This window comes from Amycolatopsis sp. WAC 04182, assembly GCF_003947465.1.
Taxonomy (GTDB): domain Bacteria; phylum Actinomycetota; class Actinomycetes; order Mycobacteriales; family Pseudonocardiaceae; genus Amycolatopsis.
In genome coordinates, this window is sequence record NZ_QHJJ01000002.1 from 283,341 (window position 1) to 511,987 (window position 228,647).

217 protein-coding genes and 1 pseudogene (2 of these 218 cut by a window edge) are annotated in these 228,647 nt (G+C 69.8%); 81 read left to right on the top strand and 137 right to left on the bottom strand.

The window, feature by feature from the left end:
- Positions 1-153, bottom strand: partial view of an ABC transporter ATP-binding protein gene (locus DMH01_RS08490; protein WP_125674887.1) — the 5' portion only. 1,713 nt of this gene lie to the left of the window's left edge; the window shows 153 of its 1,866 coding nt (coding positions 1-153); its start codon is at positions 151-153; the stop codon falls past the left edge of the window.
- Between the two features lie 146 nt (positions 154-299).
- On the opposite strand from DMH01_RS08490, the gene DMH01_RS08495 reads away from it, so the two are divergent.
- Positions 300-1,601: a glycosyltransferase family 87 protein gene (locus DMH01_RS08495; protein WP_125674889.1), complete on the top strand. Its 1,302-nt coding sequence runs from the start codon at positions 300-302 to the stop codon at positions 1,599-1,601.
- Here the strand turns inward: DMH01_RS08495 and DMH01_RS08500 are convergent, their stop codons facing one another.
- From DMH01_RS08500 to DMH01_RS08520, 5 genes are all read right to left on the bottom strand, one after another.
- Positions 1,602-1,811, bottom strand: coding sequence for a helix-turn-helix domain-containing protein (locus tag DMH01_RS08500; protein WP_003071237.1), 210 nt, complete (start codon positions 1,809-1,811; stop codon positions 1,602-1,604).
- Between the two features lie 178 nt (positions 1,812-1,989).
- On the bottom strand, positions 1,990-3,618 hold the full coding sequence (locus DMH01_RS08505) for an ABC-F family ATP-binding cassette domain-containing protein (RefSeq protein WP_034311834.1): 1,629 nt from the start codon (positions 3,616-3,618) through the stop codon (positions 1,990-1,992).
- 142 nt (positions 3,619-3,760) lie between these two features.
- Positions 3,761-4,429 carry an acVLRF1 family peptidyl-tRNA hydrolase gene (locus DMH01_RS08510; RefSeq protein WP_199745409.1) on the bottom strand — a complete coding sequence of 223 codons (669 nt, stop codon included), beginning with the start codon at positions 4,427-4,429 and terminating at the stop codon, positions 3,761-3,763.
- A 295-nt stretch (positions 4,430-4,724) separates the two neighbouring features.
- Positions 4,725-7,595, bottom strand: coding sequence for a S8 family serine peptidase (locus DMH01_RS08515; protein WP_125676619.1), 2,871 nt, complete (start codon positions 7,593-7,595; stop codon positions 4,725-4,727).
- A 213-nt stretch (positions 7,596-7,808) separates the two neighbouring features.
- Entirely contained in the window at positions 7,809-9,371 is a 1,563-nt protein-coding gene (locus tag DMH01_RS08520) for a deoxyguanosinetriphosphate triphosphohydrolase family protein (RefSeq protein WP_125674890.1), read from the bottom strand.
- A 43-nt stretch (positions 9,372-9,414) separates the two neighbouring features.
- On the opposite strand from DMH01_RS08520, the gene DMH01_RS08525 reads away from it, so the two are divergent.
- Together DMH01_RS08525 and DMH01_RS08530 are read left to right on the top strand one after the other, a co-directional pair.
- The gene (locus tag DMH01_RS08525; protein WP_125674892.1) at positions 9,415-10,542 is read left to right on the top strand and encodes a lycopene cyclase family protein; all 1,128 of its coding nucleotides are present in this window, start codon (positions 9,415-9,417) and stop codon (positions 10,540-10,542) included.
- Positions 10,543-10,614: 72 nt separating this feature from the next.
- Positions 10,615-12,300 carry a GGDEF domain-containing protein gene (locus tag DMH01_RS08530; RefSeq protein ID WP_125674893.1) on the top strand — a complete coding sequence of 562 codons (1,686 nt, stop codon included), beginning with the start codon at positions 10,615-10,617 and terminating at the stop codon, positions 12,298-12,300.
- Between the two features lie 34 nt (positions 12,301-12,334).
- On the opposite strand, the gene DMH01_RS08535 is transcribed toward DMH01_RS08530, so the two are convergent.
- The 3 genes from DMH01_RS08535 to DMH01_RS08545 are packed head-to-tail and all read right to left on the bottom strand — an operon-like array spanning position 12,335 to position 15,454.
- Entirely contained in the window at positions 12,335-13,495 is a 1,161-nt protein-coding gene (locus tag DMH01_RS08535; protein WP_125674895.1) for a sulfotransferase, read from the bottom strand.
- A 10-nt stretch (positions 13,496-13,505) separates the two neighbouring features.
- The gene (locus DMH01_RS08540) at positions 13,506-14,288 is read right to left on the bottom strand and encodes an SDR family oxidoreductase (RefSeq protein WP_125674897.1); all 783 of its coding nucleotides are present in this window, start codon (positions 14,286-14,288) and stop codon (positions 13,506-13,508) included.
- Positions 14,285-15,454, bottom strand: a complete 1,170-nt coding sequence (locus DMH01_RS08545; RefSeq protein WP_199745411.1) for a DUF1214 domain-containing protein — start codon at positions 15,452-15,454, stop codon at positions 14,285-14,287. The genes DMH01_RS08540 and DMH01_RS08545 overlap by 4 nt, the downstream gene beginning before the upstream one ends.
- Before the next feature lie 87 nt (positions 15,455-15,541).
- On the opposite strand from DMH01_RS08545, the gene DMH01_RS08550 reads away from it, so the two are divergent.
- The gene (locus DMH01_RS08550; RefSeq protein WP_125674901.1) at positions 15,542-16,420 is read left to right on the top strand and encodes an IclR family transcriptional regulator; all 879 of its coding nucleotides are present in this window, start codon (positions 15,542-15,544) and stop codon (positions 16,418-16,420) included.
- Positions 16,421-16,480: 60 nt separating this feature from the next.
- On the opposite strand, the gene DMH01_RS08555 is transcribed toward DMH01_RS08550, so the two are convergent.
- A complete protein-coding gene (locus tag DMH01_RS08555) occupies positions 16,481-16,948 on the bottom strand; it encodes a nuclear transport factor 2 family protein (RefSeq protein ID WP_125674903.1) in 468 nt (155 codons plus the stop codon).
- A gap of 77 nt (positions 16,949-17,025) precedes the next feature.
- Here DMH01_RS08555 and cysD point away from each other — a divergent pair, with 77 nt between their 5' ends.
- Together cysD and cysC are read left to right on the top strand one after the other, a co-directional pair.
- Positions 17,026-17,934 (top strand): sulfate adenylyltransferase subunit CysD, encoded by a 909-nt coding sequence (gene cysD / locus DMH01_RS08560; RefSeq protein WP_125674905.1) that lies wholly within the window; start codon positions 17,026-17,028, stop codon positions 17,932-17,934.
- Positions 17,934-19,760: an adenylyl-sulfate kinase gene (gene cysC, locus DMH01_RS08565; protein WP_125674907.1), complete on the top strand. Its 1,827-nt coding sequence runs from the start codon at positions 17,934-17,936 to the stop codon at positions 19,758-19,760. The genes cysD and cysC overlap by 1 nt, the downstream gene beginning before the upstream one ends.
- A 73-nt stretch (positions 19,761-19,833) precedes the next feature.
- On the opposite strand, the gene DMH01_RS08570 is transcribed toward cysC, so the two are convergent.
- Genes DMH01_RS08570 through DMH01_RS08585 form a run of 4 tightly spaced genes read right to left on the bottom strand, consistent with a single transcriptional unit; the run spans position 19,834 to position 23,348 of the window.
- Positions 19,834-20,871 (bottom strand): serine hydrolase, encoded by a 1,038-nt coding sequence (locus tag DMH01_RS08570; RefSeq protein ID WP_125674909.1) that lies wholly within the window; start codon positions 20,869-20,871, stop codon positions 19,834-19,836.
- A gap of 18 nt (positions 20,872-20,889) precedes the next feature.
- On the bottom strand, positions 20,890-21,543 hold the full coding sequence (locus DMH01_RS08575; protein WP_125676621.1) for a response regulator transcription factor: 654 nt from the start codon (positions 21,541-21,543) through the stop codon (positions 20,890-20,892).
- Positions 21,540-22,769: a sensor histidine kinase gene (locus DMH01_RS08580; RefSeq protein WP_125674911.1), complete on the bottom strand. Its 1,230-nt coding sequence runs from the start codon at positions 22,767-22,769 to the stop codon at positions 21,540-21,542. The genes DMH01_RS08575 and DMH01_RS08580 overlap by 4 nt, the downstream gene beginning before the upstream one ends.
- A gap of 9 nt (positions 22,770-22,778) precedes the next feature.
- On the bottom strand, positions 22,779-23,348 hold the full coding sequence (locus DMH01_RS08585; RefSeq protein ID WP_125674913.1) for a TetR/AcrR family transcriptional regulator: 570 nt from the start codon (positions 23,346-23,348) through the stop codon (positions 22,779-22,781).
- A 90-nt stretch (positions 23,349-23,438) separates the two neighbouring features.
- Between DMH01_RS08585 and DMH01_RS08590 the strand changes: the two genes are divergently transcribed.
- Both DMH01_RS08590 and DMH01_RS08595 read left to right on the top strand, forming a co-directional pair.
- Positions 23,439-24,656 (top strand): MFS transporter, encoded by a 1,218-nt coding sequence (locus DMH01_RS08590; protein ID WP_125674915.1) that lies wholly within the window; start codon positions 23,439-23,441, stop codon positions 24,654-24,656.
- A 13-nt stretch (positions 24,657-24,669) separates the two neighbouring features.
- Positions 24,670-26,634 carry an AarF/ABC1/UbiB kinase family protein gene (locus DMH01_RS08595; protein ID WP_125674917.1) on the top strand — a complete coding sequence of 655 codons (1,965 nt, stop codon included), beginning with the start codon at positions 24,670-24,672 and terminating at the stop codon, positions 26,632-26,634.
- Here the strand turns inward: DMH01_RS08595 and lepB are convergent.
- From lepB to DMH01_RS08640, 9 genes are all read right to left on the bottom strand, one after another.
- Positions 26,558-27,358, bottom strand: coding sequence for a signal peptidase I (lepB, locus tag DMH01_RS08600; protein ID WP_125674919.1), 801 nt, complete (start codon positions 27,356-27,358; stop codon positions 26,558-26,560). The two genes, DMH01_RS08595 and lepB, sit on opposite strands and share 77 nt — an antisense overlap.
- A 22-nt stretch (positions 27,359-27,380) precedes the next feature.
- On the bottom strand, positions 27,381-27,710 hold the full coding sequence (locus DMH01_RS08605; protein ID WP_125674921.1) for a YnfA family protein: 330 nt from the start codon (positions 27,708-27,710) through the stop codon (positions 27,381-27,383).
- A 281-nt stretch (positions 27,711-27,991) separates the two neighbouring features.
- Positions 27,992-28,399 (bottom strand): metal-sulfur cluster assembly factor, encoded by a 408-nt coding sequence (locus tag DMH01_RS08610; RefSeq protein ID WP_034311811.1) that lies wholly within the window; start codon positions 28,397-28,399, stop codon positions 27,992-27,994.
- Positions 28,396-28,845, bottom strand: coding sequence for a Fe-S cluster assembly sulfur transfer protein SufU (gene sufU, locus DMH01_RS08615; protein ID WP_034311809.1), 450 nt, complete (start codon positions 28,843-28,845; stop codon positions 28,396-28,398). The genes DMH01_RS08610 and sufU overlap by 4 nt, the downstream gene beginning before the upstream one ends.
- Positions 28,845-30,131, bottom strand: coding sequence for a cysteine desulfurase (locus DMH01_RS08620; RefSeq protein WP_125674923.1), 1,287 nt, complete (start codon positions 30,129-30,131; stop codon positions 28,845-28,847). Before DMH01_RS08620 ends, sufU begins: the two co-directional genes overlap by 1 nt.
- A gap of 39 nt (positions 30,132-30,170) precedes the next feature.
- A complete protein-coding gene (sufC, locus tag DMH01_RS08625; protein ID WP_034311806.1) occupies positions 30,171-30,941 on the bottom strand; it encodes a Fe-S cluster assembly ATPase SufC in 771 nt (256 codons plus the stop codon).
- Positions 30,942-30,977: 36 nt separating this feature from the next.
- The gene (gene sufD / locus DMH01_RS08630) at positions 30,978-32,150 is read right to left on the bottom strand and encodes a Fe-S cluster assembly protein SufD (protein WP_125674925.1); all 1,173 of its coding nucleotides are present in this window, start codon (positions 32,148-32,150) and stop codon (positions 30,978-30,980) included.
- 2 nt (positions 32,151-32,152) lie between these two features.
- Positions 32,153-33,601 carry a Fe-S cluster assembly protein SufB gene (gene sufB / locus DMH01_RS08635; RefSeq protein ID WP_034311804.1) on the bottom strand — a complete coding sequence of 483 codons (1,449 nt, stop codon included), beginning with the start codon at positions 33,599-33,601 and terminating at the stop codon, positions 32,153-32,155.
- Complete coding sequence (locus tag DMH01_RS08640; RefSeq protein WP_370323356.1) at positions 33,598-34,398, bottom strand: helix-turn-helix transcriptional regulator; 801 nt, start codon at positions 34,396-34,398, stop codon at positions 33,598-33,600. Before DMH01_RS08640 ends, sufB begins: the two co-directional genes overlap by 4 nt.
- A gap of 405 nt (positions 34,399-34,803) precedes the next feature.
- Between DMH01_RS08640 and mptB the strand changes: the two genes are divergently transcribed.
- The 5 genes from mptB to DMH01_RS08665 all read left to right on the top strand — a co-directional run bounded on the left by mptB (position 34,804) and on the right by DMH01_RS08665 (position 40,230).
- Positions 34,804-36,390: a polyprenol phosphomannose-dependent alpha 1,6 mannosyltransferase MptB gene (mptB, locus tag DMH01_RS08645; protein WP_125676623.1), complete on the top strand. Its 1,587-nt coding sequence runs from the start codon at positions 34,804-34,806 to the stop codon at positions 36,388-36,390.
- A 19-nt stretch (positions 36,391-36,409) separates the two neighbouring features.
- Positions 36,410-37,336 carry an ABC transporter ATP-binding protein gene (locus tag DMH01_RS08650; RefSeq protein ID WP_125674926.1) on the top strand — a complete coding sequence of 309 codons (927 nt, stop codon included), beginning with the start codon at positions 36,410-36,412 and terminating at the stop codon, positions 37,334-37,336.
- The gene (locus DMH01_RS08655) at positions 37,333-38,133 is read left to right on the top strand and encodes an ABC transporter permease (protein ID WP_125674928.1); all 801 of its coding nucleotides are present in this window, start codon (positions 37,333-37,335) and stop codon (positions 38,131-38,133) included. The genes DMH01_RS08650 and DMH01_RS08655 overlap by 4 nt, the downstream gene beginning before the upstream one ends.
- 64 nt (positions 38,134-38,197) lie before the next feature.
- Positions 38,198-39,166, top strand: coding sequence for a heme A synthase (locus DMH01_RS08660; RefSeq protein ID WP_125674930.1), 969 nt, complete (start codon positions 38,198-38,200; stop codon positions 39,164-39,166).
- Positions 39,167-39,282: 116 nt separating this feature from the next.
- Complete coding sequence (locus tag DMH01_RS08665; RefSeq protein WP_125674932.1) at positions 39,283-40,230, top strand: acyl-CoA desaturase; 948 nt, start codon at positions 39,283-39,285, stop codon at positions 40,228-40,230.
- A gap of 51 nt (positions 40,231-40,281) precedes the next feature.
- Here the strand turns inward: DMH01_RS08665 and DMH01_RS08670 are convergent, their stop codons facing one another.
- Together DMH01_RS08670 and DMH01_RS08675 are read right to left on the bottom strand one after the other, a co-directional pair.
- A complete protein-coding gene (locus DMH01_RS08670) occupies positions 40,282-41,148 on the bottom strand; it encodes a RimK family alpha-L-glutamate ligase (RefSeq protein WP_125674934.1) in 867 nt (288 codons plus the stop codon).
- Positions 41,145-41,453 carry a hypothetical protein gene (locus DMH01_RS08675; protein ID WP_125674936.1) on the bottom strand — a complete coding sequence of 103 codons (309 nt, stop codon included), beginning with the start codon at positions 41,451-41,453 and terminating at the stop codon, positions 41,145-41,147. The genes DMH01_RS08670 and DMH01_RS08675 overlap by 4 nt, the downstream gene beginning before the upstream one ends.
- Before the next feature lie 95 nt (positions 41,454-41,548).
- On the opposite strand from DMH01_RS08675, the gene DMH01_RS08680 reads away from it, so the two are divergent.
- Positions 41,549-42,520 (top strand): quinone oxidoreductase, encoded by a 972-nt coding sequence (locus DMH01_RS08680; protein WP_125674938.1) that lies wholly within the window; start codon positions 41,549-41,551, stop codon positions 42,518-42,520.
- On the top strand, positions 42,517-43,044 hold the full coding sequence (locus DMH01_RS08685) for a GNAT family N-acetyltransferase (RefSeq protein ID WP_125674940.1): 528 nt from the start codon (positions 42,517-42,519) through the stop codon (positions 43,042-43,044). The genes DMH01_RS08680 and DMH01_RS08685 overlap by 4 nt, the downstream gene beginning before the upstream one ends.
- A 62-nt stretch (positions 43,045-43,106) precedes the next feature.
- Here DMH01_RS08685 and DMH01_RS08690 read toward each other — a convergent pair whose 3' ends face one another.
- The 5 genes from DMH01_RS08690 to DMH01_RS08710 all read right to left on the bottom strand — a co-directional run bounded on the left by DMH01_RS08690 (position 43,107) and on the right by DMH01_RS08710 (position 49,436).
- Positions 43,107-43,352 carry a cold shock domain-containing protein gene (locus DMH01_RS08690; protein WP_125674942.1) on the bottom strand — a complete coding sequence of 82 codons (246 nt, stop codon included), beginning with the start codon at positions 43,350-43,352 and terminating at the stop codon, positions 43,107-43,109.
- Complete coding sequence (locus tag DMH01_RS08695; protein ID WP_125674944.1) at positions 43,352-43,921, bottom strand: FKBP-type peptidyl-prolyl cis-trans isomerase; 570 nt, start codon at positions 43,919-43,921, stop codon at positions 43,352-43,354. Before DMH01_RS08695 ends, DMH01_RS08690 begins: the two co-directional genes overlap by 1 nt.
- Before the next feature lie 783 nt (positions 43,922-44,704).
- Entirely contained in the window at positions 44,705-46,960 is a 2,256-nt protein-coding gene (locus DMH01_RS08700) for a UvrD-helicase domain-containing protein (protein ID WP_125676625.1), read from the bottom strand.
- A gap of 70 nt (positions 46,961-47,030) precedes the next feature.
- Positions 47,031-48,212 carry an MFS transporter gene (locus DMH01_RS08705; protein WP_233621454.1) on the bottom strand — a complete coding sequence of 394 codons (1,182 nt, stop codon included), beginning with the start codon at positions 48,210-48,212 and terminating at the stop codon, positions 47,031-47,033.
- A gap of 243 nt (positions 48,213-48,455) precedes the next feature.
- On the bottom strand, positions 48,456-49,436 hold the full coding sequence (locus DMH01_RS08710) for a heme o synthase (protein WP_037344026.1): 981 nt from the start codon (positions 49,434-49,436) through the stop codon (positions 48,456-48,458).
- Positions 49,437-49,736: 300 nt separating this feature from the next.
- Between DMH01_RS08710 and tkt the strand changes: the two genes are divergently transcribed.
- The 7 genes from tkt to DMH01_RS08745 all read left to right on the top strand — a co-directional run bounded on the left by tkt (position 49,737) and on the right by DMH01_RS08745 (position 59,660).
- Complete coding sequence (tkt, locus tag DMH01_RS08715) at positions 49,737-51,839, top strand: transketolase (protein WP_125674946.1); 2,103 nt, start codon at positions 49,737-49,739, stop codon at positions 51,837-51,839.
- A 10-nt stretch (positions 51,840-51,849) separates the two neighbouring features.
- Positions 51,850-52,962, top strand: coding sequence for a transaldolase (gene tal / locus DMH01_RS08720; RefSeq protein ID WP_125674948.1), 1,113 nt, complete (start codon positions 51,850-51,852; stop codon positions 52,960-52,962).
- A gap of 8 nt (positions 52,963-52,970) precedes the next feature.
- Positions 52,971-54,590: a glucose-6-phosphate isomerase gene (locus DMH01_RS08725; protein WP_125674950.1), complete on the top strand. Its 1,620-nt coding sequence runs from the start codon at positions 52,971-52,973 to the stop codon at positions 54,588-54,590.
- On the top strand, positions 54,587-56,116 hold the full coding sequence (gene zwf, locus DMH01_RS08730; RefSeq protein ID WP_125674953.1) for a glucose-6-phosphate dehydrogenase: 1,530 nt from the start codon (positions 54,587-54,589) through the stop codon (positions 56,114-56,116). The genes DMH01_RS08725 and zwf overlap by 4 nt, the downstream gene beginning before the upstream one ends.
- Positions 56,113-57,114, top strand: coding sequence for a glucose-6-phosphate dehydrogenase assembly protein OpcA (gene opcA, locus DMH01_RS08735; RefSeq protein ID WP_125674955.1), 1,002 nt, complete (start codon positions 56,113-56,115; stop codon positions 57,112-57,114). Before zwf ends, opcA begins: the two co-directional genes overlap by 4 nt.
- Positions 57,111-57,866 (top strand): 6-phosphogluconolactonase, encoded by a 756-nt coding sequence (gene pgl / locus DMH01_RS08740; RefSeq protein ID WP_125674957.1) that lies wholly within the window; start codon positions 57,111-57,113, stop codon positions 57,864-57,866. The genes opcA and pgl overlap by 4 nt, the downstream gene beginning before the upstream one ends.
- Positions 57,867-58,457: 591 nt before the next feature.
- Positions 58,458-59,660: a sensor histidine kinase gene (locus DMH01_RS08745; RefSeq protein ID WP_199745413.1), complete on the top strand. Its 1,203-nt coding sequence runs from the start codon at positions 58,458-58,460 to the stop codon at positions 59,658-59,660.
- 13 nt (positions 59,661-59,673) lie between these two features.
- On the opposite strand, the gene DMH01_RS08750 is transcribed toward DMH01_RS08745, so the two are convergent.
- From DMH01_RS08750 to DMH01_RS08780, 7 genes are all read right to left on the bottom strand, one after another.
- Positions 59,674-60,015 carry an RNA polymerase-binding protein RbpA gene (locus DMH01_RS08750; protein ID WP_034311760.1) on the bottom strand — a complete coding sequence of 114 codons (342 nt, stop codon included), beginning with the start codon at positions 60,013-60,015 and terminating at the stop codon, positions 59,674-59,676.
- 65 nt (positions 60,016-60,080) lie between these two features.
- Positions 60,081-60,311, bottom strand: coding sequence for a preprotein translocase subunit SecG (gene secG, locus DMH01_RS08755; RefSeq protein ID WP_016333144.1), 231 nt, complete (start codon positions 60,309-60,311; stop codon positions 60,081-60,083).
- A 139-nt stretch (positions 60,312-60,450) separates the two neighbouring features.
- A complete protein-coding gene (gene tpiA / locus DMH01_RS08760; RefSeq protein WP_034311753.1) occupies positions 60,451-61,236 on the bottom strand; it encodes a triose-phosphate isomerase in 786 nt (261 codons plus the stop codon).
- A complete protein-coding gene (pgk, locus tag DMH01_RS08765) occupies positions 61,236-62,477 on the bottom strand; it encodes a phosphoglycerate kinase (protein ID WP_305016642.1) in 1,242 nt (413 codons plus the stop codon). The genes tpiA and pgk overlap by 1 nt, the downstream gene beginning before the upstream one ends.
- A gap of 9 nt (positions 62,478-62,486) precedes the next feature.
- The gene (gene gap, locus DMH01_RS08770) at positions 62,487-63,491 is read right to left on the bottom strand and encodes a type I glyceraldehyde-3-phosphate dehydrogenase (protein ID WP_125674961.1); all 1,005 of its coding nucleotides are present in this window, start codon (positions 63,489-63,491) and stop codon (positions 62,487-62,489) included.
- 178 nt (positions 63,492-63,669) lie between these two features.
- Positions 63,670-64,857: a winged helix DNA-binding domain-containing protein gene (locus tag DMH01_RS08775; protein ID WP_125674963.1), complete on the bottom strand. Its 1,188-nt coding sequence runs from the start codon at positions 64,855-64,857 to the stop codon at positions 63,670-63,672.
- Between the two features lie 50 nt (positions 64,858-64,907).
- Positions 64,908-66,191, bottom strand: a complete 1,284-nt coding sequence (locus DMH01_RS08780) for an acyltransferase (protein ID WP_233621455.1) — start codon at positions 66,189-66,191, stop codon at positions 64,908-64,910.
- Between the two features lie 382 nt (positions 66,192-66,573).
- Between DMH01_RS08780 and DMH01_RS08785 the strand changes: the two genes are divergently transcribed.
- Together DMH01_RS08785 and DMH01_RS08790 are read left to right on the top strand one after the other, a co-directional pair.
- Complete coding sequence (locus tag DMH01_RS08785; protein WP_125674965.1) at positions 66,574-67,179, top strand: YiiX/YebB-like N1pC/P60 family cysteine hydrolase; 606 nt, start codon at positions 66,574-66,576, stop codon at positions 67,177-67,179.
- Positions 67,180-67,251: 72 nt separating this feature from the next.
- Positions 67,252-68,469, top strand: a complete 1,218-nt coding sequence (locus DMH01_RS08790) for a hypothetical protein (protein WP_125674967.1) — start codon at positions 67,252-67,254, stop codon at positions 68,467-68,469.
- Between the two features lie 239 nt (positions 68,470-68,708).
- Here the strand turns inward: DMH01_RS08790 and DMH01_RS08795 are convergent, their stop codons facing one another.
- Positions 68,709-69,131, bottom strand: coding sequence for a nitroreductase family deazaflavin-dependent oxidoreductase (locus tag DMH01_RS08795; RefSeq protein ID WP_125674969.1), 423 nt, complete (start codon positions 69,129-69,131; stop codon positions 68,709-68,711).
- Positions 69,132-69,218: 87 nt separating this feature from the next.
- On the opposite strand from DMH01_RS08795, the gene DMH01_RS08800 reads away from it, so the two are divergent.
- On the top strand, positions 69,219-70,157 hold the full coding sequence (locus DMH01_RS08800) for an AraC family transcriptional regulator (RefSeq protein WP_125674971.1): 939 nt from the start codon (positions 69,219-69,221) through the stop codon (positions 70,155-70,157).
- On the opposite strand, the gene DMH01_RS08805 is transcribed toward DMH01_RS08800, so the two are convergent.
- The 5 genes from DMH01_RS08805 to DMH01_RS08825 all read right to left on the bottom strand — a co-directional run bounded on the left by DMH01_RS08805 (position 70,141) and on the right by DMH01_RS08825 (position 77,752).
- Positions 70,141-70,554, bottom strand: coding sequence for a type II toxin-antitoxin system VapC family toxin (locus DMH01_RS08805; RefSeq protein WP_125674973.1), 414 nt, complete (start codon positions 70,552-70,554; stop codon positions 70,141-70,143). The genes DMH01_RS08800 and DMH01_RS08805 overlap by 17 nt on opposite strands.
- Positions 70,544-70,810 (bottom strand): type II toxin-antitoxin system Phd/YefM family antitoxin, encoded by a 267-nt coding sequence (locus tag DMH01_RS08810; RefSeq protein ID WP_037320919.1) that lies wholly within the window; start codon positions 70,808-70,810, stop codon positions 70,544-70,546. Before DMH01_RS08810 ends, DMH01_RS08805 begins: the two co-directional genes overlap by 11 nt.
- Positions 70,811-70,855: 45 nt before the next feature.
- Complete coding sequence (locus DMH01_RS08815) at positions 70,856-75,331, bottom strand: hypothetical protein (protein ID WP_125674975.1); 4,476 nt, start codon at positions 75,329-75,331, stop codon at positions 70,856-70,858.
- A gap of 178 nt (positions 75,332-75,509) precedes the next feature.
- Positions 75,510-76,250, bottom strand: coding sequence for a hypothetical protein (locus DMH01_RS08820; RefSeq protein WP_046199931.1), 741 nt, complete (start codon positions 76,248-76,250; stop codon positions 75,510-75,512).
- Positions 76,251-76,297: 47 nt separating this feature from the next.
- Positions 76,298-77,752, bottom strand: coding sequence for a hypothetical protein (locus DMH01_RS08825; protein ID WP_125676633.1), 1,455 nt, complete (start codon positions 77,750-77,752; stop codon positions 76,298-76,300).
- A gap of 109 nt (positions 77,753-77,861) precedes the next feature.
- On the opposite strand from DMH01_RS08825, the gene DMH01_RS08830 reads away from it, so the two are divergent.
- The gene (locus tag DMH01_RS08830; protein ID WP_125674977.1) at positions 77,862-78,299 is read left to right on the top strand and encodes a PPOX class F420-dependent oxidoreductase; all 438 of its coding nucleotides are present in this window, start codon (positions 77,862-77,864) and stop codon (positions 78,297-78,299) included.
- A 526-nt stretch (positions 78,300-78,825) separates the two neighbouring features.
- Positions 78,826-81,339 (top strand): PQQ-dependent sugar dehydrogenase, encoded by a 2,514-nt coding sequence (locus DMH01_RS08840; RefSeq protein ID WP_199745475.1) that lies wholly within the window; start codon positions 78,826-78,828, stop codon positions 81,337-81,339.
- 106 nt (positions 81,340-81,445) lie between these two features.
- Here the strand turns inward: DMH01_RS08840 and DMH01_RS08845 are convergent, their stop codons facing one another.
- Positions 81,446-82,057: a TetR/AcrR family transcriptional regulator gene (locus tag DMH01_RS08845; RefSeq protein ID WP_233621456.1), complete on the bottom strand. Its 612-nt coding sequence runs from the start codon at positions 82,055-82,057 to the stop codon at positions 81,446-81,448.
- An 83-nt stretch (positions 82,058-82,140) separates the two neighbouring features.
- Between DMH01_RS08845 and DMH01_RS08850 the strand changes: the two genes are divergently transcribed.
- Positions 82,141-83,019, top strand: coding sequence for a sterol desaturase family protein (locus tag DMH01_RS08850; protein ID WP_125674981.1), 879 nt, complete (start codon positions 82,141-82,143; stop codon positions 83,017-83,019).
- On the opposite strand, the gene DMH01_RS08855 is transcribed toward DMH01_RS08850, so the two are convergent.
- Both DMH01_RS08855 and DMH01_RS08860 read right to left on the bottom strand, forming a co-directional pair.
- Positions 82,993-83,997: a glucosyl-3-phosphoglycerate synthase gene (locus DMH01_RS08855; RefSeq protein WP_125674983.1), complete on the bottom strand. Its 1,005-nt coding sequence runs from the start codon at positions 83,995-83,997 to the stop codon at positions 82,993-82,995. The genes DMH01_RS08850 and DMH01_RS08855 overlap by 27 nt on opposite strands.
- An 85-nt stretch (positions 83,998-84,082) precedes the next feature.
- Complete coding sequence (locus tag DMH01_RS08860; RefSeq protein WP_125674985.1) at positions 84,083-85,006, bottom strand: hypothetical protein; 924 nt, start codon at positions 85,004-85,006, stop codon at positions 84,083-84,085.
- A gap of 59 nt (positions 85,007-85,065) precedes the next feature.
- On the opposite strand from DMH01_RS08860, the gene DMH01_RS08865 reads away from it, so the two are divergent.
- The 4 genes from DMH01_RS08865 to DMH01_RS08880 all read left to right on the top strand — a co-directional run bounded on the left by DMH01_RS08865 (position 85,066) and on the right by DMH01_RS08880 (position 90,894).
- Complete coding sequence (locus tag DMH01_RS08865; RefSeq protein WP_233621457.1) at positions 85,066-87,828, top strand: FHA domain-containing protein; 2,763 nt, start codon at positions 85,066-85,068, stop codon at positions 87,826-87,828.
- Positions 87,829-88,022: 194 nt separating this feature from the next.
- On the top strand, positions 88,023-89,237 hold the full coding sequence (locus DMH01_RS08870) for a glycosyltransferase family 4 protein (protein WP_199745414.1): 1,215 nt from the start codon (positions 88,023-88,025) through the stop codon (positions 89,235-89,237).
- Positions 89,231-89,938, top strand: coding sequence for a class I SAM-dependent methyltransferase (locus DMH01_RS08875; protein WP_125674988.1), 708 nt, complete (start codon positions 89,231-89,233; stop codon positions 89,936-89,938). Before DMH01_RS08870 ends, DMH01_RS08875 begins: the two co-directional genes overlap by 7 nt.
- On the top strand, positions 89,935-90,894 hold the full coding sequence (locus DMH01_RS08880) for a prenyltransferase/squalene oxidase repeat-containing protein (RefSeq protein ID WP_125674990.1): 960 nt from the start codon (positions 89,935-89,937) through the stop codon (positions 90,892-90,894). Before DMH01_RS08875 ends, DMH01_RS08880 begins: the two co-directional genes overlap by 4 nt.
- 201 nt (positions 90,895-91,095) lie before the next feature.
- Here DMH01_RS08880 and whiA read toward each other — a convergent pair whose 3' ends face one another.
- From whiA to uvrC, 4 genes are read right to left on the bottom strand one after another with little or no spacing between them, the layout of a single operon-like run.
- Positions 91,096-92,085 carry a DNA-binding protein WhiA gene (whiA, locus tag DMH01_RS08885; RefSeq protein ID WP_061980674.1) on the bottom strand — a complete coding sequence of 330 codons (990 nt, stop codon included), beginning with the start codon at positions 92,083-92,085 and terminating at the stop codon, positions 91,096-91,098.
- Positions 92,076-93,077 (bottom strand): uridine diphosphate-N-acetylglucosamine-binding protein YvcK, encoded by a 1,002-nt coding sequence (gene yvcK, locus DMH01_RS08890; protein ID WP_125674992.1) that lies wholly within the window; start codon positions 93,075-93,077, stop codon positions 92,076-92,078. Before yvcK ends, whiA begins: the two co-directional genes overlap by 10 nt.
- On the bottom strand, positions 93,064-93,921 hold the full coding sequence (gene rapZ, locus DMH01_RS08895) for an RNase adapter RapZ (protein ID WP_034311885.1): 858 nt from the start codon (positions 93,919-93,921) through the stop codon (positions 93,064-93,066). Before rapZ ends, yvcK begins: the two co-directional genes overlap by 14 nt.
- Positions 93,922-93,971: 50 nt before the next feature.
- Positions 93,972-95,930, bottom strand: a complete 1,959-nt coding sequence (gene uvrC / locus DMH01_RS08900) for an excinuclease ABC subunit UvrC (protein WP_125674993.1) — start codon at positions 95,928-95,930, stop codon at positions 93,972-93,974.
- A gap of 249 nt (positions 95,931-96,179) precedes the next feature.
- On the opposite strand from uvrC, the gene DMH01_RS08905 reads away from it, so the two are divergent.
- Positions 96,180-96,917 carry a trypsin-like serine protease gene (locus tag DMH01_RS08905; RefSeq protein ID WP_125674995.1) on the top strand — a complete coding sequence of 246 codons (738 nt, stop codon included), beginning with the start codon at positions 96,180-96,182 and terminating at the stop codon, positions 96,915-96,917.
- 94 nt (positions 96,918-97,011) lie between these two features.
- Complete coding sequence (locus DMH01_RS08910) at positions 97,012-97,791, top strand: exodeoxyribonuclease III (RefSeq protein WP_125674997.1); 780 nt, start codon at positions 97,012-97,014, stop codon at positions 97,789-97,791.
- Between the two features lie 252 nt (positions 97,792-98,043).
- On the opposite strand, the gene DMH01_RS08915 is transcribed toward DMH01_RS08910, so the two are convergent.
- From DMH01_RS08915 to rpe, 5 genes are all read right to left on the bottom strand, one after another.
- Complete coding sequence (locus DMH01_RS08915; RefSeq protein WP_125674999.1) at positions 98,044-98,487, bottom strand: PH domain-containing protein; 444 nt, start codon at positions 98,485-98,487, stop codon at positions 98,044-98,046.
- Between the two features lie 17 nt (positions 98,488-98,504).
- A complete protein-coding gene (gene ribH, locus DMH01_RS08920; RefSeq protein ID WP_037343973.1) occupies positions 98,505-99,011 on the bottom strand; it encodes a 6,7-dimethyl-8-ribityllumazine synthase in 507 nt (168 codons plus the stop codon).
- On the bottom strand, positions 99,008-100,282 hold the full coding sequence (locus tag DMH01_RS08925; RefSeq protein ID WP_199745476.1) for a bifunctional 3,4-dihydroxy-2-butanone-4-phosphate synthase/GTP cyclohydrolase II: 1,275 nt from the start codon (positions 100,280-100,282) through the stop codon (positions 99,008-99,010). The genes ribH and DMH01_RS08925 overlap by 4 nt, the downstream gene beginning before the upstream one ends.
- Before the next feature lie 53 nt (positions 100,283-100,335).
- Positions 100,336-100,959 (bottom strand): riboflavin synthase, encoded by a 624-nt coding sequence (locus tag DMH01_RS08930; RefSeq protein ID WP_125675003.1) that lies wholly within the window; start codon positions 100,957-100,959, stop codon positions 100,336-100,338.
- Positions 100,960-101,071: 112 nt separating this feature from the next.
- Positions 101,072-101,740, bottom strand: a complete 669-nt coding sequence (rpe, locus tag DMH01_RS08935; protein ID WP_034311703.1) for a ribulose-phosphate 3-epimerase — start codon at positions 101,738-101,740, stop codon at positions 101,072-101,074.
- Positions 101,741-101,885: 145 nt separating this feature from the next.
- On the opposite strand from rpe, the gene DMH01_RS08940 reads away from it, so the two are divergent.
- The 3 genes from DMH01_RS08940 (at position 101,886) to DMH01_RS08950 (ending at position 105,080) form a co-directional block, all read left to right on the top strand.
- Positions 101,886-103,121: a sensor histidine kinase gene (locus DMH01_RS08940; protein WP_125675005.1), complete on the top strand. Its 1,236-nt coding sequence runs from the start codon at positions 101,886-101,888 to the stop codon at positions 103,119-103,121.
- Entirely contained in the window at positions 103,118-103,777 is a 660-nt protein-coding gene (locus tag DMH01_RS08945) for a response regulator transcription factor (RefSeq protein ID WP_125675007.1), read from the top strand. The genes DMH01_RS08940 and DMH01_RS08945 overlap by 4 nt, the downstream gene beginning before the upstream one ends.
- A 178-nt stretch (positions 103,778-103,955) precedes the next feature.
- Positions 103,956-105,080 carry a serine hydrolase gene (locus tag DMH01_RS08950; protein ID WP_125675010.1) on the top strand — a complete coding sequence of 375 codons (1,125 nt, stop codon included), beginning with the start codon at positions 103,956-103,958 and terminating at the stop codon, positions 105,078-105,080.
- On the opposite strand, the gene DMH01_RS08955 is transcribed toward DMH01_RS08950, so the two are convergent.
- The 4 genes from DMH01_RS08955 to ggt form a co-directional block, all read right to left on the bottom strand.
- The gene (locus DMH01_RS08955) at positions 105,077-105,583 is read right to left on the bottom strand and encodes a flavoprotein (RefSeq protein WP_125675012.1); all 507 of its coding nucleotides are present in this window, start codon (positions 105,581-105,583) and stop codon (positions 105,077-105,079) included. The two genes, DMH01_RS08950 and DMH01_RS08955, sit on opposite strands and share 4 nt — an antisense overlap.
- The gene (locus tag DMH01_RS08960) at positions 105,580-107,016 is read right to left on the bottom strand and encodes an RsmB/NOP family class I SAM-dependent RNA methyltransferase (RefSeq protein WP_125675014.1); all 1,437 of its coding nucleotides are present in this window, start codon (positions 107,014-107,016) and stop codon (positions 105,580-105,582) included. The genes DMH01_RS08955 and DMH01_RS08960 overlap by 4 nt, the downstream gene beginning before the upstream one ends.
- Entirely contained in the window at positions 107,013-107,939 is a 927-nt protein-coding gene (gene fmt / locus DMH01_RS08965) for a methionyl-tRNA formyltransferase (RefSeq protein WP_125675016.1), read from the bottom strand. The genes DMH01_RS08960 and fmt overlap by 4 nt, the downstream gene beginning before the upstream one ends.
- A gap of 181 nt (positions 107,940-108,120) precedes the next feature.
- Positions 108,121-109,932 carry a gamma-glutamyltransferase gene (gene ggt, locus DMH01_RS08970; protein WP_125675018.1) on the bottom strand — a complete coding sequence of 604 codons (1,812 nt, stop codon included), beginning with the start codon at positions 109,930-109,932 and terminating at the stop codon, positions 108,121-108,123.
- Positions 109,933-110,029: 97 nt separating this feature from the next.
- On the opposite strand from ggt, the gene DMH01_RS08975 reads away from it, so the two are divergent.
- The gene (locus tag DMH01_RS08975; RefSeq protein WP_233621458.1) at positions 110,030-111,409 is read left to right on the top strand and encodes a hypothetical protein; all 1,380 of its coding nucleotides are present in this window, start codon (positions 110,030-110,032) and stop codon (positions 111,407-111,409) included.
- Between the two features lie 73 nt (positions 111,410-111,482).
- Here the strand turns inward: DMH01_RS08975 and DMH01_RS08980 are convergent, their stop codons facing one another.
- From DMH01_RS08980 to pyrR, 13 genes are all read right to left on the bottom strand, one after another.
- Positions 111,483-113,573 carry a primosomal protein N' gene (locus tag DMH01_RS08980; RefSeq protein WP_125675022.1) on the bottom strand — a complete coding sequence of 697 codons (2,091 nt, stop codon included), beginning with the start codon at positions 113,571-113,573 and terminating at the stop codon, positions 111,483-111,485.
- Between the two features lie 199 nt (positions 113,574-113,772).
- Positions 113,773-114,975, bottom strand: coding sequence for a methionine adenosyltransferase (metK, locus tag DMH01_RS08985; protein ID WP_199745477.1), 1,203 nt, complete (start codon positions 114,973-114,975; stop codon positions 113,773-113,775).
- A gap of 96 nt (positions 114,976-115,071) precedes the next feature.
- Positions 115,072-116,292 carry a bifunctional phosphopantothenoylcysteine decarboxylase/phosphopantothenate--cysteine ligase CoaBC gene (gene coaBC / locus DMH01_RS08990; protein WP_199745415.1) on the bottom strand — a complete coding sequence of 407 codons (1,221 nt, stop codon included), beginning with the start codon at positions 116,290-116,292 and terminating at the stop codon, positions 115,072-115,074.
- On the bottom strand, positions 116,285-116,554 hold the full coding sequence (rpoZ, locus tag DMH01_RS08995; RefSeq protein WP_005152353.1) for a DNA-directed RNA polymerase subunit omega: 270 nt from the start codon (positions 116,552-116,554) through the stop codon (positions 116,285-116,287). Before rpoZ ends, coaBC begins: the two co-directional genes overlap by 8 nt.
- On the bottom strand, positions 116,551-117,207 hold the full coding sequence (gmk, locus tag DMH01_RS09000) for a guanylate kinase (RefSeq protein ID WP_125675024.1): 657 nt from the start codon (positions 117,205-117,207) through the stop codon (positions 116,551-116,553). Before gmk ends, rpoZ begins: the two co-directional genes overlap by 4 nt.
- Complete coding sequence (gene mihF, locus DMH01_RS09005; RefSeq protein ID WP_003096398.1) at positions 117,204-117,521, bottom strand: integration host factor, actinobacterial type; 318 nt, start codon at positions 117,519-117,521, stop codon at positions 117,204-117,206. The genes gmk and mihF overlap by 4 nt, the downstream gene beginning before the upstream one ends.
- A 107-nt stretch (positions 117,522-117,628) precedes the next feature.
- Positions 117,629-118,468: an orotidine-5'-phosphate decarboxylase gene (gene pyrF / locus DMH01_RS09010; RefSeq protein WP_125675026.1), complete on the bottom strand. Its 840-nt coding sequence runs from the start codon at positions 118,466-118,468 to the stop codon at positions 117,629-117,631.
- Entirely contained in the window at positions 118,465-121,779 is a 3,315-nt protein-coding gene (gene carB / locus DMH01_RS09015; RefSeq protein ID WP_125675028.1) for a carbamoyl-phosphate synthase large subunit, read from the bottom strand. Before carB ends, pyrF begins: the two co-directional genes overlap by 4 nt.
- Positions 121,779-122,912: a glutamine-hydrolyzing carbamoyl-phosphate synthase small subunit gene (carA, locus tag DMH01_RS09020; RefSeq protein ID WP_125675030.1), complete on the bottom strand. Its 1,134-nt coding sequence runs from the start codon at positions 122,910-122,912 to the stop codon at positions 121,779-121,781. The genes carB and carA overlap by 1 nt, the downstream gene beginning before the upstream one ends.
- Positions 122,912-123,421, bottom strand: coding sequence for a transporter (locus tag DMH01_RS09025; protein ID WP_125675032.1), 510 nt, complete (start codon positions 123,419-123,421; stop codon positions 122,912-122,914). The genes carA and DMH01_RS09025 overlap by 1 nt, the downstream gene beginning before the upstream one ends.
- Positions 123,418-124,710: a dihydroorotase gene (locus DMH01_RS09030; protein ID WP_125675035.1), complete on the bottom strand. Its 1,293-nt coding sequence runs from the start codon at positions 124,708-124,710 to the stop codon at positions 123,418-123,420. Before DMH01_RS09030 ends, DMH01_RS09025 begins: the two co-directional genes overlap by 4 nt.
- Positions 124,707-125,639 carry an aspartate carbamoyltransferase catalytic subunit gene (locus DMH01_RS09035; RefSeq protein WP_125675037.1) on the bottom strand — a complete coding sequence of 311 codons (933 nt, stop codon included), beginning with the start codon at positions 125,637-125,639 and terminating at the stop codon, positions 124,707-124,709. The genes DMH01_RS09030 and DMH01_RS09035 overlap by 4 nt, the downstream gene beginning before the upstream one ends.
- Positions 125,636-126,232 carry a bifunctional pyr operon transcriptional regulator/uracil phosphoribosyltransferase PyrR gene (gene pyrR / locus DMH01_RS09040; RefSeq protein ID WP_034311664.1) on the bottom strand — a complete coding sequence of 199 codons (597 nt, stop codon included), beginning with the start codon at positions 126,230-126,232 and terminating at the stop codon, positions 125,636-125,638. Before pyrR ends, DMH01_RS09035 begins: the two co-directional genes overlap by 4 nt.
- 261 nt (positions 126,233-126,493) lie before the next feature.
- Between pyrR and DMH01_RS09045 the strand changes: the two genes are divergently transcribed.
- Positions 126,494-126,982, top strand: a complete 489-nt coding sequence (locus DMH01_RS09045) for a transcriptional regulator (protein WP_003096372.1) — start codon at positions 126,494-126,496, stop codon at positions 126,980-126,982.
- 107 nt (positions 126,983-127,089) lie between these two features.
- Here the strand turns inward: DMH01_RS09045 and nusB are convergent, their stop codons facing one another.
- The 3 genes from nusB to DMH01_RS09060 are packed head-to-tail and all read right to left on the bottom strand — an operon-like array spanning position 127,090 to position 129,247.
- Positions 127,090-127,554, bottom strand: a complete 465-nt coding sequence (gene nusB, locus DMH01_RS09050) for a transcription antitermination factor NusB (RefSeq protein ID WP_125675039.1) — start codon at positions 127,552-127,554, stop codon at positions 127,090-127,092.
- Positions 127,554-128,117 carry an elongation factor P gene (gene efp / locus DMH01_RS09055; protein ID WP_005152384.1) on the bottom strand — a complete coding sequence of 188 codons (564 nt, stop codon included), beginning with the start codon at positions 128,115-128,117 and terminating at the stop codon, positions 127,554-127,556. Before efp ends, nusB begins: the two co-directional genes overlap by 1 nt.
- A 38-nt stretch (positions 128,118-128,155) precedes the next feature.
- Positions 128,156-129,247: a Xaa-Pro peptidase family protein gene (locus tag DMH01_RS09060; protein WP_125675041.1), complete on the bottom strand. Its 1,092-nt coding sequence runs from the start codon at positions 129,245-129,247 to the stop codon at positions 128,156-128,158.
- A gap of 349 nt (positions 129,248-129,596) precedes the next feature.
- Between DMH01_RS09060 and DMH01_RS09065 the strand changes: the two genes are divergently transcribed.
- Positions 129,597-130,034, top strand: coding sequence for a B-4DMT family transporter (locus DMH01_RS09065; RefSeq protein ID WP_199745416.1), 438 nt, complete (start codon positions 129,597-129,599; stop codon positions 130,032-130,034).
- On the opposite strand, the gene DMH01_RS09070 is transcribed toward DMH01_RS09065, so the two are convergent.
- The 11 genes from DMH01_RS09070 to DMH01_RS09120 all read right to left on the bottom strand — a co-directional run bounded on the left by DMH01_RS09070 (position 129,989) and on the right by DMH01_RS09120 (position 138,532).
- Positions 129,989-131,512 carry a beta-xylosidase gene (locus tag DMH01_RS09070; RefSeq protein ID WP_125675043.1) on the bottom strand — a complete coding sequence of 508 codons (1,524 nt, stop codon included), beginning with the start codon at positions 131,510-131,512 and terminating at the stop codon, positions 129,989-129,991. The genes DMH01_RS09065 and DMH01_RS09070 overlap by 46 nt on opposite strands.
- Positions 131,513-131,533: 21 nt before the next feature.
- Positions 131,534-132,460 (bottom strand): GNAT family N-acetyltransferase, encoded by a 927-nt coding sequence (locus DMH01_RS09075; RefSeq protein WP_125675045.1) that lies wholly within the window; start codon positions 132,458-132,460, stop codon positions 131,534-131,536.
- On the bottom strand, positions 132,457-132,888 hold the full coding sequence (gene aroQ / locus DMH01_RS09080) for a type II 3-dehydroquinate dehydratase (protein WP_125675047.1): 432 nt from the start codon (positions 132,886-132,888) through the stop codon (positions 132,457-132,459). The genes DMH01_RS09075 and aroQ overlap by 4 nt, the downstream gene beginning before the upstream one ends.
- Positions 132,885-133,994: a 3-dehydroquinate synthase gene (gene aroB, locus DMH01_RS09085; protein ID WP_125675049.1), complete on the bottom strand. Its 1,110-nt coding sequence runs from the start codon at positions 133,992-133,994 to the stop codon at positions 132,885-132,887. The genes aroQ and aroB overlap by 4 nt, the downstream gene beginning before the upstream one ends.
- Positions 133,995-134,002: 8 nt before the next feature.
- Positions 134,003-134,419, bottom strand: coding sequence for a hypothetical protein (locus tag DMH01_RS09090; protein WP_125675051.1), 417 nt, complete (start codon positions 134,417-134,419; stop codon positions 134,003-134,005).
- Entirely contained in the window at positions 134,416-134,940 is a 525-nt protein-coding gene (locus tag DMH01_RS09095) for a shikimate kinase (protein ID WP_125675053.1), read from the bottom strand. The genes DMH01_RS09090 and DMH01_RS09095 overlap by 4 nt, the downstream gene beginning before the upstream one ends.
- Entirely contained in the window at positions 134,937-136,124 is a 1,188-nt protein-coding gene (gene aroC / locus DMH01_RS09100; RefSeq protein ID WP_125675055.1) for a chorismate synthase, read from the bottom strand. Before aroC ends, DMH01_RS09095 begins: the two co-directional genes overlap by 4 nt.
- Positions 136,125-136,171: 47 nt before the next feature.
- Positions 136,172-136,783 (bottom strand): A24 family peptidase, encoded by a 612-nt coding sequence (locus DMH01_RS09105; RefSeq protein WP_125675057.1) that lies wholly within the window; start codon positions 136,781-136,783, stop codon positions 136,172-136,174.
- Positions 136,784-137,028: 245 nt separating this feature from the next.
- Entirely contained in the window at positions 137,029-137,658 is a 630-nt protein-coding gene (locus tag DMH01_RS09110; protein ID WP_125675059.1) for an anti-sigma factor, read from the bottom strand.
- Positions 137,655-138,167, bottom strand: a complete 513-nt coding sequence (locus DMH01_RS09115) for a sigma-70 family RNA polymerase sigma factor (RefSeq protein WP_125675061.1) — start codon at positions 138,165-138,167, stop codon at positions 137,655-137,657. Before DMH01_RS09115 ends, DMH01_RS09110 begins: the two co-directional genes overlap by 4 nt.
- Entirely contained in the window at positions 138,164-138,532 is a 369-nt protein-coding gene (locus DMH01_RS09120) for a hypothetical protein (RefSeq protein WP_125675063.1), read from the bottom strand. Before DMH01_RS09120 ends, DMH01_RS09115 begins: the two co-directional genes overlap by 4 nt.
- Positions 138,533-138,663: 131 nt before the next feature.
- Between DMH01_RS09120 and DMH01_RS09125 the strand changes: the two genes are divergently transcribed.
- Positions 138,664-139,107, top strand: coding sequence for a Rieske (2Fe-2S) protein (locus tag DMH01_RS09125; RefSeq protein ID WP_125675065.1), 444 nt, complete (start codon positions 138,664-138,666; stop codon positions 139,105-139,107).
- A gap of 64 nt (positions 139,108-139,171) precedes the next feature.
- Here the strand turns inward: DMH01_RS09125 and DMH01_RS09130 are convergent, their stop codons facing one another.
- Both DMH01_RS09130 and DMH01_RS09135 read right to left on the bottom strand, forming a co-directional pair.
- Positions 139,172-139,627 (bottom strand): PTS glucose transporter subunit IIA, encoded by a 456-nt coding sequence (locus tag DMH01_RS09130; RefSeq protein WP_016333082.1) that lies wholly within the window; start codon positions 139,625-139,627, stop codon positions 139,172-139,174.
- A pseudogene (locus DMH01_RS09135) lies at positions 139,624-139,869 on the bottom strand (glucose PTS transporter subunit EIIB); the annotation flags it as partial. The pseudogene DMH01_RS09135 and the gene DMH01_RS09130, both read right to left, overlap by 4 nt.
- Before the next feature lie 225 nt (positions 139,870-140,094).
- On the opposite strand from DMH01_RS09135, the gene DMH01_RS09140 reads away from it, so the two are divergent.
- The 4 genes from DMH01_RS09140 to DMH01_RS09155 all read left to right on the top strand — a co-directional run bounded on the left by DMH01_RS09140 (position 140,095) and on the right by DMH01_RS09155 (position 143,401).
- Positions 140,095-140,883 (top strand): GntR family transcriptional regulator, encoded by a 789-nt coding sequence (locus DMH01_RS09140; protein WP_034318372.1) that lies wholly within the window; start codon positions 140,095-140,097, stop codon positions 140,881-140,883.
- Complete coding sequence (locus DMH01_RS09145; RefSeq protein WP_125675067.1) at positions 140,880-142,136, top strand: PTS transporter subunit EIIC; 1,257 nt, start codon at positions 140,880-140,882, stop codon at positions 142,134-142,136. Before DMH01_RS09140 ends, DMH01_RS09145 begins: the two co-directional genes overlap by 4 nt.
- A 40-nt stretch (positions 142,137-142,176) precedes the next feature.
- Positions 142,177-142,443: an HPr family phosphocarrier protein gene (locus DMH01_RS09150; RefSeq protein ID WP_034318300.1), complete on the top strand. Its 267-nt coding sequence runs from the start codon at positions 142,177-142,179 to the stop codon at positions 142,441-142,443.
- Positions 142,444-142,585: 142 nt separating this feature from the next.
- Positions 142,586-143,401 (top strand): serine hydrolase, encoded by an 816-nt coding sequence (locus DMH01_RS09155; protein WP_125675069.1) that lies wholly within the window; start codon positions 142,586-142,588, stop codon positions 143,399-143,401.
- 22 nt (positions 143,402-143,423) lie between these two features.
- Here the strand turns inward: DMH01_RS09155 and DMH01_RS09160 are convergent, their stop codons facing one another.
- Entirely contained in the window at positions 143,424-144,365 is a 942-nt protein-coding gene (locus DMH01_RS09160; protein ID WP_125675071.1) for a D-2-hydroxyacid dehydrogenase family protein, read from the bottom strand.
- Between the two features lie 65 nt (positions 144,366-144,430).
- On the opposite strand from DMH01_RS09160, the gene DMH01_RS09165 reads away from it, so the two are divergent.
- The gene (locus DMH01_RS09165; RefSeq protein WP_125675073.1) at positions 144,431-145,060 is read left to right on the top strand and encodes a maleylpyruvate isomerase family mycothiol-dependent enzyme; all 630 of its coding nucleotides are present in this window, start codon (positions 144,431-144,433) and stop codon (positions 145,058-145,060) included.
- Between the two features lie 3 nt (positions 145,061-145,063).
- On the opposite strand, the gene DMH01_RS09170 is transcribed toward DMH01_RS09165, so the two are convergent.
- Positions 145,064-146,263 (bottom strand): endonuclease/exonuclease/phosphatase family protein, encoded by a 1,200-nt coding sequence (locus DMH01_RS09170; protein WP_125675075.1) that lies wholly within the window; start codon positions 146,261-146,263, stop codon positions 145,064-145,066.
- Between the two features lie 138 nt (positions 146,264-146,401).
- Between DMH01_RS09170 and DMH01_RS09175 the strand changes: the two genes are divergently transcribed.
- A complete protein-coding gene (locus DMH01_RS09175; protein ID WP_125675077.1) occupies positions 146,402-146,824 on the top strand; it encodes a hypothetical protein in 423 nt (140 codons plus the stop codon).
- A 17-nt stretch (positions 146,825-146,841) separates the two neighbouring features.
- Positions 146,842-147,534, top strand: coding sequence for a TetR/AcrR family transcriptional regulator (locus DMH01_RS09180; protein WP_125675079.1), 693 nt, complete (start codon positions 146,842-146,844; stop codon positions 147,532-147,534).
- 161 nt (positions 147,535-147,695) lie between these two features.
- Here DMH01_RS09180 and DMH01_RS09185 read toward each other — a convergent pair whose 3' ends face one another.
- From DMH01_RS09185 to DMH01_RS42685, 8 genes are all read right to left on the bottom strand, one after another.
- Positions 147,696-148,943, bottom strand: coding sequence for a GrpB family protein (locus DMH01_RS09185; RefSeq protein WP_125675081.1), 1,248 nt, complete (start codon positions 148,941-148,943; stop codon positions 147,696-147,698).
- A 267-nt stretch (positions 148,944-149,210) separates the two neighbouring features.
- A complete protein-coding gene (locus DMH01_RS09190; protein WP_233621502.1) occupies positions 149,211-150,053 on the bottom strand; it encodes a shikimate dehydrogenase in 843 nt (280 codons plus the stop codon).
- A 13-nt stretch (positions 150,054-150,066) separates the two neighbouring features.
- A complete protein-coding gene (gene mltG, locus DMH01_RS09195; RefSeq protein WP_125675085.1) occupies positions 150,067-151,515 on the bottom strand; it encodes an endolytic transglycosylase MltG in 1,449 nt (482 codons plus the stop codon).
- 344 nt (positions 151,516-151,859) lie between these two features.
- The gene (ruvX, locus tag DMH01_RS09200) at positions 151,860-152,363 is read right to left on the bottom strand and encodes a Holliday junction resolvase RuvX (protein WP_034318271.1); all 504 of its coding nucleotides are present in this window, start codon (positions 152,361-152,363) and stop codon (positions 151,860-151,862) included.
- On the bottom strand, positions 152,356-155,019 hold the full coding sequence (alaS, locus tag DMH01_RS09205) for an alanine--tRNA ligase (RefSeq protein ID WP_125675087.1): 2,664 nt from the start codon (positions 155,017-155,019) through the stop codon (positions 152,356-152,358). Before alaS ends, ruvX begins: the two co-directional genes overlap by 8 nt.
- A 100-nt stretch (positions 155,020-155,119) precedes the next feature.
- On the bottom strand, positions 155,120-155,428 hold the full coding sequence (locus DMH01_RS09210; RefSeq protein WP_016333063.1) for a hypothetical protein: 309 nt from the start codon (positions 155,426-155,428) through the stop codon (positions 155,120-155,122).
- Positions 155,425-155,823: a DUF948 domain-containing protein gene (locus DMH01_RS09215; RefSeq protein ID WP_007031187.1), complete on the bottom strand. Its 399-nt coding sequence runs from the start codon at positions 155,821-155,823 to the stop codon at positions 155,425-155,427. The genes DMH01_RS09210 and DMH01_RS09215 overlap by 4 nt, the downstream gene beginning before the upstream one ends.
- A gap of 129 nt (positions 155,824-155,952) precedes the next feature.
- Positions 155,953-156,459 carry a hypothetical protein gene (locus DMH01_RS42685; RefSeq protein ID WP_158633200.1) on the bottom strand — a complete coding sequence of 169 codons (507 nt, stop codon included), beginning with the start codon at positions 156,457-156,459 and terminating at the stop codon, positions 155,953-155,955.
- 94 nt (positions 156,460-156,553) lie between these two features.
- Here DMH01_RS42685 and DMH01_RS09225 point away from each other — a divergent pair, with 94 nt between their 5' ends.
- Entirely contained in the window at positions 156,554-158,632 is a 2,079-nt protein-coding gene (locus DMH01_RS09225) for a phosphocholine-specific phospholipase C (RefSeq protein WP_125675089.1), read from the top strand.
- Positions 158,633-158,700: 68 nt separating this feature from the next.
- On the opposite strand, the gene DMH01_RS09230 is transcribed toward DMH01_RS09225, so the two are convergent.
- Complete coding sequence (locus DMH01_RS09230) at positions 158,701-159,291, bottom strand: hypothetical protein (protein ID WP_125675091.1); 591 nt, start codon at positions 159,289-159,291, stop codon at positions 158,701-158,703.
- A 154-nt stretch (positions 159,292-159,445) separates the two neighbouring features.
- Between DMH01_RS09230 and DMH01_RS09235 the strand changes: the two genes are divergently transcribed.
- A complete protein-coding gene (locus DMH01_RS09235) occupies positions 159,446-160,117 on the top strand; it encodes a VOC family protein (protein ID WP_125675093.1) in 672 nt (223 codons plus the stop codon).
- Positions 160,118-160,295: 178 nt separating this feature from the next.
- Positions 160,296-162,656, top strand: a complete 2,361-nt coding sequence (locus DMH01_RS09240; protein WP_125675095.1) for a glycosyl hydrolase family 18 protein — start codon at positions 160,296-160,298, stop codon at positions 162,654-162,656.
- 223 nt (positions 162,657-162,879) lie between these two features.
- Here the strand turns inward: DMH01_RS09240 and DMH01_RS09245 are convergent, their stop codons facing one another.
- The 11 genes from DMH01_RS09245 to DMH01_RS09295 all read right to left on the bottom strand — a co-directional run bounded on the left by DMH01_RS09245 (position 162,880) and on the right by DMH01_RS09295 (position 173,689).
- Positions 162,880-163,458, bottom strand: coding sequence for an acireductone dioxygenase (locus DMH01_RS09245; RefSeq protein WP_125675097.1), 579 nt, complete (start codon positions 163,456-163,458; stop codon positions 162,880-162,882).
- A complete protein-coding gene (mtnB, locus tag DMH01_RS09250; protein WP_125675099.1) occupies positions 163,455-164,087 on the bottom strand; it encodes a methylthioribulose 1-phosphate dehydratase in 633 nt (210 codons plus the stop codon). The genes DMH01_RS09245 and mtnB overlap by 4 nt, the downstream gene beginning before the upstream one ends.
- On the bottom strand, positions 164,084-164,800 hold the full coding sequence (gene mtnC, locus DMH01_RS09255) for an acireductone synthase (RefSeq protein WP_125675102.1): 717 nt from the start codon (positions 164,798-164,800) through the stop codon (positions 164,084-164,086). Before mtnC ends, mtnB begins: the two co-directional genes overlap by 4 nt.
- A complete protein-coding gene (locus DMH01_RS09260) occupies positions 164,797-165,807 on the bottom strand; it encodes a s-methyl-5-thioribose-1-phosphate isomerase (protein WP_125675104.1) in 1,011 nt (336 codons plus the stop codon). Before DMH01_RS09260 ends, mtnC begins: the two co-directional genes overlap by 4 nt.
- Positions 165,807-166,937 carry an acyl-CoA dehydrogenase family protein gene (locus DMH01_RS09265; RefSeq protein ID WP_125675106.1) on the bottom strand — a complete coding sequence of 377 codons (1,131 nt, stop codon included), beginning with the start codon at positions 166,935-166,937 and terminating at the stop codon, positions 165,807-165,809. Before DMH01_RS09265 ends, DMH01_RS09260 begins: the two co-directional genes overlap by 1 nt.
- Positions 166,934-167,662 (bottom strand): nucleoside phosphorylase, encoded by a 729-nt coding sequence (locus DMH01_RS09270; RefSeq protein ID WP_125675108.1) that lies wholly within the window; start codon positions 167,660-167,662, stop codon positions 166,934-166,936. Before DMH01_RS09270 ends, DMH01_RS09265 begins: the two co-directional genes overlap by 4 nt.
- Positions 167,659-168,516: an ABC transporter permease gene (locus DMH01_RS09275; RefSeq protein WP_125675110.1), complete on the bottom strand. Its 858-nt coding sequence runs from the start codon at positions 168,514-168,516 to the stop codon at positions 167,659-167,661. Before DMH01_RS09275 ends, DMH01_RS09270 begins: the two co-directional genes overlap by 4 nt.
- Positions 168,513-169,517: an ABC transporter permease gene (locus DMH01_RS09280; RefSeq protein ID WP_125675112.1), complete on the bottom strand. Its 1,005-nt coding sequence runs from the start codon at positions 169,515-169,517 to the stop codon at positions 168,513-168,515. Before DMH01_RS09280 ends, DMH01_RS09275 begins: the two co-directional genes overlap by 4 nt.
- Complete coding sequence (locus tag DMH01_RS09285) at positions 169,514-171,031, bottom strand: ABC transporter ATP-binding protein (protein WP_233621459.1); 1,518 nt, start codon at positions 171,029-171,031, stop codon at positions 169,514-169,516. Before DMH01_RS09285 ends, DMH01_RS09280 begins: the two co-directional genes overlap by 4 nt.
- The gene (locus tag DMH01_RS09290) at positions 171,012-172,049 is read right to left on the bottom strand and encodes a BMP family ABC transporter substrate-binding protein (RefSeq protein WP_233621460.1); all 1,038 of its coding nucleotides are present in this window, start codon (positions 172,047-172,049) and stop codon (positions 171,012-171,014) included. Before DMH01_RS09290 ends, DMH01_RS09285 begins: the two co-directional genes overlap by 20 nt.
- 68 nt (positions 172,050-172,117) lie before the next feature.
- A complete protein-coding gene (locus DMH01_RS09295; protein WP_125675114.1) occupies positions 172,118-173,689 on the bottom strand; it encodes a metallophosphoesterase family protein in 1,572 nt (523 codons plus the stop codon).
- Positions 173,690-173,958: 269 nt separating this feature from the next.
- On the opposite strand from DMH01_RS09295, the gene DMH01_RS09300 reads away from it, so the two are divergent.
- Complete coding sequence (locus tag DMH01_RS09300; protein ID WP_125675116.1) at positions 173,959-175,212, top strand: HNH endonuclease signature motif containing protein; 1,254 nt, start codon at positions 173,959-173,961, stop codon at positions 175,210-175,212.
- A gap of 424 nt (positions 175,213-175,636) precedes the next feature.
- Here the strand turns inward: DMH01_RS09300 and DMH01_RS09305 are convergent, their stop codons facing one another.
- The 10 genes from DMH01_RS09305 to DMH01_RS43525 form a co-directional block, all read right to left on the bottom strand.
- A complete protein-coding gene (locus DMH01_RS09305) occupies positions 175,637-177,004 on the bottom strand; it encodes a replication-associated recombination protein A (RefSeq protein WP_125675118.1) in 1,368 nt (455 codons plus the stop codon).
- Between the two features lie 43 nt (positions 177,005-177,047).
- Entirely contained in the window at positions 177,048-177,896 is an 849-nt protein-coding gene (locus DMH01_RS09310; protein ID WP_125675120.1) for an SGNH/GDSL hydrolase family protein, read from the bottom strand.
- A 75-nt stretch (positions 177,897-177,971) separates the two neighbouring features.
- Positions 177,972-179,159 carry a phosphotransferase gene (locus DMH01_RS09315; protein WP_125675122.1) on the bottom strand — a complete coding sequence of 396 codons (1,188 nt, stop codon included), beginning with the start codon at positions 179,157-179,159 and terminating at the stop codon, positions 177,972-177,974.
- Positions 179,160-179,238: 79 nt separating this feature from the next.
- A complete protein-coding gene (locus tag DMH01_RS09320) occupies positions 179,239-180,180 on the bottom strand; it encodes a DUF389 domain-containing protein (RefSeq protein ID WP_125675124.1) in 942 nt (313 codons plus the stop codon).
- Positions 180,180-181,952 carry an aspartate--tRNA ligase gene (gene aspS / locus DMH01_RS09325; RefSeq protein ID WP_125675126.1) on the bottom strand — a complete coding sequence of 591 codons (1,773 nt, stop codon included), beginning with the start codon at positions 181,950-181,952 and terminating at the stop codon, positions 180,180-180,182. Before aspS ends, DMH01_RS09320 begins: the two co-directional genes overlap by 1 nt.
- 117 nt (positions 181,953-182,069) lie before the next feature.
- Positions 182,070-182,645, bottom strand: a complete 576-nt coding sequence (gene merB / locus DMH01_RS09330; RefSeq protein WP_125675128.1) for an organomercurial lyase — start codon at positions 182,643-182,645, stop codon at positions 182,070-182,072.
- A 125-nt stretch (positions 182,646-182,770) separates the two neighbouring features.
- On the bottom strand, positions 182,771-184,678 hold the full coding sequence (locus DMH01_RS09335) for an intein-containing Rv2578c family radical SAM protein (protein WP_125675130.1): 1,908 nt from the start codon (positions 184,676-184,678) through the stop codon (positions 182,771-182,773).
- 67 nt (positions 184,679-184,745) lie between these two features.
- Complete coding sequence (locus DMH01_RS09340) at positions 184,746-185,693, bottom strand: sucrase ferredoxin (protein ID WP_125675132.1); 948 nt, start codon at positions 185,691-185,693, stop codon at positions 184,746-184,748.
- 85 nt (positions 185,694-185,778) lie between these two features.
- Positions 185,779-186,960 (bottom strand): cupin domain-containing protein, encoded by a 1,182-nt coding sequence (locus tag DMH01_RS09345; RefSeq protein ID WP_125675134.1) that lies wholly within the window; start codon positions 186,958-186,960, stop codon positions 185,779-185,781.
- A complete protein-coding gene (locus DMH01_RS43525; protein ID WP_255431246.1) occupies positions 186,961-187,092 on the bottom strand; it encodes a hypothetical protein in 132 nt (43 codons plus the stop codon).
- A 172-nt stretch (positions 187,093-187,264) separates the two neighbouring features.
- Between DMH01_RS43525 and crcB (DMH01_RS09350) the strand changes: the two genes are divergently transcribed.
- Both crcB (DMH01_RS09350) and crcB (DMH01_RS09355) read left to right on the top strand, forming a co-directional pair.
- Positions 187,265-187,675 carry a fluoride efflux transporter CrcB gene (gene crcB / locus DMH01_RS09350; protein ID WP_125675136.1) on the top strand — a complete coding sequence of 137 codons (411 nt, stop codon included), beginning with the start codon at positions 187,265-187,267 and terminating at the stop codon, positions 187,673-187,675.
- Positions 187,672-188,046: a fluoride efflux transporter CrcB gene (crcB, locus tag DMH01_RS09355; protein WP_125675138.1), complete on the top strand. Its 375-nt coding sequence runs from the start codon at positions 187,672-187,674 to the stop codon at positions 188,044-188,046. The genes crcB (DMH01_RS09350) and crcB (DMH01_RS09355) overlap by 4 nt, the downstream gene beginning before the upstream one ends.
- A gap of 1 nt (position 188,047) precedes the next feature.
- Here the strand turns inward: crcB (DMH01_RS09355) and DMH01_RS09360 are convergent, their stop codons facing one another.
- Positions 188,048-188,473, bottom strand: a complete 426-nt coding sequence (locus tag DMH01_RS09360) for a MarR family winged helix-turn-helix transcriptional regulator (RefSeq protein WP_125675140.1) — start codon at positions 188,471-188,473, stop codon at positions 188,048-188,050.
- A gap of 86 nt (positions 188,474-188,559) precedes the next feature.
- Here DMH01_RS09360 and DMH01_RS09365 point away from each other — a divergent pair, with 86 nt between their 5' ends.
- A complete protein-coding gene (locus tag DMH01_RS09365) occupies positions 188,560-189,636 on the top strand; it encodes an NAD(P)/FAD-dependent oxidoreductase (protein ID WP_125675142.1) in 1,077 nt (358 codons plus the stop codon).
- Positions 189,637-189,687: 51 nt separating this feature from the next.
- On the opposite strand, the gene DMH01_RS09370 is transcribed toward DMH01_RS09365, so the two are convergent.
- Genes DMH01_RS09370 through DMH01_RS09380 form a run of 3 tightly spaced genes read right to left on the bottom strand, consistent with a single transcriptional unit; the run spans position 189,688 to position 193,624 of the window.
- Positions 189,688-190,638: an LLM class F420-dependent oxidoreductase gene (locus DMH01_RS09370; RefSeq protein WP_125675144.1), complete on the bottom strand. Its 951-nt coding sequence runs from the start codon at positions 190,636-190,638 to the stop codon at positions 189,688-189,690.
- On the bottom strand, positions 190,635-192,749 hold the full coding sequence (locus DMH01_RS09375) for a prolyl oligopeptidase family serine peptidase (RefSeq protein ID WP_125675147.1): 2,115 nt from the start codon (positions 192,747-192,749) through the stop codon (positions 190,635-190,637). Before DMH01_RS09375 ends, DMH01_RS09370 begins: the two co-directional genes overlap by 4 nt.
- 20 nt (positions 192,750-192,769) lie before the next feature.
- The gene (locus DMH01_RS09380) at positions 192,770-193,624 is read right to left on the bottom strand and encodes a PPK2 family polyphosphate kinase (protein ID WP_125675149.1); all 855 of its coding nucleotides are present in this window, start codon (positions 193,622-193,624) and stop codon (positions 192,770-192,772) included.
- A gap of 156 nt (positions 193,625-193,780) precedes the next feature.
- Here DMH01_RS09380 and rocD point away from each other — a divergent pair, with 156 nt between their 5' ends.
- Positions 193,781-194,983 carry an ornithine--oxo-acid transaminase gene (gene rocD / locus DMH01_RS09385; protein ID WP_125675150.1) on the top strand — a complete coding sequence of 401 codons (1,203 nt, stop codon included), beginning with the start codon at positions 193,781-193,783 and terminating at the stop codon, positions 194,981-194,983.
- Between the two features lie 31 nt (positions 194,984-195,014).
- On the top strand, positions 195,015-196,376 hold the full coding sequence (locus DMH01_RS09390; RefSeq protein ID WP_125675151.1) for a DUF2252 domain-containing protein: 1,362 nt from the start codon (positions 195,015-195,017) through the stop codon (positions 196,374-196,376).
- Positions 196,377-196,409: 33 nt separating this feature from the next.
- Here DMH01_RS09390 and DMH01_RS09395 read toward each other — a convergent pair whose 3' ends face one another.
- Positions 196,410-197,285 (bottom strand): FAD-dependent oxidoreductase, encoded by an 876-nt coding sequence (locus tag DMH01_RS09395; protein WP_125675152.1) that lies wholly within the window; start codon positions 197,283-197,285, stop codon positions 196,410-196,412.
- 70 nt (positions 197,286-197,355) lie between these two features.
- On the opposite strand from DMH01_RS09395, the gene DMH01_RS09400 reads away from it, so the two are divergent.
- Positions 197,356-197,964, top strand: a complete 609-nt coding sequence (locus tag DMH01_RS09400; RefSeq protein ID WP_125675153.1) for a phosphatase PAP2 family protein — start codon at positions 197,356-197,358, stop codon at positions 197,962-197,964.
- Here DMH01_RS09400 and zapE read toward each other — a convergent pair.
- Positions 197,918-198,952 carry a cell division protein ZapE gene (zapE, locus tag DMH01_RS09405; RefSeq protein WP_125675154.1) on the bottom strand — a complete coding sequence of 345 codons (1,035 nt, stop codon included), beginning with the start codon at positions 198,950-198,952 and terminating at the stop codon, positions 197,918-197,920. The two genes, DMH01_RS09400 and zapE, sit on opposite strands and share 47 nt — an antisense overlap.
- Positions 198,953-199,050: 98 nt before the next feature.
- Here zapE and DMH01_RS09410 point away from each other — a divergent pair, with 98 nt between their 5' ends.
- The 10 genes from DMH01_RS09410 (at position 199,051) to DMH01_RS09455 (ending at position 205,868) form a co-directional block, all read left to right on the top strand.
- Positions 199,051-199,797 carry a pyrimidine reductase family protein gene (locus DMH01_RS09410; protein WP_125675155.1) on the top strand — a complete coding sequence of 249 codons (747 nt, stop codon included), beginning with the start codon at positions 199,051-199,053 and terminating at the stop codon, positions 199,795-199,797.
- On the top strand, positions 199,794-200,351 hold the full coding sequence (locus tag DMH01_RS09415; protein WP_125675156.1) for an RNA polymerase sigma factor: 558 nt from the start codon (positions 199,794-199,796) through the stop codon (positions 200,349-200,351). Before DMH01_RS09410 ends, DMH01_RS09415 begins: the two co-directional genes overlap by 4 nt.
- Positions 200,351-200,776: a hypothetical protein gene (locus DMH01_RS09420; protein WP_034318149.1), complete on the top strand. Its 426-nt coding sequence runs from the start codon at positions 200,351-200,353 to the stop codon at positions 200,774-200,776. The genes DMH01_RS09415 and DMH01_RS09420 overlap by 1 nt, the downstream gene beginning before the upstream one ends.
- 242 nt (positions 200,777-201,018) lie before the next feature.
- Positions 201,019-201,468 (top strand): Asp23/Gls24 family envelope stress response protein, encoded by a 450-nt coding sequence (locus DMH01_RS09425; protein WP_125675157.1) that lies wholly within the window; start codon positions 201,019-201,021, stop codon positions 201,466-201,468.
- On the top strand, positions 201,468-201,644 hold the full coding sequence (locus tag DMH01_RS09430; RefSeq protein WP_005157087.1) for a hypothetical protein: 177 nt from the start codon (positions 201,468-201,470) through the stop codon (positions 201,642-201,644). Before DMH01_RS09425 ends, DMH01_RS09430 begins: the two co-directional genes overlap by 1 nt.
- Positions 201,641-201,997 carry an Asp23/Gls24 family envelope stress response protein gene (locus DMH01_RS09435; RefSeq protein WP_125675158.1) on the top strand — a complete coding sequence of 119 codons (357 nt, stop codon included), beginning with the start codon at positions 201,641-201,643 and terminating at the stop codon, positions 201,995-201,997. The genes DMH01_RS09430 and DMH01_RS09435 overlap by 4 nt, the downstream gene beginning before the upstream one ends.
- Before the next feature lie 14 nt (positions 201,998-202,011).
- Positions 202,012-202,548: a DUF6286 domain-containing protein gene (locus DMH01_RS09440; protein ID WP_125675159.1), complete on the top strand. Its 537-nt coding sequence runs from the start codon at positions 202,012-202,014 to the stop codon at positions 202,546-202,548.
- Positions 202,545-203,132, top strand: a complete 588-nt coding sequence (amaP, locus tag DMH01_RS09445; RefSeq protein ID WP_125675161.1) for an alkaline shock response membrane anchor protein AmaP — start codon at positions 202,545-202,547, stop codon at positions 203,130-203,132. Before DMH01_RS09440 ends, amaP begins: the two co-directional genes overlap by 4 nt.
- A 28-nt stretch (positions 203,133-203,160) precedes the next feature.
- Positions 203,161-204,240, top strand: coding sequence for an ATP-dependent DNA ligase (locus DMH01_RS09450; RefSeq protein ID WP_125675163.1), 1,080 nt, complete (start codon positions 203,161-203,163; stop codon positions 204,238-204,240).
- A 71-nt stretch (positions 204,241-204,311) separates the two neighbouring features.
- Entirely contained in the window at positions 204,312-205,868 is a 1,557-nt protein-coding gene (locus DMH01_RS09455) for an alpha/beta hydrolase (RefSeq protein ID WP_199745417.1), read from the top strand.
- Positions 205,869-206,107: 239 nt separating this feature from the next.
- Here the strand turns inward: DMH01_RS09455 and DMH01_RS09460 are convergent, their stop codons facing one another.
- Positions 206,108-206,350, bottom strand: a complete 243-nt coding sequence (locus DMH01_RS09460; RefSeq protein WP_044850450.1) for a DUF2630 family protein — start codon at positions 206,348-206,350, stop codon at positions 206,108-206,110.
- A 90-nt stretch (positions 206,351-206,440) separates the two neighbouring features.
- Between DMH01_RS09460 and DMH01_RS09465 the strand changes: the two genes are divergently transcribed.
- Complete coding sequence (locus tag DMH01_RS09465) at positions 206,441-206,800, top strand: co-chaperone YbbN (protein WP_034318139.1); 360 nt, start codon at positions 206,441-206,443, stop codon at positions 206,798-206,800.
- Between the two features lie 87 nt (positions 206,801-206,887).
- On the opposite strand, the gene DMH01_RS09470 is transcribed toward DMH01_RS09465, so the two are convergent.
- Together DMH01_RS09470 and pruA are read right to left on the bottom strand one after the other, a co-directional pair.
- Positions 206,888-207,817 carry a proline dehydrogenase family protein gene (locus DMH01_RS09470; RefSeq protein WP_125675167.1) on the bottom strand — a complete coding sequence of 310 codons (930 nt, stop codon included), beginning with the start codon at positions 207,815-207,817 and terminating at the stop codon, positions 206,888-206,890.
- A gap of 18 nt (positions 207,818-207,835) precedes the next feature.
- Positions 207,836-209,473 (bottom strand): L-glutamate gamma-semialdehyde dehydrogenase, encoded by a 1,638-nt coding sequence (pruA, locus tag DMH01_RS09475; RefSeq protein ID WP_125675169.1) that lies wholly within the window; start codon positions 209,471-209,473, stop codon positions 207,836-207,838.
- A gap of 128 nt (positions 209,474-209,601) precedes the next feature.
- On the opposite strand from pruA, the gene DMH01_RS09480 reads away from it, so the two are divergent.
- Positions 209,602-211,194, top strand: a complete 1,593-nt coding sequence (locus DMH01_RS09480; RefSeq protein ID WP_199745478.1) for a helix-turn-helix domain-containing protein — start codon at positions 209,602-209,604, stop codon at positions 211,192-211,194.
- 40 nt (positions 211,195-211,234) lie between these two features.
- Here the strand turns inward: DMH01_RS09480 and DMH01_RS09485 are convergent, their stop codons facing one another.
- The 4 genes from DMH01_RS09485 to DMH01_RS09500 form a co-directional block, all read right to left on the bottom strand.
- Positions 211,235-212,275 (bottom strand): LLM class flavin-dependent oxidoreductase, encoded by a 1,041-nt coding sequence (locus DMH01_RS09485; protein ID WP_125675171.1) that lies wholly within the window; start codon positions 212,273-212,275, stop codon positions 211,235-211,237.
- A 7-nt stretch (positions 212,276-212,282) separates the two neighbouring features.
- Positions 212,283-212,675: a DUF6221 family protein gene (locus DMH01_RS09490; RefSeq protein ID WP_125675173.1), complete on the bottom strand. Its 393-nt coding sequence runs from the start codon at positions 212,673-212,675 to the stop codon at positions 212,283-212,285.
- 360 nt (positions 212,676-213,035) lie between these two features.
- Positions 213,036-214,055: a DNA polymerase domain-containing protein gene (locus DMH01_RS09495; protein ID WP_125675175.1), complete on the bottom strand. Its 1,020-nt coding sequence runs from the start codon at positions 214,053-214,055 to the stop codon at positions 213,036-213,038.
- Between the two features lie 19 nt (positions 214,056-214,074).
- Positions 214,075-214,632, bottom strand: coding sequence for a GNAT family N-acetyltransferase (locus DMH01_RS09500; protein ID WP_125675176.1), 558 nt, complete (start codon positions 214,630-214,632; stop codon positions 214,075-214,077).
- Between the two features lie 24 nt (positions 214,633-214,656).
- Between DMH01_RS09500 and DMH01_RS09505 the strand changes: the two genes are divergently transcribed.
- The 9 genes from DMH01_RS09505 to DMH01_RS09545 all read left to right on the top strand — a co-directional run bounded on the left by DMH01_RS09505 (position 214,657) and on the right by DMH01_RS09545 (position 221,754).
- On the top strand, positions 214,657-215,343 hold the full coding sequence (locus tag DMH01_RS09505; protein ID WP_125675178.1) for a TVP38/TMEM64 family protein: 687 nt from the start codon (positions 214,657-214,659) through the stop codon (positions 215,341-215,343).
- A 180-nt stretch (positions 215,344-215,523) separates the two neighbouring features.
- Complete coding sequence (locus tag DMH01_RS09510; RefSeq protein ID WP_233621503.1) at positions 215,524-217,128, top strand: serine/threonine-protein kinase; 1,605 nt, start codon at positions 215,524-215,526, stop codon at positions 217,126-217,128.
- Positions 217,129-217,201: 73 nt separating this feature from the next.
- On the top strand, positions 217,202-217,507 hold the full coding sequence (locus tag DMH01_RS09515) for a hypothetical protein (RefSeq protein WP_125675182.1): 306 nt from the start codon (positions 217,202-217,204) through the stop codon (positions 217,505-217,507).
- Between the two features lie 19 nt (positions 217,508-217,526).
- The gene (gene msrB / locus DMH01_RS09520; protein ID WP_034318341.1) at positions 217,527-217,949 is read left to right on the top strand and encodes a peptide-methionine (R)-S-oxide reductase MsrB; all 423 of its coding nucleotides are present in this window, start codon (positions 217,527-217,529) and stop codon (positions 217,947-217,949) included.
- 70 nt (positions 217,950-218,019) lie between these two features.
- Complete coding sequence (locus DMH01_RS09525; RefSeq protein WP_125675184.1) at positions 218,020-218,862, top strand: TIGR04222 domain-containing membrane protein; 843 nt, start codon at positions 218,020-218,022, stop codon at positions 218,860-218,862.
- Positions 218,855-219,553 (top strand): TIGR04222 domain-containing membrane protein, encoded by a 699-nt coding sequence (locus tag DMH01_RS09530; protein WP_158633201.1) that lies wholly within the window; start codon positions 218,855-218,857, stop codon positions 219,551-219,553. Before DMH01_RS09525 ends, DMH01_RS09530 begins: the two co-directional genes overlap by 8 nt.
- A 113-nt stretch (positions 219,554-219,666) precedes the next feature.
- Positions 219,667-220,602 carry a TIGR04222 domain-containing membrane protein gene (locus DMH01_RS09535; RefSeq protein WP_125675188.1) on the top strand — a complete coding sequence of 312 codons (936 nt, stop codon included), beginning with the start codon at positions 219,667-219,669 and terminating at the stop codon, positions 220,600-220,602.
- Positions 220,592-221,407: a DUF692 domain-containing protein gene (locus DMH01_RS09540; RefSeq protein ID WP_199745418.1), complete on the top strand. Its 816-nt coding sequence runs from the start codon at positions 220,592-220,594 to the stop codon at positions 221,405-221,407. Before DMH01_RS09535 ends, DMH01_RS09540 begins: the two co-directional genes overlap by 11 nt.
- Positions 221,404-221,754: a hypothetical protein gene (locus DMH01_RS09545; RefSeq protein WP_125675192.1), complete on the top strand. Its 351-nt coding sequence runs from the start codon at positions 221,404-221,406 to the stop codon at positions 221,752-221,754. Before DMH01_RS09540 ends, DMH01_RS09545 begins: the two co-directional genes overlap by 4 nt.
- A 19-nt stretch (positions 221,755-221,773) precedes the next feature.
- On the opposite strand, the gene DMH01_RS09550 is transcribed toward DMH01_RS09545, so the two are convergent.
- From DMH01_RS09550 to hemE, 4 genes are read right to left on the bottom strand one after another with little or no spacing between them, the layout of a single operon-like run.
- Positions 221,774-223,120, bottom strand: a complete 1,347-nt coding sequence (locus tag DMH01_RS09550; protein WP_125675194.1) for a CoA transferase — start codon at positions 223,118-223,120, stop codon at positions 221,774-221,776.
- An 11-nt stretch (positions 223,121-223,131) separates the two neighbouring features.
- The gene (gene hemQ / locus DMH01_RS09555) at positions 223,132-223,824 is read right to left on the bottom strand and encodes a hydrogen peroxide-dependent heme synthase (protein ID WP_016332997.1); all 693 of its coding nucleotides are present in this window, start codon (positions 223,822-223,824) and stop codon (positions 223,132-223,134) included.
- A 25-nt stretch (positions 223,825-223,849) separates the two neighbouring features.
- The gene (gene hemG, locus DMH01_RS09560) at positions 223,850-225,229 is read right to left on the bottom strand and encodes a protoporphyrinogen oxidase (protein ID WP_125675196.1); all 1,380 of its coding nucleotides are present in this window, start codon (positions 225,227-225,229) and stop codon (positions 223,850-223,852) included.
- Entirely contained in the window at positions 225,229-226,296 is a 1,068-nt protein-coding gene (hemE, locus tag DMH01_RS09565) for a uroporphyrinogen decarboxylase (protein WP_125675198.1), read from the bottom strand. The genes hemG and hemE overlap by 1 nt, the downstream gene beginning before the upstream one ends.
- Positions 226,297-226,384: 88 nt before the next feature.
- Here hemE and DMH01_RS09570 point away from each other — a divergent pair, with 88 nt between their 5' ends.
- Together DMH01_RS09570 and DMH01_RS09575 are read left to right on the top strand one after the other, a co-directional pair.
- Entirely contained in the window at positions 226,385-226,948 is a 564-nt protein-coding gene (locus DMH01_RS09570; protein ID WP_034318088.1) for a DUF3000 domain-containing protein, read from the top strand.
- A 1,023-nt stretch (positions 226,949-227,971) separates the two neighbouring features.
- Positions 227,972-228,647: the 5' portion of a response regulator transcription factor gene (locus tag DMH01_RS09575; RefSeq protein WP_034318331.1), read on the top strand. The gene runs 41 nt beyond the window's last position; 676 of the gene's 717 nt are visible here — the first part of the coding sequence; it begins with the start codon at positions 227,972-227,974; its stop codon lies off the right edge, out of view.

Here is a 228,647-nt window from a genome sequence, read left to right on the forward strand (position 1 = left end):
CGCGGAGATGACGGTGAGCGCCAGGAATATCAGCAGCCTCCGCCAATGCGGCCTGGCGAACCGCGCGACGCGGCGGAGTGTCCCCTTGTGCAGTCCCTTCGGAACGTCGGCCGACTTCATCGCCGAGTTCATCAGCGACCAGGTGTTGTCCATGAGAACCCTCTCTTTGCCCCCAGAACCTCGATATTAGTCGAGGGTTTTCCCGGATATACGCATGACCAACACCGGAACACACCGGATGCTTCCCGGTTACCGCGTCCTCTTTCCGGCGGACACGGCCACATCGGTAGCCTGAGCCGGTGACCATGGACCCCGACCGGCGACGACTGACCACAGACCTGGTCTTCTACACGGGCTGCCTGGTCTTCGCCGTCGTGAACACGGCCGTCGCGGAGTTCTACGGCTATCGCGTGTGGGCGAACTTCGCTGTAGCGGGTTACGGCCTCGCCGTGGTCCACACCGGCTGGCTGGCGATCGCCGCCCGGCGCGGCAAGCCACTGTCGGGGGCGCTCGGTTCGCGGTGGCTCGGCATCGGCGCCATCGGCCTGTTCGCGATGATCCTTCCGTTGGGAATGCTCGTCATTCGCCGTCTGACCGGAGTGGACTGGCTCGTCACGCCGAACTCGTGGGCCGCCCAGCCCGAGGTCTGGGTGATCGAGCGGTCGGCGAAACTCCTTCTGGAGAACGGAACCCCGTACGTCGACGTAACCACGCTCGGTCGCGCGGTGGAAGTAAACGATTACACGCCATACGGTCCGGTGATGACGGTGTTCGGCCTGCCGCGCGCCCTGTTCGGTGGCGGGCCGGTCGCGAACGCCCTCACCGACGCGCGCTGGATGTTCGCGCTGGCGGCCGTCGCGTGCGTCCTGCTGACGCTGCGGCTGCTGAAGTGGCCGAAGATCCCGGTCAGCGCGGCGCAGCTCGCGCTCGCCTGCCCGCTGACGGCGCTGACCTGGGCGGTCGCCGGCCCGGATCTGGCCATCGCCGGCCTGCTCGTGCTGTCCTTCGCACTGGCCACGACCGGCCGCGCGGTCCTGTCGGGTCTGGTGCTGGCGTTGGTGGTCAGCGCGAAACTCATTGTCGCGCCCGCGATAGTGGTGCTCGGTGTCCTGTTGATCACACGACGTGGCCCTCGCGCACTGGGCGGATTCGCCGCGGCACTCGTGGTGACGACCCTCGTCCTGCACGTCCCCGTCTACCTGGTCGACCCCAAGGCGTTCGTCGAGCACGTCTTCCGCTTCCCGCTGGGAATCGGCGTGATCAAGTCACCGGCGGCGAGCCCGTTGCCCGGCCACCTCATCGCCTCGCTCGGCCCGGTGGGCACGGCGGTTTCCTTCGCCCTGCTCGGGATCGCGGCCGTCGCGATCCTCGTCTGGCTGCTTCGCCGCCCTCCCGCCACCGGCTCGGACGCGCTCCTGCGCATGGCCGTCGGGCTCGTCGCGCTGATCATGCTCACTCCGGCGACGAGGTACGGCTACCTGGTGTATCCGCTGGTCCTGCTCGGTGCCAGGCTGGCCTTCCTGGCCGCGGAAACCCGTGAAACAGCGGTCCCCGGAAAGGGAACTGCGCCCCCCGCGCAGCAGTCCGCTACTTCCTCGTGACTACTTCTTCTTGACCCTGGTGGCACCGCCACGGCCGCGCAGCTGGACGCCGGACTCCGAGAGGACCCGGTGCACGAACCCGTACGAGCGACCCGTGGACTCCGCGAGAGCGCGGATGCTCGAGCCCTTCTCGTACTTCTTCTTCAGGTCAGCGGCCAGCTTGTCACGCGTGTTGCCGGTGATCCGCGCGCCTTTCTTGAGATCAGCCACGTCGATCGCCTTCCCGCCGAGAGTGTTCTGGGCCACATAACGGCCCCTGTCGCCGCAATGATCGAACACTGAGCGCCGGAATGCCAGACGACGAGCGCAAAACTGCTGAAACCGCGATCACATTGGGCCATTTCAGTGGCCGGATGGCATCGATCAAGCACCCGAACGGACGCAGACCTCACGCAAGCTGGACAAGTTCCAGATAATCCGCCGACCAATGGTCCTCGGTTCCGTCCGGCAGGAGGATCACGCGTTCCGGCTCCAGCGCCTCGACCGCGCCCGGGTCGTGCGTCACCAGGACGACGGCTCCGGCGAAGCTGCGCAAGGCGTCCAGGACCTGGGCGCGGCTGGCCGGGTCCAGGTTGTTCGTCGGCTCGTCGAGCAGCAAAACGTTGGCAGCGCTGGACACCAGGCCGGCGAGCGCGAGGCGTGTCTTCTCGCCTCCGGAGAGTGTGCCTGCGGGCTGATCGAGCTGCTCGCCGGTGAACAGGAACGAACCGAGAAGGTTCCGCAACTCCTGCGCTCCGGTGTCCGGCGCGAGGTGACGGATATTTTCCCACACGGACGCGTCGTGGTCGAGAGTTTCATGTTCCTGTGCGTAATAGCCCAGACGCAATCCGTGACCCGGAATGGTCTCGCCGGTATCCGGAGTTTCCATTCCGCCGAGCAGCCGGAGCAATGTCGTCTTTCCGGCACCGTTCAATCCGAGCACGACGACCTTCGACCCGCGGTCGATGGCGAGGTCCACTCCGGTGAAGATCTCGAGCGAACCGTAGGACTTCGAGAGTCCCTCCGCGGTGAGCGGTGTCCGGCCGCACGGGGCGGGCTCGGGGAACTTGATCCGGGCGACCTTGTCGGCCTGCCGGGTCTCGTCGAGCGCGGAGAGCATCTGCTCGGCGCGGCGGGCCATGTTCTTGGCGGCCACGGCCTTCGTCGCCTTGGCACCCAGTTTCGCGGCCTGTTGCTGCAGCGCGGACGCCTTCTTCTCGGCGTTCGCGCGCTCGCGGCGGCGCCGCTTCTCGTCGGTGGCGCGCGCGTCGAGGTAGCGCTGCCAGCCCATGTTGTAGAGGTCGAGCTCGCCGCGGGTCGCGTCGAGGAACCACACCTTGTTGACGACGTCCGCGAGCAGTTCGACGTCGTGGCTGATGACCACGAGACCGCCGTCGTGCTGCTTCAGGAAACCGCGAAGCCAGTTGATGGAGTCGGCGTCGAGGTGGTTGGTGGGCTCGTCGAGCAGCAGGATCGTCTCGGATTTGCCGCCCGCGCCCGCCTCGGCGGCGGCGAACAGGATCCGGGCCAGCTCGACACGGCGGCGCTGACCACCCGAAAGCGTCTGCAGTGTCTGTTCGAGCACCCTGTCGGCCAGGCCGAGGTTGGAACAGATCCGCGCGGCCTCGCTCTCGGCGGCGTAACCCCCGAGGGAGGCGAAGCGCTCTTCGAGGCGGCTGTAGCGGTTGACCGCCTTGTCGCGTTCCTTCTCGTCGGCCAGCTCCGACATCGCGGTCTGCGCTTTTTCCATGTTGCGCAGCAAGGTGTCGAGGCCGCGCGCGGAGAGCACACGGTCCTTCGCGGTGACGGACAGATCGCCCTCGCGCGGGTCCTGCGGCAGGTAGCCGAGCTCGCCGCTGCGGCGGACCTCGCCCGCGTACGGCTCGCCCTCCCCCGCCAGCACCTTGAGCGAGGTGGTCTTGCCGGCGCCGTTGCGGCCGACCAGGCCGATGCGGTCGCCCTGCTGGATGCGGACGTTGGTGTCGTCGAGCAGAATGCGCGAACCTGCGCGCAGCTGCAGGCCAGAGGCCGTGATCACGGGAACTCCCGGTAAAAGGGTGGATGAGCGGACAGCTTCGACTCGTCTGCCGTCGGGCAGACGAGGAGCTCACTCCAAGAGGATGTCCACGCGATCAGTGTACGGGCCGGTGTCGAACGGTTTTATCCGACCGTGCCCGACGTCACGGCCCGGACAGGGTGATTTCGACCGCGACCGCCCGCTCCGCCGCGTCTTCGAGCACCGTGCGGCGCGGTTCGGCGATGTCGAGAACGCGGGATTCGGCACGCTGGAACAACGGCGCGAGACGCTTGTCCTCACGCACGGAGTCCAGGGCGCGGCGGTCACCGCCGAGCACGACAGCGTCCACTTCGGACAGTTGCGGGACGAGCACTTCGAACGCGTCGTCCGCGGCGGAACGAAGCGCTGAGCGCGCTTGCCCTTCCCTGCGCCGCGCGAACCGTTGCTGAGACCAGCCGCCCGCCGCGGACCGGCCCTGGACGAGATGGCGGTCCGTCCTGGACTGGACGACCACTCCCCCGCGCGCGATCCCGACGCTGTGCCCGCCGCGGCGCACCAGCAGGAGCGCGACCCTCCGCGAGATCAGCGCGTGCTCGACGAGCGGGCCGACGGCGAGACCCGGCACGGTCCCTCCGGTGTTCAGCGGTCCGAAAGGGACGGTCGCGACGGCGACGACGCCGTTGTCCGCGACGACCGTGACGGTGTCCGGCTTCAGTTCTGTCGAGCGCACGCCTTCGTTGCGGACGGCGAAGCGGGCGTACCAGCCTTCGAGGCGTTCCGGCGCGACCTCGACCGCCCGTCCCCCGCCCGCCACCTGCCGCTCCCTCGCCATGGGTCCAACGTACGGGGCCCGGCGCGGATCAGCAGGGGTTTGGTCGTTGCCGTTTCGCGGCCACGCTCCCGATCGACGGTGTCGCGAAAGCCACTTTCGGGACACCAGACGTCGCGAAAGTGGCTTTCGCGACACCACCCGACCTACCGGACAGCCAGAAGGCCCTGCCCGTGCGGCTGTCGCCGTTCGCGGCCACGGCAGACGTGCGTGCGTTGCGAAACAGCCAGCACGCGTGAAGGCCCCCTTTCCTCGGCTCAGCCGAGGGAAGGGGGCCTTCACGCGCAAACCGAAAGGACTAGACCGGCTTCACCGGCCCGCGCCCCACCGACTTCCCGACACCCGCGGGCCGCTCCGCCACACCGGGCTGAACGAAACCGTTGATGTGCAAGGAAATCGCCCGGATCGACCCGGTGTCGCCACCGGCGACGTCGACCGCGGTGAACTTCCAGGTGCCGTCGGCTGAACCGCCGGCCAGACCGCCGAGCGCCTGCGCCGGCTTGTAGGTGCCGGTGAACGGCGCGTTCGCCGCGCTCACCGAGCTGAACGCGGTGGCCGCGTTGTCGGCGAAGACGACCTGGCACAGGTTGTTGCCCGAGCCGCCGCTGCGCTGGAACACGGTCGCCTTCGCACCCGAGGGCGACGTCAGCGTGCCGACCAGGTCACCGGCGTACGAGTGGTTGATGCCCACCGTCGTCGAAGTCTGGTCCGCGCTGCAGGTCGCCCCGTCCACCGAGAACGTCAGCTTCGACGCGCGCCCGACCCCGCTCACCGTGATCGGCACGGTCACACCGGTCGGGTCGCTGTCCGGGATCGCCACGGCGTCACCGGCGTAGGCGAAGTTCTGCGCCACCGGCGACGGGGTGCCGACCGGCAGGGAGAACGTGGACGTCGTCGGCGAGTACGAACCCGCGAAGGTCACGCGCGCGTTCAGCACCACCGGCACGCCGAGCTCCTGCGTGGCGGGAACGGTGATGGTGAAGTCGTTCACGCCGGTCTGCCCGGGGCTGATCGTGCCGTACGACTTCGACCGCGGCGCCACCGTCACGCCGGGGGTCGGGCTGGAGAGCACGACGCTGGTGGACATCGCGGTGCCGTCGCCGCGGTTGGTCACCGGCAAGGTCACCTTGGCGGTGTCGCCCGGGTCGAGCGCGGAACCGCCGTCGTTCGGGGTGACCGTCGGCTGGCCCGCCGACGCGAGCGGCTGCGGGCTGGCGCCGGTGTAGGCGAGCACCTTGTCGGCGAGGATGACGCCTGCGCCGCTGGAGTTGTCGCGGCCTGGCGCCAGGATGTCGACTGCGGTGTTGATCAACGCCTCGCGCACCTCGGCCGGGGGCAGCCCCGGGTTGCCCGAGAGCACCAGTCCCGCGATCGCGGCGGCGTGCGGCGCGGCGGCCGACGTGCCGTAGAACGTGGTGAAGCCGGTGACGCTGGTCGAGACGCCGTCGGCCGCGGTGATGTCCGGCTTGGCGCGGACCTCACCACCGGTCGCGGAGACGTTGCCCGGCGTGATCGGCGTGCCGTCGGCCTGGAAGAACACCCGTCGCGGACCGTCCGAAGTGAACCGTTCGACCTTCGTGCTCGCGCCGAACGCACCAGGGAACGGGCCGGCCGGGTTGGCCGGGTCGCCCGGCTCGAGGGCTCGGGGGAACGCCGTGGCCGCCGGTGCCGCCGCGACGCTGAACGCGTCTCGCGCGGCCGAGTGACCGACGGTCACGCCGGGGCTGGTGTAGGCCTTGAGGCCGTCGGCCGAGTCGGAGAACCGGCCGCGCAGCGCGGACAGCGACAGGTAGCGCCCTTCACCGGAGAACTTGACGATGGCCAGACGCAGTCCGGCGACGCCCGTGGTGTCCACCCGCTCGTAGGCGTCCTGCGTGCCGCTCTGGACGTCCTGGCTGAAGTCGACGACGTTGCCCGCCGCGTTCAGCAGGTACAGGTCGTAGTCGTTGTTCGAGCGACCCAGCGGGTCGGACCAGAACAACGTGACCGGCACCCGGCCCGACGCGTTCGAGAGCGGCTGGAAGATCTGGTTGCCCGCGGCACCGGCGAAGTTGTGCGCGGTACCGGCGTATTTGCCGACGCTCTTGCCGGAGTCGACGAAGTCGCCTTCCCAGTGGCCCGAAGTGCCGTCGGTGACGTTGCCTTCGTTACCGGCCGAGGAGAAGTACAGCGCGCCGTCGGCGGTCACGTCGTTCACGGCCTGGGCGATGATCCAGTCCTGGAACGGCGATTCCTTGAAGTACAGGACGTCGTCGACGATGACGTCGCACCCCGCGTCGAACCGCAGTTTGCGGATGTTGTCGGCGAAACTGGCGTCGGAGTTGAACGCGCTGGCGAAACCGAGCGCCGCGTTCGGCGCGAGATCGTGGATGATCTCGAGCATCGCGGTGCCCTCGTCGCCGTCGCCTTCCTGGCCGGGGATCACGTCGACGCCCGCCGGGAGTTCGCCGCGCGCCTGCGAGGTCGCGAGCGAGTCGATCCCGTCGGAGAGCGCGCAGATCTTGGTGCCCACACCGGTGACGCCGAACTGCTGACGCGCGGTGTCGGCGTTGTGCGCGCGGTCGCCCTCGCTGTTGACCGGTCCGGCCGCGATACCGGCCTGTCCCTTGGCGTCGACGGCCTTCTTCAGCTCGTCCGCGATCCGGGCGGCCTTCTCTTCCTTGCTCTCCCGCTTGCCCGCGGTGGCGGGTTCGGCGAGCTGCCGGGCGGTGAACGCCTCGTTGGCGGTCTCGACCTTCTTGACGTCGGCGCGGGCCGCGATCGCCGGGACCGCGTTCAGCGGAACCTCGGCGCGCACGCTGCCGTACCGTTCGGACACCGCGCGAATCCCCGCACCGGATTCACGCAGTCCCTTGAGGAGTTCTTCCGAGACCTGGCCCCGGATGTCCACGAGTACGGTGCCGGCCGCGGAGACATTCGCCCCAGACCCCAGTGCGGGAACCGCGGAGGCCGACATCCGCTGCGCGCGGAGTTTCTGTTCGACGAGCAGTCGGCTGTCCACTTTGGACTCGCCGGCGTTCTGGCTCTTCTTGATCGACTGCAACGCCTCGATCTGCCGGACGGTGTTCGCCGAGAACGCGTCCGGGGACGATCCGCTCATCCCCGCCGCGACGGGCGGGCTCACCAGGCCGAGCGCGGTGACGAGGGCTGCGGTGCCCGCGGTCAGGATCGTTCTTCTTCTCCTACTAGAACGGGTTGGACGCACGTGCGCCTCCGATTCCTAGGCGCGTGCCCCGACTCACGCTGACCGACGCCGGCGATCACCGGCTCGATCAAGCTAAGTACCGAGCGTGCACCGGCGGCAGGAGCCGTTCGGGTGACGTCGGATGGAGATTTTCCGGATTCGGCCGCAGACCGTGGGCCGTTCAGGGTAATCGCGTCGTCACAGGACGAACGAGTCCGACCAGGGCTGCGAAGCGCGGCCCGACAAGCCGTCCAAAAGGGTCACCGCCTGCTTGTCCGTCAACGATGCCACGAAGTCGACGACCGCCCGCCCGCGCGCCAGACCGCGCACGGCGTCGGCACCGGTGACCGGCTCCCCGGTCGCTCCGATGAGCAGTTCCGGCGACGTCCGCGCGAGCGCGGAGAACTCGGACTGCGCCAGTTCCACCAAGTCGTGCAGCCGTCGCGGGAGCCGGTAGAACTCGTCGCGGTCGAGCAGCCACGCGTCGAGCGCGTCGACCAGCGTGGTCACCAGGCTCGCCTGTCCGCGTTGGTGCAGCGCGAGTTCCGGGCGCAGCAGCACGAACCGGCGGTGCACGAATTTCAGCACCTGGACCTCGTGCCATTGGGCGGGACGCAGCGTGAGATGCCCTGTCCGGGTCGAAGGCGAGGCCACCACCTGAACGCCGTCGACGAGCCGCGCGGTCCACTTCGAGGAGAAGGCGGCGGTGGCCTGTTCGGCCTCGATGGAACCGTCGAAGCCGGTGGCGAGCAGGCCGTCGACGAGTTCGGCGCGGACACGGGCGACGGCACTGGTGAAGGCGTCGTCGTCGACGATCCAGCCGTCCTTGGCGTGCATCCGGCGGCGCAGCCGTTCCAGCGAACGGCCCGGCAGCCGCCGTTCCGCGGTCAAGGTCGCCTCGTCCAGTCCGGCCAGTTCCAGCGCGTGGTCGACCCAGCCGGAGAACTCGGCGGCGACCGGCGCGTGCTGCAGGACACCGATCCGGTGGAAGTCCTGAAGGTCGTGGATGGCGTAGGCGATGTCGTCGGCGGTGTCCATCACGGACGCTTCGACGGTCTGCTGCCAGGGTTCGATCCGGCCGTCGAACGGGGCACGCGCCTGGGCGAAGTCGTCGAGTTCGGTGCTGTAGGCGGAGAACTTGCTCGCGCCGGTGCCGGGGGCGTCGGCGGGTTCGGCCGCCCCGCGCGGCTGGACGGGCATCGACGTCGGATGCGGGTCGGGCACGTGCAACCGCGCCCACGGGTACTTCAGCACCGCGGCGCGCACCGCCGTCGTGAGGTCGAGCCCGGAGGCGGACGGGCCGCGCACGTCGGTGGTCGTGATGATCCGGAACGACTGCGCGTTGCCTTCGAAACCGTCGGCGAGGCCGAAGCGGTGGCGGGCGATCCGGTCCAGGGTCTGCTCGCCGAGGTGCCCGAACGGCGGATGTCCCAGATCGTGCGCGAGCGAGGCGGCCTCGGCGACGTCCGGATCGCAGCCGCCCAGTTTCGCAGCGAGTTCGGCGGAATCGCTGCTCGCGTTGATCCGCTCGGCGATGGCGCGCGCGACCTGCGCGACCTTGAGGCTGTGCGTGAGCCGGTTGTGCAGCAGCCCGGCGCCCCCGGCGCTGACGACCTGGGTCACGCCGCCGAGCCGGGCGAAGAACGGCGAAGCGGCGATCCGGTCCCGGTCGATCCGGAACGGGCTCGTGGCGAGGTCGCTGAACCCGGCGTTCGCGCTCTCCGGATCGCGCCGCCACGCCCTCGGGTCCGTCTGTTCCATGCGTCACACGGTATCTGTCGGGGCTTTGAGAGACACTGCCCAGGTGGCGGACGTGGTGATCGCGGGCGGCGGCCCGGCCGGACGAGCGCTCGCGCGTGCCTGCGCGCGGCGCGGCCTGGAAACGACCCTCGTCGACCCGGCGCCTGGCCGACGCTGGCGGGCGACCTACGGGTCCTTCGCCGACGAACTGCCCTCGCTTCCGGAGAGCGCCGTCGCGTGCACGCCTTCGACCACGCTCGCCTTCGGGACCAGGCCGCACGTCCTGGATCGGCGCTACCTGGTGCTGGACAACGCAGGTCTGCGCACGTGGCTCGACGGTGGTTACGACGTCGTCGCCGGGACGGTGTCCGGTGTGGACCACGGCGGACAGGGTTCGTCAGTGCGCCTCGAAGACGGACGAATCCTCGCGACCGGCCTGTACGTCGACGCGTCCGGTGTCCGCTTGCGAGGCGACCGGTACGAACAGACCGCGTTCGGCGCCGTCCTCCCAGCCGAAGACGCGCTGCGACTGGTGGACGATCCGGACACCGCCGTGTTCATGGACTGGAGGGAGACCGAGTCCGGGTTCCTGTACGTCCTGCCGCTCGGCGACGGCACCGTCCTGGTCGAGGAGACCTCGCTGGCACGCAGGCCCGGCCTGCCGCTCGACGTCCTGGCGGCGCGGTTGCGAGCCCGGCTGAAGGCCGTCGGGCTGACGTCGCGCGGGCGCGAAGAACGCGTCCGGATCGTGCTCGACGCGCCGATCCCGCAACGCGGCCGGACCGTGCCGTTCGGGACCGCCGCCGCCCTGGTGCATCCGGCGACCGGGTACAGCGTCGCGACGGCGATCCGGCTCGCGGATCCGGTGGCCGACGCCGTCGTCCGGGCCTGGGATCGAGGTCCCGCCGCGGCGGCGTCGGCGGCGCACCGGGCGCTGTGGCCGTCCCCGGCACGCGCCGTGCACGGGTTGCGGCGGCACGGGCTGCGGGCGCTGTGCGGAATGCCTGCCGAAGTGGTCCCGGTGTTCTTCGATCTGTTCTTCACGCTGCCCACCGGGCTCCAGCGGGCATTCACCAGCGGTCGCGAAGATGTTTCGGGTAACACCGAAGCGATGTCGGCACTTTTCCGGATGTCACCATGGACAGTAAGAAAACACCTGATCGGGTGGCGTGCGTTACGCCGTTCTAGGTAACCCAGGTGCCTTCGCGATGAACATCAGTTGACACGTATTTCGTTTCCCGCCGCCAGCGGAGAACATGCGCTTGTGACGTTGCAGATCGCTGTCCGCTTCGCTTACCAGCCGTTGTACAGCCTGCACACCGGTGGCGTCGTCGCGTTCGAAGCACTGGCACGGCCAGGCCGCGGCACCGCCCACGAACTGCTCGCCGACGCCCGGCGCAGCGGCAGGCTGGCCGAGGTCGACGTCGGCCTGGCCGCCGAGGCCGTCCGGCAGCTGCGTGAACCGCAGGCCGCCCTCCCCCTGCACCTGAACCTGTCCGCCCGGACCGTGGCGGCACCGCCCGCCCACTTCGACCCGCTGACCGAGGCGCTCAGCCTGGCGGGCCGCCGGACCAGGGACGTCGTGCTGGAGATCGGGCCGCCGTTCACGCAGATCCCCGCCGACCTGCTGCTCACCGGGATGCGACGGCTCACCGACCTCGGGTTCCGGCTCGCGCTCGACGGCCTCGGCCGCGGCGACCTCCCGCTCACGCTGCTCGCTTCGGCGCCCGTCGACCTGGTGAAACTGGACCGCAGCGTGCTGCGCGGCCTGCCACACGACCCGGCCGCCGTCGCGGTCGTCGAGGCGGTGCTCCACTTCGCGTCGCGCACCGACAACCGCCTGGTCGCGACCGGGCTCGAGACCACCGAGCAGTTGGAATCCGCTCGGCGGCTCGGGGTGCGGATCGCGCAGGGCAACCTGCTCGCCCCGCCGGACGGCGACCACGCGCCGTTACCCGCGCCGGACGCGCCGGGGCCGTTCATCCCCGGCACCGCCCGCGCGCGCCGCGTCGGCGACTTCCTCCGGCCCGCGACCACGCTGCCGGAAGACGCGACCTGCGACGACGTGCGCGAGGTGCTGGCCGCCGCCGACGGACCGAGCGGCATCGTCGGCATCGACGACCGGCACCGTCCACAGTGGTCGATCGACCGGACCCGGTTCCTGGTCGCGGTCACCGGGTTGTACGGCCACGCCCTGCACGCCAAACGGCCGGCGTCGCGGCTCGCGGACCGGCCGCACACGATCCACGCCGACGCGAGCGCGCTCGAATTCCTCGAACTGGTCACCGACGCGGACTGGGGCCGGACCGGGGACGACGTCGTGGTGGTCGACGATCGTGGCCGGTGCGTCGGCGTGGTGCTGGTGAACGAGGTCGTCCGCGGGGTCGCCGAGGCGAAGGTCGAAGAGGCGGTCTCGCTGAGCCCGTTGACCCGCCTGCCCGGCAGCGACGCCGTCGCCAGGGACGTCGACCGCCGGATCAACGCGCGGGAGCCGTTCGTCGCGGCCTGGCTGGACGTCGACTCGTTCAAGACGGTCAACGACACCGCCGGGTTCGCCGCGGGCGACGACCTGATCCGCACGCTCGGCCGGACCCTCACCGACCTGGAGGCGCGGCTGCGCCGGATGCGCGTCAGCCATGTCGGCGGGGACGACTTCCTGATCGCCTGCGACGTCGACGAGATCGGCACGGTCGCCGCCGCGCTGCTGGACACGGCGTGGTCGGCCGACGGGCTGCCGGTGACGGTTTCGCTGGCGACCCTGGTGTGCGGGCACGGAGCGATCGGGTCCTACAAGGACGCTTCCCGGCTCCTGGCACCGCTGAAGAAACGCGCCAAGGAGGTCCCCGGCTCGAGCTGGGTGCTCGGGCGGCCGGGCTCGGACCGCGTCGAGGTCCTGCGAGGGATCACGACGCGCGGCCTGCCTTCCCAGCGCGCGGCCGCCGGCTTCTGACCCCCGTCGCGTTTAGTCCTCTGAATGCGGGAGTTCAGAGGGCGTAGGCGGCGCGGTAGGCCGAGAAGCGTTCGTCGACCTCGCCGGCGGTGAGCCCGAAGTCAGCGAGGTCGTACCGGTGCACGGGTTTCCTTTCCCCGGAACGGCTTTCGGTGTGCACGACGGTCATCGCGTCCCGGGCTGCGTCGCTCAACGGCAGCCCGAAATGCCGGTAGACGCCTTCGACCGTACCGATCGGGTCGGCGACGAAATCCTCGTACCGGACATCGCAGAACTGCGCCGGATCGTGCCGTTTCCTTGCCTCCAGAGACTTTTCCGCACCGCGCGCCCAGAGGTCCAGCTGGCTGCGGCCGATCACGTCGCCGCGGAAGACGTCGGACCAGCCCTCCGAAGCCTGCTCGTTCAAGCTGCACACCGACGCGACGATCGTGCTCGGCGCGCGATGGGTCTGGACGATCAGCGCGTCGGGGTACACCTCCAGCAGCGCGTCGAGCGCGAAGAGATGGCTCGGGTTCTTGAGCACCCACCGGCGCCCGGCGTCCGGCAGGCCGATGAGCTGCAGGTTGCGCCGGTGTCTGCGATAGGCGTCGGTCCAGCTTTGCCCGTCCAGCCACCGCGAGTACGACGGCACGTGCGCGAGGCATTCGTAGGACACCGATTTCAGCGACTGCCGCAGGAGCTGCCAGCATTCCTCGACCTGGTCGGCGGACATGTGGTGCAGGCCCATGAATTCGGGATGTTCGACGTGGTGTTTCTCGTAACCCGCCTGTATTCCTTGGAAGACCGGGTTCTCCGCCCAGGTCTCGCGGGGCGGACGTGGTTGCGGCACTTCGGTCAGCCAGACTTCCAGGCCCTGGTGCGCCGGATCTTCGGTGAGCAGCCGGTGCAGTGCCGTGGTCCCGGTGCGAGGCAGGCCGGTGACGAAGATCGGGCGCTCGACGGGAACGTCGGCGTACTCCGGATTCTGCTTCCACGAGGCCTCGCTCAACGACCTCGCCACCAGTGCGCCGCGCAGGAACGCGCGATGGATCTTGTTGCCGTACGGGGTCAGGCCCGCCTCGCCGGCGTACGAATCCAGCAGCACGCGGAGGCCGTCGAGATGGTCGTCACCGCCGAAGTCGTCCAGCCCGGTGAGTTTTGCCGCCGACGCGTGCAGATCCTCCACGGTGCCAACGTTTTCCCGCCCTGGCAGCATGTTCTTCCCTTCAGTGGTGGTATTCGCCGGCGTTGACGTCGAGACACTGACCGGTGACGCACCGGGCGAGCGACGAGGCCAGGAACACGACGGTGTCGGCGATCTCGTCCGGTTCCGGCAGGCGGCGCAGGTCGATCGTCTCCGCCGTTTCGGCGTACACCTGCTCCGGCGGCACCCCGCGTTCCTTGGCCAGATAAGCGAAATACCACTTCAGCGAGTCCGCCCAGATGTAGCCCGGCGCCACGGAATTGACCCGGATCCCCCGCGGCCCGAGTTCCGAGGCAAGGCTCTGCGCGAGCGCGAGCAGGCTCGCTTTCGCCATCTTGTACGCGCCGAACGTCCGCCGGGAATGCCGCAGCACGGCCGAATTGATCATCACCACCGAACCGCCGCTCTCGGCGAGCGAAGGAGTGAACAGGCGAGTGAGCCGAAGCGCGGCGAGCACGTTGGTTTCGAAGCCCGCTCGCACGTCGGCGAGGTCGACGTCGGCGAGATCCATGATCGGCGGGATCGCGAAAGCGTTGTTCACCAAGGCGTCCACCCGGCCGAACGCCTTCACCGCGGCCTCGGTGAGGTTCGCCGCCGAAGCGTCGTCGGTGATGTCGGTGGGCACGGCGACCGCGCGGCGGCCGAGCGCGTCGACCTCCTTGGCGACCTCGGCGAGCCGGGATTCGGTACGGGCCGCGAGGACGACGTCGGCACCCGCCGCGGCACAGCGCACGGCGATCGACCTGCCGAGCCCCGGGCCGACCCCGGAGACCACGATCACCTTGTCCCGCAACAGATCCGTCATCCCAGCATCCTCGCCGCGACGGCCTTCTGGCGGGCCGAGATCCGGTCCGCCCATTCCCGCGGGGTCACGCGCGCCTCGTCGTGGAACGGCAACCGGTCGGCGAGTTCACCGAACTTCACCACCTCGACCTCGGGACCGTCGGTCTTGTCCAGCGCGCGGGACAGGCGCTGCCAGCGGATCTGGACGTACCCGCGGTCGTGCCCGGTGCGTTCGAGCCAGTTCGCCAGACCGGGATCGCGTTCGCTGATCACGAAGCGGATCTTGCCGTCCGGATCGACGCGCGCCTGGTCGGCGGTGAGGCTCGTCTGATGGTTGATGTAGTCCAGCGAGAGATACCAGACGCTGCCGAGCTGGATGCCCTGGTACGGCGCGTCCGACCGCGGCACCGTCACGATCATGACCTCTTCGTCGCCGAGTTCATAGTGCCCGGCCGAGGAGTACTGGGTGGTCAGGCCGCCCGGCGTGGGCCGCGGCTCGGTCATCGTGTTCACCGGCAGGTTCAGATAGAACCATTTCGGGAAGGCGAGGAAGGTGCGGAGCCTGCTCAGTAGGATCTTGCCGGTCACGCCGTAGCGTTTGGCCAGCCCGTCGCGGGTGAGCGGCGCGGGCGCGCCACCCGCGGTGTCGGCGCACTGGATCTGGATGGTGCCGCGCCGTTCGGTGGCCCAGTCGCTGTAGACCTCGCGCACCACGAGCATCGACGAACCCGGGCCGAGGACGAAATAGTTCGGTCCCGGGTCGGGTGTCGCCGGTCCGAAGCGGAGTTCGAACGAGCCGTCCTCGGCGATCTCGATCTCGCGGTCGTCGAACGCGGCGAGACTGTCCGGTACCTCGACGGGCGAATAGTCGCCGTTGAGGACCTGGAAACTGACGTCGGCCGTGCTCCCCCGCGTCCCGGTGACGACGTATTCGCGGTCCTCGCGGATGTTCGCGTTGAAGTACAGCGTGTCCGGGTTGTCCAGGCCCATCTTCGTGTACGGCCCGGTGGACTGGGTGAAGAACGGATAGTCCCGTTCGTAGGCCCACGCCATCTGCAGGGACGCGCGGATACTGCCGGCGAGGTAGTCGTACCCCTCCACCAGGTCCTGTTCGGTCCGGATGTGCGGCGCCTCCGCGATGACCTTCTCGGCTTCGACGATCGCGTCCGCGAACGGTTGAGTGAGCACCGGCGACTCCTCATACTGGTACAAATACGTACCGACTTGGTACGTTCTTCGCGCCATCAGACTAGAACGCGTTCTAAGGATGGGTCAATGACCCGACGCTCACCGCCCACCGAGCGAGTCGTGCGGCTGCTCGACTTCTTCGCCGCGCATCCAGGCCGTCGCTTCGGCCTGTCGGAGCTCGCCCGCGAGCTGGACCTGGCCAAACCGACCTGTCTCGGCATCGTCACGGAGCTGACGGCGGGCGGTTACCTGGTCCGGGACCCGCAGCCGGTCACGTACCGGCTCGGACCGGCGGTGGTCGCCGCCGGCCGCGTCGCGAGCGAAGGATTCGGCGCGAGCGAGGTCGCGCGCCGGCATCTGGAGGAGCTGAGCAGGCGATACGGCGCGACATGCACCGCGTCGGCCGTGGTCGGCGACCGGATCCTGATGTTGCAGAGCGCCGGTCCCGGCCGGATCAAACTGGGCGAGACCTATCCGTTCGCGCCACCGGTCGGCCTGATGTACGTGCTGTGGGATTCCGACGCGGCGTTCGACGCATGGCTCACCAAACCCCCGACCGTGCCGGTGCGGCTGGACGAAGCGCATCTGCGTCGCGTCGTCGCCGAATGCCGGGAGCACGGCTACCTGGTGGAGAGCCTCACTTCTGCGGGGCGGCGGCTCTACGCGCTGATGGCGGGCGTCGGCGCGGAGGAACTTCCGCCGGAAGTGCGCGGGCTGGTGGGGGAACTCGTCTCAAGTCTCGGCGAGCGCGTCTACCTCGGTGCCGATCTGGAGCCGCGCCGCAAGCACGCGGTGAGCCTGCTCGCCGCGCCGACTTTCGACGCTTCGGGGCGGCAGGAGCTGGTGCTCACCCTTTCGGTCGGCGAACCGATCACCGGTGCCGAGATCGCGCGGCGGGGCGCGGCACTGGTCGCGACCGCCGACGCCGTCACCACCGAATCCGGCGGCCGCCACCCCCGCGTTTAGTCCTCTGAATGCGGTAGCTGCACGCGCAAGGACCGCATTCAGAGGACTAAACGCAGGAGTTCAGGAAGACCAGCGGTTCGCGGTCAGCTTGAGGCTCGGCACGTCGTCCATCGACATCATCGTCTCGTACAGCCGGTCGTACTGGGTCGACGCGGTCAGCCACACGCCGTCCACCCGCCGATACGTGTCCTCGTAGTACGCCGCGCCCTCGATGAGCACCCGGTGTTCGGGCACGATCACCTTGTCCCGCATCAGCCACGTGCCCGTCGCGGTGTCGCCGTCGACGTCGATCTCCGGCTGCCCGGCGAAGTGCACCGTCGTGATGCCGGGGCCGACCGCGTTCCGGAAGAACTCGACGATCGCTTCACGGCCTTCGAAGGTCAGCGGCTTGCCGTACGAAGGCGTGCCGTAGCGCGCGTGCGCGTCGACGGTCAGGGTCTCGGCCATCTCGTCCCACAGCTTGAGGTCGAGGCAGCGGAGGTAGCGGGCTTTGAGGCGACGGATCTCTTCGAGCGCGACCAGGTCCATGCCGACAGCGTCCCCCAGCCCTTGACCAAGCACAAGAACTTGTTCTACTTTTCTGATCTCGAACCACGGAGGTCACGATGGCGTCCCCGGCATACGAGCTCACCCATCTCGAAGCACTGGAAGCCGAAGCCGTGCACATCTTCCGCGAGGTAGCGGCGACCTTCGAACGACCGGCCCTGCTCTTCTCCGGCGGCAAGGACTCGATGGTCATGCTCCACGTGGCGGCCAAGGCGTTCTGGCCGTCGCCGCCACCGTTCCCGGTGATGCACGTCGACACCGGGCACAACTTCGACGAGGTCATCGAGTTCCGTGACCGCACCGTCGACAGGTACGGGCTCAGGCTCGTCGTCGCCAGCGTCCAGGACGACATCGACGCGGGCCGGGTCGTCGAAGACCCGAAGGCCGGCCGCAACCGTCTCCAGACCGCGGCCTTGCTGCGGGGAATCCGCGAGCATTCCTTCGACGCGGTCTTCGGCGGAGCGCGGCGCGACGAAGAAAAAGCCCGCGCGAAGGAGCGCGTGTTCAGCTTCCGCGACGAGTTCGGCCAATGGGACCCGCGCAATCAGCGGCCGGAGCTCTGGGACCTCTACAACGGCAGGCACCGCAAGGGCGAGCACATCCGCGTCTTCCCGCTGTCGAACTGGACCGAACTCGACATCTGGCAGTACATCGAAGCCGAAAACGTCGACCTGCCGTCGATCTACTACTCGCACCGGCGCCCGGTCGTCCAGCGGGACGGCATGCTGCTCGCACACACCCGCTTCCTCACCCTGAACGAAGGTGAAAGTCCTTACCAGGCAACGGTTCGCTTTCGGACCGTCGGCGACGCGACCTGCACCGGCTGCGTCGAGTCGACGGCGACTTCGCCGAGTGAAGTGGTCGCCGAGGTCGCGGTCAGCAGGCTCACCGAACGCGGCGCGACCCGCGCCGACGACCGGATCTCCGAGGCGGGCATGGAAGACCGGAAGAAGGAAGGCTACTTCTGATGAGCGCTTCGCTGGTCCGCCTCGCGACCGCGGGCAGTGTCGACGACGGGAAGTCGACCCTGATCGGCCGTCTGCTGTTCGATGCGAAGACGGTGTTCACCGACCAGCTCGAAGCCATCGAACGCGTCAGCCGCGACCGCGGCGAGGCGTACCCGAATCTCGCGCTGCTGACCGACGGTCTCCGCGCGGAACGCGAACAAGGCATCACCATCGACGTCGCCCATAGGTATTTCGCCACCCCCAAACGGAAGTTCATCATCGCCGACACGCCGGGGCACGTCCAGTACACCCGGAACATGGTCACGGGCGCGTCCACCGCGGATCTCGCGCTGATCCTGATCGACGCCCGCAAAGGCGTGCTCGAACAGTCGCGGCGGCACGCGTTCCTGGCCAGCCTCCTGGGAATCCCGCATCTGGTGCTGTGCGTCAACAAGATGGACCTGGTCGGCTGGTCTCAGGAACGCTTCGAGGAGATCCGTGAGGAGTTCCGCCGCTTCGCCATGAAACTCCAGGTGCACGATCTCACCTTCGTGCCGATGTCGGCGCTGCACGGCGACAACGTCGTGCACCGGGGCGCCAGTATGCCTTGGTATGAAGGGACTTCCCTGCTGCATCACCTCGAACAAGTGCATGTCGCGTCGGATCGCAACCTCATCGATGCGCGATTCCCCGTGCAGTACGTGATCCGGGAGCACAGCCGCGACTTCCGGGGCTACGCGGGCACCATCGCGGGCGGGGTGTTCAAACCCGGCGACGAGGTCGTCGTGCTGCCCTCCGGCTTCACCACGACGGTGCGCGCGATCTGGGGACCCGGCGGCACCACGATCACCGAAGCCTTCGCCTCGCAGGCCGTCACGATCGAGCTCACCGACGACCTAGACCTCGGTCGCGGCGACTTGATCTGCCGCCCCGGCAACCGTCCTCACACCAGCAGGGACGTTGACGCGATGGTGTGCTGGTTCTCCGAACAAGGAGCTTTGAAAGCAGGGAACAATTACGTCGTGCGGCACACCACCAGGGAGACCAAGGCCGAGATCCGCGACCTGGACTACCGGCTGGACGTCACCACCCTGCACCGCGACGAGACCGCGGAGTCGTTGTCACTCAACGAAATCGGCCGGATCCGGCTGCGCGCACGACAGCCGCTGCTGTTCGATTCCTACCGCCGCAACCGCTCCACCGGCGGCTTTCTCCTCGTCGACGAGCATTCCGGGGCGACGGTCGCGGCGGGCATGATCACCGGTCCGAGCGTGACCGCGTCGAACGTCGTCTGGCACACCGCCGCGGTCAGCCGGGCGGAACGGGCGACCCGCGGCCTCACCGTCTGGCTCACCGGGCTTTCCGCGTCCGGGAAGTCGAGTGTGGCCGTGGAACTGGAGCGGCGGCTGGTGGCGTCCGGCAGGCCCGCGTACCTGCTGGACGGCGACAACCTCCGGCACGGGCTGAACGGGAATCTCGGCTTCAGCCCCGCCGATCGCGCCGAGAACGTCCGCCGCGTCGCCGAGGTCGCGAAGCTGTTCGCCGACGCCGGTGTGGTCTCGGTGGTCTCCCTGATCAGCCCGTACCGGGCCGACCGCGAACTCGCCCGCGCCGCGCACGAGGCGGCCGGGCTGCCGTTCCTCGAAGTCTTCGTCGACACGCCGCTCGAAGTCTGCGAAGACCGCGATCCCAAGGGGATGTACGCGAAGGCACGGGCGGGTGAGATCAGCGGGTTCACCGGGGTCGACGCGCCCTACGAGCAGCCGGAGAGCCCGGATCTGGTGCTGCGCCCCGAAAACGGGGATCCCGCCGCGATGGCCGCACTGATCGTCGCCGCCCTGGAATAGCTGAAGGGCGCTTCCCCCGCATCACATGCAGGGAAAGCGCCCTTCGCCGCGTCCTATGCGGGGAAAGCGTCCTTCAGCCGCCGTTGGTCGCCCGATACGGAGCGGCCGCGTACGTGCGCGCGGTGGCGGCAGTCAGCTTCTCGACCGAGCGGAACATCGTCTTCCCGAGCTTCGCCCGCGCCTTCAGCGCCGGATGCGTCGCTGCGTAGTCATCCTTGTTCACCGCGGGATCGCCCGCGAACTCACCGGAGGCGAACAGCGAATAGGTCAGGATCGGCTTGCCGTCCGCGCTGAACATCACCCCGGCCTCGTTGCGGCCGTCGTTGAACCAGCCCGCCTTCGTGGCGACGCGCAGCCGCTCGGCCGAGGTCAGCCCGAGCCGCACGCCGTCGGTGAACGCGCTCAGCGAGCGCAGGATGTTCAGCAGGTACTCGGTGGACTTCGCCGAGAGCAGTGTCCCGCCGACCAGTTTCCGCAGCAGCGTATGCGTTTCGGCCGGAGTCGTCTTGCCGAGGAAGAAGCGGTTCGGGTTCGCCACCGGAACGACCTGGGTGTGCACGAATCCCTTGCCGCGCAGGATCTCGTTGAGCTCCGCGGCCGGGCAGACCAGCCCGCACAGGCGGACGGCGGTGTTGTCGGACAGCGTCAGCAGCGCCGCCATCGCGTGCCCGAGCGTCACCGAACTCGGGTACGCGCCGTCGAGGGCGAAGATACCGTCGGTGTCCTTGATGACGATGTCGGCCGTGACGTCGACGCGCTGGTCCAAAGTGAGCAGCCCGCGGTCGATCTTGTCGAGCACCGCGGTGGCGACGGCGATCTTGTTGACGCTGTACGCCTCGACGACCTCGTCGGCCCGCTCGGAGACGGCGGGCACCAGGTTCCCGGCGGAATCCGCGACGCTGACGTAGGACGACCAGGTGCCGCCCGCCTTCGCGGTTTCCCGGGCGTACACCTGGGAAATCCGGCGTGCGGCGGTCGAGGCGTCGGCGGCGGGAGTGTCTGATTCGGACTCTTCGGCGGCCTGAGCGACCTGCGCCGTCCCGAGCACAGCGCCCGCGGCGGCGACCGTGCCCAGCCCCAGCAGGCGACGGCGATTGACGTTGGTGTCCACTCCGGAACCCTACCGCGTTCAGCCCGCCGGTGTGACGAATCCGGTGTCGTAGGCCTTGATCACCGCTTGCGTCCGGTCCCGCGCGCCGAGTTTCGCGAGCACGTTCCCGACGTGCGTCTTGACCGTCTGCACGCCGAGGTACAGCTCGCCCGCGATCTCCACATTGGACAGTCCACCCGCCATCAGCCGCAGCACCTCGCTCTCGCGTTCGGTGAGCCCGGCGCCGGCGAGGCCGTCCTGCGGACCCCGGTTCGCCTGCTGCGCGGCCAGCCGCCGGATCGCGGCCGGGAACAGCAGCGACTCCCCCGCCGCCACCGTCCGGATCGCCGCGACGATCTCCTCGGGCCGCGCCCGCTTCAGCAGGAAGCCGCTCGCGCCGGCGAGCAGGGCGTCGTAGACGTAGTCGTCGTTTTCGAAGGTGGTCACCACGATCACCTTCGGCGGGTTGTCCATAGTGGACATCAGATGCGTGGTCGCGCGGATGCCGTCGACCGAGGGCATCCGGACGTCCATCAGCACGACGTCGGGCCGGAACCGTGAGACCAGTCCCGGCACTTCGGCGCCGTCGGACGCTTCGCCCACGACCTCCAGGTCGGGCTCGGAGGCGACGATCGCCCGCAGCCCCGCCCGGATGAGCTGTTCGTCGTCGACCAGCAGCACCCCGATGCTCATCGCCGTTTCCCCCATGGCACCGCCACCTCGACCTTCCAGAATCCGTCCGCACGGCCCGCGGTGATCGTGCCTCCGAGCACTTCCACCCGTTCCGTCATTCCCCGCAGCCCCCGGCCGCCCCCGTCGCGCGACGGCGACGCGGCGCCGAGCGGGTTGGACACCCGCAGGCGCAACAGCTCCGTTCCGGCGTCGACGAGGACCGTCACCGGAACCTTACCGGCGTGCCGCAGCGCGTTCGTCAGGCATTCCTGCAAGATCCGGTACGCCTCACGGGAGACGACCGGCGGCACCGAGGACGGTTCACCCCGCACCTCCGCCGCCACCTCGGCGCCCGCCAGCCGGGTCGCTTCGACCAGCGCGGGCAGCTCCGCCAGGCCCGATTGCGGCGTCCGCGACGACGCCTCGTCACGCAGCAGTCCGAGCACGTGATCCAGGTCGTCCAGTGCGGCGCGCGCGGAGTCCTCGATGGCGGTGAGCGCCTGCTCGGTGAAATCGGGATCCGACCTCAGCGTCCGGCGCGCGGCCCCGGCCTGGATGGTCACGACGCTCAGCGCGTGCCCGACTGAGTCGTGCAGTTCGCGCGCGAGCCGGTTGCGTTCGGCGAGTTGCTCGGTGCGCTTCTCCAGCTGGGCGATCCGCTCCGCGGCCGAGACCCCCAGCAGGCTCTTGGCGCAGCGGGTCAGCACCGCGCCCGCTCCCCATACGACGTAGGCCAGCGCGACGACGCCGAGCAGGAATGCCAGCGGGATCCACGCGCTCGCCCAGCCCTTCGGCACCTCGATCGGGTCCTCGGTGGACAGTGCGATCCGGCCGGTGAAGGGAGCCGCGATCGTGAACCCGAACGCGACCGGGACGGCCAGGCTCACCAGGCTGACGACGCAGCCGGTGCTCACGTGCAGCAGGAACATCGCGGTCGACCGCAGCCGGACGGGCCAGCTCGACGCGGGCCCGAACGTCACGCCGGGCACGGGATCGTCCAGGAGTTCCCGCACGGCCGCGCCCTCCAGCACCCGGACGGCGGGAATGAACGACGACGCGACCATCACCAGGACGACGGTGATCAGCGCGATGGCGATGCCGCGATCCACCGTCACGACGAGGGGAAGCAACGACGGCACCACGATGGCGGCGAAGAGGATGTACGGCACGCTCAGCGCGCCGCCGAGGATGAAGTACACCCACCGGCGGTAGGTCGCCCGGTCGACGAGCGGGCCGAAAAATCGCATGCGCTCTTTCTAGCGGGTGCCGGCCGTACGCGGATCCCGCATCAGTATCTCCGCGATCTCCCTCGCGAGGGTGACCCGATGCGCGTCCCCGTCGATCCCGGTATGCGCGACAGCGCCCTCGACGAGGAGGAAGAGCTGCTCCGCGAGCCTTTCCGGATCGTCCGCGCCCGGGGCGTCCTCACGGAGGAGTTCGGCGAATTTCGCCCGTACCGCCGCCTTGTGCCGCCGGATCACGTCGAGTCCGGGATGCCCCGCGGGCAGCTCGGCCGCCGCGTTGAGGAACGCGCACCCCCGGTCACTCCCGAGCCGGGGGTGGTCGATGTAGGCGTCGAAGACCACGAGCGCCCGAGGCCGATCGGCTTCGGCCAGCCGCTCTTCGAGATACGCCCACCAGACGTCGTGCCGACGTCGTAAGTACGCGACGGTGAGCTCCGTCTTCGACCCGAAGCACGCATACAGGGTCTTCTTCGTGACGCCCGCGGCTTCGGCCACGGCCGCCACGCCCACCGCGTTGAGGCCCTCTCGGTAGAAGAGCTCACTCGCGGCGGTCAGGACGCGCTCGCCGGCTGGGGTCAGCATGGGTCCGAGTATACCGATCGGTTGACCTGCGCGCGAAATGCGGGAACACTCCTGAGGTATACCGATCGGTATACACATTGAGGAGTGCTGATGGTTTCTTCGTACAAACGCGAGCTGACCCTCACCGCGGCCGGGTTGGCGCTGATCGCGGTCTCGTACGGACTCGCGAGGTACGCGTACGGCCTCTTCGCACCGACCCTCCGGACGGAGTTCGACCTCGACGGCGGCGCTCTCGGCGCCATAGCGGCGGGAAGCTACGTCGCGTACTGCCTCGCCGTCGTCGTCTCGACCGCCGTCACGACCCGCTGGGGAGCGCGGGCGGGCGCGCTCGCCGCCGGAACGACGGCCACGGCGGGAACCGCGCTGATCGCGGCCGCGCCGAACGCCGCCGTGCTCGCGCTCGGCGTCGTCCTCGCCGGCGCCAGCACAGGCCTGGCCTCCCCTTCACTCGCCGACGCGGTCTCACGCGTCGTCCGGGCGACCCGCCGTGACCGCGCCCAGTCCGTGGTGAACGCCGGGACCGGACTCGGTGTGCTGATCTCCGGCCCGGTCGCCCTGCTCGCCGTCGGTGACTGGCGAATGGCCTGGTGGGCCTTCGCCGCGGCCTCGGCGCTGGTGACCTTGTGGATCGCCCGGGTCGTGCCGCCGGTCAAGGAAGACCGCGCGCGTGGGCTGCCGGTGCCGCTGTTCCCGCCCGCCACCGGACGGCTGTTGCCCGCCGCCGCGACGCTCGGCCTGGCCAGCGCGGCGATCTGGACCTTCGGCAGGGACATCGCCGTGAGCGTCGGCGGCCTCGACGAGACCGCTTCGACGGTGGTGTGGATCGTCCTCGGCGCGGTCGGCCTGGCGGGCGCGTTCACCGCCGAACTGACCTCGCGGGCCGGACTGCGCCGGGCCTGGTCGGCGGGGATGATCCTGTTCGCCGTCGCCACGGCGCTCTTCGCGCTCGCCACCCGGTCCCTCCCGGCGCTCGTCATCGCGGCCGCGCTCTTCGGGGCCGTCTACATCGGACTGACCGGTGTGCTGATCCTCTGGGGCACCAGGGCTTACCCGACGGCACCCGCGTTCGGTGTCGGCGTGGCCTTCCTGGCGCTGGCACTCGGCCAGGCCGCCGGGGCACCGCTCATCGGTCTCCTCGGCGATCTCCTCGACCTCCGTGCCGGCTTCCTCGCCGCGGCGGCGATCGCCGTTCTCGGCGTCCTGTTCGCGCCCCGCGAGGCGACCACGACGTACAACTTCGGGGTCCGCTCCCTCTCAAGGGTGAGTACCGTCCCGCCGGAGCGGGAATCCCGCGCGGACTGCGCGTGATGAGCTCTTCGGCATGAACCTGCTGCTCGGCCTGCTCACCCTGCCCGTCTACGCGCTGATGCTGTGGCCGCTCGTGGTCGCCGCCCGGCGCGTGCTGGGTGTGCGGATCGGCGTGATCCGCGCGTTCTGCGCCGCCGGTTTCGGCTGGCTGGTCGCCGGCGGCATCCTCAGCGCGTTCCCCACGCCGATGTACACCGGCGGGGCCTTCGCCGGACTGGTCATCCCGGTGGCGGGCGGCGCGTTCCTCGCGACGCTGATCTTCCTGTTCGTCGCGGAGTTCGTCCTTCCGTCGGGTTCGGGGCTCGGCCTGATCGGCAGGATCCGGTCGATGCGCCGCCGCGCGGCCCGGACGCGGCGCTACTCGCAGATCACCCGGATCGCGATCAAACACGGTCTCGGCCGGTACCTCACCGGCCGCCGCGAACCCGGACTCGCCCAGGTCCGGCACGCCAAACTGGCGCGATCGCTGCGCCGCGCGCTGGAGGAGGGCGGCGTGACGTTCGTGAAACTCGGCCAGTTGCTCTCGACGCGGTCCGATCTGCTCCCTCCGGTGTTCGTCGACGAGCTCAGCAAACTCCAGGATCAGGTCGCCTTCGCCGACGCCGACGAGGTCGCGACGGTGCTGCGGGAGGAACTGGGCGGAAACCCGGACGAGATCTTCGCCGAATTCGACCCGGAACCGATCGCGGCCGCGTCGATCGCGCAGGTCTACCGGGCGAAGCTGCGCGATGGGCAGGAAGTGGTCGTCAAGGTGCAGCGGCCCGGCGTGCAGGCGCTGGTCGACCGGGACCTCGACATCGTCCGCCGGGTGGCGGCCGCGCTGGACCTGCGCGCGGGCTGGGCGCGTTCGCTCGGCGTCGTCGACCTCGCCGAGGGATTCGCCGACGCGCTGGTCGAAGAGCTCGATTTCCGCACCGAAGCCAGGAACATCGAAGCGGTCGCCGCGGCCTACCCCGGCACCGAGGTCGCCCTGCCGACCGTCCACAAAGAACTGTCCACGGAACGGGTACTGGTGATGCGGCGCCTCGAAGGCAAACCGCTCGCCGCCGCCAGGGAGCAGGTTCCGGTCGCGGAGCGGGCAAAGCTCGCGCGGTCGATGCTGCGGTGCGTGCTCGGCCAGGTGATGGGCAGCGGTGTCTTCCACGCCGATCCGCATCCCGGCAACGTCCTGCTGCTCACCGACGGCAGGCTCGGCCTGCTCGACTTCGGCTCCGTCGGGCGGCTCGACTCGGGCCTGCGCGGCGGGCTGCAGAACCTCATCCTCGCCCTCGACCGCGGCGACCCGGCCGCGTTGCGCGACGGTCTGCTGGAGATCGTCGACCAGCCGGACGAGATCGACGAGCGACGCCTGGAGCGGGCACTGGGATCCTTGGTGGCCAAGCATTTCAACCACGGGCAGGCGCCGGATCTGGACATGTTCACCGATCTGTTCCGGGTGATCGCCGACTTCCGGCTCAGCGTGCCCCCGCCGATCGCCGCCGTGTTCCGCGCGCTGGCCACCCTGGAGGGAACGCTGGCCGCGCTGGCGCCGGGATTCAACATCGTCGTCGAATCCCGCGCCTACGCCGCCGAGCAGGTCGGTGCCGGATTGCGACCGGAGTCCCTGCGGTCCACGGCCACCAACGAACTGATGGCGCTCCTGCCGGTGCTGCGGCGGCTGCCGCGCCGCGTCGACCGGATCGGCAACGCGCTGGAACAGGGCAGGCTTTCGGTCAACGTCCGGCTGTTCTCCGACGAACGCGACCGCGACGTGGTCACCGGACTGGTGCACGAGATCCTGCTGGCGTTCGTCGGCGTGGCCACCGGGCTGATGGCCGTGCTGCTGCTGGGCAGCGCGACCGGCCCGGAGGTCCTGGACGGGGTCACGCTGCACCAGATGTTCGGCTACAACCTGCTGGTGGTCAGTGCGCTGGTGGGATTGCGGCTGCTCTTCGTCGTTTTCCGGCGGAGCGGACAACGATCACGATCGCCCCGATGACACCGAGGACGACGAGTCCGGTGCCGGCGAACGCGAGGTTCCGCGAGCTACGGAATCCGGTGTCGGACACGGGATCCCCGGGAAGGCCGGCCTCGACGAAAGCGGTGGTCTGCAGGAAGGGCTCGGCGTTGAGCGTGCCCCCGATGCCGACGACGACCCCGTTCACCTTCGACAGCGGCACGGCGCCGTCGCCCGGCATGCCGACGTAGAGCCGCGAGTCGCGGGAGTTGTTCCGCTGATCCCCCACGACGAAGACCGCTTCCGGCGGCACCTGGACGCTGAACGGCTGGTACTCCTTGCGGCCGTACCCGTTGTCGTCGTCGGCGTACGGCTCCTTGACCGGCTTCCCGTTGACGGTGATCAGGTTGTCGTTCGTGCAGCAGACGACCTGATCACCCCCGACGCCGATCACCCGCTTGATGATCTGACCGTCGCCGGGGCTCGCGTCCGGGAACGCGGAAAGCTCCACGAGCACGACCGCGCCGCGAGGGATCTCGGCGAGCGGGGTCCAGCGGTAGAGCACGACCAACCCAGGCTGGACCGTGGGCAACATCCCGCCGCTGGGAACACTCGCCATGCGATAGTTCATCAGGGTCACGAACCCGTACCCCCCGGTGCCCACGCCGACGACCGCCAGCAGGAGCATCACGAACAGGAGCGGCGAGAATCTTCGCTTCGGCCCGGGTCTGTCGGCGGGCGGAGCGGGGAAATCCGTTTCGGTCACAGCGCAGACTAGCGCCGTTCGCTCAACCTCGAGGCGCGTACATGATGACCCCGACCCCTGCGAGACAGATCAAAGCACCGATGACGTCGTAGCGGTCCGGCCGGTAGCCGTCGGCGACCATCCCCCACGCCAGCGAACCCGCGACGAACACTCCTCCGTACGCGGCGAGGATGCGGCCGAAGTTCGCATCGGGCTGGAGTGTCGCGACGAAGCCGTAGAGACCGAGTGCCACGACGCCCGCGCAGATCCAGAGGTAGCCGCGGTGCTCCCGGACGCCCTGCCAGATCAGCCAGGCGCCGCCGATTTCCAGCAACGCGGCGAGCGCGAACAGCGCGATGGACCGGACGATCATGCCGGGAGCTTATTGCGACGCGCGCGGGCCGGGCATTGGGTCCAGGTGCCGACGCTTCGCGTGCTTGACCGGACGACACGCGTGATCCGACGGACGACACGCGCCCGGGCGGGGTTCTGCCGTGGGTCGTCCATCCAGACACGCGAAACCGCCACTCGCGCCTGCGACGCGGTATAGGCCGTTATACGCTCGGCGCCGCCAACCCACCCCAGAAGCGCGTGAAGGCCCCCTTCCCTCGGCTGAGCCGAGGGAAGGGGGCCTTCACGCGCAAAAAGCGAGAATCAGACGGTGAAGCCGAGCGCCCGCAGTTGTTCGCGGCCGTCGTCGGTGATCTTCTCCGGACCCCACGGCGGCATCCAGACCCAGTTGATCCGGAAGTCCTTGACCAGTCCGGTTCCCCCGCCGACGAGCGCGGCACCGGTCTGGTCCTCGATGACGTCGGTCAGCGGGCAGGCCGCCGAGGTCAGGGTCATGTCGATGGTGGCGGTGTTGTCCGCCTCGACCCGGATGTCGTAGACCAGCCCGAGGTCGACGACGTTGATGCCGAGTTCGGGGTCGACGACGTCGCGCATCGCCTCTTCGACGTCCTCGACCTTCGCCACGTCGGCGGCGTCCGGGGCGGCGGCGGTCTCGGCGTCGAGGTCGGCGGCCGTGCGCCCCTCGCGGGTTTCGGTCTGCTGTTCGGTCATGCCGTCTCAACTCCGTTGGTCGTGCGGGCGACGGCGTCCTTGAACGCCATCCACCCGAGCAGGGCGCATTTCACGCGGGCCGGGTACTTGGCCACGCCGGCGAAGGCGATGCCGTCCTCCAGCACTTCCTCGTCCGGTTCGATCTGCCCTTTGCCCTGCATCAGCTCGACGAAGGCGTCCATGGTGGTGAACGCCTCCTCCACGGTGTGCCCGACGACGAGATCCGTCAAGACCGAAGTGGAAGCCTGGCTGATCGAACAGCCCTGTCCCTCGTAGGAGACGTCGGCGACCTTCCCGTCGTCGACCTTCACCCGCAGCGTCACCTCGTCGCCGCAGGTCGGGTTGACCTGGAACGACTCGGCGTCGAACGGCTCGCGCAGGCCGCGGCCGTGCGGGTTCTTGTAGTGGTCCAGGATGATCTCCTGGTACATGCTCTCGAGGTTCATCACGCCACCCCGAAGAACTTCTGCGCCTCACGCACACCGTTCACCAGTGCGTCCACTTCGGACAGTGTGTTGTAGACGTAGAACGACGCGCGCACGGTCGCGGGCACCGAGCAGGCCCGGTGCAGCGGCCACGCGCAGTGGTGCCCGACGCGGACGGCGACGCCGAGGCTGTCCAGCACCTGACCCGAGTCGTGCGGGTGGACGCCGTCGATGACGAACGACACCAGTCCGCCGCGGTCGGTCATGTCGGTGGGGCCGATGATCCGCACGCCCGGGATCTCGCCGAGCCCGGTGAGCGCCGCCTCGGTGAGGAGGTGCTCGTGCGCTGCGACGCGGTCCATGCCGATCGCCGACAGGTAGTCGGCGGCCGCGCCGAGACCGACGGCCTGCGACGTCATCGGGGTGCCCGCCTCGAACCGTTGCGGCGGCGCGGCGAACGTGGTCTGCTCCATGCGGACCAGCTCGATCATCGAACCACCGGTCAGGAACGGCGGCATCGCTTCGAGCAGCTCGCGGCGTCCATAAAGGACACCGATGCCGTACGGGCCGACCATCTTGTGCCCGGCGAAAGCGGCGAAGTCGACGTCCAGCGCGTGCAGGTCCACCGGGAAGTGCGGCACCGACTGGCAGGCGTCCAGCACGACCAGCGCGCCGACCTTGCGGGCCTTCTTCACCAGGAACTCGACCGGGTTGATCGTGCCGAGCACGTTGGACTGGTGCGTGAACGCCAGCACCTTGGTCCGCTCGGTGATCAGCTCGTCCACATTGGACAGATCGAGGCGGCCGTCCGCGGTGACGGAGAACCACTTCAGCGTCGCGCCGGTGCGCTGGCAGAGCTGCTGCCACGGCACCAGGTTCGCGTGGTGCTCCATCTCGGTGATGACGATCTCGTCGCCGGGACCGATCTTGAACCGCTCGGCCCCGGGACCGGCCGTGGCGGCGTTGCTCATCGCGTAGGCGACGAGGTTGATGCCCTCGGTGGCGTTCTTGGTGAACACCAGCTCGTGCGGGGAGGCGCCGACGAACTCCGCGATCCGCACGCGGGCGGACTCGTAGGCGTCGGTCGCCTCCTCGGCGAGCTGGTGCGCGCCGCGGTGCACCGCGGCGTTCGAGGTCTCCAGGAACCGGCGCTCGGCTTCGAGCACCTGCGCCGGTTTCTGGGACGTCGCACCGGAATCCAGATACACCAAGGGTTTCCCGTCCCGCACCGTGCGGGTCAGGATCGGGAAGTCGGCCCTGATGGCCGCTACGTCCAGCGGTACAGAGTTAGCCGTGGTGGTGGTCATCGGGCCAACTCCTCTCGGTGTAGTCGTGAGGTTCAGTGATCAGACGGCGGCGGTCTCGGCGGAGCCGGTGTACTTGACGTACCCGTTCTCCTCCAGCTCGTCCGCGAGTTCACGGCCGCCGGACTCGACGATCTTGCCGCCGGCGAAGACGTGCACGAAGTCGGGCGTGATGTGCCGCAGGATCCGCGTGTAGTGCGTGATCAGCATGACGCCGGCGTCGTTGCCGGCCTTGAACTCGTTGACGCCCTCGGACACGACGCGCAGCGCGTCGACGTCGAGGCCGGAGTCGGTCTCGTCGAGGATGGCGATCTTCGGCTTGAGCAGCGCCAGCTGCAGGATCTCGTGGCGCTTCTTCTCGCCGCCGGAGAAGCCCTCGTTCACCGAACGCTCGGCGAACTCGGACGAGATCTCCAGCTTGCCCATCTCCTCCTTGACCTCCTTGACCCAGTGGCGCAGCTTGGGGGCCTCGCCACGGACCGCGGTGGCCGCGGTGCGGAGGAAGTTGGACATGGACACGCCCGGAACCTCGACCGGGTACTGCATGGCGAGGAACAGGCCCGCGCGGGCACGCTCGTCGACGCTCATCTCGAGCACGTCCTCACCGTCGAGCAGGACCTGCCCGGAGGTGACTTCGTACTTGGGGTGACCGGCGATGGCGTAGGACAGCGTGGACTTGCCCGAACCGTTGGGGCCCATGATCGCGTGGGTCTCGCCCGACTTGATGGTCAGGTTGACGCCCTTGAGGATCTCCTTGGGGCCCTCCTCGGTCGTGACCGAGGCGTGCAGATCCTTGATTTCCAGCGTAGGCATTTCTTTCCTAAAAGTCTCTTGTGGACGGACGCGCGCTCAGGCGCCGACAGCTTCGAGCTCGGCTTCGATCGCGGCCTCGAGACGCTCGCGCACCTCGGGAACGCCGATCTTGACCAGGATCTCGTGGAAGAACCCGCGGACGACCAGGCGGCGCGCGGCGTCTTCGCCGATACCGCGCGACTGGAGGTAGAACAACTGCTCGTCGTCGAACCTTCCCGTCGCGCTCGCGTGGCCCGCGCCTTCGATCTCGCCGGTCTCGATCTCCAGGTTCGGGATCGAGTCCGCCCGCGCGCCCGGCGTCAGCACCAGGTTGCGGTTGAGCTCGTAGGTGTCGGTGGCCTCGGCGGCCGCCCGGATCAGCACGTCGCCGACCCACACGGTGTGCGCGCCATCGCCCTGCAGCGCGCCCTTGTACATCACCCGCGACTTGCAGTTCGGCACCGCGTGGTCGACGAAGAGACGGTGCTCCTGGTGCTGCGCCTCGTCCGCGAAGTACAGGCCGAGCATCTCGACGTCGCCGCCCTTGTCGGCGAACGTCGCCGTCGGCGAGACGCGGACGAGGTCACCACCCAGGGTGATGACCATGTGCTTGAGCGTGGCGTCGCGGCCGAGCTTGAGGTGCTGCTCGGAGACGTGCACCGCGTCGTCGGCCCAGTCCTGGACGCTGACCACGGTCACGTTCGCCGAATCGCCGATGACGAACTCGACGTTGTCGGCGTAGGTGCCGGAGCCGACGTGGTCGAGGACGATGACGGCCTCGGAGAACTGCTCGGCGCGCACCTGCATGTGCCCGTAGGCGACCTTGCCCTCGCCGGGGCCGGTGATCTTCACCGTCGACGGCTTCGACGTCTTCGTCTCCTTGGGCACCGTGATGACGGTGGCTTCGGTGAACGAGGAGTACGCCTGCGCGGCGATCCGGTCGCTCGGGACACCCGCGGCGCCGAGGCGCTCGTCGTCCCGGCCGACCGTCTCGATCTTCAGTTCGGGTGCGGCGTCGGCGTCCACGGTGGCCGAACCCGAAGCGGCGGCGGACCCGTCGTGCAGGCCGCGCAGCCGCTTCATCGGAGTGAAACGCCAGTTCTCCTCACGACCGCCGGGGACCTCGAAGGCCTCGACGTCGTAGGAGGTGAAGCGCTCCGCGCGGGACGTGGCCGGGATGACCACGCCCTCGCGCATCGCTTCGGAAACGTTGTTCTCGGTAACCGACATGACTAGCCGACGGACCCTTCCATCTGAAGCTCGATCAGGCGGTTCAGCTCGAGCGCGTACTCCATCGGCAGCTCACGCGCGATGGGCTCGACGAACCCGCGCACGATCATCGCCATGGCCTCGGCCTCGTCGAGACCGCGCGACATGAGGTAGAACATCTGGTCTTCGCTGACCTTCGAGACGGTCGCCTCGTGGCCCATGGAGACCTCGTCGTTGCGGATGTCGACGTACGGGTACGTGTCCGACCGCGAGATCGTGTCGACGAGCAGCGCGTCACAGACGACGCTGGACCGCGAGTGGTGCGCCCGCTTCGCGACCTTGACCAGACCGCGGTACGAGGTGCGGCCACCTCCGCGCGCCACCGACTTCGACACGATGGTCGAGGAGGTGTGCGGCGCCAGGTGCTCCATCTTCGCGCCGGCGTCCTGGTGCTGGCCCTCGCCAGCGAACGCGACCGAGAGGACCTCGCCCTTGGCGTGCTCGCCCATGAGGAACACGGACGGGTACTTCATCGTGACCTTGGAACCGATGTTGCCGTCGATCCACTCCATGGTCGCGCCCTCTTCGCACTTGGCGCGCTTGGTGACCAGGTTGTAGACGTTGTTCGACCAGTTCTGGATGGTCGTGTAGCGGCAGCGGGCGCCCTTCTTCACGATGATCTCCACGACCGCCGAGTGCAGCGAGTCGGACTGGTAGATCGGCGCGGTGCAACCCTCGACGTAGTGCACGTAGGCGTCTTCGTCGACGATGATCAGGGTCCGCTCGAACTGACCCATGTTCTCGGTGTTGATGCGGAAGTACGCCTGCAGCGGGATGTCCACCTTGACGCCCTTGGGCACGTAGATGAACGAACCGCCGGACCACACCGCGGTGTTCAGCGCGGAGAACTTGTTGTCCCCGGCCGGGATCACGGAGCCGAAGTACTCCTTGAAGATCTCCGGGTGCTCCTTGAGCGCGGTGTCGGTGTCCAGGAACAGGACGCCTTGGGCCTCCAGGTCCTCGCGGATCTGGTGGTAGACGACCTCGGACTCGTACTGCGCGGCGACACCGGCGACGAGGCGCTGCTTCTCCGCCTCGGGGATGCCGAGCCGGTCGTACGTGTTCTTGATGTCCTCGGGCAGGTCTTCCCAGGAAGTGGCCTGCTTCTCCGTGGACCGCACGAAGTACTTGATGTTGTCGAAGTCGATCCCGGAGAGGTCCGCACCCCAGTTGGGCATCGGCTTCAAGTCGAAGAGCTTGAGCGCCTTGAGTCGCGCTTCGCGCATCCACTCCGGCTCGGACTTCTTCGAGGAGATGTCGGTGACGACGTCCTCGTTCAGTCCGCGACGGGCCGTTGAGCCCGCCTCGTCGGAGTCCGCCCAGCCGAACGCGTACTTGCCAAGGGACTCGATGGTCTCTTCCTGGCTCATGGGCGCGGTGGTGGGAGTGCGCTGCTCGGCAGCGGCAGTCATGCGGGTTTCCCTCCATTCGGGATCCGTGCTGTGCGCCCTGGAGAGGGCGCCGTGCTTCCCGGCCCGGGTGTGGCCGGGTGACCCGCCGAGACGGCGGGTACGTGTGTGGTGCACGCGTTGTCACCGCGTGCGATGGTCGCCAGCCGCTGCACGTGAGTACCCAGAAGTTCCGCGAAAGCCTCTGTCTCGGCTTCACACAACTGAGGGAACTCGGCGGCGACGTGGGCGACCGGGCAATGGTGCTGGCAGAGCTGTTCGCCGACACCGACCTGACGGGTCGACGCAGCGTAACCCTCCCTGGTCAGCGCCGCAGCGAGGGCCTCGGCGCGCGAGGCGGGGTCCGTGTGCTTGGTGATCGCGTCCTGATGCGGGCCGACGAGCGAGGCGACGCGAGCCTCCGCGAAGGCCTTCACGGCGTCTTCCCCGGCGTGCTCGGCGAGGAAGCGGATGGCCGAGGACGCGAGGTCGTCGTAGGCGTGCCCGAACCGGGCGCGGCCCGCTTCGGTGAGCAGGAAGTTCTTGGCCGGACGGCCGCGTCCGCGGGGCCCGCGGCGGGGCGCGTCCCGGGTTTCGGCCTCGCCGTCGGCGAGCAGGGCGTCGAGATGACGGCGGACGGCGGCGGCGCTGATCCCCAGCTGCTCGGCCACCACGACGGCGGTCATCGGACCCTGTTCCAGCAGCAAGCGGGCCACTTCATGCCTGGTCCGCCCCTCGGGGCCAACCTGCGCGGGGACAGGCTGGACCTCGGCGCGGGGCATGTCGCCACCGGCCTCGTCCTGCGTCCCCGTCTTTTTCACAACACAAGTGTGACGTATTTCCGGGGAGACGGCAAAGAGGGGTGCCTCACGGAGTGGCGTGGGTCACTTCGCGGCGGCTCGGCTCCCGCCGATGGACATCACTCGTGATCGCCGCTCAATCACGCGAGTTCGCCCTCCAATCACGCGAGATCGCCGCTCAATCACGCGTGTCCTGCCTAACAGCACGAGGACCGGCGCTTTCGCGTGGACGCGTTCCCCGCATGCGACGAGACGAAAGCGTCCTTCACCGCGTCGCATGCGGTGATGGTCCCCTTCAGCCCTCGGTAACCACGTACCCGCTCGGCCTGTTCCCGGCATCGCTACCCTTCCCGAGTGGCAGAGGGCGATCACCCGGCACAGCGGGACACGGACGGGGCGGAGCCGGAAGACCGGGCGGCGGGGTCGGTGGCGACGCTCGTCCCCGGGCGCCCGCACGACCCGGAACCCCTGGACGACAAGGAACTGCGCGGCCTGAACGTGGTCCGCCGGTTCGGGGCGGTCGGTTCGCTGTTCCTCGCCCTCGGCTCGCTCGGCGCGGGCGCCGCACCGGTGATCAACCCGGTGCAGGAGATCCCGGTCCTGCGGCTGTTCACCCGGATCCCCATGGTCTCGCTCGCGATGGGCCTGGCCGGCATGGCGATCATCGTGCTCAGCTGGCTGCTGCTCGGCCGGTTCGCGCAGCCCGCGCGCCGCCGCCTCGCCACTCAGGGCCAGCTCGCCCGCACCATCGCGCTCTGGTGCGCGCCGCTGCTGTTCATCCCCCCACTGTTCTCCCGCGACGTCTACAGCTACCTCGCGCAGAGCGAGATCGTCGCCCGCGGGATGGACCCGTACTCCCTCGGCCCGGCCGAAGCGCTCGGCGTCTCCGACCCGCTGACCTCGGGTGTCTCCAACATGTGGCGCGAGACCCCGGCGCCGTACGGCCCGCTGTTGCTGCGCCTCGGCGGCTGGCTCGCCCCGCTGAGCAGCGGCAACATCGTCACCGGGGTCCTGCTGCAGCGCGGGCTCGCGCTGATCGGCGTCATCCTGATCATCTGGGCGCTGCCCCGGCTGGCCCGGCGGTTCGGCGTGCAGCCCGCCACCGCGCTGTGGCTCGGCGCGGCGAACCCGCTGCTGATCTTCCACTTCGTCGCGGGCGCCCACAACGACGCGCTCGCGATCGGGCTCATGGTGGCCGGGCTGGAGGTCGGTCTCCAGCGGATGCCGGTGCGGTTCAAGGACGACGCCGTCCCCCCGCTGGCCAAGGGGGAACTGCTCTACATCGGGCTCGGGGTGGCGATCATCACCCTCGGCGTCGCGGTGAAGATCAACGCGGTCCTGGCACTGCCGTTCTTCACGGTGATGGTGGCCAGACGCTGGCACGGCCGGATCAAGGACCTGGTCACCGCCGCGGTGCCGATGGCGCTGCTGTTCGGCGTGGTGCTGGTGGCGGTCTGTTACGGCACCGGCCTCGGGTTCGGCTGGGTCGGCGCGCTCGGGACACCGGGACTGGTCCGCTCGTGGATCTCGCCGACGTCGGAACTCGCCGCGCTCGGCGGCGTCCTCGGCATCGCGCTCGGCCTCGGCAACCACACCAACGCGATGGTGCCGATCCTCGGCACGCTGGGCTACGTCGTCGCGGGCGCGGTGACGGTCAAGTTCCTCTGGGACAGCTTCAAATGGCGCTACCGGCCGATCATCGGCCTCGGTGTCTCGCTGGGCGCGGTGATGGTGCTGCACGTCGCGCTCCAGCCCTGGTACCTGCTGTGGGCGATCATCCCGCTCGCCGCGGCGGCGGGGACCTCGCGGTTCCGCATCGCCGCGACGATCGTCACCGCCGTCCTGCCGTTCCTCCTGCCGACGACCGGAAGCACCTTCGAGGGCCGCGGTTTCGTCCTGCCGTTCGCGTGGGCCGCCGCCGGGGTCGTCACGCTACTGGGGCTGTTCATCGTCCACCGCCTCTCACCACTGCTGCTGTCCAGACCGTCCCCGGAGCATTCGGTCCCGGCGTGAGGCCGTATCGTGACCTGTCGTGAACGCCCCCGCCGTCGAGATCACCGGGCTGGTGAAACGCTACGGATCCACCACCGCCGTCGATGGACTCGATCTGCGGATGGACCGTGGCGCACTGCTCGCTCTGCTCGGCCCGAACGGGGCCGGCAAGACCACCACCGTCGAGATCTGCGAAGGCTTCCTGCGGCCTGACGACGGCGAAGTCCGTGTGCTGGGCCTGGACCCGGCACGCGACGGCGCCGCGCTGCGGCCCCGGATCGGCGTGATGCCCCAGGGCGGCGGCGCGTATCCCGGCGTCCGCGCCGACGAGATGCTCGGGCTGGTCGCCGCGTGCGCGGCGAACCCGCTCGACCCGGCTTGGCTGCTGGACGTCCTCGGTCTCGCGGGTGCGAAGAAGACACCGTTCAAACGCCTTTCCGGCGGGCAGCAGCAGCGGCTCTCGCTCGCCTGCGCGCTCGTCGGACGGCCGGAACTGCTCTTCCTCGACGAGCCGACGGCGGGCATGGACCCGCAGGCCCGCCGCCTGGTCTGGGACCTGCTCGCGGCACTGCGCGCCGACGGGGTCAGCGTGCTGCTCACCACGCATCTGATGGAGGAGGCCGAAACGCTGGCCGACACCGTGGTGATCGTGGACCACGGCAAGGTCGTCGTGGAAGGTTCCCCGCAGTCCCTGACCGTCGAGGCCGGTGAGAGCGCGCAGCTGCGATTCAAGGCGCGGACGCGGCTCGACACCGCGCTGCTGACCGCGGCGCTGCCCGAGGGGCACCTCGTCCACGAGTCGGCGCCGGGCACGTATCTCGTCGAAGGCGCGATCGACCCGCAGGTGGTGTCGACGGTGACGGCGTGGTGCGCGCAGCAGGGTGTCATGCCCGAGGAACTGCAGGTCGGCAGGCGCACGCTGGAAGAGGTCTTCCTGGAGCTGACCGGACGGGAACTGCGCGCATGACCACCACGCCCACGCCCCGGTTCGCCCCCGGCACGTTCACTCCGGCCCCCGGCCGCGGTTCGCTCGGCAAGATGCTGCGCACGCACGCGAAGGTCGAAGCGAGCCTGACGCTGCGCCACGGCGAGCAGATCCTGCTGACCCTGCTGATCCCGCTCGCGCTGCTGATCGGCCTGTCGCTGCTGGACATCCTGCCGTCGTCCCAACTCGGCGATTCGTCCAAAGTGGACTGGATCACGCCGAGGATCCTGGCGCTGGCGGTGATGTCCTCGGCGTTCACCGGGCAGGCCATCGCACTGGGCTTCGACCGCCGTTACGGCGTCCTCAAACGACTTTCCGCCACCGCGCTCCCCCGTTGGCTGCTCATCGCGGGCCGGGTGGCCGCCGCGCTGGTCGTGGTCGCGCTGCAGGCGGTGATCCTCGGTGGCGTCGCCGCGCTGCTGGGCTGGTCTCCGTCGCTTGGCGGACTTCTCGGCGCGATCCCGTTCCTGATCGTCGGCACGCTCGCGTTCGGCGCGCTGGGCCTGTTGCTCGGCGGGGCGCTGCGCGCGGAGGCCGTGCTGGCGCTGGCGAACATCGTCTGGTTCGTGCTGCTGCTCGCGGGCGGCATCCTGCTGGCGCCGTCGACCATGCCGTCCGGCGTCGCGTGGATCGTCGAACTGCTGCCCTCGGGCGCGCTCGCCGAAGGCCTGCGGTCGGTCCTGCTGGACGGCTCGTTCGGCTGGGGCCCGTTCGCGGTGCTCGTCGGCTGGGGCGTCGTCGCGGGCGCGCTGGCGAGCAAGACCACGAAGCTGACCTGAGGCGGCCGACACACCGCGTGTGGCCGGTGGAAGGCTCTCAGGAAGGGCGTTCTAGCATCGGACGGTGCCGTTCCAGAGCCTTGTAGCGCGTCTGCCGTATCCCTCGTTCGCGGTCCAGCGAGGGGTCGCGATAGCGGCGGTGATCGCCCAGGCCGGAATCGGCGTCACCGGCTCAGTCGTCCGGGTGACGGGTTCGGGCCTCGGCTGCCCGACCTGGCCGCAGTGCGTCGAAGGCAGCATCGTGCCCGTCGCGCATCCCGAGTTCGACGCGCTCACCCAGTGGATCGAATTCAGCAACCGGATGCTGACCGGCGTCGTCATCCTGGTCGCCGCGCTGTGCGTGATCACCGCTTGGCGCGTACAGATCGAGCACCCCAGCCGCCGCCGTCTGGTGAAGCTGGCCTGGACGATGCCCGCCGGCGTGATGCTGCAGGCCGTCGTCGGCGGGATCACCGTGCTCGCGAAGCTCGAATGGTGGACCGTCGCGCTCCACTTCCTGGCCTCCACTCCCCTGGTCTGGCTCGCGGTGCTGCTGCTGCGCGCGTTCAAGGAGGGCGACGAGCCCGCCCGCTGGCTGATCCCGGACGCGGGCCGCAAGACGCTGATCGCGCTCGCCGTGTCCATGTGGGCCGTCCTCGTGGCGGGAACCACCGTGACCGGGGCGGGCCCGCACGGCGGCGACCCCGGCACCCACCGGCTCCAGGCCCCGATCGAGACGCTCACCCAGATCCACGGCGGGCTGCTGGTGGTCTACCTGATCGTGCTGGCCGTCTTCGGGCTCCAGCTGATGCGGGGCGAGACGCCGAAGCAGGTGTGGAAGCGGTACACCATCGTGTGGGTCGTCGCGGTCCTCCAGGGCGTCGTGGGCTCGGTGCAGTACGGCCTCGGGGTGCCGGAGGCGCTGGTCTCGTTCCACGTCCTCGGTTCCGCGCTGGTGATCATCTCGACGGCGGCACTGTGGTGCGGCTCACGTGATCGCGGTCCGGTGCCGGTTTCCCACGCCGCTGACCGGGAACTCGCCACTTCGAACTGACCCCCTGGCAAACCGGACGTAACCCCCGGGCGGCGTGCTCGCCAGACGCTGCCCTTACGCTGCGTTTCGGTGCCCCGCACGGGGGTTCACCACCGAGTCGAGGCACGAGGTGTCGTATGACCGCCAGCACCGAGCCGGACGCACCGGCCAGTCCGTCCAAACCCCTCATCTCCCACCGCCGAGGCTCCGGGGAGATGCTGATCCTCAAGACCTTCCTGCTGGTCCCGTTCGTCGCGCTGCTCGCCGCCGTGCCGATCGTGTGGGGCTGGGGCATGACCTGGGTCGATCTGGCGCTGGCGGCCGTGTTCTACACCGTCGGGACGCTCGGGGTGACCGTCGGATACCACCGCTACTTCACCCACGGCGCCTTCAAGGCCGGGCGCCCGCTGCGCGTGGCGCTCGCGATCGCCGGCAGCTTCGCGGTGCAGGGTTCGGTCATCTTCTGGGTGGCCAGCCACCGCCGCCACCACGCCTTCGCCGACCGCGAAGGCGACCCGCACTCCCCCTGGCTGTTCGGGACGTCGCCGTCGGCGCTGCTGCGCGGCTTCTGGCACGCGCACATGGGCTGGATGTTCAGCCGCGAGGTGACCAACTACGACCGGTTCGCGCCGGACCTGGTGGCCGACAAAGACCTTCGCGTGGTGAACCGCTACTTCTGGCTGTGGATCACGCTGAGCCTCCTGCTGCCCGCCGTGCTCGGCGGGCTGCTCAGCTGGTCGTGGTGGGGTGTGGTGACCGGGTTCTTCTGGGCCGGGCTGGTCCGGATCGCGTTCCTGCACCACGTCACCTGGTCGGTGAACTCGATCTGTCACCTGGTCGGCGAACGCCCGTTCGCCAGCCGTGACAAGGCGGCGAACTTCTGGCCGCTGGCGATCCTGTCCATGGGCGAGTCGTGGCACAACTCCCACCACGCCGACCCGACCTGCGCGCGGCACGGTGTCCTGCGCGGACAGGTCGACGTGTCGGCGCGGGTGATCTGGCTGTTCGAGAAGTTCGGCTGGGCCCGCGACGTGCGGTGGCCGAAACCGGAGCGCTTGGCCGCCAAGCTCGCCAAACCCGCCTGACCCGCTCGTGAGTGGTAAAGACGGTTAGAACCGTCTTTACCACTCACGAGGTCAGGCGAGTTGCTGGCGGACGGCGGAGGCGAACCGCCAGGCCGCGGCGTCGTCGGTCTGCCGGAACCCGAGCGAAGGCTCGACGAGCTCCAGTTCCAGCACCAGTGGCCGGCCGTCCGGCCCGGCGACGAGGTCGACGCGGGCGTAGAGCAGTTCCGCGCGCAGGATGCCGAGCAGCGCCGCCGTCGCGTCCAGAGCGTCTTCGGCGAGCGCACGGAAGCTCGCGGCCGGCTGCACGGGCGCGAGCTTTTCCGTGACGTACAGACCGGACTCGTCGAGTTCCCGGCCCAGCATCGCGGCCTTCGAGAACGCGTGTGAGTACACACCGCCGAAGTACACCAGCGCGATCTCGCCCGCACTGTCCACACTGGACTGATACGGCTGGAGCACCACGGTGTTGCCGTCGGCTTGCAGCTTGGAGAGATGCGCGGCGGCCGCGTCGCCCTCCGTGAACCGGCCCGCTCCGCGCGAACCGGCGCCGATGGCGGGCTTCAGCACGAACTCGCCCTTGGGCCAGCGCGGGGCCTTCTCGTCCGGCGCGATCAGCGTCGTCGGCACGACCGCGACCCCGGCGTCGCCGAGTTCGGCCAGGTAGGACTTGTCGGTGTTCCACCGCGCGACTTCGGCCGAATTGGCCAGCGTCGGCACGGTCTCGGTCCAGGACAGGAACTCGTCGCGGCGCTCGGCGTAGTCCCAGGTGGCGCGCAGCACGACGATGTCCGCCGCGGCGAAGTCGACGGTCGTGTCGTCCCAGGCGGCCCAGCGGGTCTTGAAGCCCAGGTCGGCCAGCGCCTCGGGTACGGCGTGCTCGTCGCCGTCGCCTTCCGGCAGCGCGGAGCAGGCGACGAAGATCGCGGAGCCGCTCACTTCCCCGCCATCCGGCGGCGGTGCTCGGCGCCGATCTTGGTGGCCTTCACGGTCTCGCTGTCCCATTCGGCGGGCTCGAGGTCTTCGACGGCCTCGACCAGCGCCTCGCCCGCCTCCACGGAGGTGACGACGACGTCGCCGAGCGCACCGTCGGCGCCCACGAGCACGACGCGCGCGCCGATCCGGCCGATGTTCTCCACCACCGCGCGCGACGGCTTCCCGTGCCGCTTCACGAAGTCGCGGGCGGCCGCGACCTGGCGCGACGTGGGGGCGGCGGTCTCGGTCTTCTCTTCGGTCTCAGCCACGCGCCGAGCTTAACCGCGAAAGGCCCGGGACGCGGAATAACCGTGGCGTCGGCCATAGTTGTGCCGGTCGGAACGACCTTGAACGAGGAGGATGTATGCCCGCGGCAGTGCAGATCCGGCGAACCGGTGGTCCCGAAGTCCTTGAGCTGGCGCAAGTCGAGGTCGGCGAACCCGGTTCCGGCGAACTGCTCGTGGACGTCGCGGCGGCGGGCGTCAACTACATCGACACCTATCACCGCGAAGGCATCTACCCGGTCGACACGCCGTTCGTCCTGGGCATGGAGGGCGCAGGCACGGTGGCCGCGGTCGGCGCGGACGTGACCGGTTTCGCCGTCGGCGACCGGGTCGCCTGGCAGGGGTCGCTGGGCAGCTACGCCCAGCGCCGTCTGGTTCCCGCCACGATCGCGGTGAAGATCCCGGACGGCGTGTCCGAGGAGACCGCCGCCGCCACGATGCTCCAGGGCATCACCGCGCACGCGCTGATCGCCTCGACCTACGAGGTCAAGGCCGGTGACGACGTGCTGATCCACGCCGCGGCGGGTGGGATGGGCCTGCTGCTGGTCCAGCTGGCCAAGGCCCGCGGCGCCCGGGTGATCGGCACCGTCTCCACCGACGAGAAGGCCGAACTCGCCAAGCAGGCCGGCGCGGACGACGTCATCCGCTACGACCAGGCCGACTTCGCCAAGGCCACCCGCGACCTCACCGGCGGCAAGGGCGTCGAGGTCGTCTACGACGGCGTCGGCAAGTCCACTGTGGACGGCAGCCTCGCGAGCCTGAAGATCCGCGGCCTGCTCGCCCTCTACGGCGCGGCCAGCGGCCCGGTCCCGCCGATCGACCCGCAGCTGCTCAACCGCAGCGGCTCGGTGTACCTCACCCGCCCGACCTCCGCGCACTACGTGCTCACCCGCGAAGAACTGGAGTGGCGCGTGAGCGAGCTGTTCGCCGCCGTCCAGGACGGCTCGCTGAACATCCGCATCGGCGGCCGCTACCCGCTGGCCGACGCCCGTCAGGCGCACGAAGACCTCCAGGGCCGCCGCACCACCGGCAAGCTCCTGCTGATCCCGTGACGACGCTCTGGCCGGAGGAGGTCCGGCTCACCGGCGAGGGGCTTGTCCTGCGGGAGTGGGTCGAGGACGACATCGCGTTCATGCCGGGGCTGTTCGACAATCCCGCCGTCGCGCGGTTCACGCCGCTGCCTTCGCCGTTCGACGAAGTGGCGGCGAAGGCCCACTACGCGAAGTCCGTCGCCCGCCGCGAGGAAGGCAACGGACTACGGCTCGCCATCACGGCCGACGGCGGCGAGCCGCTCGGCGAGGTGGTGCTGTTCCTGAAGGACGATGCGGCCGAACTCGGGTACGCCGTCGGTCCCGCCCACCGCGGGCAGGACCTGGCTGCGCGGGCGTTGCGGGTCCTCACCGCCCACGCGCTGGACCTCGGGCTCGGACCGCTCCAGCTGAAGATCGACGCCGAGAACGCGGCCAGTCAGGCCGTCGCGCGCCGGGTCGGCTACGCCCTGACCGACGCGGCGCCCGAGGCGAAGGTCGAGAAGGGACTGAAGATCACGCTGCACACCTGGGAGCACGCCGGCTGACTTCAAGTCCGTGAAGGCCTCCTTGAGGGACTCTGGGTCCCTCAAGGAGGCCTTCACGGACTTCAGCGGGCCAACCGCACCCAGAGCCCCCGCAGCCGGAACTCGTCCTGTTCCGCATGCTCGACGGTCAGCTCCACCTCGTCGCCCACGTGGAGCTGCCGGAATTCGCCAGGGCCGAAACCCTCCAGCATCGAATAGTGGACCCAGATCGGATCGGCGAAGTAGGCCGACTCGACCACTCCCCAGCCGTCGTCCACCAGCCAGGAACGAACCCGGCCCCGGTGGACGCGGCCGTCGGAAGTCCCCATCAACCCTTGTCGGTCGGGACGCTCACCGCGTCGGTCACGAACACCAGGGTCTCGTTCGGCGCGATGCCACGATCACCCTGGCCGTAGCCGAGGTCCGGCGGGATGATCAGCAGACGCCGCGCGCCCTGCTTGATCCCTTGCAAGCCCTGATCCCAGCCCTGGATGACCTTGCCCGCGCCGAGTGGCAACTCGAACGGTTCACCGCGGTCGAAGGAACTGTCTAGCTTCTGCTTGTTGGACCAGGTGACCAGCGAGTAGTTCATCTTCAACCGCTGACCCGACTTGGCGCCCTCGCCGGTGCCGGGCTCCAGGTCCTTGGTGATGAGCTTCTTCGGCGGGTCGCAGTCGTCCGGGATGGTGATGGTCGGCGCCTCGCCGAACTTCCCGGTGGTCTTCACATCCTCGGCCGTGCATTCCTTGCCCTTCGGGGCGGCCGGGGCCGACGACGACGCCGACGCGGGGGCCGCGCCGGAGGTCTGGGCCGAACCTGCGGTGTTCTGTTTCTCGCCACAGGCCGCCAGGGCGAGCACGCCCGCGCCGATGACCACGATCTTGCCGAATGTGCGCATGCGGCCGACCTTAGCCAAGACCCTCCAGCACGGGAACAAGGTCACCGGTCTGCACTACGCCCATCCGCCGGGTCGCCCTGGTCAGGGCCACATAACGATCGCTCAGGCCACGTGGGGCCCGAACGGAGAGTGACCAGCACGCCCGAATCGGAGTCCGGCCTGATGGCGGGCATTGGGTTTGGCTTGTGCTTTACCGCGACGGATTTCACTTCCCACGGTAAAGCACAAGCCCGATTTCACCTCATACAGAAATGTTCACCGGCATCAACCAAGGGTTTCAATTACAGACATCAGTTACACAAATTGACCTGAATCATCAGGGCATGTAGACAACATCGACAATCTTGACAAGGTACGGAATCGGGCACCATGCGCCAGATTGAGTCCCGTCGGCGCGAACAGTCGGGCCGTAAACCGTTGATCCTCCATGACAGGACAACTTCACCCGCTGATAGCCAGATCCCTGACAAACAGAGAAACCACCAGCATCGTTGTCATACTTGCCCACCTGACACGGCGCCAGCAGCGAGTCCGCCGTGGCAACGGTCGGTGAAACAGTAGCGAAACCGGCAGCGATCAACGCTGCTCCAACTGCAGCAAAAACCTTATTTCGCATAGCCAACCTTCCCCAAATTTAACATCGGCACTCAGGCGAGTTGCATCCCATCGCGCTCAGATGTGAAAGTCCCCAGGTCAACCGCTGATACGTAGAACATGATTCACTACGCAAAGGCTCGTAAGTAATCCACCAAAAGGTGGTGATCTAGATCACCACAAACTTGCTTAGTCCATTAGGCCCAGCGCGGGAACAAGGTCACCGGTCTGCACTACGCCCATCCGCCGGGTCGCCCTGGTCAGGGCCACATAAAGATCGTTGAGCCCGCGCGGTGACTCGGTGACGACCTCGTCCGGGGACACCAGCAGCACCGAATCGAACTCCAGGCCCTTCGCCCGCTCGACCGGCATCACCGACACCCGGTCCCCCGCTTCGCCGAGCGTCTCCGAGAGCGAAGCGACCAGGGGCGACGGACACAGCACGGCGACGGTCCCACCGTCCACAGCGGACAGTTCGGCGTCGACGAGGCCGGGAAGTTCCGCGGTGAGATCCGCCGGGTCCACGGACCGCAGCCAAGGTTCGAAACCCGTCTCCCGCACCGAAACCGGCGCCTCCAGTTCCGGGTTGACCTCGGCGAGCACCCGGGACGCGACGGCCATGATCTCCGCCGGGGTCCGATAGTTCACGGTCAGTTCTTCGAGCCGCCAGCGATCGGCGACATACGGCGAAAGCGCCTCGCCCCACGTCCGCGCGCCACCGGCCGCCCCGGTCTGGGCGACGTCGCCGACGAGCGTCATCGACCGGTTCGGCGACCGGCGCATCAGCAGCCGCCAGTCCATCGCGGTCAGTTCCTGTGCCTCGTCGACGATCACGTGCCCGAAGGTCCACGTCCGGTCCTGGGCGGCCCGCTGCGCCGCGGTCATCTCGCTGCGGCGCTGCTGACGCTCGGCGAAGAGCTCCGCGTCGAGGACGTCGCCCACCCGCAGCAGTTCCTCGTCGACGATCTCCTCGTCCTGTTCGAGGATGTCGAGCACGCCTTCCGCGTAGGCGCGGTCTTCCCGCTCGCGACGAGCGGCCTCGGCGCGGGCTTCGGTGTCGTCCTCGCCGAGCAGCTCGGCGAGTTCGTCGAGCAGCGGGACGTCCGACGGGCTCCACTTCGCGTCCGTCGGGCTGTAGAGATGCTCACGATCGGTGTCCGACAGGGCCTTTCCGGCCGCGCTGCGCAACCGTTCGCGGTCGGCGAACAGCTCGTCGAGCACGATCTCGGGGGTGAGTTTCGGCCACAGCCCGTCGATCGCGGCGGCCACGTTCCGGTCCGCGGCGACCTCCGCCCGGATGTCCTGGACGTCCCGCGCGTCGAGCAGGTCCTCCCCCAGTTTGCGGGCGGCCTGCCGGGTCAGCGCGTCGAGGAGGTCCGAGACGAAGATCCGCCGGGCGAGGTTGTGCGGACGGCGCGACCGGCGGGCCCGCGTCCGCGCCTCGGTGCAGGTCTTGCGGTCGAGCATGAGGATCTCGCGCTCGAATTCGATCTCCAGCACCGGTTCCGGCACGCGCTGCCGGTCTCGGACCGCGTTGGCGAGCACGTCGGCCATCACCGGACGGCCCTTGATCTCGGCGGCCTCGCGGGTGACCGGCCCGTCGGCGTCCAGCCCCGGGTACAGCTGCCCGATCGTGGCCAGCAGCACCCCGGTCTCGCCCAGCGACGGCAGGACCTGCCCGATGTAGCGGAGGAACGTGCTGTTCGGCCCGACCACCAGCACGCCGCGCGTGGTGAGCTGCTGGCGATGCGTGTAGAGGAGGTATGCCGCGCGGTGCAGCGCGACGGCGGTCTTGCCGGTTCCCGGGCCGCCTTGGACCACGAGCACGCCGTTCGGCGACGCGCGGATGATGCGGTCCTGTTCGGCCTGGATGGTGGCGACGATGTCGCTCATCTCGCCGGTGCGACGGCGTTCGAGCGCGGCCAGCAGCGCCGCCTCGCCCGCGAGGCCGAGGTCTTGGCCCTGGTCGGCGGCCGACAGGTCGAGGATCTCGTCGTCGACGCCGACGACCTTCCGGCTCAGCGACCGGATGTGGCGGCGCCGCCGCACACCTTCGGGTGAAGCGGCGGTGGCGAGGTAGAAGGGCCGCGCGACCGGCGCGCGCCAGTCGACGAGCAGCGGACGGTAGTCGTCGTCCTCGTCGAACAGCCCGAGCCGCCCGATGTAGGTGGTCTCCTCGCCGTGCTCCGGCAGGAAGTCGAGGCGGCCGAAGCACAGGCCCTGCTCGACGGAGCTCAGCTGGGCCAGCCTGTCGGTGTACAGCGTCGTGGCGACGTCGCGTTCGGTGCGCGCCTGCGGGGTGCCGCCGGTCTGGCGCAGCGTCTCGTCGAGCCTGCGCTGCGCGTCGACGCGTTCGGCGTCGAGCTTGCGGTAGAGGGTGGTGACGTACTGCTGCTCGAGCGCGACGTCCTGCTCGAGCGCGTCGGGTTCCCGGTCCGGGGACACGGACAAAAGCAGCCTGCTTTCGAGAGGTGGGACAGGGGCCGAACGAGTTACAACGGCGCCCGCCATCATCTCATTCCCGCACTCTCACCCGGACCAGGAGGAAGGCGGCGAGGGACAGGACGGTGGCCACACTCGCCCACACGACGTTCTCGTGGAGCAGCGCGGCGAAAGTGGCCGCGACACCCGCGATGGACTGCGCGACGAACCCGCACAGCGCGACGGCGTACGCGCCGTGCCCGGGCACCTCGCTCACCGCGACGGCCATACTGCTCGGGAAGAGCGCGGCCTGGCCGAACGTGGTCCCGCAGTAGAGCGCGACGAACGTCACGAACGCGGCCGTGAGCGGGATCGCGGGCACGAGCCACAAGACGATCGTCAGCAGGCCGGCGCCGGTCATGACCAGCGCGCCCGCGCGCATCAGCCACGGCGATCCCTTGCGCCCGGCCAGCCGGTTCACCAGCAGCGCACCGGCGAAGTAGGCCAGTCCGAAGAGGAGGCCGAGGCCGCCGTACTGGTCGACGCTCAGCCCGAAGTGCTGCTGGAAGACGAACGGCGAGACCTCTTGGAGGAGCACGATCGTCGCGAAGCCGAGTCCGGCCGCGATCGTCGGCCGCAGGAACGCCGGAACGGCGAGGATCCGGAGGTAGATCCGGAGCATCCCGGTCTTCTCCACGCGGCCTTTGGCGAGCGGGATCGTCAGCGTGCCGAGGACACAGAGCACACCGGCCGCCGTCAGCACCGCGAAACCGCCCTGCCACCCGCCGATCAGCCCGCCGGCGAACTGCCCGCCGCCGAGCGCCGTGACGAACGCGATGGACAGCACCGAAAGCCGTCGGGCGAGCGCGTCGCCGTCGCCGAGGTCCCGCACGGCGATCCGGGCGACGATGGCCGCGCCTCCGGCACCGATCCCTTGCAGGGAACGGAGAACGAGGAGCCACGTGGGCGAGGTGTTGACGATGAGGACCGCACTGGCGACGACGAACAGGCCCAGCGACGCCAGCATCGCGGCCCGGCGCCCGAGACGGTCGGCCGCCCGGCCCCACAGCACCACCGGCGCCGCCGCGCCGATGACGAACAGCGACACCGAGAGCGCCGCGACACTGCGCGACACCCCGAAATCGCGCTCGACCATCGGGAGGGAGGGGAGATAGATCGTCGTCGCCATCTGCGCGGTGAAGACGATCAGGCAGGCGACCGCCATGGTCGCGCGCCCGGCTCGGACGGTGGCCGGGCGCTCGGTCGTACTCGTCACTCCGCCGGACGGTACGGACGGGTAGCTCGGACCGGCAACGCGCGCCACCCCTTGGGAACGGCCAGGGGGCCGAACGTCCTGAAGGACGACTTCAGAACGCTCATCGTCTCTAAGGAGTCCTTCAGGACAAGCGGCCGCACGTCCTCGGGTGATCTTGAGGCCGGGGCCCGCAAACCCCACCACGCGTGAAGGCCCCCTTCCCGCGGCTGAGCCGAGGGAAGGGGGCCTTCACGCGCTACATGATCAGAAAGGCAGCCCGATGGCCGGCAGCCCGATCGCCGAGTCGACGGCCAGCGCGACGAACACGATCATCAGGTACGTGTTCGACCGGTGGAACAGCGACATCGGCTTGGTCTCCTCGCCGCGCCGCACCGCCGCGTTCAGGCTGTGGGCGTAGAAGAGGAACCAGCCGCCCGCCAGGATCGCGAACGTCGTGTAGATCCAGCTCGTCACCGGGACCAGCAGCAGCGTCCACGCGACCATCACCCACGAGTAGATGACGATCTGCCGCGCCACGTGCTGCGGGGTGGCGACCACCGGCAGCATCGGCACGCCGGCGCGCTCGTAGTCGTCGCGGTACTTCATGCCCAGCGCCCAGGTGTGCGGCGGGGTCCAGAAGAAGATGACGCCGAACATCACGAACGCGGGCCACTCGACGGTGCCGGTGACGGCGGCCCAGCCGATGACGACCGGCATGCAGCCCGCCGCACCGCCCCAGACGACGTTCTGTGACGTTCGCCGCTTCAACACCAGCGTGTAGACGAAGATGTAGAAGAGGATCGTCACGATCGCGAGGATCGCCGAGAGCAGGTTCACCGTGAAATAGAGCACGACGAACGACAGGACGCCGAGCACGAGACCGAAGATCAGCGCGCCGCGCCGGGGCACCGATTCCTTCACCAGCGGGCGCCGCTTGGTGCGGTTCATCACCTTGTCGATATCCGCGTCGATGACGCAGTTCAAGGCGTTGGCGCTGCCCGCGGCCATGGTGCCGCCCACGAGCGTCGCGAGCACCAGCCACGGCGACGGGATTTCCCGGCCTGCCAGGAACATCGCGGGAATCGTGGTGACCAGGAGGAGCTCGATCACCCTGGGCTTCGCGAGGGCGGCGTACGCGCCGACGACCTGGCGGATTGTTCGCCGGCCACCGTGCGGTCGTTCACCGGTCGGATGTACGGCGCTGGTGCTGTCACTGCGTCCGTGCGCAGCGTTCACCAACGACATTTCACTCCCTGCGTCAGTTTTCGGGGCGGGGCCCACCAGGCTTCCGGGTGATGTGGCGGCCCCGGATCCGGAGTGTTCTGAACCCTTCCCCGATGTTAGACGTGCTGTTTCCAGAGGGTGATCGCGGGTCCTCGACCGGCCGAACCATTAGGCTGGCCGCGGTAGCTCGCGGCGTACCTCTGCGAACGGCCCGGACCAGGAATATCGTCCCTTCCGGATCGATTGAGATTAGTAGCGGTACACGTGGGTTACCCACGAGGGAAGAGAAGCCACAACCTGATGACGGGGAGTTCGAGTTCAGTGTCCGAAACCGCCTCTACCAGCGAGAAGAACCCACTCCTCCGGCGCAACGTGCCCGCCGACTGGACCGACCTCGACACGCGGGCCGTCGACACCGTTCGGGTGCTCGCCGCGGACGCGGTCGAGAACTGCGGCAGCGGTCACCCCGGCACCGCGATGAGCCTGGCGCCGCTCGCGTACACGCTCTTCCAGCGGACGCTGCGTCATGACCCGGCGGACCCCGAGTGGCCCGCTCGCGACCGCTTCGTCCTCTCCGCCGGTCACTCGAGCCTCACCCTCTACATCCAGCTGTACCTCGCCGGGTTCGGCCTGGAGCTGGAAGACCTGAAGCAGCTGCGCAAATGGGACTCGAAGACCCCGGGTCACCCGGAGTACCGGCACACCAAGGGCGTCGAGACCACCACCGGCCCGCTCGGACAGGGCCTGGCCAACGCGGTCGGCATGGCGATGGCGGCCCGCCGCGAGCGCGGCCTGCTGGACCCGGACGCCCCGCAGGGCGAGAGCATCTTCGACCACTACGTCTACGTCGTCGCTTCCGACGGTGACATCGAAGAGGGCGTCACCGCCGAGGCCTCCTCGATCGCCGGCCGCCAGGAGCTGGGCAACCTGATCGTCTTCTGGGACGACAACGAGATCTCGATCGAGGACGACACCAAGATCGCGCTGTCCGAGGACGTCGTGAAGCGCTACGAGGCCTACGGGTGGCACACCCAGGTCGTCGAGGGTGGCGAAGACGTCGTCGCGATCGAAGAGGCCATCAAGGCCGCGAAGGCCGAGACCGAGCGCCCGTCGTTCATCGCGCTGAAGACCGTCATCGGGTACCCGGCGCCGAAGAAGATGGGCACCGGCAAGGCCCACGGCGCGGCGCTCGGCGCCGAAGAGGTCGCCGCGGTCAAGGAAATCCTGGGCTTCGACCCGGAGCAGAGCTTCCAGGTCGACGACGAGGTCATCGCGCACACCCGCCAGGCCGTCGACCGCGGCAAGACCGCCCGCGCCGAATGGCAGGAGAAGTTCGAGGCGTGGGGCGCCGCGAACCCGGAGCGCAAGAAGATCGCGGACCGGATGTCGACCCGCACGCTGCCCGAGGGCTTCGCGGACAACCTGCCGAAGTGGGAGCCGGACGCCAAGGGCATCGCGACCCGCAAGGCCTCCGGTGAGGTGCTCAACGCGCTCGCCGAGCCGCTTCCCGAGCTGTGGGGCGGTTCCGCGGACCTCGCGGAGAGCAACAACACCACCATGAAGGGGGCCGACTCGTTCGGCCCGGAGAAGGCTTCCACCGAGATGTGGAAGACCAGCCCGTACGGCCGGACGCTGCACTTCGGCATCCGCGAGCACGCGATGGGCTCGATCCTCAACGGCATCGCGCTGCACGGCGGCACCCGCCCCTACGGCGCGACGTTCCTGATCTTCTCCGACTACATGCGCCCGCCCGTGCGGCTGGCCGCGCTGATGAAGGCGCCGGTCACCTACGTGTGGACGCACGACTCGATCGGCCTGGGCGAGGACGGCCCCACCCACCAGCCGATCGAGCAGCTCTCCGCCCTGCGCGCCATCCCGGGCCTCAACGTCGTCCGCCCGGCGGACGCCAACGAGACCGCGTACGCGTGGAAGGCCGTCCTGGAGGACGTCCACCACCCGTCGGGTCTCGCGCTGACCCGGCAGAACGTGCCGGTGCTGGAGGGCACCAGCGCCGAAGGCGTCAAGCGGGGCGGTTACGTCCTCGCCGAGGCGTCCAACGGCAACCCCGAGGTCGTGCTGATCGCGACCGGCTCCGAGGTCCAGCTGGCCGTCGAGGCCCGCAAGACCCTCGAGGCCGACGGCATCCCGGCGAGCGTCGTCTCGATGCCGTGTGTCGAGTGGTTCGACGCGCAGGATCAGTCCTACAAGGACGCCGTGATCCCGCCGTCGGTCAAGGCACGCGTCTCCGTCGAAGCCGGTATCGCCCAGTCGTGGCACCGCTTCACCGGTGACGCCGGGGTGAACGTTTCGATCGAGCACTTCGGTGCGTCGGCCGACGCCGCCACACTGTTCCGTGAGTTCGGTTTCACCGCGGAGGCAGTCGTCGAGGCCGCCCGTCGCTCGATCGCCAACACCAAGAACTGAAGGGGAAAGCATGAGCAACGACAAGCTCGCTCAGCTGTCCGAGGCAGGCGTCTCGATCTGGCTCGACGACCTGTCCCGTGAGCGCCTGAACACCGGCAACCTCGCCGACCTGATCCGCGACAAGCACGTCGTGGGCGTGACCACCAACCCGACGATCTTCGCCAACGCGATGTCGAAGGGCGAGGCGTACGACGAGCAGACCAAGGAGCTCGCCGCCCGCGGCGCCGACGTCGAGGCCACCATCCGCGAGCTGACCACCACCGACGTGCGCAACGCCGCGGACCTGTTCCGCGACGTCTACACCGCCACGAACGGGGTCGACGGCCGGGTGTCCATCGAGGTGGACCCGCGCCTGGCCAAGGACTCCGACAAGACGGTGGCCGAGGCGCAGGACCTGTGGAAGACCGTGGACCGGCCGAACGTGCTGATCAAGATCCCGGCCACCGAAGAAGGTCTCCCGGCGATCACCAAGACCCTGGCCGAGGGCATCAGCGTCAACGTCACGCTGATCTTCTCGGTCGAGCGGTACCGGGCGGTCATCGAGGCCTACTTCGCCGGGCTGGAGCAGGCCAAGGCCAACGGCCACGACCTCAAGGGCATCCACTCGGTCGCGTCGTTCTTCGTGTCCCGTGTGGACACCGAGATCGACAAGCGCCTCGACGCGATCGGCACCGACGCGGCCACCGCGCTGCGCGGTGAGGCCGCCATCGCCAACGCGCGTCTCGCGTACGCGGCGTTCGAGGAACTGTTCGCTTCGGACCGTTGGAAGGCGCTCGCCGAGGCCGGCGCGAACGCGCAGCGTCCGCTGTGGGCCTCCACCGGCGTGAAGGACCCGCAGTACTCCGACACCCGCTACGTGGACCAGCTCGTCGTCAAGGACACGGTCAACACGATGCCGGAGAAGACCCTCGAAGCCGCGGGCGACCACGCCGAGATCACCGGTGACACGGTGACCGGCAAGGGCCCCGACGCGCAGGTCGTCTTCGACAAGCTGCGGGTGGTCGGCATCGACATCGACGACGTGTTCAAGGTCCTCGAGGACGAGGGCGTCGAGAAGTTCGAGAAGTCCTGGGTGGAGCTTCTCGAGACCGTCACCGGGCAGCTGGAAAAGGCAAAGGACTGATCTGGACCATGGCAGGGGAAACGACCGGCGTCGAAATCGTCGACGCCGCCCTGGCCGGCGAAGCCGCTCCGTTCGCGGAGCGGCTCGTCGCCGACCAGGTCGCATCGAAACTGGCGTCCCAGGACGCCACACTGTGGGGTCCCGAAGCCGAGTCCGAAGCGTCGATCCGTCTCTCGTGGACGACGCTGCACAAGTCCTCGCGGCCGTTGATCGGCGAGATCGAGGCACTGCGGACCGACCTGCGTTCCGAGGGCGTCGACCGCGTCGTCCTCGCGGGCATGGGTGGTTCGTCGCTGGCCCCCGAGGTCATCACCGCGACCGACGGAGTCGCGCTGACCGTTCTCGACACCACCGACCCGGGCCAGGTCGCCGACGCGCTGGCCGGTGACCTGGAGCGCACGGTCATCGTCGTGTCGTCGAAGTCCGGCGGCACCGTCGAGACCGACAGCCACCGGCGGATCTTCGCGAAGGCCTTCGCCGACGCGGGCATCGACGCGGCCCGGCGGATCGTGGTCGTCACCGACCCCGGCTCGCCGTTCGCGGAACTGTCCGAAAAGGAGGGTTACCGCAAGGTCTTCCTCGCCGACCCGAACGTCGGCGGCCGCTATTCGGCGCTGACCGCGTTCGGGCTCGTCCCGGCCGGGCTCGCCGGCGCGGATGTCGCCCGCCTGCTCGACCAGGCCGCTTCGGTGGCCGACGAGCTGGCCGCCGACTCCGTGGACAACCCCGCGGTCAAGCTCGCGTCGGCGTGGGTCGCGGCGCACGAAAAGGGCGCCGAGAAGGTCGTCATCGGTGACACGGGTTCCGGTATCAAGGGTTTCGCCGACTGGGCGGAGCAGCTGATCGCCGAATCCACCGGCAAGCAGGGCACCGGTCTCCTGCCGGTCGCCGTCGAGGGCCCGAGCGCTCCCGGATTCGCCGACGCCAAGGCCGACGCCACCCCGGTGGCGGTCGGACCGGCGGAAGGCGCGGCGAAGATCTCCGTGACCGGCTCGCTCGGCGCGCAGTTCCTGCTGTGGGAGTTCGCGACCGCGCTCGCCGGGCGGCTGCTCGGGATCAACCCGTTCGACCAGCCCGACGTCGAGGCCGCGAAGAAGGCCGCTCGTTCCCTGCTGGACAACCCGGACGCGCTCAAGGGCGGCGAGAAGCCGTCCACTGTGGACGGCGCGGTCGAGGTGTTCGGCTCGGAAGGCGTTGCCACCGACGGAAAGCTCGCGGACATCCTGCGGGCTTTCTTCGATTCCGCACCGGAAACCGGCTACATCGCGGTGCAGGCGTACCTCGACCGGCTCGACGACGCGTCGACCGCGGTCCTGCGCGGCGAGATCGCCAAGCGGACCGGCCGCCAGACCACCTTCGGGTGGGGGCCGCGGTTCCTGCACTCGACCGGGCAGTACCACAAGGGCGGGCACCAGAACGGTGTCTTCCTGCAGATCACCGGCGCCGTCGAGGACGATCTCGACGTTCCGGACCGGCCGTACACGCTCGGCGTCCTGCAGCACGCCCAGGCGCTGGGTGACGGCCAGGTGCTCGCGGAGCACGGCCGTCCGGTGCTGCGCCTGCACCTCACCGACCGGGCCGCCGGCCTGGCCGGACTGGTCCGCGCGGTACAGGAGGCCGGCGAGTGACACGAGCCTGGAACAACCCGCTGCGCGATCCGCGCGACAAGCGGCTGCCGCGGATCGCCGGGCCGTCCAGCCTGGTGATCTTCGGCGTCACCGGTGACCTCGCCCGCAAGAAGCTGATGCCGGCGATCTACGACCTCGCCCACCGCGGGCTGCTGCCCGCCGGGTTCTCGCTCGTCGGGTTCGCCCGCCGGGACTGGGAGCACCAGGACTTCGGCGAGCTCGTGCACGACTCGGTCAAGGAGCACGCGCGGACGCCGTTCAAGGAGTCGGTGTGGAACCGGCTCGCCGAAGGGATCCGGTTCGTCCAGGGCACCTTCGACGACGACGACGCCTTCGACCGGCTCGCGCAGACGGTCAAGGACCTCGACGCCGAACGGGGCACCGGTGGCAACACCGCGTTCTACCTGTCGATCCCGCCGAGCGCGTTCCCGGTGGTGACCAAGCAGCTCGCCCGCTCCGGCCTCGCCGAGGCGAGTGAGGACACCTGGCGCCGGGTCGTCATCGAGAAGCCCTTCGGCCGCGACCTCAAGAGCGCCAAGGAGCTCAACGGGATCGTGAACGACGTCTTCCCCGAGGAGTCGGTGTTCCGCATCGACCACTACCTCGGCAAGGAGACGGTGCAGAACCTGCTGGCGCTGCGGTTCGCGAACCAGCTGTTCGAGCCGATCTGGAACGCCAACTACGTCGACCACGTGCAGATCACCATGGCCGAGGACATCGGTCTCGGCGGCCGCGCGGGGTACTACGACGGCATCGGCGCCGCACGCGACGTCATCCAGAACCACTTGTTGCAGCTCCTCGCGCTGACCGCGATGGAGGAGCCGGTCTCGTTCGCTCCGCGCGCTCTCCGCGCGGAGAAGGTCAAGGTGCTCTCCGCGACCAAGCCGCTGGCGCCGTTCGACGAGACCACCGCGCGCGGACAGTACGCGGGCGGCTGGCAGGGCGGCATGAAGGTGCCGGGCCTGCTGCAGGAAGGCGGTTTCGCGAAGGACTCGACGACCGAGACCTACGCCGCGGTGACGCTGGAGGTGCAGAACCGCCGCTGGGCGGGGGTTCCGTTCTACCTGCGCACCGGCAAGCGGCTGGGCCGCCGGGTCACCGAGATCGCCGTGGTGTTCAAGCGGGCGCCGCATCTGCCGTTCGACTCGACCTCGACCGAGGAACTGGGCCAGAACGCGCTGGTGATCCGGGTGCAGCCCGACGAGGGCATCACGCTGCGGTTCGGGTCGAAGGTGCCGGGGACCACGATGGAGGTCCGCGACGTCACCATGGACTTCGGCTACGGGCACGCGTTCACCGAGTCGTCCCCGGAGGCCTACGAACGGCTCATCCTGGACGTGCTGCTCGGCGAACCGTCGCTGTTCCCGGTGAACGAAGAGGTCGAACTGTCCTGGGAGATCCTGGACCCGATCCTCGACCACTGGGCCAAGAAGGGCGCGCCCGAGGCGTACCCGCCCGGTTCGTGGGGACCGCCGTCCGCGGACGAAATGCTGGAGCGTACCGGCCGGAACTGGAGGCGTCCGTGATCATCGACCTGCCGTCGACCACGACGTCGCAGCTGAACAAGAAACTCGTCGAGATCCGCGAACAGGGCGGGCAGGTGGCGCTCGGCCGGGTGCTGACGCTGGTCATAGTGGCCGACGACGACGACAAACTCGAAGAGGCGATCGAGGCCGCCAACGAGGCCAGCCGGGAACACCCCTCGCGGGTGATCGTGGTGGCCAAGGGCGCGCGGACCGCGGCGCCGCGGATCGACGGCCAGATCCGGGTCGGCGGCGACGCCGGCGCGAGCGAGGTCATCGTCCTGCGGCTCTACGGCCCGCTGGCCTCGCAGGGACAGAGCGCGGTCGTGCCGCTGCTGCTGCCGGACGCGCCGATCGTCACCTGGTGGCCGGGCACCGGTCCGAAGGCTCCGGCCAAGGACCCGCTCGGTGAGCTGGCACAGCGCCGGATCACCGACTCGGCGGCGGAAAAGGCGCCCATAAGGGCACTCACCACGCGGGCGAAGTCCTATGTGGAGGGTGACACCGACCTGGCGTGGACCCGGCTGACCAGCTGGCGCGCACAGCTGGTGTCCGCTTTGGACCTTCCGCCGCATGAGAAGGTCACCGGCGCGACCGTGACCGGTGAGGCCGACTCGCCGTCGACCGAACTGCTCGCCGGCTGGCTGGCCGAGTACCTCAAGGTGCCGGTGAAGCGGGTCAAGAGCAGCGGCGCCGCGGGCATCATCTCGGTGACGCTGGACCGGCGTTCCGGCCCGGTGGAACTGCACCGGCCGGATGGCCGGGTCGGCACGCTGACCCAGCCGGGCCAGCCGACGCGCCGCATCGCCCTGCAGCGGCGGAACAACAAGGACTGCCTGATCGAGGAGCTGCGGCGGCTCGACCCGGACGAGGTCTACGAGGCTTCGCTGAACGGGCTGGGCAAGATTTCGTCGGGCACCGCGGCCAAGGCCGCTCCGGCGAAGAAGACGGCTCCGGCGGCGAAGAAGGCGCCCGTCAAGACCGCGAAGAGCACCTCATGAGCAAGACCGAGGTCGTCGTCTACGAGAACCCGGACCTCCTGGCCGCCGCCGCGGCGGCCAGGCTGGTCACCCGGATCGTCGACGTCCAAGCCGCCAAGGGCTCCGCTTCGGTGGTGCTCACCGGCGGCGGCACCGGGATCGCGATCCTGCGCGAACTGCGCGACTCCAGTGCGCGTGACGCCATCGACTGGTCACGTCTGGACCTCTACTGGGGCGACGAGCGCTTCGTCCCGGCGGACTCGGACGACCGCAACGAGAAGCAGGCCCGCGAGGCGCTGCTCGACCATGTCCCGCTCGACCCGAAGCGGGTGCACGCCATGGCACCCTCGGACGGCGAGTTCGGCGACGACGTCGACGCCGCGGCAGCGGCCTACGCGGAGGTCCTGGCGGCCAACGACGCGGCGTTCGACATCATGCTGCTGGGCCTCGGCGGGGAGGGGCACACCGCCTCGATCTTCCCCGACAGCCCCGCGGTGCACGAGAAGGAGCGCTCGGTCGTCGCGGTACGGGACTGCCCGAAGCCGCCGCCGACCCGGATCTCGCTGACCCTGCCCGCGATCCGTCGCGCGCAGGACATCTGGCTGGTCACGGGCGGCGACGCCAAGGCCGACGCCGTCGCGCAGGCGCTGGCCGGTGCCGGCGAGGTCGAGATCCCGGTGGCGGGAGCCCGCGGCTCGCGTCGCACGCTCTGGCTGCTGGACCGGGGTTCCGCCTCGAAACTCACGAAGGTCTACCAGCCGCCTACGGGCTGACCCTTTCGCGCGTGAAGGCCCCCTTCCCTCGGCTGAGCCGAGGGAAGGGGGCCTTCACGCGCTTCGGGTGGCTCCGGGAGAGGTGCCCCAAGGCGTGACTCGCGTGATCAGAGACGTAACTCGCGTGATTGGACGCGCAACACGCGAGTTACGCCTTCGATCACGACCCACCCGGTGGCTGCGGTGGTGACACCCTCATGGCGGAAGTCCGTGAAGGCCTCCTTCCCTACGCTGAAGGTAGTGAAGGAGGCCTTCACGGACTTCGCGCGGCTGGGTCACCGCGCGGCCACGAAACGTGACATGGATCAACTTCCGGGGGCTTCGGCATCAGAGAGGACTTGTTCGCGCGTCGAAACGATCAACGGACCACCGAGCCCGGGTGGTCCGGTGTGGATTCGACCGACCGAACGTTCATGCACTTGTCCGCAGAGCGGACAGTGACCGGACAGTCGCTAGCCCGACTGGGGGAAACTTACCGCCCTTGTACATCCACCCGTTAGCATCCGCACATTTGTTCGTTCCTGCGCGTCCCGATCGGGCGAAGAACACGTCTCACCATCCAAGTCCACAAGACGAGTGAGGTCGCCAGCGATGAGCACAGAGGGTCTCTCGATGCCAGGTATCTCGGTGGGCGGCTCCGGAGCGGACGCCGCCGACCGGATGCGCCGTGCCGCCGGGGTCATTTCGTTCGCCAAGATCAAACGCCCGGCGCTGGTCGCGCTGGGCATCGACACACTCGCGATCTTCCTGGCCGCGCTCGACGTGTGGCTGGTGATCCCCGAGAAGGCTCAGCCGTATTCGATCTACCTGTCCGGGGCCGCTTGCCTCGGCCTCGCCTTCCGGCGCAAGCTGCCGTTCCTCGCGGTGATCGTCACCGTCCCCGGGTTCCTGGCGGGCTGGTCACAGCTGGCCGCGATGATCGCGCTCGGCTTCCTCGCCACCCGCAAACAGATGCACTGGCAGACGTGGACCGGGTTCGCCCTGGTCTTCACCTGCCGGTTCGTCCAGTGGCCGCTGGCCGACTTCGTCGAGCTCAGCTGGCGGGAACACGTCCTGGACGGGATCTACGGCGTCATCGTCGCCGGGATGCCGGTGGCCATCGGCCTGCTCATCGGAGCGCGGACCGAGATCTCGCAGAAGCTCACCGAACTCGCCGCCAGCCGCGACCGCGAGCGCCGCTTCCACGCCGACGCCGTCCGCGCGGAGGAACGTGCCCGCCTCGCGAGGGAGATGCACGACGTCGTCTCGCACCAGATCACCCTGATCGCGATGCAGGCCGGCGCGCTGCAGGCGCAGACCACCGACGCCCGGTCGCTCGAAACCGCGCAGGTCATCCGGAAGCTGAGCACCAAGACGCTCGAGGAACTGCGCTCACTCGTGAGCGTGCTCCGCTCGGGCTCCGAAGACGACGGGCCACGGCCGGGGATCAACGAACTCGACCGGCTGATCCGCGGCTCGGACGTCCCGGTGCATCTGACCGTCGAGCGGATCCCCGACCTCCTGCCCAGCCAGGTTTCGGCGGCGGCCTACCGGACCGTGCAGGAATGCCTGACCAACGTGCACAAACACGCGCCCGGCGCCACCGCGACCATCCGGATCCAGGGCGAGCACGGTTCGCTCAAGGTCGAAATACGCAACGAGCGCGCCCGGACCCCCGGTGCGGCCCTGCCCTCGGGAGGACACGGGCTGACCGGGCTGGCCGAACGCGCTCGACTGCTGGGTGGGAGCTTCGAGACCGCCGACACCGAGGACGGCGGGTTCCGGGTGCGTGCCCGGTACCCGCTCGACCGCTAGGCCTCGGGGAGTCTCAGATCTCCCGGCGCTGGCGCAACCGCTCCAGCGCCTCGGCGAGGATGGCCTCGCCGTCGGCGTCGGAACGCCGTTCCTTCACGTACGCGAGGTGAGTCTTGTAAGGCTCGGTCCGCGGCGCGGCAGGAGGGTTCTTCTCGTCCTGCCCACCGGGGAGCCCGCAGCGCGGGCAGTCCCACTCGTCGGGAATCTCGGCGTCCATCGAGAACGAAGGCTGTGCCTCGTGCCCGTTGGCGCACCAGTAGGAAATACGGCGCCGCGGCGCCGACTCACCCCGTTCCGATTCGCCCGAAGGACCGGCACCCACACGGGTGCCCCGAATCGCGTTACCGCCAACCATGAATCCTCACACCTATAGGGATCGGCGGCGCGCCCCCCATAGGCACGCCGAAACACCTGGATCGATCAGACCTTGAGCAGGAGCCCGAGGCCGATGATGCTGATCAGCCACACCGCGCCCAGCAGCAGCGTGATCCGGTCGAGGTTCTTCTCGGCCACGCTCGAGCCGGAGAGGCTCGACTGCATACCGCCACCGAACAGCGAAGACAGACCGCCACCACGGCCGCGGTGCAGCAACACGGCGACCACCAGCAGCACGCTGGAGGCGATCAACAGGATTTGCAGGAACAGCTTCATGTCATCCTCTGCGCTCTTGGAGAATGCAGGAAAACGGTGTGCACAGGCGGCTCATGGCCACCAGGACACACCGTACTCCTGGACTCGTCCACTGCTGTGTGACGGACCGGATACCCAGGTTACCCGGTAGGTGCCCCGATCAGGGCAGGGGCCCGCCCGCGGCGAGTGCGCAGAGTTTGGTGAATTCGTCACCATCCAGGCTGGCACCACCGACGAGTGCTCCATCGATGTTCTCGCAGGCGACGAGGTCACTGATGTTGTTGGCCTTGGCCGAGCCCCCGTAGAGCACGCGGACCGAGGACGCGACCTCGGCACCGTACTTCTCCGCGAGGGTGGCGCGGATGGCTCCGCACACCTCTTCGGCGTCCTGCGGGGTCGCGACCTTGCCGGTCCCGATCGCCCAGACGGGCTCGTAGGCGACGACGACGTCCTTGACCTGCTCGGCCTTGAGCCCCTTGAGGCCCTCGACCAGCTGGGTCGTGGTGTGGGCGATGTGCTCGCCCGCCTCGCGGACCTCGAGCTTCTCCCCCACGCACAGGATCGGCGTGATGCCGTGCTTGAGCGCCGCCTTGACCTTCTTGTTCACCAGCTCGTCGGACTCGCCGTGGTACTCACGCCGCTCCGAGTGCCCGACGGTGACGAAGCTGCATCCCAGCTTCGCCAGCATCGGACCCGACACGTCACCGGTGTAGGCACCGGAGTCGTGCGGCGACAGGTCCTGGGCGCCGTAGGTGAGCGACAGCTTGTCGCCGTCGGTCAGCGTCTGGACGCTGCGGATGTCGGTGAACGGCGGCAAGACCGCGACGTCGACCTTCGCATAGTACTTCTCCGGCAGGGCGAAGGCGATCTTCTGAACCAGCGCGATGGCTTCGAGGTGGTTCTGGTTCATCTTCCAGTTGCCGGCGATGAGCGGTTTGCGCGCCACTAGTCGTTCTCTCCCAGCACAGCGACTCCGGGCAGTTCCTTGCCCTCCAGGTACTCCAGCGACGCGCCGCCGCCGGTCGAGATGTGCGAGAAACCGTCCTCCGGCAGGCCGAGCTGCCGCACGGCCGCGGCGGAGTCTCCCCCACCGACCACGGTGAAGGCGTCGCTCTCGACCAGCGCTTCGGCCACGGCACGGGTGCCGCCGGCGAAGGACTCGAACTCGAACACGCCCATCGGGCCGTTCCAGAACACGGTCGCCGCGTCGGCCAGCTTGCCCGCGAACAGCTCCCGCGACTTCGGGCCGATGTCGAGCCCCATGCGGTCGGCCGGGATGGCCTTCGCGTCGACGACGTCGAACTCCGCGTCGGCGGCGAAGCCCGTCGCGGCGAGGACGTCCACCGGCAGGATCAGCTCGACACCGCGCTTCTCCGCCTCGGCGAGGAAGCCGCGGACCTGCTCCAGCTGGTCCTCCTGCAGCAGCGAGTTCCCGACCTCGTGGCCCTGGGCCTTGAGGAAGGTGTACGCCATGCCGCCGCCGATGAGCAGCCTGTCGACCTTGGTCAGCAGGTTCGCGATGACACCCAGCTTGTCCGACACCTTCGCGCCGCCGAGGACGACGACGTAGGGGCGCGCGAGGTCCTCGGTCAGCTTCTTGAGGACGTCGACCTCGGCCAGCACCAGACCGCCTGCATACGCAGGAAGCGCCCGCGCGATCTCGTAGACCGAGGCCTGCTTGCGGTGCACGACACCGAAACCGTCGGACACGAACGCGCCGCCCGGGACGAGCGCGGCCAGCTCGGCGGCCAGCTCCTGCCGCTCGGCCTCGACCTTGCTGGTCTCGCGCGCGTCGAAACGCACGTTCTCCAGCAGGGCCACCTGGCCGTCGGTCAGACCGGCGACGGTGGCCTTGGCGGACTCGCCGACCAGGTCACCGGCCAGCGGGACGTCGACGCCGAGCAACTCGGTGAGCTTCGCGGCGACGGGCGCGAGCGAGAACTCCGGGTCCGGCTCGCCCTTGGGACGGCCGAGGTGCGCCGTGACGACCACCTTCGCGCCCGCCTCGGCGAGGCGCTTGAGGGTCGGCAGGGCCGCGCGGACGCGGCCGTCGTCGGTGATCTTGTCCGCGACGGTCGCTTGCGGGCCGTCGCCATCAGAGCTGCCGAGCGGGACGTTCAGGTCTGCCCGTACGAGTACGAACCGGCCTGAGACGTCCTCGCCCAGCAGGTCTTCGAGGTTCTTCAGCGCCATGGCTCAGGAGAGCTTGTTGCCGACGAGCTTGACGAGGTCGGCGAGGCGGTTCGAGTAGCCCCACTCGTTGTCGTACCAGCCGACAACCTTGACCTGGTTGCCGATGACCTTGGTCAGCGGCGCGTCGTAGATACAGGACGCCGGGTCGGTGACGATGTCGGCCGAAACGATCGGGTCGTCGCTGTAGCGCAGGATGCCGGCGAGGGGGCCCTCGGCGGCGGCCTTGTACGCGGCGTTGATCTCGTCGAGGGTCGCGCTCTTGGTCAGCGTGACGGTGAGGTCGGTGGCCGAACCGGTCGGGACCGGGACACGGACCGCGTAGCCGTCGAGCTTGCCGTTGAGCTCCGGCAGGACCAGGCCGATGGCCTTGGCGGCACCGGTCGAGGTCGGGACCATGGACAGCGCGGCGGCGCGGGCGCGGCGCAGGTCCTTGTGCGGCGCGTCCTGCAGGTTCTGGTCCTGCGTGTACGCGTGGATCGTGGTCATCAGGCCCTGCTCGACACCGAAGGCGTCGTTCAGCACCTTGGCCAGCGGGCCGAGGCAGTTGGTGGTGCAGGACGCGTTCGAGATGATGTTCTGCGAACCGTCGTACTTGTCGTCGTTGACGCCCAGCACCACGGTCAGGTCCTCGCCCTTGGCGGGCGCGGAGATGATGACCTTCTTGGCGCCACCGGCGAGGTGCGCCTTGGCGGCGTCACCGGTGGTGAAGAAACCGGTCGACTCGACGACGACGTCCACGCCAAGGTCGCCCCAGGGCAGGTTGGCCGGGTCGCGCTCGGCGAGGGCCTTGATCGTCTTGCCGTCGACGACGATGCCCTCGTCGCTGACGCTGACCTCGCCCGGGAAACGGCCGAGGATGGAGTCGTACTTGAGCAGGTGGGCCATGGTGGCGACGTCGCCGAGGTCGTTGAACGCGACAACCTCGATGTCGTGACCGGCGGCCTGCACGGCCCGGAAGAAGTTGCGGCCGATGCGGCCGAAGCCGTTGACACCTACGCGAACCGTCACTGCTGCCACTCCCTTGAGACTCGTCCGGGATCGCCCCGGTAAGACGTCCTTTACTCGGGCGCAACCCTAGCGTGCGTGCTCGGGCGACCCTCTTTGCCCTGACGAGACTTCCACCACTCGGTGGGTCAGGTCAAGAATCGATTAAGACCATCGCTACCAGGCCGTCTTGCCGAAACTCTCAGCTTCCCTGTGCTAGCCGTCGCTCCAGCGGTGTCCGCATTCGTGGCGTGACTCGCACCTCTCCGAACCACTCGGCCAGGTGGTTCGCCTCCGCCTCGACGGCCCGTTCGACGTCCGCTCCGACGTCCTCCAGGAAGTGGTGGACGACCTCGCCGTCCGGGCGCTGCGCCCAGCCGCCGACGATGCGGCCGTCGGCCCAGACGGTGGGCCCGATGTTCCCGGTGCCGTCGAACAACGGTGCCTTGTGCGGGCCGAGATACCAGTCGCGCTCGATCCAGCCCATCGACGTCGGATCGAGGGACGGGAGCAGCGCGACCCACGGGGCGGGCTCGTCGACCGGCTCCAGATCGTCGGCGAGGACCACGCCGGGAACGCCGTCGAGATCGACCTCGGCCGGCTGAATCGCCGCGAGGGCCTTCTTCGTCTGGCCCGCCGTCCAGCCCGTCCACCAACGGAGGTCCGCGATCGGGGCGGGACCGTAGGCGTAGAGCCACCGCCGGGCGAGCTCTGCCCTGGCGGCGTCGGCGTCCCATTCGGCGAGGCCCTGTGGCAGCCAGCCCGCCATCGGGGCCCAGTAGTACTGGCTGCTGATCCAGCTGCCGCGCGGGCGGCCGCGCACGATGCGGCCGTCGACCGCGAGCTGGAACAGGACACGGCTGGTGACGTTGGCGATCGCCTCGTACGGCTTGCCCTTGGCCATCAACAGCTGCTGCTTGAGGCGCGGCTCGTCCTCGGACAGCTGCTGTGCCGTGGCGGAACCGCGGGCCTTCAGCGCGCGCTCGGTCGCGTCCTCGACCTCGGCGAGCCAGCGCTCCGGCTCCGGCACGTTCTCCGGATGTCCCTGCGCGCCGAGGTGCTGTTCGAGCAGGCGGCGCTGCTTCTTGGCGATGTCGGCGGAACACGCGGCCTGCACGAGCGCCGCGTTCTCGTGACCGAGGACGAAGACCGTGCGGCGCATGCCGAGCATCCGGATCAGCGTGCGCTCCTCGTAGAGCGCGCTTTCCAGCTCCGCGACGCCGTCGCCTTTGACGCGCGCCCACGCGGACAGGTGCACCGACGCCGGATCCGTGGCGTGCAGCGCGACGACCGCGTCCGCGGCGGCGTGCACCGACTCGGCGGGCGTGACGAGGCGATGACGCGTCGCGAGGCGGGCACGGCGCTGCCGGATATCGATCTTGGGGATCACGGATCGTTCCTACCACCGGGCCCCGACAAAAACGGATCGGTCCGGGCTCGTCAGTTCCGGTGTTCCCGGCCGTGGGCCAAGGGCGGCACCGGTGCCCCGGGCCGCGGCCCGAAGCGAGCGACCTGAGGCGCCGGTCGGCGAGGCGGCGGAGGGACGGCCGGAATCACCTGGGTGATCTCGGTGTCCGGGTTCGACGCGGGTCTTCCGGTGCCGGACCGGGGTTCGTCCGGCACCCGGAGGTAGATCCGCAGCTTCTGGGTCGGCCGTTCGATCAGCCGCCAGGAGACCACCCCGCAGACGTATGCGGTGGGCACCGCGAGCACGATCAGCAGGTACGAATCGCGGACCCCGGCGAGGGTGTACAGCTGCTGCACCGGCATTCCCCACACGTACATCCCGTAACTGGGATAGACCCACTGGTCGTAGCCGTCCAGCCGGCGCGGCCAGTGGTACGCCCAGGTGATCGCGCCGTAGCCCGCGGCGATGGGCAGGATGAAACGCGTCGCGGGTTCGATGGGCGGGGTGAAGTTCGCGACGAGGTAGAGCGCCACCAGTGCGTACGCGACGGCCGGGCGCAACGGGATCAGGTCCCGGTAGGCGTGCATCAGCATGCCGGCGACGAACGCCACCAGGAACGCCACCATCGACCCCAGCGGCACGCTGAACAACGAGCCCGCGTCGCCGTGGAAGCCCACCGAGGCCCCGATGAACCCGTCCGCCACCATGAACGCCAGCAGCAGCGGGAACAGGACGATCCGTCCGCGCGCGAGCCCGCCCACCAGTCCGACGACGAGCACGATCAGATATCCGGTGGTCTCCATCGGGAGTGTCCAGATCGAACCGTTCGCGGAGTACGGGTACGGGTTCTCGGTGAACACCCCCGGCAGCAGATGCTGCAACGGGTACAGCATCGCGTTGTTCACCACGTAACCCCAGGTGCCGGGATTCCCCCAGTACTCGTGCGGGCTGAGCACCGTCACCAGCGGCCCGATCACGAACGCCGTCACCATGACCACGAACAGCAGCGGCGGCCAGATCCGCAGCACCCGCTTGAGCAGGTAACGCCACCACGAGGAGTCACGCCGCCAGCTGTCCGCGATCTGGTAGCCGCTCATGGCGAAGAAGGCCATGAGCGCGAAGTACCCCAGCGAGATGTTCCAGCTCGGCGGCAGGCTGGTGATCCGGGTCGGTTCGATGATCGGGAAACAGTGCTCGAAGACGACCAGGATCGCCCCGAACATCCGCAGCCACGCGAACCCGGTGTCCGGTTTCGCGTACGTCTTCGCGCCCGGGCTGCTCATGGACCACCGGGGCGGTCCATCCGAACCCGCCATGCGCGGGAGATTACCGGGGCCTTGCCGGGGGCGTACGGGATACCGATACTTCTCGTGGAAAAGTACCGACGCCAGCCCACCGCTGAACACCGAGAGCACAGAGGGAGCGACCCATGGTGACCGAGTCCGATCGTTCACGCCGGGAACGCCGCCTGGGACTCGTGGTGATCGCCGTGCTGGTGCTCGTCCTGGAGGCCGCGGTGGTCGGCTACCTCGTCACGTCGAACTGAGCGACGGCCGGACTGTCAGGCGTTCACCGGACTCCCACGGCTCCCCGAAGCCGTTAGTTTCAACTCTGTCAACAGATCGCGGCCCGCACTTTCGCGCATACGCGCAATTCGGTCGGGTACCGCTGTCCTCTGGTTGAAAGAGTGGGGAAATCATGGGCAAATTCGGGAGAATCATCACGTCGTCCGCCGCGACCGCGGTAATGGCGGGAACGGCGATGTTCGGCCTGCTCGCCGCGCCCGCCCAGGCCGCGGAAACGGCCGCGTCGAGCGAGATCGGCATCGCTTCCTCCGACGACGGCGCTTGCAAGACGAAGAAGACGGTCGGAAACGCGCGGAACAAGGGAGACGTCTTCCACTCCTACGCGAAGACCTCCGTGTTCAAGCACAACCACGTCGGCATCTACTACACGACGAAGACGATCGTGGAGGCACCCGGAAAGGGCAGCAAGAGCAAGTCCGTCACGGCGTCCACGCTGAAAAAATGCGGCCCCATCTACAAGATGTCGGTCAACGCCAAGCAGTCGAGCCGTGACAAGGCGGCCAACCACGCCTACAACAAGTTCCGCGGGCTGGCCTACGACGCCGACTTCGCGAACAACAAGTACAACAACAACGGGAAGCTGAACTGCTCCGAGCTGGTGTGGAAGGCCTACAAGGATTCCGTGGACATCGACCTGGACAAGAACGGCGGGCTGGGCGTCTACCCCGACAACATCAAGGATGACGGCAGCACCGTGGTCTACCAGACCATCAAGTAACGACATTCGATGACCGGTGCGGCCTGCCCGAGGGCAGGTCGCACCGCCCACCGTCTGAGAGGATCCGGTCCGGTGCGCCTCCCCCGACTCGTCGCGCTCGCCGCCTGCGCACTCCTGGCCGTGACGGCCTGTACTTCGCCGGACGGCGGAGCAGCTGACCCCAATACGGTGAAGCTCGGCGAAACCGTCGTCGCTTTCTACCTCAACCCGGACACCTCCGCCGACAACCCGCCGGAAAAGCGGCAGCCCGCCTATCTGGTCCTGGTGCGGGCCGACGGAAGCAACCAGCTGATCGAGACCGGCGGCATGGCCGAGTCGCATATCGCGTGGTCGGAGACCGGGCTGTTCTTCAGCGACGACACCCGCGACTACATTCTCGGCAACGACGGGCTGGTCAGCTTCGAGAACAAGAAGGCGGGGCATCAGCAGTCGGCTTTCGCATTACCCGGCGGCAAGGGTTTCGTCTCGGTCTACAACGAAGGCTTCTCCGAATCCGGCTACACCAATCAGGTGGCCGTCACCACTTCGACCGGTTCCCAGCTTTACCGGGTCGAAGGAAACTACTTCATGAACGCGCTGTGCGGCGGCGTCCTCAATGGAATCGCCACCGACCCCGGAACTCATTTCGCCGATTCGGCCAAGATTCCCGGCATGCGCTCGAAGGTCGATCCCAGTGCGCAGCCGGAACTGCTTTCCCAGCTGTATCCGGCGACCGCAGGCAAGGAAAAGGCCCTCGCGTGGCGGGGAGTCTTCGACGCGGGAGATCACAACCGGCACGTGCCCTGTCACGACGGTGTCATCACATTCCTTTCCGATTACACCGACGCCGACGGAAAGCCCCGGATGACCATCGTTTCGTGGAACACCGGCAACGGTCAGTACACCGAACAGCCCCTGCTCGACGGCGGGGGACGCCCCATCACCGAGAAACTGGTCGACCCCGAGACGTTCTCGCAGAAGACATACGACGCCAGGGCGGTGCGGGAGGGCCGCCTCGAATGGCTCGCCGCCGACGGCCGGATCATGAGTACCGAAATCGCCTCCGGGGTCACCACGCCGCGGTTCGACACCGGGTTCACCTCGGACAGCGATTCGTCCAGCCAGGCGATCTTCACGGACCGGTCGATAACCCTGACGCAGGAGACGTTCGACGGCGAGACCCCCGTCAAGATCAAGCGGTTCGATCGGGTGACCGGGAAGCTGATCACCGAGATCACCGTGCCCGGACTGGCGGAACGGTTCGGCATCCGGTTCAACTTGCGCGGGATGGCCGTTCCCCCGTCGTCATGACCTTTCTTGTCTCGGCCTGGCCAGATGGCTCCCCGGGCCCGGTCCGTGAAGGCCTCGGCAATCGCCACCTGTGTCCCATCTGCACCAGCAGTCACAGCGGCTGCGCGTGAAGGACCCCTTCCCTCGGCTCAGCCGAGGAAACTCGACCTTCACACCTTGCCAAGTACATGAAGGCCCCCTTCCTTGCGCCTATGTACAGGAAGGGGGCCTTCATGTACCTAGAACCACTCCCGAAGGGGCTAGACCCGCTCCAGCTCGAAGACCGGGATGACGCGGCTGGTCTTGCTCTGGTACTCGGCGAACTGCGGCATGACCGCGGACTGCCTGGCGTAGACCTCGTCGCGTTCGGCGCCGGCGAGCAACCGCGCACGGATGGGGAAGGTCTCGGTGCCGAGTTCGACCTTCGTGTCCGGGTTGGCCACCAGGTTGTGGAACCACGCCGGGTTGTCGTCCGAGCCGCCCTTGCTCGCGAAAATGAAGATCCGGTCGCCCTCGAGAAGCGGGACGAGTGGCGCGATCCGCTGAGCGCCGGACTTCGCGCCGGTGTGGTGGACGAGGACGAGCGGGTAGCCCTCGAACATGCCGCCCGCCTTGCCGCCGGTCTCGCGGAACTCGGCGATCACGGTGCGGTTGATCTGGTCGAAGTCGAACGTGTCGGTCATGTCCTCGATCGTATGCGGCACCCAATGACCGTTTCGATGCCTGAAAACGCCACGAAGATATCCATCTGTCGCACTATCCTCGACTCCATGGACTTGTTGGCCGAAGCGCTCGCCGTAGGCGGCGTCCGCGGCGCCACCGGAGCGCGCATCGAGGCGTCCGGACCGTGGGGCATCCTCTGGCACGGCATCGCCCGCGCCGCCTTCTACGCCGTCACCTGCGGCTCCGCCTGGCTGGAACTCGCCGGGCATCCGCCGCGGCAGCTCATGCCCGGCGACGTCGTCCTGCTGCCGAACGGCCCCGAGCACACTCTGCGCAGCGCTCCGGACGTCGCGATCATTCCCAACCTGTGCACGGCGGCGGAGAAGGCGCGGGCCTGCGGCGGCGTGTTGCGCCTCGGGTCCGGCGAGGTGGACACCCATGTCCTCGGTGCGTCCTACGACTACGACCCGGCGGTGTCCACCCAGGTGCTGGCCACGCTGCCGGAGCTGGTGCACATCCGCGCGAACCATGTCGGCGGCGGGCTGGACGACACCGTCCGGCTGTTGTCGCGGGAACTGGCCTCACCGCAGATCGCCACCGAATTCGTCCTGAACCGGCTCGTCGACATCCTGCTGGTCCAATTGCTCCGCGCGTGGCGCACCGAGAAACCGGCCGAGGCCCGGGGAACCTGGCTCGGCGTCCTCGGTGATCCGCTGATCAGCGTGGCGCTGGCGAAAATCCACGAGGACCCGGCGAAACCGTGGACCACCGACCTGCTCGCGGCGGAACTGGCGACCTCGCGCAGCACGCTGACCCGGCGCTTCCGCGAAACCACCGGCCGGACGCCCGGCGAGTACCTGACCCAGTGGCGGATGGACCTGGCCGCCGTCCGGCTGCGCGACACCGACGACACGGTGGACACCATCGCCCACTCGGTCGGCTACACGTCGGTGTACGCGTTCAGCCGGGCCTTCCGCCGCGCTCGCCGTCAGGCTCCCGGGCAGTACCGGGCCGCGGCTCGGGAAGGCCTCAAGCCGGCCGGGTGACCGGAACGACGTCGAGAAGTTCCTTCAGGCCTTCGAAATCCTGCGGATTGGTGGTGTACAACGGCATCCGGTGCGCGATGGCGACACTGGCGATCATCAGGTCGGCCACCCGGCGCCGGGGCGTCCTGCCCATCGCGAGCACGGACGCCGACACCCGGCCGAAGATGCGGGCCGCCTCGGTGCCGAACGGCAGTGGATCGAATTCCGATTCCACCCGTTGCAGCAGATCCGTGCGCCGGGCGCGTTCGGCCGGGTCGGCGGCGTAATGCGGACCCGCCGAAAGCTCGGCCAGCGTGATCGTGCTGATCGACATCAGATCCGGCAGCTGGGCGTGATCGATCGACCGCCGGAGAATGAGGATGTTCGTGTCGAGCAGGCCGTGGACCTCAGCGGCCATAGGGATCCTCCGCCTCCCCTTCGAAAGCGTCGTCGAGGTCCGCGCGGAACCTGTCCGGGTCGATGAGCGGAGCGTTCGCCGAGCCGGTGGCGAACTGGTCACGGGAAACAGCGTGCCGTCGGCACAGCGGAACCAGCTGGGCGATCGGCGAACCGCTACGGGTCACAGTGAAGGTCTCACCGTGCTCGACCGCGTCCATGATCTCGCCGGACCGGTTCCGGAGATCACGCTGAGAGATCTCGTGCTGAACGCTCATGGACGCACTTTAACACGGCGTGCCCCTTGGTGCCACCGCGTGCCACTACGCGGTCTCCTCCTCCGGTTCCGGCTCGTCCGCCGGTCGCGTGAACAGCCGCGTCGCCGAGAGCCGCGCGACGCCGTCGGGCTCGCCGAGTTCGTCGGTCGCGTTCCGGATCGTCGCGTCGACGGACAGGTACTTGCGCCCCGCCCGCAGGTCCGCGTCGTTGCGCAACCGCACGATCAGCGGGAACTCGCTCAGCGCGCCGGCGTCGAAAAGGCCGGTGGTGTAGATCAGCTGGACGCCCAGCGCCTCCGCGACCGCGCGCTGCAGTTCCAGCAGGTAGCCCGCCGACGCGCGGCCGATCGGGTTGTCGAGGAACAGCACGCCGGAATGCCGGTTGCGGGCCTTGCCGCGGTTGTTCGCCCGCAGCGCCGCCAGGGTGCAGTACAGGATGATCGCCGCGGTCAGCTGCTGTCCGCCGGAGAAGACGTCCCTGATCTCGGAGACGCGCTGCCGTTCGGTCCGCAGCACGGAGTCCGGCTTCAGCATGTCGACCCGGAAACCCTTGGGAGCGGCGGCCTGCACGCCGCGCAGCACGAGCGAAAGCCCGTCCCGCTTGACATCCCGGCCGTCGGAGGTCTTCCCCACCGCGGCCTCGTCGACGACCTCGCCCAGTTTCTCGGCGAGCACGTTCTCTTCGAGTTCGGTGAAGCGGATCCGCAGGAATTCCTGGCCCGACCAGTCGCCGAGACCGTCCGGCAGCCGTGAAACCCGTTGTGCCGCACGGAGAGTGCGCAGCGCGCCGTCGACCATGCCCTGCAGGCGGGTGATGATGCCGCCGCGGTGCCGGTCGATCTGCGCGAGATCGTCGGTGAGCGTGCGCAGCCGGGGCCGCAGCGCCTCCGCCCATTCGGCGGCGTGGGCGGGCAGCTGATCGCGGCGGACCGAGATCACCTGCTGCCGCACCGGCGTGCTGAGCTTCTCGAACCGCTTGTCCGTGGCGTACTGCGCCAGCTGGTCGGCCGCCGCGCGCACCCGGCGGTCTCCCGCGTCGGCGGCGTCCTGCGCCTCGGTGAGCGAGGTGTTGAGCCGGGAGTGCTTGGCGCGCGCGGATTCGACATCGCCGTCGAACGCCGCCTGCTCGTCCTCTTTGGACAAGAGGTGCGCCATGGATTCGGCCAGCAGGCCGAAGCCGGACGCCGATGCCTTCGCGGACTCCAGCGTCGCTTCGGCCGCGGCCCGGCGCTCCTGCAGTTCTTCCCATTTCCGCGCGGCGGCGGACACTTCCAGGCTGGCGTCGTCGATGAGCGCCAGGCCGTGCTCGATGTCCTTCGGCCGCGCGTCGGACGTGATCGCGGCCAGCGCCGACGGCTGCTCCGGAAGCTGGCTCAGCTCCGCCTTGCGAGTCGCGACGAGCCCGACGATCTCGGTGCGTTCCTCCTCCAGCACCGCGACCGCGCGGTTCGCCCGCGCCTGCGCCGCCGCCCGTGCCGAAGCGTCGGAGCCGTCCGGTGTCTCCAGCAACGCCGAGGCACGCTCGCGGACGGCGTCGTCCAGCGCCTCCACGGCCGCCCGAGCGGACGCCTCGACACTCTCGGCCTGGTCGAGTTCGGCACGGAGGTCGCTGCCGACCTCCACCTTCGCGTATGCCTCGGAAGCCGACGCGAAAGTCCGCCGCAACGCGTCCACCGGTTCGGTGGGCACGGGGTCGTTTTCGGTGACGTCACTCGATCCCGGCACCTCGGCCAGTTCCGCTTTCGCGGTCGTCGCCGTGCGCCGGTGCCCGTCGGCGGTGCGTTGCTCCTCGCTCGCCTGCTCGCGCAGCCGGGAAGCCTTCGCCGCGGCCTCGGACGCCGTCGCCTCCGCCCGCTCGGCGGTCTCGGTCGCGCGTTCGACGTCGTCCGTCCACTCGGGAATCTTCGCGGCGCGCGCGGCGAGTGTTTCGAGCCCGCGAGCCCGCTCCCCCGCCTCGGCCGAAGCCGCGCGCAATTCGGGGACCCGTTCCCGGAGCCCGGCCGCCTTCTCGCCGAGGCGCTGGAACTCCTTTTCCGCCTGCTCCAACGCGGTCTGCGCGGTTTCGTGCGCGGTGCGCGCGTTCTGGAGCTGCTCTGCCAGTGTCGCGATGCTGCCGGGCGGGTAGTCCTCGCGCCAGGTCTTGAGCTTCCACGACAGGGCGCTGTCGTCGGCCAGCGACGTCGCCAGCGCTTCCAGCCGGCGCTGACGTTCCGCGTGCCGGAGCGCGATGGCCTCGCGCTCGGCGTCGGCGGCTTCCTCGTCGTACATCGCCGGATTCGGCGGCACGAGGAAGGCGATCCCGGCCTCGTCCGGCAGGCGGTCGGTCGTGGTGGCCTCGGTCGTGGCGACCGGGATGATCGTGGTGGGCAGCAGACGCCGCTCCGCCAGGACCTTCTCGGCCAGCCGGACCTGCTCCGGTTCGTTGAGCAGGATCCCCGAGACCAGCTGGGGCGCGCGGGCCAGTACGGCCGCCCGCCGTTTCTTGTCCAAAGTGGACAGGTAGCGCCAGCCGGACCACGCGTTCATCCCGGCGGCTTCCAGCGCGTCCAAGGCGGCCTGGACCTCTTCGGTGGCGGGCAGGAGGCCGCCCGAGCCGAGCGCGTTCAGCGCGCGCTCGTCGACGGATTCCTCCATCCGCAGCGCGGTCTGTTCCTTCTCCGCGGCCGAACCCGCCTCGCGGAGCCGTTCCAGCAGCACCGGGAGATCCGTCTCCAGCGTGACGTCGTCCGCGCCGAGGAGTTCGCTCAGCCGGGGCTCGACGGCGAGCGCGTCGGTGCGCCGGTTGGCCCGGTCGAGTTCGTCGGCCGCGCGTTCCAGACGGTCCTTTGTGGACCCCGCGAGGCGGTGCGCGTCGTTGACGGTGGCCTGCGCGGACCGCAGATCCTCGGCGACGCGTTCGAGTTCCTGTTCGCGCCGCACGAGTTCCGCGGCGGTCTCCTCGGCTTCCGTCCTGGCCGCGCGCGCCGCTTCGGCGACGTCGGCACCGGCCTTGAGCGCGCCGGACCGGACGGTTTCCGCGATCTCCTCACGGATTTCGGCGATCCGCGCGCCCAGCCCGCGGGCCTCCGCCCGGCGCGAGGCCGCGAGGTTCGCCGACTCGTCGCGTTCCGCCTGAGCCTTCTCCGCCTCGGCACGCAGGGCGCCGACATGGGCTTCGGCCTTCGCCGCCTGCTCGGTGGCGTTCTTGGCCAGCGCCAGCAGTCCCCGCGCGAGCGCGCCCGCGGCGGCGTTGCGCGCCTGCAGCGCGGGCTGCGCCTTCTGCTCGCGATTCCCCACCAGTTCCCGGAAATCGCGGGCCTTGCGGGAGGCGTTGAGGTGGTTGAGCACGGTGGCGCATTCACGCCAGGCCTCGGCGGCGGTCTTGGCCTCGGCCAGTTCGCCGTCGATCCGCTTCTTGCTCTCCTGCGCTTCCTCGAGCCGCAGTTTCCCGACCAGGCGGCGGAGTTCGGTGACCCCGGCGGCGAGACGGCGGTGGTCACCCTCGGCCAGCTTCTCCGCGGACTTCACCTCGTCGACGTGCTGTTCGAGTCCGCTCAGCCGCTCGTTCTCCAGTTTGTCGCGCGCGGCGACCTGACCGGCCAGCGTCCGCATCTCGGCGCGGGCGGCGTCGGCGAGCTTCCGTGAAGCGGCGGCGACGCCTTCCTCCTCCGCCAGCGGCGTGAGCAGATCGAGCGCCCCCGCGACGAAATCGCGCTCCGACAACAGATCCCCGCGCTGGGCGAGGTTGTGCGCGTAGGTCGCGACGACCTCGGCGAGATCCTTCGGCTCCTCCTCCGAAAGCACCGCGCGCAACAGGAACTCGACGAACGCCTCGTCGGTGCTGAACGCGAAGGCGTCCGCCGCCTCGCCCTCACCGGCGTTCATCGCGCGCTGGTACCGGAAGAGCTCGGTGTCGAGGCCGAGGCCGTCGAGCCTGGACGTCCACTCGTGGTGACGCCGCGTCCAGAACAGCTCCAGTTCCGGCTCGCCGCCGTGCACCTTGTCGAGCTGGTCGTGGAAGCCGGACATCGTCAGCAGCCTGCCGTCCGACGTCAGCGGCAGCGAGTCCAGATCGAGCGAGGGCGTCGGCCGGAAGCAGTACCAGGAATCGACGAGGTTCTCCGAATCCGCCGACACCACGTGCCCGCGCCATTCCGACACCTTGCCGGTGATCACCCGGTGGCCGGTCTCGACCTGCAGCCATTCCAGCACGACGTGCGAGACGTCCTTGGCGGCGACGAACTTCTCCAGCACCTTGGTGTTCGTCGTGCCGACGACCTGGCGGCGGCCGGGCAGCATGACCGAGAAGATCAGCTTGATCAGGACGGACTTGCCGCCGCCGTTCTCCAGGAACAGCACGCTCGCCGGCGACGGGCGCCGCGGCGGCCCCTCCCCCGCGAGGTGGATCCCGGCGCTGAACAGCGCGTCCTGCTTGGGCGCGGTGATGGCCGCGCCGACGCCGCTGAAGTCCAGCACGACATCCTGGTACCGCGCGCCCGCCGGACCCACCGAGTGCAGGCGAACCCGCGAAAGCTCGTACATCTCTTCCCTCCCCTAACCGAGAACCCGCGTCCGCGATCGCGTCGCCAGGGCCCTGGTTCCCGTTGCCGCCCACGCTCCGCTTCCCGGTGCCCTGCCGCCGCGATAGCGGGGCCTCCGGCCCGGGCGGGTTCGCATCGGCTGATTTCCGCTCATCACCACTGCTCCGCTCGCCGGCCCGCTAGAGCGTGTCCGACGCGGCCGCGCGCAACGTCCCGCCGCCGTTCGCGACCGAGACCACGTTCAGTTCCAGCAGATCGTCGAAGGCCGCGTCGGCGGCGAGTTCGCGCACCTGCACCTGATAGCGCGGCGTCGTCCGGTAGGTCCCGCCCTGTTCTCCGCTGACCTGGACGAGAAAGCCCTGATCGGCGAGGAAACGCAGGGCGCGCGCGACCATGCCGCGCGTGGTGTCCGACGCCAGCCTGCCGTCCTTGGTCGCCGCCGCGGCCGGACGCCGGGCGTAGGCGCGCCAGGCCTGTTCGAGTTCGGGCGCGTCGGCCAGCGGGTCGTTGTTCGCCTCCGCCTCCGCCGCGCGCTCGTCGAGGATCCGGCAGGCCTCCCGCACCATCGCGTCCACCTGCTCGACGCTGACGCGGCCGATGTAGGTGTCGTTGGCGAGATCGTCCGGGCGCGGGTAGCCGAGCGCGGCGGTCGCGAGGTGGACGAGCCCATGGAGGACCTTCTCGGTCTCACGGCGCTCGCGGATCTTGCTCTGCCGAGCGTAGCTGTCCATCTTGATCTCGAAGACGGACTCGTCGGTCGCCGCCAGCACTGCGCCGGCCTGGAGGTTGACCTCCAGCACCATCAGCCCGAGCCCGGCCGCGACCGCGTGCGTGAGCTGTTTGAACGCCCTGTCCTCGCCGTAGCGCCGGACGAGGTCGCCGTACACGACGTCCCGCGACGGCAGTTGCTTCGGGCGCATCCCGAAGGAAACCAGCCTGGCCGCGGATTCGACGTCCCCGGTTGTCGTCACGCGACCTCCTCCTCTTCTTGATCTTCACGATCGACCCTGGCCGACGAAAGCAGCAGATCCGCTCCGCCGAACTCGGGGTCGTCGAGCAGCGTGCCGTCGTCGACGGCCAGCAGCACCTGGCGCTCCCCCAGCCTCAGCGCTGCGCCGACCTCGGGACTGTAGGCGTGCACCGCCCGCAGGGCGACCAGGGCGGGCAGCCCGGGATCGATCCGGCGGGCTTCTTCGAGCAGCCCGGACAGCCGCCGCGGCACCTCCGGCAGGTCGAGCAGGTCGTCGGCGAGGCGCCACTGCTCGTCGCCGAACCTGTCGGTGACCTCGGCGGGCATGAGTTCGGGTTCGGGGATCTCGCCGACGAGCTGATCGCGTTCGGGGGCGGGCCGCAGCAGCAGCGACACCAGTGACGACAGCGACGGCACGGTCGGTGGGGAGATCCCGGCGCCGGCGTGGAAGAACGATTCGGCGGGCGCGACGGCTTCGGCGATCGGCAGGCCCAGCGTCGGCATCAGGAGCTGGCCGAACAGGTCGATCGTGGCGCGCTGCGGCGGCCCGGAGAACTGCTGACGGTCCTGTTCGGCGCGGAACACCGCGCCCGCGTCGGCCAGCCGCGACTGGAGCCGGGTGTGGCGGCGGATGCAGTCACCGACGATGTCGACGAGTTCGGCCGCGCGGCGTTTGCGGTCGAGGTCCTCGGTCTCGTCCCTCGACGCGGTGATGTTCTTGAGGATCGCGTTCTCGGCGCGGAAGCGGGACTCGATATGGGACAGCGCCTGATCCAGCAGGTCCGGGACCTCGCGCTCCCAGTCGACCGCGCGCACGTCGCGCCGGGTGGCGTCGAGCTTGGCGCGCAGGGTCTCGCCGTACTGGACCGTCCGGTAGCGGGCCTGTTCCGCCGCGAGCTTGGCGTCGGCGAGGCGGCCGCGGTTGATCAGGTTCTCCAGTTTGACCTCGGCCGCGATCTGGGCCGACTCGACGTCGGTGTCCAGCGCGCCGACGAGCACGTTGATCGCCTCGTCGGTGGCGCGCAGGTAGACCTCGCCGTCGGGCGCGGCCAGCTCGACGAGCAGTTTGAAGTCGAACTGGCGGCGCTGGTAGCCGCCGCCGGGACCGATGGAGCCGTAGACGCGGCGGAACCCGCGATCGGTGGTGCCGACGTTGATCAGGTTGTCGAGCACCCACCGGGCGACCTTGGCGTGCTCGTCGGGCGTCCGGCCGGGCGCCTGGAGCGCCACGAACGGCAGCAGCCGCGCGATCACCTGTTCGTGGTCGGCGCCGGTGTCGAAGTCCATCGAGACGGTGACCTGGTCGATCGTATGCAGGGCGATCTCGGCCATCTGGTAGATCGTGGCGTCCGCCCAGTCCAGCTTCGCCTTGCGCGCGTCGAGGTCGTGCAAGGGCGCGGTGCAGGCCAGCGCCTTGAGGCGGCGGGTCAGCCCCTCGTCGGCCAGCCCCATCCCGGTCAGCTCGTCGTCTCGCACAGCAGGCCAGGCTAGTCGCCGCCCCTCGCACCCCGCACGGGTGACCGGGGTGCCCGGCGCCGCGGGCGGCGGTAGCGTCTGGTTCATGCGTGAAATGAGCCGGGACGAATGGTGGAAGTTCGCCAGCGAGGGCACACGGACGGGCATGCTCGGCCTGGTCCGCGCCAGCGGGGCGCCGATCGTGACGCCGGTGTGGTTCCTGCTGAACGAGGGGCCGGACGGTGACGAGCTGATCTTCACCACCGGCACGGACACCCTCAAGGGGAAGGCGCTGCGACGCGACCCGCGGCTTTCGCTGGCCGTCGACGACCAGAAGCCGCCGTACTCGTATGTGCAGTTCACCGCCGAAGCCGTGCTGCACAACGACCTCGACGAGATGCTCGAATGGGCGACCAGGCTCGGCGGGCGGTACATGGGCGAGGACAAGGCCGAGGCCTATGGGAAGCGGAACGCCGTCCCGGAGGAGTCGTTGGTGCGGGCGCGGATCACGAAGGTGATCGCGCGGGCGGACATCGCCGGCTGACTCTTTTGTCTCCGCGTGAAGGCCCCCTTCCCTCGGCTGAGCCGAGGGAAGGGGGCCTTCACGCGCGTCGGGCGGGGTTGCTGCTCTGGCTGGGTGGTGTCGCAGGAGGGTGTCGCAGGCTTGAGGGTGTCGCGAAAGCCACTTTCGCAACCTTCAGCGTTGCGAAAGCCACTTTCGCAACCCGCCGGCCCTGAGGCCAGGTGTCCCACTGGCCGCGACACCTCTTTCATCCGCGTTTAGTCCTCTGGATGCGGTCCTTGCACACGCAAGGACCGCATCCAGAGGACTAAACGCGGTTTTCGGGGGTGACCCTCCGTGTTGATGTTGGTCAAGTATTGACACGAAGCACCCTCTGGTGTGTGATCTGACTCATAGATAGGAAAGTTTCCTAACTAAACTCCACGTCCCCCGCCGGGCTCGCCCGGTCCGCCGTTGCACCTCCCGACCCCGAACTTCACGCATGGAGGCTCCAGTGGCACCCCGACCACCGTGGCGCGCGTTGCTCACGTGTGCCGCCGCGACGGCGATGACCTTCGCTGTCCTGCCGGCTCTGCCCGCCGGCGCGGCACCGACCGATCACGAATCCGAAGCCGCGACGATCTCCCAAGGCGCCGTCGAAAAGAACCACGCCGGCTATTCCGGCACCGGGTTCGTGAACTTCGACAACGTCGCCGGCAGCTATGTCGAGTACACGGTGAACGCCGCGCAGGCCGGAACCCAGACACTGACCTTCCGCTACGCCAACGGAACCACGATCGACCGGCCGGTCTCCTTGACCGTCAACGGCACCGCCGCCGGGACACTGTCCTTCCCCGGCACCGGGGCGTGGACCACCTGGAAGACCGTCACGAAGGACGTCACGCTGGCCGCCGGGGCCAACAAGATCCGCACCACCGCGACGACCGCGAACGGCGGGCCCAACGCGGACAAGCTCACCGCGAGCGGGGTGGTCGACGCCGAAGCGCCGACCCCGCCGAAGAACCTGGCCGCCAAGGACATCAAAGCCCGCAGCGCCACCTTCACCTGGGAGGCCGCGACCGACAACGTCGGCGTGGTCCGCTACGACGTCATGCGCGGCGGCAACGTGCTCAAGACCGTCGACGGGAACACGCTCACCACGACCGTCGACGACCTGCAGCCGAACACGGCCTACGACATCTCGGTCGGCGCCTTCGACGCGGCCGGAAACCCCTCGCAGCAAAGCAATGTCGTCCAGTTCACGACGCCGTCCAGCGGGGACACCACACCGCCGACGGTGCCGGGGAACCTCCGCTCGACGTCGGTGACCGCGAATAGCGTCTCCTTGGCGTGGAACGCTTCCACGGACAACAGCGGCACCATCGCCGGTTACGACGTGTACCAGGGCACCACGAAGGTCGCGACGACGCCTTCGCTCGAAGCGACGGTGACCGGCCTGACGGCGAACACGTCGTACACGTTCACGGTGAAGGCGCGCGACCTCGACGGCAACGCGTCGGCCGCGAGCACCGCGCTGACCGCGAAGACGAGCGGCGCGGCGGGCGGCGGGATTCCCGAGTACGACAAGGAAATCACGAAGGCGGACCTCGCCTGGTCGGTCGACTTCCTGCCGGACGGCACGGCGCTGGCGACCGAACGGGACCGGTTCGAGATCCTGCGGATCACGCCGTCGGGTGAGAAGACCACGGTCGGCAAGGTGCCCGGCGCGGTCGGCACCAACGGCGAGGGCGGCCTTCTCGGCATCGCGATCTCGCCGAACTACGCCACCGATCACGCGATCTACCTGTACCACACGGCGTCCGGCGACAACCGGATCGTGAAGATGACCTACGACAACGGAAAGCTGTCGTCGGCCTCGACCCCGGTGCTCACCGGGATCGCCAAGAACCGTTACCACAACGGCGGAAGGCTGCGTTTCGGCCCGGACGGCAAGCTCTACGCCACCGCCGGCGACGGGCAGAACAAGGACACCGCGCAGAACAAGGGATCGCTCAACGGGAAGATCCTGCGGGTCAACCCCGACGGATCGGCTCCGAGCGACAACCCGTTCTTCTCCACCGGCGGCAACGCCCGCTACGTGTGGAGCTTCGGGCACCGCAACCCGCAGGGCCTCGCGTGGGACTCCCGCGGCCAGCTGTGGGCATCGGAGTTCGGTGACGGCAAGCTGGACGAGCTGAACCTGATCCAGAAGGGCGGCAACTTCGGCTGGCCCCAGTGCGAGGGCACCAGCGGAACCTGCGGTGGCACGGTCGCGCCGAAGAAGACCTGGCCGACCAGTTCCGGCGGGCCGAGCGGGATCGAGATCGTCAACGACTGGATCTACGTCGCCGCGGTCACCAGCGAACAGCTCTTCGCCACCCAGATCAACGCGGCGGGCAACGGCGTCGGCTCGGTGCAGTCGCTGTTCTCCGGCCGCTGGGGCAGGCTCCGCTCGGTCACCAAGACACCGGACGGCGGCCTGTGGGTCACCTCGACCAACGCGGACAAGAACGGCGGCACCCCGAGCGGGATCGACAACGTCGTGGTCCGGCTGAAGTTCCCGGGTGCCGCGCAGCCGGGAGCGTTCAAGCTGACCAGTTCCGCGTTCGCGGACAACGCTTCGATCCCGGACAAGTTCACCTGCGCCGGTGACGGCACCGCGGGCCAGGACACCTCCCCGCCGCTGGCGTGGGGCGCCGGGACCACCGGCGCCAAGGGCTACGCGATCGTCTTCGCCGACGTGGCCAACAACGGCAACAAACTGCACTGGGCGATCTGGGACATCCCGGCGTCCTCGGGGTCCACAGTGTCACTGCCCGAAGGCCTGGGAGCGGGTTACACCGTCCCGAACCAGAACGGCGCCAAGCAGAAGGCCATGGGCAGCGGGGCGAACTCGCAGAAGTACTTCGGCCCCTGCCCGGGCGGCTCCAGCCATCCCTACACCTTCACGCTCTACGCGCTGAAGTCGGCGACGGTGCCGGGCTTGTCCTCGTCCTCGACGATGGCGCAGATCGAGACGGCGATCAAGAACGCCTCGACGGCCAACGTCACGCTGCGCGGCAAATCCAGCGCCGCGTCCTGAGTCACGGCCGGGGTGTCCGGAGCGGCGCCGGGCACCCCGACCGTATCCAGTGTGAGCTGGAGGAAAGCCACCCCGTCCGGGATCTCCCGGCGGGGTGGTTTTTCGTTCACCAGCCGAACAGGTTCCGCATGATCCGCCCGCACCGCTCGGTCATCGCCGCGGCGTCCTGATCCGGCTGGTCGATCCACCAGCTGATCAGCGAATCGACCACGCCGGTCCACACCTGGGCGATCGCCTCGATGTCGCGATCGTCGTCCAGGCCCCGCGAGCGCATCAGCTGGGCGGCGCCCACCAGCGCGAACCCGTCGAGCCGGTAGCGGTAGTCGATCGCGACGCCGGCGATCTCGCCCGTCGAAGGCACCGTCGGGTCACGGAGCAGTTTCCAGGCGTACCGGTCGTTGTCGAACGTCTCGAAAATGGCCGAGAGCACCGCGAGCGGCATCCGTTCGGGCGGCTCGGCCTCCGCCGCCATCGTCTCGGCGACGCCTTCGGTCAGCCTGTCCCCCGCCCGGTGCAGGCAGGCGAGGTACAGCCCGTCCTTCGAGCCGAAGTACTGGTACAGCAAGGGTTTCGTGACACCGACCCGGCGCGCGATCTCCACCATCGACGCCCCGGCGTATCCGTTCTTGCCGAACTCCTCCGTCCCGGCGCGCACGATCTGGGTCTCCCGCTCTTCGCGGGGCACCCCCTTCGTGCCGACGGCCCTTGCTTCTGTCACGGCGGTTATCTTACCCTGAGGTAAGTGACCCTAGGGTAAGTTACCTGACGGTCAGATAGCGGGGCGGACGAGGGAGAGGTGCGGTGGCGGATTTTCTTGCCCATCTGAGTGACCCGGTGCTGCTGGCGACACCGGTGTTCCTGCTGTTCGTCGCGATCGAGATCCTCGCGCTGCACGTGCTGGGCCACGACGACAACGTCATCGGTTACAGCGTCAAGGACACCCGCACGAGCATGTCCATGGGCGCGGTGGCGGTGGTGATCAACGGCGTCTTCCGCATCGCCATGCTGTTCGTGTTCGCCGCGCTCTACGAACTGGCGCCGGTGAAGTTCAGCCCGCACGACTGGTGGACCTGGGTCCTGATGCTGCTGGGCCAGGAGATCGTCTTCTACGCCTACCACCGGGCGAGCCACCGCGTCCGGCTCATGTGGGCGGGCCACCAGGTGCACCATTCGAGCGAGCACTACAACTTCTCGACGGCGTTGCGGCAGAAGTGGACCCCGTACTTCCAGCTCCCGTTCTGGTCGATCCTCGCCCTCGCGGGCATTCCGCCGTGGATGATCCTCACCGGACTGTCGATCGACCTCGTGTACCAGTTCTTCGTGCACACCGAGAAGATCCGGAAGCTGCCGCGCTGGTTCGAGTACGTGTTCAACACGCCTTCACACCATCGTGTGCACCACGGCAGCGACCAGGAGTACCTGGACGCGAACTACGGCGGCATCCTGATCATCTGGGACCGGATGTTCGGCAGTTTCGTGCCGGAGGGCAAGCGCCCGACCTACGGGCTGACCAAGAACGTCGAGTCCTACAACCTGCTCAAGGTCGGTTTCCACGAATACGGCTCGATCCTGCGCGACGTCCGCGCGGCGAGGTCGTGGCGGGACAAGCTCGGCTACGTGTTCGGCCCGCCGGGCTGGCAGCCCAGGGAGGCGCTAAGCGCTCCTGCGCAAGGCAGGTGAGTTCTCCGGGCGGATCTCCGGCGGGAGGCTCTCCAGCGGCGGCCGCTGCGTGAGGGCCACGTCGGTGAGCACGAGTTCCCGCTCGACGGACTCCCCCGCGCCGCGCCGGAACTGGGCGAGCGACGTCGACGGCGGCGCCGCGGAGATCAGCCGGCCGCCGCGTTCCAGCCGGTCCATCAGGGTCAGCATGATCTGCGCGGACATCCGGCCGAGCGCCTGCGTGCTCTGGTGGCGGTGGGTCCGGTGGCCGAGGTCGACCTGCGCGAGCGCGTCGAGGCCGTGCGCTTCGAGCAGGTCGATGAGGTGGCCGACCTCGACGCCGTAGTGCGTGACGAACGGGATGCCCTCGAGCACTTCGCGCCGTCCCGCGTACTCGCCGGCGAGTGGCTGGACGAAACCGGCCAGTTCCGGCCAGTACATGTTGAGCAGCGGACGGGCGACGAGTTCGGTGACGCGGCCGCCGCCGTCGGGTTCGACGCCCGCCGCCCCGGCGAGCGGACGGTGGTAGAAGCCTTTGACGTAGGCGATTCCCGGGTCGGTCAGCAGCGGCCCCAGCAGACCGGTCACGTAGCCGGCGGTGAAGTCGCGGAGGTCGCCGTCAACGAAGACGACCAGATCGCCGGAGGTCTCGGCGACACCCTTCCAGAGCGCTTCTCCCTTGCCCGCCAGGCTTTCCAGCTCCGGGAACACCGCGTCCTGCGCGACGACGTCCGCTCCGGCCGCACGGGCGACCTCGGCGGTGGCGTCGGTGGAATGGCTGTCCACCACCAGGATCTCGTCCACCAGGGGGAAGCGTTCGACGAGTTCGCGCCGGATGGTGCCGACGATCGCGCCCACCGTCTCCTCCTCGTCGCGGGCGGGGATCACCACCGAAACCCGGGTCCCGCGTTTGGCGGCGACCAGCTCCGCCGCCCACCAGTCACCCGCCCGGCTGCTGCGCCGCGCGAGCCACCTGCCGACCTCCGCCGATACCCGCATGGCTGCCCCTTCCCTCGAAGATCACCTCTCCGGCGATCTTCGGGTGAGGCTGTTTCCATCGGTCGTCACCGCGGAAACCGCAGCGTTACGCCTGCCCGCCGCAGGTTAACGCCTGGGAGAGGACCTCCCCGGTCCGTCGCTTGGCGAGGTAGAACGCGGCCTCGTGTGGTTTCGCCCCGTTGTCGACGGTGTAGCCGCTGTCCAGGACACCGTCGGCGCCGGGGAACATCCCGCTGAGATCCGGCCGGGCGGCGACGAGATCGTCGCGGTCGGCCAGGTTCACCCAGCGCGCGACGCCGGGTGGGACGCACGGCGGCTGCGGACGGGTCCGTTCGTAGACCACCGTCCGCAGGCCCAGCGGCGAGCCGAGGGTGAGCAGCAGCGGCAGCGGACGGCCGTGCCGATGAGCGGCTTCGTAGGCGACGACGGAACCGAGCGAATGCCCGACGATCACCTCGGTCTCCGGCCCGATGTGCTCGGCGACGCGCTCCTGCACGCGTTCCCGGATCGTCTCGTCGGTGAGGTACAGCGTCACCTGTTTGAGTGCCTTGACCACCACGCGTTCGGCGAACGCGACCCCGAGCCGCGCGAACGGCTTCAGCCGCACCAGCGCGTTCAGCACCGGCCGGGCGGCCGCGCGCACCCCTTGGGTCTCCCCTGCCTGGCCGCCGAGCTGGGCCAGTTCGGCCCTCGCCCGGTTTCGGTCAGTCTCGCGGGACGCCGACGAAGCAGCGTTGCGGAGCCATTCCGCGGCCAGGGTCTCGGCGAGCGCCCACTCGTCCGCGGTCAGTTCGTCCGCGCCGCCTTGCTGGCCGTCCTTGCGGAAAAGGTCTCCGTAGAAGGCCATCCTCGCGTCACCGGGCCGGGCGTCGCGCCATACGGCGTCGGCCAGCGCGGCGTCACCGGCGAGCCGGACCCCGCCCGCGAGACTCGGCAGCCATTCGGCCTCGAGGGTGTCCGCGGACTTCTGTTCCTGGGCGATGCCGTGCACCAGAACGATCCGAGCCATGGCGCACAGTATCGCGGCCGCCCTTGCCGGTGACCGTCCGATGAGACAAAGTGATCTCCGTGGGAGAGCGGAGGTCGTTGGTGGTCGCGTCGCAATGCGACTCACTGAACCTTCTGTCCTTCCTCCCCGATGCGGGGCATCAGGTGTCGACGGCCCTGCTCGACCCCGAGATCGGTGGCTGTGTGCCCGCGCTCGAAGACGGCCGCGGCCTGCTCGTCGACCCGACCATGGTCGAGCTGGACGACGCGCTCGTGGAGGCCTTCGAGCGCGCGTCGGAAGACGAGGCGACGCTCTTCCTCTCGCTCGTCGGCCACGGCGAATACGCCGACGACGACTTCTACTTCCTCACCAAGGACACCGGCCTGCCGGTGGACAGCCGCAGGTCGTTCCTGTTCGCCCAGCGCATCAAAGAGCTGCTCGGCCGCTACTCGATGCTGGACGGCCTGGTGATCCTGCTCGACACCTGCCACGCCGGTATCGGGGCGAGGCAGGCGGGTCAACGCTGGCTGAGGATCGTCGGCGAAGCGGGCAAACGTTTCGACCTGCTCACCGCCTCGGACGACCGCGTCGCCGCCAACGGGTGTTTCAGCCGGTCGCTGGTCTCGGTGCTGCGGTCGGGGCACGCGGAGTTCGGCGAACGCGTCCGGTGCGCGGATCTCAAACGGGTGATCACCGGCCTGTGCCCGATGCAGACCGCCATCCACCTCGGTTTCGACGGCACCCGTGAGGTGGCCGAGGCCGATCAAGGGCTGTGGCTCGCGCTGCACTCCTCCCCCTCATGGCGGCGTTCCCCGCTGGCGGGCAACCCTGCCGCGCCCCGGATCGAACGGCTGACCGCGAACTACCAGCAGGATCCGAAACTCGGCGAGACCGTCGGGCGCCTGCTCACCGGCGCCCGGCTGGTCGCGATCACCGGTGAGGCCGGCGCCGGGAAGTCGACCATGCTCGCCGCGCTCGCCCGGCCGTCGGTGGCCGGTTCCTATGTGCCGCCCGACTTCCTGCACGGCGTCCTGTTCGCGAGCCGGGGCGACACGGCGGAGCGGCTCGCGCGGGAACTCGCCCGCCAGTTGCGGCGCACCGTGCCCGGTTTCGCCGAAGCCGAGCAGTCTCACCATGCCGGGCTCGACGACGCCGCCCGCAGTGGTGCCAGCGCTTTCGATCTTGCTCTGCTCGGTCCCCTGCGGACGCTCGCTCCACAGTGGACCGGAACACCGGTGCGGATCGCGATCGACGGGCTCGACGACCTGGACCCCGACGTCCGGGAACGCCTGTACGGCCTCGTCCGGAGCCTGTCGGTGGACCCGGGTTTGGCGCTGGTGACGACAGTCGTGGCGACGCGGGATCCGGCGCGCCTTCCGCCCGCGGCGGAGGTTTCGCTGGTGCTGGCCGGCGGTTTCGAGCCGCCAGACGGCTGGCCGGCCGTGGATCCGCAGCCGGTGACGCGGGAACCCGACGACGCCGAAGAGTGGGGTCGCCGGCAAGCCGGTTCGGCCACCTCACCGAGGATCACCCCGGCCACGCTCATCATCGACGTCCCGGGTCAGCCGCCCGCGCACCACGACCTGTCCTTCGGGCTCACGACGCTCGGCCGCAGCAGGAACGCCGCGGTCCGCCTCGGGGACTCGCGGGTGTCCCGGCTCCACTGCAAGATCCGCTGGGACGGGACGACCGCGTGGCTGACCGACCTCGACTCCGCCAACGGCACCTTCGTAAACGGGCAGCGAGTTCCGGACGCCGAGCTGGCGCATGGCGACGTGCTCCGGCTCGGCGATTCGACGGTCACCTTCATCAGCGTCGCGCAGGCGGACGACGAAGAAGCCGATGTCGAGCAGAGCACCGGCGCGGTGGTTTCGCCGCGCCCGGGTCACGCGGTCCTGCTGGACCTGCTCGGCTTGGCCGCGAGCCGCGGGCCCATCCCGATCTCGATCCTCACCGCGGCGAGCGCGGCGGCGGGTGGCCCGGATCGGCGGGTGCGCGTCCGCGACTTCCTGGCCGGGCTCGGTGACTCGGTCAGCCGGACGCGGGCGGGTCTCGCCGACGAAACCGTCCTGTGGACCGAAGAGCCGCCCGTCCTCTTCCCCGATGCGGCGATCCGGCTGCACGCCTGGCTGGCGGCGGCGACCTCGGAGGTGGCACTCGTGACCGGAGACGACGAGCCGACGCTGGAACAGGGCTACGCGGCCGCCAACGAGGCCGAGCACTTCTGGCTCGCCGGACTCCGCGAAGACGCCCTCGCCGCGTTGGAGCGCAGGGCGTCGCACATTCCCGTCGAGAACCGGGAACGCTGGGCGGCCTGGGCGAACCGCGCCGGACGGGAGCTCGGCGAGACCGACCGGATCACGCTGCGCTGCAAGGCCCGGCACGCGACGTGGACCGGCAAGGCGGGTGACGCGGCCGCGGCGCTCGCCCGGTTCGAAGAACTGCTGCCGATCGCCACGACCACCCTGTCGGACGGCGACGAAGACGTCTTGAGCATCCGCAACAACATCGGACATCTGCTCGGCGAGCTCGGCCGCTTCGAGGAATCCCGGGCGGAGTTCGAGGCCCTCGTCCGGGACGCCACCCACGCTCTCGGAGCCGACCATCGCGAGACCCTGCACGCACGGCATTTCCTCGCGGTGGCGACCGGCAAGACCGGGAACGGGGAGGAATCCCTCCGCCTCTCCAGGGAACTGCTGCCGCAGGCGAAACAGGCGCTGGGCGAAGACGAGATCGTCGGCCACGTCCGGCACAACATCGCGTTCTGGAGCGCCGAAATCGAGCACCCCCCCCCGTCGTTTCGGAGTATCGACGGCTCCTCGGCGATGCGAGGGGACGGCTGAATGACCGGCATCCCGACGTCCTCGACCTCCGTTTCGGGCTCGCGCTCGCCCTCGCCAAGGCGGGCCAGGTCACCGAGGCGCTCTCGACCTGGACCCTGCTGCTGGACGATTCCGTCGAAGTCCGCGGCGAACGGCACGGCGAAACCCGGAAGATCCGCGAGCAGCTCGGCTACTGGGGTACGCGGGAGTGAGCGGTGAGCGCACTGCGGATCGCGCTCCTGACCTACCGCGGGAACCCGCGCAGCGGCGGTCAGGGCGTGTACGTCCGGCATCTGAGCCGCGAACTCGCCGCGCTGGGGCATCACGTAGAGGTGCTGTCCGGGCCTCCGTACCCGGAGGTGGATGACGGCGTGCGGTTGACGAAGATCCCGGGGCTCGACCTGTTCGCGGAGCCGAATCCCTTCCGGACACCTCGGCCGGGTGAACTGCGCGATCTGCCGTCCTGGGTGGAGTTCCTCGGCATGCGGCGCGGCGGTTTCCCCGAACCTCTCGCGTTCTCCCTGCGTGCCGCCCGCGCTCTCGCGAAACGCCGGGGCGAATTCGACATCGTCCACGACAACCAGGGGCTCGGCTACGGCATGCTCCATTGTGGACTGCCGACCATCGCCACGATCCACCATCCGATCGCCGTCGACCGGGCGTTGAAGCTCGCCACCGTCGCCGGGCGCGAAGCGGCACGGGTCAAGCGGTGGTACGGGTTTGTCGACATGCAGCACCGGGTCGCACGGCGGCTGCCCACCCTGACGGTGTCGCGGGCGTCCCGCGCGGCCATCGGGCGGGAAATGAGTGTGCCGGAGGACCGGATCCACGTCGTCCCGCTCGCCGCCGACACGAAGTTCTTCCGCCCGCGACCCGAGATCCCCCGGATCCCCGGACGCGTCGTGGCCATCGCCAGCGCGGACGAACCGTTGAAGGGGCTCGATCACCTCCTGTCGGCGTGGGAACGGATCGAGGGCGAATTGGTGATCGTCGGCAAACCGAAACCGGACGGCCCGGCGGCGCGGGCGCTCGCCCGGCTCGGCCCAGGCGCCGGTGTCCGGTTCGTCGGCGGGCTGACCGACGACGAACTCGCGCGCTTGCTCTGTTCCGCCGAAATCGCTTGTATACCTTCCTTGTTCGAGGGGTTCTCGCTGCCGGCCGCCGAGGCGATGGCCTGCGGGACTTCGGTCGTCGCGACGACCGGCGGCGCGCTTCCCGAGGTCGTCGGTGACGCCGGGATCCTCGTGCCGCCGGGTGACGTACCGGCGCTCGCCGAGGCGCTCACCAAGGTCCTCGGCGACGAACACCTGCGCGCCGACCTCGCGGCCCGTGGCCTGGAGACGGCGGGGACGCTGAGCTGGCGGCGCACCGCCGAGGAGACCGCGGCGTACTACCGGCGTGTCCTCGGCCGGGAGCGTGCGGGATGCTGACCGTCGACTTCGACCGGTTCCCCGTCGGCCCCGGGGACCGGGTGCTGGACCTCGGCTGCGGCGACGGCCGTCACGCCTACGAAGCGTACAAACGCGGCGCGGACGTGGTCGCCGCCGACCTCGACGACATCGCGCTCAAACACGTGCGGGACATGTTCGCCAATCTGGCGGAGGCGGGCGAGGCTCCCGCCACGGCTTCGGCGCTGGCCGTCCGCGCGGACGCCCTCCGGCTTCCGTTCCCGGACGGTGCGTTCACGCGGGTGATCGTGGCCGAGACGCTGGAGCACATCCACGCCGACCGGACGGTGCTCGCGGAGGCGAGCCGTGTGCTGGCGCCCGGCGGCAGGCTGGTGGCGACCGTGCCGCGCTGGTGGCCGGAGCGGATCTGCTGGCTGCTCTCGGACGCGTACCACGAGGTCGAAGGCGGGCACATCCGGATCTACCGCCGCCGCGAACTGCTCGGCAAGCTCAGGGAAGCCGGACTGCGGACGGAAGGTGGCCATCACGCGCACGCCCTGCACTCGCCGTACTGGTGGCTGAAGTGCGCCGTCGGTCCCGACGAGGAGCACCGGCTCTGCGCGCTGTACGACCGGTTCCTGGTCTGGGACATCATGCGGAGCCCCCGGCCGGTGCGGTTCGCCGAGTGGGCGCTGAACCCGGTGCTCGGCAAGAGCCTCGTCGTCTACGCGCGCAAACCGTGAAGGCCACCGCCGCCACGATCGCGGCCGTGCAGCGGCCGGACGGCGGGATCCCTTGGGAGACCGGCGGTTACCTCGACCCGTGGAACCATCTCGAAGCCGCCATGGGCTTGGACGTCGCCGGGTTCGGGGCCGAGGCCGAAGCCGCGTACGACTGGCTGGTCCGGAACCAGCGTCCTGACGGGTCCTGGGCGGCCCGGTACCAGGACGACGGAATCGACTTGTCCACTATGGACACGAACTTCACCGCCTACGTCGCGGTCGGGACGCGGCACCATTTCCTGCGGACCGGCGACCACGCCTGGCTGGAGCGGATGTGGCCCGTCGTGGACAGGGCCGTCGACGCCGTCCTGCGGCGGCAGCAACCGTCTGGTGCCATCCCCTGGCGCGACGACCCCGAAGTGCGGCTGGTCGCGGGATGCAGCAGCATCCACCACGCGCTGACGCAGGCGCTGGCGCTCGCGTCCACGATGGGGCTGGACCGTCCACAATGGCGGGACGCGGCGAACCGGCTGCGCGCGGCCCTGGTCGGCGAGCCGCGGCTGTTCGCGGCGAAACCGCACGCGATGGACTGGTACTACCCGGTTCTGGGCTCCGTGGTGACCGGCGACGACGCCTCGGCGCGGCTGGCGGCGGGCTGGGACCGGTTCGTCGCTCCCGGGCTGGGTGTGCGGTGTGTGCACCACGAGCCGTGGGTCACCGGCGGGGAGACCGCCGAACTGGCACTGACTCTCGCCGCCCGCGGAGACCGGGCCCGTGCGGGCGAACTCCTCGCGTGCGTGGCCCGGCTCCGGCTCGACGACGGCTCGTACTGGACCGGCTATCAGTACGCGGACGAGGAATTCTGGCCGGACGAGCGCACCACGTGGACCTCGGGCGCCGTCCTCCTGGCGACCGCCGCCCTCGATGGCGACCCGGCCACGTGTGCGGTCTTCGGGGAGCAATCTCATGAGTGGTGAGTACGGCCAGAGCCCTAGGTACCTCTGTGGATTCCGGCTGAGTTGATCTCGGGTCCGTGAAGGCCCCCTTCCCTCGGCTCAGCCGAAGAAACTCGACCTTCACGCTTCCCCCAGTACATGAAGGCCCCCTTCCTTGCGCCTGGCGCAAGGAAGGGGGCCTTCATGTACATCGGGCGGGCAAGGTCACCGGTACCGAACTGGTCAGGCCTCGTCTTCTTCGAGCATGTCCGGGGTGACGGCGGATTCGGTGTCCGGAATGCCTTGTTCCTTCGCCTTCTTGTCGGCCATCGCCAGCAGGCGGCGGATCCGGCCGGCGACGGCGTCCTTGGTCATCTGCGGATCGGACAGCTGGCCCAGCTCTTCGAGCGAGGCCTGCCGGTTCGACAGGCGCAGCTTGCCCGCGGCGAGCAGGTGGTCCGGGGCGGATTCGCCGAGGATGTCCAGCGCGCGCTCCACCCTGGCCGCCGCCGCGACGGCCGCGCGGGCCGAGCGCCGCAAGTTCGCGTCGTCGAAGTTCGCGAGCCGGTTCGCGGTGGCACGCACCTCGCGACGCATCCGCCGCTCTTCCCAGGCGAGCACGCTCGTGTGCGCGCCGAGACGGGTCAGCAGCGCGCCGATCGCGTCACCGTCACGCACGACGACCCGGTCCGCGCCGCGAACCTCGCGCGACTTGGCCTGGATGCCCATCCGCCGGGCGGCGCCCACGAGCGCCAGCGCGGCCTCGGGGCCGGGGCAGGTCACTTCGAGCGACGACGAGCGCCCGGGTTCGGTGAGTGAACCGTGCGCCAGGAACGCGCCGCGCCAGGCTGCTTCCGCGTCGGCGACGCCGCCGGACACGACGGCGGCGGGCAGCCCGCGCACCGGACGGCCGCGCTGGTCGATCAGGCCGGTCTGCCGGGCGAGCCCCTCGCCGTCCTTGACCACCCGGACGACGTACCGCGTGCCCTTGCGCAACCCGCTGGAGGAGATGACGTGGACGTCGGACTGGTGTCCGTACAGTTCGTGGATCTCCTTGCGCAGCCGCCTCGCCACCGAACCGGTGTCGAGTTCGGCCTCCACCACGACGCGGCCGGCCACGATGTGCAGCCCGCCCGCGAATCGCAGCATCGACGCGACCTCCGCGCGGCGCGGGCCGATCTTGGTGATCTCCAGCCGGCTCAGCTCGTCCTTCACGGCGGCGGTCATCGCCATCGCTGCCCCTCCATACCTTCAGCTCCTCCCCCGGTGAGACCGAGAGCGTCTCGCATACAGCCCGCGAGCGCATCAGGATCATGCCGCCCCGTCACGACCGGGTCAGCCACCGCCCCCAGCAACGCCCGCGCGCCCAGTCTCCCGGCCGCGTCCCGCAACCGGGCTGGTGAGGGCACCGAGTCCCGGTCCGCGATGACCGCGTCCACCCGCAATTCCGGGGCGTGTTCGAACAGTACGTCCAAATGCTTCTCCGGGGAGAACCCCGCGGTCTCCCCCGGTTGGGGGATCAGGTTGAGGATCACGACCTTCGTGGCGTCCGTTCGGAGCAACGCGTCGTGCAGATCCGGCACCAGCAGATGGGGCAGCACACTGGTGAACCACGACCCCGGACCGAGGAACACGACGTCCGCGCCGAGCACGGCCTCGATGGCCTCGGGACACCCACGCGGCGGCCGGTCCGCCTGCCCTGTCGGGTGCAGGCTGATCCGGTGCACCTGGCCCGGCGTCGTCGCCACCGCCACCTGACCGCGGATCCGCCGGAGCGCCTCGGGATTCTCGGCGTCCAGCCCCGAAACCTCGCCCTGGATTTCCAGCGGTTCGGGTGACATCGGCAGGACGCGGCCGGAAATGCCCATGAGCCTGCTCGCCTCGTCGAGCGCGGCGACCGGATCCCCGAGGACCTCGAACAGCCCGGCCAGCAACAGGTTCCCGACCGCGTGCCCCGCAAGCGCCCCGTCGCCGCCGAAGCGGTGCTGGAACACCTCCGCCCACAAGGTCCCGCCGTCTTCGGCGGCGAACGCGGCGAAGGCCTGCCGCAGGTCGCCCGGCGGCAGCAGCCCGAGTTCCCGGCGCAGCCTGCCGGACGAGCCCCCGTCGTCCGCGACGGTGACCACGGCGGTGACCTGCGAGGTCACCCGGCGCAACGCGGTGAGGGTGGCGTGCAGGCCGTGCCCGCCCCCCAGTGCGACCGCGCGCGGTTCACTCGCGGCCAAGGTCGCGGTGCACCACCTTCACGGCCATACCGTCCTCATTGGACAGACGCTGGGCGAGTTCCTCGGAAATGGCGACACTGCGGTGCTTCCCGCCCGTGCAGCCGACGGCCAGCGTCAGGTACCGCTTGCCCTCGCGCTTGTAGCCCGCGCCGATCAGGCGCAGCAGCTGGTGGTAGCGGTCGAGGAACTCGTCCGCGCCTTCCTGGCTGAGCACGTAGTTGCGGACCTCGCCTTCGAGACCGGTGTGGTCGCGCAGTTCCGGGATCCAGAACGGGTTCGGCAGGAACCGGACGTCCATCACCAGGTCGGCGTCCATCGGCAGGCCGTACTTGTAGCCGAACGACAGCACGGTGACCCTGGTCTGCGTGCTCGCCTCGGAACCGAAGGCGTCCTCGATCTTGGCGCGCAGGTCGTGCACCGAAAGCGACGACGTGTCGAGCACGAGGTCGGCCTCTTCCCGCAGCGGCTCCAGGAGCGTGCGCTCGGCGGTGATGCCGTCGGCGAGCCTGCCGTCACCCTGCATCGGGTGCCCGCGGCGGACGGCCTCGAACCGGCGCACCAGCACCGCGTCGGTGGCCTCCAGGAACAGGACGCGCGGCTTGTACCCGCGGGCGTCGAGGTCCTTGATGACCGACGCCAGGTCGTCGGTGAACGCGCGCGAGCGCACGTCCATCACCACGGCGACCTTGGTGATCGCGCCCCGCGCCTGCGCGCCGAGCTCGACCATGGTGGCGATCAGCTCGGGCGGCAGGTTGTCCACCACGAACCAGCCCAGATCCTCCAGGCATTTCGCGGCGGTGCTGCGGCCGGCGCCGGACAGACCGGAAACGACCGCGACCTCCATCCCCGAACCGCGGCCTTCTTCTTGCGCACTCACGATGGTCCCTTCACCGGTCACGTACTGGACTCCCCCGCCGTCTGCGGCTGCTCCCCTGCGAGTGCCGCGACGACCGCTTCGGCGGTGCGCCTGCCGAAGCCGGGCACCGCCTCGATCTCCTCTATCCGCGCTTCGCGGAGTTTCTTCACCGAGCCGAAATGCTTGATCAGCGCGGTACGGCGAGCCTGCCCCAGCCCGGGCACACCGTCCAATGCGGACACCTGCATCCGCTTGGACCGCTTCTCCCGGTGATACCGGATGGCGAAGCGGTGCGCCTCGTCCCGCAAGCGCTGCAACAGATACAGCGCGTCGGAGGTGCGCGGCAGGATCACCGGATCGGGATCGCCCGGGAGCCACACCTCTTCCAGCCGCTTCGCCAGGCCGACCACGGCGACGTCGGTGACACCCAGTTCGGAGAGGACGTCCGCGGCGGCGGTGGCCTGCGGGCCCGCGCCGTCGACGACGAGCAGGTTCGGCGCGTAGGCGAACTTGCGCGGCTTGCCGGTCTCCGGGTCGATGCCCGGACGGTCCGGATCGACCTCGGAACCTTCGGCGTTCTCTTTGAGGTAACGGTAAAACCGGCGGCGGACGACCTCGGCGATCGAGGCGACGTCGCCTTCCTCCGCGGCCTCGCGCAACGCGAAACGCCGGTACTCGGACTTGCGCGGGATCCCGTCCTCGAACACCACGAGCGACGCCACCACGTCACTGCCCTGGATATGGCTGATGTCGACGCATTCGATGCGCAGCGGCGCGGTTTCCAGCGCCAGGTAGTCCTGCAGTTCCGCCAGCGCGGCCGAGCGCGCGGTGAGGTCGCCCGCGCGGCGCAACTTGTGCTGGGTGAACGCCTCACCGGCGTTGCGTGTCACGGTTTCCGCGAGCGCGCGTTTGTCGCCGCGCTGCGGCACCCGCAGGCTCACCCTCGACCCGCGCAGCCCGGAAAGCCATTCGCCGAGCGCTTCCGCGTCGGCGGGGAGTTCGGGGACGAGGACCTCGCGCGGCACCGGCGACCCGAGGTCGGGATCGTCCGCGCGTTCGGCCTCCTCACCGTAGAACTGGGTGAGGAAATGGTCGACGAGGTCCTTGACGTCCATCTCTTCGGCCTTGTCGATCACCCAGCCGCGCTGGCCGCGGACCCGGCCGCCGCGCACGTGGAAGACCTGGACGGCGGCTTCGAGCTCGTCGTGGGCGAAGGCGACGACGTCCGCGTCGGTGCCGTCGCCGAGCACGACGGCCTGCTTCTCCATCGCGCGCCGCAACGCGCCGAGGTCGTCGCGCAGCCGGGCCGCGCGCTCGAACTCCAGCTCTTCGGACGCGGCCGCCATTTCCTGTTCCAGGCGGCGGATCAGGGCGTCGGTGCGGCCGGCGAGGAAGTCACAGAAGTCCTCGACGATCGCGCGGTGTTCGTCGGCGGAGACCTTGCCCACGCACGGCGCGGAGCATTTGCCGATGTAGCCGAGGAGGCAGGGCCTGCCGATCTGGCCGTGCCGTTTGAAGACGCCCGCCGAGCAGGTGCGCGCCGGGAACACACGGAGCAACAGGTCGAGCGTTTCGCGGATGGCCCAGGCATGCGCGTACGGACCGAAATACCGCACGCCCTTCTTGCGCGCGCCACGATAGACATGGAGGCGCGGGAACTCCTCGTTCATCGTGACGGCGAGGACCGGATAGCTCTTGTCGTCGCGGTAACGGACGTTGAACCGCGGGTCGAACTCCTTGATCCAGTTGTACTCCAGCTGGAGCGCCTCGACCTCGGTGCTCACCACGGTCCACTCGACGCTCGCCGCCGTCGTCACCATCTGGCGGGTGCGCGGGTGCAGGCCCGTGAGATCGGCGAAGTACGAGTTCAGCCTGCTGCGGAGGCTTTTCGCCTTGCCGACATAGATGACCCGCTTCGTGGCGTCACGAAATTTGTACACGCCAGGGGCGTCCGGGATGCTCCCCGGCGAGGGACGGTAGGTGGTCGGGTCAGCCACGCCACCAAGCCTATGGGGCACCACCGACAGTCTTACGAGGCCCCGTCCTTAGCCGCCGTGCGGTCAACCCTTCGAGTGGCCGTTCCCACGATCCGGTCCGGATTTCCCCACGCATACCGACCTAAGTCGGGTCTTCGGCCGGAACCGACGTTCGTTGGTTCCTAGCGAGTGAACCGGTTGATTACTTTCCGTCCCAGTTCCACTTCACTCGGTTCTTCGTCAGATGACGCTCGAAAGGACTCCTGCACCGTGAGCCGTCTTCGCACGCTGGGCGCCGCCACCCTCGCCGCCGCAGCCCTCACCATGACCGCCGGCGCGGTCGCCTCCGCGGGCACCCCCACCGGTGTCCAGCCCAACATCGTGGGCGGCGGCACCGCCCCCACCGTGAGCTGGGGCGCCCAGATCTACGTCAACACCCCGGGCCGCCAGTGGGACGGGTTCAACTGCTCCGGCAGCGTCATCGCCCAGCGCTGGGTCCTGACCGCCAAGCACTGCCTCGACTCCGACGGCAGCGGCATGCGGGTCCGCGTCGGCAGCAACGCGCTGCAGGGTGGCCGTGAGATCGCCGTCGACCGCAAGGTGTCCTCGCCGTCCGGCGCCGACATCTCGCTGCTGCACCTGGCCTCGGACGCCGGCGTCACGCCGATCAGCCTGGCCAGCTCGAACCCGTCGGTCGGCAGCACCAACCAGCTCTACGGCTGGGGCCGCGAGACCCCGACCGGCCCGCCCGCCTCGGCGCTGAAGGTGGCCAACGTCCGCGTCACCGGCACCTCGCGCGACGCCTACGGCGGCCCGGCCATCCAGAGCGTCGGCATCGACGGTTCGGCGTGGAAGGGCGACTCGGGCGGCCCCCAGGTCTCCAACGGCGTCCAGGTCGGTGTCGCTTCGACCGTGCAGAACCAGAGCGGCTCGAACATCCGCGGCACCAACAACTACGGCAGCGTCGCTTCGGCCCGCTCCTGGATCCGCTCGACCACCGGGGTCTGACCTCCACCCCGGTGAAAGGGCCCTCCGAGACGCGACCCGTCTCGGAGGGCCCTTTCGCGTCGGCCTGTCGGTGGGATGTGGGACGCTCGCGGGCATGCGGATCGCGACCTGGAACGTGAACTCGATCGGGCCCCGGCTGCCGAGGGTGCTGGACTGGCTCGGCTCGGTGCGGCCGGACGTGCTGTGCCTGCAGGAACTCAAATGCGGCACCGATGCCTTCCCCTTCGACGCCGTGAAGGAACTGGGCTACGAGACGGCCGCGTACGGCATCGGGCGCTGGAACGGCGTCGCGATCGTGTCCCGCGTCGGTTTGGAAGACGTGACACGGGGCCTGACCGGCGAGCCCACCTTCGAGGACAAGGCCGACGCGCGGGCCATCGGCGCCACTTGCGGCGGGCTGCGGCTGTGGTCGGTGTACGTGCCGAACGGGCGTGACCTGGAGAACCCGCACTACGGCTACAAACTCGCCTGGCTTTCGGCGCTGGAGGCGACCGTGCGGGAGGAGCAGGCGCGCGGGCTGCCGTTCGCGGTGCTCGGCGACTTCAACATCGCGCCGACCGACGCGGACGTGTGGGACATCGGCGTGTTCGCCGAGTCGACACACGTGACCGAGCCGGAGCGGAAGGCGCTCGCCGCGCTGCGCGACCTCGGGCTGTCGGACGTGTTCCCGCGGCCGCTGAAGTACGACCACCCGTTCACGTACTGGGACTACCGGGCGGGGAACTTCCCGAACAACAAGGGAATGCGGATCGACCTCGTGTACGCCGACGCCGCCGTGGCCGGCGCGGTGACGGATTCCTATGTGGACCGTGAGGCGCGGAAGGGGAAGGGCCCCTCGGACCACGCACCGATCGTGGTGGATCTTTCGCTTTGAGCGCGCGGTCGGGTCGGAGTGGGACGCGTCAGCCTTTGCCTCAGCAGTCCGTGAAGGCCTCCTTGGGGGACTCTGGGTCTCTCAAGGAGGCCTTCACGGAATCGAGGGTCGCCACATGCGTCCCACCTGCACCACCGGTCACAGCGGCCGCGGGTGAAGGCACCCTCCCCAGTACATGAAGGCCCCCTTCCTTGCGTCTAGCGCAAGGAAGGGGGCCTTCATGTACTTCAGTCGGCGGGTGGCGAGGTGACGTCAGCCTTCCCAGGCCGCCTTGTGCAGCCGCCGCAGCGCCCGCACCGCGGCCACCGCGCGTTCCCGGTCCACCGCCTGCACGGCCATGACCGAGTAGTACTCGTCGTCCGGCAGCTCCAGCCGCGCCCACGAGGCCCCGTCCGGGAAGCTCACCGAGAGCACCTCGCTCCACGCGAACTTCTTGGTCATCAGCACGTTCCGGACCTCGATGCCGTCGGCGTCGGCCTTCACGCGCGCGGTCGCGAACAGCATCGTGCCCGCGGCGAGCAGGACACCGATGCCGATCATCGCCGCCTGGTCGGACGGCTGGAAGATCACGCCGGTGTCCGAGCCGCGCAGCAGGACCGCGACGACCACGAACGTCGCCAGCATGATCACCGCCAGCACCGAGCACATCACCAGGGCACGGCGGGGCCGCACCACCACGACCTCGGACTCCGTCATCACATCCGCCTCGACGCTCACACGAAGCCCCGCTCGGTCCACGGCTGGCGCAGGTTCCGCAGCGCGTGCGCGGCGTCCAGCGCGGCGACCGTCGCTTCGTAGCCTTTGTCCTCGACGGAGCCGGGCAGCCCCGACCGGTCGAGGGCCTGCTGTTCGGTGTCGCAGGTGAGGACGCCGTTGCCGACCGGGGTGCTCTCGTCGAGCGCGACCCTGGTCAGGCCCGCGGTGACCGCGTCGCAGACGTACTCGAAATGCGGCGTCCCGCCCCGGATGACCACGCCCAGCGCGACGACCGCGTCGTGCGTGCGGGCCAGCGCCTGCGCGGCGACGGGCAGCTCGACGGCGCCCGCGACGCGCACGACCGTCGGCTCCTCCTCCAGGTCGGCCGCCTTGGCCGCCTCGAGGGCGCGGTCCAGCAGTGCGCTCGTGATCTTCGTGTGCCAGCGGGTGGCCACGATCCCGAGCCGGATGTTCTTACAGTCGGACAGGTCGAGTTCGACGTCCGGACGGCCCTCGCCGCTCACCGCGTGCCACCTCCGTTGCCCTGGTCGACCTCGGCGCCGACCTGGTCGAAATGCTCCAGCTGGGACAGGTCGTGCCCCATCCGGTCCCGTTTGGTCTTGAGGTAGCGCAGGTTCTCCGGGTTCGGCGAGATCGGCAGCGACACCCGCCCGCTTACCCGCAGGCCGTAGCCCTCCAGCCCGACCCGCTTGGCCGGGTTGTTCGTCAGCAGCCGCATCGAGCGGACGCCGAGGTCGCACAGGATCTGCGCGCCGGTGCCGTAGTCCCGCGCGTCGGCGGGGACGCCGAGCTGCAGGTTCGCGTCGACGGTGTCCGCGCCGGCGTCCTGCAGCTGGTAGGCCTGCAGTTTGTGCAGCAGCCCGATGCCGCGGCCCTCGTGGCCGCGGATGTAGAGCACGACACCGCGCCCTTCCTTGGCGACCGCTTCCAGTGCGGCCTCCAGCTGCGGGCCGCAGTCGCAGCGCAGCGAGCCGAAGACGTCGCCGGTCAGGCACTCGGAGTGCACGCGGACCAGGATGTCCTCGCCGTCGCCGATCTCGCCGTAGACGAACGCGATGTGCTCGATCCCGTCGAGCAGGCTGTCGTAGCCGACCGCCCGGAACGTGCCCGCGGCCAGCGGGATACGCGCCTCGGCGACCCGCTCGACCTGCTTCTCGGTGCGCCGCCGGTACGCGATCAGGTCGGCGATGGTGATCATCTTGAGGTCGTGGTCCGCGGCGAAGACCTCGAGTTCGTCGCGGCGGGCCATGTCGCCCTCGTCCTTCTGCGAAACGATCTCGCAGAGCACACCGGACGGCGAGAGCCCGGCCAGCCGGGCCAGGTCCACGGCGGCTTCGGTGTGCCCCGGGCGCCGCAGGACGCCGCCCTGCTTGGCGCGCAGCGGGACCACGTGGCCGGGCCGCCGGAAGTCCGACGCCTTGGACCCCGGGTCGGCGAGCAGCCGGACGGTGTGCGACCGGTCGGCCGCGGAGATACCGGTGGTGATGCCCTCGGCGGCGTCGACCGTGACGCTGTACGCGGTGCCGCGCTGGTCCTGGTTCGTGTGGTACATCGGCGGCAGGTCGAGCCGGTCCGCCTCGGCCTCGGTCAGCGCCACGCAGACGTAACCCGAGGTGTAGCGCACCATGAAGGCCATCAGTTCCGGCGTGGCCTTCTCCGCCGCGAAGATCAGGTCACCCTCGTTCTCGCGGTCCTCGTCGTCCACCACGACGACCGGACGGCCCGCCTTGATGTCGGCGATGGCCGCCTCGATGGCATCGGCGTTCACGGCCACCCCGCCTCCACAGGGGGTCAGATCCGCCGACCCCGGAATCGCACTCGTCTCGCTCACGCCCGCTCCTCCGTACCGCCATTGTCCCCCTGCGCGCGCAGGTGCGGCATGGCCAGCTTCTCGACGTATTTGGCGACCACGTCGACCTCGAGGTTCACCAGGTCACCCGGGGTGTTCCGGCCGAGCGTGGTGAGTTCGAGGGTGGTCGGGATCAGGGCGACGGAGAACTCCTCGTCGGTCACCGAAGCGACCGTGAGGGAGACGCCGTCGACCGCGATCGACCCCTTCTCGACGACATACCGGGATAGCTTCTTCGGCAGCGCGAACGTGGTGAGTCCCTGCTCGTCGCGTTTGAGGAAGACGCCGGTGCCGTCGACATGGCCCTGCATGATGTGCCCGCCGAGCCTGCCGCCCGCCGGCGTCGCGCGTTCGAGGTTGACCACGTCACCGACGTGTACCTTCGCGAGGCTGGAGCGCTGCAGGGTCTCGTGCACGACATCGACGGTAAACTCACCGCCGGTCACCGCGACCACGGTGAGGCACACGCCACTCACCGCGATGGAGTCACCGTGCCCGGCGTCGCTGGTCACCAGCGGCCCTCGCACGGTCAGTCTCGCGGCGTTCGGGACCTGCTCGACCGCGGTGACCTCGCCGAGTTCCTCGACAATGCCGGTGAACACTCCTGCTGCCCTCCTCCTGGCTCGCACCGTCGCTGGAAACGGTGCTGCCCTCATCCAACACCCATCGGGACCGATTCCTTCTCCTGACCCGACGGCGGATCAAGAGGCGGGATCAGCCGCGGGCGCGGGCCGCCTGCTCGCGCAGCGCCGCGACCGCCTTACCAGGGTCTTCGGCGCCGTAGACGGCGGAACCGGCGACGAAGCAGTCCACCCCGGCCTCGGCGGCCTGCTCGATGGTGTCGGCGTTGATCCCGCCGTCGATCTCGACGACGAGCTTGAGATGGCCGGTGTCGACCAGGCGCCGCGCGGTGCGCACCTTGTCGAGGACGCCTTCGATGAACGACTGACCGCCGAAACCGGGCTCGACCGACATCACCAGCAGCGTGTCGTAGTGCTTGAGGGTTTCGAGGTGGTCCTCGATCGGCGTGTTCGGCTTGATCGACAGCCCGGCCTTGGCCCCGGCGGCGCGCAGGTTCTTCGCCAGCGCGATCGGGTCGTGCGCGGCCTCGACGTGCACGGTGACGTTGTAGGCGCCGGCCTCGGCGTACCCGATGGCCCACTTGTCGGGGTTCTCGATCATCAGGTGGCAGTCGATCGGCACGTCGGTGGCCTTGAGCAGCGACTGCACGACGGGCAGGCCCAGGGTCAGGTTCGGCACGAAATGCGCGTCCATGACGTCGACGTGGACCCAGTCCGCTCGGGTTTCCCCCTCCCCCGCGACGGCGCGGATCTCGTCGCCGAGCCTGGCGAAGTCCGCGGAGAGGATGCTGGGTGCGATCAAAGGTCGGTGAGCCACGCGCCCGAGTGTAAGAGGGCGCCGCTAACGCCCGCTAACCGGCTGTGACCGGCGACCCGGTCTGGAGTATGACGCGAAATGGCACCGCAGTGGGAGGTGCGCGCACGCGCCGCCGAATAGCGTTCCGGTCATGGTCAACCCACTCAAGCCCCTGGTCCGGATCGGCAGTTACCGCAGCCTGCCGTTCGGTTTCCTCGGCATGGCGATCACCGCGATCCCGTTCCCGATCGCGCTCATCCCCGCCGTCCTCATCCCGGGCGACGTGCGGGCGAAGGCGGTCTACGGCGTGCTCGCCATGGGTGTGCTGGTCGCGCTGGCCGGCTTGCCGGGGCCGATGCGGCGGGTCGGGATCTGGTTCTCCGGCCAGATGCTGGGCACCCGGATCGCCCAGCCGTTGCCGAACACGAAGATCGCCTGGGCGGAGCGCTGGCGTTCGGCGGCCTGGCTGCTCGTGCACACCGCGCTCGGCTGGGTGCTGTTCGGCCTCGGCTGCTTCCTGTTCCTGGGGTTCGTGCTGACCCTCGTGTGGGCGGGAGGTGGCGGCAGTCCCATCGCGATCTTCGGTCAAGAGGTGACGATCGAACCCGGTATCGCCGGAGCGTGGACGCTGCCGATCGGGTTCTTCACGCTCGTGGTGATCGCGTATGTCCTCGCCGGCTTCACCAAACTGTTCCAGTACAGCGCGGTCGCACTGCTGGGCCCGTCGGCCGCCGAACGCGTCGCCGCCGCCGAAGTCCGGGCGAACCACTTCGAGCAGCGCAACCGGCTGGCCCGCGAGCTGCACGATTCCATCGGCCACACGCTGACGACGTCGACCATCCAGGCGGCCGCGGCGGCCGAACTGGTCGATTCCGAACCGCACCTGGTGCGCCGGGCGCTGGGCACGATCGAGGAGTCGTCCCGTGCGGCGCTCGAAGACCTCGACCACGTACTGGGCCTGCTGCGGGACGACCGGTCCTCCCGCGAACCCGAACGACGGCTGATCGAGGTCGGCACGCTGGCCGAACGGGCGCGCGCGGGTGGCGCGGTGATCGACTACGAGCTGACCGGGCCCGCCGCGGAACTTCCCGCGACCCTTTCGCGCGAGGCGTACCGGATCGTCCAAGAAGGACTGACGAACGCGCTGCGGCACGCCCATCCCGGCCCGGTGACCGTGCGGGTCGCGGTACTCGCCGACGCGTTGCGGATCGAGATCGTGAACCCGCTCGTGGAGCACGCGGTCGCTTCCGGCCGCGGCGGCAACGGCCTGCCGGGGCTCACCGAACGGGTCGAAGCGCTGCGCGGCGAACTCGTCGCGGGGCCCGCCGTCGACGGGGAACCGCTGTGGCGGCTGGTGACCACGATCCCGCTACGGTCGCGCTCATGACACTGCGGGTCCTGATCGTCGACGACGAACCCTTGCTGCGCGCCGGTTTGCGCTCACTGCTGGACAACCAGCCGGATCTGACGGTGGTCGGCGAGGCGGGCGACGGCGGCGAAGTGGTCGATCTGGTGCGGCGGACGCGTCCCGACTTGGTCCTGATGGACGTGCGGATGCCCGGGGTCGACGGGATCGAGGCGACCCGGCGCGTACTGGCCGAAATCCCCGAACCGCCGAAGGTCCTCGTGATCACGACGTTCGACAACGACGACTACGTCTACGACGCGCTCCTGGCCGGGGCGAGCGGCTTCCTGCTGAAGCGGGCCCGCAAGGAGGAGTTCGCGCACGCCATCCGCACCATCGCCGCCGGGGAGACATTGCTGTTCCCCGACGCGATCCGGCGGATGGTCACCGCGCGCCCGGCGCCGTCCGGCCTCGCTCCCCGGCCGTTCTCGCTGACGAAACGGGAGACCGAGGTACTGCGGCTCATCGCCACCGGCAAGTCCAATGTGGACATAGCGGCCGAGCTGGTGATCAGCCTCGAAACCGTGAAGACCCATGTGGGCAACATCTTCGGGAAGCTGGGGGCGGCCAACCGGAGCCAGGCCGTGGTGTTCGCCTACGAGACCGGCATCGTCGCACCGGGGCACAGCCTGCGCTGAGCCTTCGGTGCGCGGCCCCACGCCCGGCCGTGTTGCGAAAGTGGCTTTCGCAACATGCTCCATGCGAAGGTAGCGCGCTGCACCCGAGAGTCCGTGAAGGGCAGGTAGGGCAGACCCCCGGTCCGCCGTGGGGACTGCCCCATGGCTACCACGGCCGAGCGTCCCTAGCGTGACATCCATGCGAAAATCCTTGCCAGGCAAGAAGATCATCGCCGTCGGTTCCCTGGTCGCGCTGCTCGCCGCGACGACGGCCACCCCGGCGCTCGCCGCGACCGGAGACCGGAATGACGTCGACAGAGCGCTGAAGACGCTGGTGCAGGACGGAGTCCCCGGCGCGCAGGCGACGGTGACGAACCCGTCCGGGCGGACGTGGTCGGAGCGCGAAGGCGTCGGGAACGTCGAGACCGGGACGCCGTTCCCGCACGGCTCGAAGTTCCGGGCGGCCAGTATCACCAAGACGTTCGTCGCCGTCGTGGTGCTGCAGCTGGTCGCCGAAGGAAAGGTCCGGCTGGACACGCCGATCGACCGGTATCTGCCCGGGCTCGTCAAGGGGAACGGCAACGACGGCACGAAGATCACCGTGCGGCAGCTGCTCCAGCACACCAGCGGGATCTACAACTACCTCCGTGACCTCGACCTCGAGGAATGGCGTCACCGCGGCGCCGAGCCCGAGGAACTGGTGGCGATCGGCCTCGCGCATCCGCCGCTGTTCGCGCCCGGTACGGACTGGTCGTACTCCAACACGAACTACATCATCGCCGGGATGCTGATCGAGAAGCTCACCGGTCGTTCCGTCGCCACCGAGATCCGGAGCAGGATCACCAAGCCGCTCGGCCTGCGCGACACCTACCTGCCGTCGCGCGGCGACGAAGGCCTGCCGTATCCGCACGCCAGGGGCTACGCGCCGGGTCCCGCCGGCCACACCGACTACACCGAATTCGATCCGTCGTCCGCCGGGGCCTCCGGCGGGCTCATCTCGACCGGTGCGGACCTGAACCGGTTCTACGGCGCGCTCGTCGACGGCCGCCTCCTGCAGCGCGCGGAGCTGGCGGAGATGCAGCGCACCGTTTCGGTGCCCGTCGGGATCCCGGGCGCGAAGTACGGTCTCGGCATCGCGTCCGTCCCGCTGTCGTGCGGCGGCGAATTCTGGGGGCACGGCGGGAACATCGTCGGCTACGCGAACCTGTCGGGCGCCGTCCCGCACGGCAGGCGGGTGAATGTCGTGGTGAACCAGGATCCCTCGCCGGACAAGGTCGGGGACGACCTCGTCAAGGCGCTGGACACCGGGTTCTGCGCCCGCTAAACCGACGGCAGCAGGTCCAGCACGGAGGTCCACGATGCCTCCGGGCTGAGCCTCGCGGTGGTGACCCCGGCGGCGGCGAGCGTGTCCAGATGGCGCTGCCACGCCGGATGGTGGATCCGCGTGTCCTGGATCTGGTAGCCCAGCACGATCGTGATCCCCGGCGTGCCGAGGACGTCGCCGAGCACGGTCAGCGCCTGGTTGTCGGCGATGCCCAGCGCCAGTTTCGCCACGGAGTTCGCGGACGCGGGCGCGAAGAGGAACACTTCGGGATCCGGATGCGGGCGGGGTTCGCCCGGCAGCCGGGAGGTACTGCGGACCGGCAGATCGGTGAGCTTCTCCAGGTCACCGAGCCCGCCGGCCTCCTCGAGCCAGCGGGCCGCGGTGGGGGTCAGCGTGATCGCGAGCTCCCAGCCGCGGTCCGCGGCCGGTTGCGCGAGCTGCGCGGCGAACCGGGTGTCCAGTCCGCCGCACGAGCTCGCGACCAGGCCGAGGACCCTGCTCACCCGGCGGAGTCCGGCTTCCGCAGGACGGCGCAGAACATCGCGTCCGTGCCGTGGCGGTGCGGCCACAACTGGACGTACGGGCCGTTGCCGAGCTGCGGGACATCCGGAAAGAACTCCCGCGCGTCGACGATCTGGGCACCGGCGCGGCGCGCGGTCTCCCCCACGACGCCCTCGGTCTCGGCCAGATGCGGCGAACAGACGACATAAGTGACGACGCCGCCGGGCCGGGCCAGGTCCAGCGCCGCGGTGATCAGCTGCCCCTGCAGTTTCGTCAGATCCGAGATGTCGCTGGGCTGACGGCGCCAGCGAGCCTCCGGGCGGCGCCGCAGCGAGCCGAGACCGCTGCACGGCGCGTCGACGAGGACGCGGTCGTAGCCCGGTTCGAGGCCGGTCTCGCGGCCGTCGGCGACGTGGATCGTCACCGGCAGGCCCTGGACGGCGTTCTCGATCAGCTTCGCGCGGTGCGGCGCCTTCTCGACGGCGTCGACGGTCGCGCCGCTGATCGCCGCCAGCGCGCCCAGCAGCGCGGCCTTGCCACCCGGTCCGGCGCACAGGTCCAGCCAGCGCTCGTCGGAGCCGGTGAGCGGCACCTTCGTGACGGCGACGGCGCACAGCTGGCTGCCCTCGTCCTGCACGGCGGCCAGCTTTTCCTTGATCGGCTCGATGTCGCCGGGGTCGCCGGAGCCCGAGGGCATCCGGACGCCGTAGGGCGAGTACGGCGCGACGTCGCCGCCGGTGATCGCGGCCAGCTCGTCGGCACTGATCTCGCCGGGCCGGGCGACCAGGTGGACGTCGGGGCGGTCGTCGTCGGCCTCCAAGGCCGCCTTCAGCTCCGCTCCCTTGTCCCCCAAGGCTTCCGCGAAGGACCGGGCGACCCAGCGCGGATGCGCCGTCCGCAGGGCGTAGGCACCGATCGGATCGACGGCCTCGTCGGGCGCCAGTTCGTTCAGCCAGGTTTCTTCGTCCTTTTCGGACACCGAGCGCAGGACGGCGTTCACGAAACCCGCGATCCAGGAACCGACTTCGGCGCGAACGAGGTCCACAGTGGACCCGACGGCGGCGTGCTGGGGGATGCGGGTGCGCAGCAGCTGGTACGCGCCGAGCCGCAGCCCGTCCAGCACGATGGCGTCCACCTTGGCCAGCGGCCGGTCGAGACAGGCCTCGATGACGGCGTCCAGCATGCCGACCGCGCGGCAGGTGCCGTAGGTCAGTTCGGTGGCCAGCGCCGCGTCGCGACCGGAGATCCGGCGGGTGCGCAGCAACTGCGGCAGCACCAAGTTCGCGTACGCGTCGTCCTCGCGGACCGCGCGCAGGACGTCGAAGGCGACCTGACGAGCCGGGTCGATCTGCGGCGGGCGGCTGGGCCCCTCTTTACGCTGGCCGGGACGGCCGCGATGCGGCCTCGACGGCCGGCGTTCCCTACGCTCGTTCACTGCAGGCGCTCTCCTTGTTCGATCCTCGTACCGCGCGCCCAGTCGGTGGCCGCCATCCGCTTCTTCCCCTGCGCCTGCACCTCGCCCAGCCGCACCGGCTTCGACGCCGTGCCGACCAGGACCCGCTTGCGCTCCACGACCAGTTCGCCGGGCGGGGGGCCCGGCTCGTCGACGACCGTCACCGGGCCGAGCTTCAGCCGCTCGCCCCGGAACTCCGCCCACGCGCCCGGTTCCGGCGTGACCGCGCGGATCTGCCGGTCGACGGCGGCGGCCGGGTCGGCGAACGAGACCCGCGCGTCCTCGACGGTCACCTTGGGCGCGTAGGTCAGTCCGTCGCCGGTCTGCTCCACCGCGCGCAGCGTGCCGTCGGCGATTCCGTCCATCGTGGACACGAGCAGCTTCGCCCCGGACTCCGCCAGCCTGGCGAGCAGCTCCCCGGCGGTGTCGGTGTCGCCGATCTGCTCGGTGACCACGCCGAAGACCGGTCCAGCGTCGAGTTCCTTGACGATGCGGAAGGTCGAGGCGCCGGTGATCTCGTCCCCGGCGCGGATCGCGGCCTGGACCGGCGCGGCGCCACGCCATGCGGGCAGCAGCGAGAAGTGCAGGTTGACCCAGCCGTGCACCGGGATGTCCAGCGCGGCCTGGGGCAGCAACGCCCCGTACGCGACCACCGGGCACGCGTCGGGCGCGATCTCCGCGAGCCGGGCGAGGAACGCGGGGTCGCTCGCCTTCGGCGGGGTCAGCACCTCGATCCCGTGCTCGTCGGCCAGCGCGCCGATCGGGGACCGGACGAGGCGGCGGCCACGGCCTGCCTGCGCGTCCGGCCGGGTCACGACGGCGACGACCTCGTGCTGCTCGGACGCGAGGAGCGCGCGCAGCGACGGGACGGCGGGTTCGGGGGTGCCGGCGAAGACGAGGCGCATCAACGCACCTCCACCGGGGGGACGGGTACCTCTGACTGGGCGAACATCGCCGCTCAGTCTAGAAGGGCCCCGCCGCCCGGGCGCGCTCGCTGTCCCAGTGGGGGCTGAAGGGAGCTTTCCCCGCATGTCATGGGGGGAAAGCTCCCTTCACCGCGTGAGATGCGGGGAAAGTCCCCTTCGGCTACCGAGGCGGCCAGGGCAGCACGACGGCCGCCGCGCCGCCACCCCGGCGCGTGGGTTCGGCGGCGGCGAGCCACCGGCCGTCCCGCAGCCGTTCGACACCGGTCGCCGCCCCGATCTCCGCGGGCGCCGTCGAGAATCCCTGCCCCTTGGCCTTCAGCGCCGCGAGCACCTCGGTCTGGTCGAGGAACGCCTGCTCGACCTGCGCGGCCGCCGAGTTCCGCTGCGAAGCGCGCGGTTCGGCGATCGCGTCGACGAGCTTCAGCCCGCGGTCGATCCGGCCGGTGAGGATCTGCAGCACCGTGGTGATGATCGACGCGCCACCGGGCGAGCCGACGGCGAGGAACGGCTTGCCGCCCTCGAGCACGATGGTCGGCGCCATCGACGAACGCGGCCGCTTCGCCGGGCCCGGCAGGTTCGGGTCGGGCACGCCCGGCGTCACCGGCGTGAAGGAGAAGTCGGTCAGTTCGTTGTTGAGCAGGAACCCGCGGCCCGGCACGACGATGCCGCTGCCGCCCTCCTGCTCGATGGTCAGCGTGTACGCGACGACGTTGCCCCACCGGTCGGCGACCGTGAGGTGCGTAGTGTTCTCGCCCTCGTAAGGCGTCGGCGCCGGGTTCGTCCCCGCCACGCACGGCGTGGGCTTGCGCGGGTCGGCAGGCGCGACCGGGCTGGTCCCGGCCTTCGCGGGGTCGATCAGGCACGCGCGGCTGTCGGCGAACTTCTGGCTGATCAGTTCCTTCGCCGGGACGTCGACGAAGGCCGGGTCGCCGATCCACCGGTTGCGGTCGGCGAAGGCGTACCTCGTCGACTCCAGGAAGTAGTGCAGGTAGTCGGCCTTCTCCAGCTTCGAGAGCTTCGTATTCTCGAGGATGTTCAGCGCCTCGCCGACGGTCAGCCCGCCGGACGACGGCGCGGGCATGCCGTAGACGTCGAGGCCGCGGTACCGGGTCTTGGTCGGCTTCCGCTCGACGACGCGGTACTTCGCGAGGTCGGCCGCCGTCATGTCACCGGGCCGGACCTTGAGCGTCGACGCGGGGTCCACCGGCGGTTTCCGGACGGTGCCGACGACGTCCGCGCCGATCGGGCCGCGGTAGAGCACGTCGGTGCCCTTGGCGGCGAGCTGCGCGTACGTGCCCGCGAGGTCCGGGTTCTTGAACGTCGTGCCGACCGCGGGCGGCGCGCCGCCGGGCAGGTACAGCGACCTGGTCGACGGGAACGCCGAGAAGCGGGCCGCGTTGTTCGCGATCTGGGTGGTGAAGGTCTGGTCGACGGTGAAACCCTTGCGGGCGAGCTCTTCGGCGGGCTTGACCGCCTTCGCCAGCGACCTGGTGCCCCACTTGCGCAGGGCTTCGTCCCAGGTGGCGGGCGTGCCGGGCACGCCGACGCCCAACCCGCTGGTGACGGCTTCGGCGAACGGGATCGCCTTGCCGTTCTCGACGAAGAGGTTCTCGTTCGCCGTCGACGGCGCGGTCTCGCGGCCGTCGAGGGTGTGCACCTTGCCGGTGCGCGCGTCGTAGTAGACGAAGAAGCCGCCACCGCCGAAGCCGGCGGAGAACGGGTCGGTGACGCCCAGCGCGGCGGCCGTCGCGACGGCGGCGTCGACGGCGTTGCCGCCCTCACGCAGGATCTTCGTGCCGATCGCGGTCGCGTCCGCGTCGATACTCGACACCGCGCCCAGATAGCCGACGGCGGTCGGCGACTTGGGTGTCGGTGGTGCCGCGGCCGCGGTTCCCGGCGCGGCCGTGCCGACCAGTGCGGCGATCGCGGTGACTGCGGTGATGCGTCCCAGAGTGCTTCTGTGCGCGGCCATGGCGCGAGTCTGCCCCGCCTGTCCACCCCGGACAAGACCCGGCCAGACCTGCGAACGTCGGTAGTGCGGCCCGGCATCGATGAGAAGAATGCGGCCCATGAAGACACCCGGCAGGCGGTGGAGCGCGCTCCTCCCGCTGCTCATCGCGCTCCCCGTCCTCGCGGTCCCCGGCGTCGCGCAAGCCGAAGGCGCGCATGCCTGCTTCGACGACTCCGCCGCGATCACCGTCGAGGAGAAGCGGCTCACCGCGGCCTTGCCTTCCGGCGGCCCGGCGGTCGGTCCGGAGCTGGTCCGGCTCGCCGGATTCGACAAGCTCGTCTCCGACTTCACCGCCCGCCTGTGCGCGACGAAGACCGCTTTGCGCGCCGAGAAGCTCGCCGAGACGGCCGGTGAGGGGCTCTGGCGCACGGCGGTCGACCGCGCGCAGGGCCGCCGTCCCGATCTCGGCACCATCGACAAGGCCGACGACCGCCCGCTCTACTGGGCGCGCCTGCAGATGAGCAAGGCGCTGCGGCAGTGGACACCGCGCTTCCCGCTGTCGGCCCCTGTCCGCGCGGAGTTGCTGAAGACGTTCGACTTCGGCGCGCGCGGACTCGACGACTCCCGTTTCCCGTCCGGCCCGAAGCTGCGCCGCGTACTGGTGAGCGGGTTCGACCCGTTCACCCTCAACGGCGCGGGCGTCCGCATCGCGAACCCGTCGGGCGCGGCCGCGCTGCACCTCGACGGCAAGGTGATCCAGACCCCGACCGGGCCCGCGCAGGTGCAGGCCGTCTCGTTCCCGGTCGTGTGGAGCTACTTCGACGCCGGCATCGTCGAGGCGGCCTACGGTCAGGCGTTCAAGGACCGCTTGCGCCGCCCGGAGCTGATCATGACGATCAGCCAGGGCCGTCCCGGCCGCTTCGACATCGAACGCTGGGCCGGTGCCTGGCGCGGCGGTTCGCCGGACAACCTCGACGAGCCGGTCCGCGGACCGGTCCCGCCCGCCGACGGCTGGCCGCAGCCGGACGTCCAATTCATCGAAACCACGCTGCCGTACGAAAAGATGCTCGCCGCGCCCGCCGGGGCGTACCAGGTGTTGTACAACCAGGCGTTCTGCGTCTGGCCGGACAGCTCGAAGCCGGGCACGGGAACCGCGGTGTGCCGGACGGACGCGCCCAAGCCGGGCGAGATCGCCGCTTCCGGTGGCGGCGGCAACTATCTCAGCAACGAGTCGATGTTCAGGAGTAACCGGCTTCGGACGGGGCTCGGCCTGGACGGGATCGCGGGCGGGCACCTGCACACGCCCGTGCTCGGCACGCCCGCCGATCCTTCGGCCCTGACCGACGCCGACTTCGAGGCCCGGCGGGCGGCGATCTCCTCGCAGATCGTCACGCTGCTCACCGCCGCCTTGGGCGACTCGGCCGCGAAGCCCGCTACGCCCGCTCCGGGCGCTTCGGCCCGCGCCGACGTCCTCGCCACCCCCGGCACGACGCTCTGACCCCACGCAATCAGTCCTCTGGATGCGGTAGTTCGAGGCCGAACTACCGCATCCAGAGGACCAAACGTGGGGGTTAGATGAGCTCCAAGGGGTCCAGCTGGATCCGGATGGGTTCGGCGGCCTTGCGCGCGTCCCGGCGGGCGGCGGCCGCGTGGATCGCGGCGGCGAGTGCTTTCCCGTCCGGACGCGCGACGCGCACCAAGGCCCGCTCCCGTTCGGCGTTGCCGTCCTCGTCGACGTCGCCGAGCGGCACCGGGCCCAGCACCTCGCCGGTCTCCGGGAGGGCGAGGTCGTCGAGCAGCCCGGCGACCGCGTCCGGCGTGCCCTCGACACTCGCCATCCGCATCGCGGGCGGGAAGCCGAGTTCGCGCCGCTCGGCCAGTTCCAGGCTCGCGTGCCAGCCCGGATCCCAGCGCACCAGCGCCTGCACGACCGAAAGGCCCGCTTCCGCGCCGACGAACACGCGACCGCCCTCGGTCCCCGGCCGCACCAGTGCCGCGGCCGCCATCCAGCGGCGCAGGGTCTCCTCCCCCGCCCGCAGGTCCTGCCGTCCGAGCAACGCCCAGCCGTCGAGCAGCAACGCCGCGCCGTAGCCGCCTTCCGCGACCGGTTCGGCTCCCGGCGTGCACACCACCAGCGCCGGTTTTCCGGGCACCGAAGCCAAAACCTCCGACGCGCCCGAGGTCCGCACGGGGAATCCGGAGAACGCGCGGCCCAGTTCCTCCGCGGTCCGCTTGGAGCCGACGACGACCGCCCGCAGCCGCACGGAACCGCAAGCGGCGCAATGGAAGTTCGTCTCGGGGACACCGCACCACCGGCAGGCGGGCGGCCTCGGCGAGCCGTCGATCAGTCCGCCGGGCAAGGACAGCGGACCGGCGCAACGACGGCAATGCGCCGACGTCCGGCAGTTGCCGCAAGCGAGCCCCGGGACGTAGCCGCGACGCGGAACCTGCACCAGCACAGGGAATCCACCCGCCAGTGACTGCCGCGCCGCCTCGAACGCGACCGACGGGAGCCGCGCGGCCTTGGCCGCTTCGTCCCGGGCGACGTCGAAGTCCTCACCGACCGGCGTGACCCGCGGCGCGGCCGCCCGCAGTTCGGGGCGAGCCGCCACGAGGGGCTGCGCCCAGCCCGATTCCACCAGGAACTGCGCCTCGGCGGTCCGCGCGAACCCGGCGACGAGCATGGATCCCTTCGCGGCGTGCGCGCGATCCATCAGCACGTCGCGGACGTGCGGGTACGGCGCGTGCTGGTCGAGGTGGACGTCATCGCCGTCGTCCCACACCACGAACAGACCGGGATCGGCGACCGGCGCGAACATCGCCGCGCGTGTGCCGACGACGACCCGCACCGCGCCGCGCAGCACCGCGAGCCAGCGGCGATAGCGCTCGGCCGGCCCCAGCCCGGCGATCAGCGCGACCACGGAATCAGCGCCCAGCAAGGAAACGCACGCGTCATGCAGCCGCGTCAGGTCGCGATGGTCGGGGACGACCATGACGACGCCGCGTCCGGCAGCGGCCGCGACGGTGGCCGCTTCGGCGAGACGGCGAGGCCAGTCCTCACCCGGCAGCGCCTGCCAGACGGCGTTGGCCGGACGCCGTTCCGCGACGGCCTCCAGGAAAGCGGGGCCGCTTTGGTACCTCTCCCAGGCGGTGGTTTCGGGTGGTTCCGGCGTCTGCGCGGGTTCGGCGGGTGGTTCGGCCTCGACCTTCGCGTGCCGGGACGGGATCGCGAGCCGCAAGACGTCGCTGAGCGTGCCGCCGTACCGATCCGCGACGGACCGGCAGAGCGTGTGCAGCGCCGGAGGCAGCACCGGCTCGCTGGACGTCACCCGGTCGATGTACGCGAGCTTCCCGGTGAACTCCGTGGTGTCGGCGCGTTCGACGAGGTACCCGTCGACGAGCTGGCCCGCGAACCGGACGCGGACCCGGCAGCCGGGCACGGCGGCTTCGTGCAGCTTCTCGGGGATCCGGTAGTCGAAGGTCCGATCGAGGTGCGTGAGCGGGATGTCCACGACGATCCGCGCGACCGGGTTCTCGGGCGCGGGGTTCTGCGCGCCGCGGCGGCTGGCCGTTTTCGCGCGCGCCGGTTTGGCCTTCCGCGCCGGCTCGGCTTTCGGCTCCGGAAGGTCCCACAGCGGGGTCGGTTCGGGACTGCTGCTCACCCGGTGATCTCTACCAGACTCGGTCGCCACCGCCTGTCACCGCGTGCCGGGTCACGTCCGTGAAGGCCACCTTCCTTGCGCCTAGCGCCGTGAAGGACCCCTTCATGTACTTCCGCCACATCAAGCCGCAGACGCCGTGAAGGCCTCCTTCCCTACCCTCAAGGTAGGCAAGGAGGCCTTCACGGACGGAACAGGCGGATCAGGCGCCCGCGGCCGACTTCAGGTCCGCGGCCCGCGCCGTGCTCTCCCACGGGAGCTCCAGCTCGGGACGGCCGAAGTGGCCGTACGCGGCCGTCGGCGCGTAGATCGGGCGAAGCAGGTCGAGGTCGCGGATGATCGCGGCCGGACGCAGGTCGAAGACCTCCTGGATCGCGGCCTGGATCTTCGACGGGTCGACCGTCTCGGTGCCGAAGGTCTCGACGAAGAGGCCCACCGGGGCCGCCTTGCCGATCGCGTACGCCACCTGGACCTCGGCCCGCGAGGCGAGACCGGCGGCGATGACGTTCTTCGCCACCCAGCGCATCGCGTACGCGGCCGAGCGGTCCACCTTGGAGGGGTCCTTGCCGGAGAACGCGCCGCCACCGTGGCGGGCCATGCCGCCGTAGGTGTCGACGATGATCTTGCGGCCGGTCAGGCCCGCGTCACCCATCGGGCCGCCGATGACGAAGCGGCCGGTCGGGTTGACCAGCAGCCGCACGTTGGAGGTGTCGAGCCCGAGCTCGGCGATCTCCGGGGCGACCACGTGCTCGCGGACGTCGACGCCGAGCATCTGCTCGAGGTCGATGCCGTCGGCGTGCTGGGTGGACACGACCACCGTGTCGAGCCGCACCGGCTGGTCGCCGGCGTACTCGATGGTGACCTGGGTCTTGCCGTCCGGGCGCAGGTACGGCAGCACGCCGTCCTTGCGGACCCTGGTCAGCCGCTGCGAAAGCCGGTGCGCCAGCGCGATCGGCAGCGGCATCAGCTCGGGGGTGTCCGAGCAGGCGTAGCCGAACATCAGGCCCTGGTCACCCGCGCCCTGGCGGTTGATCTCGTCCTCGTCGGACTCGACGCGGGACTCGTACGCCGTGTCGACACCCTGCGCGATGTCCGGCGACTGGGAGCCGATCGCGACGTTGACGCCGCAGGAATTGCCGTCGAAGCCCTTGGCCGAAGAGTCGTAGCCGATCTTCAGGATCACATCGCGGACGATGGTCGGGATGTCCGCGTAGGCCTCGGTGGTCACCTCTCCGGCGACGTGCACCTGCCCGGTGGTGATGAGGGTTTCGACCGCGACCCGGCTGCGCGGGTCTTTAGCCAGCAGACCGTCCAGGATCGAGTCGCTGATGGCATCGCAAATTTTGTCGGGATGACCTTCGGTCACCGATTCCGACGTGAACAGTCTGCTCGTGGACGCGCTCACGGTGGCCGTCACTCCCTCACCTAGACGTCTGATGCCCAGTAAGTTAGGCACCCCTCAGCTTGCAATCAAGCCTACTGACTATCGCTTGGGGGACTCTCAACGCTTCATCAAGGTCACAACAGCGTCCCACAATGTGGACGCCAGTTCGGCCTTGACGCCGAGCGGGATCGGGATTTCGGTGCCGTCGGCCCCGAGCAGCCAGCCCGAGTTGTCCTCGGTCCCGAAGGCCTTTCCCTCGCCGACGGCGTTCACCACCAGCAGGTCCGCGCCCTTGCGCTTCAGTTTGACCCTGGCGTGATCCAGAACCCCGCCCTTGTCGTCCCCGGTTTCCGCGGCGAACCCGACGACCACCTGGCCGTTTGTCCGGTTTCGCACCAGTTCGGCCAGGATGTCCGCGTTGCGCGCGAGCTCGACCACCGGGTCCGGCGTGTCGTCGGACTTCTTGATCTTGTGGTCCGCCCGGTTCGCCGGCCGGAAATCGGCGACGGCGGCGGCCATCACGAGGACGTCGGCGGAGGCGGCCTCGGCGTGCATGGCCTGGCGCATCTCCTCGGCGGTCGACACGTGGACGACCTTCGCGCCCGCGGGCTCCGGCAGCGCGACGGTGTGCGCGGCGACCAGCGTGACCTCGGCGCCGCGCTGGGCGGCGACGCGGGCCAGCGCGTAGCCCTGCTTGCCCGACGAGCGGTTGCCCAGATACCGGACGGGGTCCAGTGGTTCACGGGTGCCGCCCGCCGAAATGGCCACGCGCAAGCCTTCGAGATCGCGCGGGAGGGCCTTCGGCACGGCGAGCAGGAGCCGGGCGAGGTCGACGATCTCGGCGGGGTCGGCGAGCCGCCCCTTGCCGGTGTCCTTGCCGGTGAGCCTGCCGGCGGCGGGTTCGGCGACGACCAGGCCGCGCGAGCGCAGCAGCGCCACGTTGTCGCGCGTGGCCGGGTGCTCCCACATCTCGGTGTGCATCGCCGGGAAGAACGCGACCGGGCACCGGGCGGTGAGCAGTGTGTTGGTCAGCAGGTCGTCCGCGATGCCGTGCGCGGCCTTGGCGAGCAGGTTCGCCGTGGCGGGCACGACGATCACCAGGTCGGCTTCCTTGCCGACGCGGACGTGCTGCACCTCGGGCACTTCGGTGAACACGCCGGTGTGCACCGGGTTCCCGGACAGTGCCTCGAAAGTGGCCGCGCCGACGAAGTTCAGCGCGGCTTCGGTGGGGACCACGCGGACGTCGTGACCGGATTCGGTCAGTCCGCGCAGGACCTCACAGGCCTTGTAGGCGGCGATCCCGCCACCCACGCCCAGGACGATCTTGGGTTTACTCACCCTCGGTGTGCTCGAGCAGGCCGCCGTGGATCTCGCGCAGGGCGATGGAGAGCGGCTTCTCGCGCGGGCCCGGCTCGACCAGGGGGCCGACGTACTCCAGCAGGCCCTCGCCCAGCTGGGCGTAGTAGTCGTTGATCTGGCGAGCGCGCTTGGCCGAGTAGATCACCAGCGCGTACTTCGAGCTGACCTTCTCGAGGAGGTCGTCGATGGGCGGGTTGGTGATGCCTTCGAGCTCTTCGTGCAGCGTGGCCTGAGTCGTCACTCGTGGTGCTCCGAATCTTCGGTAGAGATGTCGCCGGTTATCAAGTTTAGCAACTGCTCGGCGGCCTCTCGCACGTCGGCGTTGACGACGCGCTCGTCGAACTCCCCGGCGGCGGCGAGTTCGCGTTCGGCCTCGGCCAGCCTGGCCTTCACCGCGGCTTCGTTTTCGGTGCCGCGGCCGGTCAGCCTGCCGACCAGTTCTTCCCACGACGGCGGCATCAGCATCACCAGCCGGGCCTCCGGCATCGCCTTGCGGACCTGCCGCGCGCCTTGGAGTTCGATCTCCAGGATCGCGTTGCGGCCTTCGGCGAGCACGCGCTCGACGGGCCCGCGCGGGGTGCCGTAGCAGTTGCCCGCGAACTCGGCGTGTTCCAGCAGTTCGCCGTCGGCGACCATGCGGTCGAACTCGGCCCGGTCGATGAAGTGGTAGTGCTCGCCGTCCACCTCACCCGGCCTCGGCTTCCTGGTGGTCACCGAGACGCTGAAATAGATCTCCGGATCCAGCTTGCGCAGCTCCCCCGCCACGCTCGACTTCCCGACCCCCGAAGGCCCCGATACGACCGTGAGCCGGTGCCGGGATGCAACTCCCGCCACCGGCTCACCGCCGCGGTCAGCGCCCGGGTTCACCGGGTGGTCCTGACCGGTGCCGCTCACTCGCCGCTGAATTCGGCCAGCAGCGCCTTGCGCTGCCGGTCGCCGAGGCCGCGAAGACGACGGCTGGGTGCGATCTCCAGTCGTTCCATGGTCTGCTGGGCACGGACCTTGCCGACGCCCGGAAGAGCCTCGAGCAGAGCCGAGACCTTCATCTTGCCGAGGACTTCGTTCTCCTCGGCCTGCTTCAACACGTCGACCAGAGTGGTACCGCCCCGCTTCAGCCGCTCCTTCAGCTCAGCACGGATGCGGCGGGCGGCGGCGGCCTTCTCCAGCGCCGCAGCGCGCTGTTCCTCTGTCAGCTGGGGAAGTGCCACGTTTTCCTCCGGTAGTTCTCAAATCTGGGTGGGTGTGGCGACGGTACCCACCCGTTACCTCGGCCCACAATGCGGGGGTGGCTGGTCATGACGGATTCCCGGGCCTGCTATTGGCCTTTTTCCAGGGGACCGAGGGAATCCCGGGTCCGCCGAACGGCCGCACGCAGAGCTTCGGGGTCCGGCCCGTGCTTGAGGACGTCGCGCGACGACGCGGGCAGCACACCCGGCAGTTCCGGCCCGAAAAGCCCCCGCAAATCGGCCACAGTGGCTCCCTGGGCCCCGAAACCGGGTGCCAGGACGGGACCGTTCAGCTCGCTCAGATCGAGCTCTCCCGGCGCGATGGTGGCGCCGACGACGACACCGATGTCACCCAAGGGCCCGACGCCCGCGTTGTACGCGGCCGCCGTGTCGACGATGTCCTGCGCGACGGTTTTTCCGTTGGGCAGCAAGGCGTTCTGCAATCCGTGCGCCTCCGGGTTCGAGGTGCGCGCGAGAACGAACAGCCCCTTGCCCTGTGCCTGCGCGACGTCGATCGCGGGGGCCAGCGAACCGAAACCGAGGTACGGCGACACCGTGATGGCGTCCGCCTCGAGTTCCGCGCCGCCGGGCAGGAACGCCGCCGTGTACGCCGCCATCGTCGAACCGATGTCGCCGCGTTTGACGTCCAGCAGGACGAGCGCGCCCGCCTCCCGGCACACCTTCATCGTCTTGGCCAGAACGGCGACCCCAGGAGGCCCGTAGGCCTCGAAAAAGGCCGACTGGGGCTTGATCACCGCGACCTCGGGCGCGATCGTCTCAGCGGCCGTGAGGGCGAACTTCTCCAGTCCGCCCGCGTCCGCCGGGAGTCCCCACGCCTGGAGCAGCCCGGGATGGGGGTCGATCCCGGCGCAGAGCGGTCCCTTCTCGGCGACCGCCCGCGCCAGCCTCGCCCCGAACCGTTCGCTCATGCCTTGGCCTTCAGCGCCGCCTGGAGGCTTTGCAGCGACCGCACGCCGATGTCGCCCTTGATGACGGCCTCTATCCCGTGCACGGCCGCCGCGGCGCCCTGCACCGTGGTGATGCAGGGGATGTCCCGCGACACCGCGGCCGTCCGGATTTCGTAGCCGTCGATCCGCGGACCGCTGTTGCCGTACGGGGTGTTGATCACCATCTGCACTTCGCCGCTGAGGATGACATCCACGACGTTCTGTTCGCCTTCAGCCGAACCTTCGTAGTGCTTGCGCACGACGGTGCAGGCGATTCCGTTGCGCCGCAACACTTCCGCGGTGCCGGACGTGGCGAGGATCTCGAAGCCGAGATCCGCCAGCCGCTTCACCGGGAACACCAGCGAACGCTTGTCCCGGTTGGCGACGGAGACGAACACCTTGCCCGACGTCGGCAGCGAACCGTAGGCGCCGGCCTGCGATTTGGCGAACGCCTTGCCGAAGGAGACGTCCACGCCCATGACCTCGCCGGTGGACTTCATCTCCGGGCCGAGCAGCGAGTCGACGCCGTGGCCCTCGGGCGTGCGGAAGCGGTGGAACGGCAGGACCGCCTCCTTGACCGCGACCGGCGAATCGGCGGGCATGTGGCCGCCGTCACCCTCGGCGGGGAGGACGCCGGACTCGCGCAGATCCTTGATCGACGAGCCGGTCATGATCAGCGCGGCCGCCTTCGCCAGCGGCACCGCGGTCGCCTTCGACACGAACGGCACCGTCCGCGAGGCACGCGGGTTGGCCTCCAGGACGTACAGGACGTCGTCCTTGAGCGCGTACTGGACGTTCAGGAGCCCGCGGACGCCGACGCCGCGCGCGATGGCCTCGGTCGAACGGCGCACCGTCTCGATGTCGGTCCGGCCCAGCGTGATCGGCGGCAGCGCGCACGAGGAGTCGCCGGAGTGGATCCCGGCCTCCTCGATGTGCTCCATGACGCCGCCGAGGAAGAGCTCGTCGCCGTCGAACAGCGCGTCGACGTCGATCTCGATGGCGTCGTCGAGGAACCGGTCCACGAGCACCGGGTGCTCGGGGGTGACCTCGGTGGCGCGGTGGATGTAGCCGGCGAGGGATTCCTCGTCGTAGACGATCTCCATGCCGCGCCCGCCGAGCACGTAGGACGGCCGCACGAGGACCGGGTAGCCGATCTGGTCGGCGATCCGCTTCGCGCCCTCGAACGAGGTCGCCGTGCCGTACTTCGGCGCGGGCAGCCCGGCGTCGGTGAGGACCTCGCCGAACGCGCCGCGGTCCTCGGCGAGGTGGATCGCGTCCGGGGAGGTGCCGATCACCGGGACACCGGCGTCGGCGAGGCGCTTCGCGAGCGAGAGCGGGGTCTGGCCGCCCAGCTGCACGATGACCCCGGCGACGGTGCCCGACTCCTGCTCGGCGTTGACCACTTCGAGGACGTCCTCGAACGACAGCGGCTCGAAGTAGAGCCGGTCCGAGGTGTCGTAGTCGGTGGAGACGGTCTCGGGGTTGCAGTTGACCATGACGGCCTCGAAACCGGCCTCGCGCAACGCGATCGCGGCGTGCACGCACGAGTAGTCGAACTCGATGCCCTGCCCGATGCGGTTCGGCCCGGAGCCGAGGATCAGGACCTTCGGCTTCTCGGTCTGCGCGGTGATCTCCGACTGCGCCGCGGGATCGGTCTCGTAGGCCGAGTAGTGGTAGGGCGTCTTGGCCGCGAACTCGGCCGCGCAGGTGTCGACGGTCTTGTACACCGGCCGCACGCCGAGACGGCGGCGCAGCGCGCGGACGCCGTCCTCGCCTGCCAGTTCCGGCCGCAGCGAGGCGATCTGACGGTCGGAAAGGCCGATCCGCTTGGCGCGCCGCAGCAGCGGCTCGTCGAGGACCTGCGCGTCGCGGACCTCGGCGCCGACCTCACCGATGAGGGCGATCTGGTCGATGAACCACGGGTCGATCCCCGACGCCTCGTGCACCTGCTGGACCGTCGCGCCGAACCGCAGCGCCCGCTCGACCTCGTACAGACGGCCGTCGTGCGGCGTGCGCAGGGCTTCCAGCACGGATTCCAGCGTGGCGCCCTCGGGGTCGGGACGGGTCCAGAAGCCGGTGGCCTTGGTGTCGATGGACCGCAGTGCCTTGCCGAGCGCCTCGGGGAAGCTGCGGCCGAACGACATCGCCTCGCCGACGCTCTTCATCGTCGTGGTCAGCGTGGGGTCCGCGCCGGGGAACTTCTCGAAGGCGAACCGCGGCACCTTCACCACGACGTAGTCCAGCGTCGGCTCGAAGGCCGCCGGGGTCTCGCCGGTGATGTCGTTGCGGATCTCGTCGAGGGTGTAGCCGATGGCGAGCTTCGCGGCGATCTTGGCGATCGGGAAACCGGTCGCCTTCGACGCCAGCGCGCTCGACCGCGACACACGGGGGTTCATCTCGATGACGACCATGCGGCCGTCCTCGGGGTTGATCGCGAACTGGATGTTGCAGCCGCCGGTGTCGACGCCGACCTCGCGCAGCACGGCGATGCCGACGTCGCGCATGTGCTGGTACTCGCGGTCGGTCAGGGTCATCGCGGGCGCGACGGTGACCGAGTCGCCGGTGTGCACGCCCATCGCGTCGATGTTCTCGATCGAGCAGACGACCACCACGTTGTCGTGCCGGTCGCGCATGAGCTCGAGTTCGAACTCCTTCCAGCCGAGGACGCTCTCCTCGATGAGCACCTCGGTGACCGGCGATTCGGTGAGGCCGGTGGAGGCGAGCCGCTGCAGCTCCTCGTCGGTGTGCGCCATGCCCGAGCCGAGCCCGCCCATGGTGAACGACGGCCGGATGACCACCGGGAGGCCGACCTCGGCGACGGTCGCGCGGACCTCGTCCATGTCGTGGCAGACCCGCGACCGCGGCACCTCGGCGCCGATCGTGCGGACGATGTCCTTGAACTTCTGCCGGTCCTCGCCGCGCTGGATGGCCTCGACGTCGGCGCCGATCAGCTCGACGCCGTACTTCTCCAGGACACCGCGCTCGTGCAGGGCGACGGCGCAGTTCAGCGCCGTCTGCCCGCCGAGAGTCGCCAGGATCGCGTCGGGGCGTTCCTCGGCGATGACCTTCTCGACGAATTCCGGGGTGACCGGCTCGATGTAGGTGGCGTCGGCGAACTCGGGGTCGGTCATGATGGTCGCCGGGTTCGAGTTCACCAGCGAGACGCGCAGTCCCTCCTCGCGGAGTACGCGGCAGGCCTGGGTGCCGGAGTAGTCGAACTCCGCCGCCTGGCCGATCACGATCGGCCCGGAGCCGATCACCAGCACGTGCTGGATGTCTGTCCTCTTCGGCATTACTTGGCCTTCTCCATCAAAGCGACGAACTCATCGAACAGGGGGGCCGCGTCGTGCGGGCCGGCGGCGGCCTCGGGGTGGTACTGCACCGAGAACGCGGGGACGTCGAACGCGCGGACACCTTCGACGGTGTCGTCGTTCGGGCAGTAGTGCGAGATCTGCGCGGCGCCGAACGGCGTCTCGAACCGCTGTCCCGGCTCGCCTTCGAGGGCGAAACCGTGGTTCTGCGCGGTGATCGCGACGCGTTTCGTGGCCACGTCGATCACCGGGATGTTGATCCCGCGGTGGCCGTAGCGCATCTTGTAGGTGCCCAGCCCCAGCGCGCGGCCGAGGATCTGGTTGCCGAAGCAGATGCCGAACAGCGGAATCTCCCGCTGTAGCACCGATTTCGTCAGCTCCGTGGCGTGCGCGGTGGTCGCCGGGTCGCCGGGACCGTTGGAGAGGAAGACACCGTCGGCCTCGACCGCGAGCAGTTCGTCCACAGTGGACGAGGAGGGCAGCACGTGCACCTCGATGCCGCGGGCGGCCATCAGCCGCGGGGTGTTGGACTTGATGCCCAGGTCCAGCGCGGCCACGCGGAACTTCCGCTCGCCCTGCGCCTCGACGACGTATGGCTGCTTCGTGGTGACCTCGCCGGCGAGGTCGGCGCCCTTCATCTGCGGGCTCGCCTGCACCTGCGCGAGCATCTCCTCGTCGGTGCCGAGCGCGTCACCCGAGAAGACACCGGACCGCATGGCGCCCTGCTCGCGCAGGTGCCGGGTCAGCGTGCGGGTGTCCACCTCGGAGATCCCGACGACGCCCTGGCGCTCCAGCTCCTCGTCCAGCGTGCGCTTGGACCGCCAGTTGGACGGGGTGCGTGCGGGGTCGCGGACGACGTAGCCCGAGACCCAGATGCGCGAGGACTCGTCGTCCTCGTCGTTCCAGCCGGTGTTGCCGATCTGCGGCGCGGTCTGGACCACGATCTGCCGGTGGTAGGAGGGGTCGGTCAGCGTCTCCTGGTAGCCGGTCATGCCGGTGCAGAACACCGCCTCGCCCAAGCTGCGTCCGCGTGCGCCGTACGCGGAGCCACGGAACACGCGGCCGTCTTCGAGGACCAGTGCCGCGGGGGTCCTAATGCCGTTCGTGGTGCTCATCAGGCACCTCCCTTGATGTCGTTGCGGGTGTCTTGCAAAGCTTCGATCCACTGTGGATAGTCGTCGACGTCGTCGCCACGGAATCCGGTGTCCAGCTCGACGTCGCCCGCCAGCCAGGTGACGACGAGCAGCGCGTCGATGCCCATCACCTTCCCGGCCATCCCCTTGTCCTTGCGGACGCCGGTGACCGAGGCGCGCGGGATCCAGAAGTCCGGGGCGCCGCCGCGCTCGATGGCGATGCCGTCTTCGTGCAGGCGCCAGACCGCGCCGGTGCGCAGGCCGGCGCCGCGGGTGACCACGCGCTCCTGCCAGTGCCCCGCCGTGGTGGTGCTGATGTAGACACCGGTCGATTCGAGCGACGCCTCGCCGGGTTCCGCGGGGATCTCCGGGAACGGCGGCACCTGGACGCTCTGCGCGCGGGACTTGCGGCGCCAGCCGCGCCACATCAGGAAGACGCAGAACAGGAAGAAGGCGAAGACCGCCAGGGTCAGCAGAATCCGGTCGCTCATTGCGCGATCTTCCCTTCCCGCGCGGTGATCCGCCCGCGCAGCAACGTCGCCGTCACCACGCCGGGGAGCCGCATTCCTTCGTACGGGGTGTTCGCCGCGATGCTCGCGAACTCGGCCCCTCGCACGGTCCATTCGGTTTCCGGGTCCACCAGCGTCAGGTTGGCCGGTTCGCCGACCTCGATCGGACGGCCGTGGTCGGACAGGTCGCCGATCTCGGCGGGCCGCTCGCTCATCACCCGCGCGACCCCGCGCCAGTCCAGCAGGCCGGTGCGGACCATGGTGTCGACCACGATCGACAGCGCGGTCTGCAGGCCGAGCATGCCCGGCCTGGCCGAGCTCCACTCGCAGTCCTTGTCCTGGACCGCGTGCGGCGCGTGGTCCGTGGCGACACAGTCGATGACTCCCTCGGCGAGCGCGGCGCGCAGCTTCTCGGCGTCGGACTCGGTGCGCAGCGGCGGGTTGACCTTGTTGACCGGGTCGTAGGTCGCGAGCCGCTCGTCGGTCAGCAGCAGGTGGTGCGGGGTGACCTCGGCCGAGACCCGGGTGCCGCGGTCCTTGGCCCATTTGAGGATGTCCGCGGTACCCGAGGTCGAAACATGGCAGACGTGCAGCCGCGCGTTCGCGTGCTCGGCGAGCAGGCAGTCGCGGGCGACGATCGACTCCTCCGCCGAAGCGGGCCAGCCGGTGTAACCCAGGCGCGCGGCCTGCTCGCCTTCGTGCGCCTGCGCGCCGACGGTCAGCCGGGGCTCCTCCGCGTGCTGGGCGATGACCACGCCGAGCGCCGTCGAGTACTCCAGCGCGCGACGCATGAGCAGCGGGTCCGCGACGCAGAGGCCGTCGTCGGAGAAGACCTTCACCCGGGCTTCGGACTTCGCCATGGTGCCCAGTTCGGCGAGCTTCTCGCCCTTGAGCCCCACGGTGACCGCGCCGACCGGGTGCACGTCGACCAGCCCGGCCTCCTGGCCGCGGCGCCACACGTGGTCGACGATCACCGCGTTGTCGGCCACCGGGTCGGTGTTGGCCATGGCGAACACCGCGGTGTAGCCGCCGAGCGCGGCCGCGGCCGAACCGGTGGCGATGGTCTCGGTGTCCTCGCGGCCGGGTTCGCGCAGGTGGGTGTGGAGGTCGACGAAACCGGGGAGCAGCACCTGGCCGCCCGCCTCGATGACTTCTGCCTCGTCCGGGGTCTCGATCGAACCGATGTCGGTGATGACCCCGTCCTCGACGAGCACGTCGACCGGGTCGCCCTCGCCGTAGGGTCGGGCGCCCTTGATCAGGACGGTGGTCACGCGGCGGCTCCTTCGCTGGCGAGCAGGTGGTAGAGGACCGCCATGCGCACGTGGACGCCGTTGCGGACCTGTTCGGTGATGGCCGAGGCCGGGGAGTCGGCGACCGCCGAGGCGATCTCCATCCCGCGCAGCATCGGGCCGGGGTGCAGGACGACGGCGTGCTCGGGCAGCAGCTTCATCCGCCGTTCGTTGAGGCCGTAGGAGATCGAGTACTCGCGCGCCGAGGGGAAGAAGCCTCCGTGCATCCGCTCCGCCTGGACCCTCAGCATCATGACCGCGTCGAGGGCGGGCAGTTCGGCGTCGAGTTCGTGCGACACCGTGACCGGCAGGCTTTCCACCCCCGCCGGCAGCAGCGTCGGCGGCGCGACGAGCACCACCTCCGCGCCCAGCGAGGACAGCAGGTGGATGTTCGACCGCGCGACCCGGCTGTGCAGGACGTCGCCGACGATCCCGATGCGGCGGCCCTCGAAGGAGCCGAGGCGCTCCCGCAGCGTGGCCGCGTCGAGCAGCGCCTGCGTCGGATGCTCGTGCGTTCCGTCCCCGGCGTTGACGACCGCCGTCCCGGCTTCGGCGAGCCAGCCCGAAAGCCGCTGCGCCGCACCGGAAGCGGGGTGCCGGATGATCACGCAGTCGGCGCCGGCCGCGGCCAGCGTCAGCGCGGTGTCCCGCAGCGATTCGCCCTTGTTGACCGAGGAACTGGACGCGGAGACGTTGATCACGTCGGCGCTCATCCACTTCCCGGCGATCTCGAACGAGACGCGGGTGCGGGTCGAGTTCTCGTAGAACAGCGTGATGACGGTACGGCCGCGCAACGTCGGCAGTTTGCGGACCTCGCGGCCCAGCAGGGTGTGCTTGAGCTCTTCGGCGGTGTCCAGCACGGCTGTCGCGAGCGCCGGGTCGAGCCCGTCGGTGGCGAGCAGGTGCTTCACGATCGATCTCCTTCTGGTTGCGCGCGAAGCAGAACCGAGTCCCGTCCGTCCACTTCGGACAGCAGGACCTCGATCCCCTCGGCGCGCGAGGTGGGCACGTTCTTGCCCACGTAGTCGGCGCGGATCGGCAGTTCGCGGTGGCCGCGGTCGACCAGCACGGCCAGCTGGACCGCGCGGGGGCGGCCGTGGTCGCGCAGGGCGTCGAGGGCGGCGCGGATGGTGCGGCCGGAGAACAGCACGTCGTCGACCAGGATCACCACCGCGTCGTCGATACCGGTCGGCGGCAGCTGCGAATGTTCGAGCGCGCGGGGCGGGCGGCGGCGGAGATCATCACGGTAGAGCGTGATGTCCAGCGCGCCGGTCGGCGGACGGATGCCGGAGAACTCGGCGATCTTGTCCGCGAGCCGCAGGGCGAGCGGGGTCCCCCGGGTGGGGATGCCCAGCAACACGGGCGGAGTCGAGCCACCGGCACCGAGAGCGGTCTTCTCGATGACCTGGTGGGCCATTCGGGCGATCGTGCGCGCGACATCGCCGGACGAGAGCAGCTCGCGCTCTCCCGCCGGTTCCGCCGCGCCACGCGGGCGTGACGACAAGGCGGACCTCCTTCCCCGCCTCTCTGGACGGGTCCTTAAAGGACGTCGACTTCCTGCTTGGCGAGGAAATCGAACCGACACTAGCAGGAGCGGAGCCTCATTCTTACGAGTGGCGCGCCCCAGGTGACGAAGGCCTCTCGAAAGCACCCGCTTGACCTGGTGACAACTATGCGTAACCATTACTCTGAGTATTCGACTCTAGGAGTCCCCTGGATCGGTCACCCCCGACCGGTCGGGGGTGAGGAAACGGAGAACCACCAGATGGGCGATTACGCCAAGGCGCTCGGGGCCAAGCTCCGCGGGATCCGCCAGCAGCAGGGTCTGTCCCTGCACGGGGTCGAGCAGAAGTCCGGAGGCCGCTGGAAGGCCGTCGTCGTCGGTTCGTACGAGCGCGGAGACCGCGCCGTCACCGTGCAGAAGCTCGCCGAACTGGCCGATTTCTACGGGGTCCCGGTGGTCGAGCTGCTGCCGGAGGGCCGGGTGCCGTCGGGCGCGGAACCCGCCACGAAGATCGTCATCAACCTGGAGCGTCTCCAGCAGCTCCCGGCGGAGAAGGTCGGGCCGCTCGCCCGCTACGCCGCCACCATCCAGAGCCAGCGCGGCGACTACAACGGCAAGGTGCTCTCCATCCGCACCGAGGACCTGCGTTCGCTGGCGATCATCTACGACATGACCCCCGGCGAGCTCACCGAGCAGCTGATCGACTGGGGTGTGCTGCCGCCCGAGGCTCGACCGTCCAAAGAGGACTAGAGATGGCGACGTTTTCGGTCCGGGGGGACCGGAAACGCCAACCGCCACCGAGCACGAGAACGGGCCGTGCCCTCGGCAGAGGACACGGCCCGTTGTAGTACGTCTTTCTAGAGGACCGCGCGGAGCCGGTCCGCGATGGTGCCGATCCGGCCGAGCACGCCGTTCACGAAGCGCGGCGAATCGTCGGTTGACAGCTCCTTCGCCAGCCCGACGGCCTCGTCGATGGCGACCGGGTCCGGCACGTCCTCGGCCCACAGCAGTTCGTAGACGCCGACGCGGAGCACCGCCAGATCCACCGGCGGCATCCGGTCCAGCGTCCAGCCCTGAGCGTGCTCGGAGAGCAGCTCGTCGATCGCGGCCTTGCGCCCGGTGACGCCCTCGACCAGCGAGATCGTGTAGTCCGCGATCGGGTCGACCTCGACCGAACCGACCCGGTCCGCCAGCAGCGTCACCGCGTCGGCACCGCGCTGGGCGGCTTCGTACATCATCTCGACGGCCCGCTTGCGGGCCTGGCGGCGGCTGATCGGCCCGCCGCGGTTCGGCGACTTGCCGGACTTGTCTGAACCGGCCATCAGCTGGAGACGCGGCCCAGGTAGCGGCCGTCACGGGTGTCGACCTTGATCTTCTCGCCGGTGGTGAGGAACAGCGGCACCTGGATCTCGGCGCCGGTCTCCAGGGTGGCGGGCTTGGTGCCACCGGTGGAGCGGTCGCCCTGCAGACCAGGGTCGGTGTGCTGGACGATCAGCTCGACCGAGGTCGGCAGCTCGATGTACAGCGGGACACCCTCGTGCACCGCGACCTGGACCTCGAAGTTCTCGAGCAGGTAGTTCGCGTTGTCGCCGACGGTCTCGGCCAGCACGGTGATCTGGTCGTAGGTCTCCGCGTCCATGAACACGAAGTCCGCGCCGTCCTTGTACAGGTACGTCATGTTGCGGCGGTCGACGGTGGCCGTATCGACCTTCGTGCCCGCGTTGAAGGTCTTGTCGACGACCTTGCCGGTCAGCACGTGCTTGAGCGTCGTGCGGACGAACGCGCCGCCCTTGCCCGGCTTGACGTGCTGGAACGCGGTGACGGTCCAGAGCTGGCCGTCGAGGTTGAGGACGAGCCCGTTCTTCAGGTCGTTGGTGGTGGCCACGAGTGTGCAGTCTCCTGTGTCGATCTTCCGGGCCGCCGTCAGACGACCACGAGTTCCTTGGTGCTCAGCGTGAGGAGTTCGGGCGTACCTTCCCGCACGACCAGCGTGTCCTCGATGCGCACGCCTCCGCGTCCGGGCAGATACACACCAGGCTCGACGGTGACGGCCATACCGGCGGACAGTGTACCGACGCCGGTGGCGGCGAGGCTGGGCGCCTCGTGCACCTGCAGCCCGACGCCGTGGCCGAGCCCGTGGCCGAACTCCTCGCCACGGCCCGCGCCGACGATCACGCCGCGGGCCGCCTTGTCCACTTCGGACACTTCGGCGCCGGGGAGGACGGCGTCACAGCCCGCCGCCTGCGCGCGCTGGACCAGCTCGTAGATCTCCTCCTGCCAGGCCGCGGGCTTGCCGAGCACGAACGTGCGGGTCATGTCGGAGTGGTAGCCGTCGACCGTGGCACCGAAGTCGATCTTGACGAAGTCGCCGGTCGCGAGCACGGCCGAGGTGGGCCGGTGGTGCGGGATCGCGGAGTTGGCGCCCGCCGCGACGATCGTGTCGAAGGACGGGCCGGTCGACCCGTGGCCGAGCATGCGATTCTCGAGGTCACGGGCGACGTCCAGCTCGGTCCGGCCCGGCCGGAGCCCGCCGGCGGACACCAGGTCCTCCAGCGCGCGGTCGGCCGCCGCGCACGCCTGGCGCAGCGCCTCGATCTCCTGCTCGTCCTTGACCAGCCGCAGCTGCTCGACGAGCCCAGGCGTCCGGACCAGCTCGACGCGGTCGAAGCGGACCTTGAGATCTTCGTGCTGCTCGACGCTGACGTGCTGGCTCTCGAACCCGGTCTTGCCGAAGTGCTTTTCGGCCGCCAGATCGGCGAGCTTCGCCGCGCTCGCGCGGTCGAGCACCCGCTCGAGGTCGGGCACCTCCGTCGCCGACTGGACCGTGTAACGGCCGTCGGTGCAGAAGATCGTCTTGTCGTCGCCGCTCCCGTGGACGAGGAGAGCGGCGTTGGACCCGGTGAAGCCGGTCAGGTACCTGATGTTGAGCAGGTCCGTGACCAGCAGCGCGTCCACCCCGGAGTCGGCCAGCAGGGAACGCAGCGCCGCGCGGCGGCGAGAGAAGTATTCACGCACGTCTTGGAGTTTAGGGGGTGCACCGCTCGCGGCCCGCGTTTCGCCGACCGCTTGCGCCGGGTGTGGCGGCCTTCTCGATCGCCTCCGACTACCTCAGCAGTTCCACCAGCCACAGGCTGCGCGTGAAGGCCCCCTTCCCTCGGCTCAGCCGTGGGAGGGGGGCCTTCACGCGCATTGGGAGGCGAAGATGTGACTCCAGTGACCGATGTGTCCTGTGTGGCACGGCCGAAGTCCGTGAAGGCCTCCTTCCCTACTCTGAGGGTAGGGAAGGAGGCCTTCACGGACCTTCCACCGCCTGCCAGGGACCGGACGGGCGTGACAGTCGCTACTGGCGAGTTAAACTCCCCCAATGGCACCGTGGCTGACTCGTGGACTCGTGATGGCGCTGCTGCACGGCGCGGCCGTCACCGTGCTGGCCAAGTACGAGGTCTTCAACCCCACCGACAAGACCCTCGTCACCGCCCTCACCCTCGCCGTCCTGGTCGGCGCGGCCGCGGGCTGGGGTGCGGTGGACGCCTGGCAGGGCAAACCCGAACGCGGCAGGAACTGGTTCATCGCGGCGCTGATCGCCGGCCCGGTCTCGGGCGTGCTGTACGTGATCGGCCGCGCGGTGTTCGTCGATCAGACCGGCGTGTCGGAGCTCGGCGGCGCGCTCACCGGCGGCGCCGCCTTCTCGGCCCTGCTGGTGCTCATCCCGGCCGGCATCGGCCTGTTCGTCGGCGGCCGCATCACCAAGCCCGATCAGCCCGCGAGCGAGAAACCCGCCGGGAAGCCGTCCCAGGCCTGATCTGCGATCGTCTCGACGGCCGAGTCGTTCAGCGCCACCGCCCCGCCGTCCGGCAACGCGTAGAGCTTGCCGTCGAGCACCACGCCGAACCCCCGGCCCGGTGCGTGCACCACCCTCGCCCCGGCGCTCAACCGCGCCGCCCGCGGGAGGCCGTCGACGACCTTGAGCCGCTCGTTCAGCACCTCGCCCGCGAGCGCCGCCGCCACCGAGCGCCGGTCGACCCGGACCAGGGCACCGTCGGCCACCAGGTCGATGGTCCGCTGCGGCGACGGCATCGCGACGCCTTCGAACGCGGTCCGGATCCGGGCCTCGTTCTCGCACGCCCCCGAACCGCGGACGTCCAGGCCGAAATGCTTGAGGTCGGTGGGCGCCTTCGCGCCGCCGATGACCGTGGCGCGGACGACGTCGAACGGGACCCGATCGCAGACGTCGCCCGAGGAGAGCGGCGCGTGCCCGTCGGGCCGCCGGACCAGCCCGGGGCCTTCCTCCCACGCGCCGGGGATGATCGCCTTCCGGTACGGCTGCGCGGAGAAGTCCCTGGTCCAGAACGTGAGGGTGGTGCCCTTTTCGGTCTCGTGCGCGATCACGAAGGCGTCGAGCGAACCGACCCACATCAGGTCGGTGCTGAACCCGTCGACCAGCGAACGGGTGCGCGGGGACGTCGTGCTGGGCTTGGCGACGAAGCCCTGCTCCCCCAGCGTTTCCACGTTCCGGGTGAACGCCGCGTCCCTGGCGCGGAGCAGGAACTGCCCGGCACCGTTCCATCCGGCGCCCTTCGCGGTGGTGTCGGTGAAGAGGACGTAGAACCAGCCGTCGAGGTACACCGCCGAGGGCTGGCCCGCGCCGTAGACGTTGTCGCGGTGCACGTCGTGTGACGGTCCGATGATCGGCTTCCCGTCGGCCGCGCGCGTCCAGGTCAGCCCGTCGGGGCTGGTCGCGAGGCCGATCGAGTTGCCGAGCGCGTGATCGCCCGCCGCGCCGGTGTAATACATGTAGTAGGTCGAGCCGACCTTGATCACCGACGGATCGCAGGTGTGCATGCCGTCGAATCCGCCGGGCGCGCCCGAGAACACCGCAGCCGGGCCACCACCGGACGGGCCGGCGAAAGGACCGTCGAGCGAGGACGACTGCGCGTAGAGGACGTCGTCGCCGGGCGGCTGGGCGCTGCCGTACTGGCTGCACCACCACATCTTGAGTTTGCCGCCGTCCCGCATCACGGTCGGGCTGTAGTTGTAGACCGCGTCCTGAGCACCCGCGGCGACCACACCGCCGCTGGCCCGGGGATCGCTCGTCGTGAGTTCGACGTCCATCGGGCGCGGCTTTTCCTTGGGCGCCTGCTGGGCTCCGCCGATGCCGCCGCCCTTGCCATCGGCCTTGGACTGCACCGTGCCGTCGCTGCACGCCACGAGAACCGTGCCGGCCGCGAAGAGGGCCACTACGGCACGGGCGGGTCGCCGACCCCCACGAAAAAGGCGCATGATGGCCGAGTGTAGCGAGGCTTAGCCCGGTCGAGTGACCTCAGTACCCAGGAGAGCGACCAATTCCACTTCGAAGCCATCGGCGTTTTCGAGGTAGGCGGCGTAGTGGTGATCACCGCCCGCATACGGATACTTGTCCGCGAACATCGGCGACCAGCCGTGTTCGAGGGCCTTCGCGGCCAGTTCGTTCACCCGTTCGCGGGACTCGACGTGCAGGGCGAGATGGTTCAGGCCCGGCGCGGTGCGCTCGTGTTTTTCGCCGCTGAGCGCGGGAGAACGTTCGACGACGAGGTAGGTCGCGCCGTGTTTCCAGCTGACCCCGGCGGGCCAGCGCTGGAACTCCCGCCAGCCGAGTTCGCCGAGCAGCCAGCCCCAGCTCTGCTCCGCACGGCCGAGATCGGGCACCCACAGCTCGATGTGATGCGCGCGGCCGTGGTCCGACGGCAACGCGACGAAGACCCGGTGCGGCCCGCTGCCGTAGTGGTCGCCGCCGCCGACGTCGAGGAAACCCAAGCGCCGCACCAGGTTCTGACTGGCCACATTGGACTCACCGACCAGCGCCCACACCGATGACAGGCCGAGCCCGACGAATCCGTGCTCCAGCAGGGCCTTCGCGGCCTCGGTCGCGAGGCCCTGCCGGCCGTGCGCGCGCGAAAGGTAGTAGCCGATCTCCGGCACGTCGCCGGGCAACTCCTGCGACGGCCGCAGATGCGCGAGGCCGATCACCTCGCCGTCGCGTTCGATCGCCCAGTGCCCCATCCCCGCCGGGCCGTCGTAGGACAACCTGCGGCCGACCATCTCGCGGACCGGCTCCGGCTCGGTGAGCGGCACCGCGAAATGCGCGCTCAGCTCCGGGTCGGCGAAGAGCTTGACGATCGCCTCGGTGTCCGACTCCGTCAGCGCGCGTAACCGCAGCCTCTCGGTCTCGAGCGTGGGCGGGTTGTTCATGCCGCGTTCGCGGCCATCCAGCGCAGGGCCAGTGGGTATCCGTCGACCCCGAGCCCGGCGATCACGGCGGTGGCGACGTCCGACAGCACGCTGTGGTGCCGGAACTGCTCACGTTTGTGCACGTTGGAGATGTGCAGCTCGATCAGCGGCGCCTTGAGCTGGGCCGCGGCGTCGCGGACCGCGATCGAGTAGTGCGTCCACGCGGCGGCGTTGAGCACCACCGGCCACCCCGCGTCGGCGGCCTCGTGCAGCCAGCCGACCATCTCGCCCTCGTGGTCGGTCTGCCGGACCTCGACGTCGATCCCCAGTTCCTTGCCGGTTCCGACGCAGGTGGAGACCAGATCCGCGTGCGTGGCCGAACCGTAGATACCGGGCTCGCGCAGGCCGAGCCTGCCGAGGTTGGGACCGTTGAGGACGAGCACCTTCACAGCAGCACACTCCCGCCGGGCTTCGGGGCTTCCCCGGCCACCACCGAGTACGCGGCGGCGAGCAGCGACGGGTCCGGGCCTTCCAGCCTGCCGGGTTTGGCGAGCCCGTCGAGGACGACGAAGCGCAGCACGCCCGAGCGGGTCTTCTTGTCGCCCTTCATCGTCTCCAGCAGTTGCGGGAGCGCGTCCGGGTCGTAGGTGGTCGGCAGGCCCAGCAGCTTGAGCACCGACGAGTGCCGCTCGGCGGTGGCGTCGTCGAGACGACCGGCCAGGCGCGCGAGTTCGGCGGCGAACACCAGGCCGACGCTGACCGCCGCGCCGTGGCGCCACCGGTACCGCTCACGGCGCTCGATGGCGTGGGCGAGCGTGTGGCCGTAGTTGAGGATCTCGCGCAGATCCGACTCGCGCAGGTCCGCGGCGACGACGTCGGCCTTGACCTGGATCGAGCGGCGGACCAGCTCGCCGAGGACCTCGCCGGTGGTGTCCAGCGCCGCGGCGGGATCCTGCTCGACGAGCTCGACGATCCGCGGGTCGGCGATGAACCCGGCCTTGACCACCTCGGCCATTCCGGCGACGAGTTCGTTGGGGGGCAACGTTTCCAGCGTCGCGAGGTCGACGAGGACCGCGCTCGGCTCGTGGAAGACGCCGACCAGGTTCTTGCCCGCCTCGGTGTTGATGCCGGTCTTCCCGCCGAGCGAGGCGTCGACCATGCCCAGCAGTGTGGTGGGCACGTTGACCAGGCGGACGCCGCGCATCCAGGTGGCGGCGACGAACCCGGCGAGGTCGGTCACGGCGCCGCCGCCGAGCCCGACGACCACGCCCTGGCGGTCGAGGCCCATACGGCCGAGGACCTCCCAGCAGAAGCTGGCGACGGTGAGCGCCTTGCCGTCCTCGGCGTCGGGGATCTCGACCCGGTGCGCGTCGATGCCGGCCTCGGCCAGTTCGTCGCGGATGGCCTCGGCGGTGGTCGTCAGCGTCGGCGGGTGGATCAGCGCGACCTTGGAGGCGTCGGCGAGCTGCTCGGTGAGCTCGCCCAGCAGGCCGCGGCCGATGACGACGTCGTAGGGCTTGGCGGTGTTGACGGTGATGCGGACCGGCTCGGTCATCGTTCCCCTCACTTCGGCGGAAGCCGCTTGGCCCTCGCGACCTCGCAGGTGATCTTGCCCTTGACCGGGGTGTCCCCCGGGATCTCTTCGGTCACCTTCTGGCCGGGCGTCATCCGGTTCTTCGCGAACAACGCCTCGCCGGAGGCCTTGCCCTCGGCGTCCTTGATCGCGATGGTGACGGCGTACCGCGCGTCTTCCGCGGTGCTGTTGGTGACCTCGATGGTGATCTTCGGGGTGTAGCTGTCGCTGTCGCATTTGGTGACCTTGACGTCGGCCGCGACGTCCGCTTCCGGCGCGGCGGAAGCGGTCTGCTGCGCGGCGGAGGTCTGGACGACGTCCGCGCCGGCAGGCTGCTTCTCCTCGCCGCACGCGGTCAAGGTCAGGGCCACGACGGCGAGCAGTACGCCGGCGGTGGTGCGCTTCATGCTCGGTCCTTGCTGATCTCGTTCAGCCCGATGAGGGCGGCCTCGACGACCTCGTCGGCGGTCAGGTGGTCGGTTTCGATCTCGAACGTGGCCACCTCGCGGTACACCGGCAGGCGCGCGTCGAGCAGCGCCTTGTAGGTGGCGCGGGGGTTCACGCCTGCCAGCAGCGGGCGCGCGGTGGAGAGCCCGGCGCGCTGGACGCCCGCGGCCATCCCGACGTTGAGGAAGACCACGGTGTGCCCGACGAGGCGTTCGCGGGTGCCCGGCGTGATCGGCGCTCCCCCGCCCAACGAGAGGACGCCTTCGTGTTCGGCCAGCGCCTTCGCGACCATCTCCTCCTCCAGCGCGCGGAAAGCGGGCTCGCCCTCCTCGGCGAAGATGTCGGTGATGGGCTTGCCCGCGCTCGCGACGATGTCGTCGTCGCTGTCGCGGAAGGCGAGACCGAGCCGGGCGGCGAGCGCCGGGCCGACCGTGCTCTTGCCCGAGCCCGGCGGCCCGATGATCACCGCGCGAGGAGTCACCAGCGCTCCTCGAGCGCCTTCAGGTAGGCCTCGGCGTTGCGCTTGCCCTCGGCCAGCGAGTCGCCGCCGAACTTCTCCAGCGCGGCGTCCGCGAGCACCAGCGCGACCACCGACTCCAGCACGACCCCCGCACGGGGGACCGCGCAGACGTCGGAACGCTGGTGGATGGCCACCGCGGGTTCGCCGGTGGTGACATCCACAGTGGACAGTGCTTTGGGGACGGTCGAGATCGGCTTCATGGCGACGCGCACGCGCAGCGGCTCGCCGTTGGTGATCCCGCCTTCGAGGCCGCCCGCGCGGTTGGACCGGCGGGTCACCCCGACCGGGCCGGTGCCGCGGTCGATCTCGTCGTGGGCCTGGCTGCCCCAGCGCTTGGCCGTGGTGAAGCCGTCGCCGACCTCCACGCCCTTCATCGCCTGGACGCCCATGAGCGCGCCGGCGAGCCGGGCGTCGAGCCTGCGGTCCCAGTGGACGTGCGAGCCGAGGCCCGGCGGCAGGCCGTAGGCGATGACCTCGATCACGCCGCCGACGGTGTCACCCGCCTTCCGCACGGCGTCGACCTCGGCGACCATCGCGTCGGTCCCCTCCTGGCCGAAGGCGCGGACCGGGCTCTCGTCGATGGCGGGCAGGTCCGACGGCACCGGCAACGGGCCCTCCGGAGCCGACGCCCCGCCGATGGACACGACGTGGCTGAGGATCTCGACCCCGAGCAGCTGCTTGAGGTACGCGCGGGCCACCGTGCCGAGCGCCGTGCGGGACGCCGTCTCGCGGGCGCTCGCGCGCTCCAGCACCGGACGGGCCTCGGGGAAGCCGTACTTCTGCATCCCGGGCAGATCCGCGTGGCCGGGCCGGGGACGCGTCAGCGGCTCGTTGCGCGCGAGGCCTTCCAGCTCCTCGGCGGGCACGGGATCGGCCGACATGACCTTCTCCCACTTGGGCCACTCGGCGTTCTCGATCTGGACCGCGACGGGGCCACCCTGGGTGAGCCCGTGCCGGACGCCGCCGGTGAACTCGATGTGGTCGGTCTCGAAGCCCATCCGGGGGCTGCGGCCGAAGCCGAGCCTCCGGCGCGCGAGCTGCTCGCCCACTTCGGCGGTGGTGACCTCGACCCCGGCAGGCATCCCTTCCAGGATGGCGGCGAGGGCGGGTCCGTGCGATTCCCCTGCGGTTATCCAGCGCAACACCTGACAGATCCTGTCACAACCTCCTCTCTGTCCCGGTACAGGCCGGGCTATCCCGGACCGGGTCCGGCGAAGACGGCGAGCGCCCACGCCGCGACCAGGAGACCCGGCCCGTGCGGCACCGTGGGAAGCCGGGGCCCGCCCACCGCGAGCGCCACGCTCAGCAACGCGGCGGCCACGGCGCCGAGCACGATCGACGGCCAGCCCGTCGCGGCGAGGACCGCTCCCAGACTGCCCGCGAGCTTCACGTCCCCGGCGCCGAGCGAGCGCGGCGACAGCGCGTGGACGAGCGCGTGCGCCCCGCCGAAGACCAGCGCGCCGAGCACGGCCCGCCACGCGATGGCCGCCCCTCCCCCGTGCGCGGCGATCGCGAGGGCGGCGGCCAGTGCCGGGTACGCGGGCAGGGTCAGGACGTCCGGCAGGCGGCGGTACTTCAGGTCGGCGAGCGCCAGCGGGACGGCGAAGACGGTCAGCACGGCCGGGACCGCGAGCCACCACGACGGCCAGGCTCCCGACTGGTACCTGAGGCAGACCGCGACGAGCGCCGCCGCCGTAAGGGCGCCGGTCCACGCCGTGACCGGCGCTCCCGCCCGGCGCAGGCAGGAGCGCGTGGCGAGCGCCGATCCGGCGCCCGCCACCGCGAAGGCGATCGGCGTGAACACAAGATCAAGAGTGCGCCCGTCGCGCTCGGTGAGGCAAGGATTTCTTTTCGTGACAGGAACTTTCACGCACTTTCGGCAGGTGCGGAGTGGGCTGAAGGGGCCCTTCGCCGCATGACATGCGGCGAAGGGAGCTTTCACTGCATGACATGCGGTGAAAGCGTCCTTCAGCCCCCGCCCGCCAGTTTTCTCGCACACCAGGCAATCCGCCTCGCATCCGGCACCGAAGGCCTGTCATGACACCGGGATCAGGGGTTCATCCGCAGCAGCGGGAGACCCGAGGGCGTGCGGATCTCCAGCGCCTTGATGTCCCCGGTGCGCATCGCGGTGCCGACCACGATGTGCGCGGTGTCCTTGGGCATCGCGCGCCAGGACGCCAGCTCGCTGGTGCCGCCGTCGGCGCCGACGGCGACCAGGATGTAGTCCCCGGCACGGTTGCCGCCGTAGCTGCAGGTCATGTCGACCTTCGTGCCGGTCTCCGTGGCGGACATGGCGACTTCGGCGGTCACCGGGTAGTCGCCGAGCGGGGTCATCGGGTCGCCCGCCGCCGCGACCGGTCCGGTCAGGACGACCACGAGCGCGATACCGGCGGCGACGGCCGCCCCGGCCGCGGTCGTGGTGATGGCCCGTTGGATCCGCCTTCCCCGGCGGACCCGTTTGAGCACGGTCGGCAGCAGGTCCGGCGAGGGCGCCGGTTCGTCCTCCAGCAGCGCCGGGGCACCGGCCTGGGCGAGCAGCCCGGGGATTCCGGCAAGGTCGCGCACGGACGCCGCGCACCGGTCGCAGACGCGAAGGTGCTTCTCGTAGGCGGACCGGTCTTCCGGGGACAACGCCCCGAGCACGTAGGCCGCGTCGTAGGTGGCGAAGGGGTCGGTCATTGAGTCACCCCTCTTTCCTCCAATATCAGCCGCAGCGCACGCAACGCGTAGTGCGTCCGCGACTTGATCGTCCCTTCGGCCACACCCAGCCGTTTCGCGGCGTCGGCGACGGAGTAACCCTGGAAATAACACAGGACGAGGACGTCCCGATGCCTCGGCGAGAGCTCGCCGAGGGCTTCGGCGACCAGCCAGCCCTGGACGGCGCGTTCGGTGCCGTCGGTGACGGCCGTTTCGGGTGGCTGTCCGGTCACCACCTCGGGGTGGGCCTCGGAAGCGCGCCAGTCGTCGATCGCGATCCGTCTCGCCACGGTGAACAGCCAGCCCCGCGCCGACCCTTCGGACTGGTCGAGCACCTTGGCGTTGCGCCAGGCCCGCAGCAGCGTCTCCTGGACGACGTCTTCCGCGCGGACCCGGTCGCCGCTGGTGAGGTGCAGCGCGTAGGACCAGAGTGCCGCCGCGTGCTCGTCGTGCAGAGCCCGCATCAGCCGGTCCTCCGCGAATTCCTTCACCGATCCGTGCTTTCCCGGTTCAGGAGGAGCGGGAGTGCGAAGACCACACAAGCCACCTCGGTGATCAGGCCCCACAGCTCGGCCTGGGTGGTGAAGCGCTCCGAGACGCCGAAGAACCCCGTGGTCAGCGAGAGCACGTACGCGCCCAGCGTCGCCAGGCCGAAGCCGATCGCCGCGAGCGCGGGGAGCCAGTGGTGCCAGACCAGGACGGCGACCGCGATGACCACGCCCGCCACCACGTTCACCAGGAAGAGCGGGCCGACCACATCCGTTTCCGACGCCCAGTCCTGCCATACGACGTAATGCACCCATGCCGAGCCGAGCAGGCCCGCCGCCACGACCGCCCGCAACAACCACCGGATCATGTCCGTATCTCTTTCCGCGTGTTCGGTTCCCCTATGCCTGTGAACACGGAAAAAAGGGTCTCCCGGTTCACTCCGGCACCCGATGGTCGCCGAAATTGAACCGGATGGCCGCCTGGACCGTGTGTAGGAGCATGACTGCCGAACTCCACTCCCGCCGCACCGTCCTGACCACCGGGGCCGCCGTCGCCGGCGCGGCCGTCGGCGCCGTGGCCCTCACGGCCTGCGGAAGCGACAGCAACCCGCCGTCCGGTTCGACCGCCGCACCGCCCGCCGCCGCGGCGGGCGAGACCCTGACCGCGCTCTCCGACATCGAGGTCGGCAAGGCGAAGGCCGCCAAGACCGCGGACGGCAAGGACGTCATCGTCACCAGGACCGCCGAAGGCACGGCGGCCGCGTTCAGCGCGATCTGCACGCATCAGGGGTGCGCGGTCGTGCCCGAGGGCGCGGAGCTGAAATGTCCCTGCCACAACTCGATCTTCGACGCCGCGACCGGCGCGGTCAAAAAGGGACCGGCGGACCAGCCGCTGCCCTCGATCGCGGTCAAGGTCACGAACGGCCAGGTCGTCACGGCCTGAGAAACGCACAAAGGGTCCCTTTAGGACGCGAATTCCGTCCTAAAGGGACCCTTTTGGCAAGCTTTCAGCTGTCCCAGGTGAAAATCGGGTCGCCGGCCTCGACGTCGCCGCCGGTGAGCAGTCCGGAAAGGACTTCCGCCTTCGCGTCCAGCGCCACCACGGGCACGATCGGCGAGTAGCCCGCGGCCTTGACCGCGTCCGGGTCCCAGCCGACCACCGGCTGCCCGGCGCGGACGGCCTCACCCTTGACGACGTGGAGGGTGAACCCCTCGCCCTTCTGCTTCACCGTGTCGATCCCCAGGTGGACCAGCACGCCGCGGCCGTCTTCGGTGGCCACCACGAACGCGTGCGGGTGCAGGGTCACGACCGTCCCGTCCACCGGGGCCACCGCGTCCTGGCGTCCCCCCGAGGGCAGGACCGCGATGCCGGGGCCGACCATCGCCTGCGCGAAGACCGGATCCGGCACTTCGGTCATGGCGGTCGTCTTACCGCTCACCGGGCTGAGGATCTCGAGACTCACAGCAGATCCTCGATGTCGCTGGCGATGTTGTCGGCCTCGGGGCCCACGATGACCTGGACACCGGCCCCCATGCGCACGACGCCCATCGCGCCGGCGGCCTTCAGCGCCGCTTCGTCGAGCAGGCTCATGTCTTCGAGCTCACAGCGGAGCCGGGTGATGCACCCCTCGACCTCGATGACGTTCTCGGCACCGCCGAGCCCCGCGAGGATCTTTTCCGCCCTGTCATCCGCCATCGCGGTCTCCCTGTTCCCTGTCGGTTTCCCACATGCGAACCAGCTGTACTACGCCGTTCGCCGACTCGCACGTGATCCCTGGCCACGAACGCGTAACGGTGGTTGACACCCGCTCGTGCGACGGAGCATCCTGCCCCATCGGATCATTGGTCTAGACCGGAACGTACCAATCTTCCGGACCAGATGCGAGTACGGGTTCCCCCGACCGACCGGCCCGAAAGGACGGTGACCGTCATGAGCGCTTCGGCGCAGCTGCCGCCGTCCGACCGTGTGATCAACGGACCGACGCCCAAGCACGCCCAGCTGCGGGAGATTCTGCGCCGCACGGTGGAGCGTGAGCTACCCCCCGGCTCACCTATCCCGTCGGAACGTGACCTCGCCGAGACCTACCAGGTGTCGAGGCTCACGGTCCGCTCGGCGATCGGCAAGCTGGTCGAAGAAGGGCTCTTGTCGCGGGTGCGCGGCAAGGGGACGTTCACCGCCGCGAGGCGGATGGAACTGCAGCTCTACCTGATGTCCTTCACCGAGGACATGCGCCGTCGCGGGATGACCCCGACCACGGAGGTCGTCAAGACCTCCACCGAGGTCCCGCCCGCTCCCTCGGCGCACGCGCTCGGCCTGGCCGCCGGGACTCCGGCGCACCGCATCGTCCGGCTCCGCCGCGCCGACGGGGTGCCGCTGGCGGTCGAACGCGGCTGGTATCACGCGGGCCGGATGCCCGGTCTGCTCGACCTCGATCTCACCCGATCGTTGTACGTCCAACTCGCCCAGTCGTACGACCTGCGCCCGGACCACGCGTGGCAGACGGTCTGGGCCGAATCCGCGGACCGCGAAACGGCACGCCTGCTCGGCATGCGCGCCGGCAGTCCGCTTCTTGTCTTCCGCCGGGTCTCCAGCGTCAACGGGGAACCGATCGAAGACATGACTTCCTGGTACCGGGGCGATCACTACCAGGTCACCATGCAGCTTGACCGGAACACCCCGGATTCCGGTCATCATCCTCACTACGGAGGTACCCGATGAGCTCCACCACCGCGGAGGGGGCGAAGGGCAAGGGCAAGGGACTGGCCGGGCTTCAGCGCTTCGGCCGCAGCCTCATGCTCCCCATCGCCGCCCTGCCCGCCGCCGCGCTTCTGAACAGGTTCGGCCAGCCCGACCTGCTCGGCAAGGACGGCCTCGGCTGGGACAAGGTCGCCGAAGTGCTCGGCGCGGCAGGCAACTCGCTGTTCAACTGGCTGCCGCTCCTGTTCGCGGTGGGTATCGCCGTCGGCTTCGCCCGCAAGAGCGACGGCGCGACCGCGCTGGCCGCCGTGGTCGGGTTCTTCGTGTTCACCAGCGTCCTCCAGGTGTTCACGCCGTTCTCCGAGCTGCCGGGCTGGAACCCCGAGAAGCCCGCCGGCCTGATGCTCAACCCGATGAAGTGGTCCTACAGTGTGCTGGCCGGTGTGATCGTCGGCCTGGTCACCGCCTTGCTGTGGCAGAAGTTCTACCGCATCAAGCTGCCGCCGTACCTGGCCTTCTTCGGCGGCCGCCGGTTCGTGCCGATCATCACCGCCCTGACGCTGATGCTCCTCGCGGTGCCCTTCGGCCTGGTCTTCCACTGGGTCAACGAAGGCATCCAGGCCGCGGGAGAGGCGGTCACCGGCGCACCGGTCGTCGGCGGTGGTATCTACGGTGTGCTGAACCGGTTGCTGATCCCGGTCGGTCTGCACCAGCTGCTGAACGTGCCGGTGTGGTTCATCTTCGACGGTGGCGACCTGACCGAGTTCTTCAACGGTGACCCGACCCGCGGCGCCTTCATGACCGGGTTCTTCCCGATCTTCATGTTCGCCATCCCCGCCGCGGCGCTGGCGATCTGGCAGAGCGCGAAGCCCAGCCAGAAGAAGATCGTCGGCGGTGTGATGATCGCCGGCGCGCTGACCTCGTTCCTGACCGGTATCACCGAGCCGATCGAGTTCTCGTTCATGTTCGTCGCGTGGCCGCTGTACCTGATCCACGCGGTCCTGACCGGTACGTCGATGGCACTGGTGAACGCGCTCGACATCCACCTCGGCTTCGGTTTCTCCGCCGGTGCGATCGACTTCGCGCTCAACAGCGGTCTCCCGGCGGCGAGTGGCAACGTCTGGCTGCTCATCCCGATCGGTCTCGCCTACGCGGTCATCTACTACGTGATCTTCCGTTTCGTGATCAAGAAGTGGAACCTGCGGACCCCCGGCCGCGAGGACGACGCGATCGAGGCGGATCTCGAAGCCACCGCGGCGAAGCCCGTCAAGTAGTTTCAGCTCAGTAGAACCGAAGGCACGAAAGGGAAAGAACATGCCGGAGAAACGCGTCACCGTGGCCAGCAAGGTGGGCCTGCACGCCAGGCCCGCGGCGACGGTCGCCAAGGCGGCCGCGGCGCAGCCCGTCGCGGTGCACATCGCCAAGGCGGGCGGTGACCCGGTCGCGGCCGGCAGCGTGCTGAACCTGATGACGCTCGCCGCCGGTTTCGGCGACGAGGTCATCATCAGTGCCGAGGGCGAGGGGGCCGAGGCGGCCGTCGACGCCATCGCCGAGCTGGTGGCGACCGACCTCGACGCCTGATCCCGACCCTGCGGTCCGTGGTGAACCCGCGACCGCGATCGACGTCGGCAGGGCGCCTGACAGGTACATCTCCAGCTCCGCCCCCGACCTCCTGCGAAGCCCGGGCCGTCCCGACCGGCCCGGGCTTCGTAGGGTGTGGGGCATGGAAAGCGTGCGCAGGATCGAACAGTGGCCGGTGGACAACGCCGCCACGGCCGTGGTGACCGCCGCCGGTGACGTGCTGGGCACGCACGGCGACACGACGAAGGTGTACAAGCTGGCGTCGGTGACCAAGCCGCTCACCGCCTACGCCGCGCTGATCGCCATCGAAGAGGGTGTCGTCGAACTCGACACTCCCGCCGGGCCGGAGGGCTCCACGATCCGGCATCTGCTCGCGCACACCTCGGGCCTGGCCTTCAACGAGCACAAGCCGATGGCCGCGCCGGGCAACCGGCGCCTGTACTCCAACGCCGGCTTCGAGCAGCTCGCCGACGCGCTCACCGAGCATTCCGGCATCCCCTTCGCCGACTATCAGGCGGAGGCGCTTTTCCAGCCGCTGGGCATGAAGGCGACCAAGCTGACCGGCTCCCCCGCTTCGGGCGCCGAGTCCACTGTGGACGATCTGGTCGCGTTCGCCGCCGAACTGCAGGCACCGAAGCTCATCGCCGCCGAAACGGTGCGCGAGGCGACTTCCGTGATCTTCCCTGGCCTTTCCGGCGTCCTGCCCGGCTTCGGCCACCAGAAGCCGAACGACTGGGGCCTCGGCTTCGAGATCCGCGACCACAAGAGTCCACATTGGACCGGCTCGTCGAGCTCGCCGCGGACCTTCGGCCACTTCGGGCAGTCCGGCACCTTCCTCTGGGTCGATCCCGACGCCGGCGCCGCCTGTGTCGCGCTCACCGACCGGGCTTTCGGCCCATGGGCGGCCGAGGTGTGGCCGCCCTACACCGACGCCGTACTGGCCGAACTGGGGTCGTGAGCGGCCGCCGCCGCGCGCGGGCTCACTCCATGACCCGGATCGGCGCACCCGCCTGGAAGGCAGCGATGTCCTCGACCGCGTCGCGGTAGAAGATCTCGTACGTCTCACGGGTGACGTAGCCGATGTGCGGGGTGAGCACGACGTTGTCCAGCGTCCGCAGCGCATGGTCCGCGGGCAGCGGCTCGACGTCGTACACGTCCAGCGCGGCGACCGCGATCTCCTTGCGGCGCAAGGCGTCCACCAGCGCGGCTTCGTCCACGATCGGGCCGCGCGAGGTGTTGACCAGCATGGCCGTCGGCTTCATCGCGGCGAGTTCGCGCTCGCCGACCAGCCCGCGGCTGCGGTCGCTGAGCACCAGGTGGACCGAAAGAACGTCCGCGCGGGCGAACAGTTCGTCCTTCGACACCGCCGTCACCCCGTGGGGGCCGGCCTTCTCCTGGGTCAGGTTCTGGCTCCAGGCGATGGTCTCCATGCCGAACGCCTGGCCGATCTTGGCCGCGCCGGCGCCGAGCCTGCCGAGCCCGAGCAGCCCGAGGGTCTTGCCGGACAGGATCGTGCCGACGGTGGTCTGCCAGCCGCCCTCGCGCATGTTCCGCGACTCGACCGGCACGTTCCGCGCGGCGGCGAGGATCAGCGCCCAGGTGTGCTCGGCCGCCGGGGCCGCGATGTACCCGGTGGAACAGACGACCACGCCGTTGCGCCGGGCGGCGGCCACGTCGATCGCGGCGTTGCGGTGGCCGGTGCTCACCAGCAGCTTGAGCGCGGGCAGCCGGTCGAGGACCTCGGCGGGGAAACGGGTGCGCTCGCGCATCGCGACCACGACCTCGAAGTCACGGAGACGGGCGACCACGTCGGCGGGATCCGCGAACGGCTTCGTGAACACCTCGATGTCGGCGCCGAGGGAGCCCCAGTCCCCGAATCCGAGCGCCACTTCCTGGTAGTCGTCGAGAATCGCGATCTTCATGCTGTCCAGGCTAGTTCAGCTGTGGTTCCATGGCGGCGAGATGTGTCTCCGAGCAGAGGAGCGGGATGGACGACGGCGAAATCTTGGCCTGGACCGAGACCGAACGGCTGAGCTTCGCGGATCTGCTGGAGGGCCTCGCCGAGCACGACTGGTCGGCGAAGACGCTGTGTACGGAGTGGACGGTCCACGCGATGGCGGGCCATCTCGCGCAGACCACCAGGAACCGGCTCAAGGACACCCTGGTCGGCCTCGTGAAGGCCAAGGGGAACTGGGACCGGATGAACGTCGACCAGGCCGTCGCCTACGCCTCGCGGTTCACCCCGGCCGAACTCGTCGCCCAGATCCGCGAGGACGCCGGATCGGCGCGCCGCCCGCTCGGCGCCAAACCGGTCGACGAACTCGCCGACGTCCTCATCCACGGCCAGGACGTCGCCCGCCCGCTCGGCATCGACCGGCCCATGCCGGAGAAGCCGGCGATCGCGGCCCTGGAGCACCTGCTGGTCAGCCCGTTCTGGGGTGCCAAGAAACGCTGCAAGGACCTCGAACTGATCGCCACCGACGCCGAATGGTCCGGCGGAGCGGGCACCGAAGAGGTCCGGGGCCCGCTCGTCGACCTGCTCCTGTCGGTGAGCGGGCGAAGCGTCGGCCTCGCCACGCTCACCGGCCCGGGCACCGCCCGGCTCGGCGCCCGGTAAGGCCTACCAGCGCGGGACGAACACGTCCACACGCACCAGGTGGTGGTCCGAAGCGTCGTTGAGCCGGGCCAGCGGTGAATCGGGCAGCGGCCAGAAGACCTCGGCGCGCCAGGGGAACAGGCCCTTCGACGGCAGGACGTAATCGATCCGCAGGTTCCCCGGCGCGTTGTCGTTGAAGTCGCCGGTGTCGAAGTACGGGTCGCCCTTCTGGCCGATGTTGGCGCCGGCCTGGTCCTGAGCGGCCCGCACGCCACCTTCGCTGCCGGGCCGGGTTTCGCTGACGCGCGGGGCGTTCAGCAGGCGCGAGATGGCGCCGGGAACGCTGTCGCCGTCGAGCGGGTCGGAGTTCTGGTCGCCGGCGATGACGAACTTCTCGTGCGCGCCCAGCCCGCCGCGGCGGCCGTTGTCGTCGTGGATGTAGCGGCCCTTGCCCGGGGTCACGTAGTCCGCCCAGAAGCGGATCTCGTCGTGGTTGCGGGTGCCGTTGCGGTCCTCGGGGCCGTCGAAGGTGGGCGGCGTCGGGTGCGAGGCCAGGAAGTGCACGGTCGAGCGGCCGACCCGGATCGGAACGTCCCAATGGGACTTCGACGACAGGCGCAGCACGTCGAGCGCCTGCGGCGAGTACCAGTCGTTCGGCGCCGCGGTGGCCGGGTCGTCCGGGAGCAGCGCCCCCGGCATGTCCTTCCAGAGGAACTTCTGGAACGTCCGCGCGTTCTTGGTGTCGATCGGGTACTTGGACAGCACGAGCATGCCGTACTGGCCCTCGAAGAGGCCGAAGCCGTGCGCGTCGTTGCCGCCGCCGACCTGGCCGTTGCGGTCGAGGTCGAAACCGGTCGAGACACCGGTGTTCGACGGCGCGGTGAAGGCGTACGGATAGTCGATCGGCGCCGCGCCGTTCTGGCCGCGCTTCAGGTAGTTCTCGCGGAACAGGTCCGCGGCGCGGTTGCCCGGCACGTAGTCGAACTCGTTGATCAGCAGCACGTCCGGCCGGTTGCGCTGGATCACCTCGGCGACCTCGCCGGCCTGGGCGTTGCCCGGCTGCGACAGATCGGTCACCAGCTGACCGGCGGCTCCGCGGTTGAGCGAAGCGTTGTACGTCGCGAAGCGGATGTTCTGCCCCACGGTGGCTTCCGCCGGTGCGGCGGCCAGCAGCGTCCCGGCCAGCACGGCGCCCGATGTGAGCACGGCGGCGATGCGTTTCACGGTCTTACCTCCCAGAGTCGTAGCGACCTTACGCACTCCGTGCGGCCGTACGGGTGAGCTTCAGGTGAACAGCGTCTCTTGAACACGTTCAAAATCTGGGCTACGGTTTGCCTTGAACACGTTCAAAAGGAGGTCCCCATGCAACCCGTAGTCGTGGCCTACGCGCTCTACCTGGCCATCACCGTCCCCCTGACCGTGCTGGTCGCCCGCACGCTGAGCAGGCACGGCAAGACGTTCCTGGAAGACGTCTTCCAGGACAAACAAGCACTGGCGCATTCGGTCAACCAACTGCTCGTCGTCGGGTTCTACCTGGTCAGCCTGGGTTTCGTGACCCTGTTCCTGACCAGCGACGACACCGTCCTCGACGCGCGCGACGTCTTCGAGATGCTGTCGGTCAAGGTCGGCACCGTGGCGCTCGTGCTCGGCGTGATGCACGTCGGGAACGTGCTGGTGTTCAACGGGATCCGGCGCAAGCACCTCAACCACGCGACCGAGCGGCCCATGCCGGTGCCGCCGCCCTATCCCGGCTACCCGGCGCCCGCTCCACACCCCGCGCCCTGACCGGATACCGTGCAGTGGTGGCGAAGAGTGAGGAAACCAGGTCACTGATCGTGGCGACCGCGTTGCGGTTGTTCGCCGAGAACGGCTACGACCGCACGACCATGCGGGCCATCGCCGCCGAAGCGGGCGTGTCGGTCGGGAACGCCTACTACTACTTCGCCTCGAAAGATCAGCTGATCCAAGGTTTCTACGACGAGATCGCCAACGCGCACCTGACGACCGCGCGCGAGTCGATCGCGGGTGAGCGGGACTTCAGCGCCCGGCTCAGGACCGTCCTGCTCACCTGGCTCGACGTCGCCGAGCCGTACCACCGCTTCGGCAAGCAGCTCTTCGTCAACGCCGCCGACCCGGACTCACCGCTGAGCCCGTTCAGCGAGGAGTCTTCGCCCGCACGGGACGCCTCCGTCGGCCTGATGCGCGACGTCATCGCCGACTCCGACGTCAAACTCGACCCGGACCTGCGCGACGACCTGCCCGATCTGCTGTGGCTGTACCAGATGGGGGTCGTGCTGTTCTGGGTCCACGACCGCTCGAACGGCCAGAAACGCAGCCGGATCCTCGTGGAGCGGACGGTCCCGCTGATCGCGCGGCTGGTGGGCCTCTCGCGGCTGCGGGTGCTGCGGCCGGTGAGCCGGGAGATCGTTTCGCTGATCCGGGACCTCTCGAAGCTCGACGATCCCGCTCCCCCGCGCGTTCAGTCCTCTGAATGACGTGGCTCGCCCGTCAAATGTGTCGGGGTCGGTGGTGGTGTGAAGGCTCCCTTCGCTGCGTCTGATGCAGTGAAGGGAGCCTTCGCCCCAGCCACTCACCCGCGCCGGTCACCTCGCGACCCCCTCGCGCGTTCAGAGGACCAAACGCGGGCTGGAGAGAGCTACCGGACGGTCCGGAAGTACAGGAACCGCGGCTCGGTCCGCAGCTTCGCGTACCACCGCGGGTCCGATTCGGCGGCCGCCTCCAGCGGCATCGGCTCGACCAGCCTGTCGACCGAGAAGCCGGCGTCCCGTACCGCGTCGAACGTCCAGCTCAGCGGCCGCCGGTAGAACCGGACCTTCTGCCCCGGCGGGAACTCGTCTTCCAGCAGTTCGAGCTGGAAGTAGTTCCGCTTGTCGAACCACCGCCAGTCCTCGCCGGGGTGATGCACCGAGAACACCAGGAGCCCGCCCGGTTTGAGCACCCGCCGGAACTCCGCCAGCGCCGGCGCCCAGTCCTTCAGGTAATGCAGCACCAGCGATGCCGTGACGACGTCGATCGAAGCGTCTTCGAGGAACGTCATCGGCCGCGAGACGTCGGCCGTCTCGAACTTCGCGACGTCCCCGAACTTCTCCCTGGCGATGGCGACCATGCCCTCGCTGGCGTCGACGCCGAGGACGTCCGCGCCCTTCGCGGCGAGCAGGGCACTGAGGTGACCGGCCGCGCTGCCGACGTCCAGCACCCGTTTGCCCGCCACGTCCCCGGCCAGCTCCACGATGGCGGGCCGGTCGTAGAGGGCGTTGGTGCTGCTGGTTTCGGCGTGCGCCGCGTACAGACGCGCGAAGCCGTCGTACTGGGCGGCGCGCGCCCGTTCGATGATCTCGTCGATCACCGCGGTCTTGGCGTCGGCGTACTGCTGGATGTACTTCCAGGTGCGCGACGCCAATTCGCGTTTCCTGGTCTCGTAGAGCTTCCGCTCGTCCTCGTGCGCGATCAGGCGGTCGCGGAAGAGGCGGTAGCGCTCGGCCTGGCCGTTGTCCGGCGAGTAGACGTGGAGGTTGATGTTGGTGTCCGGGCCTTTGAAGCAGCGGTGCTTCTCCCAGTCCGGCTCGCGGATGACGAGCTTGTAGCCCTCGGCCTCCAACTGCGGCACGTAGGCGTCTTCGTCGTCCGAGTCGGCGACGATCAGCATGATGTCGATGATCGGTTTCGCGCAGAGACCCGGCACCGACGTGGAGCCGACGTGCTCCAGGACCAGCGCGCGCTCCCCCAGGATCCCCCTGATGCGCTTCACTTCCCGGTCGAACAGCTCAGGCCACGCCGGGTCGTACTCGGCCAGCGTGACGGTGGAATTCAGCACCGGAGCCTGATCGACCCACGAGTCGTTGATGTCTTCTTCGGTGTAGTCGTCTCGATCGGGTTTAGGCATTGACCCCTTGTTCCTTCCTCAGCACTCCTCGCGAGTCTGCGCGCGACCGCGATCACGTCGCCAGGGCGCGAGTAGGAATCAGACGTCCTGTCCCCCATCAAGAGCGCCCTGCCGCCGAGATAGCGGGCCATTCGGCCAGGGGCGCGCGCGGTGGTCACCAGGTTGCCGCGACACCCCTCTCGAGGCAGTCGGCCAGATTATCGAACCCTGGCGATCTTGTCAGGCGCTTTCACCGAAGGAGGGTTCCGGACAGCCGTGAGGGAATGCTCACCGGTCCGTGAAGCCGATCGGCAGAGAAAGAATCCCGCCGGTCGCCTCGCGCAGCGCGTCCCGCATCTCGGCCCGCGGCGCCGGCTGGCCGGTGAAGTACTCGGACTGCCCGAAAGCCTGATGCAGCAACATGTCCAGTCCGGTCGCGAGCCGCCCGCCCCGTTCGGCGACGGCTTCGGCGAGCGCGGTCGGCCAGGGGTGGTAGATGACGTCGAGGACGCAGCCGATCCGGGCCAGCTCCGCCAGATGGGGCCGGATGGCGTCCGGCGGCACGGTGTTCACCAGCACCGCCGAATCGGCCGCGAGTTTCCCGAAGTCGGCGTCCGCCCAGCGGAGGACCTCCGCATCGAGCCCGGCACGCTGAGCCGCCTCGACCGTTTCCGTCGCCCGTGCGGGATCCCGCACGGCGAGCCGCACCGTCCGCACACCGAGCGACGCCAGCCCGACGACGGCCGCGGCGGCGGTCCCGCCCGCGCCGAGAACGACGGCCGCGTCGTCCGTGCCGGGCGTGTACTCCCCCGCGATCCGCAGCGCCTCGGTGACCCCGTCGACGTCGGTGCAGTCGGCGAGCCACCCGGTTTCCCGGCGTACCAACGTGTTCGCCGCGCCGACGGCCGCCGCGCGCGGCGTGACCTCGTCGGCGTGCTCCAGCGCGGCTCGTTTGCCGGGCATGGTCACCGAAAGCCCGGTCCACTCCGGGCCGAGACCGTCGACGAACGCGGGCAGCCCGGGACCGTCCATCTCGACCCGCTCGTAGGTCCAGCCGTCCAGCCCCAGCGCGCGGAAGGCGGCGCCGTGCAGCACGGGTGAGAGCGAGTGTTCGACCGGTTTCCCGAGCACCGCGGCCTTGCGGCTAGATGACACCGCGCCTCACCGCGTCGTCTCGGTTCTTCCGGTGGTCGTCGAACGTCACCGCGAAGCAGGAGAGCCCATTCTTCTCGCATTTGACGAAGAACAGCCACTCGCCGGCGGTCGGCTTCAGCGCGGCCTGGATCGCCTCCGCGCTGGGCACCGCGATCGGCGTCGGAGTCAGGCCGACGGACTTGTACGTGTTGTACGCGCCCGCTTTTTCGCGTTCCTCGGGTTTGGTGAGCAGGGTCGGCCGGTCGAGGACGTAGTTGATCGTCGAGTCCATCTCGAGCCGCATCTTCTTGTCGAGCCGGTTGTAGATGACCCGCGAGATCTTCCCGAAGTCGGCCTTCACCGCCTCGCGTTCGATGATCGACGCGATGATGAGCGTCTCGTAGGGGGTTTTGCCCTCCCCCTTCGATTGATCGCTCAGCCCGGCGTTCAGGATGCGCTCCGCCGAGGTCTTGACGACGAACGTCAGCAGCTCTTCGGCCGTCCAGCCGGGCTTGACGTTGTAGATGCCCGGGGCGATCAGCCCTTCGAGCCGCCGGTCCTTGTGCTCGGCGTTCGTGGCGGACTCGACCGCCCACGACGGGACGCCCAGCTTCGCCAGATCCGCGGTCTCGATCGTCTTGCGGAGTTCCTCGACCGGGATGCAGGTGCTCGTGCCGTTCATGTCGGCACAGGAAGCCTTGGACAGCAACGAATACACCCCCGGCGTCACCTTGCCGTCGGGCTGGGTGATGTCGTGGAACTGGGTGTACGGCCGGATCTCGACCTGGCCGACCTTCGACGCGGGCGCGATCATCTTCTCGACCGCGCTGGCACCGGACATCTTCGTCTTCATGACGTAGTAGCCCTGCTGGAGCCGCGAGACGGCGGTGTTGTCCTCGCCCGCCTTCACGAACGCCTTGCCGCTGGCGACGACCCCGGCCGCCTGCAACCGGTTGCCGATGGCCGACGTCGAGTCGCCCTTCTCCACCTGGACGAGGACATCGCTCTCGCCGGCGCCTTCGTAGTCGTCGTAACCGAAGATCTCGGTGAAGCCGTAGTAGGCGCCACCGGCGAGCAGGACGAGTACGGTCAGCGCGGCGATCCAGCCCACTGCGCGCTTCTTCTTGCGCTTCTTGGGCGGCGGCCCCTGCCGCTCCGGACGCTCGTCCTCGATGCGTTCCGGCTCAGCCCGGTCTTCGTCTTCGAAGTCCTCGTAATCTTCGTAGTCGTCGTACTCGTCATAGTCGTCGTACGGGTCGTCGTCGCCGAAGATCTCGTTGTACTCCTCTTCGCTGCCCTCGGGCGGCGAAGCGGGGTGCGCGCCGGGACGCCGCGCGATCGGCGCTTCCTGGATCGCGGGGAGGATGTCGGTCGGCCGCTCGTCCGGGAGCGGGCCGTCGTCCTCGCGGCGCCTGCGGCGGCCGGGGCGGGGTGCTTCGTCCTGGGCATGAGCGGGCATGCCAAGACCCCGGTCACCCGGCTGGGGGGACCGCCGCTGCGGCGCGGGGGGCGGTGGCGGGATCGCGGGTTCCGGTGCCCGCCTCGGCGGAGCCGGGCGCAGCGGCTCTTCGGCGGCGCGCCGGGCACGCGGCGGTGGCTCTTCCGGCGACCGGCGGGCACGCGGCGGTTCTTCCGCCGGACGCCGGACGGGCGGCTCGGGCGGTTCCTGCCGGACGTGCCGTCGTCCCGTCGGCTGAGGTTCGGGCCGTCGACGCGGCGGGACCGGTGGCGGGCTGGCCTCCTCAGGCTCCCGCAACCGTCGTCTACCGCCCTGACGGCGCTCGGGCCGGCCGTGGGGCTCGGTCATGTATCGCCCTTCCGTGCGCGATGTGCCGCTACCGCGTCGATCCACGCCTGCAGGATCTCGACCGCGGCCGCCTGATCGACGACGGCACGTTGCTTACGTCCCTTCACCCCACGCTGCGACAGCATCCTGGATGCCGTCACCGTGGTCAACCGCTCGTCGGCCAGTCGCACCGGCACCGGCGCGATCCTGGCGGCGACCTTTTCGGCATAGTCCAGCGCCGCTTCGGCCGCCGGGCCATGACGGTCCTTGAGCGTCCTCGGCAAGCCGACGACGACCTCGACCACGTCGTGTTCCGTGACGAGTCCGACGAGCAGGTCGACGTCCTTGTCGCCCGCCGCGTCGCGAGTGAGGGTAACGAGAGGGCTCGCGAGGATGGGGTCGGGATCGCTCAAGGCGACCCCGACCCGGACGGATCCGACATCCACGCCAAGCCGCCTGCCACGTCCCGGATCGGACTCTCCTGGCCGATCCGGGCGCCGCTGGGGGGCGTCGTCAGCCAACTTGGGCGACCGCCGCGCGCAGGGAGGCGATGGCCTGCTCGGCCCCGGCCGGGTTGGTGCCCCCGCCCTGTGCCATGTCCGGCTTGCCGCCGCCACGGCCGCCGATCGCCTCGGCGAACGACGGGACGAGCTTGCCCGCCGCGATGCCCTTCTCCTGCGCCGCCTTCGTGGTGGCGACGACGAAGGCGACCTTCTCGCCTTGCGGGGCGAACAGCGCGACGATGCCGGGACGGTTGCCGAGCCTGCCGCGGATGTCCGAAGCCAGCGCGCGCAGACCGTTCGAGTCGACGCCCTCGCCCAGCTTCTCCGCGACGACCGCGACGCCGCCGATGTCCTCGGCCTTGTCGGCGAGCGAGCCGGCCGAACCGAGCACCTGCTGGGTGCGCAGCTGCTCGATCTCCTTCTCGGCGTTCTTGAGCCGGGTGAGCACGTCGTCGATACGCGACGGCAGCTGCTCCGACGGCACCTTGAAGGTGTTCGCGAGCTGCGAGACGAGCAGCTGCTCCTTGCGGACGTACTTGAGCGCGTCCGTGCCGACGAGCGCCTCGACGCGGTGCACGCCGGAACCGATGGACGAGTCGCCCACCAGCTTCACCAGGCCGAGCTGGCCGATGCGGTCGACGTGGGTGCCACCGCAGAGTTCGCGGGAGTACTCGCCCATGTCGACGACGCGGACGTCGTTGCCGTACTTCTCGCCGAACAGCGCGACCGCGCCCAGTTCGAGGGCCTTGTCCTTCGTGGTGACGAAGGTGTTCACCTCGACGTTGGTCTGGAGGTAGTCGTTGACCTCCTCCTCGACCTCGGTCAGCACGTCGGCCGACACGCCACCGGAGGTGGTGAAGTCGAAGCGCATGCGGCCCGGCGAGTTCAGCGAACCGGCCTGCGCCGCGCGCTTGCCGTACGCGCCGCGCACGGCGGCGTGCACCAGGTGCGTCGCGGAGTGCGACCGCTCGATCGACAGGCGGCGGTGCTGGTCGACCGAACCGGTCAGCGTGCTGCCGATGCCGACCTCGCCCTCGGTCACCTCGACGCGGTGCACGAACAGGCCCGGCACGATCTTCTGCACGTCGTGGACCTTGAGCTCGACGCCGTCGCCGAGCAGGACACCGGTGTCGGCGACCTGGCCACCGCTCTCGGCGTAGAACGGCGTGCGGTCCAGGACCAGCTCCGCCTTCTTACCCGCGCCGACGCTGGAAACCGGAACGCCGTCTTCCAGCAGCGCGACGACCTTCGCCTCGGCCTGCAGGTCGGTGTAGCCGAGGAACTCGGTCTCACCGGTGCGCTCCAGCACCTTGCGGTACTCGGACAGGTCGCCGTGGCCGGTCTTGCGCGACGCCGCGTCGGCCTTCGCGCGCTGCCGCTGCTCGTTCATGAGCGTGCGGAAGCCCTCTTCGTCGACGGACAGGCCCTGTTCGGACGCCATCTCCAGCGTCAGGTCGATCGGGAAGCCGTAGGTGTCGTGCAGCTGGAACGCCTTGTCGCCGGCCAGCAGCGAACCACCGGCGCGCTTGGTCTCCTCGGCCGCCATGTCGAAGATGCGCGAGCCGCTGGTGAGCGTGGAGAGGAAGGCCTCCTCCTCGACGCGCACGACGTCCTCGATGCGGTCGAAACCGGAGACCAGCTCGGGGTACGTCGGGCCCATGGTGTCGCGGACGACCGCCGCGAAGGCGGGCAGCACCGGCTCGTGCACGCCGAGCAGGCGCGCGGAGCGGATGATGCGGCGGAGCAGGCGGCGCAGCACGTAACCGCGGCCGTCGTTGCCGGGCGTGACGCCGTCGCCGATGAGCAGGACACCGGTGCGGGCGTGGTCGGCGATGACGCGGAAGCGGACGTCGTCGGTGTGGTCGGAGCCGTAGCGACGGCCGGAGAACTCCTCGGCGCGGCCGATCACCGGGCGGACGAGGTCGGTCTCGTAGACGTTCTCGACGCCCTGCAGGATCGTCGCGACCCGCTCGACCCCCATGCCGGTGTCGATGTTCTTCTTCGGCAGTTCGCCGATCGGCTTGTGGCCGTGCTTCGGGCTCTTGTCGCCCCGCACGTCCTGCATGAAGACGAGGTTCCAGATCTCGATGTAGCGGTCTTCGTCGGCGACCGGGCCGCCCTCGCGGCCGTAGTCCGGGCCGCGGTCGTAGTAGATCTCCGAGCACGGGCCGCCGGGACCGGGCACGCCCATGTCCCAGTAGTTGTCCTTGCCGTCACGGGACTGGATGCGCTCGCCGGGCAGACCGGTGAGCTTCTTCCACAGGCCGGCCGCCTCGGCGTCGTCCTCGTAGACCGTCGCCCAGATGCGGGCCGGGTCGAGGCCGTAGCCGCCTTCGCTCTGGGGCTTGGTGATCAGCTCCCAGGCCGCCTCGATGGCGCCTTCCTTGAAGTAGTCGCCGAAGGAGAAGTTCCCGGCCATCTGGAAGAACGTGTTGTGCCGCGTGGTCTTGCCGACCTCGTCGATGTCCGGCGTGCGGACGCATTTCTGGACGCTGGTCGCGCGCGGGTACGGCGGCGGGGCCTCGCCGAGGAAGTACGGCTTGAACTGGACCATGCCGGCGTTGACGAACAGCAGGTTCGGGTCGTCGAGGATCAGCGGCGCGCTGGGGACGCGCGTGTGTCCCTTGTTCTCGAAATGGCTCAGAAAACGCTTCGTGATTTCGTGTGTTTCCACGGGATCGTCCTTGTATACGGGCTCGCGCGAACGCGCTGGGAATGCGGACAGGCGGGAACGGCGGAGGGCTCGGGCTCTTCCGGTCGCGGAGGCGACCCGGTCAGCCCTCCGCCCGGCGAGCTCGCCGGACCGGGCGCCGCGACGACGCCGCGTGCCTGCCCTCGGTCACGGGGGCCGTGCTCAAGCCGGTCCGTTCGGACACCATGTCGTGCAGCTCCTGTTCCCGTTCGCTCATCCCGGCGCGGACCTCCGCGCCGAACGAACCGACGGCGCCCGCGAGTTCCCGCACGGCGTCGCCCAGGTTCGAGGCTAACCCCGCCGGCGTGGCCTGGCGAGCGGTTTCCGTCGCTTTGCGTGACAGGGCGACTCCGGCGACCACGCCGACGCCGAGCCAGAACAGGCGCTTCATTTGCGGCCCCGCTTCTTCGCCGGACGGGAGGCTTTCGCTTCCGCCTTCTTCCGGCGGGCCTTGATCGCCTTGCTGAGGCCGTAGGACAGCGCGGCCGTCTTCACCAGCGGACCGCCGAGCGTCGCGGTGAACACCGACGACAGCGCGGACACGTTGCCGGACACGGCCTGCGCGTTCGCGGTGATGCCGTCGACCCGCTCCAGCTGCGTGTTGACGTGCGTGATCGTCTCGTTCGCGCCGATCAGCAGCGGGTCGGTGTTCTCGTGCGCCTTGCGGATGGCGATCGTGGCCTCGTCCAGGGTCCGGCCGAGCTTGAACAGCACGATCGCCAGCAGCACGACGAGTACGACGAACGCTCCTGCGGCGATCAGCGCGGCGATCTGCCCTGCCGACACGGGCCCTCCTCAAGGGTCTGCGGTCTTGGTGCCCGTGAGGTTACCGCGCAGGCGCCCGTTCAGCGGTGTCACCCCACCGGACGGTCACTCAGCGCAGTGGCCCCACGACGAACCGGGGAGAACCGGGCGTCAGCGCCCGCTCTTGGGCGGCGTGGTCTTCGCCTTCCCGGGCGGGTCGTCGGGCGCGTGGCTGTTGCGGCGTTCGCTGCCCGTCGGCGGGGAGGCGTCGGAGGCTCGGGTGTCCGGCGGGTCGGGCGGGGCCGCGATCCGGACTGGAGCAGGCTCGGCGCTCGTGCGCGAAGTTTCGTGAACCGGCTCGGGCGTTTCCGGCGTTTCCGGCGATTCCGGCGGCGAAGGCGTTCGAGGCCCGTCCGTCGTCGTGGGCGGCGGCGCGGGCGGCGTTGTCGGGGGCGGCGGCGCAGTGGACGGCGCTGTCGTGGGCGGCTGGGCCGTCACTTGTGGCCAGGGGCCCAGCGCGGTGGGCAGATCCGGCACGCCGGAGAACGCGACGAGGAGAAGAGCTCCGTAACCGGCGGCGGCGCCGGCACCGATCGCGATCCGGCGGACGCCGCGGCGACGGCCACCGGAATCTCCCCCACCGTCGTTTTCGTCGTGATGCTCGGGAATCACGGCCATCCTGGGATCGTACGGGCGGACCACTCCGGTCACCGACGCCGAGTCGACCTGTTCGGTTCTTGTGACGTTCATTTTCCTGGGACAGGGTTCCCGCATGCCTGAACTGTCTCGCCGTACGTTGCTGGGCGCCACCGGCGCCGCGGCCGCCACCACCCTGCTCCCGCCGTCCGTGCACGCCGCCATGGCCGAACCCATGCGACGGGGCGGACTCGACGCCGTCGAGCACGTGATCGTGCTGATGCAGGAGAACCGGTCGTTCGACCACTACTACGGCAGCCTGCGCGGCGTCCGGGGCTTCTCCGACACGCATCCGCTCGAGCTTCCGTCGGGGACGTCGGTGTTCGAGCAGCCGAATCCGGCGGGCGGCACGGTATTGCCGTTCTCGGTGCGCAAGGCGGCCGAACTCGCCGGGCGGAAACCGGACGACATCCAGTACCTCGGCGACCTCGACCACAGCTGGAACGGCAGCGGCAAGGCGTGGGCGCGCGGCTGGAACAACGGCTGGATCGCGGCGAAGACGCCCGCCACGATGACCTACTACGAGCGCCGCGACATCGCGCTCCAGTACGAACTCGCGGACACCTTCACCCTCTGCGACGCCTACCACTGTTCGATCTTCGGCTCCACCAACCCGAACCGGAACTTCCTGTGGACCGGGACCACCGGGTTCGAACCGGGCAGCACGACGAACCGCGCGGTCACGAACGCGGCCTACTCCTACGACCACAAGGGCTACGACTGGACGACGTACCCGGAGCGCCTCGAAGCCGCCGGGGTGCCGTGGCAGATCTACCAGGAATGGGACAACTTCACCGACAACGCGGTCGAGTACTTCGTGCCGTTCAAGAAGGTCGGCACGAAGATCCTCGCTTCGGTCGAGGAGAAGTTCCGTACCACCGAAGAGTTCTACGACACCCTGCTCAAGAAGACCCCGGAAGAGCGCACCAAGCTGCTCGCGCAGTTCGACGCCGGGGTCGCGAAACTGACGCCCGCCGAACGGAACCTGTTCCAGAAGGCCATGTACCGCAGCGAGCCGGAGACGCTGGTGACCCGGCTGAAGGCGGACATCCAGGCGCGGCGCCTGCCCGCGGTCAGCTGGCTGGTGCCGTCCGCGAAGGACTCCGAGCACCCCGGCGCGTCCACCCCGGTCGGCAGCGCGAACCTGATCTACCGCGTGCTCGACGCGCTGGCGTCCGACCGCGAAACGTGGTCCAAGACGGTGCTGCTGATCAATTTCGACGAGAACGACGGCTACTTCGACCACGTCCCGCCGCCGATGCCGCCCGGGAACGCGGCCGACGACGCGGACCACTTCAACGGCCAGCCGCTCGGTTTCGGCCCGCGCGTGCCGATGACGGTCGTCTCCCCGTGGTCGATCGGCGGCAACGTCGACTCCACCGTGTACGACCACACCTCGGTCCTGCGGTTCCTCGAACGCTGGACCGGGATCGCCGAGCCCAACATCAGCAGGTGGCGGCGGACCGTCGCGGGCGATCTCACCGGCGCCTTCGACTTCTCGCGCGCCGGGCGTCAACCTCGGGTGAACCAGCCCGGCCCGGTGCCCGCGCCGATCAGCCGCTGGCGGCCGTCCGCCCCGGCGGAGCAGAGCCTGCCCGTGGCCGAGCCCGGCAACCGGCCGTCCCGTCCGCTGCCGTACCAGGTTTCGGTGTCCGGCGCGGTGGACAAGTCGGGGAACCTGGCGCTTTCGCTGGCCAACAGCGGCTCGTCTTCGGCGCATTTCGCGCTGTACCCGTACAAGGGCGAATTCGCCGAGCCCGCGCACCGCGACGTCCGCGGCGAGGCACCGGAACTCGTGCGGCTGGCCGGTGACGACTACCGCGTCGTCGTCCAGGGGCCGAACCGGTCGTGGTGGGAACTGCGCGGAAACCGGCGCGGGGCCGCCGCGGGTGTCGATGTCCGGACGCGGTTCCTCACGTGGCGCTCGGGCGTGGAGTTCAAGCTGTCCAACTCGGGCACTTCGGCGCTGACGCTGCGGCTGTCGTCTTCGCGGTTCACGCGCGTCGTGCGGGTCGGGGCCGGGCGTTCGGTCACGGTGGACTGGCCGGTTTCGGGCGGCTGGTACGACGTGAAGGTCACCGCGGACGGGGATCCGTCGTTCCTGCGGACGCTCACCGCGCGGGTGGAGAACGGGCGGACCGGCGTCTCCTGCTGATCGTTCTGAAGTACATGAAGGCCCCCTTCCTTGCGCCTGGGTACAGGAAGGGGGCCTTCATGTACTTGCTACGGCCGGCGCCGCCGCCAGTACGCGAAGCAGACTGCCGCCAGCAGCGGTCCCCAGAGCAGGAGCGGGGCATAGGTGAGTTCGAAGAAGGCGAGTTGCCAGCCATGCAGTGAGTTCCCGGGGTAGTCGGCCGGGAGGGGATCGCCTTGGAGGGTGAGCCCGGACATCTCGGTGGCGTAGGCGGCCGTCCACAGCACGGTCAGGATCGTGGCGCCGAGAGCGGCGGGCACGACGGCGGCGAGGGGCGGTACCTTGCGGCCGCCCAGCAGCGGAATCCAGCGCGGGAGGACCTCTCCCCACTCGGCGATCAGGCCGATGGCGGTGAAGGCGATCAGCTCGGAGACGATGGACAACGCGATGACGTACACCGGGCCCGGCAACCACGACGGGAGCTGGCCCGCCCCGTGCGGGCCGTCGCCGCCGATGTCGAAGACGACGGTCATGATCCGCCACAGGCCGGACGGGAGCACGACGAAGGGGATGGCGTAGGCGGCGATCCGGGCCCACCGGGGAACTCCGGGCACCGGGGTGTGTGCTCTGTTCCACGCGGCGCGCAGTCGCCCGGTCTCGGTGGCTTGATGGACGGTCATACGTGCTCCTCGGGTTCCGCTCGCTTGATCGGTTTCAACGATCACAGCCGCCCCGGGTCCGCGGCGTCCCCCGCCGGATGGAAGCGGGTCCACTCCATGGGGGAACGCGCCTTATTCGGTTGCGTGCGGGCCCCCGGCGTTTCTAGCGTCGCCTATGACCGTCACCCTGCACGCGCTCAGTTTCGCCGCGCACGACCCGCGCCGTCTCGCCCGTTTCTGGACGGGCCTCCTCGGCCGGGAAATCGACGGCGACACCGGTTTCCGGCTCCGCTTCCTGCCGGCGGACGAACCGAAGATCCGCCAGAACCAGATGCATTTCGACCTGACGAGCGAGTCCCTCGACGACCAGAAGCGGACGGTCGCCAGGGCGCTCGAACTCGGCGGACGGCATATCGACATCGGCCAGCGCCCCGAGGAGAAGCACGTGGTGCTCGCCGACCCCGAGGGCAACGAGTTCTGCGTCATCGAGCCGGGCAACGACTTCCTCGCCGGCTGCGGTTTCGTCGGCGCCGTCGCGTGCGACGGTTCGCAAGAGGCCGGCTACTTCTGGAGCGAGGCGCTCGGCTGGCCGCTGGTGTGGGATCAGGACCAGGAGACCGCGATCCGGTCGCCGCACGGCGGCCCGAAGATCACCTGGGGCGGTCCGCCGTTCACCCCGAAGACCGGACCGAACCGGCTGCGTTTCGTCCTGTCCGGCGCCCTGCCGGAAGTCGAGCGGCTCGTCGCGCTCGGCGCGACCCGCCTCGGCACGGGCGACGGACAGGTGGCCATGACGGATCCCGACGGGAACGAGTTTTCCTTCGTGGTGCGGGAAACGGCGGCATAACACGCACGGGATGTGGCCAGGGATATGGCCACCGCCGACGAAGCCGGACCTGACGGACCACAGGTCCGCTCCGCCGTACGGCACCGGATGGAAATTGGTCTACACCTATTGACGCGCGGCAGGTCAGCGGCTCAAGCTGCTGGAACCGAGGGCCATCTTCCACTGTCGGAGGTTCGGCGTGCCAAGGAGAACCAGGAAACTACTCCCCCTGCTGGCGTCGCTCATCACGCTGGCCGGACTCATGATCGTCGTCGTCACCCCGTCCACGTCGAGCGCGGCGGGCCACGAGGACTGCCGTCCCGACGGGCTGTACCGGACACCCGGCGTCGAGACCCCCTACTGCACCGTCTACGACACCGCGGGCCGCGAATCCCTGGGAGAAGGGCATTCCCGCCGCGTGATCGGCTACTTCACCAGCTGGCGCACCGGGAAGAACGGCGCACCGGCCTATCTGGTCAACAACATCCCGTGGTCGAAGGTCACCCACCTCAACTACGCGTTCGCGCATGTGGACGCGCAGAACAAGGTCTCGGTCGGCGCCCCGAGCGCGACCAACGAGTCCATCGGCATGGAATGGCCGGGCGTGCCCGGCGCCGAAATGGATCCGTCGTTGCCCTACAAGGGACACTTCAACCTGCTGACCAAGTACAAGAAGCAGCACCCGAACGTGAAGTCGCTGATCTCGATCGGCGGCTGGGCCGAGACCGGCGGCTTCCTGAACCCCGACGGCACCCGCAACGCCTCCGGCGGGTTCTACAAGATGACGCAGACCCAGGCGGGTATCGACGTCTTCGCGGATTCCGTCGTGGAATTCCTGCGCACCTACGGTTTCAACGGCGCGGACATCGACTACGAATACGCGACGTCGGCGAACTTCGCCGGCAACCCGGACGACTACTGGATCGCGCAGGCCAACCGCGGCACCCTCTGGGCGGGCTACGAGAACCTGATGCGCACGCTGCGCGAGAAGCTCGACCGGGCGGGCTCCGCCGACGGCAAGCACTACCTGCTGACCGCCGCCGTGCCCGCTTCCGGCTGGTTGCTGCGCGGCCAGGAGGTCTACGGCGTCACGCGGTATCTCGACTACGCCAACATGATGAGCTACGACCTGCACGGCGCGTGGAACCAGTTCGTCGGGCCGAACGCCGCGCTCTACGACTCCGGCAACGACGCGGAACTCGCGCACTGGCAGGTGTACACGACACCGCAGTACGACGGGCAGGGCTATCTCAACACCGACTGGGCGTATCACTACTTCCGCGGCGCCATGCAGGCAGGCCGGATCAACATCGGCGTCGGGTTCTACACCCGCGGCTGGCAAGGCGTGTCCGGCGGGACGAACGGGTTGTGGGGCAAGGCTCCACTGCCGGACCAGAAACAATGTCCACCGGGCACCGGATCCCACGTCGGCTCGACGGTGCCGTGCGGCAACGGCGCGATCGGCATCGACAACCTCTGGCACGACCTCGGCCTGGCCGGCGGCGAGGTCCCCGCGGGCGCGAACCCGATGTGGCACGCGAAGAACCTCGAAAACGAGATCACCCCGGACTACCTGGAGGCGTACGGGCTGACGCCGAAGACCGACCCGACGGACCGGATATCCGGCTCCTACAACAGGCATTACGACAACACGATGGTGACGCCGTGGCTGTGGAACAACGACAAGAAGGTGTTCCTGTCCACTGAGGACGAAGCATCGCTCGCCACGAAGGCCAAGTACGTGGCCGACAAGGGCATCGGCGGCATCATGATCTGGGAACTGGCCGGCGACTACGCCTTCGACGAAGCCAAGGGCCAGTACTTCATGGGCGACACGCTGATCACCAAGATCAACGACGGCCTGCGCGGCGCCGCCCCGTACGGCAACGCCAAGTCGCCGCGTCCCGCGCCGTCGTCGGTGCTGAACGCGAACGTCAACCTGACCGGCTTCGCGCTGGGCGACGCGAACTACCCGATCACCCCGCGGATGCGCATCACCAACAATTCGACCACCACCATCCCCGGTGGGACGAAGATCGAGTTCGACTACGGCACGAGCGCACCCGGCAGCATGTCCGACCAATCCGGCTTCGGCCTGACCGTCACGAGCAAGGGCCACAGCGGGCCCAACGTCGGCGGGATGAAGGGAGACTTCCAGCATGTCGCGGTGACCGTGCCGACCTGGCAGAACATCGCACCGGGCGCCACCGTCGAGATCCGGCTGAACTACTACATGCCGATCGCTTCGCCGTCGAACTTCACGTTCACCTTCGGCGGGACGACCTACGCGATCGCGTCGGATCACCCGCGTGGCGGCGGTGCCCCGCCGACGACGACCACCACCACCGGTCCGACGACCACCACCACGACCGGTCCGACGACCACCACCAGTCCGACGACGACCACGACGGTGCCGTCCGACGCCTGGAAGCCGAACACCGACTACGCCACCGGTGCTCGGGTGACCCACAACGGCGCGGCGTACGTGTGCCGCCAGGGACACCGGTCCCTGCCCGGCTGGGAGCCGCCGAACGTGCCTGCCCTCTGGACCCCCGCCTGACAGAGCCCGGCAGCGCGCTAGGAACGGTCCTTTCCTTGCAAATTTTGCAAGGAAAGGACCGTTCCTAGCGTCCGAGGTGTCATGAAGGGGCAGGCGGACTCAGCGGCGCCCGGCGTTGCGAAAGCCACTTTCGCAACGTTGAAGGTTGCGAAAGTGGCTTTCGCAACCACGCGAGCACCGCTGAGCGCCGCCCGCCGCCAACGAAGGCCCGAGCATGTCGCGGTCAATAACGCCCGGCGGTCAACTCGTCGAACCCCGGGAAGTCCCCCGCCGGCGTCGCGCCGGTGAAGTTGCCGACCCACCCGCCGTCGTCGTGGAAGAACCGGATGGACACGTAGTCGGGCCGCGTCCCCATGTCGAACCAGTGCGTGGTGTTCGCGGGCACGCTCAGCAGGTCGCCCGCCTCGCACAGCACCGCGTACACCTTGCCCCCGACGTGCAGGTAGAACACGCCGGCCCCGCGCGCGAAGAAGCGGTCTTCGTCATCGTCGTGGGTGTGCTCGGCGAGGAACTTCTGCCGGGCTTCGGCGGCCTCGGCCGCCCAGCCGGGCTCGTCCGACGGGGTCATGCGGACGGCGTCCACGAAGGTGTAGCCCTCGGCCGCCGAGACCTTGCCGATCGGTTCCTCGTAGGCGGCCAGCACCTGCTCAGGCGTCACTTCGCGCGGCAGATCCGGGACGAGGTCCCACCGCTCGAACCGGACGCCGAGCCGCCCGAGTTCCCCGGTGATCACGGCCGGGTCCTCGGTCCTGAGCGCGATCTCGCCGGGCCGGTCGTCCGGCCACACGGTCAGCAGGGTCATCGCACTCCCCTTTCTCCACCGACAAGTCTTGTCTCTACCCGGAACCGGAGCAACCACTCCAAACATTCCAGGCGATGACGCGCGTGGCGCAGGTCATCCCCCCAGACGTAGATCCCGTGCCGCGCGACGATCACCGCCGGCGTGTCCGCCCGGAACCCGGCCTCGAACGCGTCGCCGAGGACGCGCATGTCCTGGCCGTTGGCGATCACCGGGATGGTCACCAGGTCGTCGTGCGCGGCGCGGCCGAAACCCTTGAGCATCTCCAGGTCCCGCAGTTCGACGCCGTCCGGCCAGTGCTCGGCGGCCACCACCGGGGCGAGGGCGTGCACGTGGATGACCGCGCCCGCGCCCGACACCGCCGCGATCCGGGCGTGCAGTCCGGCCTCGGCCGACGGCACCTTCTCCGGATGCGGCTGGTCGGCGACGGCCAGCCCGTCCTCACCGACGACCACGACGTCGTCGCTGGTCAGCTCGCCTTTGTCCCGGCCGCTGACGGTGACGGCGACCCGCAGCGGGTCACGGCCGAGCACCACCGAGAGGTTGCCGGACGTGCCCCGCATCCAGCCCAGCCCGGCGAACCGGGCGGATTCCTCGGCCAGCGCGCGTCCGGCCAGTTCCAGCACACTCATCGAGGGGCGACCTTGATCTCGTCGAACGTCCGGATAGTCCGGTGTGTCCCGAAATCCGCGTCGCCGAACGGCTCACCCGCGCGGGCGAGGCCGACGGTCTGCCAGCCGTCGGCGGCGGCCCCGTCCAGTTCGGCCGGGACGTCGGAGAAGAACACGATGTCACCCGGTTCGGCTTCCAGTGCGGACGCGATCGCGCGATACGACGGCGCCTCGCGTTTCGGCCCGGCGTTGACGGTGTCGAAATGCTTCTCGAACAGGCCGGTGACGTCGCCGTCGGTGGTCCGCGAGAACGACGCGATCTGCCCGGCGACCGAACCGGACGAGAACACCGCGAGCCGCAGCCCGGACTCGTGCCACGACCGCAGCGCCGGGGCGACGTCGCCGAAGAACTCCGTCGTGAGATCGCCCTCGGCGTACCCGCGCTGCCAGATGAGGCCCTGCAACGTCTTCAGCGGCGCGATCTTCTTGTCCGCGTCCATCCAGCCGTGCAGCACCCGCACGACGTCCACTGTGGACGCGTCCGCCGGGAGCCCGCCGAGTTCCTTGATCTCGGCTACGGCGCCGGCGACCTCGGGATCGTCCGCGTGGTCGTCGATCCACGGGCCCAGCCGCGGGCGCGCGTAGTCGTAGAGGGTCACGTGCACGTAGCTGGTGGCGGTCAGCGTGCCCTCGATGTCGAGGACCACCCACCGGGCGGTCAGCGTTGCGGTCACTGGTTCGCTTCCCCTTCTGCGTAGTACTCGCGGAGCCGTCCGGGCTCGAAGGCCCCGCGGTCGGTCACCACCGCGGTCACGAACCGCGGTGGTGTCACGTCGAAGGCCGGATAGTGCCCACGGACGCGTTCGCTGGCGACGCGGTGGCCGAGCGCGCTCAGCACCTCGTCGCCGTCGCGGTATTCGATCGGCACGTCGGCGCCGGTCGGCGCCGCCTGGTCGGGCGCTTGGACCAGCGCGTAGAACGGCACGCCGAACGCCTCCGCCGCCACCGCGAGCCCGAGGGTACCGATCTTGTTGACGACGTGGCCATCCATGGTGACGCGGTCGGCCGCGGTCACCAGCGCGCCGACCTCTCCGGAGGACAGCACCGCGGCGCCCATCCCGTCCGTGATCAGCCGGGTGTCCGCGCCCATCTCGGCGAGCGTCTCGGCGGTCAACCGCGCACCTTGGAGGTACGGCCGGGTTTCCGTGCACAGGAAGGAGAACTCCTTGCCTTGCCGCCGCGCGGCGAGCACGAATTCGACCAGGTACAGGTCGGCCCAGCAATGCGTCAGCACGGTCGCCTTGTCCGGCACCAACGCGGCCGCGTGCCCACCGAGCGCACGGCTGCGCGACCGATACACTTCGTCACCTGCTCGCGCACCGGCCGCCGCGGCTTCGACGAGATCGCCGGACGATTTGTCCACTTCGGACAGTACGGCGGAAACGGCCTTGCGCAGGTGGTTGTTGGTCTCGCGGGTCGCGATGATCCGCTCCCCCGCCCGCTCCAGGTACGCCCGCGGGTCCGCGAGCCCGGACGCCTCGCGCGCCGCGAGCACCATCGCGCCCAACGCGGCGAAATACGGTCCGGAAGACTGCGTGACCATCTCTTCGATGGCCACCGCGACCTCTTCCGAAGTCCGGCAGAGCACCCATTCCCGTTCGAACGGGAAGACCCGGCGGTCGAGGATGTGCACGCCTTCGTCGTCGAGGCGGACGCTTTCGGCGAGGATCGGCAGCGTCATCAGCTGTACCCCGAAAGGCAGGGCGGGATCCCGTTGAGGAAGTGGTCGCCGACCTCGCGCGCCTTGTACGTCACGGGGTCGTGCAAGGTCAGCGTGCGGGCGTTGCGCCAGAACCGGTCGAAGCCGTACTTCGTCGCGGTGGCCCGCGCGCCGGTGAACTCGAAGACCTTGCTCGTGGTTTCGACCGCGGCCCGGCTCGCGACGATCTTCGCCGAGGAGATGGCGATCGCCGCTTCGGCACGCTCGGCCGGGGTCAGCTCGAAGCCGCGCTCGTCGGCCTCGCCGAGCACGGAAACCGCCGCGTCGACGGCGAATCCGGCCGCCCGTGCCGTCGCGACCAGCTCGCCGTATCCGGCCAGGATGTACGGATCCTGCGCCGCTTTGTCCACATCGGACAGTGTCCAGGGCCGTGCGGTCTCCCTCGTGTACACCGCCGCGGCGTCGAGCGCGCCTGCCGCGAGGCCGACGTACACCTGCGCGAGCATGAGCTGGAAGCCGATCGCCGCCAGCGAGATACGGGGTACCTTCGGATCCGACTGGTCTTCCGGCTGGGTGCCGAGCACGTCGTCCTTGGCGACACGGACGTCCTCGAACCGCACCGCGCCGCTCGCGGTGAGCCGCTGGCCGATGTTGTCCCACTCACCGGGGAAGGTGATCCCGTCGGCCCGCGCGTCGACGACGAAGGTCAGCTTCTCGCCGTTGTCGGTCCTCGTCGCGCTGACCACCAGGCGGTCGGCGACGGCCGCGCCGGTGGCGAAGGTCTTGGTGCCCTCGACGGTGAACCCGCCTTCGGCCGGGGTCAGGAGCAGGGCGGCGTCGAGCGGGTTGCTCACGCCCGCCCAGAACCAGCCCGGTTCGCTCGCCGCGCGCGGCCCGAACAGGCCGGTGCGCCAAAGCTGCAGGTAGTGGTAGCCGAGCAGATGGCCGACCGACGCGTCGGCGGCGGAAACGATCCGGGTGGCCTCGTTCGCGGCGGCCCAGCCGGCGGTGTCGAGCAAAGGCAACAGACCGGACTCGCGCAGCAGGCCGACTTCGCGGACCGGCAGTTGTCCGGCGAGGTCCCGCTCGGCCGCGTCCGTCGCCAAGGTGCTCGCCAGCTCGAGCGCCGCTTTTCGCCACACTTCGGTCATTCCGCCCCTTCCACGTCGATGAGAGCGTCCAGCGCCACGCGGGTCGCCCTCGCCACCCCGGCGGCCACGACGTCGCGATGCGGGTCGTAGGCCGACGGGTCGGGGTGCTCGGGCCGCGCGTCGCCGTCGATCACGAGCACACCACCGGCCCGCAGGCCGCGCAATGCCGCGAACACCAGCAACGTGGAGAGTTCCATCTCAATGGCGATCACCCGCGCGGCCAGGTACTCGCTCATCGGGAGGGTGAGCACCAGCGGGCTGAACGCGGCGCGCGTCCACACCACGCCGCGATGCGCCTCGGGAGCGGCGCGGCTCAGCGCCACGACGATCTCCGGGGTGGCGAACGCCGGGTACTCCGGATGGATCAGCTGCTGGGTGACGCCGTCGTCGCGGACGGCGGCTTCGGCGATGACGAGATCGCCGTCGGTGATCCCGTCGGCCAGCGATCCGGCGGTGCCGAGCCGCAGGAACGTGCGGACACCCGCCTCGGCCAGCTCACCGAACTGGCACAACGCGCCGGGGCCGCCGACGCCGTGCGACGACACGACGACCGGGACACCCTTCCAGGTGCCGGTGTAGCTGCGGTACTCGCGGTTCTGACCGACGAGGACGGCCGCTTCGAGTGACTCGGCCACCGCGGTCGCGCGGTCCGGGTCGCCCACCACGAGCGCGCGCGGCGGCAGTCCGTGCCGGGGGATCTTGGTGATGGGCAGGACGTCGCTCACGCGGGCTGTCCCTTCTTACGCTTGAGATTCGACAGGAACAGCGCCACGAGCGTGACGACATAGGGAGCGGCGTCGGTGGCCTGCTGCGGCAACCCGATGCCCTGGAGCCGGAAGCCGAACGCCTCCGCGAGGCCGAACAGCAGCGCCGCGAGCAGCACACCGAGCGGATGCGCGCGGCCCAGCATGACCGCCACGACGGCGATCCAGCCGCGGCCGGCGGTCATGTTCTCGGCGAAGAGCGTCACCGAGCCCAGCGCCAGTTGCGCGCCGCCGAGACCGCACAGCGCTCCCCCGGCGAGGATCACCCCGTAGCGGTACTTCGTCACGTTGACGCCGAGACTGGACGCGGCCTCGGGACGCTCACCGACGCCGCGCAGCCGCAGGCCCCACGGATGCCGGTACAGCAGCACCGCGAGCGCGGGCACGGCCAGCCACGACAGGTAGACCAGCAGCGACTGCCCGGGAATCGGTCCGAACTGGCCCAGCCCTTGCAACGACGGATCGCTGAACGAGCCTTCGGTGCCGAAGACGGTGCGGATGAGGAAACTCGTCAGGCCCACCGCGAGCAGGTTGCTCGCGACACCCAGCACGATCGGATCGCCATCGAAGGTGATCGAACCGATCGCGAGGATCAGCGAGTACGCCGTCGCCGCGAGCACCGCCACGATGACGCCGATCCACGCGCTGCCGGTGTACCAGCTGCCCGCGACCGCGCCGAAGCAGCCGACCAGCAGCGAACCTTCGAGCGAGATGTTGAAGACCCCGGCCCGCTGGCACAGCGCGCCCGCGAGCGCGGCGAACAGGATCGGCGTCAACGCGGTGAGCGCCGAGGAGAACAGGCTCGCGTCGATCATGCCCGCCTCGCCTTCCGTTTGAAGACCCCCGAGGCGGCCGCGAGGAAGATGATCAGCACCGCTTGCAGGACCGCGGTCAGTTCGCGCGGGACCTGGGTGGCGCGTTCCATCGCGAATCCGCCGCTGGTCAGCGCCGCGAAGAAGACCGCCGCGAGCAGCGTCCCGAGCGGGCTGGCCCCGGCGAGCAGCGCCGCGAGCAGGCCGATCCAGGTGTACTGCGGCGTGATCAGCGCGCCGTCGATGAACCGGTACGGGAAGCCGAGGACGGCGATCGCGCCGACCAGCCCGGCCGTCCCGCCCGACGCGGCCAGCAGCCGCAGGGTGAGTTTCGGCCGGTCGATCCCGGCGTAGGCGGCGAACCGCGGCGCCCAGCCGGTCACCTTCGTCTCGAAACCGGCGGGCGTGCGGGCGTCGATCACCGTGTAGACCGCGATCACCGCCACCACCAGGAAGATCCCGGTCGTCACGCCGTCGATTTCGGGCAACCGCGCGCCTTCGGTCAGTTGCGGGCTCTGCGGCAGGCTGGAGCCCGCGTCCTTCATCGGGAAGCGCACCAGATAGCCGGCGAGCGACATCGCCGGATAGCTCAACAGCAGCGTGCTGATCAGCAACGGGACGCCGAGCCGGTTCTCACAGACCGCGGCCAGTGCGGCGTACGCGGCTCCGGCGAGGATGCCCGCGAGCAGCGCGAGAACCACCTTGACCGGCCCCGGGCCGGGGACGTAGAGGCCGACGGCGAGCGCGCTGACCGCGCCGAGCACCAGCTGCCCCTCACCGCCGAGATTCACCATGCCCGCGCGCAGCGGGATCGCCAGCGCGGTCGCCATCCCCGCGGCGGGGACGGCGTAGGCGAGGGTGTCGCCGATGCCGTCGGGGCCGAACGCGCCGGAGACGATCGCGCCGTACGCGGCCAGCGGATCGGTTCCGGTGGCCAGCAGCAGGATCGCGCCGAGCACGAGCGCGGCGGCGACCGGGACGGCGACGAGGCGGACGCGGGTCATCCGGCACCTCCGGCCATCGCGAGGCCGATCGTGTGCTGATCGGCCTCGTCCTTGGTGAACTCCGCGACGATCCGGCCCTCGAACAGCACCAGCACGCGGTCCGACAACGCGAGGATCTCGCTGAGTTCGGCGGAGATCAGCAGGACGGCGTGCCCGGCGTCGCGATGGGCGACGAGGCGGGCGTGGATGTTCTCGATCGCGCCGACATCGACGCCGCGGGTGGGCTGCTCGACCAGCAGGAACGGCGCGTCGTGGGTGAGTTCGCGACCGAAGATCGCTTTCTGCTGGTTGCCGCCGGAAAGCGTGCCCATCGCGGCGGCGGGGCCGGACGCGCGGACGTCGTAGTCCTCGATGATCGCCGACGCGTGCTCGTCTATCGCCTTACGACGCAGAAATCCCTTGCGCACCAACGGACGTTTGCGGTGGAACCCGACGGCCAGGTTCTCCCGCAGGCTCGCCGTGGGCGCCGAGCCGACCTCCGCGCGGTCTTCCGGGACGTGGGCGAGCCCGGCGTCCCTCCGCGCGCGGACCGACAGGCCGTCGAGCTTCTGTCCCTTGAGGACGATCTCGCCGTCGGTCTTCAGGAGGCCGGTGATGGCGGCGGAAAGCTCGGCCTGCCCGTTACCCGCGACCCCGGCGACGCCGACGATCTCCCCGGCACGCACGGTCAGGGACACGTTGTCCAGCAACGGCTTTCCTTCCACCCCGGGAACGGTCAGGGAACGGGCTTCGAGGACGGCGTCGCCAGGCGTCCCGGCCGGGTGGACACGGTCGAGGTCGACCTCGCGGCCGGTCATCGCCGCGGCGAGCCCGGCGGCCGTCTGGTCCGCGGTGCGCCCGCGGGCGCTGACGCGGCCGTCCCGCAGCACCGTGACGTGGTCGCTGACGGCGAGGACCTCCTGGAGTTTGTGCGACACCAGCAGAATCGTGCGATCCTCGGCCGCGAGGGCGCGCAAGACGCCGAACAGCCGCTCGGTCTCGGGCGGGGTCAGCACGGCGGTCGGTTCGTCGAGGATCAGCACACCGGCCTCGCGGTACAGCAGTTTGAGGATCTCGACGCGCTGCCGGAGCCCGACCGGCAGGTCACGGACGCGGTCGCCGGGCCGCAGCCGCAGTTCGTGCCGTTCGATCAGTTCGGTGACACGGGCCGTCGCCGCCTTGCGGTCCAGCAGGCCGCGGCGGGTCGGTTCGCTGCCGAACACGACGTTCTCGGTGACGGTGAGTTCGCCGAACAGCGCGAATCCCTGCTGCACCATGCCGACACCGGCGTCGATGGCCTGCGCGGGCGAGCCGAAGGAGACTTCCTCGCCGTGCAACGAGATCGTGCCCTCGTCGGGCCGGTGCAGACCGTAGAGCACGGACATGAGCGTCGATTTGCCCGCGCCGTTCTCGCCCATCAGGGCGTGGATCTCGCCCCTGCCGACGTCGAGGTCCACGTGGTCGTTCGCGAGCACCCCGGGGAACCGCTTGACGATCCCCCGGAGCGAGACGGCGTCAGGACTTGGCGGGGTCATCGACGACGATCGCGCCCGAGACGATCTGGTCCCGCAGTTCGCCGACCTTGGCCAGCACGTCGGGGTGGCTCGCGACGACGCACTGCGACGTCGCGGCGTCCGGCTCCAGCCCGGTCAGGGAAATGCCCTTCTCCTTGACACCGTAGGACTTCGTCTCGCCGGTCTTGCCGCCGAGGATCGCGTCGACGCCGTCGCCGACGACGACGTTGGTGCGCTTGATGACGTTGTCCACGACCTGTCCGGGACTGGCCGGGCACTGGTTGGCGTCCACGCCGAACGCGAAGAACCCGCCCTGCTTGGCCGCCTCGAACACACCGAGGTTGCCCGCCGCGGAGGCCGCGCCCATGACGTGGTCGACGCCCTGGCCGGCCAGCGTGCCCGCCAGCGCCTTCGCACGGGCCGGGTCGTTGAACGGGTTCGCGCCGCCGATGAACAGCGGGGCCAGCGTGGTGCCGGGTTTGGCCTTCTCCGCACCCTGCCCGAACGGGATCGAGTACCGGCGGAACTGGGGCGCGTCGAGTACGACGACCGCGCCGACCTTGCCGCTCTCGCTCAGCAGCCCGGCCTCGGCGCCCGCGAGGTAGCTGCCCTCATGCTCACGGAACACCGCGCAGGTGACGTTCGGGAACGGTTTCGTCGTGCAGGAGTCCACGAAGAGGAACTTCTGCTCGGGATTGCGCTCGGCCTCGGCCGCGATCGCGTCGGCGAAGTTGAAGCCGACGGCGACGATCACGGCGGGCTTCTCGCGCACCGCGGCCGCGAGGTTCTGCTGGATCGAGGCCGGGTCGGTGCTCTGGTAGACCTTCTGCGTCCCGTTGTGTTTCTTGGCCGAGTCCTCGATGCCCTGGACGGCGAGCTTGAGGAAGTCGTTGACCCCGACCGGGCTCGGCGTGATCAGGACCAGCGCCGGCCCGGCGGCGTTCTGAGCGGCCGGGTCCTTGGCCGAGGCGTTGCACGCGGCGAGGAGCGTGACGGCGGAAACGGCCATGACGGCCCGCAGGAGGGTTCTCGGCGACATGTCCCGGACTGTATGTCTCCGGTCCACGATATGACACCGAGTTCCACCATGCGGACCTGTGTAGGTCGTTATACGTCGCCCGGATCTGCCCCGAGCACAGACGCGTGCCGCGAACGGTGGAGACCGGCGGTGCGGCGCAGGGTGAACCGGTCGATCTCGGCGCCGTCGTTGCGCAGGGTCCGCACGGTCAGCGTCGTCCGGCGGCCGGGCCAGGCGGGCTCGACGTCGATCGCGAGGAACGAGTAGCCGGTGTAGCGCACCCGCGACCAGGACACGGTCTCGGTCACCTTCTCGCCGCCCTCGACCCAGTGGTAGGACTGGAACTCCCCCGCGAACGTGTCGGGCACCGGGAAGCTGTAGAGGCTCTTCCCGCCGCCCCCGCAGGTCGCGTACACGGTGCCGTCGCGATCCGGCTCGACGGTGTCGCCGATCTCGACCTCACGGGTCACCTTGCCGCCCCGCAGGGCGTCGGTGCGCTCGTAGATGTGGTTGTGCCCGTTGATCACGAGGTCGACCCGGTACTCGTCGAACAGCGGGACCCACTGCTCGCGGACGCCGCCCTCGGACGCGTGCTGGTTGGTCGTCGAGTAGGCACAGTGGTGGAAGAACACCACGATGAAGTCGACGTCCGGCTGCGAACGCAGATACCGCAGGCGCCGCTTGAGCCACGCCGTCTGCGAGCCGTGCGAATAGCCGAGGTTGGCGGGAATCTCATAGGAGACGTCGTTCGCGTCGAGCGAGATCACGCCGACGTTGCCGTAGATGAACGAGTACACGCTGGGGCAGTCGTGCGGACCGCCGCCGGGGAAGTCCCAGCGCTTGACCTGGCCGCCGTACCCGTCGGGCGAGTAGAGGGCCTCCATGTCGTGGTTGCCGGTGGTGACCATCCACGGCACCGACGCGGCGACACCCTCGATCTGACGGTAGTAGGCGTCCCAGACCTTGGGGTCGAAGAGATCGTGGTCCGCGTCGGGCTTGGACCCGGGCGGCTTGCCCGCACCACTCGGGTCGGCGTACGCGATGTCGCCCGCCAGCAGGTGGAACCGCGGGTTCTGCCGCGCGACCGCGCCGTCCTGCGCGAGCGCCGTCGTCGAAACACCCTGGTCACCGAACGCGGTGAAGGTGAACTTGCCCGCCGGGATCCCCCGCGCGGGCGCGGTGGTGAACGTCGAGATCGCGGCGGACCCACCGTCCCCCGACGCCGGGTCGAAACCCTCGTGCCCGACGGCGTAACGGTAAGTGTGACCGGGCCAGAGGTGATCGGCCTCGGCGTGCAGGTAGTACTGGTCGTACGGCGCGATGACCCCAGCGACCTCGGAATGCAGCGCGCGAACTTCGGCCGGGATGCGGTGACTCCAGCCGCCGTGGCCGTCGGCGATCCGCAGGAACGGCTTCCGCACCGGCGCCGGCACCTGCCACGCGACCCGCATCGACGTCCGCGGATTCCGCCCGAACGCGAGATGCCGCCCGGCGGGGACGACCTTGTCGCCATCGGCGTACGCGGTGCCCTGCAACAGAAGCGGGCCGGCGGCGAGGACGGCGCCCTTGAGTATCGTGCGGCGGCTCAGGTGCTCGTGTTGTTCGGCCATCGACAGACGTGAAGCCAGTGCGTCGGGAACACCGACCCTCGGGATTTCCATACGCGGAATACTTGCCGACGGACGTGTTCGGTTCGCGACGACGAGACGAACGGAAGCGGTCGAACTGTCCAGGGTGGACTCAAGGAATTCTCAAGCGCGCTTTACCCTTTCAGTTTTTCGCGAAGCCGCATTTAGTCGACTAATTGCGGCACGCTCGCTTTCCGCAGCCTCCATGCGAGTCATAATCACCCTTCAGTGTTGTTCGCGCTTTTCACTTGTCGCTTAAAATTACGAACTCATGTTCGACGAAAACGCGGTATCATTGAGAGGTGTCCGAGACCTTCCTCCCCGAGTTGCCACAAGAACTGTGGCGCGCCGGCAAGCTGGAACTTGCCCATGGCGTGCAGCAGTCCTGGCAGGTGATTCGGATGGCCACCGCCGGACTTGGGCAGTTCCTGGCGGAGATCGAGGCTCGTGGCGCCAAAGACTTGTACGGCTACGGCCGGACAGCTGCCTGGTTCGCCGATGTAGCGGGGTTGTCGGTTGCCGAGGCGAATGCGGTGGTGAACCGGGCCCTTGCCCTGAACCCGACGCGCGCTTTGGACGGCACGGAGGTTCCGACTGTTGCTCCCGCGACCGCCGCGGTGGCGGCGGAGGGGCTGGTCGGAAATGAGCGGATCGATCAGATCCTCGACATCTTGAAGAGACTCCCCGCCGACACCTCGGTGGAGGATCGGGCGAGCGCGGAGAAGATCCTCGCCAACCTCGCCCCGAACGCCGGTCCCCGCCAACTCGCGAAGGCCGAGGAGAACCTGCTGGGCTGGCTGGACCCGGACGGCAACGAGCCGAAAGAGCCTGAGCCGAAGGAGCCGCGGCGGGAAATCACCCTGGAGCGCCGTAAGGACGGGTTCTGGAAACTGACCGGCCTGCTCGATGACGAGACCGGTGCCCGCACCGTCGCCGCACTCGAGGCCTACGCCCAGCCACGCCCAGTCGATGAATTCGGGCAGGCGGACCTGCGGATGAAGTGCGAACGCCTGGGTGACGCGTGGGTCGACATCCTCGACCTGGCGATCGCGTGCCCCGATCAGCCGGGCACCAGCGGCTACCGCACTCTCCTGCATGTCACCATCGGCCTCGACGAACTCAAATCCGGTCTCGGTACCGCGTGTCTGGATTTCGTGGGGACGATGACGGCCCGGGAAGCCCGCCTCGCCGCCTGCGACTGTCTGATGCTGCCGGTCGTGATGAGCGCCGCCGGAGAACCCTTGGATGTGGGACGGCTGCGGCGCTTCGTGACCCCGGGCCAGCGGCGTGCGTTGAACATCCGCGACGGAGGCTGCGCGTTCCCCGGCTGCCACCGCAAACCCAAGAACTGCCACGCCCATCACATTCGTCACTGGGCAGACGGCGGTCCCACGGATCTCCGGAATCTGGTGCTGCTCTGCGGATTCCATCATCGGTTGATTCATCACGGTGACTGGGAAGTCCGGATGGCCGCTGATGGGTTACCGGAGTTCATTCCACCCCAGTATCGAGATCCGCTCCGACAACCCAGACGCAACACCCTTCACCACCGCTGAACCCCGAGGAGCCCGTCGGCCACCCAGGCGACGGGCCCCTCGCCATGCCCGATGCTACGTGAAGGCCTCCTTACCTACCCTGAGAGCAGGGAAGGAGGCTTCACTACCCCGCCGATCCTTCCCGGCGGACTGAAGTACATGAAGGCCCCCTTCCTTGCGCCCAGGTACAGGAAGGGGGCCTTCATGTACTCGGGAAGGTGCGAAGGTCGAGTTTCCTCGGCTGAGCCGAGGGAAGGGGGCCTTCACGCGCGGCCGCTGTTACTTGCGGTACCGCTGAGACCTGTGAGAATGGCTCGTTCCGTGAAGGGCCCCTTGAGGGACCCAGAGTCCCTCAAGGGGCCCTTCACGGACCGGCTATTCAAACCCCCGAGGCCCCGCCCGATACTTGCGAGACAGAACCGATCACCTCGACTTTGGCCCGGAACTAACGCTCACCCCGGATCGTGCGCCGCAGCTTCGGCACCCGCTCGTGCAACGTCCGCTCCGCCCCGCGCTGGGTCGGTTCGTAGTAGTCCCGCCCCACCAGCTCGTCCGGCGGATACTGTTGCGCCAGAACACCTTCCGGCACGTTGTGCGGGTACCGGTAGCCCTTCGCGTTGCCGAGCTTCTCCGCTCCCGCGTAGTGCCCGTCGCGCAGATGCGGCGGCACCGTGCCGATCCGCCCGGACCGGACGTCGCTGAGCGCGGCGTCGATCCCGGTGATGACGGCGTTCGACTTCGGCGCCGTCGCCAGGTGCACGGTCGCCTGCGCCAGCGCGAGACGGCCTTCCGGCATCCCGATGAACTGCACCGCGTGCGCCGCCGCGACGGCCGACTGCAGCGCCGTCGGGTCGGCCATGCCGATGTCCTCGCTCGCGTGCACCACCAGGCGGCGGGCCAGGAACCGCGGGTCCTCCCCCGCCTCGATCATCCGCGCCAGGTAATGCAGCGCGGCGTCCACATCGGACCCTCGGATCGATTTGATGAACGCGCTGATGACGTCGTAGTGCTGGTCGCCGTCGCGGTCGTAGCGCACCGCCGCCTTGTCCACTGTGGACTCGACGATGGCGAGGTCGATCGTCTTGGCCTCGGTCGCGCTCGCCGCGTCCGCGGCCGCTTCCAGCGCGGTGAGCGCGCGCCGCGCGTCGCCGGAGGCCAGCCGCACCAGATGGTCCCGCGCGTCTTCGGTCAGGGTGAGTTCGCCGCCGAGACCACGTTCGTCGGCCAGCGCGCGTTCGATCAGCGCGACGATGTCGGCGTCGGTCAGCGGCCGCAACTGGAGCACCAGAGACCGCGAAAGCAGCGGCGAGACGACGGAGAACGACGGGTTCTCCGTGGTGGCGGCCACCAGCAGCACCGTCCGGTCCTCGACGGCGCCGAGCAGGGCGTCCTGCTGGGTCTTGGAGAACCGGTGGACCTCGTCGATGAACAGCACCGTGTTCTCGGCGTTGTAGGCCCGGCGGCGGCGGGCTTCTTCGATGACCCCGCGCACCTCCTTCACCCCGGCCGACAGCGCCGACATCGCCACGAACCGGCGGCCGGTCGCGGCCGAGACGAGGTTCGCCAGCGTGGTCTTTCCCGTCCCCGGCGGGCCGTAGAGCAGCACGGAAGCGGGAGCCGCGCCTTCGACGAGCCGCCGCAGCGGCGCGCCCTCACGCAGCAGGTGCTGCTGACCGACGACCTCGTCGAGCGACCGCGGCCGCATCCGCACCGCCAGCGGCGAACCGGCCGGTACAGCGATCTCCCTCGGCTCGGCCGGCTCCGGCGGAGGCCCGAGGTCGGGGTTCACGGTGAAGAGTTCGTCCTGTGCCACGGTGTCGACGGTAGCCGTACCCACCGACGGTTCCGGCCACAGGTCAGCGCAGCCGCTCCCGGAACGCGTGCCACATGATCACGGCCGCGTACGGCACGAACTCACGCCCGCGCCGCCACACCCACGGGATGCCCTTGAGCACCAGCCAGCCGACGTGCCCGGCGGTACTCGGCTCCATGCCTCCCGAGCAGGTCAGGCTGACCGGACGCGGCACCGCGAACCCGGCCTCGGCGAGCCGTTCGGTGAACCCGGTCGCCAGCATCCGGTGCCCGAGTTCCGACGGGTGCAGCCGGTCGACGCTCCACGCGGTGAGGTCGTAGGCGCCCGGCAGCAGTTCGAGGTCGAGACACGGCACGCCCTCGCGTTCGACGACCCCGGCGATGGCGGCGTTCAGTTCGGCCACCCGCTGGCTCAACGCCCGCCGCAGCGACTGCGGGAGGCGGAACACCTTGCCGTGATCGTGGTAGCGCACCGGGACCACGGTGGTGCCGACGGCGGCCAGCGTACGGATCACCTCGGTGAGGTCCGCGGCGATCCTCTCGGCACTGAAATCGGGGCGCAGCGTGTCGTTCATCCCCGCCACCACCAACGCGACGTCCGGCCGGTGCGCCACGGCCGCGGGAAGCTGCTTCGTCAGCACACAGCCCATGCGCGCACCGGTGAACGACGGGTTCAGGTAGCCGTCCGGTTCGACGCCCAGCGCCTCGGCGACGAGCGGGCCGACCCCGCGCCAGCCGCCTCGGTCCGGCAGCGGGTCGCCAAGGCCCACGGCCGTGGAATCGCCGAGCACGACCAGTCTGCGCGCGGACCTCGGGACGGCGGGCGCGGGAGGAAGGAGAGGTTCGGGACTCGGAGTGACTTCGACACTGATCACGGTCACGGTAGCCACCATCGGCCACGCAGACTCACCCGTGGTGATGCCTGGGTAACGCGGCGAGGACGGTCGAGCGAAAAGTCCGTGCGGCGGTTACCGGAACGCCGGATAGAACGCGAGGTCCGCGTGCGGCCCGAGCCGCGCGCCGAGCGCCGCGGCGACCCGGGTGGCGTGCTCGGAGATGTGGGTCAGGCGGGCGCGCAGCGAATGTTTGGCCAGTTCCCGCCACCAGGTCACCAGCGCGGCCTCCCGGCTGATCGGCGTGGCGTGCCGGTTCAGGTCCAGCTCCGGCAGGATCTCCCAGGTGATGACCCACAGCAGGAGCAGCTGACCGTCCATCAGGTGCTCGGCCAGCGCGTCTTCGTCCGCGAGCGCGGGCCAGACCGAGACGACCTCGGCCCGCCAGGCCGCGATCATCGCCTCGCTCATCCCCGGCGGCAGCGCCAGCGCGTCCTCGCTCGACGCGAACGGGAGCCGCAAGTACGCCGCGTCCATCAGCGTGCTGCGCACCCGGCCGCGTTCGAAGTCGAGGAACCGCACTCCCCCGCTGGTCACGAGGTTGTTGTCCGGGCTGAGATCGACGGGGCTGAACGCGCGGTACGACGGCGAACCGGCCCGCTCGGCGACCTCCATGACCCGCTGCTGCACCGGCTCCGGCGTCTCGACGTCGAGCAGTTCCTCCAGCAGGCCGGGCAGTTGCGCGCAGACCGCGGGCAGCGGCGCGTCCTCGTTCTTGACCGGGCCGCCCAGACGGCGCAGCAGCGCGTTGAAATCGGGTTCGCGGCTCGCCGTGCTCGCGTGCAGCCTGCCCAGCGACCGGGCCCAGGACAGCAGCGCGCGTTCGGCGCCGCGCGCGTCCCGCGCGTGGAGCTTGTCGTGCAGCGTCGGGACGCCGCCGAGGTCCTCGATCACCAGGACGCGATCCCGGCCGTCGTGGGCCAGCAGCTCCGGGCACATGCGGTCCTCCGGCGCGAGCGCGGTGAACAGCTGGTAGCTGACCGCCTCCTGCGCGAACGGGTCTGGCCGTCCCGGTTCGGGTTGGTCGGGGTAGTGCTTGATGACCAGGGTCCGCGGCAGCGCGAACGGCGACGACGCCACCCGCGCCCGCACGACCGTCGCCGGGCCACTGCCGGCGAGGTCTTCGGGGGCGACAAGGGTGATCGCGCTGCCGAATCGGCGCGAAAGGACCGACTCGCCGGCCGCGACCGCGGCCGCGATGGCGAGGGTTTCGGCTCCAGCTCCGACGGTCGAATCGTCGGCAGAGGAGGTATCGACTGTCATTGCCACCGACCCTACTCGTGACTGAGCAACCATGACCACTGAGATCCGGGCAATCGCGCGCACTGGCGCGATCTGGGACTCATCCGCGTGAAAGCGGACGTTCCGTCACCCTCGATCGTTGCCCGCGACGGCGCAATGTCAGCACAATGGCCGCAGCTGCAACGATTCCGATGAGATTGACCAGCAGCTGACCGGCCGAATAAAGGCACCGTTCCCACTGACCGGCAACCGCCGCGACCACCGCGTAACCCGCCGCGGGCACCGTCGTCACCGAGATGAACACGCCCACGAGCGCGGCGGATTTGGCCGAAGTCATGGAAAGCATCCCGGCCGCGCCGGCGAGCAGCGCGACGATCAGTGACGCGATTCCCACCTGGTAAACGAAATCGACCTCGTGGTTGTCGGCGAGCTTGCTGACCTCCAGCACGCCGGTGGCGTTACCCACCAGAACCACACCGAGGGTGATCACCATCGCGATCGGGAAACCGCCGAGCAACGCGACCGCGCCCTGCTTCACGAGATCTTTCCGGCGCAGCACCAACCCGACGGCGATGGCCGCCAGCGGGCCGAATTCCGGCCCCACGACCATGGCGCCGACGATGGTGACCGCCGAGTTCGTGATGACGCCGACCGCCGCCAGCAGGCACGCGATGGTCAGAAACGCCTGAAATGTCCAGGTGAGGCGCGACTCCTCGCCGGTGCGGCCGACGAGTTCCTGCCACACCACCGCGTCCGCGGCCTCGCCCGGCGCGGCCTCCTCGGCCTTGTCGGCGGCGTCGGACACCGCGGTGTCCAGCGCTTCCAGCGTGATCCCGCCGGTGTGGTCGAGGTCGAGCCCGCACAGCGACTCGACGATCTCGTCGGTCGCCTCGCGGGCGATGTCCGCCTCGATCAGGTCACCCTCGGGCGCGACCGCCACCCCGCGATGCACCACGAGATGCGCCGTCCCGGCGTGTGCCCGCAGGATCCGGATCGCTTCTTCGGTCCGGTCCGGCGGGCACACGGCCCTGAGATGGAGCATCAGTTCTTCACGGGCGGCGCGGGCTTGGCGTCGATGCCCGCCTCCTTGCGCTGCTCCGCGGTGATCGGCGCGGGAGCCGCGGTCAGCGGGTCGAACCCGCCGCCGGTCTTCGGGAACGCGATGACGTCACGCAGCGAGTCGGCCTTGGCCAGCAGCATGACGATGCGGTCCCAGCCGAACGCGATCCCGCCGTGCGGCGGCGGGCCGAAGGCGAAGGCGTCGAGCAGGAAGCCGAACTTCTCCTGCGCCTCTTCCTCGGACAGGCCCATCAGCTCGAAGACCTGCTTCTGCAGCTCCTGCTGGTGGATACGGATCGAGCCGCCGCCGATCTCGTTGCCGTTGCAGACGATGTCGTAGGCGTACGCCAGCGCGTTGCCGGGGTCGTCGGCGAGTTTGCCGATCCACTCCGGGGTCGGTGAGGTGAAGGCGTGGTGCAGGGCCTTCCACTTGCCGCCGCCGACCGCGACGTCGTCGGACTCCTCGGCCGAGATGAACATCGGGAAGTCGACGACCCAGACGAACGACCAGGCGTTCTCGTCGATCAGGCCGAGACGGCTGCCGATCTCCAGCCGGGTGGCGCCCAGCAGCGCACGCGCGTCGGCGGGCTTGCCCGCGGCGAAGAAGACGCAGTCGCCGGGCTTGGCGCCGACGGCTTCGGCGACCGTCTCGCGCTCCTTCTCCGACAGGTTCTTCGCGACCGGCCCGCCGAGCGTCCCGTCCTCGTTGACCAGGATGTAGGCGAGGCCGCGGTGGCCGCGCTGCTTGGCGAAGTCCTGCCAGGCGTCGAGGGTGCGGCGCGGCTGGTCGGCCCCGCCCGCCATCACGACGGCGCCGACGTACGGCGCCTGGAACACGCGGAACGGGGTGTCGGCGAAGAACGCCGTCATGTCGGTGAGTTCGAGGTCGAAGCGCAGGTCCGGCTTGTCCGAACCGTACTTCTCCATCGCCTCGGCGTAGGTGATGCGCCGGAACGGCCGGGGGATGTCGGCGCCGATCAGCTTCCACAGCGCCGTCACGATGTCCTCGCCGAGCGCGATGACGTCGTCCTGCTCGACGAAGCTCATCTCGATGTCGAGCTGGGTGAACTCCGGCTGCCGGTCGGCGCGGAAGTCCTCGTCCCGGTAGCAGCGCGCGATCTGGTAGTACCGCTCGAGACCGCCGACCATGAGCAGCTGCTTGAACAGCTGCGGCGACTGCGGGAGCGCGTACCAGGAGCCGGGCTTGAGCCGGGCGGGGACCACGAAGTCGCGGGCGCCTTCGGGGGTGGAGCGGGTCATGGTCGGGGTCTCGACCTCGACGAACTCCTGTGCGTGCAGCACCTCACGGGCCGCGCGGTTCACCTCGCTGCGCAGGCGCATCGCGGCCGCGGGGCCGCTGCGGCGCAGGTCGAGGTAGCGGTGCTTGAGCCGCACCTCCTCGCCGACGTCGACCCGGTCGTCGATCGGGAACGGCAGCACGGCGGCCTCGGACAGCACCTCGAGCTCGGTGGCCAGGACCTCGATCTCGCCGGTGGGGATCTCGGTGTTGGCGTTGCCCTCCGGCCGCTTCGAGACTTCGCCGACGATGCGGACGCAGTACTCGGAGCGCAGCTGGTGGGCGCGCTCGGCCATCTCGCCCTCGCGGAAGACGACCTGGCTCACGCCGCTGGCGTCACGCAGATCGATGAAGATGACGCCGCCGTGATCGCGCCGCCGGGCCACCCATCCGGTGAGGGTGACCGTCTGACCGGCGTGCTCGGCACGCAAGGTGCCGGCTTTGTGGGTGCGAAGCACTGCGGGTGCTCTCCTTCGGCATCACGATTCTGCGATTCGACGGCGCTGCGGTTCGACTGCTCTGCGCCGACGTCAAAGGCTAACGAATCGCCCCGGATGCCTCGCGACCAGGTGTTCTCAGATCGTCGGCCAGGCCTCCAGCGCCGCGACCATCCGCCGGGTGTGGGCCAGGTAGTCCGGCACGGACAGGACCCGGCCGTCGATGTTCTCCAGCAGCCAGCCCGAGGCCGCCTCCCGCGACGCGAAGAACTGCGTGCAGACGAGCGCCTCGACGTAGTCCTGGCCGAGGGCGAGGTCGATACCGGGCAACCGCGACGCGGCGACCACGGCCTGCGGCGGGTCGACGCTCAAGACCCTCTCGCGAGTGAAGTGGACGCGGACGTGTGCCCCGGTCGCCGGGCAGACGGCGTCCGCGTGCACGGGTTCACCGGTGGCGACGGCCAGGAGGAACAGGTCGACGCGGTACCGGTCCGAACCGGCGCGGTCGGCCGGGCGCGAGCCGCGGTCCATCACGACCAGGCCGTCGCGGATGGCGAAACCCATCAGGTCCATCAGGCGGTGGGCTTCGGCGGGCTCCATGCCGACGGTGGCGGCGAGTCTTCCGATGGCGATGGGGTGTCTGCCCGCTCTGGTCAGCTTGGTCGCGGCCCAGGCGATGCGGACAGCGGCGGTGCGATCCGTCCGGGTGGTCAACAGGCACCTCCTCGCCTTCGTCCTGTCGAGATTAAGCACGAAAAGGTTTTCCGCCAAGTCACTGCGCCGAACGGCCGAATGCGTTGTGCGGTAAGAAAATTCACCCTGTGTAGCGAGGGACGGCCCTACAACAGTTTGAGCTGCTCGGCGTGTGGTTCCACCGCCTCCGCCGAACGCTGCACGGGCATCGTCACCTGCATTCGTTCCCCGTCGTCCGCACGGGAACCGAAGCCGTGACGGCGCAACAACGGGCCGACGCGAGCACCCAGCCGCTCCCGATAGGACTTCGGAAGATAGGCGCCGCGCGAGTACAGCTCCCGGTATTTCGGCACGAGCTCCGGATGTTCCCGGCCGAGCCAGCGCGCGAACCATTCCCGCGCGCCGGGCCGCAGATGCAACGGGAGGACAGTGACCCGCGTGGCGCCCGCCTCGGCCAGCTTCGAGAACAAGGCGTCGAGAGCGGCCACCGAGTCGGTCAGATACGGCAGCACCGGCGCGACCAGCACCGAACACGGCAGCCCGGCGTCCCGCGCCTTGCGGATCAGGTCGAGCCTCGCCCGGGGGCTCGGCGTCCCCGGCTCCAGGCGGCGCTGCAGATCTTCGTCGAGCAGTGCGAGCGAGATCGCCAGCCCGGCGGGCACGTCCTTCGACACCGACTCCAGCAGCGGCAGATCCCTGGCCAGCACGGCCCCCTTGGTGAGGATCGACAGCGGCGTGCCGGAATCGGCCAGCGCGGTGATGATGCGCGGCATCAGCTTGTACCGGCCTTCGGCGCGCTGGTAGGGGTCGGTGTTCGTGCCCATCGCGACGTGCTCGCGTGTCCAGCTCGGCCGCCGCAGTTGCGCGGCCAGCACTTCGGGCGCGTTGACCTTCACGATCACCTGCGTGTCGAAGTCCCGTCCGGCGTCGAAGTCCAGGTACGTGTGGGTGTTCCGGGCGAAGCAGTTGTGCGTGACCATGCCGTCGGCGATGAAGTCGCCGGTGCCGGTGGTGATGTCGAACAACGGCAGCTCGATGCCCAGCGGTTCGATGGACGTCACCTTCCGCCTGGTCCGGCCGATCGCGAGGCCGTCGAGCGACCGTTTCCAGCCGACGGCGGGATCGGCGAGATGGAAGAACCGCACCTCCTCCGACGGCCCGCCGAGGAGCTGTACCGTCCACAGCGGACGGAACTTGACGTTTTCCGTTCTCACGTAACGGAAGCCGAAGTTGTCCAGCGCGGCACAGAAGGTCGAGACGATGTCCTGCTCGTCATGCGTGACGCGCAGCGCGCCGTGCCGGTAGCTACCGGCGAGATCGAACAGTCCGGCGAGGAATCCGCGCAGCCAATGGGAATCCGGCGAGGGCGGAACCTGCACGAAACCGACCGACGCACCGAAATCGGGCAGGTACCGGAGCGCGCGATCCGCGGCGTCCTTCTCGGTCGAGAAGCCGCCGGAGCGCAGCATCCCGCACAGGTATCCGGCGCGATAGCCGAGCGTGTCGTCCGGGGTGCGGGCGAGTTTCCCGACGCCGACGAGTTCGGTTCCGCCGACCAGATGCGGCCGCTGCGCGGCGCCGAACCGGGTGCCGGTGACGTGTTTCCACCCGCGCCCCGTCAGGAATCGGTGATCGCCACTGGCCACGATGGACGTTCCGTCGTCGAGGGTCAAGCGGTACGCCGGTTTCAGCGTCGACCAGTGCGCGAGCACCTTCGTCGCGACCAGGCGGCGACCCGCGCCACGCCCGCGCGTCCCGTAGATCGCGTCGCCGGGCGCGAGTTCCGCCAGCGCCTTCGTCCGGCCATCGGCCATCAGGACCGGCGTCGCGCCTTCGAGGCAGTACGTGCACGCGTGCGAGCAACCGCGATACGGATTCACCGTCCATCCGAACGGGACACCCGATCCGTCGGGCACCTTGTTCAGCACGGATTTGGCGTGCACCTCGTGGAAGGTGACGCCGTCGAACTCGGGCGTGCGCACCGAACGCAGCAACCCGTCCAATCCGGGCAGGACCGGCTCGCCGCCGTCCGCCCGCTGTCGATCCCATCGCACCCGGCCAGTCGAACACATGTTCTAGACGAGTGTCAAACAGATGTTCGAACACGGGTGATCTTCGCAGCTAGAGCTTCGTGATCTCTTCCGCCACATACCCGGCGGGCTGGATCAGCCCCGCGCACCGGCTCTCTCCGCGCGGCGTCGCCGACCGGCGGCGCACCGTCACCGAGTAGAAGTCCTGGCCACCGCGCACGGTGACGAGCCGCGCGTCGGATTCGAGCAGCGGCTCCTCCTGGACGGCGAGCACGTCGTCGAGACCGGGCAGGTCCAGCTGCCGCCGGAGCGCGATCTCCGCGAACTGCGCCCACGCCGTCCGGGCGGACGTCCGGCCGCGAAGCTGCTCCGGCTCGACCTGGCCACGCAGAGCGGACTTGGCGACCAGCGCCGCTTCGGCCGGGTTGAGCTGTCCGTGCAGGAAACCGTCGGGGACCACCAGGAGATTGCCCGCCCAGCGGTCGCCGCCGACGTGGCTGACCTCCCAAGCCCGGCCGGGGTGGTTCGTGTCGAGCGTCGAAGCCAGCGGCCTGCCGAGCACCGCGCAGCACATGTCCTTGGTGCCGTGCGTGCAGACCAGGAACAGCGGCCCGTCCACTCGCGTGCCGAGTCCGCCGACGCCGTCCGCGACCGCCTCGAGGTCCAGCTCGGCCAGTTCGCTCAGGTCGCGGATCTCCAGGCGCTCCAGCCAGCGGTTCCCCGGCTCGCCTCCGCCGACGTAGACGGAACGGGGACGATCCGGATCACGACGATGTTTGCCGGGGCGTCGGATCAGCAGCGGGCGGAGCCCGTGGGACCGTCTCAAGCTCTCGAGCAGCTCACGGCGCTCGGCGGGGAAGGCCTCGTCGAGGACGTTCTCCAGCGCGTCCGCGGGCCAGGGGCCCGGCTGCTCGATGAGCAGCCAGCAGCGCATGTCCGCGGCGGTGCCGGCGGGGCTCGCGCCCAGCATGCGTGCGACGGTGGCGCAGCCCGGCAACGCGGCGGGCGGCGCTGAAGTGTCCGAGAGCTGAGCGGTCATCGGCCGACCGCTCCGGACTTCACCTTAGGCATGCCTTAGCTTACCCCGCCTGACCCTCCTTCACACTTCTCGTCCCCTGTGACTTTCAGCCGATCGAGAGCAGCCCCTGCGTGGTGAGCTCGCCGAGGAAGGCGCGCACCGTCCCCCGATCGAGTTCGGACAGCTCGGCGAGTCGTTTGACCGCCTGCGGCGTGCCGTCGAGCAGCGCCTTCAGCAGCGGGGCCGCGGCGCCCGCGAAGACGAACCGTTTGCCGTCCGCGAGCAGGGTCACCCGGCCGTCGCTTTCTTCGAGCACCGCCCTCGGGACGAGGAACCGGACCTCGGTCTCGTCGCCGTCCGGCAGCAGGCCTGGGGTCGCCGCCCAGGGCAGCCCGACCCGCGGATGCGCCGGGGCCGCCGAGTCGCGTTCGGCGAGGAACCGGTCGACGACGTCGCCGGTCAGCGTGGCTTCCAGTTCCGCCCGCAGCGCGGCGGCACGGGCCGCCCGCTCCTCGTCCGTCCCGAACCTCGGGAGGTCCTGCCGGAACACGGTGCTCGCCCGGAGCTTGTCGGCGAGCCAGGAAACCAGGTCGATCCCGGTGGCCGGGCTGAACCCGAGCGTGAGGTGCAGCGACATCTCCCCCACCGCGGTGACGTCGTGCCAATGCCCACGCGGGACGTAGAGGACGTCGCCGTCTTCGAGGATGAAGTCGTCGATCGGTTCACCGGGCCGCTCGGGCTGCTCGACGTCGCGGTGCAGCGGAGCGGGCCTGGTCGGACCGTGCATACGCCAGCGTTTGCGACCGGCGACCTGGATGATGAACGCGTCGTGGTCGTCCCAGTGCACGTCGAAACCGTGGGTTACGCCCCAGCCCGCGTACAGGTTGACCTGGACGCTCTCGCGGAGGTCGTGTTCGAGCCCCCTGGCGAGGTCGCCGATCGGGTCGCTGAGTTCCTGGATGGCGTCGAGCACCATCGTCGCGCCGCCGCGGAGATGCTCGGTGAACGGAGCGGCCAGCAGGCGGGGGACGGTGCCACTGCGACGGGTGGGGACGAGATCGGTGTAGCTCTCCATGGGCACCGGGGTGCCGTCGAGCGCGAGGCGCAGCCGCGGGAACTCCAGGCGGTGCTGCCGGAGGATCGCGTTCAGCGCCGGCCACGGCAACAGATCGGCGAACCGGCCCGCGCGGCCTTCGAAACGGCGGTAGGTCTCGCCCTGGACGTCTTGGAAGAACTGGCTGACCCCGAGCGGAGCCACGAGGTCAGCCAGCGTCGGCGTTTCGGGCACTCAGCCGTCGTTGCCGTCGTTGTCGGCGGCCGCGCCGTTGGCCTTCCCGCGGTCGACCGCGGTCGGGATCATCTCGACCTCCAGCAGCAAACCGCTGTCGGGAGCCTGCGTACCTGACTGTTCCTGTGCCATCCTGCCACCTTTTTCTCAGACGAGCGGACGGACCGAAAATCGGTCTGGAGCGCCGCCCAGCCTACGACACGTTTCGAGAAAATTCACTGTCCAGCAGGGAAAAACGGCCTAGTGAGCGATCTTCGACACCGTGGCGCCGGTTCACCCGGACAGCGGTTCTAAGCTGCCATCCATGGCTGATCCGGCATCCGTCCCCCGCCCGCGCTGGGACGTGCTCGCGGCCGTCGGCGCCGGTGGCGCGCTGGGCAGCCTCGCCCGCTACGGACTGTCCGTCGCGATGCCCCATCCCCGGGGCCAGTTCGCGTTTTCCACCTTTGCCACCAACGTTTCCGGCTGTCTGCTCATCGGCGTCCTGATGGCGTCGCTGACCGCCGCGGCCGATCCGCACAGGTTGCTCCGGCCGTTCCTCGGGGTCGGGATCCTGGGCGGTTACACGACGTTTTCGACCTACGCGACGGACACACTCGATCTTGTGACCACCGGGCGTCCGTTCACCGGGTTGGCCTACGCGTTCGGAACTGTGGCCGCGGCGCTGGTAGCCGTCTACGCCGGCCACGAGATCACCCGTGCGGTGAAGAAATGACCCTCCTCTTCGTCGCGCTCGGTGGCGGTTTCGGGGCGATCGTCCGTTTCCTGACCGATCTTCGGCTGCGCGCGTGGCGAGGCGACGCCTTCCCGTGGGGCACGCTGACGGTCAACATCACGGGCTCGTTGATCCTCGGCGTCCTGACCGGCTGGGCACTGCACGGCGGCCAGCCGGACGGCGTCCGCTCGCTGCTGGCCGTCGGTTTCTGTGGCGGGCTCACCACTTTTTCGACCTTCGGCTACGAAACTCTGCGCCTCTTCACCGAGAAGACGCGCACTCGGGCCGCGCTGAACGCCGGCGTCACGATGGCCGCCGGGATCGGCGCCGCGGCGACGGGGCTCCTGCTCGCCTCCGCCGTCTGGCACTGAATCAGCCTTCGGGCGCCATCCGCCACGCCGCGGCCGCGATCGCCTCACGCTGCTCGGCCGGGAGGTCCGCCGCCATCTCCTCCAGCTTTTCGACGACGCCTTCGTGGGCGGCGTTCGCGAGCCGGAGCCCCTCTTCGGTCAGCGTGATCTTCAGCGCGCGGCGATCGCCGGAATCCGCGACCCGCTCGACGAGCGCGCGCCGCTGCACGCGGTCCACCAGGCCGGTGACGCTGGACTTCTCCAGGTTGAGCATCTTGCCGAGGTCGGTCATCCCGACGCCCGTCTCCCCCTGCGCCAGCACGCAGAGCAGCTGAGCCTGTTGCGGCGTGAGGTCGTGGGACCGGCCGACGTCGATGAAAGCCCGCTGCACCAGATGCGAGAGCCGCACCAGCGCCGTCGCGAATCCGAGGTCTTCGGCCGTGGTCATGAACGAAGTCTACTTGACGATCGTTCGGAGTACGAACTACTGTAGTTCGTAGTACCAACATTCCGTATTACGAACTAGGGGGACTCATGACCACGACCGTGGCCGTCATCGGCGGGGGATACGGCGGCACGACCGTCGCCAAGGAGCTGGACTCGTTCACCGACGTCGTGCTCGTCGAGCCGCGCGAGGATTTCGTCCACCACGTCGCCGCGTTGCGGGGACTCGTCGATCCCGAGTGGACGGATCGGCTCTTCTACCCGTACGCCCGGCTTCTCGAGCGGGGACGGGTGCTCCGCGACCGCGCGGTGAGCGTGGACCAGGGCGGCGTCACGCTCGCGTCGGGCGAACGGCTCACGCCGGACTACGTCGTACTGGCGACCGGTTCGGCGTACCCGTTCCCGGCGAAGATCGATTTCCACGACAGCGCTTCGGCGAAGGCGAAGATCCGCGCTACCAGGGAGGAACTCGCGGACGCGGAGAAGGTGCTGCTGCTCGGCGCGGGCCCGGTGGGCCTCGAACTGGCCGGCGAGATCAAGACGGTGTGGCCGGAGAAGGCCGTGACGATCGTCGACCCGGCGAAGGAGATCCTGCCCGGATTCCCGGAGGACTTCCGCGCGGAGATCCGCCGTCAGCTGGACGGCTTGGGCGTCGAACTCCTGCTCGGCACCTCGCTGACCGAGCCGCCGGTCTCGGAACCGGGGCAGGCCAAGACGTTCACCTCGGCGCTCACCGGCGGCGGTGAGGTGACCGCCGACCTGTGGTTCCAGTGCTACGGCGGCGCGCCGCACACCGCGTACCTCGACGGCGAACTGGCCGCCGCGCGGCGGGCGAACGGGCAGGTGGAGGTGACTCCCGAACTGCGGCTACCGGGACAGCCCGGCGTGTTCGCGCTCGGCGACATCACCGCGTTGCCGGAGGGGAAGCTGGCGAAGGTGGCCGGCGACCACGCCGAGGTCGTCGTGGCCAACATCCGGGCGCTGATCGAAGGCGGCGAGCTGCGCGCGCACACGCCGGGCGGGCCGATGATCTCGTTGCCGCTCGGGCCTTCCGGTGGCGCGACCTACGCCGAGGAGGTCGGGATCCTGGACGCGGCGACCACCGCGGAGATCAAGGGGTCGCACATGATGGTGTCCCGCTACGAGGAGCTGTTCGGGCAGGCGTAGCGCTCGTGAGTGGTAAGGACGGTTAGAACCGTCCTTACCACTCACGAGTCCCTAACGCGGAGCGAGACCTCGCACCTGGGCGAACGGGTCCTCCCCCGTCGGCAACAGCGCGATGATCGGCGTCGTCAGCCCGTTGTCCACATAGGACTGAACCTGCTCACGGCAGGAATCGAGGCTGCCGTGGACGATCAGGTCGTCGACGACCTCGTCCGGGATGACCTGGTTCGCCTTCTGCCGGTCGCCCGCGGCCCACGCCTCGTGCATCGGCGCGAGCGCGTCGCCGCGGCCGAGCCATTCGTGGAACGCCGCGTACACCGGCACGGTCAGGTAGCTCGAGATGAGCATCCGGCCGAGCCCGCGCGCGGCGGCTTTGTCCTCCGTGGGGCAGACGAAGATCCGCGCGGCCAGTTCGGTGTCCGGGCCGATCTCGGCCCGCACCTTCGGCACGTCGGAGGCGGCGAGCCAGTTGGTGATGGCGCCGTCGGCCTCCTTCGCGGCCAGCCGCAGCATCCCCGGCCGCAGCGCGGCGAGCATGATCGACGGCGGCGGGTCGGCGGGCCGCTCCAGCCGGAACTTGCCGACGGCGAAGGTCTCGTACTCCTCGGTGACCTTCTCCCCCGCCAGCGCCGACCGCAGGAACCGCAAGGTGTCCCGCGAACGCGCGAACGGGGCATCGAACTCGGCGGCGTTCCAGTTCTTCACGATCACCGGCGACGACGCGCCGATGCCGAGCACGAACCGGCCGGGCGCCAGTTCCGCGACGGTCGCCGCGCTCATCGCCAGCAGCCCGGGTCCGCGGGTGTACACCGGCACGATCGCGGTGCCCAGCCGCAGCTGCGGCGCCCACTGCGAGGCCAGCACCAGCGGCGTGAAGGCGTCGTGGCCCGCGGTCTCGGCCGACCACGCGTCGGTGTAGCCGAGATCCGGCAGCTCCCGCACCATCTCCTCGTGCGCCGCGAGCGGCACCCCGGTCAGCGGAATGGTGATGCCCCACCGTTTCATGCGTTCTCCTCGCTCTTGACCGCGGCACCGGACAGCTCACGCACGATCCAGTCCACCTGCGTGCGCATCAGGTTCTCCGCGACCTCTTCGGCTTGCGGCGTCATATGCGTCGCGCCTGCCAGCGGCAGGAACACGTGCGCGCGTCCCTTGGCCAGCAAGGCCGACGACAGGCGCAACGAGTGGGCGACGAAAACGTTGTCGTCGGCCAGCCCGTGCACGATCAGCAGTGCCCGCGAGAGGTCGCCGGCGCCGGCGATCAGCGAGTTGTGCTCGTACGAAGCCGTTTCCTCCTGCGGAAGCCCAAGGTAACGCTCGGTGTAGTGCGTGTCGTACAACGACCAGTCGGTCACCGGGGCGCCCGCGACCCCGGCGTGGAAGACGTCCGGGCGGCGCAGCACGGCCAGCGCGGACAGGTAACCGCCGTAGGACCAGCCGCGGATCGCGACCCGTTCCAGATCGAGTTCCGGATGGAGCGCGGCCGCCGCGTGCAGGGCGTCGACCTGGTCGGCGAGGGTGACGTCGGCGAGTTTCCCGGCGATCTCCTTTTCCCAGGCCGCACCCCGTCCGGGTGTCCCGCGCCCGTCGGCGACCAGCACCGCGAAGCCCTGGTCCGCGAGCCACTGCGGGGTCAGGAAGGCGTTGCGGGTCTGCAGGACACGCTGGGCGTGCGGGCCGCCGTACGGGTCGAGCAGCACCGGGAGCTTGCCCTCGCTCTCCTCGTATCCGGTCGGCAGCACCAGCGCGGCGCGGAGGCCCCGCTCCCCCAGCGTCAGCCAGGTCAGGTTCGGCACGACGTCGGGGTCGACGGTGAAGGAACCGATGCGTGCCACCGTCTTCTCGCCGGACACGACGGTCACCACCGGGCCGCTGCGCTCCAGGGTCCACGACGAGAGCACGGTCAGCGAGGCGTTCCCGGAGCCGACGTGCACACCGTCCTCAGTGGACAGACGACGGAGCTCGCCGCCCTCCGTGCGGAAGACGTGGATCTGCGTCGGGTCGGCCTCCGACGCGCTGAACAGCACCTCGTCACCGACGTGCAGGATCGACCGCACCTGCAGCCCCGGCGGGGTGAGGGCGACCCCGTCGACGACCAGCCGGTGGTCACCGTCGGCGGCGCTCTCGCGGACCAGGCGGCCGTCGGTCGTCCACGCCGGGACGCCCGCGGCGAGCTCGACCCAGTGCTCGTCGGTCTCGGTGTGCAGCACCTCGACCGCACCGGTCGACGGGTCGACCGCCTGGATCTCCAGCTTCCGCTGGTCACGCGACTGCACGGACAGCAGCGGCTTGCCCGCGGCGGACCAGTGCACGGCGGCCAGGTACTCCCAGCCGGTCTTCTCGACGTCGACGCGGGAGCCGTCGAGGCCAAGGATCGCCAGCGTCACGTCCGCGTTCGTGGTGCCCGCCGCCGGATACGCGACGACGTTCGCCGCCGACTGCGGGTTCGCCGGATCGGCGATCGTCCAGCGCGGCACGGCGGCCCGGTCGGATCGCTCGGCCAGCAGGCTCTTCCCGTCCGGCGACCACCAGTAACCGCGGGTGCGGCCCATCTCCTCGGCCGCGATGAACTCCGCGAGCCCCCAGGCGATGTCGTCACCTGCCTCCTCTACGAGCAGACGGTCATCACCGGTGGCCCGGTCGATCACCCGCAGGCGGCGGTCGCGGACGTAGGCGACGTGGGCACCGTCCGGGCTGGGCCGCGGGTCGACGACCGAACCGTCGACCAGCACCGACACCTCTCCGGTGGCCAGGTCGAGGGTGTGGAGCTTGCCGGAGAGCGAGAACGCGGCGACGGTGAAGGCGTCGTCGACCGCGTAGCCGACCACGCCGCCGCCGGTCTCCCGGCTGCGCTCGCGGCGGGCACGCTCTTCCGGCGGCAGGTCCTCTTCACCGGGCAGCAGCTCGGCGGCGTCGACCAGCTTCGTCTCCTCGCCCGACGCGACGTCGAACGACCACAGGCTGTGCCGGGGGTCGGCGCCGGACTCGGACCGCAGGAACAGGATGCGGGAACCGTCCGGGGCGACCTTGAACTCTTTCGGCGCGCCGAGGGTGAAGCGCTGAGTACGGGCCTGACGGCGGAGGAACGGGAGATCTTCGAGGCTGGTGTCGGTCACATCCGCACTCTCTCAGACGCTCAAGCCGGTACGCCAATGCCTTCCAGCTTCTCGATCTCCGTCTCGGGATCGAAGTCGGCGGGCGGGAACTTCGGGTCCATCTCCTCGATCGTCTCGATCAGGAGCCGCGCGACCAGCCAGTTGCGGTACCACTTGCGATCGGCCGGGACGGCGTACCAGGGCGCGGCCGCCGTGGAGGTCTTGGCGAAGATGTCGGCGTAGGCCTTCTGGTAGTCGTTCCACTGGGCGCGCGCGTCGAGGTCGGCGGGGTTGTACTTCCACCACTTCGCCGGATTCTCCAGCCTCGCCTTGAGGCGCTTCAGCTGCTCCTCCGGCGAGATGTCGAGGAAGACCTTCACGATCGTCGTGCCGGCGTCGGTCAGCTCCTGCTCGAACGCGTTGATCTCGGCGTAGCGCTTGCGCCATTCCGTCGCGGGCACCAGCTTCTGCACGCGCGGGACCAGGATGTCCTCGTAGTGGGAGCGGTCGAAGACGCCGACCTGCCCCGGCACGGGAAGCTGTTTGCGGACCCGCCACAGAAAGTGATGACGCCGCTCGGTCGCGGTCGGCTTCTTGAACCCGGCGTACCGCACTCCCATCGGGTTGACCAGGCCGAGGACATGGCCGACGGTGCCGCCCTTGCCGGAGGTGTCCATCCCCTGCAGGACCAGCAGGAGACTGCGGTTCCCGCCGCCGACGCCCTCCGCGTACAGGGCCTCCTGCAGCTCGGCGAGCCTGCCTCCGGCGTCGGCGAGGTCTTTGAGCCCCTTGGGCTTCTTCGTCGGCCCGATCGGGAACGAACCGGGATGGTGCCGCTCGGCACCCTTGCCGATCCTCAGCGTGTCCCGGACGGAGACGGTGTCCTTTTTCGCCATCCGGCGACGATAACCGCGCTCCGGGCGCCGCGCCTCCGGTGATCAAGTACGCCGATGCACGATTTCGCCACCCGAAGGAGTCGATACGCAATGAACAACGGGTCAAAGCAACGTTTCCCGGATGAAAGCAGCCGGGTGGACATCTAACCTGAACGCATGACGACCGCCGACTTCATCGCGCTCGACGAGCAGTGGAGCACGCACAACTACCACCCGCTCCCGGTGGTGATCGCCACCGCCGAAGGAGCCTCGGTCACCGACGTCGAGGGCAAGACCTACCTCGACTTCCTCTCCGGCTACTCCGCGCTGAACTTCGGGCACCGCCACCCCGGGCTCATCGCCGCCGCGATCGAGCAGTTCGGCCGGGTGACGCTGACCTCGCGCGCCTTCCACCACGACCAGCTCGGGCTGTTCTGCCGGGAGCTCGCCGAGCTGACCGGCACCGAGATGACCCTGCCGATGAACTCCGGCGCGGAAGCCGTCGAGTCGGCGGTGAAGATCGCCAGGAAGTGGGCGTACCGGGTCAAGGGCGTCCCCGACGGGCAGGCGGAGATCGTCGTCGCCGGGTCCAACTTCCACGGCCGCACGACGACCATCGTGTCCTTCTCCACCGACGAGACCGCGCGCGCCGATTTCGGCCCGTTCACCCCGGGCTTCGTCACCGTCAAGTACGGCGACGCCGAAGCGCTGCGCGACGCCATCACCGAGCGCACCGCCGCGATCCTGCTGGAGCCGGTGCAGGGCGAAGCCGGCGTGATCGTCCCGCCCGCCGGCTACTTCGCCGAGGCCCGGCGGCTGTGCGACGAGCACAACGTGCTGCTGATCGCCGACGAGATCCAGTCCGGTCTCGCCCGCACCGGCACCGTCCTCGCGCTCGACCACGAAGGCGTCCGCGCCGACGTCTACACGCTCGGCAAGGCACTCGGCGGCGGGATCATGCCGGTGTCGGCCGTCGTCGGCGGCAAGGACGTGCTCGGCGTGCTGCGGCCGGGTGAACACGGCTCCACCTTCGGCGGGAACCCGGTCGCCTGCGCGATCGGGCGGGCCGTGGTCGGGCTGCTGAAGACCGGGGAGTTCCAGGAGCGCTCGCGGGAACTGGGCACCCACCTGCACTCGCGGCTCGGCGAACTGGTCGGCAACGGGCTGGCCGAGGTCCGCGGCCGCGGGCTCTGGGCGGGGATCGACATCGCGCCCGGCGGGCCGACCGGCCGCGAGGCGTCCACGGCCCTGGCCGAACGCGGCGTCCTGTGCAAGGAGACCCACGACCACACGCTGCGGATCGCGCCGCCGCTGGTGATCAGCCGCGAGGAGCTCGACCGCGGTATCGACGCGATCACGGAGGTCGTCAAGACCCGGTGAACCTTTCGGGCGGGCTGTACGTTGCCTGTCCATGGGAGACGAGCGGGAGTGGGTGGAGCGGCCGCTGGTCGGCACCGAGTCGGTGTCGCCGGAGGACTGGTTCGCGAGGGGTAAGGCACTGCGGGACGAGGCGCCCTCCTCCGCGCACGACCACGCGGCGGCGGGCGAGGGACGGCCGAGCGTGGCGGAGTTCTTCGCGCGCACGAACGAAGGCCGCCTGCCGGAACTGGTGGAACTGCGGCGCGAGCGCATGCTCGCGTCGCCGTTCACCTTCTACCGCGGTGCCGCCGGGCTGATGGCCGCCGACCTGGCGGGGTCGCCGTCGTCCGGGCTGACCGCCCAGCTCTGCGGGGACGCGCACGCCGCGAACTTCGGGCTGTACGGCACGCCCGAAGGCCAGATCGTCATGGACATCAACGACTTCGACGAATCCGTGCCCGGCCCGTGGGAGTGGGATCTCAAACGGCTCGCGGCGAGTCTCGTGCTCGCCGGGCGCGAGGGTGGCATCGGGGAAGCAGGCTGCCGGGAAGCCGCCGAAGACGCGGTGAAGTCGTACCGGCGCACCATCCGGGGGCTGGCGGAGCTGCCGTTCCTCCGGTCGTGGAACGCGCTGCCGGACGCGTCGGTGCTGAGCAAGGTCAAGGCGCACGACCTGATCGACGACTTCGAGGAAGCGGCCGAGAAGGCGCGGAAGAACACCAGCGCCAAGGTCACCGCGAAGTGGACCAGGCGCATCGACGACCACGAGACCGGCCTCGAACGGCACCGGTTCGTCGAAGACCCGCCAGTGCTCACGCACGTGGACGACGCCACCGCCGAAGCCGTCGTGACCGGACTGGTGTCCTATGTGGACACGCTGCGCGAGTCGCGGCGGACGCTGATCTCGCGGTACCGGGTGTCCGATGTGGCCTTCCGGGTGGTCGGCACCGGCAGCGTCGGGCTGCGCAGCTACGTGGCGCTGCTGCACGGGAACTCCGGCGAAGACCTTGTCCTGCAAGTGAAACAGGCCATCCCGTCGGCGCTCGCGCCGTTCCTCGGCCTGCCCGCCCCGGAGCACGAGGGGCGGCGGATCGTCGAGGGCGCGCGGCTCGTGCAGGCCGAGACGGACATCCTGCTCGGCTGGACGACCATCGACGGCGTGCCGTACATCGTGCGGCAGTTCCGGAACCTCAAGGGCGACATCGACCCGGCGGAGCTGAAGAAAGACCACCTCGACGACTACGGCCGTCTGGCGGGCGCGTTGCTCGCGCGGGCGCACGCGCGGTCTCTGCATCCGCGGATGCTGGCGGGCTACTTCGAGGACGACGAAGACCTCGACGAGGCCATCGGGGCCTACGCGGTGCGCTACGCGGATCAGACCGAAGCGGACTTCGCCGCCTTCGCCGCCCTCTGACGACCCGCATTTAGAGGACTGAATGCGGGGTCGTCACACCAGGGCCAGGACGTCGTCCGCGCAGCCCCAAGCCACCGTGATCCCCGCGCCCCCGTGCCCGTAGCAGTGCACGACCCGGCCGTCCCGGTCCAGCCGCACCTCGGGCCGGAACGGCCGCAGGCCCACCTTCGCCCCCAGCACGGGCGCGTCGGCCAGCGCGGGCACGAGTTCCCGGCACCGCCGCACGATGTCGGCGGTCACCCCGGGGTCCGGTTCGACCGAGTCGCGCCCGGGTTCCTGCGTGCCGCCGCAGACCACGTGCCGTCCGTGCGGGATCACGTGCCGCAGCACCGGCGTGGCCCCGTCGACGATCCATTCGGTCAGCCCCGGGTCGGCGAGGTGGACGACCTGGCCGCCGACCGGCACCAAGGTGCCGTCCCCCGCGAGCCGCCCGCCGCCGAGCCCGGCGGCGTTCACCACGAGGTCCGCGTCGAGGTCGTCCAGCCGCGAGACCGTGCGGTGCTCGGTGCGCACTCCCAGCGCGGCGACCTGGCCGGCGAGCCAGGTGAGGTACACCGGGGTGTCGACCAGCGCGGTCGTGAAGGTGAGCCGTCCGGGTTCGTGGTCGAGGTCGGGCATCGACAACGCCCACGAAGGCAGCGGCGTCTCGCGCGGGACGAGGTACGTTCCCCGGACCATGCGGACCCCCGGCGCGCCGAGGCCGCGGTACTCCTCGACGCTCGTCGCGGTCCAGCGGTCGACCCGGTCGGAGTTCGCCGCCAGGGGCGGGAAGAGCACGCCACCGGCGACCGCCGACGTGGTCTCCCCCGGCCCGGCGTCCGTCACCACCGTGACGTCGTGCCCGGCCCCGGCCAGCCGGTGCGCGCAACTGAGCCCGATCACGCCGCCACCGACCACACTGATCCGCATCGAAAGCCCCCTTCGTCCTCGCGAGCCGTCCCTGCATGGTGACTGATCACCCGTCACGTAATCTCGCCGGATGAGCGGAAGAGGGCCGTACGGGCCGGTCGCGGTGACCTGCGCCGCGATCATGGTCGTCCTCGGTTTGCTGGTCTCCGGCGAGGGCCCTTCCGTGCCCGACGAGTTCGCCGTCAGGTGGGTGGAGCGCACCTTCGGCCGCGACACCGGCCTTCTCGAGCTGCTGGTGCTGCCGACCGAGGCCTACATCCTGATCCCGGTCGCGGTCCTCGCCGCCGTCCTCTGCCTGATCGGACGGCGCAGGCTCGAAGCGGCGCTGATCATCGTCGGCCCGCTCATCGCGATCCTCGCGAACACCTGGGTGCTCAAACCGCTCTTCGGTCGCTGGAAGTACACCTACCTCGCCTACCCGAGCGGGCACACCGTCGCGCTGGTCGCGGTGCTGACGGTGCTCGTCCTGCTCGCCCGCCCCGGCGTCGCGACGGCGGTCATCTCGACGGTGGGCGCCGTGGTGCTCTGCGGAGTCACGATCGGCATGATCGGCCTCGGCTACCACTATCTGACCGACGTCGTGGGCGGCACGCTGTTCGCCGTCGCGACCGTGTGCGCGACGTGGATGCTGCTCAGCTGGGCTGCACGGCGTCGCGCGCCAGTGCCGTCAGACGGCTGACGGCGCGCAGGTACTTCTTGCGGTAGCCGCCGTTCACCATCTCCTCGGTGAACAGCTCCGGCACCGGCTCGCCCGAGACCACCAGCGGGATCGCGCGGTCGTAGAGCCGGTCGGCGAAGGCGACCAGCCGCAGCCCGACGTTCTGATCCGGCACCGGATGGATGTCGCGGAGGTGCACCCGGGTCACGCCCTCGAGAAGCCGGCCGTAGCGCGAAGGATGCAGGCCGCCCAGGTGTTCGCACAACGCGTCGAAATCGTCCACAGTGGACTCGGGATGCGCGGCGGCGGAGGCTTCCAGCTCCTCGGGGCTCGCGGGCGGCGGCGCGTCCGGCAGGCCGCGGTGGCGGTAGTCCGGGCCGTCGACGCGGCAGACGCCGAAGCGGGCGGACAACGACTGGATCTCGCGCAGGAAGTCCGCCGCGGCGAACCGGCCCTCGCCGAGTTTGTCCGGCAGTGTGTTGGACGTCGCCGCCACGAACACCCCCGCCGAGATCAGCTCCTGCAGCAGCCGGGTGACGAGCATGGTGTCACCCGGGTCGTCGAGTTCGAACTCGTCGATCGCCAGGAACCGGTGTTCGGACAGCCGCCGCACCGCCTCGGCGAACCCCAGCGCGCCGACGAGGTGGGTCAGCTCCACGAACGTCCCGTACGCCTTGGGCGACGGCGTCTCGTGCCAGGTCGAGGCGAGCAGGTGGGTCTTGCCGACGCCGAAACCGCCGTCGAGATAGAGCCCCATCGGCCCGGACGGCGCCTCGTCCCCGCCGCCGAAGAACGCGCGCAGCTTCGACTTCGGCTTCCGCTGCGAGGCTTCCGCCACGCGCTTCGCGAACGAGCCACAGGTGACGACGGCCTCGGCCTGGCTCGGCTCGTCCGGGTTGGGCACGTACGTGGAGAACCGGACCGCGTCGAACCTCGGCGGCGGGACGAGCGCGGTGATCAGCTCGTCGGCGGACAGCTCCGGACGGCGATCGATCAGGCGGGCGGGCATTCGCCGAGAGTAACGGCACCGGCGTGGCGGGTTCACCCTCCCTGACCGGGCGTATCCCCCGCTCAGCGGTGCCGCCGGGCGCGTGCTGGGATGTCGGTGTGCAGCTTTTGTGGCCAACGACACCGGCGGAGCCCGTCTCCGACGCCGACCTCGAACGGCTCTACGGGTATCCGCAAGACCTGAACCGTCCGTGGGTCCAGGTCAACTTCGTCAGCTCCGCGGATGGCGCGGCGGCGGTCGACGAGCTGTCCGAAGGGCTGTCCCACCCCGCAGACAAGCGGATCTTCCTGCTGGGACGGCTGCTCTCCGACGTGATCCTGGTCGGTGCCGGCACGGCGCGCGCCGAGGGCTACCGCGGCGCGCGCGTCAGTCCCGAACGCGCCGCCCGCCGGGTCGCGCTCGGCCTGTCCGAGGTTCCGCCGATCGCGGTGGTGACCCGTTCCGGTGATCTCGACCCCGAAGGCCCGTTGTTCACCGACACCAAGGTCCCGCCGATCGTCATCACCACCGAGCAGGCGCCGCGCGCCGCGTTGGAGCGCGCGGGTGCCGACGTGCTCGTCGCGGGGACCGCCGACGTCGACCTCCACCGCGCGCTCGCGCTGCTGGGCGAACGCGGCCTGCGGCGTGTCGACTGCGAGGGCGGACCGGCGCTGTTCGCCGACCTGATCGCCGCCGACCTCGTCGACCAGCTGTGCCTCACGGTCGCCCCGCTGCTGGCGGGAGCGGGCGAAAGCCGGATCGCCCGAGGCCGTCCGGCCCCGGAACCGCGGCGGATGGATCTCGCGTCCGTGCTCGTCGAGGACGGCTTCACCATGCTGCGCTACCGCCGACGGGAGGGCGGGTGAGCGAGGCCGCGCCGGTTCCGGACGAGGAACTGGTGGCCAGGGCCGCCGCCGGGGACCACGGTGCGTTCGACACCTTGGTCCGGCGGCACACGGCCAGGATGTACCGGGTGGCGCTGCGGATCACCGGCAGCTCGTCCGAGGCCGAGGACGTCGTCCAGGAGGCCTGGCTCTCCGCGTGGCGGGCGCTGCCCGGCTTCCGGTTCGAATCCGCGGTGTCGACCTGGCTCTACCGGGTGACGACGAACGGCGCGCTCGGCGTGGTCCGGCGGCGGAAACCGACCGTGCCGCTCGACGAGGGCGACGCGGGCGTCGTGCCTGGTCCGGAGGGTCATGTGGTGAGCGCCGAGCAGGTCGGCAGGGTGCTGCGCGCGATCGCCGAACTGGACGTCGGCCAGCGGATCCCGCTGATTCTGCGAGAATTCGAAGGGTTGACCTACGACGAGGTGGCCGAGGTGCTCGAAGTCAGCGTGCCCGCCCTGCGTGCCCGGCTGCACCGCGCGAGGGTGGCGCTGCTGGCCAAACTCGGCGACAACTTCCGACCCGGGGAACGGTGATGAGCGAGGATCCGCGCGACGACCCCCGGTGGCAGCAGGTGCGCGCCGCCGCGAGCCGTCCGGTGCCGACACCGCCGGGACTCGTCGAACGGGTGCTCCGCTCGGTCGGCGGCGTCCGCGGCAGGCACACCACCGCCCCGCTCGACCTGCCCTCTTCGGGCGGCAAGACCCAGGTGTCGGAACGGGCGCTGGTGCTGATGACCAGGAACCTCGCCGCCGAGATCGGCCGCGAACTCGGCGGGGTCCACGTCGCGGCCGTCGCGCTCGAAGAGGACGTGCTCCAGGTGCTGGTGACGATCCGGTTCGGCGTCGAAGCGGCCGTCGCGGACCTGCTGCGTCACCGGGTCAGCGCGGCCCTGACCGGTCAGCTCGGCTCCGCCCCGCCCGCGGTCAACGTCCACGTCGTCGACGTGCATCCGGACTGATCTGCGACAGGGTCTCGCGGTGTGAAGGGGACTTTCCCCGCATGCGATGTGGGGAAAGTCCCCTTCACCTCCCCGCCTGGGACGCGACCTTGCCCGGCCATCCGGACCGATCCCGGAACTGATTACCCCATCCGGGGGACATCGCGTGACGGCTCGGCATGCGCGCGTGTCCTGGTCGGTGAGAGCGTAGGGACCGCCGCGCGCGCAGGTCGCGCGGCACCGGCCGAGAAGGAGCGAACTTCATGGCGCAGCCGAGCGCGAGCAAGCCCGACACCCCCGTGGCGGGGGCGTCCCTCAACGAGGAAGGAGCCGCCGGCAAGACCACGATCTCGTCGGTGGTGGTGCAGAAGGTGGCGGGTCTCGCCACCCGCGAGGTGACCGGCATCCACGCGCTGGGCGGCGGGGTGTCCCGGGCCTTCGGCGCGATCCGCGAGCGCATCCCCGGTTCCGGCACGGTCACCACGTCGGGTGTCTCGGTCGAGGTCGGCGAGAAGCAGGCGGCCATCGACCTCGACGTGGTCGTCGAGTACGGCGCCCGCATCGTCGACGTCGCGCGCGCGGTGCGCCGCAACGTGATCGGCCAGGTCGAGCAGATCACCGGCCTCGAGGTGATCGAGGTCAACATCGCGGTCAACGACATCCACCTGCCTGACGAGAACGGCGGCGAGACCGAGACCTCGCGGGTCGAGTGATGAACGGGACCCAGACCGGCCTGCTCGCCGGCCTCATCCTCGGCCTCGCCGCGACCCAGGGCTTCACCGCGTTCCTGGTGACGCTGGCCGTCGGCGTCATCGGCCTCGTCCTCGGCCGCGTGCTCGACGGCGAACTCGACCTCGGCGACCTGTTCGGCCGGGGCCGCGACAAATGACCGTCCCGCCCGAACCGGAGGATCGCGGCACCCTCACCATCGCGCCGTCCGTGGTCCGCAAGATCGCGCAGCACGCCGCGGACCAGGTCGACGGGACCACGCGCGCCGAGCGGCGGATCGCCGGGCTCGGGCTGGGCACACACGGCGCGAGCGCGAAGGTCGGCGGTGAGGGCAACGACGTCGACCTCGTGCTCGACGTGGCGCTGAACTATCCGGCGCCGGTGCGGCGGATCGTCGGCGACCTGCGCGCCAGGGTCACCGAGGAGGTCGAGCGGATCACCTCGTACCAGGTCCGGGACATCTCGGTGACGGTTTCCGCGCTGCTGCCCGACATCGCGCCCCGCGTCCGCTAGAAGGAGCAACCGGTATGCGTTTGATCGTCCGCCTGCTGTCGGCCCTGATCGGGCTGGCGCTGGCCGCCGCCGGAGTCCTGCTGGCACTGGAGGTCGGCTGGGGCTGGTGGCGGCCGGGGCGGGGACCGCTGTTCGTCCCGTGGGACGACTGGCGGGACAGGCTCGCGGAACAGGCCTGGAACGCCTCCATGGTCCGGTATCTCGCGATCGCCGTCGCCCTCGTGGGGCTGCTGCTGATCCTGGCGGCGGCCTCGGCCGGGCGGCGCGCCATCCGGCTGACCGATCCGGCGAACGAGGTCAGCGTGACCACGTCGCCGCGGTCCCTGGCGAGGCTGGTCGGCGTGACCGTGCGCGCGCAGGACAACGTCGCGGGCGCGAAGGTCACGGCCACCGCCAAGAAGATCCGTGTCCGCGCGACGAGCAGGCTGGAAACCGAAGGCGAGCTGCGCCCGCGGCTGCTGGAGACGGTCTCCGGTCTGCTCGAAGACGTCCCGTTGGTGCGGCGGCCGAAGGTGTCGGTCGTCGTCGACTCCCCGAAGGACCGCCGATGACCCGTTCGGTCTCCGCCAAGGCACTCGGCCGGTCCACCGGCACGGAACGGACCCTGACCGTCCTCATCGGACTCGTCGCGCTGCTCGGCGGAGTGGCGGCGCTCGTGGTCGGCGCGGGCTGGCTCGGCACGCACCGCGCCGGCAGGCCGCTCGTCGACCCGATCGCCCTCGACTGGCTGTCCCGGCACGCGCTCGCCTCCCGGATCGGCGCGATCGTGCTCGGCGTGCTCCTGCTGTGGCTGGGACTGTGGTGGTTCTTCCGGTCGCTGCGCCCGGAGGGCCGTCCGGACCTCGAACTCGACGACGACCTCGTGGTGACCGCCTCGGCCATCTCCGAGGCCGTCCGCGCCGACGCGGAGACGGTCGACGGGGTCGGGCGCGCCCGGGTCCGCGCGGTCGGCGACAAGGAGAACCCGGCGCTGCGGATCACGCTCTGGCTCGTCGAGGGCACCGACCTGAAACGGGTCTGGGAGCAGCTCGACAGCACGGTGCTGGCCCGCGCGCGGGAGTCGCTCGGGGTGGACGTCCTGCCGACGGCCGTCCGGATCGAACTGGACACGGCAGCACCGCAGCGGGTGCGCTGACCGGCTCGGTGCGGCAAGAATGGCCGTCATGTCGCTTCCCCTGACTCCGCCGGTCAAACCGATGCTCGCCAAACCGGCGAAGGCGATCCCCGATTCCGGTGGCCTGCTGTTCGAGCCGAAATGGGACGGATACCGCTGCCTGGTGTTCCGCGACGGCGACGAGCTGACCTTGCAGTCGCGCTCGGAGAAGCCGCTCAACCGGTACTTCCCCGAGGTCGTCGAGCGCTTGAAGGCGGCACTGCCCGAGCGGATCGTGCTGGACGGCGAACTGGTGGTCGCCAGGAACGGGAAGCTGGACTTCGACGCGCTCACCGACCGGGTCCACCCCGCCGAAAGCCGCATCAAGCTCTTGGCGGAGCAGACCCCGGCGGAGTTCGTCGCGTTCGACCTGCTGGCGCTGGGCGACGAGTCCTTTCTGGACGAACCGACGTCGAAGCGGCGGGAGCGGCTGGAGAAACTGGCCTCCGACGGCATCCACCTGACTCCGGCCACTTCGGATCCGGCGATCGCGCGGCACTGGTTCGAACTGTTCGAGGGCGCGGGGCTCGACGGCGTCATCGGCAAACCGCTCGACGAGCCGTACACGCCCGGCAAACGCGTGCTGCTGAAGTACAAGCACTCGCGCACCGCCGACTGCGTGCTCGCCGGGCTGCGCTGGCACGTCGACGGCGAACCGGGCGAGCTGGTCGGCTCGTTCCTGCTCGGGCTCTACGACGAGGACGGCGTGCTGCACCACCCCGGCGTCGTCGGGTCGTTCCCGGTCACCCGGCGGCGTGAGCTGGCCGAGGAGCTGGCGCCGCTGATCACCGACGGGGCCGATCACCCCTGGCTGGGTGACAACGTGCGCGAGAACCAGCGGATCCCCGGCGGGATCACCCGGTGGAAGGCCAAGGAAGCCCCGTGGGTGCCGCTGAAGCTGGAAAAGGTGGTCGAGGTCGGCTACGAGCACACGGAGGCCGGATATCCGTCGCGGTTCCGGCACACCGCGCAGTTCAAACGCTGGCGCCCCGACCGCGAGCCGTCCTCCTGCACCTATGCCCAGCTCGAGGAGATCGCCCGCTACGACCTGGACGCGGTGTTCCGCGGCGAGGTGAAACGCACCCGCTAACCGTGTCCTGACATCCGACCTGCGAAGCTCTGTCCCGAGCTTTGTCATGTCTTGGAAGTGAGGACCAGCCCGTGAGCACCGCCCGCCGCACGCCACGGCTGTTCCTGACGACCACCGTGGTGACGGCCGTGCTCGCGGGCTGCACGGCCGGACCGTCGGTGCGGCCGGCGGTGATCGACAACGACGGCAAACCGGATCCCGGCGGTCAGACGACGGCCCAGCAGGTCCCGCTGCCGCCGCTCGCCGAGCCGCGGTCGCCGTCGATCAAATGGGAGGACTGCGACGAAGCGACCCGGCAGCGGCTGGGGCAGCCGTCCGTGCCGGACACGCTGAAGTTCTCCTGTGCCAGGGTGCCCACCACCCTCGACGCACCGGACCTGCCCGGTCGCGGGCTCTCGCGGCTTTCGGTGGTCAAGACCGGGGGCGGGCCGATCCCGCTCGTCGTGGTCAACGACGTCGACGGTGAGCCGGGGTCGCTGTACGCCGCGCGGCTGGCCGCGACGCTGCCGCCCGAGTTCCTGCAGAAATTCTCGCTGATCGGCGTGGACCGGCGCGGGACGGGGACGTCCATGCCGGTGCAGTGCATCCCGGCGGAGATCCGCACCGATCTGCTCGGCGCCGATCCGGCCGCCGCCGACCTCGAAAGCGTCGTCGACGCGGCGCGCCGGGCGGGGCAGCAGTGCGCCATCGAACTGGACGACTCGCAGGTCGCGATGGACAGCTGGCGGGCGGCGGGCGACCTCGAAGAGCTCCGGGAGCAACTGGGGCTGGAGAAGCTGCACGCGCTGGGCCGCGGCGACGGTTCGAAGGTCCTCGCCGAATACGCCGTGCGGTTCCCGGCGCAGGTCGGCCGGGTCATGCTCGACGGGCTGCCCGACCCCGCCCCCGACGCGGCCGCCACCCAGGAATCCGTCGCCGCGAGCGCGCAGGCGACCCTCGACGCGTTCGGCGCCGACTGCATAGCGAGGGGCTGCCCGCTCGGCGACGCCCGCTCGGCCGTGTCCGCCGTCGCGGACCGGCTCCGGTCGGCGTCGGCGACGACCACCGACGGCGAGGAGATCACCCCGGGTATCGCGCTGTACGCCATCTACTCCGGGCTCGCGCAGCGCTCGCGCTGGGTGGAACTCGCCGAGGCGCTCAAGACCGCGCAGACCGGCGACGTCACCCCGCTGGCCGCGTTCGCCGAGCCGGTGCTGAAGGACACCAAGGCGCGGCCGTCGCGGCTGGACGGCACGCTCGCGACCAAATGCAACGACAGCGCGACCCGGCTCTCGGCCGAGGAACTCACGCGCGCGAACACGACCCTGCGCGACAAGTACCCCCAGTTCGGTGTCTTCGCCGCGCAGCAGCTGGCCTGGTGCAGCCCGTGGCCCGTGCGCCGGGAACCGCTTCCGCCCGCGGGAGCGCCGGGCGCCCCGCCGATGCTCGTCGCGGGGACCGCGACCGACCCGGTCACGCCGGAGCAGGGCACCGGCCGGGCGGCCGACCAGATGCCGAGCGCGGTGACGATCACCTGGCAGGGCGCCGGGCACGGCGCGCTGAGCCTCTCGCCGTGTGTCGCGGACGCGACGCGAGCCTTCCTGATCGACGGGAAGATCCCGGTCGACGGGACCCTCTGCCCGGCCTGAGCCGCTCCGGATCGCCGCTCCACGGCATCCAGCCACTCCCGCGCCATGGCGCGTTGCGAAAGCCACTTTCGCAACGTTGAAGGTTGCGAAAGTGGCTTTCGCAACCCCACGCCACCGTCCCCGGCGCCCTGCCCGCGCCCGTGCCCGCGCGTGCGATGAAGGACGCTTTCATCGCAAAATTTGCTATGAAAGGCCCCTTCATTGCACGCGCGCAAGGCGTCGGGCCGGGACCGAAACCGCTACTGCCGGTAAGACTCCACCTCGGAGATCGGCCGCGCCGAAGCCTGGTCCGGGTCCTCGTCGAACTCCACCCGCGCCCGCCGCTGCCGCAGCAGGTCCCAGCACTGGTCCAGCTGCTGTTCCACACTCGCGAGCCGGGACCGGTCGTCCGAGCTCAGCCCGGTGCCGATCGCCCGCGAACGGAGTTCGTGCTCCTCGCTGACCAGCTCGTCGATCCGGCTGAGGATGTCACCGTCGGCCATCTGCGCCTCCTGCGAAACGAGGGTTGCTCCATCCGAGACGCTACGCGCACTCGCGGGAATGCGCGTACCGCCCGATTCGTTGTGCCGGACATGAGCACTGTGGAGCTGACCGCCGCCAACTTCGATCAGGTCGTGTCGGAGAACGACTTCGTGATCATCGACTTCTGGGCGGACTGGTGCATGCCCTGCCGCCAGTTCGCACCGACCTACGAGAAGGTGTCGGGCAACCACGACGACATCGTCTTCGCGAGCGTCGACACCGAGGCCGAGCAGCAACTGGCCGCGGCCTTCGACGTGCGTTCGATCCCCACCCTCGCGGTGATCCGTGACAAGACGGTCATCTACGCGCAGCCGGGCGCGCTCCCGGAAAAGACGCTGGAAGACCTCATCCAGCAGGCGCGCGACATCGACATGGACAAGCTCAAGGAAGAGGCGGCCAAGGAGGCCTGACGAGCATGGAGAAGGGGCCCTTCCCGGCGGGTTTCGCCGGGAAGGGCCCCTTTGTCTATCAGCGGACCAGTGCCGCCCGGGGCCGGGTCAGCCCCGGGTGGCGAGTCCGCGCAGGAAGAACGCCAGGTTCGCCGGGCGTTCCGCCAGCCTGCGCATGAAATAGCCGTACCATTCGTCGCCGTAGGGGACGTAGACGCGCATCGTCTTGCCGTCGCCCGCGATCCGGCGCTGCTCCTCGGGACGGATCCCGTACAGCATCTGGAATTCGTGGTCGTCCGCCTTGCGGCCCGCGTCGGCCGCGAGCTTCTCGGCGATCGCGATCATCCGCGGGTCGTGCGAGGCGACCATCGGATAACCCTTGCCCTGCATGAGGATCTTCAGGCAGCGCACATAGGACCTGTCCACTTCGGACTTGTCCTGGAACGCGACCTGCTCGGGTTCGGCGTACGCGCCCTTGCACAGCCGGACGCGGGAGCCTTCCGCCGCCAGGTCGCGGCAGTCCTGCTCGGTGCGCCGCAGGTAGGCCTGCAGCACCGCACCGACCCACGGGTATTCGGTGCGCAGCTCCTTGAGGATGCCCAGCGTCGAATCCGTGGTGGTGTGGTCCTCCATGTCGAGGGTCACCGTGGCGCCGACCGCTTCGGCCGCCGCGCAGATCTTGCGGGCGTTCTCCAGCGCGACCTTCTCGCCTTCGACAGGCAGGAACTGGCCGACCGCGGAGAGCTTCACCGAGACGTCCGCGCCGAACGCGAGGCCGTCGGCCGCGAGCGCGGTCAGCAGTTCCTCGTAGGCGCGGACGGTCGTCGCGGCCTGCTCGGCGTCGGTGGTGTCCTCGCCGAGGTGGTCGAGGGTGACCCGGAGGCCGTCGTCGGCCAGTTCACGGACCACCCTGGCGGCGTCGGGCGTCTTCGAACCGGCGACGAACCGGCCCACCACCGATCGGGTGGCGGGGACGACCTCGACCAGCTTGCGCATCCGCTGGGATCGAGCGGCGGCGAGCAACGGGGCACGCAACATCACGGACTCCTGGAGAACTCAGCCCTGGTGGGGGTAGCGGACGCTGGTGGGCGGAACGAAGGTCTCCTTGACCGAGCGCGGGCTCGTCCAGCGGAGCAGGTTGAACACCGAACCGGCCTTGTCGTTGGTGCCGGAAGCGCGGGCACCGCCGAAGGGCTGCTGGCCGACGACCGCGCCGGTCGGCTTGTCGTTGACGTAGAAGTTGCCGGCGGCGAAGCGCAGCGCCTCGGACGCCTTCGCGACGGCCGTGCGGTCGTTCGCGATGACCGCGCCGGTGAGCGCGTAGTCGGCGGTCTCGTCGACCAGCTTCAGCACGTTGTCGAAGCCCTCGTCGGTGCTGTCGTCGTAGACGTGCAGCGCGAGGATCGGCCCGAAGTACTCGGTGCGGAAGATCTCGTGGTTCGGGTTGTCCGACACCAGGATCGTCGGGCGCACGAAGTAGCCGACGCTGTCATCGGCGGTGCCACCGGCGATGACGTCGATCTCGGGGTCCTCGGCGGCGCTCTTCAGTACGGCGGCGTGCTTGTCGAAGGCACGGCGGTCGATCACGGCGCCGCCGAAGTTGTCCAGGTCGGTGACGTCGCCGTAGGTGATGGCCTCGGTCTCGGAGACCAGCTCGTCCTTCAGGCTCGCCCAGAGCGAACGCGGGACGTAGGCGCGGGACGCGGCCGAGCACTTCTGGCCCTGGTACTCGAAGGCGCCGCGGATCAGCGCGGTGCGCAGGATGTCGACGTCGGCGGAGGCGTGCGCGAGCACGAAGTCCTTGCCGCCGGTCTCGCCGACCAGGCGCGGGTACGTGCGGTAGCCGGAGATGTTGGCGCCGACGGTGGCCCACAGGTGCTGGAAGGTCGCGGTGGAACCGGTGAAGTGGATCCCGGCCAGGTCGCGGTGGGTCAGCGCGACCTCGGAGACGGCCTTGCCGTCACCCGGAAGCAGGTTGATGACGCCCGGCGGCATACCCGCCTCTTCGAGCAGCCGCATCAGCATGTGCGCGGCGTAGCTCTGCGTCGGCGACGGCTTCCACAGCACGACGTTGCCCATCAGCGCGGGCGCGGTCGGCAGGTTGCCGGAGATCGCGGTGAAGTTGAACGGGGTGATGGCGTACACGAAGCCCTCGAGCGGGCGGTGCTCCATCCGGTTCCAGATACCGGGCGAGCTGATCGGCTGCTCGGCGAGGATCTGACGGCCGAAGGCGACGTTGAACCGCCAGAAGTCGATCAGCTCGCAGGCGGAGTCGATCTCGGCCTGGAAGGCGGTCTTCGACTGGCCGAGCATGGTGGCGGCGTTCAGCTTGGCGCGCCACGGGCCGGCCAGCAGGTCGGCGGCGCGCAGGATGATCGCGGCGCGGTCGTCGAAGGACAGCGCGCGCCAGCCGGGGGCGGCGGCCTTGGCCGCGGCGATCGCGTCATGGGTGTCCTGCGCGGTCGCGCTGTGGATGACGCCCAGCACGGCCTTGTGGTTGTGCGGCTGGACGACCTCGATCTTCTCGCCGCCGCCCTTGCGCTGCTCACCGCCGATCGTCGCGGTGATGTCGATGGGGTCGGCGTTGCCCAGCAACTTGAGCGCGCCCTCGAGTTCAGCGCGCTCAGCGCTGCCCGGTGCGTAGTTCAGCACCGGCTCGTTCTTCGGGGCGGGGGTCTGGGTCACGGCGTCCACTGACTGCTCCTGACTGCACTTCGCCGGGTAGAGGTCTCATCCCGAACGGTAGACCTGACGGCTCCGCGACGGCTTGTTCGACTGGCTAGAATCAGGGTGACCATCTTGTCCGATCGGCTTAATCGGTGATCAAGACGACTACTCAGACGACCCCCGGCGCTTCCCTGCGGCACGTCCTCGCCACGCTCGGGGAACCGCTGGTCAGGGTGCTCGCGGCCCCGGGCGGGCTCGGTGTCGGAGTGGACGACGTCGTCATCCACGATCCGGAGGATCCGCCCGACGCCCATCCGGGTGACCTCGTCCTGGTGATCGGCGCTCGCGGACGCTCCGCCGCGGGGGCGATCCGGGCAGCGGGGCGGTCCGGCGCGGCCGCCGTCGCGGTCAAGAACGGCATGGCCGTCGTGAACGTCGCCGCCGACGCGGGGATCGCGTTGATCGAGGTGGGCCACGAGGCGCGCTGGGAGCAGGTCGAAGCCCTGGCCAGGGGCGTCGTCGACGCGGCTCGCGCGGGTGGCGAGGCGGACAGCGGCGAGGTGCTGGGCGATCTGTTCTCACTCGCCCAGACCATCGCGACACTGACCGGCGGCCTCGTCAGCATCGAGGACACCGCGAGCCGTGTGCTGGCCTATTCGCGGGCGGGCGACGAGGTGGACGAGCTGCGCAGGCTTTCGATCCTCGGCCGCGAAGGCCCGGAGCGATACCTCGCGATGCTGCGCGAATGGGGCGTCTACCAGCGTCTCCGCGCGGGTGAAGGCATCGTCCGCATCGACGAACGGCCCGATCTCGGCATCCGGCGGCGGATCGCGGCCGGGATCCACGCCGGATCACAGCCGCTGGGCACGATCTGGGTCCAGGAGGGCGCGCATCCGCTCACCGAAAGCGCGGAAGTCGCCTTGCTCGGCGCCAGCCGCGCGCTCGCGCCACAGCTGATCCGTCACCGGACGCTGCCCAGCCCGGAACTCCGGTTGCGCGAGGATCTGCTGGCGGGGCTGCTCGACGGCCGCCTCGACGCCGAATCCGTCGCCGACGACATCGGCGCGGATCCCGGGAAACCCGCCATGGTGCTGGCGTTCTCGCTCCCCCGCGACCGGGCCGCGACGGACCGGCAGCTCCGGCGCGCGGAGCTGGTGCACCTGATCACCGTGCACACCGCCGCGTACCGGCGAAGCGCTCTGGTGAGCGTGATCGGCGGCCGGGTCTACGCGCTCCTTCCCGACCTCCCCGAGCACGCCGAACCGCGGATTCTGACGCTGGCCAAGGAAATCGCCGGCACCGCCCGACGGCATCTCGACGTCCGGGTGCGCGCGGCGCTGGGCGGCGTGGTCCCCAGCCTCTCCGACGCGGCGGCCTCGCGCGGCGACGCGGACCGCGTGCTGGCGACGATGGCGCGCGGGCACGGGACCGCGGACGTCGCCTCACTGGCCGACGTCCGCGCCGAAGTCCTGCTCTCGGAAGTGCTCGCGTTCCTCGGCGAGCAGCCGAGGATCCGCGATCCGCGGCTGGCCGAACTGATCGCCCACGACGCCGAACACGGCGGCATCCTGGTGCCCGCGGTGCTCGCCTACCTCGACGCGTTCGGCGACGTCCGGAAGGCGGCGCGCGAGCTGAACATCCACCCGAACACGGTCCGCTACCGGGTACGCCGCGCCGGCGAGGTGTGCGGGATCGACCTGGACGACCCCGCGCAACGCATCCTCACCCAGCTTCTGTTGCGCCTCTAGGGTTTCCCCTGCCCGCGTTTAGTCCTCTGAATGCGGCAAGTCAGGAAACCGCGGCGAGGCTCCGCGACCCGGCGACCTCGGCCAGCGCGCGATAGGAATCCAGCCGCTCCGCCTGGTCGAAAGTACTGGTGGTCACCAGGATCTCGTCGGCTCCGGTCTTGGCGACGAGGTCGGCCAGCCGGTCACCCACCTCGTCCGGGGTGCCGGCGATCTGTCCGTCGAGCGCCCGGTCCAGCCGTTCGCGGTCACGGTCCGGCAGCGGACCGGCGAGGATCTCTTCCACCGGCGACAACGGCGGGAAGACGCCGTGCGTCCGTGAGTAGACCGTCGACCACGCTTCGGGGATCAGCAGCCGCCGTGCCCGTTCGGCCGTCTCGGCGACCGCGATCGCCGTCGACACCACGACGTAGGGCCGCGACGCCTGCGCGGACGGGCGGAACCCCGCGCGGTACCCCTCGATGGCTTCGAGCAGCGGACCCTCGCCGCGGACCGGCGCGATCACCAGCGGCAGCCCCAGTTCCGCGGCCAGCTTCGCCCCGGCGCCGGTCGCCAGCAGGAACGCGGGCACGCGCAGGCCTTCCGCGGGAATGGCGTGCACGCCCGGATAGCTCGTCTGGTCGCCCGCGAGGAACCCCAGCAGCTCGCGTACCTGGTCACCGAAGCGATCGGCGTCGTCCTTCTCGTGCCCGAGTGCCTGCCGGACCCCGCCGGTGAACCCGACCGAACGGCCCAGCCCCATGTCGATCCGGCCGGGAAAGAGCGATTCGAGCACGCCGAACTGTTCCGCGACCACGAGCGGCCGGTGGTTCGGCAGCATCACGCCGCCGGTGCCGACCCGGATCCGCTCGGTCGCCGAGGCGACGGCGGCCGCCAGTACCGTGGGCGCCGAACCGGCGACGCCGGGCACGCTGTGATGTTCGGACACCCAGAACCGGTGATAGCCGAGCGCTTCGATGTCCCGCGCGAAGGCGACCGTGTCCCGCAGGGCGCGGGGCGCGTCGCCGCCGCGGCGGGTCGGGGACCGGTCCAGTACCGAAAGCGTGATCACCTTCTGGTCAACGCGTCCGGACCCGGCGGGCATTCCCCGCTCAGGGGCGCCAGCGCTCGCTGTAGTCCGGGTGGTCGGCGTGCGGCAGGGCCAGCAGCCGCAGGGTCAGGCACCAGTTCGTCCCGGCCTCGTCGGCGGGCACATGGCACGTCTCGCACCAGTACTCGTTGCCGTACAAGGGGAATCCCGGGACCTTCTCGGAAACCGTGGTGCGGTGCGCCTGCAGGAGCCGCCGGGTCGCCTCGATCTCGTTGATCATCTGATTGACCGTGTCGAGCTCGATGTCGTTGAGCGAACGGATCTTCTTTTCGATGACGACCTTGGTCTCACCGCGGGTGAGCGATTCGTTGATCTCGGTTTTCTTGACCGCCTGCATGATCAACGCCTGGCGTTGCCCCACACGCGCGGCGAGAAAGGCGATCAGGTCGTCCACGGGTACTCCTTCGTCTCCCCCAGCCTAGTGTTCGGAGGGAAATGTCGCTGGCAGGAGGCCCGGCGTTACGGCTGAGTCCCACGCGTCACACAGTCTCGTATCGATCCACCGCGTGACGGTGACTGGTTTCTGGATCGACATGAAAGCGCAATCACTCCGGGAGCAAAACGAAGAAAAGGCGCGAATTGGTCACCGAAAACGCACACATCGTCACGAAATGCGTTCCCCCTCGTGGCCGGGCTCGCCGTCGCGCTCACTTTGGGGCGAAGGCTCCCTTGGTCGCGTCGGACGCAGCGAAGGGACCCTTCGCCCCGCCGTCGGCCTCGCTCACGAACACGACACGTTCGACCTTCTCATCGGTTAAGTATCATCGCGCGCCTTGCTCGGCTGGACGCGCTTCGGCTCGCCGGGCATCTTCGGGTAGTCCGGCGGATACGGCATCTCGCCGAGACCGTGGTCGCGCTCGTCCCGCGCGTACCACTCCAGCAGCGTCTCGATGCCGAAAGCCTGCTCGTCCATCGGTGCGTGCAGGTCGCCGCGCTCGTTGTAGAAAGCGCCGGCGGTAAGGACGTCGAAGTCGTCCGGGTCGACCTCGGTCAGCAGATCCCAGGTCAGCGGCGTCGACACCGTTGCCCGCTGGGTCCCGCGGACCGACCAGGCCGAAGCCACCGTGCGGTCGCGCGCGGCCTGGTTGTAGTCGATGAAGACCCGGCCGCCGCGCTCTTCCTTCCACCACGCGATGGTCGCCTTGTCCGGGATCCGGCGCTCGACCTCACGGCCCAGCGCGATCACCGCGTGGCGCACGTCGATGAAGTCCCACTCCGGCCGGATCCGCACCAGGACGTGCACGCCGCGGCCGCCCGAGGTCTTCGGGTAACCGACCAGGCCCGCCGAGTCGAGGACCTCGCGCACCACGCCCGCGACCTCGACCGCGTCGGCGAAACCCGCCTCGTCCGGCGGGTCCACGTCGATGCGGAGTTCGTCGGGGTGGTCGACGTCGGGCCGCCGCACCGGCCAGGGGTGGAAGTCGAAGGTGCCCAGGTTCGCCGCCCAGGCGAACACGGCGGGCTCGGTCGGGCAGACCTCCTCGGCCGTCCGGCCGGACGGGAAGGTGATCTTCGCGGTCTCCACCCACTCCGGGGCGCCCTTCGGCACGCGTTTGGCGTAGAACCACTCGCCCTCGACGCCGTCGACGTAGCGCTTCAGCGTCGTCGGCCGCTCCCCGATCGCGCGCAGCAACGGCTTCCCGACCGCGACGTAGTGCTCCACGACCTGGCGCTTCGTGATCCCCCGTGCCGGGAAGTACACCTTGTCCGGGCTGGACACGCGGACCTTGCGCTCGCCTGCCTCGACCTCGATCGGCTCACCGTTCTTGGGCATGCGGACACCGTATCGCCGATCAGGGCCGGGGATCGGTCTTCAGGATTGCCATCGTGACGACGTCATGCCACTCGCCGTCCCACCACAGCGCTTCCCGCTGGAGCCCTTCCCGGACGAACCCGGCCTTCTCGTAGACGCGCTGGGCCCGCGGGTTGTAGTCGAAGACCTCCAGCGAGACGCGATGCAGGCCGACGGTGCCGAACGCGTAGTCCAGCAGCAGCCTGGTCGCCTCGGTGCCGTAACCCCCGCCGAAGAACTCCGGCCCGTTCAGCGCGATGCGGAACGCCCCGGAGCGGTTGTCCCTGTCGACGTCGGTGAGCGCGAGATCCCCGACGTGCGCGCGATCCTCCTTGCGCACGATCGCGTAGTCCGCGCGGTCGTCGAGGCCTCTCCGCCCGGCCAGCCAGGTCCGGATCTGCTCGGGGGTGAACAGGGTGTGCGTCCCGGTCAGCCGGGTGGTTTCGGGCTCCTGCAGGGCCTTCCACGCGGTCTCGAAGTAGGTTTCGTCGAGCTGCGTGAGCAAGACGAGCTCGCCGGTGAGTTCGGGCTGCGTCCGCAGCGCCTCGGTGTCGATCACAGCGGATACCGTACGGTTGACGCAGTGTCCGGCCGTACCAAATTAATCCTCGCGCTCACCGTGCTCGCCCTCTTCGTGGCGGCCGCGGTCCTGCTGCCGATCCCGAGTCCGGCCGGGCTGCGGGCCTGGGCGGCCGAAACCGGCCCGGCCACCCCGCTGGTGTTCTTCCTGGTCTATGCGGTCCTGACCGTGGCACCGATCCCGCGCACCGTGTTCAACCTGGCGGGCGGGCTGCTGCTCGGCGCCACGACGGGCATCGTCGTCGGCATCCTGGCGACCATCGTCGCCTCCGCGCTCTCTTTCACCCTTTCGAGGGCACTGGGCCGCGATCTGGTCGTCCGGCACCTGCATCGGGCGAAGGTCCGCGCGGTCAACGACCGGCTTTCCGACGGCGGGGTCCTGGCGATCACCTCCCTACGGCTGATCCCGATGGTGCCGTTCGCTCCGTTCAGTTACCTGTGCGGAGTGTCATCGGTCCGTTTCGCCCCGTATCTGATCGGGACCGCGCTCGGCAGCTTGCCGGGAACGATCGCGGTCGTCGTCCTCGGCGACGCGCTGACCGGGGAAACACCGCCCGCCCTGCTGATCTGTTACGCCGTGTTCGCCGCGGCGGGGGCCATCGGGCTCGCCAAGGTCTTCCGGCGCAAAGCCCGGCCGGTGCCCGAACCGAGCGGTGAGGAAGAATTGCCCGCCTCCGCACCGGCGAGCTGACGGGGAGCCGAAACCGCCGCCCGCTACACTCGATCGGGTGCGCGGGACCTGTCAGGTCGCGTAACGCCACCATCACCCGGGATGTGTTCGTCAAAGAATGTGTCAGGAGCAGTCGCCATCGACACCGGTCAGCTGATCGCTGGGCACTACCGCCTGGTCGAGCAAATTGGTAGCGGTGCCATGGGGGTGGTCTGGCGTGCCATCGATGTCCGCCTCGAGCGCTCGGTGGCGGTCAAGCAGATCCTCCCGCAGCCGGGTGTCTCCGAGGCCGAACGCGACAACATGCGCCAGCGCGCCATGCGCGAGGCGAAGAACGCGGCCCGGTTCCAGCATCCGAACGCGATCGTGGTGTTCGACATCGCCGAGCACGGCGGCGATCCCTGCCTGGTGATGGAGTACCTGAACGGCCCGAGCCTCTCGGCGATCATCTCCGAGGAAGGCACGCTGCCGCTGGGGCGCGTCGCGAAGATCGGCGAGCAGGTCGCGTCGGCGCTGGTCGCCGCGCATCGCGCCGGGATCGTGCACCGCGACGTCAAACCGGGCAACATCCTGATCGACGAGGCCGGTACCGCGAAGATCACCGACTTCGGCATTTCCCGCGCCGCCGGCGACATGACGCTCACCCAGACCGGCCTGATCGGCGGCACCCCGGCGTACCTCGCGCCCGAGCTGGCGCGCGGCTCCGACCCGGTGCCCAGCTCCGACGTCTTCGCGCTCGGCGCGACGCTCTACCAGGCGATCGAGGGCCAGACCCCGTATGGGAACAGCTCGAACCAGCTGGCGCTGCTGTACGCGGCCGCGAACGGCCAGATCAACCCGCCGCAGCAGGCGGGCCCCGCGACGGCGCTGCTGATGAGCCTTCTGCGCACCGAGCCGACCGAGCGCCCGACCATGGCCGAGGCCCGTGAGCGCCTCGCCGCACTGGCGGCGAACGAATCCGCCGCGGGCACGGCGGCGTCGCCGAGGCTCTTCGGAGCGGGCGGCGGTAGACAGCCCGCCGTGCCCGACACCCCGGGGCACGGCATCCCCGGCGGAGAGCGGCCGCCGTGGCAGCGGACCGACAAGCCCGCCCAGTCCGCCGCGGGCACTGCCCCGGCTCCGGCCAAGACCCACACGCCGACGGCCGCCTTCATCCCGATGCGCTCGCCGTCCGCCCCGCCGAACACGCCGCCGCGGCCGGTCGCCGCGATGAGCCCGCCGCCGTCCGCGGCCGCCCCGGTGCGGCCGTCCCCGGCCAAGCCCACCGACGCCAAGCGCAAGGCCGTCCTGTTCGCGGGCGCCGGTGCCGCGGTCGTGGTGATCGCCGTGATCGTGTTCCTGGTGCTGAATTCGGGCAACGGGACCGACAACCAGGGCGGTAACAACGCCGGGGCGAACCCGCAGACCAGCTCCTCGGCGCCCAAGTCGAGTGCGCCGTCCTCGTCGCGACCCGCGCCGGCGGGCCTGGGTAAGACCCCGAGCGAGAAGATCACGAGTTACTCGAGCGTGGGCGGGTTCCTGCTGGACTTCTTCGACACGGGCAAGATCGGCACGTCCGAGAGCTGGAACAAGCTCACGGACGCCGCCAAGGCCGTGTACGGCTCGGAGCAGGCTTTCGCCGATTATTGGGCCGCACACAAGGTCACCGGCTCGGAGAAGGCGCGAGCCGACAGCGGCGGCGGGAACCCCGACGGGTCGATCGACATGAACATCACGATCAACGGCGGCCCGCGTCCGGCGCTGCGGGTGATCCAGGTCGGCGGGCAATACCTCATCGACGCCGACACCCGGGTACTCGGCAACTGACGCAGCGTGGCGGTGGTGAGACCCGCCTCGCTGGTGGTAGGCCAATCGCCGCTCGTGGCTTACTGTTGCCGGTATGGCCGATAGCGGACCTTTCGGACCTGGCCAGAATCCTCGCTTCCAGGAGGATCTGGTAGGCCTCGACCCGTACGATCCCGAAGCCCGTGCCTTCGCCGAGCATCTGGACCGCATCGAACGCTGCGGCCCGAACTTCACCGTGGAAGCCTGCATCGACGGTGTCTCCGACTTCGCCGACTCCAGCAACCGTATCGGCGGTCTGCGCTGGTGGATTTCGGCACTCGTCGTGATCCTCATCGTGCTGGGCGTGATGGTCACCGCATGGGACATCATCGGCCGGGCCATCGCGTGGCTCGCGGGGTAACGTGGAACCGGTGAAAGGCATGAAACCCGTTGTCGGAGCCACGCCGCGCGTGGTCAAGTCCGAGCAGGAATGGCGGGAACAGCTCAGCCCCGACGAGTACGCCGTGCTCCGCCAGGCGGGCACCGAGCGCCCCTTCACCGGTGAGTACACCGACGAGAAGACCACCGGTGTCTATCAGTGCCGAGCCTGTGGCGCCGAGCTGTTCCGCAGCGACACGAAATTCGAGAGCCACTGCGGCTGGCCGTCGTTCTACGACCCCGCCGACACCGACGCCGTCCTCCTCCGCGAGGACACCACGATGGGGATGCGCCGGATCGAGGTGCTGTGCAAGTCGTGCCACAGCCACCTCGGGCACGTCTTCGAAGGCGAGGGCTACGCCACCCCGACGGATCAGCGGTACTGCATCAACTCGATCTCGCTGAAGCTCGTTCCCGAGTCGTAACCAACCGAAGCGAACCACCGCCCTTCCAGACGCGTTCTCGAGAAAACAACGTCGGGGAGGGCGGTGTCGTATGAACGAACCCTGGGGGATCTCGGGACCGGCTTTCGCGTGGCTGTACGGCTGCCTCGTCGTTCTGCCGTTTCTGTTCGCCGGACTGTGGGCACAGTCGCTCCGGCGTCGTGCCGCCGACGAGTGGACGCCGCCGGGCCCGTACCACCTCGCCGCGCTGGACGGTGGCACCGAGCGGGTCGCCGATGTCGTGGTGGCCACCATGGTCGCCGGTGAACGGATACGGCTGGACAGCCAGGGACGGCTCACTGTCCTCCGCGGCGGACAGGGAGATCCGCTCACGCGCGCCGCCACCGAACTCATTCCGCAAGCGGGTGCCGGCGGGCTCTACCGGTTGAAGAAGCTGTTGAGCCGGAGCGCCGCCGTCCAGGAAGTGCGCAACGAACTTCAGCTGAGCGGCCTGCAAGTGGACGAACGTCGCCGTCGCGCCGGATGGCTGGCGGCCTTGATCGTCTATCTCCCCGTGCTCGCGCTCGGGTTGGCGAGGTTGGCGAACGCCATCCCGCTGGGCCGCCCGGCCGGAGTGCTGGCGGGTCTCCTCCTCGCGGTGGTCGCGGCCATCGCCGGGACCGCCCTTCTCCAGCGGCCGAGCCGCACCGTCCTGCCGACCACGGCCGGACTGCGCGTCATCGGCGCGGCCCGGCGGAATCCTGCTCTGGTCCCCGGAGTGGCGGGCGCGGTGGCGCTCGGCGGCTTGGCGGCGTATCCCGATCCGGTGATGGCGGACATGCTGGTCAGGACCGGCGATGCCACCGCCAAGGGGTCGGCGGGTTCGTCGAGCGGTGGAACCGGCTGCGCGAGTAGTTCATCCTGCGGTGGAGGCGGAGGTGGGTGCGGTGGCTGACTTCCTGTGGCTCTACGCGCCGTCGATCGCGCTTCCTGTCACGGTCGCGGGGCTTCACGTGGTCTGGCTCCGGCGCGGCTTCCACGACGGCGGCGGGTTGCCGAGCGTGCGGCACGTGGCCGCCCTGGCGGGTGGCACCGCGCGGGTCACCGAAACGGTGGTCGCCTCGATGCTCGAACGGGACCAGGCCCGGCTCGGCGGTTCGGGCAGGATCTACCGCACTCCACTGGTTCCGGTCGACCCGCTGGGCCTGGAGCTCGCCGGTCACCTGCCCGCGTTCCCCGACCACGCGCTGCGGACGACGATGAGCCGCGGCCCGGCGATGCGGGCGCTGTGGACCGACTTGAGCCGGCGCGGCCTGGTCGTCGCCGAAGGACGGCGACGGCTCACGTGGAGGATCACCGCGGCCGTCTACGCCGTCCTTCTCGGGATCGGGACTGTCCGGTCGATCGCCACCGACGGCATCGTGGTCCTGACCGTGCTTCTCGTCGTCGCACTGGCCCTGCTGATCGTCGCCCTCCGGCTCGGCCGGACCGACTACGAGGGCAGGACGACGACCGCGGGCCGCGCGGTCCTGGCCGAGGCCGAGACGGATCGGAGCCTCGTTTCGGGTGCGGCGGGCGCGGTGGCCGTCGGCGGCTTCGGCGCATATCCCGATCGGGAGTTCGCCGCCATCCTGAGCCGCTGCTGACGGTCCAACTGCCGTCGTGAAGAGCTGCTCCGGATGTTCGAATCACGGAACCACGACCGGACGGAAAAGCGTCCGACTACGGTAAGTGCACCTGCTCGTGAAAGGCCCGTGCGATGGAAGACACCTGGGGCATCCCCGGACCCACTTTCCTGGCGATCTATGGCGCCCTGCTGGTGTTCCCGCTGGTCGTCGGTCTCCTGTGGACGATCGCGGTCAAGCTGGGCGTCAAGGCGCCGCGTGCCGCCGTGAGCGGGCCGGAGCCGACGGTGTACGAGCTCGCCTATCTCGCCGGCGGCCCGGACCGGGTGGTCGACACGGCCATCGCGGCGCTGGTCGACCGCGGGACGTTGCGGGTCAGCAGCACGAAACAGCTTCAGCTGACGGGCCCCGAGCCCGCCGACCCGATCGAAAAGGCCGTCGCCAAGGGTGCGCGGCCGGGGTACAACTCCACCACCCGCGGCATCCGCGACCGGCTGCGGATGTCGGGGCCGATGCAGGCGCTCGCCAGGGGGCTGGAGGAGCGAGGGCTCGTCGTCGCGGACCGGTCGCCCCGGATCCGCCAGGTCGTGTTCTTCCTGTACCTCGCCGTGCTCGTGCTCGGTGTCGTCCGCCTGATCGCCGGGATCTCCGGCGACCGGCCCGTCGGTTTCCTCATCCCGCTGCTGATCGCGGCCGTGTTCGCGACGCTGGTCGCGCGGGCGGTCAAGAACAAGCGGTCGGGCCCGCGGCCGACCAGCGAAGGCGGCCGGGTCCTCCACCGGGCCAGGTCCGCCCACGGCCGGGAGCGCAAACGCGGCATCCCCAACAGCACCTCGATGGGTGGCATGGCCGGTGGCGCGCTGCTGGGCGGCGCCGCCGCGGCGGTCGCGTTCGGCGGCCTCGCCTACTACCCGGACGAGGAACTGAGCGCGGCCCTGATCCCGCCACCGGTCTCCGGCGGTTTCGGTGGCGGTTCGTCCGGTGGCGGTTCCTCGTGCAGTGGCAGCAGTGGCGGAAGTTCGTGCAGCAGCGGTGGCAGTTCCTGCGGAGGCGGCGGCTGTGGTGGCTGACGGGCCGGGCAGGCTCGGGATCGGCATCGGCTGGCGGCACGAGCTGGACCTGTCGATCGCGCGGCTGCCCGGCGTCGACTGGGTCGAGGTCGTCGCCGAGAACCTGCACGCCGGGCACCTTCCGGAAACCCTGGTCGCGTTGCGCGACAAGGGAATGCCGGTCCTGCCGCACGCGGTGTCGCTGTCGCTGGGCGGGGCCGAGCCGCTGGACACCGCGCGCGTCGAGCATCTCGCGGAGGTCACCCGCGAGCTCGGCGCGCCGATGGCCAGCGACCACGTGTGCTTCGTGCGCGCGGGCGGGCTCGACTCGGGTCACCTGATGCCGCTCCCCCGCACCCGGGAAGCGCTCGACGTCCTGGTGGACAACGTCAAGCTCGCCCAGTCCATCGTGGAGGCCCCGTTCGCGCTGGAGAACATCGCGGCGGTACTGGACTGGCCGGACGCGGAGTTCACCGAATCGGAGTTCCTGCGGGAGCTCACCGACCGGACCGGCTGCCTGCTGATCGTCGACGTCGCCAACCTGTACGCCAACGCCCGCAACCTCGGCACCGATCCCGAACGGTTCCTCGACGAGATCCCGTGGGAACGGCTGGCGTACACGCATATGGCGGGCGGTGTCGAACGCGACGGCGTCTACCACGACACGCACGCCCATCCGGTGGTCCCGGAGGTGCTGGACCTGCTGCGCGAACTGCGGCGCCGCACCGAGCCGCCGGGTGTCCTGCTGGAACGCGACGACGACTACCCGTCCGACACGGAACTCGCGGCCGAGCTGGCCGCGTTGCGGGAAGCGGTCTCGCCGTGACGTCGCCCCGGGAGCGGCTCGCCGCCCAGCAGGCCGAGCTGCTCAAGGCACTCCTCGCCGGAGGCGACGCCCCGGCGGGCTTCGACGCGGACAGGCTCCGTATCGAGGCGAACGTCTTGCGGAACAAGCAGCGCAGGCTGGTCGCCTACCTGCGCCCGGATCTCGCCGAGGCCCTCGGCGACCGGTTCGCCGCGCTGTTCCGTGAGTACGCGACCAGCCATCCGAAGACAGACGCGATCCGCGCGCGGGCCTACGCGGACGCTTTCGGAACGTGGCTCGTGGAACGCGGCGAAGTCCCGAAGCCCCGGGGCCGGTTCGCGAGCTGGCTACGCCTACGCCGCGTTTAGAGGACTAAATGCGGGTCGGTCACCAGACCGGGCGGTCACTCCCCGGCACGTGCGTCGCTTCCGTCCACTGTGGATTCGAGCCCGGCAGCGTGCCGGCCATCTTGACCCGGGTGACCCGGCCGAGCTGACCGTCGACTTCTTCGAGCCATTCGCCGCCGTCGAAGCCGGTGGGCCCGGCTTCCTTGCGCCCCAAGGAGTTCAGCCACTCCCCGGTCCCGGCGAGCGAGGTCCGGACATGCCGGCTGCCGCCCTCGGTGGCCGCCCGGCGGAGCGCGGTCATGATCGCCGCCGCGGTGAGCCAGCCGGTCGCGTGGTCGAGCGCCTGCACCGGAAGCGGCCCCGGGCCGTCGAGCCCGGCCGTCTTGCCGCCCTCGTCGGCGATCCCCGACGCCATCTGCACCAGGCTGTCGAACCCGCGCCTGCGCGCCCACGGCCCTTCCCAGCCGTAGGCGGACAGGTCCGCGACGACGATTCCCGGCCGGAGTTCGGCGATCGCTTCCGGCGAGAAGCCCTTGGCCACCAACGATCCCGGCCGGAAACCCTGCAGGACGACGTCGGCGCGGGCGATCAGCTTGCGCAGCCGTGAACGCCCGGCTTCGGTCTCCAGGTCGACGTACGCCGAGAGCTTGCCCATCCCGGTGTCGACGGCCAGCGGCGGCACGGTCGGCAGCTGGGCCGACCCGATGTGCATGACGGTGGCGCCGTGCGCGGCGAGCACGCGGCCCGCGACCGGTCCGGCGATGACGTGGGTCAGGTCCAGGATCCGCACCCCGCCCAGCGGCCGGTCGGACTCGAACAACCGCACGGGTTCCGACGGCCCGAGCGGCCGGATCTCGGCGACCGGCAACGCGGACGAAGCCTGTCCTTGCTTGTGCGCCAGCCACTCCTCACGGGAGCGCAGCACGGCGGCGGCACCGCCGGCGCCGATGACCGCCGACTCGACCTCGTACTTCGACTTGGCCGCGACGACCTTCTCGAACGCCGCCCGGGTCGCGGGCACGCCCAAGCCCCAGCACACGGCGGAAACGTGACGCGGGTAGTTGCAGTGCAGCCGCACCCAGCCGTCGTTCGCCCGGTAGTCGCCGGACAGCGGCGCGCTGAACGGCACCGGCTCCCCGTCGACCCGGATGTACTGCTCGCTGTGGAACGACGCGGCGGCGTGCCGGGTGTCGACCGAGACCTTGCCCGGCTCGATTCCCCGCAGCCGCAACAGTTCCCCGGCGGCCAGCGTCGCGGCGGCGATACTCGTCGTCGCCGCCTCCTCGACCCGGAAGGTCCCGGGCAGCACCGACTCGGGGCCGGTGATCTCGACGGCGTCTTCGGCGAGGGGGTCACCGGTGAGCGTGGTCCAGACGCGGGTGTCCACGGAGGCCTTCACTAGGGCAGGAGCGCGATCAGCTCGGCGGGGGCCACCTTCGTCCCGGTGTAGAAGGGGATCTCCTCGCGCACGTGGAGCCGGGCCTCGGTGCCGCGCAGATGCCGCATCAGGTCGACGATGCGGTGCAGTTCGTCGGCCTCGAAGGCCAGGATCCACTCGTAGTCGCCCAGCGCGAACGACGCGACCGTGTTGGCGCGGACGTCCGGGTAGTCGCGGGCTTCCTTGCCGTGGTCGGCGAGCATCTTGCGGCGCTCGTCGTCCGGCAGCAGGTACCACTCGTAGGAGCGGACGAACGGGTAGACGCAGATGAATTTGCGGGCCTCTTCGCCGGCGAGGAACGCCGGGATGTGGCTCTTGTTGAACTCCGCCGGGCGGTGCAGCGCGACCTGGCTCCACACCGGCGCCGACGCGCGGCCGAGCGGGGTGTGCCGGAAACCGCTGTACGCCGCCTGGACCTGCTCGATCTCCTCGGCGTGCCACCAGATCATGTAGTCGGCGTCGGCGCGCAGCCCCGAGAGGTCGTAGACACCGCGGACGACGACGCCCTTGGCCTCCAGCGCGTCGAGGTACTCGGTGGTCTCCGCGGTCGCCTTCGCGCGGTCTTCGCCGAGCTTGCCCTGCTCGGCCCGGAAGACCGACCAGGCGGTGTAGCGGATGGTGTCATTGAGCTCGTTGTAGTTCAGCCGCGCCATACCGCCATCTTGGCACTGCCGGTGCTCAGGAGCCCTCGTGGGTCGGTGTGATCCCGGCGATGCGGCGGGCGGCCGCGTCGGCGGTGGCGATGCAGGCCGGGATCCCGACGCCGTGCAGCGTCGCGCCCGCCACGGCGAGGCCGGGGACGGCGGCGACGGCACGTTCGATCCGCTCGACGCGGACGAGGTGCCCGATGCCGTACTGCGGGAGCCCGCCACCCCAGCGGGTCACGAGGGTGTCGATCGGTTCGGCGGTGACCCCGGTCAGCCGGGCCAGGTCGTCGCGGACCACGCGGACGAGTTCTTCGTCGTCGGCGTGCAGTGCGTCCGGTTCACCGAAGCGGCCGACCGAGCCACGCACCAGCACCGGGCCTTCGCCGTACTGCGCCCACTTGCGGGAGGAGAAGGTGAACGCCTTGGCGGCGAACGGCTTCCCGGCCGCGTCCCGCTCCCCCGCGCCGATCAGCACCCCGGACGACTCGGGCAGCGCGGTCCCCGGCGGAAGCGCGAGCGCGACCACCGCCATCGACGCGAGTTCGACCTTCGCGAACACCGACGAGGCCACTCCCGCGACGCCGTCGAGCAGCCGTCGCGCCGGAGGCGCCGGGACGGCGAGAAGGACGGCGTCGGCGTCGAGGTCGTCGACCTTCCAGCCGTCGGCGGTGCGCTCGAGCGCCGTCACGGTGGTTCCGGTGCGGACCTCGGCGCGGGACAGCTCCGCGAGCCGCGCGATCAGCGTTCCGAGACCGCCCAGCAGGGTGCCGAAGACCGGCGCCGTACTCGGCGAGGCGGGCATGAGCGAGGCGGCGGCTTCGGTGAGCGAGCGCGCGCCGCGATCGATCGCGGACGCGAGACCGGGCATGGTCGCGCGCAGCCCGAGCCCGTCCGCTCCTCCGGCGTAGACCCCGCCGAGCAGCGGATCGACGAGCCGGTCCACGAGTTCGTCACCGAAGCGCTCACGCAGCAGCTCGCCGAGCGGCACGTCCTCCGCGGACGGCTTCAGCGGAGACAGCGACGCCTCGGCCTCGACCAGGGCGTGCCCCTTCTCCGACAGCACCCCCGCGACCGCGTCGGCCGACGCGGGGACACCCATGACCGTGCCCGGCGGCAGGCCGAGCACGGAACCACCGGCGTGGATCTTGGCTCGGGCCTTGGTGGGGTGGACGAGGCTTTCGCCCAGCCCGACCTCGCGGACCAAGGCGAGCGCCTCGGGACGCCGGGCGAGGAAGGCCTCCGCTCCGACGTCGTAGCGCTCCCCGGCGAGTTCCACCGTGCGGAGCTTCCCGCCGAGCGAGTCCGTCGCCTCGAAGACGACGATCCGGGCGTCTTCGCCGAGCAGCGTCCGCAGCCGGTACGCCGCGGTCAATCCCGAGATGCCGCCACCGACGACGGCGATGGTCCTCATTACAGCTCGTGCACCAGCCCGACCACGCGCGTCAGAACGTCCGGGTCGACGCCGGGCAGCACGCCGTGGCCGAGGTTGAAGACATGGCCGTCGGCCGCGCGGCCCTCGGCGTGGATGCGCCGGACCTCGGCTTCGAGCACCGGCCAGGACGCGTGCAGCAGCGCCGGATCGAGGTTGCCCTGGACGACACCGCCGCCGAGCCGCCGGACGGCTTCGTCGAGCGGGATGCGCCAGTCGACGCCGACCACGTCGGCGCCCGCGTCGCGCATGGCCACCAGCAGCTCGCCGGTGCCGACGCCGAAGTGGATCCTGGGCACGCCGTAGCCCGCGACCGCGGACAGCACCTTCGCCGAATGCGGCAGGACGAACTCGCGGTAGTCCCGCTCCGACAGCGCGCCCGCCCACGAGTCGAACAGCTGGATCGCGTCGGCCCCGGCGTCGAGCTGCGCGGAAAGGAAGGTGATCGCCATGTCCGCGAGACGTCCGGCCAGCTCGTGCCACAGCTCCGGCTCGGAGTGCATGAGCGCCTTGGTGTGCTCGTGGTTGCGGCTCGGCCCGCCCTCGATGAGGTACGACGCCAGCGTGAACGGCGCGCCCGCGAACCCGATCAGCGGCGTCTCGCCCAGCGACCCGACCAGCAGCCGGACCCCTTCGGCGACCCGCTCCACCTGCTCCGGCTCCAGCACCGGCAGCGCGCGCACGCCCGCGGCGTCGCGGATCGGCTCGGCGACGACCGGGCCGGTGCCCGCGACGATGTCGATGTCGAGGCCCGCCGCCTTGAGCGGGACGACGATGTCACTGAAGAGGATGGCCGCGTCGACGCCGTGACGGCGGATCGGCTGGAGCGTGATCTCGGCGAGCATCTCGGGGTCGAAGCAGGCTTCGAACATCGAGGTGCCCTCACGCAGCGCCCGGTACTCGGGCAGTGACCGGCCCGCCTGGCGCATGAACCACACGGGGGTGTGGGCCGGGCGTTCGCCGCGCGCGGCGGCCAGGAACGGCGCACCGGGCAGGGCGCGACGGGCCGCGGGGACGGTCTGCGCGGGAGAAGCGACTGAAGGAGACATCACGGTTCATGGTGCCATGGGCGCTCGGAGGCCTTACTCTCGGCGCGCCTGCGCCCCGAACCGGACGATCGCGTCTTACAGTCGGTTGGTGACCGCGATGACGTCAGTACCCGATCTCTTCCGTGAAGCCGTCGCGGCGTTGCAATCGGTCCGGCCCCGCCCCGAAGTCCAGCTGGAGACGATGCGCCCGCCGCAGCGGCTGGCGCCGTGGTCGTACGCGGTGAGCTGCGAGGTCGAAGGGCCGGCGGACGTGCTGGCGTCGGGACGGCTGGTGCTGCTGCACGATCCGGAGGGCCAGGAGGGCTGGGACGGGGTCCTGCGGCTGGTCATGTACGTCCGCGCGGAACTCGACCGCGAACTGGCGACCGATCCCTTCCTCCCCGCCGTGGGCTGGTCCTGGCTGACCGACGCGCTGGAGAGCTCCGGCGCGGATTGGACGGCGCTGGGCGGCACGGTCACCGAGACGTCGTCGGCCCGCTTCGGCGACATCTCCGGGCCCGCGCGCACCGACGATCTGGAACTCCGGGCCTCCTGGACGCCGACGGACGCGGCACTGCGGCCGCACGGGCAGGCGTTCTGCCAGGTGATGGCGAGCGTCGTGGGGCTGCCGCCGGTCGGCGTGACCCTCTTCGAGCAGCGCCAGTCCTCCTGAAGCGGCTTCGGGCACCTTTCCCCAGTACATGAAGGCCCCCTTCCTTGCGCCTAGGTACAGGAAGGGGGCCTTCATGTACTTCAGCCGAGCACATCGGCGCCCCGAACCGGCGGCAAGTCCGTGAAGGCCTCCTTGGGGGACTCTGGGTCCCTCAAGGAGGCCTTCACGGACTTGCGACACCCCCTCGACACCGTCGGCGACGGTCCCGACACGCCGGATCCCAGCAATCGAGACATAGCATTTGGGTTATTTTGCGATTTCCGGCCAGCTAGCGACGCTAGGAAAGCTAGCGATACTAAAGGTCCCTTGCTCCCGCCTGCGAATCCGTGAAGGCCTCCTTCCCTACGCTCAAAGTAGGGAAGGAGGCCTTCACGGACAGCCGCGACGCTCGCGAAGCGCCCGAGAACGCCTCGACTGCTCCGTCTGCGAGCCCCTGAGAGCGTCTGTACGCCACTGAGCGACCCTTCAGGGCCATCTGGACTAGACCAGCTCCGACCAGCGCGGAGCCGCCCATCCAGAGGTCTGGACCACCCCGTTCGTGCTAACCCGGCTGTCACCGTCAGCAACAAGATCAAACCCGGCCACGAGCACCCCGAGACGCTTCCGGAGCGTCACCGTCATCGTCACCGAGCGGAGCGATCATGACTCTCCGCGAAGTTGATCAAGTCCCATGCCGGGGCCGCTTTCCGGCCCTCGGCACCCCGCCTGCCGAGGGTCCCGGGCAGAGGCACCGGCAGGTGCACGGCCCATCTGCACAGTCGGTCGAGCCCCGGTAACTCAAGTCCATCGTGTTCTTTCGGCGATGTGTTAGCCACCGGCTGTGTACTAGCCCGATCGTGTTACGACGAACTCCCTGAGTGACTACTCGTTTGAGATAGATACCCATTCGATCCCCCCGCGAAGGCCTCAGGGCGGCTACAGTGCCATCGACGACACCACTTTCGGTCTAAAGCTGGCGCGGCTAAACGGCCGAAAGTCCCGGTGCCGGTCGGGGGGCACGACCGACTCCAGGGAGGTAGTGACGTGGCTACCGTCGGCATTTCTCAGGCCGTCCGATCCACGCCAGCCGGTTCATTGCCGGCGAGCATGGTTCCGCACCCGCGGGAAGAGCTTTTTTCCGTGTTGGTGGTCGATGACCACCCGCTGTTGAGGGAGGCAATCTCAGCAAGACTCGCACAGATGGGTGCGGGCACCGTCCACGAGGCCGCCACGGTGGCCGAGGCGAGGGCGCGAGCACAGGCCACCGGGCCTTGTGACCTGGCGATCCTCGATCTCGGACTGCCGGATGGCAGCGGCATCGAGCTGGTTACGGAACTCCGTAGCCATGGCTGGCCTCGAGTAGTGGTGCTCGCTTCATCAGACGACCCGTACGCGGTCAGGTCGGCGTTCCAGGCCGGCGCCCAGGCATACCTGCTCAAGTCGGCATCGCCGGTCGTAGTGACCGACGGCGTCCGCAGGGTGCTCGAGGGCGGCGTCTACGCGGACCCGAGCGTCGCACCGGTCTTGGCCACCGGCACCCGGGTCGCGGGCACCGACAACACCCCGCGCGAGCTTTCGGCGCGCGAGGTCGAGGTGCTGCAGCTCGTGGCCGACGGCCAGAGCAACAAGGAGATCGGTGAGGAACTCAGCCTCTCCGCTCTCACGGTGAAGTCTCACCTCTCCCGCATCGGGCGCAAGCTCGGCACGGGTGACCGGGCTC

Bases quoted from the DNA above. Each gene is read 5' to 3' on its own strand.
- DMH01_RS09535 (WP_125675188.1), top strand. From the start codon at position 219,667: ATGGAAGACACCTGGGGCATCCCCGGACCCACTTTCCTGGCGATCTAT.
- DMH01_RS09235 (WP_125675093.1), top strand. From the start codon at position 159,446: ATGACCGTCACCCTGCACGCGCTCAGTTTCGCCGCGCACGACCCGCGC.
- rocD (WP_125675150.1), top strand. From the start codon at position 193,781: ATGACGACCGCCGACTTCATCGCGCTCGACGAGCAGTGGAGCACGCAC.
- DMH01_RS09495 (WP_125675175.1), bottom strand. From the start codon at position 214,055: ATGCCCAAGAACGGTGAGCCGATCGAGGTCGAGGCAGGCGAGCGCAAG.
- DMH01_RS08655 (WP_125674928.1), top strand. From the start codon at position 37,333: ATGACCACCACGCCCACGCCCCGGTTCGCCCCCGGCACGTTCACTCCG.
- secG (WP_016333144.1), bottom strand. From the start codon at position 60,311: ATGAAGCTGTTCCTGCAAATCCTGTTGATCGCCTCCAGCGTGCTGCTG.
- msrB (WP_034318341.1), top strand. From the start codon at position 217,527: ATGAAACCCGTTGTCGGAGCCACGCCGCGCGTGGTCAAGTCCGAGCAG.
- DMH01_RS08725 (WP_125674950.1), top strand. From the start codon at position 52,971: ATGGCAGGGGAAACGACCGGCGTCGAAATCGTCGACGCCGCCCTGGCC.
- DMH01_RS09360 (WP_125675140.1), bottom strand. From the start codon at position 188,473: ATGACCACGGCCGAAGACCTCGGATTCGCGACGGCGCTGGTGCGGCTC.
- DMH01_RS09340 (WP_125675132.1), bottom strand. From the start codon at position 185,693: ATGACCGCTCAGCTCTCGGACACTTCAGCGCCGCCCGCCGCGTTGCCG.
- DMH01_RS08540 (WP_125674897.1), bottom strand. From the start codon at position 14,288: ATGACGGATCTGTTGCGGGACAAGGTGATCGTGGTCTCCGGGGTCGGC.
- DMH01_RS08915 (WP_125674999.1), bottom strand. From the start codon at position 98,487: ATGACGGAGTCCGAGGTCGTGGTGGTGCGGCCCCGCCGTGCCCTGGTG.
- DMH01_RS09165 (WP_125675073.1), top strand. From the start codon at position 144,431: ATGGACGACGGCGAAATCTTGGCCTGGACCGAGACCGAACGGCTGAGC.
- DMH01_RS09120 (WP_125675063.1), bottom strand. From the start codon at position 138,532: ATGATCCGGTGGTTGTTGCGGGCGGTCGTGGCGGCGGGCCTGCTCGGC.
- carA (WP_125675030.1), bottom strand. From the start codon at position 122,912: ATGAGCACCACGAACGGCATTAGGACCCCCGCGGCACTGGTCCTCGAA.
- DMH01_RS08520 (WP_125674890.1), bottom strand. From the start codon at position 9,371: ATGGAACAGACGGACCCGAGGGCGTGGCGGCGCGATCCGGAGAGCGCG.
- DMH01_RS09145 (WP_125675067.1), top strand. From the start codon at position 140,880: ATGAGCTCCACCACCGCGGAGGGGGCGAAGGGCAAGGGCAAGGGACTG.
- DMH01_RS09435 (WP_125675158.1), top strand. From the start codon at position 201,641: ATGACCGTCCCGCCCGAACCGGAGGATCGCGGCACCCTCACCATCGCG.
- ggt (WP_125675018.1), bottom strand. From the start codon at position 109,932: ATGGCCGCGCACAGAAGCACTCTGGGACGCATCACCGCAGTCACCGCG.
- DMH01_RS08510 (WP_199745409.1), bottom strand. From the start codon at position 4,429: ATGGCGAGGGAGCGGCAGGTGGCGGGCGGGGGACGGGCGGTCGAGGTC.
- mltG (WP_125675085.1), bottom strand. From the start codon at position 151,515: ATGCCCGCTCATGCCCAGGACGAAGCACCCCGCCCCGGCCGCCGCAGG.
- DMH01_RS08800 (WP_125674971.1), top strand. From the start codon at position 69,219: ATGGACTTGTTGGCCGAAGCGCTCGCCGTAGGCGGCGTCCGCGGCGCC.
- DMH01_RS09140 (WP_034318372.1), top strand. From the start codon at position 140,095: ATGAGCGCTTCGGCGCAGCTGCCGCCGTCCGACCGTGTGATCAACGGA.
- DMH01_RS09225 (WP_125675089.1), top strand. From the start codon at position 156,554: ATGCCTGAACTGTCTCGCCGTACGTTGCTGGGCGCCACCGGCGCCGCG.
- aroB (WP_125675049.1), bottom strand. From the start codon at position 133,994: ATGACCGAGCCGGTCCGCATCACCGTCAACACCGCCAAGCCCTACGAC.
- DMH01_RS08910 (WP_125674997.1), top strand. From the start codon at position 97,012: ATGCGGATCGCGACCTGGAACGTGAACTCGATCGGGCCCCGGCTGCCG.
- pyrF (WP_125675026.1), bottom strand. From the start codon at position 118,468: ATGAGCGAACGGTTCGGGGCGAGGCTGGCGCGGGCGGTCGCCGAGAAG.
- DMH01_RS08680 (WP_125674938.1), top strand. From the start codon at position 41,549: ATGCCCGCGGCAGTGCAGATCCGGCGAACCGGTGGTCCCGAAGTCCTT.
- crcB (WP_125675138.1), top strand. From the start codon at position 187,672: ATGACCCTCCTCTTCGTCGCGCTCGGTGGCGGTTTCGGGGCGATCGTC.
- DMH01_RS09150 (WP_034318300.1), top strand. From the start codon at position 142,177: ATGCCGGAGAAACGCGTCACCGTGGCCAGCAAGGTGGGCCTGCACGCC.
- DMH01_RS08710 (WP_037344026.1), bottom strand. From the start codon at position 49,436: ATGTCGTTGGTGAACGCTGCGCACGGACGCAGTGACAGCACCAGCGCC.
- DMH01_RS09395 (WP_125675152.1), bottom strand. From the start codon at position 197,285: ATGCGGATCAGTGTGGTCGGTGGCGGCGTGATCGGGCTCAGTTGCGCG.
- hemE (WP_125675198.1), bottom strand. From the start codon at position 226,296: ATGTCTCCTTCAGTCGCTTCTCCCGCGCAGACCGTCCCCGCGGCCCGT.
- DMH01_RS09430 (WP_005157087.1), top strand. From the start codon at position 201,468: ATGAACGGGACCCAGACCGGCCTGCTCGCCGGCCTCATCCTCGGCCTC.
- mtnB (WP_125675099.1), bottom strand. From the start codon at position 164,087: ATGAGTGTGCTGGAACTGGCCGGACGCGCGCTGGCCGAGGAATCCGCC.
- DMH01_RS09290 (WP_233621460.1), bottom strand. From the start codon at position 172,049: ATGTCGCCGAGAACCCTCCTGCGGGCCGTCATGGCCGTTTCCGCCGTC.
- DMH01_RS08585 (WP_125674913.1), bottom strand. From the start codon at position 23,348: ATGCTGACCCCAGCCGGCGAGCGCGTCCTGACCGCCGCGAGTGAGCTC.
- DMH01_RS08840 (WP_199745475.1), top strand. From the start codon at position 78,826: ATGACCTTCGCTGTCCTGCCGGCTCTGCCCGCCGGCGCGGCACCGACC.
- DMH01_RS08690 (WP_125674942.1), bottom strand. From the start codon at position 43,352: ATGGGGACTTCCGACGGCCGCGTCCACCGGGGCCGGGTTCGTTCCTGG.
- DMH01_RS09515 (WP_125675182.1), top strand. From the start codon at position 217,202: ATGGCCGATAGCGGACCTTTCGGACCTGGCCAGAATCCTCGCTTCCAG.
- DMH01_RS09310 (WP_125675120.1), bottom strand. From the start codon at position 177,896: ATGGTGGCTACCGTGACCGTGATCAGTGTCGAAGTCACTCCGAGTCCC.
- DMH01_RS09420 (WP_034318149.1), top strand. From the start codon at position 200,351: ATGAGCGAGGATCCGCGCGACGACCCCCGGTGGCAGCAGGTGCGCGCC.
- DMH01_RS08580 (WP_125674911.1), bottom strand. From the start codon at position 22,769: ATGCGATTTTTCGGCCCGCTCGTCGACCGGGCGACCTACCGCCGGTGG.
- DMH01_RS08695 (WP_125674944.1), bottom strand. From the start codon at position 43,921: ATGCGCACATTCGGCAAGATCGTGGTCATCGGCGCGGGCGTGCTCGCC.
- nusB (WP_125675039.1), bottom strand. From the start codon at position 127,554: ATGGCCGGTTCAGACAAGTCCGGCAAGTCGCCGAACCGCGGCGGGCCG.
- cysD (WP_125674905.1), top strand. From the start codon at position 17,026: ATGGCGTCCCCGGCATACGAGCTCACCCATCTCGAAGCACTGGAAGCC.
- DMH01_RS09285 (WP_233621459.1), bottom strand. From the start codon at position 171,031: ATGACCCCGCCAAGTCCTGACGCCGTCTCGCTCCGGGGGATCGTCAAG.
- DMH01_RS09315 (WP_125675122.1), bottom strand. From the start codon at position 179,159: ATGACAGTCGATACCTCCTCTGCCGACGATTCGACCGTCGGAGCTGGA.
- DMH01_RS09160 (WP_125675071.1), bottom strand. From the start codon at position 144,365: ATGAAGATCGCGATTCTCGACGACTACCAGGAAGTGGCGCTCGGATTC.
- DMH01_RS09245 (WP_125675097.1), bottom strand. From the start codon at position 163,458: ATGACCCTGCTGACCGTGTGGCCGGACGACCGGCCCGGCGAGATCGCG.
- DMH01_RS09045 (WP_003096372.1), top strand. From the start codon at position 126,494: ATGGGCGATTACGCCAAGGCGCTCGGGGCCAAGCTCCGCGGGATCCGC.
- DMH01_RS42685 (WP_158633200.1), bottom strand. From the start codon at position 156,459: ATGGCCGTGATTCCCGAGCATCACGACGAAAACGACGGTGGGGGAGAT.
- DMH01_RS09065 (WP_199745416.1), top strand. From the start codon at position 129,597: ATGGCACCGTGGCTGACTCGTGGACTCGTGATGGCGCTGCTGCACGGC.
- DMH01_RS09280 (WP_125675112.1), bottom strand. From the start codon at position 169,517: ATGACCCGCGTCCGCCTCGTCGCCGTCCCGGTCGCCGCCGCGCTCGTG.
- DMH01_RS09525 (WP_125675184.1), top strand. From the start codon at position 218,020: ATGAACGAACCCTGGGGGATCTCGGGACCGGCTTTCGCGTGGCTGTAC.
- DMH01_RS08665 (WP_125674932.1), top strand. From the start codon at position 39,283: ATGACCGCCAGCACCGAGCCGGACGCACCGGCCAGTCCGTCCAAACCC.
- DMH01_RS08820 (WP_046199931.1), bottom strand. From the start codon at position 76,250: ATGCGCCCGAAGCAACTGCCGTCGCGGGACGTCGTGTACGGCGACCTC.
- DMH01_RS09465 (WP_034318139.1), top strand. From the start codon at position 206,441: ATGAGCACTGTGGAGCTGACCGCCGCCAACTTCGATCAGGTCGTGTCG.
- DMH01_RS08795 (WP_125674969.1), bottom strand. From the start codon at position 69,131: ATGACCGACACGTTCGACTTCGACCAGATCAACCGCACCGTGATCGCC.
- DMH01_RS09320 (WP_125675124.1), bottom strand. From the start codon at position 180,180: ATGCTCCATCTCAGGGCCGTGTGCCCGCCGGACCGGACCGAAGAAGCG.
- DMH01_RS09390 (WP_125675151.1), top strand. From the start codon at position 195,015: ATGGGAGACGAGCGGGAGTGGGTGGAGCGGCCGCTGGTCGGCACCGAG.
- DMH01_RS08745 (WP_199745413.1), top strand. From the start codon at position 58,458: ATGAGCACAGAGGGTCTCTCGATGCCAGGTATCTCGGTGGGCGGCTCC.
- DMH01_RS09400 (WP_125675153.1), top strand. From the start codon at position 197,356: ATGAGCGGAAGAGGGCCGTACGGGCCGGTCGCGGTGACCTGCGCCGCG.
- DMH01_RS09070 (WP_125675043.1), bottom strand. From the start codon at position 131,512: ATGCGCCTTTTTCGTGGGGGTCGGCGACCCGCCCGTGCCGTAGTGGCC.
- DMH01_RS08575 (WP_125676621.1), bottom strand. From the start codon at position 21,543: ATGAGCATCGGGGTGCTGCTGGTCGACGACGAACAGCTCATCCGGGCG.
- DMH01_RS08940 (WP_125675005.1), top strand. From the start codon at position 101,886: ATGGTCAACCCACTCAAGCCCCTGGTCCGGATCGGCAGTTACCGCAGC.
- DMH01_RS08550 (WP_125674901.1), top strand. From the start codon at position 15,542: ATGACCCGACGCTCACCGCCCACCGAGCGAGTCGTGCGGCTGCTCGAC.
- sufD (WP_125674925.1), bottom strand. From the start codon at position 32,150: ATGTCGGTTACCGAGAACAACGTTTCCGAAGCGATGCGCGAGGGCGTG.
- DMH01_RS08555 (WP_125674903.1), bottom strand. From the start codon at position 16,948: ATGGACCTGGTCGCGCTCGAAGAGATCCGTCGCCTCAAAGCCCGCTAC.
- DMH01_RS08860 (WP_125674985.1), bottom strand. From the start codon at position 85,006: ATGGCTCGGATCGTTCTGGTGCACGGCATCGCCCAGGAACAGAAGTCC.
- DMH01_RS08855 (WP_125674983.1), bottom strand. From the start codon at position 83,997: ATGCGGGTATCGGCGGAGGTCGGCAGGTGGCTCGCGCGGCGCAGCAGC.
- DMH01_RS43525 (WP_255431246.1), bottom strand. From the start codon at position 187,092: ATGGCACAGGAACAGTCAGGTACGCAGGCTCCCGACAGCGGTTTGCTG.
- DMH01_RS09185 (WP_125675081.1), bottom strand. From the start codon at position 148,943: ATGCCTAAACCCGATCGAGACGACTACACCGAAGAAGACATCAACGAC.
- DMH01_RS08750 (WP_034311760.1), bottom strand. From the start codon at position 60,015: ATGGTTGGCGGTAACGCGATTCGGGGCACCCGTGTGGGTGCCGGTCCT.
- sufC (WP_034311806.1), bottom strand. From the start codon at position 30,941: ATGCCTACGCTGGAAATCAAGGATCTGCACGCCTCGGTCACGACCGAG.
- DMH01_RS08945 (WP_125675007.1), top strand. From the start codon at position 103,118: ATGACACTGCGGGTCCTGATCGTCGACGACGAACCCTTGCTGCGCGCC.
- hemQ (WP_016332997.1), bottom strand. From the start codon at position 223,824: ATGGCGCGGCTGAACTACAACGAGCTCAATGACACCATCCGCTACACC.
- fmt (WP_125675016.1), bottom strand. From the start codon at position 107,939: ATGCGCCTCGTCTTCGCCGGCACCCCCGAACCCGCCGTCCCGTCGCTG.
- carB (WP_125675028.1), bottom strand. From the start codon at position 121,779: ATGCCGAAGAGGACAGACATCCAGCACGTGCTGGTGATCGGCTCCGGG.
- DMH01_RS09025 (WP_125675032.1), bottom strand. From the start codon at position 123,421: ATGAGCGACCGGATTCTGCTGACCCTGGCGGTCTTCGCCTTCTTCCTG.
- whiA (WP_061980674.1), bottom strand. From the start codon at position 92,085: ATGGCGATGACCGCCGCCGTGAAGGACGAGCTGAGCCGGCTGGAGATC.
- DMH01_RS08595 (WP_125674917.1), top strand. From the start codon at position 24,670: ATGAACCTGCTGCTCGGCCTGCTCACCCTGCCCGTCTACGCGCTGATG.
- DMH01_RS09450 (WP_125675163.1), top strand. From the start codon at position 203,161: ATGTCGCTTCCCCTGACTCCGCCGGTCAAACCGATGCTCGCCAAACCG.
- DMH01_RS08620 (WP_125674923.1), bottom strand. From the start codon at position 30,131: ATGACCACCACCACGGCTAACTCTGTACCGCTGGACGTAGCGGCCATC.
- zapE (WP_125675154.1), bottom strand. From the start codon at position 198,952: ATGCCCGCCCGCCTGATCGATCGCCGTCCGGAGCTGTCCGCCGACGAG.
- sufU (WP_034311809.1), bottom strand. From the start codon at position 28,845: ATGAACCTCGAGAGCATGTACCAGGAGATCATCCTGGACCACTACAAG.
- DMH01_RS08535 (WP_125674895.1), bottom strand. From the start codon at position 13,495: ATGCTGCCAGGGCGGGAAAACGTTGGCACCGTGGAGGATCTGCACGCG.
- DMH01_RS08805 (WP_125674973.1), bottom strand. From the start codon at position 70,554: ATGGCCGCTGAGGTCCACGGCCTGCTCGACACGAACATCCTCATTCTC.
- cysC (WP_125674907.1), top strand. From the start codon at position 17,934: ATGAGCGCTTCGCTGGTCCGCCTCGCGACCGCGGGCAGTGTCGACGAC.
- DMH01_RS09260 (WP_125675104.1), bottom strand. From the start codon at position 165,807: ATGACGCTGCCGATCCTCGCCGAAAGCGTCCGCCTCGACGACGAAGGC.
- DMH01_RS08785 (WP_125674965.1), top strand. From the start codon at position 66,574: ATGGGCAAATTCGGGAGAATCATCACGTCGTCCGCCGCGACCGCGGTA.
- DMH01_RS09275 (WP_125675110.1), bottom strand. From the start codon at position 168,516: ATGATCGACGCGAGCCTGTTCTCCTCGGCGCTCACCGCGTTGACGCCG.
- hemG (WP_125675196.1), bottom strand. From the start codon at position 225,229: ATGAGGACCATCGCCGTCGTCGGTGGCGGCATCTCGGGATTGACCGCG.
- DMH01_RS09425 (WP_125675157.1), top strand. From the start codon at position 201,019: ATGGCGCAGCCGAGCGCGAGCAAGCCCGACACCCCCGTGGCGGGGGCG.
- DMH01_RS09110 (WP_125675059.1), bottom strand. From the start codon at position 137,658: ATGACCGACCCCTTCGCCACCTACGACGCGGCCTACGTGCTCGGGGCG.
- DMH01_RS08875 (WP_125674988.1), top strand. From the start codon at position 89,231: ATGCTGACCGTCGACTTCGACCGGTTCCCCGTCGGCCCCGGGGACCGG.
- DMH01_RS08825 (WP_125676633.1), bottom strand. From the start codon at position 77,752: ATGGGGCTGGCCGACGAGGGGCTGACCCGCCGCCTCAAGGCGCTGGCC.
- DMH01_RS08780 (WP_233621455.1), bottom strand. From the start codon at position 66,191: ATGGCGGGTTCGGATGGACCGCCCCGGTGGTCCATGAGCAGCCCGGGC.
- DMH01_RS08590 (WP_125674915.1), top strand. From the start codon at position 23,439: ATGGTTTCTTCGTACAAACGCGAGCTGACCCTCACCGCGGCCGGGTTG.
- DMH01_RS09075 (WP_125675045.1), bottom strand. From the start codon at position 132,460: ATGAACAACCCGCCCACGCTCGAGACCGAGAGGCTGCGGTTACGCGCG.
- DMH01_RS08950 (WP_125675010.1), top strand. From the start codon at position 103,956: ATGCGAAAATCCTTGCCAGGCAAGAAGATCATCGCCGTCGGTTCCCTG.
- DMH01_RS08810 (WP_037320919.1), bottom strand. From the start codon at position 70,810: ATGAGCGTTCAGCACGAGATCTCTCAGCGTGATCTCCGGAACCGGTCC.
- DMH01_RS09090 (WP_125675051.1), bottom strand. From the start codon at position 134,419: ATGAAGCGCACCACCGCCGGCGTACTGCTCGCCGTCGTGGCCCTGACC.
- DMH01_RS09265 (WP_125675106.1), bottom strand. From the start codon at position 166,937: ATGACCGAAGTGTGGCGAAAAGCGGCGCTCGAGCTGGCGAGCACCTTG.
- DMH01_RS09460 (WP_044850450.1), bottom strand. From the start codon at position 206,350: ATGGCCGACGGTGACATCCTCAGCCGGATCGACGAGCTGGTCAGCGAG.
- DMH01_RS09365 (WP_125675142.1), top strand. From the start codon at position 188,560: ATGACCACGACCGTGGCCGTCATCGGCGGGGGATACGGCGGCACGACC.
- crcB (WP_125675136.1), top strand. From the start codon at position 187,265: ATGGCTGATCCGGCATCCGTCCCCCGCCCGCGCTGGGACGTGCTCGCG.
- DMH01_RS09510 (WP_233621503.1), top strand. From the start codon at position 215,524: ATGGGGGTGGTCTGGCGTGCCATCGATGTCCGCCTCGAGCGCTCGGTG.
- tal (WP_125674948.1), top strand. From the start codon at position 51,850: ATGAGCAACGACAAGCTCGCTCAGCTGTCCGAGGCAGGCGTCTCGATC.
- DMH01_RS09470 (WP_125675167.1), bottom strand. From the start codon at position 207,817: ATGTTGCGTGCCCCGTTGCTCGCCGCCGCTCGATCCCAGCGGATGCGC.
- amaP (WP_125675161.1), top strand. From the start codon at position 202,545: ATGACCCGTTCGGTCTCCGCCAAGGCACTCGGCCGGTCCACCGGCACG.
- DMH01_RS09295 (WP_125675114.1), bottom strand. From the start codon at position 173,689: ATGGAAATCCCGAGGGTCGGTGTTCCCGACGCACTGGCTTCACGTCTG.
- sufB (WP_034311804.1), bottom strand. From the start codon at position 33,601: ATGACTGCCGCTGCCGAGCAGCGCACTCCCACCACCGCGCCCATGAGC.
- DMH01_RS08975 (WP_233621458.1), top strand. From the start codon at position 110,030: ATGAAGACACCCGGCAGGCGGTGGAGCGCGCTCCTCCCGCTGCTCATC.
- DMH01_RS09125 (WP_125675065.1), top strand. From the start codon at position 138,664: ATGACTGCCGAACTCCACTCCCGCCGCACCGTCCTGACCACCGGGGCC.
- DMH01_RS08815 (WP_125674975.1), bottom strand. From the start codon at position 75,331: ATGTACGAGCTTTCGCGGGTTCGCCTGCACTCGGTGGGTCCGGCGGGC.
- DMH01_RS09175 (WP_125675077.1), top strand. From the start codon at position 146,402: ATGCAACCCGTAGTCGTGGCCTACGCGCTCTACCTGGCCATCACCGTC.
- DMH01_RS09155 (WP_125675069.1), top strand. From the start codon at position 142,586: ATGGAAAGCGTGCGCAGGATCGAACAGTGGCCGGTGGACAACGCCGCC.
- DMH01_RS08605 (WP_125674921.1), bottom strand. From the start codon at position 27,710: ATGATCGTCCGGTCCATCGCGCTGTTCGCGCTCGCCGCGTTGCTGGAA.
- DMH01_RS09485 (WP_125675171.1), bottom strand. From the start codon at position 212,275: ATGCCCGCCGGGTCCGGACGCGTTGACCAGAAGGTGATCACGCTTTCG.
- DMH01_RS09230 (WP_125675091.1), bottom strand. From the start codon at position 159,291: ATGACCGTCCATCAAGCCACCGAGACCGGGCGACTGCGCGCCGCGTGG.
- rapZ (WP_034311885.1), bottom strand. From the start codon at position 93,921: ATGGAGGTCGCGGTCGTTTCCGGTCTGTCCGGCGCCGGCCGCAGCACC.
- DMH01_RS08610 (WP_034311811.1), bottom strand. From the start codon at position 28,399: ATGACCGAACAGCAGACCGAAACCCGCGAGGGGCGCACGGCCGCCGAC.
- pgl (WP_125674957.1), top strand. From the start codon at position 57,111: ATGAGCAAGACCGAGGTCGTCGTCTACGAGAACCCGGACCTCCTGGCC.
- DMH01_RS09440 (WP_125675159.1), top strand. From the start codon at position 202,012: ATGCGTTTGATCGTCCGCCTGCTGTCGGCCCTGATCGGGCTGGCGCTG.
- DMH01_RS09370 (WP_125675144.1), bottom strand. From the start codon at position 190,638: ATGAAACGGTGGGGCATCACCATTCCGCTGACCGGGGTGCCGCTCGCG.
- DMH01_RS09210 (WP_016333063.1), bottom strand. From the start codon at position 155,428: ATGAAGCGCCTGTTCTGGCTCGGCGTCGGCGTGGTCGCCGGAGTCGCC.
- DMH01_RS08830 (WP_125674977.1), top strand. From the start codon at position 77,862: ATGCGTGAAATGAGCCGGGACGAATGGTGGAAGTTCGCCAGCGAGGGC.
- DMH01_RS09380 (WP_125675149.1), bottom strand. From the start codon at position 193,624: ATGGCGAAAAAGGACACCGTCTCCGTCCGGGACACGCTGAGGATCGGC.